Consider the following 224,162-nt stretch of genomic DNA (forward strand, 5'->3'; position numbering starts at 1 on the left):
GCAGAAAGAGGTCTGAGCCATGCCGATTTTCTGGCGCCAGATGGTGCTGCTCGCCAAGATCGAGACGGGCTACGCCACCGACCCCACGCTCGCGGGCACCGCGAACGCGATTCTCGCGAAGAACGTCTCGATCCGGCCGATGGAAGGCAGCGACGTCTCTCGCGACCTCGTGCAGCCGAACTTCGGCAATCAACCATCGATCCCGGCCGATCTGCACACCGTGATCGAGTTCGACACCGAGCTGGCGGGGTCTGGAACGGCCGGCACCGCGCCGGCGTGGGGACCACTGCTCCGAGGCTGCGGCTACGCGGAAGTTCTCTCCGCCGGCGTTTCGGCGACCTATTCGCCGATCACTCTCTCGATCGAAAGCCTCTACGTGAAGTTCTGGATGGGGGCGACGCTGCATGCGATCAAGGGCGCGCGCGGCACCGCCAAGCTTACGCTCGATGCTCAGGGCATCCCGATGATCCACTGGGCGTTCACTGGCCTCTGGGTCGCACCAAGCGAAGTCGCGGCAGCAGTCCCGACTTTGACCAGTTTCAAGAAGCCGCTGATCGTCAACAAGGCAAACACGCCGACCTTTACCGTCAACAGCGTCGCGCTCGTGATGCGCAACTTCTCGCTCGATCTCGCCAACCAAGTCGAGCCGCGCATGCTGGTCCCGAGCGAGTCGGTGCTCATCACCGACCACAAGGAGCAGATCGACTTCACCTGCGAAGCCGTGCCGGTTTCGACGCTTGACGTCTATGGGCTCGCGAACTCGCAGGCCACCGTTGCGGTCAGCCTGGTGCACGGTGTCACCGCCGGCAACATCGTCACGATCGCAGCACCGACCGCCGAATTCAAGCGACCGACCGGCTACCAGCAGAACCAGGGCATCGCCGAGTGGCCGCTCTCGATGCTGTGCCTGCCGAACGCCGGCAACGACCAGGTGTCCATCACGCTCACCTAAAACGCTCAAATCCCGAAGTTCTGTCAGGAGGTTTCAAGGCATGTTCAAGATCGTCGACAAACGCACCTTCACCCACGAGGTGAAGGTGTTCACGCCCACCGACGGCGGCTTCAGTGAGGACTTGCTGAAGGCGACGTTCAACTACGTACCGACCGACAAGGTCGCGAGCTTCGACCTCAGCCGGTCGGACGACACCACGTCGTTCCTTCGCGAGATCGTGGTGCGCTTCTCCGACCTGGTCGACGAGCAGGATCAGCCGATTGCCTGCACCGACGAATTGCGCGAGCGGTTGCTGTTCGTTCCGAACGTCCGGCAAGCGTTGATCACGCACTATTTTGAGACCGTAAACCGGATCGCCGAGGGAAACTGAGATGGGCCGCAGCGCGCTGGGCAAGAGCGGCGCGTGGGGCGGCCGACGATCAGGAGATCGAGGACGCGATCGAGGGCGCGCGGCGCATGGGGTTCGACGCGGTCTCATTGCGCAATCTCGAAGAGACCATGCGCGGCGATGATCGTTCCGGCGAATTCGAGGGCGTCTGGCGCGAGAATGTCCCGACCGTCGAGGCATTCCTCACCATCTGCGGACAATGGCGTGTGGTGGCGCGCGGCGGTGGCGGCACGATCGCGCCGATGGCGGGCGGCATCATCCTTCCGATCTTGCCGCTGTTCGTCGGGCTGGACTATGCGTCGGTCCGAGCGGGCTTGGACGCAGAAGGATTTGAAGTGACGCCGGCACTGTGGCGCGGACTGCGCGCCATGGAGCAGGCGGCCATCAAGGGGCTGAACGAGGACGCCTGATGCGGGTATCTCTCCAGATCGACGGCGATGCGTCCGGCGCCAAACAGGCTGCGCAGGAGGCATCGTCCGCGATCGACGCGCTGGGCAAGAGCGCCGAGGGCGCCGGCTCCTCGATCGAGAAGGCTAGCGGTGCGGCATCCGGCCTGGCGAAGTCGTCGGAAGCGGCTGGAGCTGCCAACGACAACATTGCCTCAAGCGCCGGCGCCGTCTCCCAGAAGGTCGCCGATCTCGCGACCAAGGTGCAAGGCGCGCAGAGCGCGCTGGCCAAATTGGCCCAGGGCGCGAGCGGCGTCGGCGAAGCCATTGGCATCGCCACGCGCGCAGCGAGCGGCTTCGGCGTCGTCACCGCGGCGATTGGCGTCGCCTCGGCCGCTTACACCGCCTACCAGAACGTCATCAGCAGCGGCAGCAAGAGCATCGAGCAGCAGCTCGACGATCAGACCAAGCTGATCAACATGATCCGCGACGCATACAACAAGGCGAAGGGCGCGGCCGGAGACTTCTATAGCTATGGCGCGAACGCGACCCAGCTGCTTCTGATCCAGAACGAGGCCGAACTAAGGAAGTCGTTGCAGACGCAGGTCGGAAGCTTCATCTCTGGCGCCACCACTTTCGGCGGCATCGGCGACTTCCTTAACCAAGTAAAGCAGGTCAAGCCTGAGCTCGCGCCGTTCGAGGACGTCATCTTCAAGCTCCAGGCGGGCTTCAAGAGCGGCGCGCCCGACGTCAAAAAATTTGCCGACCAGGTCGCGCGCATCGGACTTGCGAGCCCCGATCTCCAGAAGACGGCCGCCGATCTGATCAACAAGATCAAGCCGTCCCTCGATCTTCAGAACCGGATCTCCGAGAACAGCTCTGGCATCGCGGTCAGCAAGGGCGAGGCAACATCCAAGGATCTGGCGACACTCGGCATCACCGCCGAGAACAATGCGTCCGCATTCGAGCGGTTTACGAAGTCGATCGACCGGCAAGCCGCGTCGATGGAGGCGGAATCGCGCGCGGTCGGACTTTCGGCCGGCGAGATCGCAAGACTGCGCACCGAGAACGTGCTCACGGAGGCCGCTCAGCAGTCGGGCGGCGACGCGGCGAAGAAATACGCCGACCGCATCGCCGAGGTCGCCCAGCGCGCCGGCCAGGCCGCGCAGGCGCTCGCGGAAGCGCAGCTCAAGTCCGACGTCGCATTCGAGGGCGCACAGCTCGGGCGGAGCGCCGATGATGCCGCGGTGGCTGAACGGCTGCGCGGCGCGTTCGGCAACAATGCCGACATGAACAGTTCGGTCGCGCAGACCATCCGGGCCAACAATGAGCTGAAAGAGTTGAAGAGCACCGCCCAGGATCTGGGCGGCGGCGCGTTCCGCGATTTCACCAGCCAGGTGATGGCTGGCACCAATGCGCTCGTCGCGCTCGGCAACGCCGGTCTCAACGCGCTGAGCAAGATTGCAAGCAAGCTCGCCGACAAGACGCTGGACATCTTCCTTTCGTCGTTGATGGGAGGCCCGAAAATGAGTGCCGCTGGCGATCTCGGCGCCGGCACGGGCGGCCTATCGTTTCCGATGTTCGACGTCGGTGGCTACACCGGCCACGGCGGCAAGTACGAGCCGGCCGGCATCGTTCACCGCGACGAGTACGTCTTCGACAAGACGTCGGTGAACCGCGCTGGCGTCGGCTTCTTCACGAAGCTGCACCGGCGGTTGCGCGGCTACGACAGCGGCGGCCTGGTCGGCAGCTCGGCGCCGGCCTGGGGCGATTGGAGCGGCGGGTCGTCGTCGAGCAGCAGCAGCTCACCTTCGGCCACGGGCCTCAAGGTGGACGTCGGCGTGTCCGTCGACAACAACGGCAATCTTCAAGCCTATGTGAAGAGCGTGTCGATGCAGTCCGCCTCGGACACGGTGAGCAGCTTCGTCACAAGTCCGCAGTTCGTTGATCATGTCGCCGACGCCTCGAATGTCGGACGAACCAATCGGTTAATCGGATAGCGGATGGCGATCACTTACCCACGCGCGGATGTCCTAACGCTGGTCGGCTTCACGACGCCGTTCACGTTCGAACCGATCTCGCAGCAAGAGCTGAGCCGGCTGTCGATCGGCACGACGATCGGCAAGGATCTCGGACCTGCACTGTGGTTCGGCAGCTATACGACCGAGGAGCTGCACAACGACACCATGGTCGACTACCAGGCGGTGCTGACATCACTCGACGGTGTGATCAATGCGTTCGAGGCGTGGGATTTGCGACGGCCGGCGCCGCGCCTTTATCCCGGCGGCAGCGCCGCAGCCAACGGAGTGTTGGCGACGGTGAACGCCAACAACAAGGCGTTGTCGTTGTCGGGCCTCAATCCTGGCCAGGTCATCTCGCGAGGCGATTACCTGTCGTTCGACTACACCGGCGGTCGGGCATTGCACCAGGCGATGGAGACCGTCACGGCGAACGGCGCCGGCGTCACGGCTCAGTTCGACGTGCGCCCGCATCTGCGCGCGGGCTGGACGCTGTCGACGGCGGTGACGCTCAAAGCGCCGCGCGGAATGTTTACGCTGATGCCTAAGTCCGTCGTGCCGACGCAGACCCGCGGGAAGTTCGGCAGGCTTGCGTTCCAGATTGGGCAGGTTCTCGCATGACGCGCTCGATCGATCCGCCGGGTCATTCCGAGAACTACGTCCTGTTGCAGGGCCGCCGCCTGGTCGCTCGCGACTTCGTCTGGTTCGTGGTGCGCGACTTCGAAACAGGCAATCCGGTCGAGGACGGCTATTGGTCCGACGTCGGCGCGATCGACGCCGAGGTGATCGATCCGGATTCAGGTTCAGTCGTGACGCGCACCTTCGCTGCTGCCGGCGGGCTGATCAAGATCTCGGACATTCCCTATGTGTCCAACCTCACGGTGCAGACCGTCCAGATCACGCTCTCGCAGGTGGCAACTCGCGTCAATGACCTTCTTCGCGGCTACGATTGCAAGCAGGGAAAGGTGCAGATCTTCCGCGGGCTGTTCGATCCGGCAACGATGGCGATGAATGGACCGGCGTTCCCGCGCTTCGCTGGCACGATCGACCAGGCGCCGATCAAGACGCCACCGGCGGGCGAAGAAGGCGACGTCACCGTGACCTGTACCGGCAACACGGTGGAGCTGACGCGCGCCAATTCGGACACCCGCTCGGACGCCTCGCAAAAGCTTCGCCAAGCGGACGACGATTTCTATTCCGATACGGCGACCGTCAGCGATTGGGAGATTTATTGGGGCAAGTCATCAGGCCCGATCGATCTCGTTTCCATCGCGAAAAACTCGGGTCTTTTCCGCAGATGATCCGGAGCGGCATGGCATCAGATCGGGGACGCGCGGTCGAGCTGCTTCGGCACTCGCACGCGGCGGCCGGGTTTGACGGCACCGGTGAGAGTGGCTTCGCCGTGCCGTTCGAGGCCCCGTATGCGACGCGGCTGTTCGAAATCCATCTCGGCGCAATGAACGGCTGTTGCTTCGTTCTTGATGTCGATGGCGAGGCCCAGGGCATCCTATTGGCGCTGGCCTATGAGCATCAGTTTGGGCCGGTTTGGATCTCGCGCGAAAGCGCCTGGTGGATCGAGCCGGCCCACCGCGGCCGATCGGCAGTGGCAATGCTCGACGCCTACGAGGCCTGGTCGAGGGAGAAACGCTGCCGGTTTGTCGGAATGGCCGGCATGGGCGCCGACCCTGATGTCGCGAAGCTGTACGAGCGGCGCGGCTATCGGCGCGCAGAAACCCACTTCTTGAAGGCGGTTTGAATGGCGATTTTTACAGCCATCGCGACCACCTTGCTCGCCGGCACGTTCCTCGCCGGCACCATCGCAGTGCCGCTGCTCGCGACCGGCCTCGCGCTCGCTACGCAGTTCGCCCTCAGCTACGCGTTGAAGTCGAAGAGCGGCCAGCAGGAACAAAGCCCGGTAGGCATCCAGACCAAGCTCGCCGGGGGCGGCGACGTGCCGCGATCGTTCGGGCTGGGCTATCACGTCACAGCCGGGTCGCTGGTCTACGCAAACCAGCATGGCGGCTTCAGCAACACGCCGAACGCCTATGTCTCTCAGGTCATTTCGGTTGGCGATCTGCCCGGCGAGAAGCTACTCCGCTTCTGGGTCGACGGTCAGCTGATCACGCTGCCGCTCGGCGCGGCCGACTATACTAACTTCGGCTCCGGCGATCTCGGCTATGCCGTGCCGGAGTACAACCGTCCGCACAATGGCGAAGGTGCACCGACGCCGCACCTGTGGATCAAGTATTACGATGGAACGCAGACGACCGCCGACGCCTACATGGTCTTCAACGTCGGCTCCGCTGATCGGCCTTACGGTGCGACGCGCGTCGGCAAGGGCGTTTGCTATTTCATCGCGCACACGCTGCTCGATGAGAACCTCTGGAACGGCGTGCCAAGCTTCAAGGCCGAGCTGTCCGGCATCCCGCTCTACGACCCGTCCAAAGACTCGACGGTCGGCGGCAGCGGCACGCACCGTTTCGGAGATCGCTCGACCTGGGGCGGTGACGGCGACAACTTCCCAGCGGTGCAGGCCTACGCCGTACTGCGCGGCATTAGCTATGCCGGCAAGTGGGTCTATGGCTTGCAGAGCACCGCGGCGGCACGGTTGCCAGCTGCCAACTGGATCACACAGATCGGCAAGTGCCGCGTCACTGTCGAAGGCGCCGACGGACCAGAGCCGAGCTATCGCACCGGCGTCCAGGTTAACGTTAGCACGCAACCGGTCCATCTCCTGGAATCGCTGATGCTCGGCTGTCAGGGCAAGGTTTCCGAGATTGGCGGCTTCTACAAGCTTCATCTCGGCGCGCCCGATACCCCGAGCTTCAGCTTCACCGACAATGATATCCTCTCGACCGAGAGTCAGAACTTTCGACCGTTCCTTGCGCTGTCCGACAGCGTCAACGGCATCCAGGCGAAATATCCCGACCCGGCGCAGGGTTGGAATACGGCGACTGCGCCGGCGTACTACCGGACCGACCTGGAACGGCGTGATGGCCAACGCCGCCTCATGGCGTCGCCGCAGTTCGACGCTGTCCCATACCCTGAACAGGTCCAGCGTTTGCAGAAGTCGGCAATCGAGGAAGCGCAGCGGGCTCGCTCGCACACATTGATCATGCCGCCCGTGTTCTGGCTGGTCGAGGCCGGCGACGTGGGCAAATGGACGAGCGCGCGCAACGGTTACTCGGCGAAGCAATTCCGCGTCGATGCCGGCACCGACAAGAACAATCTCGACGTCCTCCTGGTGCTCACCGAGGTCGATCCCGACGACTACGATTGGGATCGCGACACCGACTTACAGCCAGTGACGACCGGCGGCCTGATCTCGAACCCGCCGCCGGCGCAAGGCGTGACCGACTGGAACGCGCAGCCTTACCAGCTGTTGGATGACAGCGGCGTGGTTCGCCGGCCCGCCATCCTGATCAGTTGGGACGGCTCGCAGCCAGGCGTCAGCGGCGTGCAGTTTGAGGTGAGACTTGGCTCCGATGGCTCGAGTGTGACGCGCGGTCGGACCGATCGGGTGAGCGCTGGCAGTCTCATCATCACTCAATCGATCCTGCCGGCCGTCACGTACCAAGTGCGCGGTCAGTATCTGCCCTCGACGCCGCGCGACATGCTTTGGTCGGACTGGATCACGGTAACGACGGCCGATATTCGTCTCTCACTTGCCGAATTCGACGCGGCCGTGAGAGCGCAAGTCACCACGATCTTCAATCAGCTGAGCGACAAGGTCGACCGGATCGAGCAGGACTTCGCGACGCGGCTTGCGAACCTGTCGGCGCGAGGATGGAATGACAAGACAGAGGTGCGGACGCAATACAACGCACGAGCCGATGCCGCGGCGGCCTCGATCGAGGACGTCCGCATTGTCGCGGTCGATACCTCGACGGCTTTTGCAACTTTCTCGACGACGGCGACCGCGACATGGGGGTCTCTCACCGCTTTCGTGAACGAGTCGGCAAGTGCGATTGCAATGCTTGACGGGTACGCCGCGGCGTCCTGGGGATTCACGCTCAACGTCAACAACTATGTCACGGGAATTCAGGCCGTTAACGGCGGCGTCGGTCTCTCTGCCATCACCTTTGTCGCAGACAAGATCAGGTTTCAGTTTCCCGGCTACAACGGTGGAGCGCCGCAGGACTTCATCTCATTCGGCACGCTCAACGGCGTAGCCGCGTTCGGGATGAACGGAAATTTCTATCTCGACGGCACCTTCAACGTGAAGGCCATCGCGGCCGGTGCGATCGACGTCATCTATCTCAAGGCGAACTCAATCGACTCCGCGTCGGGCGTGATCAAGAACCTAGGCGTGGGTAGCCTAAGCATCGCAGACAATGCGGTCACGGTGCCGGTCGCACAGACGACGGGAGCCGCTATATTTGGCGCCGGTTTTGGTAACTGGGTGTCGTTTTTCAGTTTCAACATGTCCATAGACACCACGGGATTGTCGGGCAAGCCTATCGTGATTTACGTGAGCGTGAACTCGATGTGGGCTAGTGGCTCCCCCGCTACAGAGACGGGACAATTCCGCTTTTTGCTCAACGGCTCACAAGTCAATTATTACCAAGTGACGCTGCCAACCGGCGCGAGCGCCCCGACACCACTGTCCGGTGCTATCAGCATTACAGGTACTGGCGGCATTGTATCTGTTTCGATTGCGGCTCAATTCGGATCTACCAGTTCGAATGCGATGTTGGCAGGTGCAACTCTCTTTGCAGTGGCGGCGAAGCGATGAACATTCATTACAACGTCACGACCGGACAGATCATGTCCTATGGTTATGGCGCAGATCACGGGGACGGTTTCGAGACAAGCCATTTTGAAGGCTGCAAAGTTCTGATTGTCGACAACCAGACTATCGATGCAAAAACGCAGATGGTTGACCCGGTGTCATTGGCGATCGTCGACAAGACGGAGCCAGACCCCGACCCGTTCGCGATCTGGCAGGTCAAAGCTGCGGTGCGTCAAGAGTTGATTGATACAGACTATCTCCTTCTGCCTCATGCTCCGGTCTCGGAGACCGATCTTCCAGCATGGGTCAATTACCGCAAGGCTCTTAGAGATTCGTCTAAGGGCAATGACACCGCTGCGGCGATGCTAGCCGCGGTACCAGCAAGACCTGATGGAATCGACGCGCTTGCGTGGCTACGCGAACAATTGGATGCGGCGAGCGCCGCGAAAGGGGTGAACGCATGACCGCGCTTTCCAGCTACGACGTTGGCACCGTCTCTGTTGCCGCAGATGGGACAACGGTCACGGGAGTGAGCACCCTTTGGCTCACGGCCGGAAACGTCAAGCCGGGCTACTTCTTTACAGTCGGGCACTTCGGTGTGTTCATCACCGATGTCGCCGACGACGCGCATTTGACGATCACGCGGTGGCCTGGCGCCACGGTAAGCGGCGCGACCTACAGCATCTGGAAGGTCGCGCAAGGCGCGTTCAACACTGAGCTTTTGGCGGACGTGGATAGGATCGTCACCGCGCTCAACGCAAACGGCTATATCGTCTTCGTACCGCCGACCTTGACGGCGCCTGATCCATCGCTCGGCGAGGAGAATCAATCCGCGCTCCAGCCGACGACCGGCAAGATGTGGGTCATGACCGGCGGCGTCTGGACCTTTCTCGGCATTTACAAGGGCTTCAACCCGCGCGGCGCTTACGACAATGCGGCGACTTACTCAGTCGGCGATTCTGTCAGTTCCGCGGGCTCGTCATACGTCTGGAGCAATGCCACGCCAGGTTCCGGGCACGCGCCGCCGAACGCGACCTACTGGCAGTTGCAGGCTTCGAAGGGCGATCCAGGCGGCACCGGGCCGACCGGCGCCGGCTATGGCGGCACGTCGACGACGTCGCGTACGATCGGGGTGGGGTCGCAGGTCTTCACCACGCAGGCTGGCCTGGCCTATCAGAACGGCGCGCGCGTGCGTGCCAGCTCGGCTGCGAACACGGCGAATTGGATGGAAGGTCTCGCGGCCTACAGCGGCACGACGTTGACGATCAACGTCGACAAGACGGGCGGCAGCGGCACGCTCGCGGACTGGAATTTCAACGTCTCCGGCCAGCCGGGCGCTGGAGATCTTTCGTCGGCGAATGCTCTGTCTGAATTGAAGCCAGTTGCGGATAAGGCGCGCGCCAATATCGGCGTGCTCAAGAAGAACTACATCCTCAACGGCGGAATGCAGATTTCGCAGGAGAACGCGAACACGGCCGGATCAACGGCTAACTATTATCCCGTTGATCAGTTCTTTATGTCATTTACTGGGACATCAGGAGCTATCTCTGTCCAACAAGTAGCGAGCCCTACACCGGGAGGATCACCAAATCGGATAAGGGCCACGGTTACGACTGCTGATGCCGCTGTAGGCGCGGGCGATCTTGTCGGACTGTTCCAGCGCATCGAAGGTCTTCGAGTTGCGGATCTCAAAGCGGGCACCGCAGGTGCAAAAACTGTCACGCTCCAATTTGGGTGTAAAGGACCGGCAGCCACCTACTGCTGTTCCTTCCGCAACGGGGCCGCCAATCGCTCGTACATTGCCGAGTATGTCATAAGCTCGGGCGAAGCAAATACAGACGTCGTGAAATCGATAACCGTGCCGCTCGATCAGGCGGGAACGTGGACAACCGACAACACGATAGGCCTAGACGTCTCGTGGTCGCTCATGGCTGGGTCTACGTTCGCAACTGCGGCGGGTGCCTGGGCTGCTGGCAACTTTACTGCCTCACCCAATCAGTTCAACTTCATGGGGACGAATGGTAACGTCTTCGAATTGTTTGATGTGAGCGTAACCGAGGGCGCTTCGGCGCCAGCATTTCAGCTTCCGGATTACGTGGCGGAAGTGGCATGTTGCAAGCGCTATTGGCAAAAGATCACCGTTGGCCTTCAGAATGGCTCGATTGTGAATGGTGCTTCCTATGGCAGTGTTTTCCTGTTTGCTGCTATGCGGGCGGCTCCGGCTATAGCGCTGATCGCGAACTCGATTGCGGGCGGCAATTTCCCCGCAACGGCACCTAGTCAAGCGATAACCACCAATTACTCAACGCTCAGCTATAAGACGGCAACTGCGAGCGGAAACGGTATTTGGGCCGACGATTTGTCTCTAAATGCGAGGTTGTGACCCATGTCCGACTGCGAGGCGTGGCTCGCTGCCGGCAACGTTCCGGACGCCGCGCCGCCCTCGGAACCAGCCCCTCTAGGGGGGTGACATTTGAAGTTGCGCGAGGTGACATTTGAAATTGCGCGCTACAGATCGTCACGAACGCGGGCCGGGCGGCGGTGGACGCAGGTCACATCGGCGCGAAGGGTTTTGCAGGGCGGGCGACCGTGAGCAAAGGCCGCGCGCAAACGACCGGTGTGATCAGCGTACGGCCAAATCGTGTCGTCCTGGCGCCCGGGGTCTGTGCGCCAAGTCTTGCGGTGATGTGCGTTGCCCGACCGGGCACACACGTCAGCCATCCGCACGGCGACGGGGGCAATAGTGCATCGCTCCCCGGGGAGAGCACGACATAAGCCGTTCCAACCATTGCGCAGGGAAGGCCGGGATGCTCCGGTTGCCCTGTTACCCGCTGTGCATTGTAGCGCAGACTACTCATGGCATAGCGGTCAATGGGAGCCAGCCGGCTCCCGGTCTTCCCTGCGCCCTCTTTCATCGGGGGTGAGGCGCTCAGGCAAAGCTCGGGCGAAACAAGCCGCGAGGATGCGAGCCCATGCCGGTCATTCAACAACGATCTCGCGCCCCGGACGCAGCGCAGCACGAAGTGATGCGCTGCAGAGCCGGGGCCCATGCAACAGCGGTTGCCGCGGCTTTCTGGGTCCCGGCTCTGCGCAGCAGCGCTAAGAGGCGTTGCACCGCGTCCGGGACACGAGAGGGACGGATGCAGGTGCAACGCAATGACTTGTCCGTGAGAACGAGCCCCCTCCCCAGCCCTCTTGCATGCCCCGCCCCCCTTGTAACAAAACTGTCATACAGCAAAACTAAACGAAGGCGGGGGCCGCGGTCGCGGCCATTGCCGCCTCACCGCAGGAGATTTCGATGCGCCGTTCACTGGTGTTGCTGTCCGCCGGGCTGACAGTCTTGTCCACCGGACTTGCCTCCGCCCAGAACAACACGCCCCGCAACCTGATCCTCTTCATCCCCGATGGTCTGCGCGCGCTGAAGGTGACGCCGGAGACCGCGCCGGCGATGGCCGAGGTCCGTGACAAGGGCGTCAACTTCAAGAACCCGCACTCCCTCTTCCCGACCTTCACCATGGCCAACGGCTCGGCGATGTCGACCGGTCACTATCTCGGCGACACCGGCGTGTTCTCCAACACGATCTGGACCAACTATACGTCCGTCCCTGCCGGCGACACCGTGGTCCCCTTCATCGAGAACGACGCCGTGCTCGGTGACATCGACGAGCATTTCAAGGGCGACTATCTCAACGAAGAGACGATCCTGAAGATGGCCCGCGACAAGGGCTTCAGCACCGCGGCCATCGGCAAGGTCGGTCCGACCTACCAGTTCGACCACACCGACAAGCCCGAAAAGGCCGGCCTGCATTCGGTCGTGTTCGACGACTCCACCGGCGGCAAGAACGGCGTGGCGCTGTCGGACGAGGTGAAGGACGCGCTGACCAAGGCCGGTCTGCCCCTCGCCACGCCACCGCGCGGCGACAATTCCAAGGCGGGCGATGCCAAGACGCCCGGCACCGTCGTCGCCAACGTCGCGCAGCAGGCTTATTTCGCCGACGTCGCCGCCAAGGCCGTGCTGCCGATGTTCAAGGCGCGCAACAAGCCGTTCGTGCTGGTGTTCTGGTCGCGCGACCCTGACGGCACCCAGCACAACCAGGGCGACAGCCTCAACCAGATCAAGCCGGGCATCAACGGCCCGAGCACGATGGCGAGCATCAAGAACGCCGACAACAACCTCGCCCAGCTCCGCAAGGCGCTCGACGAGCTTGGGCTGGCCGCGAATACCAACATCATGATCCAGGCCGACCACGGCTTCTCGACCATCTCCAAGGAGAGCAAGACCAGCCCCTCGGCCAAGGTCAGCTATGACGACACGCCGAAGGACTTTTTGCCGATGGGCTTCTTGGCGATCGACCTCGCCAAGGCGCTCGACCTGCCGCTGTTCGACCCCAACGACAAGAACGCCGCCGTCACCGGCAACGCCCATCCGAAGGCCGGCAACGGCGTGCTCGGCAAGGATCCGACCAAGCCTGACCTCGTCATCGCCACCAATGGCGGCTCGGACCTGATCTACCTGCCGAACAAGGACAAGAAGCTGGCGGTCAAGACCGTCAAGGCGCTGCTCGAGCAGGATTACGTCTCCGGCCTGTTCGTGGACGACTCGCTCGGCCGCATCCCCGGTACCCTGCCGCTGTCGAGCATCAATCTGCGCGGCAAGTCGGCGACGCCAACGCCGGCGATCGTCGTCAATTTCCGTTCCTATGCCAGCGATTGCGGTGAGGCGCCGACCAACTGCTCGGTGCAGGTCGCCGACACCGTGCTGCGCCAGGGCCAGGGCATGCATGGCAGCTTCAGCCGCGGCGACACCATGAACTTCATGGCCGCGATCGGTCCGGACTTCAAAGCCGGCTATGTCAGCCAGATCCCGGTCAGTAATGCCGACGTCGGCATGACGGCCGCCCAGCTCATGGGCCTGCGCGGCCCGCAGAACGGCGGCCTTGTCGGCCGCGTGATGTCGGAGGCCCTGCCCAACGGCATCGTGCCGAAGGCCTATACCGGCACGCTGAAGTCCAAGCCCGCCGAGGGCGGCCTGGTGACCGTGCTGAACTTCCAGCGCGTCGGCAGCCAGCGCTATTTCGACGCCGCCGGTTTCCCGGGCCGCACGCTCGGGCTCGAGCCGGACGCCGGCAAACAAAAAACGGCGGGGAAATAACCCCGCCGCTGTCTGTCGCGCCTCGCAAGGGGCGCGACAGTCTCGTCTAACTCTTACATTCCCAGATCTTTTACATGCCGATGTCGAATACGTTCGGCAATTGGCCTGCCAAAGGCAGCGCAGTGGCGCCCAGGAAGGTCGCCACCATCGCCATCAGGCGACGGTTGTTCTGGCGCTTGCCGCGCATCTGTCCGGCGATCCACTCCAGCATCTCGCTGTTGACCTTGGCGGCGTAGGACGGAGCCCAGCTCTCGATCTCAGACTCTGCCGACAGCGCAACGCTGCGCGGCGGCACCTTCAGGCCCGAGGCGCTCGCGGCGTAATGGGCAACGGCCTTGGCGAGCAGGTCGTCGAACCGGCCGCCATCGGTGCGCTCGGTTGCGGCTTCATTGATCTCGAACAGCGCCTCGGCTTCGGCGCGGCTGACCGGCTGGTCGTTGACGGCCGTGGCGGTCAGGATGCGCGCGCACCAGGCGGTGTCATCGGCATCGAGCGAGCGGGAAAAGTGGACCCGGCCCTTGGTGGTCGGGCCTTCGCCCGTGATCACGCCGTCGCGCACGACGGTCAATGCATGAGCCGCGGTATCGCGGCAGGACGGTTCGAGGGACGGCGACTCAACAGACTTATGCGCAGCGGCAGACATAGTTCACTTCCAGATTTCTTCTGATCGACCAGCATTTTCATGCGGGCGTAAAGGGGTGGTTAATGATTCGATATGGGGATCGCGACTTTTCTCAATGGTTGCCGATTAGTCGCTACGAGGACCATTTCGGTTCCGGAGGCGTCGGGGCGAGCGTGATGCGGGTCATAAAAGGCTTTATGGGGGCAATCGAGACCGTACGGCTCCGGTCGAGATGTTTCGTCGCAGGCGCGGCTGTAACAGAAAGGTGCTAGGAAATCGGCCCTTCAGAGAAGAAATTCACATTTTACTTGAAGCGGTTCACTTAGGGGCGCGAAGACCCTATACTGGCCGCGACGGCCGAAGATAAATTACCAAGTAAATTCAATGAGATGAGGTAGAACCATGACACTCCCGATCGGCACCACCGCGCCCGACTTCGAAGCCGAGACCACCGAAGGGAAGATCAAGTTCCACGACTGGATCGGCAATAGCTGGGCTCTCCTGTTCTCCCACCCCAAGGACTTCACGCCGGTTTGTACGACCGAGCTCGGCGCGCTTGCCAAGCTGAAGCCGGAATTCGACAAGCGTGGCGTCAAGCTGATGGGCCTCTCGGTCGATCCGGTCGACCGCCATTCCAAATGGTCGGAGGACATCAAGGAGACGCAAGGCGCCGCGCCGAACTATCCGATGATCGGCGACACCGACTTCAACGTCTCGAAGCTCTACGAGATGCTGCCGGCCTCGACCTCCGGCGATCCCCTCACCCGCACACCGGCCGACAACCAGACCGTCCGCAACGTCTTCATCATCGGGCCGGACAAGAAGATCAAGCTGGTGCTGGTCTATCCGATGACCACAGGCCGGAATTTTCAGGAGATCCTGCGCGTCATCGACTCGCTTCAGCTCACCGCCAAGCATCGCGTCGCCACGCCGGCCGACTGGACGCAGGGCGAGGACGTCATCATCGCCGGCTCAGTTTCCAACGACGAGGCGAAGACGATCTATCCGCAGGGCTGGAAGGAGCCGAAGCCCTACATCCGCATCGTGCCGCAGCCGAAGTGACTTTTGGCGGTCGCGGATAGCGACCGCAAAAAGTCATCCCGGGGTGATGCGTCAGAACCCGGGATCTAGAGATTCCCTGGTGCGCAATGCGCACCAGGGTTCGGTCCTTCGGACCGCCCCGGAAATGACCGAGTTGGATTAGGCCGCGTGCACGCGGTCGAGGAAGCTGTCGACCTCGGCCTTCAGATGCAGGCTCTCGCCTGACAGCGCCTGGGCAGAGGCGAACATCCGGCTCGACGTCTCTCCCGTCTCGCTCGCGCCCTTGGCGGCGTGACGGACATTGACCGCGACATCGGCAGTACCGGAGGCCGCAGCGCGAACGCTGGCTGCGATGTTGTGGGTAGCGCTCCTCTGCTGCTCGACCGCGGCCGAGATCGAGCCCGCGATGCCGCTGATGCGCTCGATGGTCTGGCCGATCGCCTTGATGGCGGTGACCGATTCCTCCGTTGCAAGCTGCATGCTGGCGATCTGGTTCGAGATCTCGTCCGTCGCCTTGGCGGTCTGGCCGGCGAGCGTCTTGACCTCCTGGGCCACCACCGCGAAGCCGCGACCGGCGTCCCCGGCGCGCGCGGCCTCGATGGTGGCGTTCAGCGCCAGAAGATTGGTCTGCTCGGCGATCGAGGTGATCAGCTTGACGACGTCGCCGATGCGCGCCCCTGCCTCCGAGAGCTGCGCCATGCGCTGGTCGGTGGCTTCGGCCTGCCGTACCGCCTCGGCGGAGATCTCGTTCGATTCCTGCACCCGGCGGGTGATCTCGGAGATCGACTGAGACAGTTCGTCGGAGGCCGAGGCCGCCGTACGCACGTGCTCGGAGGCGTTCTCGGATGCGCCGGCCGACTGCGCCGACAGATCGGCGGTGGAGCGTGCGGTGTCGGTGAGTTGCCGCGCCACCCGCTCGAACTCACCGGAGGAGCTCAGCACCTTGTCGAGGATGCCGCCGACGCTGCCGCGGAACTGCTCGACGAAATTGCGCAGCTCCGCCTTGCGCTGCTCCGCCGCGGCAGCAGTGGCCGCGGTCTGCTCGCTGCGCAGGCGCGCCCGCTCCAGCGAGTTGCTCTTGAACACCGCGACCGTGCGGGCGATCTCGCCGATCTCGTCGGCGCGATCCTCGCAATCGATCTCGACGTCGCTCTGGCCTTCGGCCAGCGCCGTCAGCGAGCGCGTGACCGAGGTGAGCGGCTTGGTGATACGGCGGACGACCAGCAAGGTGAGGACCAGGACCAGGAGCGCGGCAATGCCGGCCGCAATCGCCATGCTCTCGATGGCCTGGGTCAGCATGCTCTCGAACTGCGCCATGGGGATGCCGACATAGAGAATGCCGACGACCTTGCCGGTGGCATCAGCGACCGGGAAATAGGCGGTCATGAAGGTTTTGCCGAACAGCGTGGCCGGGCCCTTGTACGCCTCGCCGCGGCGCAGGGCGGCCTGCCCGGGATGATCGGCGGCAAGCTGGGTCCCGACAGCGCGGTCGCCGTTCTCCTTCTTCACATTGGTCGAGCGGCGGACGAACTGGCCGCCCGCATCATCGAACACGAACAGGGTCGCGTTGCCGCCGACATAGGACACCGCGCGATCGACGATGGCGTGATCCCTGAACTCCGGCATTTTGGGAATCTCGGCGCGCGCGACCCCGCCATCCCGCATCGTGATCTTCGCGTCGGGAACGACCTCGGCAAAAGCCAGGGCCAGCGTGCGCAAATTGACCTCGATGTCGCGCAGCGCACGATCGTTGAAGGCGGAGGTCAGCGACCAGTAGCCGGCGCCGACCACGAGCGCCGTGTTCACGGCGATCAGCAGCACGGCGCACAGGACGGCCTTGGTACCCAGCTTGAATTGCGGCAAGAACTTTGCCGTCGCACGGTTGGACATGAATGGAACTACCCCCGGAATTCCTGCATATTCATGCAATCGGCTTACGACCGAATTAACGACGGTTCACACCGCCGCACGCGGCATGCTTGCCAAATTGTAAACGAGGCCTGCCCTGACCACGCCAAGCGCGCCGCCTGTCATCGTCTGGTTCCGCGATGACCTCCGCCTGTCCGACCATCCCGCCCTCCATGCTGCCGCGAAGACAGGCGCGCCGGTGATCTGCCTCTATGTGATGGATGAGGTGGCCGGACGGGCGCCGGGCGGTGCGACGCGCTGGTGGCTGGCGCAGTCGCTACGGGCGCTCGGCGCCGAGATCGCAACGCACGGCGGATCGCTGATCCTGCGCAAGGGGCCGGCGGCCAAGGTGATCCCCGAAGTGGCGCGGGAGAGCGGAGCGGGAGCGGTCTACTGGAATGAGATCGCGCAGGCATCGCATCAGGCCGTCGAGAAACAGCTCGAGGCGGCGCTGGCAAGGCTCGGCGTGGACTCGCAGAGCTTCCCTGGCGACTTGCTGGTCCCACCCTCGGCGATCCGCAACAAGGAGGGCCGCGGCCTTCGCGTCTTCACGCCGTTCTGGCGACGGGTGCTGTCGCTGGGCGATCCGCCCAAGCCTCTGCCCACACCGTGGGAGCTACGCCCTGCCCCGCGCCTCGCCAGCGACGCGCTGGAGAGCTGGACGCTCGAGCCGACAAAGCCCGACTGGGCTGGCGGCCTGCGCCAGACCTGGACGCCGGGTGAAGCCTCGGCCCGCGTACGCCTCCGCGACTTCCTCAAGCACACCGCGCGCGTCTATGTCGGCGATCGCGACCGTCCGGATCGCGAGGGGACTTCAAGCCTGTCGCCTCACTTGAGGTTCGGCGAGCTCAGCCCGCGCCAGGTCTGGCACGCCGCGCGCTTTGCCGCAGCGGAGAATTCCGCGATCGGGCCCGGCGTCGAAAAGTTTCTGAGCGAGCTCGGCTGGCGCGAGTTCTGCCGCCATCTCCTCCACGATCACCCGAGCCTTGCCACCGAAAACCTGCAAACGAATTTCGATGGCTTTCCCTGGAAGGGCGACAAGAAAGCGCTCGCCGCCTGGCAGCGCGGACGCACCGGCTATCCCATCGTCGACGCCGGCCTGCGCGAGCTCTGGCACACCGGCGTGATGCACAACCGGGTGCGGATGGTGGTGGCGTCCTTCCTGGTCAAGCATCTCCTGATCGACTGGCGCGACGGCGAGAGCTGGTTCTGGGACACGCTGGTCGATGCGGATCCCGGCAGCAATCCCGCCAACTGGCAATGGGTCGCCGGCTGCGGCGCCGACGCCGCACCCTATTTCCGCGTGTTCAATCCAACTCTCCAGGGCGAGAAGTTCGACCCTGATGGAGCCTATGTCCGGCGCTGGGTGCCCGAGCTGAAAGACGTGCCGGCCAAGCTGATCCACCAGCCCTGGCAGGCATCACCGATCGAGCTTGCAAGCGCGGGCGTCACGCTCGGCAAGACCTATCCGCAGCCGATCGTCGATCACGCGAAGGGGCGCGAGCGCGCGCTCGCCGCCTACGCAAAGATCCGCAAAGGTTGAGCGCTGCTTTGACTCGATTTTGAAACCCGCTATCGTCATCGCTCCATACAAACCGTGGGGGACGATATGGACGACGAGAAGCCGATCACCGAACAGGCGCTGGACACGATCACCACCGCCGTGGAAGCAACCAGCGAAGCCGCAGTCACCGCCGTCAAGAAGGTCAGGAAAGCCGCCAAGAAGGTCGCGAAGAAAGTAGCGCCGAAGAAGGCTTCCAAGAAGAAAGCCAAGAAGGCGACCAAGAAGGCATCCAAGAAATCTGCGAAGAAAGCTTCGAAGAAGGCTGCAAAGAAGTCGTCGAAGAAAGCGGCCAAGAAGGCTGCAAAGAAGGCCACCAGGAAGTCCGCGAAGAAGGCAGCCAAGTCGAAAAAGAAGGCCAAGCGCTGATCGCAGCGCTCGAGCAGGTCTCCGGGTACGGGCGCGCCCGGAGACTTCTCCCGCCCCTACCCTCGCCGTTTGGCTGCGCGCCGGCCCGGGTGATGCTCGCCTTGCGGATCACGAAATTCGCTGCGATGGCCGCGCCGGTCCTCCTTGGCGAAGCGCCTCCGCTTCTCGGATGAGCCGAACTGCTTGATCACCTTCCGGCCGTTGACCTTCTTGATGACATAGCCGCCTTCCGTCATCGAGAACGGCGCCTTGAGCGACCCCATATGGTCGAACTTGGTGCCGCGGGGATGCTCGAACGGTTCGAACCAGGACGGATAGACGAAGTTCGACATCGGAAAGCCGTTGACGAGAAAAGACTCCTCTTCCACGGCGTCGCAGACCTCGTAGGCATATTGGGTGTGCCGAGTCTTGTCGGCCCACAGATTGGCCATGGGATCGAGCACCATCTCGAACAGTTCGTGCGAGGCCGCCAGGCTGACCGGATCGTCCTCGCCGAGTGCCTTCAGAAAGATCTTTGAGATCGGCTGGCCGCGGTGCGTCAGCTCGTGCCGCCCGAGGAAGTTCTTGTGGGTGGCGTCGTCAAAATAGAGCAGCTGCCAGTCCGTCGGCTTCGGGTTGCGGGTGACGTCGAGATCGATGGGATAGCCCCAGACCGGCAGGAAATGCTCGTCGTAGCATTTCTGGAGCGCCGCCGTGAGCCTCCCCATCATCCGCTCGCTCATCATCTCCTCGGCGTAGTTGATGCAGGCAATCCGGACCGGCCTCAAGGACCTACCGAGCAGCGCGCGTCTCGCTTTCTTCATGGAAATCACCTTGCGAAAGGGAAGCTGAAATCAGTCCAGCCTAGCACGAGCGCGCGCCGCACGTCAGGGATGTATTCCGACGTACTGGCTTGCCTACCTAGAAACGCCGATTGACGACGAACACCGCCGCCGCGCACATCGCCATGCCGGCAATCGCCAGCGCATCGAGCTTCTCCCCGAACAGCAGATAGGCCATCAGCGCCGTGACGGCGGGCACCAGGTAGAACAGGCTCGCAACCGAGGTCGCGGCAGCGTGGCGGATCAGCCAGTACAACAGCCCGATCGATCCGATCGAGAGCGCCACGGCGAGCCAGGCAAGCGCGAGCACGAACTCCCGCGTCCAGTGCACCACGCGGTCCTCGAACAGGAAGGCGCCGACCGTGAAGAAGACGGTGACGGCGATATATTGGACGAGATTGCCGGCGCGCCAGTCGATGTGGTTGCAATAGCGGCGCTGATAGAGCGTGCCGAGCGTGATGCTGATCAACGACACCACCGAGGCGAGCCAGCCGAGCCCCGCCTCGCCGGTCATCGGACGGCCATGCAGGATCAGCGCTACACCGCCAAGGCCAAGCACCAGCCCCGCCCATTGCACCGGCGTCACGCGTTCGCCGAGCCAGCGATTGGCGATGGTCGAGGTCAGGATCGGCTGAAGGCCCGGAATCAACGCCGAGAGTCCGGCCGGGATCGAATGCGCGATCGCAATGGCCGTGCCGCCGAGATAGAAGCCGTGGACGAGAATGCCGGCAACGGCGCTATGCGCGACGTCGACACGGTCCGGCCATTTCGGTCGCGCGATCGCTGCGATGATCGCCATCAGGCCGACCACGATCGCCATGCGAATGGCGAGATAGGTCAACGGATCGGCGTTGTTGATGATGTATTTGGTGCCGATGAATCCGGTGCTCCAGAGCACGACGAACAGGATCGGCGCGGCGCGGGCGGTCAGGGCTTCTTGATTATGGTTCATTGCCGCCCTCATTGCCCGACCGGGGCCTATGCGGCAATGCGAATTTCCGAACGAGCTATGCTGCGCTGCGACGGCCAGCGGGAGCGCAGCTCAGCCGCTCACCATTCTTCCGGACAGGGGTCGATGATCTTCCAGAGTTCGACACCGTTCTTGATCTTCTTCATGTCGGTGGTGAGCCCGCCATTGCGGCGGATCCAGTCCTTCACCGTGTTGGGGTAATAGGACATCAGGTCGGACGTCCCCTCCGCGCTGGTGACCTTGATGCCGAAGGTGAAGGCCTTGTCGTAATAGGCCTGGTGGAAGCCGAGGCTGGCGCGCGGCGTCACGCAGATCTTGTTCATCGGCACCATACCGAGCACCAGGGTACAGGCCGAGTTGCAGATGCCGTCGATGATGACGCGCTCGCCCTTCTCGCGGACCCGCTTGTACTTGGCCTTGTACTCCTCGACGTAGCCGCCGTGGTCACGGGTGATGTGCAGCTCGGCGCGCGCCGGCGTGGCGGCGGCGACGGAGAGCAACAGCAGGCTCAAAAGCGTGATGCGCATGGTGCGTGACGGCGAAAGCCTTAAGGGATGAACCGGCCTCGAAGGACCCCCAAAGGGCCGGCGACAGGATTCTTAAGCGAATTCTCTTTGGCCATACTTGTGTGGGGAATTCGTTAAGCATCCCGAAAAGGCCAAAAATGGGCAGCCTTCAACCCTGCTTCCGGCAATTCTGTCACACCCACCCGGGAATCGGCGGGATTGGCCCCGATTTCCGGGCCCCGGACGGGTGTCCCGGCGGCCCGAAATGGCTATAAACACCTGACCTATTCGCGCGGGTTCCGGAGAATCGAGATGAGCACGTTGAAGCTTGTAGCCGCGGTTGCTGCCCTATCGGCCGCAATCCTCGCCCCCAGCCTTGCGGAGGCGCGGGGACACCACCGGTACCACCGCCACTACACCAACCCGCTGCCCTACCCGATCAGCTATCTGCACAATTACGGGCCCGGCGTTACCCCCGGCACCTTCGCCTTCTACGACGGCCCGTCGAACAACCGCTGCTACCAGAGCTCGGCCACCTATATCGGCCAGGACGGCCGCCGGCACCCCTGCTTCTGAGGGGCGCTGGCGCGTCCTCTGCGGGTGCCGCTATTTGGCGGCGCCCGACAGCAGCAATTGCTTCTCGATCTCGTAGACCGGCAGCTTGACGAGGTCCTTGCCGACCTCGCCTTGAAGCGCCTTGCGCACGATGTCCGAATAGTCGGCGCGGATCATCCCGAGCGCGCGTGGTGAGGCCACCATGGTCAGGGCCGAGGTCTCGCCCGCGCTGACGGCGGCATCGAGCCGGCCGGCCAGGCTCCGCAGGAAGGCACGCTCCGCCTCATCGTGCCAATCGGTCTGCTCGACCGAGCTGCGCGCGCCGCCGACGGCGGCGTTCAGCCGGCCCGGCGCATCGGTCCCTTGCGCGCTGGTCGAGGGATTGGGCTGCTCGTGCACCTCCCGGGTGTGGAGGTTCGGAAACATCTCGTCGCCGAGGTTTTCCAAAATGAGCGCCTTGCGCCCGTCGCACACGATCAGCCAGTCACCCTTGTCTAGTCTCATCTTGTCCATTGCACAGCTCCAGGCAATCTCGCGAGCCTGCTCTTCGAATTCCTCGAAGCGCTGGCTACGGCAAGACTAGGGATGAAGTCGTGCCGGCGAATTGCGCAGGATCAAAGATGAACGCAATGTCCTGCCAGGCAGCGCCAGTGCAAGCGCAGCATTGGTCACGCGCGCGAACCTGGGATAGTCTTGCGAAGCGAAGGTCAGGTCTGCGGCGAGCTTTGCTGAAGATTTGTTCATCAGCATTACATTTCGGTTCCGCCACAATTTGATCAGAACAACTTCGATATCCTGTATTGCGTAAGCAGAGGAAGACATCATGAATCTCAAGACTGGCCTCGTCGCCGCATCCCTGTTCGGTGCCATCATGGCATCACCGGCGGCGTCCGCCATGCCCATCGCGCCCGCACCTGCGACGCCGCAGGTCTCCGACGTCGAGCAGGTCCGCATGGTCTGCGACGCCTGGGGACGCTGTTTCTGGCGCCCGAACTATGATGGGTATTACGGCCCGCGGCCGTATTACGGGCCCCGATATTATGGGTATGGGCCACGCGCCTATGGGCCTCGCTATTACGGACCACGCTATCGCCGCTGGTGATTTCCAAAGGGGCCCTCTCGGGCCCCTTCGCTTTTGCGAGATCGCGCGTTGTGTCCATTCGCGTGCTCGCGGCTTGCGTGGAGCGATTCCAAAACTGATCTAGATCAAAGATGAAATTCGATGTGCCGTCATTCTGCGTCGATGGCGGATTTCATTGTTTTCCGATGCCCCCAGACGGGCATGAATGTGCAGACGCATCTCGAGAGGCAGCCAAGGCCTGACGAGCGGAGCCTTGACGAGCGGAGGCTTGAGGGGCGGCGGCTCGAGGGGCGGAGCTTCGAGTCCTTCGCCTGTCCCGCCTGCACGCGTCTCCATTTCATCGACCTCGCCTCAGGCCAACCGATGAACCGGGACCGTTGACGGTGACATCGACCCGCCGCGCCGCGTGGCATGATGTCCGCAATACTACGGCCCGGAATCCGGTTTACTGAATCATCCTGTTTCGCCATTGATTGCGATGTATCGATTTTCATTTAATTGTCACATTTCAGCATTCGGCCAGAAGCATGTTCTTCGACGCTCTCGCCCCCTCCTCCGCGCTCCAGTTGATCCGGTTTTCCGATGTCGACGCGTTTCGACCGGCCGAGTCGATGGAAGACGCCCGCAGCATTCCGCTCGACGTCGCCAACTTCGCTGCGGCGCGTGCGATCGTGAACCTGCCGGGGTGCCGGATCATCGTGGCGAGGTCGTTTGCGCGGATTCTCGATACCGCTTATCGCGCACCGGGCGGCATGGTGATCCTGCCGATGACCGACGACCTGCGCGCCAGCTCGAGCGGGATCGAACTCGACTCACGCTTTTTCATCGCCTTGCGCGGCAATCATCATTGTCATTTCGTCGAGCATCAGACCAATTACCACGCGCTGATCATGTTCTCCCCCGCGCTCAGGGATCGCGGCTGGTTCGATCGCGCCGATGCATTGTGGATTCGCATCGCGGACCCCGTGGCGCATCTCTACGCGCGTCAGCTTGTTCTCGACATCCTGCGGACCGCGTCCGTAGAGCCGCACATGTTCGAAACCACAGAGGTCGCCGCGCATCTCCAGGAGGGCCTGCTGCTCGCCTTCGACGACCTGTTTCAAATCGACCCGTCGGCTGATCGCACCGCCCCGAATGCAGGCGCACGATCGGCCCGGCTCGTGCAGCAGATCGACGATTACGTCTTGGCCTATCCGACCGCTCCGATCTATACGGCCAATCTCGCCGGCGAGTTGGGCGTTTCGGTCCGAACGCTCGGCGGCGCGGTGAGCAAGGTGCGCGGCATGAGCCTGCATCAATACATCCGCCTGAAGCGGCTGTGGGCCACACGCTCGCGGCTCCTGAAGGGCGGCGGCGCGACGGTCGCCACGTGCGCACGCGCCCAGGGATTTCATCACCTCGGCGAGTTTGCCGCGGCCTACCGCGCGACCTTCCACGAGGCGCCCTCCGACACGCTGGCACGGGCCCGGCACACCTGCCGTTCCGCAAGCTGACATCACAGGCGCGACGCCGATGGCTTGCCTTGACCACGCGTCGGGGGGCTATGGAACAGGTTCCCTCGAACGAGGTTGTCAGGTCCGAGCAGTGCGCCGCCAGCCAGCCCCGGGGGCGCGCTGAGAAACCCCGCGCGCCCTACGCGCGGGGTTTTTCTCGCCGTCAATCAAGTGGTTCAGGGAAGAGAATGTCCATCAACCGTAACGTCCTGTTTCTGATCATCGGCGCTCTGGTCGTCGCGGCAGCCGTGCTCGGCTTCAATCTCTACCAGGCGAAAAAGCAGCCCGACGGCCTGCAGATCAATGTCGGGCCCAACGGGCTGAAGATCCAGGGCAAGTAAGGGGACCCGCGGATTGAGCCGGCCGGGCCTCGAGGCTCCGGCCTGGCAAGTGGCGCGCTCGGAAGGATTCGAACCTCCGACCCTCGGAATCGAAATCCGATGCTCTATCCAGCTGAGCTACGAGCGCCCCGGCCCGGGTATCGGGCCGCAACCGAAAAGCGCCGGACCGCTGCTGGCAAGCCAGCGCACCGGACGGCGTTCGGATCGGTTCGAATTAGCAGAGAGATTGACCAATAAAAAGCCCTCTCCGTCTCGTTTCGAGACGGTCGGAGGCGCCCTTACCAGGTCGTGTTGAAGAGACCGAAATGGGGCTGTTGCGCGACCAGCATCATCGACCGGCCCTGCTGTGGAGCCGGATGCGCCCTGGCGACCTTGCGCTTGGGCTGAGCCTGGATCTGAGGCGTCTGCCCCTGGGGAAGCTGAGCCTGCGCCTGAACTTGCGGCTTGGCCTCGGTCTTCCTGGCCGCAGCGGCGTTGGCCTTCGGGGCCGGCGTAAACTGGGCGAAGGTCTCGCGCACCCGCGCCTTGGCCGACATCTCGGCCAGCTCCGGCGAAGCAGCCTCCTGCACCGGCGCCTGAGGCGCGACGACCGCAGCGGTCTTCACTGCGGGCGCGGCAATCGTCGGCTGGCTGGTGTCGAGCACGACACGCTCAGGCAAATGGCGATCCGACCGGATCCGGATCAAGGGCTGATCGTTGCTTGCGCTGACAATGGCCCGTGCGACCGGTTGCGATGGCAGAACGTAATCCGCCACGAACAACAGTGCGAGCAAGGCTCCACCGACGAAAACGAAGTACCTGAAAATGGGCATCGGCCACGCTCCGCCCCCCGCATCCCCGCGTGGGCTCTTCGCCTTAAACCGGCGACACTCTAATTGGTTCCTGCACCCGGCCCTTGGTTCAAGTGGCAACGCCAAGTTTTTCGGCCAAGGGCTGCGGACAGTAACTTTTCCGCTACCGGGAACTCCGGGCGTTACGCGCGCCGTGCTGCGACCAGCGAACACTTCGCCTGATCGGCATTAACGTTGATGAAGCCGACAGGGATACGGGCAAAGGTCTTGCGGCTCTTCATCGTTACCGTGTCGGCAAGCACGCGGCTGCGGTCGGTGAGATGACTGCCATCGCGCCGCGTGAACGCGCAGACGATCTCCAGATCCTTAACGGCATAGTCATTGTCGTTTCGCAGCGTGAACGTCACCAGCGCCTTCGAGCCGAGGCCGCCACGGCGCCAGGTCTGCGATGAGATTTTGAGGCGATCGAGTTCTGCCGCAGCTGGCGCCTGAGCTTCGACAATCGGCGAGACCGCCGCCGCCGTACTGCCCGGAGGTGCCGGTTCGACCGTTGCCACGTCAGACTTCACCGGCTCGGTGCTGTTGCCCCTGGAGAGCGGCAGCAGCATCCACACCCCGCAGCCGACGATGATCGCCGCCAGTAGCCAGAGCAGGCTTCGCCCGAACGAGACGCTCGCGATCGTCACGGCTCGCGCCAGGCGCTCGCCGCTCCCGGCTAAACGTCCCCACCCGATCCGATCAAACCTGGCGTTCATGGCTGTATCACCGACCGCGGCCTGGGCTCGTTCGACGACGGACTCGGCCACTGCTTACCTTAATCCGGGAGACGAACTAAGGTTCCCGCGCTCATGCCGAGTCGGTAAGGACGGTGGCGATCACCAGCCGGGGCCGCTAACATGCGCTGCAACATCGAAGACCCCGTTGGGAGAACATGAAATGCCAGTCGTCGTCACTTGGGATCACGTCCATCTGCGCAGTCCCGATCCGGAGGCCACAGCGGCTTGGCTGCGGGACATCCTCGGCGGCGAGATCGTGCGCGCACCGGGACGGATCGACGTGAATCTCGGCGGCGCAAAGATCTTCATCGCATCGCTCGAGGGCGACAACGCCGTCAACCCGCCGCCGCCGCACCCGCATCAGGGCCTCGACCATCTCGGTCTCACCGTGAAGGACATCGACGCCGTCGCGGCCGAGATCAAGGCCAAGGGCGTCACCTTCACGCGCGAGCCGACCACGATCCGGCCCGGCGTGCGCATCTGCTTCATCCGCGGCCCGGAAGGCATCTCCATCGAGCTGCTCGAGCGCGACAAGAAATACACCTAACGCGGCGCCGCATCTAAGGTCGACGAGAGGCCGGGCGTGCTGTCGCCCGGCTAACTCATGCTGCCAGGCATAAAGCAGCGGATGGCGACGCCCATGTAGCCGTAGATCGGCCACACCATGGTGCGCCCGACCCGGTTCGGCTCCGAGATGACGGCCTCCTCGGGCACGTCAACCCAGACGAGCTCCTGCTGCTGGCCGTCGAGCACGTGGCCCAGGCGCGGGATGCGGACACGATAGTGTCCGTCCTTGCTCTCCCAGTCAGTGTCCGAGAGCGCCGAGCCGTCGGCATCGGAACAGCAAGGCCCCTTGCCGCTGCGCAGGCCGTCGAACCACGCCTTCAATTCGGCATTGGTGTTGACGAACTGGCCGCGGTCGCGCGCATGCCCCGAGGGGGCTGCGAGCGCGATCAGAGCCAAGGCGCAAGTGAGGCTCACCATGCTTCGCCAGCGTGGCGCACCACCGGTCGGCCGTTGTGTTTCGCAAATCGTGGGACGCACACTGTACAGACGCGGCTCATCGCCGCCGGAATCGATCCAGTTGCTCACGTTTGTCTTGCTCCAGCACCCCGCGGCCAGTGCAACAATGGTTATGCATTTCGCGGGCCAACTTGATTCGCAACGACTGGCCTCGCGTCATGATCAGACAGTCATGGTGGTGTCATAGACAAGCCGGGACAACTACGGCTGGCGGCGGCAAGATCGCACCGCAGCCCGGCAAACTGCCGCGTTGCGTGCGGGAACGCGCTTTGGCATAAAAGCTCTACCGGTTACGCCGTTGGGCGATGGCGGCCGGCCTGTGGGACGTGATGAAGAACGGCCTCTATTCGATTCACGTGAACCTGCTCGACGGTCGAGTCGGTAAGGGCAGCGGCGTGATTCTTTTTCGCGACGGCAAGATCCTTGGCGGCGATGCGTACCTCTATTACACCGGCAGCTACGTCGTGAAGGACGACCACACTTTCAAGGGCGAGGTGCTGGTGCAACGGCACACTTCGCCGCGGGGCGATGACAATCCGCTGTTCGGCGGCCCTGCCCCGGTCGGCATCGGCGTCAGCGGGACCTACACGGACACCCGCGCGGAGATGACGGGCACAGCGCTCGTCGGCAAGGCCAGCCTGATTTTCGGCGCTACGCTGCACAAGCTCGCGGAAGCTGATTAGGCGCGGGACTACTCCGCAGCCTGCTCGAGCGGCGCGGTGCGCGGCAGGATGATCTGGATGCGCGTCCCCTCGCCCGGCTCGGAATCAAGATCGAGCCGTCCGCCGAGTCGGTTCGTCACGATGCTGTAGACGATGTGCAGTCCGAGGCCGGTGCCGCCCTGGTCGCGCCGCGTGGTGAAGAACGGATCGAAGGCACGGCGGCGGACGTCGAGCGACATGCCGCAGCCATTGTCCGAGAAGGTGATCTCGACATTGTCCTTGCCGGACTCCCGCACCTGGATGTCGATGATCCCCGGCCGGCCGTCCGGGAAGGCGTGCGCCACCGAATTGAGAAACAGATTGGTCAGCACCTGGCCATACGGGCCGGGATAGCTGTTCATGGTCAGGCTCGGCTGGCACTCGACGTTGAGCGTCAGATTGTGTTTGCGCAAGCCCGGCCGCAGGCTCATCACCACCTGCTCGGTGAGGTCGCCGAGATCGAAGCTGCGCTGGTCCGAGTAGTTGCGGTCGGCCGCGACCTGCTTGAACGACTGGATCAGCTCGGCCGCGCGGTTCAGATTGGAGACGAGCTGCGAGGACGCATCGCGGCTGGTGTTGAGGAAGTCGTTGAGCGTGGAGCGACGGAGCTCGCCGCGCTCGACTTCGGAGGTGAACATCGCGGTCTTGCGCTCCAGCGCGGATGCGACCGTGAGGCTGATACCGACGGGATTGTTGACCTCGTGGGCGACGCCGGCGACGAGCCGTCCGAGCGCGGCGAGCTTCTCCGCCTCGATCAGCGAGGCCTGGGTCTCGCGCAGGTTTCGCAACGCGGTCTCGGCCGATTCCTTGGCTTTGCGCATCTCCTGCTCGCCGCGCTTGCGCTCGCCGATGTCGAGCGCCACGGTGACGATCCGCTCGATCTCGCCGTCGGCATCGAGCAGCGGCAGCTTGTTGACCAGCCATTGCCGCATGTTGCCGGAGGCGTCCTTGTACTCCTCTTCGTAGAAGCCGAGACCTTTTCGAAGCCTGAGCACCCGCTTGTCGTTCTCGTCGGTCTTGGCTGCGCCGTAGCGCGACATCAGATCCGCGGTGGTGCGGCCGAGCGCATCGGCGGGCTCGATGCCGAAGATGCCGGCCATGTAGCGGTTCATCAGCACGTAGCGCAGCTCGCGATCCTTGACGTTGATGACCGCGGGCACGGTGTCGATGACCTGCTGGAGCAGGCGCCGTCCTTCGGCGATGGCGTCTTCCGCCCGCTTCTGGTCGGTGATGTCGCGCAGCGTGCCCTCGTAGCGGACGATGTTGCCCGCCTCGTCCCGCACGCCCGTGGCGCTGTCGGAAAGCCACAGGATGTTGCCGCTGCGCTGGCGTACCTGGTACTCGAACTCGCGCACGATGCCGTCGCGCGCCATCAGCCGCTGATATTCGGCGCGCGCCTCGGGGTGGACGTAGATGGTGTGGGCGATGTCGTTGATGCTGTCGATGAGCTGCTGCGGGCTGTCATAGCCCATCATCCGCGCCAGCGCCGGATTGGCGTTGAGGAGATCGCCGGCCGGCGTCGTGACATAGATGCCGTCGACCGAGCCCTCGAACAGTTTGCGGTAGCTCTCTTCGGCGAGGCGCTGCTCGGTGAGCGCCCGCACCGCCGCCTCGCGCGCCGTGTCGGCCTCCTCCAGCGCGCGGCGGAACACTTCGGCCGCGCGCGCGATGTCGCCGATCTCGTTGTCGAGGTCGGCCGACGGGATCGAAGTGTCCTTCTCGCCCGCTGCGAGCGCACGGATGGATCTCGCGATCTTCGCAAGCGGCCGGACGGTCCGCCGCACCACGAAGCCGGCCGCGAGAATGCCGATCAAGACGCCGATAGTGCCGAACACGATGCTTTGCCACCGCGCCTCAGTCAGCGTACGGGCGAAATCGCGCGACAGCACGTGGCCGCGCCTGGCGCTGACCTCGCGCAGGAGTTCCGTGACGCGGCCGATCAGGCGGCCCTCGGTGCCCAGCACCTCGCGATCGATATCGGCGATCTGCCGCTCCCGGACCGCCACCGCGATGATGGCCTCGGCGTAGTCGTTCACGGCCGTCTTCAGCCTGGCGTCCGCGATATCCATCGCCCGCATCCCCTGCGCGGCCTGCTCGGCGGCGGACGGGTTGCGCGCGAGCAGCCCGAGTGCGATCCGGCTCTGCGATTCCGACAGGCGGGAGGCGAGCTCGCGGTCCGCCGCGGCTCCGACGGCCACGTCGAACCGGTCGCGCAGCGGCGGCAGCCCGGCGAGCAGCTGGGCGCGGCGGTCGATCAGGGTCGAGATCCGCTCGAGGCCATTGCGATAGGTCGCAAGGCGCTCGGTGACCCCGTCGATCATGTCCTGCTGCTCGGGCGCGAGCTCGATGCGGGTCTTCCTCAGGATGTCGTTCAGTGTCGAGGCCGCCTCGCCGACCTGCTTGAACTGGGTGCCGGCGCCGGGATCGGTGACGAAATCGCGCGCGGCGAGCCGCAGCTCGTTCATGCGGCGGTCGATGTCCTCGGCGAGGTCGCCGACGCTCTGGAGCCGCTGCAACTCGGCGAAGGTCGTATCGATGTGCCGGATCGCGATCACGCTCGCGGTCGAGGTGACGATGATCACCGCCAGCACCAGGAGGAAGCTGCCGAAGGTGAGCTGGCCGATGGAGAGCGAGAATGTTCGCTTTTTCTCAGGGGTCGGCGTCAATTCGGCGGACATTGGGGCTTTTGAGGACCGGGCTATTGGAGGCCCAATATACGATGTTTTGCGGCCCCGGGGGAACATGCCTCGCGCTGCCGAATATCCTTAATATCGCGAGTCCGCCGCCCTTCTCCCCACCTGATTATGACGTTTTGACGCTGGCCGGCCGCCGGGCCGGGATCGTCATGGCGGCGACGCCGAGGACGACGCAGGCAAGCCCGATCCAGGCGGTCCGGCTCAGGGTTTCGCCGAGGAAGGCGACGCTGATTGCGACCCCGATGGGCACGCGCAGATAGGCCTGCGCGGTGGTGCCGACCGAGCCCAGTGTCTGGATCAGGCGGAAGTAGATCGCGAACGCCGCCGCAGTCGAGAAGGTCGCCAGCGCGAGCAGCGCCAGCACGGAACTCAGCGAAGGCGACAGCGTCCAGGGCTGTTCGACGATCAGCGAGGCCGGGATCAGCGCCGCCGCGCCCGCCAGCAGCGAGCCCGCGGCCGGTGCCATCGGATCGAGACCCTTAAAACTGCGGCCGAAGATCGCGGCGCAGGCGTAGCAGATGGTGGCGGTGACGATGGCGGCCTCCGCGACGAGGCCACTGCCGACGTCGTGGAAGGCGTCGACGCCGACGATCAGCAGGATGCCCGCCATGCCGGCGAGCACGCCGAACAGTTTTCGCGGCGTCGTCACCTCGTGGCGCGTGACGACGGCCGTGAGCAGGAAGGTGAAGATCGGCCCGGCCGAGTTGAGGATGGTCGCGAGCGACGCGTCGACATGACGCTCGCCCCAGGCGATCAGCGTCCAGGGGATGACGCTGTTGAGTACGGCCTGGAACGCGAAGCGCTGCCAGGTCGCGGCATCCATGGGCATCCTGATGCCGCGTGCCCACATGACGACGAGCAGCAACAGACCGGCGATCATGGTACGCGCCGCGATCAGCGTGATCGGCGGAATGGTGGCGACGCCGAGCTTGATGAAGGTGTAGGAGCCGCCCCAGAGCGTTGCGAGCGCCACCAGCAGCGCCAGCTCGACGGCGATGTTGGGGTCCCGTCCCTTATCCATTTTTCACGTCCCGACCATTCGCGATGGACGGAACCCTAGCGCGTACGTGGCCGCCAATACTTCGTTTGGTATCGAAGTATCCTAGCCGACCGCCCCGACCTCGAAGACCTCGCCGTCATAGCCGGCCTCGCGGGGAATACGGAGCTGGCGGCCGCCTTCGGTCTTGGTCATGACAGGCATCACCGTGACGATCGACATGCCGCGGGCGTGCTCCAGCGCGGCGCCCACGCTGCCCTGCTTGGCGAGCCGGATCAGGTTGCGCGTGGTCGGGAACGGCAGCTTGAAGCGGCCGCTCTCGCCGCCCTCCACCGCCTCGCGCGGCGACACCCAGATCGAGTCGGTCGACTCCCGGCCGTCATGGGCGCCGAGCTGATCGGGCGGTGCGGCTGCGAGGAAGAACCAGGTGTCGAACCGCTTCGGCATGCCCTCCGGCGTGATCCAGTGCGCATAGGGCACGAGCGTGTCGAGCGCGAGCTGGAGGCCGTTGTCGGCCAAGATGCTCAGGAAGCTGATCTTGTGTTCGTTGAGGGCGACGCGATGCTTGTCGGCGATCTCGCCGGCGCGCCTGGCATCGATCGGCGTACCCGCGCCCTTCGCCCGCGCCAGCAGGATGCCGCTCTCCTCAAAGGTCTCGCGGATCGCGGCGATCCGAAAACCGCGATCCGATTCACTCAGGCCCTCGCCGCCTGAATAGAGGTCAGCACGGGCGACGATCTCGTTGTCGCCGGCATCGACACTGCCGCCGGGAAACACCAGCGCGCCCGAGTTGAACTCGATCTGATGATGGCGAACCATCATGAACACTTCGATTTCGTCGCGGCTCTTGCCGTCGACCCTTGCGCCGTCACGGAGCAGAAGGATGGTCGAAGCCGGGCGTGATGCTGATGTCTCTGGCATTCAACTAACCTGCGGCACTGGATTGCGGGCCAAGATTGGCGCGCTTGTCGACGCGGGCGACGCGCGACAGGAGGTAGTCGACCTCCGCCTTGGCCGCCGGCGTGATGGTCGCGCCCGGCTTGCGCTGGGCGCTGGAAGCGATGATGCCGCGCTTCTGCAGCACGTGCTTGCGCACCGCCAGACCTGCGCCCGGCTGCTGCTCGTAGCGGATCAGCGGCAGATGCGCGTCGAACAGATCATGCGCAGCGTCGCGCCTGCCCTCCTTCGAGAGGCGCACGACGTCGATCAGGAGCTCCGGGAAAGCATAGCCGGTCATGGCGCCGTCGGCGCCGCGCTCCATCTCGAAGTCCAAAAAGAGTCCGCCATTGCCGCAGAGGATCGAGAGCGGACGGAGCGAGCCGTCCTTCTGGAAGCTGCGCAGCGTCGAGATCTTTTCCAGACCCGGCCAGTCCTCGTGCTTGAGCATCACGCAATTCGGATTGTCGGTGACGATCTTGCGGATCACCGCAGGGGTGAAGATCACCGAGAGCGTCAGCGGATAGTCCTGCAGCACCCAGGGTACATCAGGCCCGATCGCCTCCGCCGCCTGCTTATAGTAGCCGACGATCTGGTCGTCGGTACGGAGCGACGGCGGCGGCGCGATCATCACGCCGGCCGCGCCGGCATCCATCGAGGCCTTCGCCAGCGAGCGCATCGTGGCAAAGCCCGGCGCGGAGACGCCGACGATCACCTGCATCTTCTTGGCGCGCTTGACGAAGCGCACCGCCACCTGCTCGGCCTCGGCGGCATCGAGCTTCGGCGCCTCACCGAGGATGCCCAGCACCGTGACGCCGTCGCAGCCGACCTCCTCGTAGAAATCGGTCAGGCGGTCGATTGAGCGCTCGTCGATCCGGCCGTCATCGTGGAACGGTGTCGGCGCGATTGCGAAGGTGCCCTTGGCGTCGGCGGTCAGTTTCATCGTCTTTCCTTGTCTCTCTATTGTCATTCCGGGGCGCGACACAGTCGCGAGCCCGGAATCCATAACCACGAACCGGAGTATGGATCCTCAGATGCGCAATTGCGCATCATAGCTCACGCTTCGCGTGCCCCGGGATGACGACCTTTAAAACCGCCGCGCACCCATCTTGATCTGCTCCTCGGAGAAGAAGATCTCCTTGGCGTGATCGGCGATGTCCTGGGCCTTCCAGCCCGTGTGCGGTGGCTTCCAGCCGTCCATTTCCATCATCCGCATTTCGCGCACGCCGCGGGGCCCGGACACGCCCAGCACCTTGCCGGTCTGGTCGCCCGACAAGTCGCTGACCATGTATAGCACGGCCGGCGCGATGCCGTCCGGCCCCAGCGCCGCACCGGGGTTCTCCTTATAGCGGGGCAGGTCTGCGGTCATGCGGGTCAGCGCGCCCGGGGCCAGCGTCCAGATCCGGATGTTGTATTTGCGACCCTCGATCGCCAGCACGTTGGACAGGCCCCAGATGCCGCCCTTGGCCGCGCCGTAATTGGTCTGGCCGAAATTGCCGATCAGGCCCGATGTCGAGGACGTGTTGACGATGACGCCGCCGCCGTTTTCCCGCATCCAGCGAAACACCGGCATGGTGCAACAAAAGGTGCCCTTCAGGTGCACCTTGATCACCTTGTCCCAGTCGGACTCGGAGGCCTTGGAAAAGGTCTGGTCTCGCAGGATGCCGGCATTGTTGACGAGGATATCGGCGCGGCCGAAATGCTTGATGGCGTCGTCGAACACCGACTGGCCGCCCTCCATGGTGGAGATGTCGGCGCCGTTGGCGACCGCCTTGCCGCCCTCGGCCTTGATCGCGTCCACCACGAGCTGCGCCATCGACTTGTCGGCGCCGGAGCCGTCACGGGGGCCGCCGAGATCGTTGACGACGACGGACGCCCCTTCCCGCGCGAACAGCTTTGCGTAGGCCTCACCAAGCCCTCCGCCCGCGCCGGTGATCAGCGCAACCTTGCCGTCGAGTAGTCCCATGGTGGCCTCTCCCTGTTTTTGTTTCTTCCTTCGCCTCTCCCCGCTTGCGGGGAGAGGCCTGAAATCAAGCGCAGCTTGATTTCAGGGTGAGGGGGAGCCTCCGCGTGCTCGACTGTCACCGTCCCCGAGGAGACTCCCCCTCACCCCACCCTCTCCCCGCAAGCGGGGCGAGGGAGCGAACCGCCGGTGCCTGCCTAACCCAGCACCGCCTTGCCGTTCTTGATCACGGTGACGCCGCGCGACTTCACCTTGGCTTCGAACGAGATCGTGTTGCCGTCCTTCCAGAGGTCCATCGTCACGGTCTCGCCGGGATAGACCGGCGAGGAGAACCGCGCGACGTGCTGGCGGAAAGCAGAGGCGTCGTAATCGGCATAGGTTTGGAGCACGCCGCGGCAGGTGATGCCGTAGGTGCACATGCCGTGCAGGATCGGGCGCGGGAAGCCGGCCTTCTTGGCGAACTCGGGATCGCTGTGCAGCGGGTTGCGGTCGCCGCAGAGGCGATAGACCAGCGCCTGGTCGGGGCGCGTGACGATATCGATGGTCTTGTCGGGGCTGCGCGACGGGATCTTGTGCGGATCGGGCTGCGTCAGGTTCGGCCCGCCAAAGCCGCCGTCACCGCGGGCGAAGCGCGAGGCAACGAGAGTGGCAAGCTTCTCGCCCTTCTCGTTCTTGAGCACGGTCTGGTGGCTGATGACGACGCCCTTGTCCTTGCCCTTGTCGTAGACTTCGACAACCGAGGAGTCCGCCGTGATGTTTGCGCCCACCGGCAGCGGCTGGTGGAAGGTGATGTCACGCTCGCCATCGACCACCATGACGCGGTTGAGGTTCATCTCGCCCGGCCCCGAACCCCAGGCCGCGACGGACGCAAAGGTCGGCACCACCTTGAGCGGCCGCGGCGTCAGCGTGCCCTCATTGACGAAGGCGAGCTCGTTTTCGTCCATCGGATCGGCGCCGAGGCCTATGCCGTAGGCATAGAGCATGACTTCGCGATCACCATAGGCATATTTCTGGCCGATGTTTTTCAGGCCTTTGAGTTCTTCGTATCTGGCGGACATTTTTCTGGTTTCCTCCCGGCATTCGTCTCAGCGAGCAACGGCGCTCGTTAATGTGCCCTCTCCCCTTGTGGGAGAGGGCCGCGAGAGCCGTGCGGCAAACTCGTTTGGGTGAGGGGTTGCTTCCGCACAGAGAGTCCCTCTGCGGAGCGATACCCCTCATCCGGCGCTTCGCGCCACCTTCCCCCACAAGGGGGGAAGGAAGAAATTACGCCGGCGTGAAGAACGGCAATGGTGCGCCATCGGTCGGCTTGAACACCACCTTCACCTTTTGGCCGATCTTGAGCTTCTCGAGATCGCAGTCGACGATGTTGGTCTGAAGCGACGGCCCTTCCTTCAGCGTGACATAGGCGATGGCATAGGGGCCGGTCGGCGATTTGCGCATCAGGCTCCAGGTGTAGATCGTGGCCTCACCCGAACTCTCCTCCCACACCGTCTTGTCCGAATAGCAGAATGGGCAGATCGAGCGCGGGAAGTAATGCGCTTCGCCGCACGCGGTGCAGCGCTTGATCATGAACTTGCCCTGCTTGGCCGCGTCCCAGAACGCAGCGGTCTCGGGGTTCGTGACCGGTGCCGGATACTTTTTCGCTTCGCTCATCACACGCGCTCCAGAATGGCAGTCGAAGCGGCGTGGCGAACGCCCAGAAGGCCGCCGGTGCCGTGGGCGATGGCGAGATCGCAATTCTTGACCTGCACCTTCGGATGCGCCTCGCCGCGCAGCTGCCTGACGGCCTCGATGATCTTGGTCATGCCGCCGCGGTTGACGGGATGGTTGCTGCAGAGACCGCCGCCGTCGGTGTTGAACGGCAGCTTGCCGACGCCCGAGATCAGGTTGCCGTCGGCGACGAACTTGCCGCCCTCGCCCTTCTTGCAGAAGCCGAGGTCTTCGAGCTGCATCAAGACGGTGATGGTGAAGCTGTCGTAGATCGAGGCGTACTTGATGTCCTTCGGCGTGATGCCGGCTTCCTCGAACGCACGCGGGCCGGACCAGATTCCGGCGGAGTAAGTGAGGTCGAGATCCTTGCCGCCGCGCGGGCCCTTCATGGCTTCGCCGTGACCGATCAGCTTGACCAACGGCTTCTTCAGGCTCTTGGCGATTTCGGGCGTCGTCACGATCAGCGCGCCGCCGCCGTCGGAGACGACGCAGCAATCCATGCGGTGCAGCGGATCGGAGATCATCGGCGAGTTCAGGACGTCCTCGACGGTGACGACGTCCTTGAGCATCGCATGCGGATTGTATTGCGCGTGATGCGAGGCCGCGACCTTGATCCAGGCGAGCTGCTCGCTGGTGGTGCCATAGTCGTGCATGTGGCGCATGGCACACATGCCATAGGCATTGTGTGTGGTCGCGCCGTAAGCGGACTCGAAATCGGCCTCCGCGCCGGCCGCGCGCGGCGGCATCACGCCGGTGCGCGGCTTGCCGGCGAGCGTGATCAGCGCGATCGAGCACTTGCCGGCCGCGATGGCTTCAGCGGCGTGGCCGAGATGGATGATGTAGGAACAACCGCCGGTCTCGGTGGAATCGACGTGGCGGAGTTTTTTGGTGTTCAGGCCGAGATAATCGACCATCGGCCAGGCGCCGCCCGGCGCATCGCCGGCGCAGAAATAGCCGTCGACATCGTCCTTGGAGAGCCCGGCATCCTCGATCGCGCCCTTGGCGACCTCGGCATGGAGCTGGGCGGTGGATTTGTCCGGCGCATGCCGGGTCGGGTGTTCGTAGATCCCGGCAATGTAGGCCTTGCCCTTGATGGTCAAAACGTCAGGTCTCCGCGCTCGCGTTTCTTCTTGCTCCGTTTTTCTGAACCGCGGGCGCCAGCTTGGCAAGCGCGGAAATATTCCGTCGGGCGAGAGGGCAGCGCGTTGGCGCAACTCCCGGCTACCGCAATCTCGAAGTGCGGCGGGAAGGCCACTCTGCCACCGCGTCGTCATTGCGAGCGCAGCGAAGCAATCCAGAGTCTATCCGCGGAGGCATTTCTGGATTGCTTCGCTGCGCTCGCAATGACGGCCAGAGTCCTAAAGGTGTTTTGCCCGACGGCACAAGCGATTTTCTTTTTTGCGAAAACAACCCCATGCACAGTAGGACGGTGGTTGATTTCAAAGACGAAATCGTAGGGTGGACAAAGCGACTTGTCCGCCGTAGCTCGAAGAGCGAAGGCGGAAGCGTGCCCACCTCTTGCGGCTCAATCGTGGTGAGATGGTGGGCACGGCGCTTTGCGCCTTTGCCCACCCTACGAGATCGTGGCTCGCCCCTACTCCGCCGCGATCTGCCTCGGCGCAGGCGGCGGGCTCGCGAGGTCGGCCGCGAGCTGGGCGTAGCGGGCTTTCGCGTCCGCGACGGCCTTCTCCTTGACCGGGCCGTAGCCGCGGATGCGATCGGGCAGTGACAAGAGCTCGACGGCGGTGTCGACCGTGAGCGGCGACAACAGGCCGAGCACGGTGGCGACGTCCTTCTCGTAGCCCACGATCAGATCGCGCTCGAGCTTGCGGTCGGCGCTGTGGCCGAAGATGTCGAGCGGCGTGCCGCGCAGGAACTTGAATTTCGCGAGCACCCTGAATGCCTTCAGCATCCACGGGCCGAACGCGCGCTTCTTCGGGCGACCCAGCGCGTCGACGCCGCGGCTGAGGATCGGCGGGGCCAGGTTGAAGTTGAACTTGAAGTCGCCCTCGAACTGGTCGCGGAGCTGCTGCTCGAAAGCACCGTCAGTGTAGAGGCGCGCAACTTCGTATTCGTCCTTGTAGGCCAGCAGCTTGGCGTAGTTCACCGCGACCGCGCGCGGCAGCGCATCGTCATAACCGCCCTGCTTGGCGGCATCGCGAACCTGATCGACCAGCTTGCGATAGCGTTTCGCGAGGCGGCCGCTCTGGTAGGCGGTCAGGTGCTTGGCGCGATGCGCGATGACCTCATCCAGCGTCATTGCATCCAGCGTCTTCGGCGCAACCACCTCGTCCGTCCCCTTCAGCATGTCGGCGAGGCGCTGGGGATCGGCGACCGCGAGGCGGCCGAGGCGGAAGGCCTCCTTGTTCATCTTGATCGCGACGCCGTTGACCTCGATCGCCTGCTCGATCGATTCTGCCGACAGCGGGAACAGGCCTTTCTGATAGGCATACCCCATCATCATCATGTTGGTGGCGATGCTGTCGCCAAGCAGCTGCTCGGCCGGCTTGGTGAAGTCGAAGAACACCGAGTCCTTGTGCAGCGCCGTTTCCAGCAGCCGATTCAGCTTGCGGGTCTGGAAGTTGAAGTCGCGGTTGAGGACGAAGTCGGCGGTCGGAATGACGTGGCTGTTGATGATGCCGCGGGTGCGGCTGGTGTCGCAGAGCGAGATCGTGTCCTTGGCGACCGCGACCACCTCGTCGGCGGCGAGCACGAGATCTGCCGTACCAGTGACGATGCGCGAGCAGGTCACCTCGGCCGGATGATCGGACAGGCGGACGTGGCTGAGCACCGCCCCGCCCTTCTGCGCCAGGCCCGACATGTCGAGGATCATCGAGGCCTTGCCCTCGATATGAGCGGCCATGCCGAGCAGCGCACCGATCGTGAGGACACCGGTGCCGCCGACACCGCCGACTGCGATGTTATAGGGCTTGTCCACCGTCGGCCGAGACGCTGGCTCCGGCAGCTCGCCGATGTCACCGAGATCGGCCGGCGCACGATGGCGCGGCTTGCCGCCGTCGACGGTGACGAAGGACGGGCAGAAGCCCTTCACGCAGGAATAGTCCTTGTTGCAGGACGACTGGTTGATGGCGCGCTTGCGGCCGAACTCGGTCTCCAGGGGCTCGACCGAGATGCAGTTCGACTGCACCGAGCAGTCGCCGCAGCCTTCGCAGACCGCCGGGTTGATCATGACGCGGCGCGCCGGATCCTCCATCAGGCCGCGCTTGCGGCGGCGCCGCTTTTCGGCCGCGCAGGTCTGCACGAAGACGATCGCCGAGGTGCCCTTGTACTCGCGGCACATCTTCATGACGTTGTCGAGTTCGTCGCGGTGATACAGCTTCACGCCGGGCGCGATGGTGTCGGCCGGATAGGTATCGGGCGCCTCCGAGACCAGGTAGATCTCGCGGATGCCTTCGGCGTGGAGCTGGAACGTGATCTGCTGCGGCGAGAGATCGCCGTCATGGCGCTGGCCACCCGTCATCGCGACGGCGTCGTTGTAGAGGATCTTGTAGGTGATGTTGGTCTTGGAGGCGACCGCCTGCCGGATGGCGAGAAGGCCGGAGTGGAAGTAGGTGCCGTCGCCGAGATTGGCGAAGATGTGGTTCTCGTTGGTGAAGGGCGCGATGCCGACCCACGGCACGCCCTCGCCGCCCATATGAGTGAACGTCTCAGTCGAGCGATCCATCCACAGCGCCATGAAGTGACAGCCGATGCCGGCGAGCGCACGGCTGCCTTCGGGGACCTTGGTGGACGTGTTGTGGGGACAGCCGGAGCAGAAATACGGGACGCGAGAAACAGGCGCTGTCGCCTGCATCTGGCTCGCCTGGCGGCCGTTGAACCAGTCGGCCTTGGCGCGGAGCATCTCCGCGATTTCAGGGTTGAGATTAAGTCGGAGAAGCCGCTCGGTGAGCGAGGTCGCAAGCGAGGCGACGCTGAGTTCGGCGGCGAAGGTCAGGAAGCGCTTGTCGTGCTCGTCCATCTTGCCGACGATGCGGGGGCGGACATCGTCGCGCCAGTTGAACAGCTCCTGCTTGACCTGGTTCTCAACGATCTCGCGCCGTTCCTCGATGATGAAGATCTCTTCGAGCCCGACCGCGAACTGGCGTACGCCTTCCGGCTCCAGCGGCCAGGGCATGCCGATCTTGTAGAGGCGAAGCCCGATCTTGGCGGCGACCTCCTCGGTGATCCCGAGCTCGCGCAGCGCCTGGCGGACGTCCTCGTAGCTCTTGCCCGACGCCATGATGCCGAAGCGGGCGTTCGGCGAATCCATGGTGACGCGGTTGACCTTGTTGGCGCGCGCAAAGGCGATCGCGGCAAAGCCCTTGTAGTCCTGGAGGCGGCGGTCCTGCTCGAAGCGGTCGTCGGGCCAGCGCAGATTGAGGCCACCGGGCGGCAGCTCGAAATCGGGCGGGATGATGAACGGCTTCATCTCGTCGGTGAGGTCGATCTCGGCGGTGGTCTCCACCGTCTCCGTGATCACCTTCATGCCGACCCAGCAGCCCGAATAGCGCGACATCGCGATGCCGAGCAGGCCCATCTCGATCATCTCGTGGATGCTGGACGGATAGAGATAAGGCATCAGCGCCGACATGAAGGCGTGGTCTGACTGATGCGGAACGGTCGAGGATTTTGCACCGTGGTCGTCGCCGGCCAGACACAGCACGCCGCCGTTCTTGGCCGAGCCGGCAGCATTGCCGTGGCGGAACACGTCGCCGCAGCGATCGACGCCGGGGCCCTTGCCGTACCAGATGCCGACGACGCCATCATATTTGGCGCCGGGCGAGAGGTTGAGCTGCTGCGAGCCCCACACCGCGGTCGCCGCCAGATCCTCGTTCACGCCGGGCTGGAACTTGATGTTGTACTGCTCGAGATGCTTTCGCGCCGCAAAGAGCTGCTGGTCGTAGCCACCGAGCGGCGAGCCGCGGTAGCCGGAGATGAAGCCCGCGGTGTTGAGGCCGTTGGCGCGGTCACGCCGGATCTGGGCCATCGGCAACCGGACCAGGGCCTGGATGCCCGTGGTGAAGACGTGTCCGGTTTCCTGGGTGTATTTCTGGTCGAGACTGATCGGACCCTGGTTGATACCCATTCTTGTCCTCTTCCGGCCTTTTGAGCGTTTGGCCACTTAAGCCGTTGCCTGCCCGTTGTTTTTAGCTAGGGCGCGCCGACCAACTCCGCCACTCTATGTCGGATATTTAACGCTCCGCATCACAAATCTGGACCAAAGGAAGCGCCGGGTAATAATCGCAATTTCGTGGCTGCAAAGGCATCAAGCATTTTCAATTTGTGTCACCATACCCCCACCGACGCGAAACGACGTGAGGCTCCTATCCGGGCGATTGGTCGCAGGGGAAGCTTTCGATGCGAATGATTCTAGCTGTTGTCGCATTGTGCAGTGCAGTTGCGAGCGCGGCTCGCGCCGCCGAGCCATCGCCGGAGCTGATCGCCTATGGCAAGGCGCTGGTCGAGGCCGGCGACTGCGCGGGCTGCCACACCACCGATCCGGCAAAGCCATTCGCGGGCGGAAAGCGCATCGATACGCCCTTCGGCGCGATCTACGCGCCGAACCTGACGCCGGACCGCGACACCGGGATCGGCGCCTGGACCGACGCCGATTTCACCCGCGCGGTGCGCACCGGCGTCGCGCCCGACGGATCGAACTATTACCCGGCCTTCCCCTATCCCTATTTCACGAAGGTGACGAAGGACGACACGCTGGCGATCCGGGCCTATCTCGGAACGCTGGCGCCCGTGGCGAGCCGCAACAAGCCGCCAGGGCTGCGCTGGCCGTTCGGTTATCGCGGCCTGATGCGGGTCTGGAACGCCATGTATTTCAAGCCCGGCCTGTTCGAGCCGGACCAGAGCCAGAGCGCGGCGTGGAACAGAGGCGGCTATCTCGTCACCGGGCTCGGCCATTGCGGCGCCTGCCACACGCCGAAGAACTATTTCGGCGCGGACAAAACTGCGCAGGCGCTGTCGGGCAACGAGGTCGGCGGCTGGTACGCACCAAGGCTCGATGGCGCCGCGCGCACCGGGCTGAAGTCATGGAGCGTCGAAGACATCACCGAATATCTGCAAAGCGGGCGAAACGTCAAAAGCCATGCCGGCGGGCTGATGGCCGAGGTGGTCGTCGGCTCGACCTCGAAGATCAGCGATGCCGATGTGCGCGCCATCGCGGAATATCTGAAGAGTCTGCCGCCGTCGCGGCGCGAGACGATCGTGACGCCGCCCGACGAGGCCGAGATGAAGGCCGGCCAGGCCGTCTACGCAAAACTCTGCATCGCCTGCCATGAAGCCGACGGCTCCGGCGCGCCGCGCATCTATCCGCCGCTGCCCGGCAACGCGCTTCTGCAATCGGTCAATCCGTCCTCCAGCTTGCGCATCATCCTCGACGGCGCCCACACCGTGACGACGCCACGCGCGCCCAACGCCGGCGAGATGCCGGGCTATGCCAAGCAATTGTCCGACCAAGAGATCGCAGCAGTGACGAACTACATCCGCAATTCCTGGGGCAACGCCGCGCCGCTGGTGACCACGGCGCAGGTGGCGAAGGCGCGGAAGGAGCAGTAGTTCACGCTCCTCAGTATTCACCAGAGGTCGTCATGCCCGGGCTTGTCCCGGGCATCCACGTTCTTTCGTGCCGTGGCAAAGGTCGTGGATGGCCGGGACAGGCCCCGCCATGACGCCGTGGATGCGATAGCGCTCAAACTCTACGAAAGGCGAAGTAAGCCCTACCGCTCCTCACCTTCCGTGAACACGAATTTCGGCATCTCCCATTTGTAGCGCACCGCGAGCAGGCGGAAGCTGATGCCGAGGACAAACGTCAAAATGGTCCAGAGCTCGGCGTTGAGATTGAGGCCGAAGGCGGTGGCGTAGAACAGGCCGGTCGCCACCGAAACGGTCGCATAGAGCTCGGAGCGGAACAGCAGCGGCACGTCGTTGCAGAGCACGTCGCGCAGCACCCCGCCCGCGCAGCCGGTCACCATGCCGGAGACGATGACGATCGGCAGCGTGGCATTCGTCTGCCAGGCGATGTCGCAGCCGGCCATGGTAAAGACGACGAGGCCGATGGCATCGAGCACGATGAAGGCCACCTTCAGCCGGTGCACAAGCCGCGCGATCAGGATGGTGAGGAAGGCAGCGCCGCCAGCCAGCGCGAGGTAGATGGGATGAGCGACCCAGGCCAGCGGATAGTGCCCGAGGAAGAGATCGCGCAAGGTGCCGCCGCCGAGCGCGGTGATACAGCCGAGGAAGCAGACGCCGAGCCAGTCCATGCTCCGGCGGCCGGCCGCGAGCGCGGCGGTCATGCCTTGCGCTGCGACCGCGACCAGCGACAACAGATGCAGCACGCTATCGCTCGGCGGCACGCTCCACATCGCCTTGTTCCCTTCCCCATCGATGGAACCCACGCGACGGTTCCAAAATGAACAGGTTCCCGATTCCTCGCGCAAGGGCAACATGCGACGAAAGCACTAAGGAGGGCGGAACAGAATCTCGCATCTAGGGGTTGTCCAGCCGCAATAATCGAGGAGACAAAATCGATGGCTGACGACCGTTTTCCCAACGATCCGTATCGCCCGAATCTCGCCGATGATGAGTATGTCCGTGCGGCGCGACGGGATGCCGAGCTTCAGGTCGATCCCGAGCTTGGCGAAGGCCCCGCCTCCAGCGGCAAGGTAGCCTTGTTCGCAGTGGCGATCGCCTTGGTACTGGGTGCCGTGTTCTACGGACTGAACAACACGAGCACCGGCAACCAGGCCAGCAACACGCCGGCAACGCAGACCGCCCAGCAGGCTCCGCCTGCGAATCCGGCCGCGCCTCCCGGCATGCGCGATGTGACGCCGCGCAACAACACGGGACCCGGCGTGACCACGGGGGCTGCCCCGAGCAAGCCGGCGGCGCCTGATCCGGCCGCCCCGTCCGAGGGCGCGAAGTAACGACAACAGCTGTCGTCGCCCGGCTTGACCGGGCGACCCAGTATTCCACCAGCGGCAGCGATTGAATCGAGAAGTCGCGGCGTACCGGATGCCCCGCTTGCGCGGGGCATGACACCGAGAGGATGAGAGAGCGGGACCTCACATCCCGCCGCTTTTCGTTTAGCTGAACATCTTGTTGAGTTCGCCGCCGGAATAGCCGGTGCCGAGCTCGGTAAAGGTCCCCTTCTCCGCCATCTCCTTCGCGGCGCGCATGAAGCCGCCCCAGGCGGCGCGGGCGAGCGAGCCGCCGACGCTGATGCGGCGCACGCCGAGGTCGGCGGCCTCCTGCAAGGACAGGCCGGATGCGCCGATCAGCAGGTTGAACGGCTTTGGGGCGACGGCCTTCACCACCGCGGCGATGTCCTCGCGCGTCTTCAGGCCCGGCGCATAGAGACAGTCGGCGCCTGCGTCCGCATAGGCCGTGAGCCGGTCAATGACGAGCTTGAGGTCGGTCACGCCCCACAAATACGCCTCGCAGCGACCGACCAGCAGCGTGCCGCTGTCGCCGATCGCCGTGCGCGAGGCCTTGATGCGCTCGACCGCCAGTGCGCGCTCGTAGAGCGGCTTGTCCTTGTCGCCGGTGGAATCCTCGATCGAGAGGCCGGCGACGCCGGTGCGCACACCGCGCTCGACATTGTCCGCGACCTTGTCCGGCTCGACGGCAAAGCCGCCCTCGAAATCCGCATTCACGGGGATGTCGACGGCCGAGCACAATGCTGCCAGATGCTGACAGACGTCATCGACCGTGACGTGGTTGTCGGCCTTGCCGATGGTCCAGGCAAAGCCCGCGCTCGATGAGGCCAGTGCCTTGAACCCGAGATGCTGCAACGCCTTGGCGCTGCCGACGTCGACCGGATTGGGCAGGATGAAGCAGCCGCTCTCGTGCATCGTCTTGAACGTCGCGCGCTTGTCAGCGGTTGTCACATGCATGTTTCTCTCCCTTGTTGGCCGCGCAGAGATAAGGCTGCGCAAATGCAAACGCTAGTGCACATCGTGCACGGCGCGGCTGTCCTTCGGCGCCTGCTCGCGATCATTCATGCCGTAGTCGCGGATGACGCTGGCGATGCGCAGGTGATAATCGACAAAGATCTTCGCCCTGCCCTTCGCCTGCGTGCGCCGGTGCTCCATCGTATTGCGCCAGGCCTGGACTGCTGCCTCGTCCCGCCAGAACGACACCGACAGGACCTTGCCCTTCTCGGTCAGGCTTTCAAAGCGCTCGACCGAGATGAAGCCATCGATGGTTTGCAGGATCGGCTTCAGGTCGGCCGCGAGGTCGAAGTAGTCCTGGCGATGTTCCGGCTTGGGCCAGACTTCGAAAATCACGGCAATCATGGGCGTCTCCTTTGCGTTGGCGGTCTACAATACCACCTTGCGCAGGAAGGTGCGCTCTTCCGCGAGGATGAATTTGTTCTCCTCGGCGAAATGGAAATTGGCCATGCCGTCTGCGTCCTGCCGCAGGCGGGCGCGATAGGCCTCATAGGCGGCCAGACTCTCGAAGGTGATCAGCGCAAACGCGATGTTGTTGGTGCCCTCATGCGGCATGAAATAGCCGATCAGGTCGCCGCCGCATTTCGGGATGATGGTGAGCCAGCGCTTCGAATACTCCTCGAACTGCGCGCGCTTGAAGGGATCGAGCTGGTAGCGGATGAAGACGGTGACGGACATGGTGAGCTCCTTGATTTTTCATTGCGGCAAGCGCGAGCAACACCGTCGCCGCTGAAGCAACTGGATTGCTTCGCTTCGCTCGCAAATGACGTGTTCGCAGAAACAGACTACGTCCTTGCTCCACCGCAATGCTTCGGCTACCATCGAAGCATGAAATCAGGTCCTGACATCGCCATGATTGCTTCGCTGGTCGGCGACCCCGCTCGCGCCAACATGCTCACCGCGCTGATGAACGGCCGCGCGCTGACGGCGAGCGAGCTCGCGCAGGAGGCCGGCATCACGCCGCAGACCGCGAGCTCGCATCTGGCCAAGCTCGAGGCCGGCGGGCTGATCGAGCCGGAGAAGCAAGGCCGCCACCGCTACTACCGCCTCACCGACGATGACGTCGCCGGCGTGCTCGAAGGCCTTGCGGGACTTGCCGCGCGGACCGGCCACATGCGCGTGCGCACAGGGCCGAAGGATCCGGCGCTGCGGCGCGCGCGGATCTGCTACGACCACCTCGCCGGCGATCTCGGCGTGCAGATGCTCGACAGCCTGCGCACGCGAAACCTGGTCAGGCAGAAGAAGCAGGACATCGAGCTGACGGCCGAGGGCGAGCGCTTCCTCGCAAAGCATTTGCAGATCTCGCCCGACATGCTCACCCATCCGCGCCGTCCGGTGTGCAAGGCCTGCCTGGACTGGAGCGAGCGGCGCCATCATCTCGCCGGCACGCTGGGCGCCGCCATGATGCAGCGGTTCGCCGAGCTGAAATGGGCCGCGCGCGACGCCACGCCCGGCAGCCGCGTGGTGAACTTCACCCGCACCGGCGAGAAGCAGTTTGCGACGCTGTTCGGGACCGGGAAGGATTGATCACGCCAGGTGCGTGAGATCGCACGTTTGCGTGTGAACCACGGCTTCCGTCATGGCCGGGCTTGACCGGGCCATCCATCGCTTTAAGCGCAGTGTCGTTCCGGGGCGATGCGAAGCATCGAACCTGGAACCTTGAGATTCCGGGTCCGCGTCTTCGACGCGCCCCGGAATGACGGCTCCAATTACGAGATCTTCATGAACCGCATCCTCCCGGTCGCGCTTGCCGCAGCCCTCCTCGCTTCCCCGTTCACGTCCACCCACGCCGCCGACACCACCCCGCACGAGCCCTACGGCATCGCGCTCGAAGGCTTTGCCTATCCGTATCCCGTGCATCTGCTGCCTGTTGTCAATGACGGCGAGCAGCTCAGCATGGCCTATATGGACGTCGCGCCCGAGCGGCCGAACGGCCGCACCGTCGTGCTGCTGCACGGGCGCAATTTTCCGTCGAGCTACTGGGCGCCCGTCATCAAGATGCTCAGTGACGCCGGTTTTCGCGTGATCGTGCCGGACCAGATCGGCTTCGGCAAATCTTCGAAGCCGCAAGGCGAACTGCACTTCGACACGCTGGCGCGCAACACCATTGCGCTGCTCGATCATCTCAAGATCGACAAAGCTGAGGTCGTCGCGCATTCGCTCGGCGGCATGCTGGGCGTGCGCATCGCCCGCGCCTATCCGGACCGCGTCGCCCATCTCGTGCTGACCGCACCGATCGGGCTGGAAGACTACCGTCTCTATGTGCCGCCAACGCCGACCGAGAAGATCATCGAGAGCGAGGACAAGCTCACACCCGACGGCTATCGCAAGCAGCTCCAGACCAATTACGCGATCAAGCTGCCGCCCGACGCGATCACGCCGTTCGTCGATGCCCGCTTCAACATCAAGGGCAGCCCGGACTATCCGCGCTGGCTGCGCGCCTACGTCAGCTCCGGCCAGATGATCTATCGCGAGCCGGTCGCGCACGAGGTCGCGTTGATCACCGAGCCGACGCTGTTCATCATGGGCGCCAACGATCACAACGCGCCGGGCCGTCCGAACGCGCCGGAGGCATTGCGCGCGAAAATGGGCCAGAACGCGGAGCTCGCGAAAGCGCTTGCGGCCAAGATGCCGAACGCGCGGGCCGAAGTGATCCCGGACACCGGCCACCTCGTCTTCCTGGAGGCGCCGGAGAAGTACAAGGAATTGGTGCTGGGCTTTCTCGGCCGCTAGAGCGTTTTCGAGCGAAGTGGATACCGGTTCGCGTCAACAAAACGCATCAGAACAAAGAACCTGGAGCCCCGTTCCGATTCCATCGGGACGGCGCTCCAGCGCCATTGCTGTCGCCGGAAGCCGCATGCAGAGAATGTTCATGCCGCATTCAGGTCATGATTGGCAGGTTTGGATCGCGACGTGTCGGCACGTGCCCAAATTTAACGTGTCGAATCGTGTCTTTTGATTCATTGTGCGCCGCAAGCGCCCCAAAAACCTGCCCAAGGACAAGAGGAAGATCACATGAAATACCTGTTTGCCGCCGTCATGCTCGCCAGCGCGGTCGTCGGTTTCAGCGAAGCGGCCAGCGCCGCCGGTGGCTGCGGCCCCGGCTGGTACCGCGGCGCCTATGGCGGCTGCCGCCCGATGCGCGGTGCGGTCGTTGTGCGGCCCGGCCCGGTGCTGGTTGCCCCGCCGGTCGTCGTCGTGCCCCGCGCCCGCGTCTGCCCGTACGGCTTCCGTTGGTGGGGTGGCCGCTGCCGCCCGATCTGATCTGACCTTTTCGTATTGCGAGATGGCCGTGCGGCGAAAGCCTGCGCGGCCATTTTCGTTTTGAACGCCTGGCGTCGCATCCGCCAGCTCCGAATCAAAACGGAGACCGCAATCGCGATCCCCGTTCAAGGCCTCGCTTGTGCCGAGCTTACCAGTGGTGGCGGTGCCAGCGCCGGCGATGCCAACCCCAGTGGCGGCGGCGCCAGCCCCAATGGCGGTGGTGGCCATGCCAATGCACCTGCTCGGGCTTGAGCTGCGCGGTCTCCTCACTGGTGGTGACGGCGGGACGAGCGTCGGGATTGCCTTGCGGCGCGCGCGCGGGATCACCAAGCGGCTGCGGCGCCAACGGCGCAGCTTGTGCGGTCGCGGTCAACGTCGCGGCTCCAGCCGCGACGCCGAATGCAAGTTTCAAAAAGTTCCGACGCTCCATGACGTGTCCTCTAGGCTATCGAGCAAGTGATGCAGAGGGAGTGTCGCGGTCACGACATGAACGAAAGCTGAATCGCATCTTCAGGTTCATGACATGGGTGTCAGGGACAAGCGGGCTGCGGGACTCGGTGCGGACTACGCTCCGGCGTCCTGCTTCGCAAACTCCTGCGCCAGCACCAGCGTCTCGCGCGTGCGCTTCACGTCGGGCCAGTCGCGATTGAAATCGGCGACGAGCTGCTTCAACGCATCGCCCCTCAGCATCGCAGCCAGCTTGGCCTCGTCATCGAACTGATACATGGCCTGATGCAGCGAGGGATCGTCCAGGCTCCAGAACCGCCAGGCCTTAGCTACGCCGAACGCCTTCACCGCGTCGGGCACATGCGCGGTCTCGTACCATGTGTCGAAGGCGGCGCGCTTGCTGGCGTCGGTGACGGTCGCGCGAACGACGAAGTAGGCAGCAGACATGTGTTTCCTCCCGTTGTTTGGCCGCAGCATAGACGGTTATAGTCGCGGCAACAAAAAGCCCGCGCGACGGAACATTCGGATCGCGCCGATGGGGGAAGGAATGGCCATGCGCAGGATCATCACGGGCCTCGTTGCGATCACCTGCCTGTGGCCCACGGCCTCGCTCGCCGAAATCATCCGCTTCGACATCCTCGCGCGCGAGCCCGCCTTTGCAGGGCGCAGCTTTGGCGATGTCGGCACCTATGAGCGCATCACCGCGCGCGCGACCTTCGCGCTCAACCCGTCCGACGATCGCAACGCCGTCATCACCGACCTCGCGATCGCACCGCGTAGCTCCGACGGCAAGGTGGCAGCCACCGCCGACGTCGTGATCCTGCGGCCCACCGATCCCACCCATGGCAACGGCACGCTGCTGCTCGAGGTGCCTAATCGCGGCCGCAAGCTGGCGCCGCAATTGTTCGACGATTCCGCCCAGCCCGGCGCCAACAATGCCGACAAGGCCGAGGATGCCGGCATCGGCTTCCTGCACCGCCAGGGTTTTACGATGGTCTGGGTCGGCTGGCAGGGCGACATCCCCTCCAAGCCCGGCCAGATGGCGATGACGGCACCGGTGCTGAAGACCGTCACCGGGCCCGCGCGCGAAGAGGTGGTCTTCGACAACACGACCAATCCCGCGCGTGCGACGCTGACCTGGCCGGCGACTGACGCCGCCGACCTCAAGGTCTCCGTACGGGCCGCCTGGGCCGATGCGCGGCAGGCGCCTTCCGGCCTCCTCGCAAAGCTCGTCGATCCCGTGACGGTGGAGATCACCCGGCCCGACGGTTTTGATGCCGGCGCGCTCTACGAGATCACCTACACCGCGCGCGATCCTGTGCCGCTCGGCATGGGCTATGCCGCCGTGCGCGACGTCGTCAGCTTTCTCCGCCACGATGAGACGCAAGCGAACCCGCTGCTGAACGGCCTGCATCCCTCCGTCAGCCGCGCCATCGGCTTCGGCGTGTCGCAATCCGGCCGCTTTCTCCGCGACTTCCTCTATCTCGGCTTCAACGAGGATCTTCAGGGGCGCACCGTGTTCGACGGATTGATGCCGCATGTCGCGGGCACGCGGCGGATGGCGACCAACGTCCGCTTCGGCCAGCCCGGCCGCAACCCGCGCCATCCGCAGGATCCGGCGTGGCAGGCCGATCTCTTCCCCTTCACCTATGCGAGCCTGAGCGATCCCTATTCCGGCAAGACCGACGGCCTGCTCCGCCGCTGCGCGCTCTCGGCGACGTGCCCGAAGGTGATGCAGACCGACAGCGAGCACGAATGGTGGGCCTCGCACGCCTCGCTGCTGGTCACCGACCTCGCCGGCAACCATCTCGATCTGCCCGACAACGTCCGCGCCTACATGATCGCAGGCACGCCGCATTTCGCCGAAGCTTCCGACGTGATGCGCAAGGGCGTGCCGGCGATGTCGCTGCCGCAAAACCCGATGCATGCGGGCGGGCCGATGCGCGCGCTGCTCACCGACCTCAACGCCTGGATCAGCGACGGCATCAAACCGCCCGCAAGCCGCGTCCCCATGCGCGCCCACGGCACGCTGGTTCCGGCGCAAGGCGCGGTGCCGATGGATATCCCCGGCTTGCCCTATGCCGGCATCCATACGCTCGCCGCCTTCTCCGACCAGAGCGTGCTGCCGCCCAAGGAGATCGGCCGCTATCCCGTGTTCGTGCCGAAGGCGGACAATGACGGCACGGCCATCGCAGGTATCCGCCAGCTTGCGCTCGCGGTGCCGCGCGCGACCTACACCGCATGGAATCCGCGCGCGCAAGGATTTGGCCCGACGGCGCTCTATCCGCTGCAAGGCGCGGTGGTGCCGTTCGCGCCGACGGAAGCCGCGCGCAAGGAAGTGCATGATCCCAGACTGTCGATCGCGGAGCGCTATGCAGACGATGGAGCGTATGTGGCCGCGGTCCGGCGCGAGGCGGCGCGGCAGATGGCGGAGCGAATTCTGTTACCGGAGGATGCGGAGCGCGCGGTCGAGGCCGCGAAGCAAGGCAAGCTGGCGAAGCTCGGGCAGTGAGCGAAGCCCAGTGGCCCCGTAGGGGGGCAAAGCGGAGCGTGCCCACCACTTCTGTCGTCGGCCAAAAGATGGTGGGCACGGCGCAAGCGCGCCTTTGCCCACCCTACGGTCGCTGCCCGCGGAGAAAAAAAGTTTCACGCTGTCGGAACGCCCGTCCTTCATCCGTCCTATGCCCAGACAGCACGGAGACACCGCATGGCCAACCTCACGCTCACCACCTTCGACTGGGTTCCCGAGATGCCGCGCGGCTTCGTGCGCGACCTTCGCGTGCGCTGGGCGCTGGAAGAAGCCGCGTTGCCCTACCACGTCGCGAGCGTGCCGTTCGGCCCGCGGGATGCCGCACATTTCGCGCACCAGCCCTTCGGCCAGGTGCCGTGGCTGACCGACGGCGACCTCTCGATCTTCGAGAGCGGCGCAATCCTGCTGCATCTCGGTGAGCTCAGCGACAGGCTGATGCCCACCGATCCGCGCGGTCGCAGCGAGGCAAAGGAGTGGGTGTTCGCCGCGCTCAATTCGGTGGAGATGCCGGCCCTGCCCTGGACGATGTTCAAGTTCACCGGCAGTGACGATGGCTCGCCTGCCGTGAAATTCGTCGACGACTTCCTCAAGCTACGCCTCAAGCACATGGAGACCGTGCTGGCCGGCCGTGAATGGCTGGCGAGCTCCTTCTCCGTCGCCGACATCCTGATGTCGGACGTGCTGCGCGTCGTCGATCGCTTCGATGGGCTGACAGAGCATCCGGCGTGCCGCGACTACGTCGCGCGCGCCACGGGCCGTCCGGCGTTCGCAAAAGCACACGCCGATCAGATGACGCATTTCGCTGCGGCGGATGCCAAACGCAGGGCGGATTAGCGCAAGCGTAATCCGCCAGCGCATGTTTCAACAAGGATGGTGGGTTACGCCGCGCGAACTGCGCTTCGCGCAGTCGCGGGGCTAGCCCACCCTACGAACTTCGCCTCACACCAACTTCAGCGGCGTGTCCTCAACCACGCGAAGATCGATCCTGCCGATCAGTTGCGCGCGAAGCGCCTCCGCAGCACCGATGGCGCTCTCGGTTTGCTGCAACGTGCTGATGTTCGAACCGAGCGACACGATCCCGCCCAGCACCAGGGCGATCGATCCGAGCGCCGCGGTCAGACCTGTCCCAAACAAGCCGAGGATCGTGATCAACAATAGCGCCGCACCACCGCCGATGGCGATCTTCGACGCCAGGATGTACTTCCGGCACCGCTCGGCGATCTCGGCCAGCCGCTCGATCCGATCCTCGATGTCGGAGATTTCGTCGGTCGGATCGTCTTCGGTCATTTGGATCGAGATGCCAAATCAGAAGAAACCAGTCGTCCGCATGAGCGCAGCGACATGCGGGACTAAGGCAAGACCCGGATTTCGCTACGCTCCATCCGGGCTACGAGGCCTCACAACGGCAAATTGTCGTGCTTCTTCGCCGGCGTTTCCACCTTCTTGTCCTTCAGCATCGCCAGCGCACGCGCGATCCGCTTGCGCGTCGAGTGCGGCATGATGACGTCGTCGATGTAGCCACGCTCGGCGGCGATGAAGGGGGACAGGAAGCGGTCTTCGTATTCCTTGGTGCGCGCGGCGATCTTGTCGGGGTCGCCGATGTCGGCGCGGAAGATGATCTCGACCGCGCCCTTGGCGCCCATCACGGCGATCTGGGCGGTCGGCCAGGCGTAGTTCATGTCGGCGCCGATCTCCTTGGAGGCCATGACGTCGAAGGCGCCGCCATAGGCCTTGCGGGTGATGATGGTGACCAGCGGCACCGTGCACTGCGAATAGGCGAACAGCAGCTTCGCGCCGTGCTTGATCAGGCCGCCATATTCCTGCGCGGTGCCCGGCAGGAAGCCCGGCACGTCGACGAAGGTGACGATCGGGATGTTGAAGGCATCGCAAAAACGGACGAAGCGCGCGGCCTTGCGCGACGCGTCGGAGTCGAGCACGCCGGCCAGCACCATCGGCTGGTTGGCGACGAAGCCGACGGTGCGGCCGGCGATACGGCCGAAGCCGGTGACGATGTTCTTGGCGAAGGCATCCGCAACCTCGAAGAAATCGCCCTCGTCCACGACCTTCAGGATCAGCTCCTTCATGTCGTAGGGCTTGTTCGGATTGTCGGGGATCAGCGTGTCCAAGGACATGTCGACCCGGCCGATATCGTCAAAGCTCGGCCATTCCGGCACGCCGTCGGTGTTGTTGGACGGCAGGAAGTCGATCAGGCGACGCATCTGCAAGAGCGTCTCGACGTCGTTCTCGAAGGCACCGTCCGCGATCGAGGAGCGCGTGGCATGCACCGAGGCGCCGCCGAGTTCTTCGGCCGTGACGACCTCGTTGGTGACGGTCTTCACCACGTCGGGGCCGGTGACGAACATGTAGCTGGTGTTCTTCACCATGAAGATGAAGTCGGTCATCGCCGGCGAATAGACGTCGCCGCCGGCGCAAGGGCCCATGATGACCGAGATCTGCGGGATCACGCCCGAGGCGAGCACGTTGCGGCGGAACACATAGGAATAGCCGGCGAGCGCCGCGACACCTTCCTGGATGCGGGCGCCGCCCGCGTCATAGAGGCCGATGATGGGCGCCCTCGCCTTCATCGCCATGTCCTGAAGTTTCGTGATCTTCAGCGCATGGGTCTCCGACAGCGAGCCGCCGAACACCGTAAAGTCCTTGGCAAACACAAACGTCTTGCGGCCGTTGACGGTGCCCCAGCCGGTGACGACGCCGTCGCCGGGGATCTTGTTCTTCTCCATGCCGAACTCGGTGGAGCGGTGCTCGACGAACATGTCGAACTCCTCGAACGATCCCTTGTCGAGCAGGAGCTCGATGCGCTCGCGCGCGGTCAGCTTGCCGCGGGCGTGCTGCGCTTCGATGCGCTTCTCCCCGCCGCCGAGCTTTGCGCCGGCGCGACGATCTTCAAGGGCGTCCAGGATATTCTTCATTTGCTCCCGCCAGTTCTTAGCCTAAATGCGATTGCCGGGGGTTCTAACACGGCATTTTGCGGGCCGGGAAGCCGCTTTCGGCGCCGCAGGGCTGCCTTGCCGCAGCGGGAAAGCGCAAGGAATTACAAAGTTTTGCCTGGGAGACGACGATGAATGAAGCAACGGCCGAGACCGGCGCGGCGACCGGCGGCGTCAATATCCTGCTGCGGCTGGAAGGCCTGACCCTGTTCACGGGCATGGTGATGCTCTACGCCTCCTGGGGCGGCTCGTGGCTGGTGTTCGCCCTGCTCTTCTTCGTCCCCGATCTGAGCTTCCTGGCGTACCTCGCCGACGCCAGATTCGGGGCGCTGGTCTACAATGCCGCCCACAGCTACATGGCGCCGGTGGCGCTGCTGACGCTGGGCTTCGGCTTCGCCTCGCCGCTCACGCTGTCCATCGCCATGATCTGGCTCGCCCATATCGGCATCGACCGGGCGCTCGGCTACGGCCTGAAATATTCGGCCGGGTTCGGCTTCACCCATCTCGGGCGGATCGGCCGCCAGAAAGACGCCTGAGGGGATTGCCGTCGTTTTGTCGGCCCTCACCGGTTGACCGGGCCGGCCGATTCAGGCTTGCTCCCTTCACGATCAGGCGCCGAATGTTGCGTGAGCTCAGTCGGTACGGCGGCGGTCACCACGTCTGGCTGCAAGCATCACCCATGTCCGCCACGGTCGTCCCCCTGCCGCCGAACAGCCCGTCCGAAACCACCGACTTCCTGCGGCGGATGGCCAGCATGGTGTCGGGGCGCAACGGCGAGATGCTGCTGCGCGCGGCCGCGCTGATCGAATCACTCAAGCAACGGGCGATGTCGGCCGAACGGCTGTTTCACGAGCAACAGGAAGAGAACAAGCGCCTTGTAGACCTGCGCGAGGCGACCGCGCTCGCCTCAAGCGCCATGGTCAGCCAGATCGCGGCGCTGGGGACTCAGCTCGCCGAGGTAACCGCGGCCGCGGCGGCCGAGCGCGCGGCGTTCGACGCCGAGCGTGGCAAGCTGCTCGGCCTGATGCAGGATGCGGAAAGCCATATCGGCAAGCTCACCACCGAGCTCGACGGCTTGCGCGCCTCCGTCGACAGCTTCAACGACACCGCGGTCTCGGTGCCGCTCGAGGTGCTGCGTCTGGCACGGATGCAGTTCGATGTCCTCTCCGCCGGCTTTGCCCGCAAGGGCGACGTGATCTCGGAAGCGATGAGCGAGATCGGCGGCTTTGCGATCGACCAGGCGCTGATGGCGAAGAAGGCGGATAAGGCCTGAGGTCGTCGCGCATCAAATTGACAGCGCGCAGGTCCATTGTTCTACTCCATAAAAATCATAGGGGGAGGATCACGATGCCGACCGCATTCCGCGTCGCTATGGCGCTCTGCATTTCAACACTGCTCGCCGGCATTGGCGCCAACGCGCAATCCCTGCCGAAGGAAGTCGCCACCCGCGCAGAGATCTATCCGATCCCCTCGCTCACCCTCTCCGACCAGCAATTCCTCAGCGGCGATGCGGCGGCCGGCAAGCCGGTGACGGTCGCTGGCGAATTCCGCGTCGCCCAGGGCACCGGCAAGCTTCCCGTCGTGGTGCTGATGCACGGCTCGAGCGGCGTCGGCGCCACGACCGAGGCCTGGGTGCACGCTTTCAACGCCATGGGCATCTCGACCTTCGTGATCGACGGTTTTACCGGCCGCGGGCTGACGGTGGTGGGGCCGAACCAGGCCCTGCTTGGCCGGCTCAACCTGATCGTCGACATCTACCGCTCACTGGAGATTCTTGCGAAGCATCCCCGCGTCGATCCTGACCGCATCGTGCTGATGGGCTTCTCGCGCGGAGGACAGGCGACGCTCTATGCGAGCCTCGAGCGCTTCAACAAGCTCTGGAACAAGTCCGGCGTGCAGTTCGCGGCTTACATTCCCTTCTATCCGGATTGCTCGACGACGTATCAAAGCGACGGCGACGTCGCCGCACGCCCGATCCGCATCTTCCATGGCACGCCCGACGACTACAATCCCGTGACGAGCTGCAAGGCGTTCGTCGGACGGCTCAAGACGGCCGGGCGCGATGTGGTGCTGACCGAATACCCCGACAGCGCGCACGGCTTCGATAGTGGCCTGCTCGGCGTCAGCGCCGTTGCGGTGTCGGCCAACGCGCAGACCGTGCGCAATTGCCATATCAAGGAAGGCGACGGCGGCGTGCTGATGAACGGCGATACCAACGCGCCGTTCACCTATAGGGATGCCTGCGTCGAGCTGAACCCGCATGTCGGCGGCAACCCCACGACCGCCGCGGAGTCGCGCAAGGCGGTGGAGGAATTTTTGCAAGCGCTGTTCAAGTTGGGGTGAGAAGCAGGCGGGCCTTCATGGTTCGAGACGCCCGCTTTCGCGGGCTCCTCACCATGAGGGTCTGATATCTCGCCACGATACAGGTCCTCATCCTGAGGAGCCCGCGCAGCGGGCGTCTCGAAGGATGGCCGCAACAAAAACCGCTACGGCTCGCCCGGCTTGAACGGCTCCTGCTTGTCCGGCGGCACCGTCTCTTCCGCCATGGCGAGCAGCATCGCGACCATCACGTAATTGCCGGCAACGGCGGTGAGATCGACGATCTGCTGATCGTTGAATACCTTCTTCGCCCGCGCGTAGGTCTCGTCGGAAACCTTCTTAGTCGTGGTGATCTCGGTGACGAAGTCGTAGACCACGGCCTCGTCTTCGGCCATTTTCGACGGCCGCTTGTTGGCCTTCAGCTCCGCGATGATATCAGGCGACAGGCCCGCCTTGGCTGCCAGCGGCGCGTGCGCGAACCATTCCACCTGCGAGCGCCACTGCCGCCCGATGATCAGGATCGCGAACTCATTCAGCTTGGTCGGGACCGAGGTTTCCCAGCGCAGATAGTAGAACAGGTCGAACAGTCGCTGGCCGAGCACCGGGCTGCGGATCATCGGATTGTAGGGCCCGCCGATGCCGACGCTCGACACCTTCACGATCTGCTCGCCGAGCGGCTTCTGCTTGGCGTCGAGCTGGTCCATGGTGAGCTGCGGAAAGCGCGGCTCCTTGCTGGTGGCGGGTGCGGCAAACATCGTGGCTGCGAGCCAGCCGCCGGCGGCGGCCAACGTGAGCGACGACAGCCAGAGTGGCGTTGAATTCATTTTTATCCTCCCGACCTTTTCTTTTGTTTGGTCGGAAGGATGCTAGCAGGTTCGTACGCGCCAGCTAGATCGCGCCGATCTCGGCAAGGCAGGCTTGCGTCAACGGCATGCGCTCGCCGACGAGACGCGGCTCCTTGCAGTCCATGTTGAGCGCGAACACGGTGTGCGCCTCGCCCTTCTCGGCCCAGCCGACCATCCAGCCAAGCGACGGCTCGCCGCGCTCGGCGCCGAGCAAGCCGGATTTGGCGCGGATGACGCTGTCGCCGACCTTGGTCACCGGCAGGATGTCGGCGACGAGGTCCTGGCTGCGCTTGCTGATCGGCAGCGCGCGGCGGCGCAGCCGGTCGACGAAATCGATCTGCTCGACCGGATCGATGCGCAAATTGCCGGTGAGCCAGAACTGGTCGATGCCGCCGCCGATATCGCGATTGCCGTAGTCGAACAGATCGACATACTTTTGCATCCGCTCTTGCCCGATCCGGCGCGCGATCTCCTGATAGACCGGCACGGCGCTGACCGCGATGGCGCTGCGCATCGTGTGGTCCATGTTCCAGGCCTCGATCGGCCGCTTCACGCCGTCCCAGGGGAACACGTCCTTGTCGGGATCGGTGACCACGCCGGTCTCCAGCGCAATCAGCGAGTTCGGGATCTTGAAGGTCGAGGCCGGCAGCTTCGCTTCGCCGGAACGTTCCTTGTCGCTCGCGACGATCAGATAGTCCTCGACCTTGTAGCCGACGAAGGTGCCTGATGTACCGAGGTCGGTGAAGCGCTTTGCCAGGCTGTCGCGGATCTCGTTGCGCGGCGGCGCGACGTGGCCGAACGCGCGCTGCGGCATGGTGGCGGCTGCGGCGAGAAGGCCGAGCGTGGAGCGGCGGGTCAGCAAGAGCGGTATCCGTTGAGCAATGAAGATGGCCGCGACCATGCAGCCGCTATCGTGGTGAAACGATGACAGGTTATTTCCTGAGCATGATCTTGTCGGAAAACCGCTGCACGCTTTTCCGGATCATGCTCTACCGCCCCCGGCCCGACAGCCTCAGCACGAACACCAGCACTTCGGCGACGGCCTTGTAGAGGTCGGGCGGGATCTCCTCGCCGAGCTCGACCTTGGACAGCGCGCCGGCCAAGATCTCGTTCTCTTCGATCGGAATGTCGTTGGCTTTGGCGATCTCGACGATCTTTTCGCCGATCGTACCCTTGCCCTTGGCGACGACGACAGGCGCGTTGCTGCCCTTCTCGTAATGCAGCGCAATGGCGAGCCTGGATGGATCGCTCATGTGGCGCGATCCAGGAAGTGGCCGGCGCGGGCCGGTGCCGGCTGCGGCGGTGTGCCGTCGCGCACCAGGATGTCGCCGGGCTTGAGCTCGGCGCGCGTCAGGGCCTGGTTGAGCTCGCCGATGCCGGCGCGGAGCTGCTCCGCGGTCGCCGGCCGCTCCGCCCACATCCGCACAAAGGTCTTGTCGCCGTTGAGCGTGATCAGGGCATGCACGGGGCCGGCCGGCTCGACATTGAGCGTGAAGCGCGCGCGCCAGGCGCGCTTGGCGGGATCAGAGGACTCATTGCCGCCATCGCGCGAGATCTCGAACTGCGCCATCGCGGTGCCCTGCGGGGTCGCAAAGGGAATCTCGAAATTCCATTGCGGCACGGTCGGGTCGATGCGGTGACCGCTGGCGTCGGCGCGATCAGGCAGCGAAGCGACCTGGAGCAGCGTTTGACGCGCGATCGCGGCATCGGTGTCGTCGAGCAGGCGGTGCACCGTTGCGGAGAGCGGCGTATCCGGCACGAGCGATGGCAAGGCGATCGCCTGCGGCGCCGGCAGCGCGCCACGGAACGGCGGCGGTGTCGCGCGGGCCGCGGCCTCGAAGAGATGGCCGTCGGGCACGGCCTTGTTGGAGCCCGGCACGTTGCCGATCAGGCGCGGCAGGTTTTGCGTGACCTCTTGAAGGAGGGCCGCGGCAAGGCCGGCGGACATGGTTCGCGGCATCGCGGCCTGCGGAGCGCCGCCGGCAATGTCGGCGAGCACAGCGGCCGCGAGATTGGCGCTGCGCGGCATCTGCGGCTGTTGGGCCATATCGAGCTCGGTCGACGGCAATGCAGCCTGACCCGGCACGGCGTCGACCTGCGGTTTCCCCGCCGTAGCGATCGCGGCGCCTTGCGCCTGTAGAGTTGCGGTCTCGAGCGTGGCCAATGTCTGGCGCAGCACCAGCAGCGCGGCCTTCAGGTCCGGCATCGCGCCGGAGGACGGCGTCGTACCTGCGGCGAGCGAGGCCTCGAGAAACAGGCCGGACTTCTGGAAGGCGGATTCGATATCGCCGCCGTCGAGAGCCGTGTTGAGCGGCGTCTGCTGCGCCAGCACGTCCAGCACCGCCTGTTTCAGTCCCGCCGGCAGATCGCTGCCGGTGACGACGGAGGCGAGATTGGCGAACAGCGGCGCCTGGCTGCCCTGTTTTGTCACCGCCTCGGCCGAAGCCACGGTGACGGCGACCTGCTCCAACGGCGTCAGCGTGTTGCGTGCGGTCGTCGCAGATGGCGCAAGCGGCGGGCTGTCCACGAGCGAAGCCGCCCGCGGCGTCAGCGTGATCTGATCGGCCGTCGCCTCGCCTGCCCCGTTCATGATGGCGAGCCTGATGGTGCCGTCGTTCTGCGACACTGCGAGCTGGAGATTTTGCCCCGGTGTCAATGACACCTCGGACATCACATCCATCGACAGATTGGCGATCGCGATCCGCACCAGATTGTTGGCCATCACGCTGACGACCCTTGCGTCCACGACGCTGCCGGCCTGGAGCACGAGATCGGGCGTCGCCGCATCAGCCACAGGGCTGGCGGCACTGATGGGAACGATCGAGCTTATCGGCGTCGGCATTTCAGGGGCCCAGGGAACGCTGGCCCCACCCTAAGGCCGCCCTCGTAAACCTCTCGTTAAGGACCTTTGTTCGCTTGCGGCTTCACGGCCGCCAGCACTGCCACGGCGGCCTCAAAATCCTTCAGGCGGGCGGCGCGGCGGGCAGCCGCCTCCTCGTCCACGCCCCATTTCTCGGCGTTCCAGTCCTCGTCGACATGGGCGGCGGCCCAGACCTGGCTGGCATCGCGCACGCCATGGGCGAGCGCCAGCGCCAGCAGCGCCGAACCGGTCAGGGTCGTGACCACGTGGAGCGCCGCGATCGACCAGGGATCACCGGGGAGCGCGGCGCGGGCGGCCTGAACCGCCTCCGCCGGCTGCTTCACATGCATGATGCCTTCGGACAGGATGAAATGCGCGCCCAGCGTCTCCGCGGCCCAGAACAGCACGGGGTCCCAATGCGTGGCCTCGCGGGCGACCAGCCCTTCGGGGTGGCCGGCGCGATAGAACAGCAGGTCGGTCTCGAAGTATTTTGCAAGGTCCTCGCTGACGAGCTCGACGCGATCGATGACACCCTCGACGACGCTGTTGGCGATCCGCGTCAGCGGCATGGTCACTGGATTAATCGTCTCGCCCTGGGCCGCCCATTCCGCGGCCACAGCATCGGCCAGCGCGCGCGACGGGATCACCACCTGCCGGGCCGATGGCGTCCGGATCGGCCTGCCGTCCAGCGTGATGGCGAGGCCGCCCTCGGCCTCGGCCACGCCCGCCTCCTTGTAGAAGCGCTTGCGCTGCGGCGTACGCGCGGCCTGACGCACCGCCTCCTGCGGATCGAGCGGGGATCGCCCCGCAACCTCATCGAACAATTCGCGCATCTCGTTTCGGCCCCGGTCTCTGGATGCTAGGCTTGTAAGCCAAGACCGGCGGCTGATAAAGCGAGCGGCAAGACATGAGGGAACTTGCGGGCATTGCGGCCCTTCTCGCCGGGCTCTGGCTGGCCGCGGCGGACGCCGGTTTCCGCACCCCGGAATCGCTGGTCCGCAATGTCTACGCGCATTACGGCGAAGGCGCGCCGGAACTGTCAAATGGCCTGCCGCGCGATGCCGCCTCTGCCCGGCAATTCTTCGACCCCAGCCTGCGCAAGGCCTGGAGCGCGCCGAGGGTCGAGCCCTACGACTTCCTGGTGCAGAGCCCGAGCTGGAAGCTCGGCCCGGTAGCGATCGCGGTCGTTCGCAGGCAATACGACAAGACCTATGTCGCGGCGAATTTCGACAATCGCGGGCGGAAGGTCACGCTGAACTTCGTCCTGGTCAACGGCCCCGAAGGCTGGCTGATCACGGATGTCGAGAGCCCGCATGACAGTCTGCGGATGTTTCTGGAGCAGTTTCGGAAGTGAGGGGGTTGTTCGACTCACAGCTGTCATGCCCCGCGAAGGCGGGGCATCCAGTACGCCGCGGCCTATCGATTCAACCGCAACCGTCTCGGAGTACTGGATCGCCCGCCCCAGTGCGCAATTGCGCACAAGGCGGGCGATGACACCGGAGAATGTGGCTTACTCGGTCGCGCAACTGCCGCAGCCGGCACGTCCAATCCCTACTCTTCCGGCGCGTTCTCGATCGGATCAAACCGGCTCGCATCGAGCCCGAGCAGATTCCACGACTGCTGCATGTGCGGCGGCAATGGCGCGGTGGCGTCGATCACGCCGCCGCGGGGATGCGGAATGACGATGCGGCGCGCAAGCAGATGCAACCGGTTTTGCAGGCCGCCCGGCAGCTGCCAGTTCTCGATGTTGAAATATTTGGGATCGCCGACGATGGGGTGGCCGATATGCTCCATGTGGGCGCGCAGCTGATGGGTGCGGCCGGTCACGGGCTTGAGCGACACCCAGGTCAGCTTGTTGCCGGCGGTCTCGACCACCGCATAATACGTCACCGCGTGGCTCGCACCTTCGTCGCCATGCTGGGCGATGCGCATGATGGTGTCGTCCTCGCTCTCTTCCTTCGCGAGGAAGGTCGAGATGCGGCCCTGCTTCGGCTTCGGCAGACCTGGCACCAGCGCCCAATAGGTTTTTCGCGCGGACCGCGAGCGGAAGGCGCCGGTCAGATGCGAGGCGGCAAATCGCGTCTTGGCGATCAGCAGGCAGCCCGAGGTCTCCCGGTCGATGCGGTGCACGAGGCGCGGCTTCTGGCCCTTGGAATCGCGCATCACCTCCAGCATCTGGTCGATGTGCCGTGTCATGCCCGAGCCACCCTGTACGGCGAGGCCGAGAGGCTTGTTCAGGACGAGGACGTCGTCGTCCTCGTAGATCGTCATCTCCTTCAGCGCGGCAAGCGTTTTTTGCGCAGCTTCCGACAGTGGGCTGGCCGCCTTCGGCGTGTCGAGCTTCAGCGGCGGAATGCGGACGCTCTGGCCCTCCTCCAGGCGGTCCTTGCTGTCGACGCGCTTGCCGTCGACCCGCAACTCGCCTTTGCGGACGACGCGCTGGATGTGGGAGAACGACAGGCCCGGAAAGCGCGCTTCGAGGAAACGGTCGACGCGCATGTTGTTCTCGTCAGCCGTCACCTTGACGGTCTGCACCTTGGTCGGCAGCAGCGCCTCGACGGGCTTTGCCGGCGCAGCCACTTCGGGCGCAGCCTTGGGCGGCCGCCGCTCAGCACGCTCCGCCGCAAAGCGCGGCGGCTTCGCACCCGGCTTGCCACCCAGCCGTGGTCCCGCCTTCTTCGCAGTGCGCGCCTTGAATGGACGCGAATCGTCGCGCTCGTCACGCGAGCGGGGCTTTGGGTTCATTCTCTTGATGCGGCGGCTCATGGTTGCCTGCGTACCCTAAAAGCCGGCTCCCGTCACGGCGAAATGGCCGCTTCTAGCGCGAGCCACCCCGCTCCTTCCGCAGCTTGGCCCAGTAATCCAGCCGCTTGCGGATCTCGCGCTCAAAACCGCGCTCGGGCGGGTCGTAGAAGGTCTGGCGGCCCAGGGCTTCCGGAAAGTAGTCCTGGCCGGAGAAGGCGTCGGGGGCGTCGTGGTCGTATTCGTAGGCCGCGCCGTAGCCCTCCGACTTCATCAGCTTGGTCGGGGAATTGAGGATGTGCTTTGGCGGCAGCAGCGAGCCAGCCTGTTTTGCGACCTGCATCGCGGCCTTGAAAGCCGTGTAGACGGCGTTCGATTTCGGCGCGGTGGCGAGGTAGACGACGGCCTGTGCGATCGCGAGCTCGCCCTCGGGATGGCCGAGGAAGTCGAAGGCGTCCTTGGCCGCGTTGGCAATGACGAGCGCCTGCGGATCGGCAAGGCCGATGTCCTCGACCGCCATGCGCACGACGCGGCGGGCCAGAAACAGCGGGTCCTCGCCGGCATCGAGCATGCGCGCGAGGTAGTACAGCGCGGCGTCGGGATCGGAGCCCCGCACCGACTTATGCAGCGCCGAGATCAGGTTGTAGTGACCGTCGGCCGACTTGTCGTAGATCGGCGCGCGGCGCTGCAGGATCTCCTGCAACTGCGCCGCGTTGAAAATCTCGTCCGCCCGCGCCGAACGCCAGACCTCCTCGACAAGCGTCAGCGAGGCCCGGCCGTCGCCGTCGGCCATGCGCACCAGCACGGCGCGCGCCTCGTCATCGAGCGGCAGCTTGCGGCCCTCGACCTCTTCGGCATGCGCGAACAGTTTTTCGATCGCGGCGGCATCGAGCGAGCGAAACACCAGCACGCGCGCACGAGAGAGCAACGCCGCGTTGAGCTCGAAGGACGGGTTTTCGGTGGTCGCACCGACCATCACGACGGTGCCGTCTTCCATGACGGGCAGAAACGAATCCTGCTGGGCGCGATTGAAGCGATGCACCTCGTCGACGAACAGCAGCGTGCCCTTGCCCATCTCGCGGCGGGCGCGCGCGGCATCGAACGCCTTCTTCAGATCGGCGACGCCGGAGAACACCGCGGAGATCTGCTCGAAATGCAGGTCGGTCGCATCGGCCAGCAGCCGCGCCACCGTGGTCTTGCCGGTGCCGGGCGGGCCCCAGAACACCAGCGATCCGAGCGTGCGCGTCTCCAGCATGCGCGTCAGCGCACCATCGGGACCGAGGATATGGTCCTGGCCTACGACCTCCGACAGCGCGCGCGGGCGCAGCCGGTCCGGCAGCGGATGCGGAGCCTCGTGGTCGAGCCCCGCCGCGGCAAAGAGAGTTGGCGTCTCCTGTGGTCGCTTCGAGCTCATCCGCCCAGCGTGACGTTGATCTGCTGGCCACCGCGCACCAGCGTGATGCGCCAGATCCGCGGCCGTTCGCCCGCCGCCTTTTCGAGGTCGCCGGTCTTGCTGATCTTCTGGTTGTTGACGGCGAGGATGATGTCGCCCTTCTGGAAGCCGACACTCGCAGCCGCGCTGTCGCCGCCGAGATCGGTGATCACGACGCCTTCGGTGTCGGCGTCCAGATGCAGCTCGTCGGCAACCGCCGGCGTGATGGACGAGACCTTCGCGCCCTGGAACGGCGAGCGCGCGGTGACGACGAGTTCGTTGCGGCCGGAGTCGGGTGCGGTCTCGAGCGCGATCGTGACCTTGAGTGGCTTACCGCCGCGCTGCACGTCGATCTGCGCCGTGCCGCCGAGCGGACGCGTGGCGAAACGGTAATCGAAGGCGTTGGGATCATCCACGGTCTGGCCGTCGATCCCGGTGATGAGATCGGAGGATTTCAGGCCGGCCTTGGCCGCGGGGCCGCTCGAGACCACGCTTGCGACCAGCGCGCCGGTCGGCGAACGCAGGCCGAGGCTCTCGGCGATCTCGGGCGTCACCGCCTGCAATTTTGCCCCTAACCACGGACGCTTCACCGCCTTGCCGCCGCTCTTGGCGGAGGCGACGACGACGCGCACCATGTTGGCGGGAATCGCAAAGCCGATGCCTTGCGAGCCGCCGGAGCGCGAATAGATCGCGGTGTTGATGCCGGCGAGCTTTCCGCTCATGTCGACCAGCGCGCCGCCGGAATTGCCGGGATTGATGGCCGCATCGGTCTGGATGAAGAACTGGTAGTCGGTGATGCCGACCTGGGTGCGCGCGAGCGCCGAGATGATGCCGTGGGTCACGGTCTGGCCGACGCCGAAGGGATTGCCGATCGCGAGCACGACATCGCCAACCAGCAGTTCGTCGGAATTGGTGAAGTCCAGGGTCGGAAACTTCTCCTTGGTGTCCTTCAGGCGCAGCACGGCAAGATCGGTGCGCGGATCCTTCAGCAGGATCTCGGCCTCGAATTCCCGCTTGTCCGACAGCGATACTTTCACCTGGTCCGCGCCCTCGATCACGTGGACGTTGGTGACGACGAGGCCGGAGGCATCGACGATGACACCGGAGCCGAGCGAGCGCTGCATCTGCTCGGGCTGCTGGCCCGGCACGCCGAAGAAGCGGCGGAAGATCGGGTCGTCCAGCAGCGGATTGCGGTTCTGCACCACCTTGGCGGCGTAGACGTTGACGACGGCCGGCTGCACCCGCTGCACGATCGGCGCATAGGACAGCCGCAGCTCGGCGGGCGAGGACGGGACACGACGGTCCTGTGCGGCGGCCGGATTGAGGTGGGCTGAAAACGCTATGCACAATGCCGTGATGACGGCGGTCCGGGTCGATCGAAACATTCCTACCTCTCGGAAAAGACGCCGGAATATAGGCGCGTTCGCCCGCCAATAGAAGGGCGCCAGGCGGCATTATTCAGCCGCCTTTCCGGTGTGTCCGCCTTGCAAGTCCCGCATGCGAAATGACAATTTACCTGGGCGGTGGATTGGCATGATGCGCGTCATCCACCATTGTGGTGTCGAGCGGATTCGGTTGCGGCGAATTGGCATCAGTGGGAACCGCGCAACCGGGCGCAGCGTCGCGGGGCAGTCATCGTTCATACCTAGGCTCTCCCGTTACGACTTGGGGAAGTTCGTCAAACGATGGAGTCATGATGTGAGCAGGACAAGACTTGCAGCCACCGCGATTGGTCTCGCCGGTGCGCTGGCGGCCTCGCAGGCCCAGGCCCAAACGGCAAGCAGCAGCGATCAGGAGATCGCACTGCTGAAGCAGCAATTGAAGATGCTGGAGCAGAAGCTCGACAAGCTCCAGAGCCAGACCGCCGCCAACACGGCGGCCACGGCGAAGGCCAAAGTCGAAGCAAAGGCAGAGGCCAAGGCCGAAGCGCGCTCGGAGGCGAAGGCGGTCGTGGCCAATGCCAACGCGGCGATCCCGCTCAAGGGACCGGCGCCCGCGTCCGGCGCCGTCGTGACGATGCCGAACAACCGGCCGACCATCTGCACCGCCGATGGGGCAAACTGCGTCGCGATCACCGGTCGCGTGCACTACGATATGGGCGGCTATGACTATCGTCCCAACACGGCGGCAACTGTGCCGCAAAAGCTGGACAGCGGCGAAAACGTGCGTCGCGCGCGCATCGGGGTCGTCGGCAAATTCCTCGAAGACTGGAATTTCGCGCTGATCTACGATTTCGGGGGCTCGTCCGACGGATTTGGCGGCACGGGCGCCGCCGGCGCGACCCCTGTCGGCTTCCTGCCGGGCGGAGGCACCTCCGGCATCGAGAATGCTTGGGTGAGCTACACGGGGCTGAAGCCGTTCGGCGGCAAGATGGCAATCGAAGCCGGCATCATGGACCTTGCCTGGACCCTGGATGAATCCACGAGTTCCAACGACATTGCGTTCATGGAACGCGCCTCGGTCGGCATCATCGCGCAAAATATCGCCGCCGGCGACTTCCGTTCCGCCGCCGGTGCCCGCTGGTACAATGACGTGTTCTGGGCCGGCGCTTACGTGACCGGCCCGACCTCGGGTGCCATTCACTCGGCCTCGAGCGTGTCACCTCCCGGGACCAGCGAGCAATACGGCGCGACCGCCCGCGTTGCGGGCCAGGTCGTGAGCGGCAACGACTACTCGGTGCATCTCGGCGCCGACGCGGAATGGCTGATCCAGCCGCCGCGCAATCTGATCGCGAACACGCAAACGCTCACGCTCAGCGATCGTCCCGAGTTGCGCATCGATCCCACGACGCTGATCTCGACCGGAGCGATTGCAAATGTGTCGGGCGCGCAGGTCTATGGCGTGGAAGCCGCGGCCACCTATGGACCGCTCTGGGTCCAGGGCGAATACTACTGGTTCAACATCGATCGCGGTGCGAACACCGCGGTGGCGCCCATCGGTACGTCGAGCCTGAAATTCCAGGGCGGCTACGCACAGGCGGCCTATGTCCTGACCGGTGAATCGCGCAAGTACAATCCGAGCAACGCGGCCTATGGCGGCGTCAAGCCGAACAATCCGTTCTCGATCAACGGCGGCGGCTGGGGTGCCTGGGAGATCGCCGGTCGCTACTCGACCATAGATCTGAACGATCAGTTGGCGACCGCCGCCGGCATCGCCGGCGGGCGGCAAACCGTCTACACGCTGGCGCTCAACTGGTACGTCAACGGCAATGTGCGCTTCATGCTCGACTATCTGCATGGCACGGTGTCGAAGCAGGCCTCGGCGGTGTCGGCGGCGGACACCGGCTCGAAGTTCGATGCGGTCGCGTTGCGCACGCAGTTTGCGTTCTGATGCAATCTCTTCCGGGAGCGGCACGGTCCGCTCCCGGAGAGTTACGCTGCGCGCTTCGGCTTCTTGACCGGCTCCACTTCGGGCGGCGGCGCGCAGGACAGCCGTTGCTGATGGCTCTCGCCCCAGGCCTTCAGGATGTCGATCACCGGCCGCAGGCTCTCGCCGAGCTCGGAGAGGCAATACTCCACGCGTGGCGGCACCTCGGCATAGACCTTGCGGATGACGAGCTTGTCCTCCTCCAGCGCGCGAAGCTGCTTTGTCAGCATGCGCTGGGTGATGCCGGGCATCCGGCGACGCAGTTCGCCGAAGCGCTGGGTGCCGTCCTGGAGGTGGTAGAGGATCACGCCCTTCCACTTGCCGTCGATCAGGTCCAGCGTCGCCTCGACCGAGCAGCCGGGACGCCGGGTAAAATCTCGCCGCTTCATGCGTGTTTTCCCAATAGTATCCAAACAGGGACTATATCCCCGAATTTACAGTACTTGCCAAATCGGGGCTAGCGGGACAGTTAGCGGACCAGGCGCAGATCACAAGCTACGCGCCATTTGATGGAGACAAGCCATGAAGGCCGTCGGCTACAAAAAATCGCTTCCGATCGAGGATCAGGACGCGCTGATCGATTTCGAGACCGCAAAGCCCGAGCCCAAGGGGCGCGATATCCGCGTCGCCGTGAAGGCCATCTCGGCCAACCCGGTTGATTACAAGGTACGCAAGCGTGCCGCCCCGCCCGAGGGCGAGACGAAGATTCTTGGCTATGACGCGGCCGGCGTCGTCGATGCCGTGGGTCAGGACGTCACACTGTTCAAGCCGGGCGACGAGGTGTTTTACGCCGGCTCGATCCTGCGCCAGGGCACCAATTCCGAATTCCACCTGGTCGACGAGCGCATCGTCGGCGTCAAGCCGAAGTCGCTCTCGTTCGCGCAGGCCGCAGCCCTCCCCCTCACCTCCATCACCGCCTGGGAATTGCTGTTCGACCGGCTCGGCGCGGTGCCCGGCAAGAGCGTCGATCCGCGCACGCTGCTGATCACGGGCGGCGCTGGCGGCGTCGGCTCGATCCTGATCCAGCTTGCGCGCCGCCTCACGGGCCTCACGGTGCTCGCGACGGCGACGCGGCCGGAGTCGCAAAAATGGTGCCTCGATCTCGGCGCGCATGCGGTGATCGACCACGGCAAGCCGATGAAGGAGCAGATCGAGAGCTTGAGGCTGCCGCCGGTCGCGCTGGTGGCGAGCCTTACCTTCACCGACCAGCACTACAAGGCGATCGCCGAGTTCATGGCGCCGCAGGGTCGGTTCGGCCTGATCGACGATCCCCCGGAGTTCGCCGTGAGCACCTTCAAGGGCAAGGCGATCTCGGTACACTGGGAATCGATGTTCACGCGCTCCTCTTTCCAGACGCCCGACATGATCGCGCAGCACCATCTGCTCAACGACGTCTCCGACCTCATCGACAAGGGCGTGCTGCGCACCACGCTCGACCAGACCTTTGGCACGATCAACGCAGCCAACCTCAAGCGCGCGCATGCGCTGCTCGAAAGCGGCAAGTCGCGCGGGAAGATCGTGTTGGAGGGGTGGTAGCAGTCACAACGTTAGGGCGAAGCTGCGTAGGGTGGGCAAAGGCGCGCTCGCGCCGTGCCCACCATCTCGCAACGGGTGCGACAAAAGTGGTGGGCACGCTTCCGCCTTCGCTCTTCGAGCTACGGCGGACAAGTCGCTTTGCCCACCCTACGGTACCACGCTTCCGGTGCCACGCCTTCGCGCAGTCTCAAGCGATCGTATTGACGATGCCGCCTTCCGCGCGCAGCGCCGCACCGTTGGTCGCGGACGCTTCCTTCGACGCAACATAGACCACCATGTTGGCGATTTCGTCGACGCTGGCGAAGCGCTGGATCAGCGAGCTCGGGCGGTGCTGCTTGACGAAATTGGCCGCGGCCTCATCCACCGACTGGCCATTCTGCTTGGCGAGATCCTTCACGAAGGTCTCGACGCCTTCCGACATGGTCGGACCCGGCAGCACGGAATTGACGGTGACGCCGGTGCCCCGGGTGAGCTGCGCCAGGCCGCGGGCGACCGAGAGCTGAGCCGTCTTGCTCATGCCGTAATGGATCATCTCGACGGGAATGTTGAGCCCGGACTCCGATGAGATGAAGACGATGCGGCCCCAGTTGCGCTTGAGCATGCCCTTCATATAGGCGCGCGAGAGCCGCACGCCGCTCATGACGTTGACCTCGAAGAAGCGGCTCCAGTCCTCGTCAGGGATCTCGAAGAAGTCTTTTGGCTCGAAGATGCCGGCATTGTTGATGAGGATGTCGACCTCCGGCAGCGCCGAGACGAGCGCCTTGCAGCCCGCTGCGGTCGAGACGTCGGCGGCGATGCCGCGGACCTTGACGCCCGCCCCTTCCAGCTTGCGCACGGCGGCATCGACCTTGTCCTGGCTGCGACCGTTGATGACCACGCTCGCGCCGGACGCAGCGAGACCTTTTGCGATGGCGTGGCCGATGCCGGCGGTGGAGCCGGTCACGAGGGCGGTCTTTCCGGAAAGGTCGATCTTCATGAAGCATCTCCATTGTTGCTGAAGCGGATATCGTGTCCAGCGCACGCCGCTTCAATCGCCACAACTGCGAAATCGTAGGGTGCGCGGCTTGCCCGCCGCAGCGCTAAGAGCGAAGGCGGAAGCGCGCCCACCATTTCGACACGAGTTAAGAGCGAAATGGCGGGCACGGCGCGCGAAGAGCGCACCTTTGCCCACCCTACGGCACTATTGCCGCGGCGGTAGCGTCCTGAGAAACGCGACGATGGCATCGAGGTCCTGCGCCGTCATGCTGGCATAGGCAGCATAGGCCATCGGCGGCTTGAGCTTGTGGCCGTCGCGCGCGATGCCTTGCGTAATCGCACGTTTGATTTCGTCGTCGCTCCAGCCGCCCAGGCCGACCGCGGGATCCGCGGTGATATTGGGGGAGATGGATTCGCCCCACGGCCCCTTGAATGTCCGGCCACCCTTGCCGCTCGCACCCGCGAAGTCATGCACGGCGGACGGGCCCTCCGGCGTGTGGCATTCCAGGCAATGGGCGATGGTCAGGAGATAGCGGCCGCGCGCGAGCTTGTCGGAGATCTCGGCCTCGGTCGCCTGCTTGCCGGCATAGGTCGGCGTTTCCCGCTTCAGCGCGATCCTGTATTCCGGCGCCGGGGTTTCGTGGCGCACTGCGGGGACTGAGCGCAGGTAAGCGGTAAGCGCATCGAGATCCCGGGCCGTGAGCACCGTGTAGAACGCGGTCGGCATGATCGGCGCGACCTTGGTCCCGTTCGGCCTGTGACCGCTGACCAGAAACCGCTTCAGCTCGGCATCGCTCCAGTTGCCGATGCCGGTGTCCTTGTCCGGCGTGATGTTGGAGCCGGTGACCTTGAAGGCGGGCTCATCGAAGACCTGGCTGCCGCCCGCGAGCGCGCGCGAAAGATCGAGCCCTTGCGGCCCGCGCGGCGTGTGGCAGTTGTGGCAGACCATCACGCTGTTGACGAGATAGGCACCGCGTTCGACCAGCGTCTCGCCAGAGGCCGGCGACATCAACAGCGCCAGCGCGATCCCAAGCACAATCCTCATCGACAGCCCCCCGGCCGGAATCGCGTTCACCAGACGATGCGCGGCATGAGATATCGCCGCGCCATACAAAAAAGCGGCGCCCAGGGGCGCCGCTTTCTGAAAACTTGAGGTACCGGCCGGCTTACGCCGCCTCGGCTTCCTTCTCCTGCACCGGACCGGAGTCCTGGCCCTTGGCATCGACGTCGCGGTCGACGAACTCGATCACGGCCATCGCGGCGTTGTCGCCGTAGCGGAAGCCGGCCTTGATGATGCGGGTGTAGCCGCCCTGACGGTCCTTGTAGCGGGGCGCCAGCACGTCGAACAGCTTCTTGACCTGGTCCTTGTCGCGCATCTCGGAGATGGCTTGGCGACGCATGGACAGGCCGCCCTTCTTGCCGAGGGTGACGAGCTTCTCGACGATCGGACGGAGCTCCTTGGCCTTGGGCAGCGTGGTGACGATCTGCTCGTGCTTGATCAGCGCGGCGCACATGTTGGCGAACATCGCGCGGCGATGCTCGGCAGTGCGGTTGAGCTTCCGATGAACCTTGCCGTGACGCATGTAACTATTCCTTAGTTTGAAACTGCCGCGACGGTTCGTCGGACATGTTGCTCAGGTGGGCTGCCTGCGTTCGCCCGCGAAAGCGCGTTGCGCTTTCGCTTTCTTGTTTGAGCATGATCCTTATCGGAAAACCGCTTCGCACTTTTCCGGGATCATGCTGCGCTCAGTAGTGATCCTCGAAGCGCTTGGCGAGCTCGTCGATGTTCTCCGGCGGCCAGCCCGGCACTTCCATGCCGAGATGCAGACCCATCTGGGCCAGCACTTCCTTGATCTCGTTCAGCGACTTGCGGCCGAAGTTCGGGGTGCGGAGCATTTCCGCTTCGCTCTTCTGCACGAGGTCGCCGATGTAGACGATGTTGTCGTTCTTCAAGCAGTTGGCCGAACGCACCGACAGCTCGAGCTCGTCCACCTTCTTGAGGAAGGCCGGGTTGAAGGCGAGGTCCGGGATGATCTCCTGGGCGACTTCCTTGCGCGGCTCTTCGAAGTTGACGAACACGTTGAGCTGATCCTGCAGGATGCGGGCGGCATAAGCCACCGAGTCATCCGGCGTCAGCGCGCCGTTGGTCTCGATCGTCATGGTCAGCTTGTCGTAGTCGAGGATCTGGCCCTCACGGGTGTTCTCGACCTTGTAGGAGACCTTGCGGACCGGCGAGTACAGGCTGTCGACCGGGATCAGTCCGATCGGCGCGTCCTCGGGACGGTTGCGCTCGGCGGGCACGTAGCCCTTGCCGGTGGCGACCGTGAACTCCATGCGGATCTCGGCGCCCTCGTCGAGCGTGCAGATCTGGAGGTCCGGGTTGAGCACGACCACGTCGCCCACGGTCTGGATGTCGCCGGCGGTGACGACGCCCGGGCCCTGCTTCTTCACGACCATGCGCTTGGGGCCTTCGCCCTGCATCTTGATCGAGATGTCCTTGATGTTGAGCACGATGTCGGTGACGTCTTCACGGACGCCCGCGATCGAGGAGAACTCGTGCAGCACGCCGTCGATGTGCACCGACTGCACCGCCGCGCCCTGGAGCGAGGAGAGCAGGATACGGCGCAGCGCGTTGCCGAGCGTCTGGCCGAAGCCGCGCTCGAGCGGCTCGGCGACGATGGTCGCGAAACGGGTCGAATCGCTGCCGGGCTGGATCTGGAGCTTGTTCGGCCGAATCAGTTCTTGCCAATTTTTCTGGATCGTCACTGTTTCACCCATACAGGCCAGTCAAACTGCTAGTGCAGACACTGGCGTTGGAGAAAGGCCGCGGATCATTCGCGCGGCTTTGCAAAAAGTCATTGCGGGCGACCAATGCGCCCGCAACTTGGTATCAAACGCGCCGACGCTTGCGGGGACGGCAACCGTTGTGCGGGATCGTGGTCACGTCGCGGATCGAGGTGACGGTGAAGCCCGCGGCCTGAAGCGCACGGAGCGCCGACTCGCGGCCCGAACCGGGACCAGCGACTTCGACTTCCAGCGTGCGCATGCCGTGCTCCTGCGCCTTCTTCGACACGTCCTCGGCGGCAACCTGCGCGGCATACGGGGTCGACTTGCGCGAACCCTTGAAGCCCATCGTGCCGGCGGAAGACCAGGCAATCGTGTTGCCCTGCGCGTCGGTGATGGTGATGGTCGTGTTGTTGAACGACGAGTTCACGTGCGCGACGCCGGAGGCGATGTTCTTGCGCTCACGACGACGAACGCGGGTGGCTTCCTTGCCCATAGAGTACCTTTCCTGAAGATCTCAAACGCCGCCGTAATGCCAGCGGCTACACCTGTGGAACGAAAGGCGCGTGGCGAACGGGTCTCCCCTTTCGCCACACGCCGCGATTGGATTCGAAAACTTACTTCTTCTTGCCGGCGATGGCCTTGGCCGGACCCTTGCGCGTACGCGCATTGGTGTGGGTACGCTGACCGCGCACCGGCAGGCCACGACGATGACGCAGGCCGCGATAGCAGCCGAGGTCCATCAGACGCTTGATGTTGATGCCGACCTCACGACGCAGGTCGCCCTCGACGAGATAGTCGCGGTCGATCACTTCGCGGATCTGGAGCACTTCGGCATCGCTGAGCTGGTTGACGCGACGATCCTCGGGGATCTTCACCTTCTCCAGGATCTCACCAGCGATCTTCTGGCCGATGCCATGGATGTACTGGAGCGCGATCAGCACGCGCTTGTTGGTCGGAATGTTCACGCCGGCAATACGGGCCACGGCCTTCTCTCCTGTTGCCGATCCCTCGTCAGGAATCAGGCTTTAAGTGCTTGGTTTCTCGGGCAGGTGTTCACAAACGCGAACACGACGCCCACCCCTGGTCTTCCTGGGGCCCGGCATCGTTTGAAACTATCCGACTTGGATGCGGGGCTTATTAGGGGATTCAGGGGGCTTTCGTCAACCGCTGCTAGCGCTTAGCTCGCTTTTTCGTGACCTTTTTTGCGGCCTTTTTGGCACCTTTTTTGACAGCCTTCTTGGCGGTCGTTTTGGCTGCCTTTTTGACCGTTTTCTTGGTCGTTTTCTTGGCCGCCTTCTTGGCGGCCTTTTTAGCGGATTTGGCAGCCTTTTTGCCGGTTTTCGCCGGCTTTTTGGCTGCCTTGGCCTTCTTGGCACCTTTCTTGGCGGGCGCCGACTTGGCCGCGCTGCGCGCATGGGCCTTGCCATGAGTCTTGGATTCGACCGCCCCGAGGGCCAGGAGCTGACGATGAATCGCGCGGGTGACCTCGTCGATGGCCATCATGCCGTCGATGGTCGAGAGCTTCCGCCGCTCGGAATAGTAGTGAATCAGCGGTTCCGTCTGGCTGCGGTAGCTGGCGAGTCGCTTGGTCAGGACCTCCGGGGTGTCGTCGACCCGGACCTCCTCCCCGCGCTCCCGCATCTGGGCAACGCGAGTCTCGACGCGGCTTAGGAGTGCGCTCTCGTTGACGCGGAGCTCGACCACGGCGTCGAGCTTGAGATGCTTGTGCTTGAGCAGCTCATCCAGCGCCTCGGCCTGCGGCACGGTGCGCGGGAAGCCGTCGAGAATGAAACCGTTCTTGGCGTCCGGCTGGTCGATGCGGTCGGAGATGATTCCCACCACGATCTCGTCGGGCACGAGGCCGCCGCTGGCCATGATCTCCTTGGCCTTCAGCCCGACCGGCGTTCCCGCCGCAACGGCCGCACGCAGCATCTCTCCGGTCGAGAGCTGGACGATGCCATAGCGCTGCACCAGCAGTTGCGCCTGGGTCCCCTTGCCCGACCCCGGCGGTCCCAGAAGTATAATTCTCATCGGCGTACGCCCCCCGGATTGGTGAGCGATACGTCGCGCACCTGTGTTTGAAGTCCAATGACAGTGCAAATCATAATCGGCGCCGCACCGCTACCCATATCATAGGGGAGCAAATGCCAGGACGCCAAGAAGGCCTTTGAAATCAGTGATTGCGTCGCAGGGAGAGCAGCTCTGCCGATGTCTTGGAATGGCTGACTGGTCGCCTCGGCGGGCGCCGCGCGTTGCTTGCGCGGCGAATCGGCGGCGCTGTCGCGCCGCCCTTGGGGAACGCCGCGCTTAGCGGCGGCGGCCGCGCAGCTTCGACTTCCGGATCAGGCCCTCATACTGATGCGCCAGCAGATAGCCCTGCACCTGCGCCACCGTGTCCATGGTGACGCTGACGACGATCAGCAGCGAGGTGCCGCCGAAGTAGAACGGCACCGAGGCGTAGGAGATCAGGATTTCCGGGATCAAGCAGACGATCGCCAGATAAATCGCGCCGAGCACGGTGATGCGCGACAGCACGTAGTCGATATACTCCGCGGTGCGTTCGCCCGGCCGGATGCCCGGAATGAAGCCGCCATGCTTCTTCAGATTGTCCGCGGTCTCGGTCGGGTTGAACACGATCGCGGTGTAGAAGAACGCGAAGAACACGATCAGCGCGAGATACATGATCAGGAACAGCGGACGGCCGTGGCCGAGCTGGGTCGTGATCCACTGGAACCATTCCGGCCCGCTGCCGGCGTTGAAGTTGGCAACCGTGGTCGGCAGCAGCAGCAGCGAGGACGCGAAGATCGGCGGGATCACGCCCGAGGTGTTGAGCTTGAGCGGCAGATGCGAGGACTGGCCCTCGAACATCTTGTTGCCGACCTGGCGCTTCGGATACTGGATCAGCAGCCGGCGCTGCGCGCGCTCCATGAACACGATGAACGCGATCACGGCGACCGCCATGATGATGACGACCAGGATCAGGCCGGTCGACATCGCGCCCTGACGGCCGAGCTCGAGCATGTTGGCGAGCGCCGCGGGCAGCTCGGCGACGATGCCGGCGAGAATGATCAGCGAGATGCCGTTGCCGATGCCGCGCGAGGTGATCTGCTCACCCAGCCACATCAGGAACATGGTGCCGCCGGTCAGCGTGATCGCCGTGGACAGGCGGAAGAACATGCCGGGGTCGCTGACGACGTTGCCGGCGCCCTCGAGGCCCACCGCGATGCCGTAGGACTGGAACGCGGCCAGGATCACGGTGAGATAGCGGGTGTACTGGTTCAACAGCTTGCGGCCGGACTCACCTTCCTTCTTCAGCGCCTCGAGCTGCGGCGAGACGGTGGTGAGGAGCTGGATGATGATCGAGGCCGAGATATACGGCATGATGTTCAGCGCGAAGATCGCCATGCGGTGGATACCGCCGCCGGCGAACATGTTGAACATGCCGAGGATGCCGCCCGCCTGGGAGCGGAACACCTGTTCCCAGATGTTGGGATCGATGCCGGGAAGCGGGATGTAGGTCCCGAGCCGATAAACGAGCAGCGCACCCAGGGTGAACCAGATGCGCTTCTTCAGTTCGTCAGCCTTGGCAAACGCACCGAAATTGAGATTGGCTGCCAGTTGTTCCGCTGCAGAGGCCATCTTGGACTTTCTCCCGCCGCCTATTGCGCCGTCATGCCCGCGGCCGGGCTACTCTAGCGGACGCCGGACATTATCTGGGGCTCGGCTTCGATAAGTCCACGTCCCACACGCGTAAAGGCCCGCGAGCCGCGGGCCAATGACGCAGTTGTTACGCCGCCTCGCCTTCTTCCTTGGCAGGGGCGAGGATCTTCACCGAACCGCCGGCCTTCTCGACCGCGGCGATCGCGGTCTTTGTGGCGCCGTGCACTTCGATGTTGAGCTTGGACTTGAGCTCGCCGCGGCCGAGCAGCCGCACGCCGGCCTTGGCGCGGCGCAGCACGCCGCCCTTCACCAGGGCCTCGACGTTCACGACGCTGCCGGCATCGATCTTCTTGGCATCGACCGCTTCCTGGAGCCGGTCGAGATTGATCTCGGCGAACTCGACGCGGAAGATGTTGTTGAAGCCGCGCTTGGGCAGACGGCGATGCATCGGCATCTGGCCGCCTTCGAAACCCTTGATGCGCACGCCCGAACGCGCGGTCTGGCCCTTGCCACCGCGGCCGGACTGCTTGCCTTTGCCCGAACCAATGCCACGGCCGACGCGCATACGCTTCTTGCGCGAGCCGGCGTTGTCGGCGATATCGCTGAGCTTCATCGCCCTGCTCCTTGTTTCTTGCGCATGATCTTCACCGAAAACGGGTGCCCGCTTTTCGGGATCCTGCGCCTTTGCTTACTTCTCGTCGACGATGCGAACGAGATGGTGAACCTTCTCGATCATGCCACGAACCGCCGGGGTGTCCGGCAGTTCGCTGGTGCGGCCGATCTTGTTGAGCTTGAGTCCGATCAGCGTCGAACGCTGCGAGTGATGGCGGCGGATCGCGCTGCCGGTCTGCTCGAGCTTGATCGTCTTTGCTGCCTTGGCCATGGGAGTCTACTCCGAAAAGCTTCCGTTAGTCGGCAGCCGCCTCGGCGTCACCGCCGATACGGCGGGACTGGAGGGTGGACACCTTGATATTGCGGCGGGCTGCGACCGAACGCGGCGAATCCTGATGCTTCAGCGCGTCGAAGGTTGCGCGAACCATGTTGTAGGGGTTCGACGAGCCGATCGACTTCGCGACCACGTCCTGGACGCCGAGCGTCTCGAACACGGCGCGCATCGGGCCGCCGGCGATGATGCCGGTACCGGCCGGAGCAGCACGCAGGTAGACACGGCCCGCGCCATGACGGCCGGCGATGTCGTGATGCAGCGTACGGCCCTCGCGCAGCGACACGCGGGTCAGGTTGCGCTTGGCGGATTCAGTCGCCTTGCGGATCGCCTCAGGCACTTCGCGCGCCTTGCCGTGACCGAAGCCGGCGCGGCCCTTCTGGTCGCCGATCACGACCAGCGCTGCGAAACCGAAGCGCTTGCCGCCCTTGACGACCTTTGCCACGCGATTGATGTGGACGAGCTTGTCGACGAACTCGCTGTCGCGCTCCTCCCGGCGTTCACGTCCGCCGCCGCCGCGTTGATCGCGTCCACCACGTTGTTCGCGTTCTGCCATTTTTCCAATCCTTCAGAGGCTTGCGCCTCAATCCTCAAATTCTGTTAGAAGCTCAGCCCGCTCTCACGCGCAGCGTCGGCCAGTGCCTTGACGCGCCCGTGGTAGAGGTAGCTGCCGCGATCGAACACGACTTCCTTGACGCCCTTCTCGGCGGCGCGCTCGGCCAGCAGCTTGCCGACCGCCTTCGCCGCATCGATGTCGGCGCCGGTCTTGCCGCCGTCGCGCATCGACTTCTCGAGCGACGAGGCAGAGGCCAGCGTCTCGCCCTTCAGGTCGTCGATGACCTGGGCGTAGATGTGCTTGGACGAGCGAAACACCGACAGACGCGGACGACCGCCACCGGAGCGGCGCAGCTTCAGCCGCACACTCCGCTTGCGCCGGGCATTGGTAACCTTGGCTTTGGACATGACCGGCTCCGTTACTTCTTCTTGCCTTCCTTGCGGAAGATGAATTCGCCAACATACTTCACGCCCTTGCCCTTGTAGGGCTCCGGCGGACGATAGGAGCGAATCTCGGCGGCGACCTGGCCGACACGCTGGATGTCGCTGCCGGTCACCGTGATCTCAGTCGGCTTCGGCACCGTGATCGTGATCCCTTCCGGGATCGCGTAGACCACGTCGTGGCTGTAACCGAGCGCGAGCTGCAGGTTCTTGCCCTGCATCGCGGCGCGGTAACCGACGCCGGTGATTTCGAGCTTCTTCTCGAAGCCCTTGGTGACGCCTTCGACCAGATTCGCGACCTGGGCGCGAGCGGTACCGTACAGCGCCCGCGCGCGGTTGGTCTCGACCCGCGGGTTCACCTTGACCTGGCCATTCTCGAGCTTCACCTCGACGTCGTTATGGACGACGAACTGAAGCTGGCCCTTGGGCCCCTTCATCTTGACGGTCTGCCCGTCGACGGTCGCGGTCACACCCGACGGAACCGCCACAGGCCTTTTGCCAACACGTGACATGGATCAACAATCCTTCTCAGAACACCGTGAAGAGAACTTCGCCGCCCACATTCGCTTCGCGCGCGCTGTGGTCGGCCATGATCCCCTTCGGCGTCGACAACACCGAAATGCCGAGCCCGTTGTTGACCCGCGGCAGAGCCTTCACCGAGGCGTAAACACGACGCCCGGGCTTGGAGACTCGTTCGATCTCGCGGATGACGGGCTCGCCGTCGAAATACTTCAGCTCGATCTCGATCTCACTGCGGCCCGAGGAGTGCTCGAGCGTGGCGTAACCGCGGATGTAGCCCTCGGTCTTGAGCACTTCGAGCACATTCTCGCGCATCTTCGAACCAGGCGTCGAGACCTTGCTCTTGGAGCGCATCTGCGCGTTGCGGATACGGGTGATCAGATCGCTGATTGGATCGTGCGTAGACATCTAAACGACCCTCCTTACCAGCTGGACTTCACGAGGCCCGGGACCATGCCCTTGGAGCCAAGGTCGCGCATCGCGATGCGAGACAGTTTGGTCTTGCGGTAGTTCGAGCGCGAACGGCCCGACAGCTCGCAACGCAGACGGATGCGGGTCGCCGACGAGTTGCGCGGCATTTCCGCAAGCTTCAGGGTGGCGGCGAACCGCTCCTCCATCGGCAGCGTCTTGTCGGCGATGATCGCCTTCAATCGCTCGCGCTTCGGGGCGGCGTTCTTCGCCATCCGCTTGCGCCGGTTGTTCTTCTCGACTGAACTCTTCTTTGCCATGCTTGGCTCCTGGGTATCCGCGTTTGAGAGGCTTTAGGTCAGCGTCTCACTGCCGGAACGGGAAATTGAAAGCGGTCAACAAGGCCCTCGCCTCGTCGTCGGTCTTGGCCGTGGTGCAGACGGTGATGTCCATACCGCGGGCTTCCGTGACCTTGTCGAAGTCGATCTCGGGGAAAATGATGTGTTCCTTGAGGCCGAGCGAGTAGTTGCCGCGGCCGTCGAAGCTCTTCGGGTTCAGGCCGCGGAAGTCGCGGACGCGCGGCAGCGCGACCGTCACCAGGCGATCGATGAACTCGTACATGCGGGCCTTGCGCAGCGTGACCTTGCAGCCGATCGGCTGGTTCTCACGCAGCTTGAAGGTCGCGATCGCGATACGCGAATAGGTCACGATCGCCTTCTGGCCGGCGATCAGCGTCAATTCAGCGGCGGCGTTCTCGGCCTTCTTACGGTCGTTGACGGAGTCGCCAACGCCCATGTTCAGCACGACCTTGTCCAGACGCGGAACCTGCATGACGTTCTCATAACCGAACTTCTCGGTCATTTCCGTCCGGATCTTCGCGTCATATTCCGCGCGCAGGCGCGGCGTGTAAGCGACCTCAGCCATCGATCTCAGCTCCCGAGCTCTTGGCGATGCGGACCTTCTTGCCGTCCGCCAGAATCTTGAATCCGACGCGGGTCGGCTTTCCATCCTTGCCGACGAACGCGATGTTGGACAGTTGGATCGGCGACTCCTTCGAGATGATGCCGCCCTCCTGGGCCTGCGTCTGCTTCTGATGACGCTTGACCATGTTGATACCGCGCACCAGCGCCGTGCCGGCGTCCGGGCGAACCTCGAATACTTCGCCGGTGCGACCCTTGTCGCGACCGGTCAGCACGACGACCTTGTCGCCCTTGCGGATCTTCGCAGCCATCACAGCACCTCCGGCGCGAGCGAGATGATCTTCATGTGGTTCTTCGCGCGCAGCTCGCGCGGCACGGGCCCGAAGATACGGGTGCCGACCGGCTCGGACTGGTTGTTGATCAGAACGGCGGCGTTGCGGTCGAAGCGGATGACCGAACCGTCGGCGCGGCGGATGTCCTTGCGGACGCGCACCACGACGGCCTTCATCACGTCGCCCTTCTTCACCTTGCCACGCGGAATCGCTTCCTTGATCGAGACGACGATGATGTCGCCGATCGTGGCGTAGCGGCGCTTGGAGCCTCCGAGCACCTTGATACACATGACACGGCGTGCGCCAGAATTGTCGGCCACGTCGAGGTTGGTCTGCATCTGAATCATTGATGCACCTCGTCCTCTTCTCTCTTGCGCCAGCCCAGCCGGCGCTCAACATTTTCCTGAAGTCAGTCGGCTAAAGCCAACAGATCAGGCGCTTTTCTTGTGTTCGCCCCGGATCACGATCCAGCGCTTCAACTTCGAAATCGGCTTCGATTCCTCGATCCACACCATGTCGCCCGGCTTGAACTGGTTGTCCTCGTCGTGCGCGTGGTAGTTCTTCGAACGGCGGATCGTCTTCTTGTAGATCGGGTGCGTGAAGCGGCGATCGACGCGCACCACGACGGTCTTGGCAGTCTTGTCGCTGACGACCACGCCTTGCAAAGTACGTTTCGGCATATTCGTAAGCCCCTTACTTCTCTTTCGCGCGCTTCTGCGCGGCGACGGTCTTGATGCGGGCGATGTCACGGCGAGCCTCGCGCAAGCGCGAAGTGTTCTCGAGCTGCCCGGTGGCGCGCTGGAAGCGCAGGTTGAAGCGCTCCTTCTTCAGGTTCAGGATGGCGTCATCCTGCTGATCAGGGCTCAACGCGCGGATGTCTTCGATCTTCATCTGGGCCATGGCCATTACTCCGCAATGCGCTCGACGAAGCGCGTCTTGATTGGCAGCTTGGCGGCCGCCAGCGTCAGTGCTTCCTTCGCGGTCTGCACCGTGACGCCGTCGATCTCGAAAAGCACCCGGCCCGGCTTGACGCGCGCAACCCACAGTTCCGGCGCACCCTTGCCGGAACCCATGCGGACTTCGGCCGGCTTCTTCGACACCGGAACATCGGGGAACACGCGGATCCAGACGCGGCCGGCGCGCTTCATGTGGCGCGTCAGCGCGCGGCGAGCGGCCTCGATCTGGCGCGCGGTGACGCGCTCAGGCTCGGTCGCCTTCAGGCCGAACTGGCCGAAGGCCAACGTCGCACCCGAAGACGCAACGCCGTGGATACGGCCCTTATGCGCCTTCCGGAACTTCGTTTTCTTAGGTTGCATCATGGCTTCAAGCCCTCAAATTCTCTGTGCTGGCCTCAGGCCGCAGCGTTGTCACGGCGCCCACGGCCACCGCGATCACCACCGCCGCTGGTCTCGCCTTCGGCCATTCTCTTGTCCTGGGCCATCGGATCGTGCTCGAGGATCTCGCCCTTGAAGATCCAGACCTTGACACCGCAGGTGCCGAAGGTCGTGAACGCGGTCGCAACGCCGTAGTCGATGTCGGCGCGCAGCGTGTGCAGCGGCACGCGACCTTCGCGGTACCACTCCATGCGCGCGATTTCCGCGCCGCCCAGGCGACCCGAGCAGTTGATGCGGATGCCTTCCGCGCCGAGACGCATCGCCGACTGCACGGCGCGCTTCATGGCACGGCGGAACGCCACGCGGCGCTCGAGCTGCTGCGCGATCGACTCGGCCACCAGCGTCGCATCGAGCTCCGGCTTGCGGATCTCGACGATGTTGATGACGACGTCGGACGAGGTGATGTCCGCGACCTTCTTGCGCAGCTTGTCGATGTCGGCGCCCTTCTTGCCGATCACCACGCCCGGTCGAGCCGAGTGGATGGTGACGCGGCACTTCTTGTGCGGACGCTCGATCACGATGCGGGCGACGGCCGCCTGCTTGAGCTCCTTGTGCAGAATCTCGCGGATCTTGACGTCCTCGTGCAGCAGCTTGCCGTATTCCTGCTTGCCGGCGAACCAGCGGGAATCCCAGGTCCGGTTGATGCCGAGACGCAGACCGATTGGATTGATCTTTTGACCCATCGTTTTCTCCTGCGACCCTTAAGCCGCTGCTGCTTCGGCTTCGACCTGACGAACAATGATCGTCAGCTGCGAAAATGGTTTGTAGACACGGCCCGAGCGGCCACGGCCGCGGGCGGCAAAGCGCTTCATCACGAGACCGTTGCCGACGAAGGCCTGCGCCACGACGAGATCGTCGACGTCGAGGTCGTGGTTGTTCTCGGCATTGGCGATAGCCGATTCCAGGCACTTCTTCACGTCGACCGCGATCCGCTTGCGCGAGAACTGCAGATCGGCGAGCGCAGCAGCCGCCTTCCGGCCGCGAATGAGCTGGGCGACCAGGTTGAGCTTCTGCGGGCTCACCCGCAGCATCCGGGCGACCGCCTTGGCCTCGTTCTCGGCGAGGCTCCGTTCGCGCTTAGGTTTGCTCATCGTTTAATCCTCAAGCCTTCTTGGCTTTCTTGTCACCGGAGTGGCCATGGAAGGTCCGGGTCGGCGAGAACTCGCCGAACTTGTGACCGACCATTTCCTCGTTGACCGCCACCGGCACGTGCTTCTGACCATTGTAGACGCCGAAGGTCAGGCCGACGAACTGCGGCAGGATCGTCGAGCGACGGCTCCAGATCTTGATGACGTCGTGACGGCCGGACGCGCGGGCGGCATCTGCCTTCTTGAGCAGAGAACCCTCGACGAACGGGCCTTTCCAGACTGAACGAACCATGTCCGGCGTTCCTTACTTCTTCCGCTTGTGGCGGCTTAGGAGAATGAATTTGTTGGTCGACTTGTTGCTGCGGGTCTTCTTGCCCTTGGTCGGCTTGCCCCACGGGGTGACCGGGTGGCGACCGCCCGAGGTCCGACCTTCACCACCGCCGTGCGGATGGTCGATCGGGTTCATCGAGACACCGCGGTTATGCGGCTTGCGGCCCAGCCAACGGTTGCGGCCGGCCTTGCCGATCGAGGTGTTCATGTGATCCGGGTTCGACACCGCGCCGATCGTGCCGCGGCAACGGCCGTGCACCAGGCGCTGCTCGCCCGAGTTCAGGCGGATGATCACGTAGTCGTGGTCGCGGCCGACGAGCTGGGCGTAGGTGCCGGCGGAACGAGCGAGCTGGCCGCCCTTCCCGATCTTGACCTCGATGTTGTGGATGATCGTGCCGACCGGCATGTTGCCGAGCGGCATGACGTTGCCCGGCTTCACGTCGACATAGTTGCCGGCAACCACGGAATCACCGACGGCAAGGCGCTGCGGCGCCAGGATATAGGCCTGGGTGCCGTCTTCGTACTTGACCAGTGCGATGAACGCGGTGCGGTTCGGATCGTATTCCAGCCGTTCGACCGTCGCGGGCGCATCGACCTTGTCGCGCTTGAAGTCGACGATGCGCAGCGTCTGCTTGTGACCGCCGCCGCGGAAGCGCACGGTGATGCGACCGGTGTTGTTGCGACCGCCCGAGGAGTGCTTGCCTTCGGTGAGCGCCTTGACCGGCTTGCCCTTGTAGAGGGCCGAACGATCGACCATGACCAGCTGGCGCTGGCCCGGCGTCGTGGGATTGAATTTTTTCAGTGCCATCGTCGTACGACCTTACAGACCGGTGGTCACGTCGATCCGGTGGCCCTCTTCGAGGGTCACGATCGCGCGCTTGCTGTTCGACTGCGAGCCGAGATTGCCGCGGAAGATCTTGGTCTTGCCCTTGCGGACCAGCGTGTTGACGCTCTTGACCTTGACGTCGAACAGCTTCTCGATCGCTTCCTTGATCTGCGGCTTGCTCGCCTTCGCGGCCACCTTGAACAGGACCTTGTTGTGCTCCGAGGCGATCGTCGCCTTTTCGGTCACGACCGGCGACAAGATCACGTCGTAGTGGCGAGGCTCGATGTTCTTCGTCATTTGAAGCGCGCCTCCAGCGCATCGATGGCGGCCTTGGTCAGAACGAGCTTCTGACGGCGCAGGATGTCATAGACGTTGATGCCCTGGATCGGCAGCACGTCCATGTTCGGGATGTTGCGGGCCGCAGCGGCAAAGCCGTTGTTGAGCTCGGCGCCGTCGATGATCAGCGCGTTGGTCAAACCGAGGCCCGAGAAATGGCCGAGCAGCGCCTTGGTCTTGGCGGCTTCCAGCGCGGCCTTGTCGATCACCAGCAGGTCGCCGTCCTTGGCCTTGGCCGACAGCGCATGCTTGAGGGCAAGCGCGCGGACCTTCTTCGGCAGGTCGGTGGCGTGCGAACGCACCACCGGACCGAAGGCACGGCCACCGCCGCGGAACTGCGGCACGCGGGCCGAGCCGTGACGAGCACCGCCGGTGCCCTTCTGCTTGTACATCTTCTTGCCGGTGCGCCAGATCTCGGCGCGGCCCTTGGCCTTGTGAGTGCCGGCCTGACGCTTGTTGAGCTGCCACTGCACGCAACGTGCAATGATGTCCTGGCGCGGCTCGAGGCCGAAAATGGCATCGGAAAGCTGGACCGAGCCGGCTTCCTTACCTTCGAGGGTCGTGACCTTCAATTCCATCTCACGCCTCCTGCGCAGCCGGAGCGGCGTCCGCTTCGCCAGCAACCTTGAACTTGCCGGGCTTCGGAGCTTCCTTCGGCAGCGGCTTCTTGACAGCGTCGCGCACGCGGATCCAGCCGCCCTTGGAGCCGGGAACGGCGCCTTCGACGAGGATCAGGCCGCGCTCGACATCGAGCTGAACGACTCGAAGGTTGAGCGTGGTGATGCGGTCGACACCCATGTGGCCGGGCATCTTCTTGTTCTTCCAGGTCTTGCCGGGGTCCTGACGGCCACCGGTCGAACCGATCGAGCGATGCGAGACCGACACGCCGTGGGTGGCGCGCAGACCGCCGAAGTTCCAGCGCTTCATGCCGCCGGCAAAGCCCTTACCGACCGAGGTGCCGGTGACGTCGACGAACTGGCCGACGACGAAATGATCGGCGAGAATCTCGGCGCCAACCGGGATCATCGCATCCGCGGAGACGCGGAATTCCTCGACCTGCCGCTTCGGCTCGACCTTGGCGACCGCGAACTGGCCGCGCTCTGCCTTGGGCAGATACACGGTCTTGCGGCTGCCAGACCCGAGCTGGAGCGCTACGTAGCCGTTCTTCTCTTCAGTGCGGTGGGCTACGACTTGGCAATTGCCGAGCTTCAGCACGGTCACGGGGATATGTTCGCCGGCCTCTGTAAAGACCCGCGTCATCCCGACCTTTTGTGCGATCACTCCGGAGCGCATCGGCGTGCTTCCTGTTCTTTCTGTCCGCTAGTCGCGAACGTGATCCAAAAATCTTAGAGCTTGATCTCGACGTCGACACCGGCGGCCAGGTCGAGCTTCATCAAAGCATCGACGGTCTGCGGGGTCGGATCGACGATGTCGAGCAGGCGCTTGTGAGTGCGCATCTCGAACTGCTCGCGGCTCTTCTTGTCGACGTGCGGCGAACGGTTGACGGTGAACTTCTCGATGCGGGTGGGCAGCGGAATGGGTCCGCGGACCTGCGCGCCGGTGCGCTTCGCCGTGTTCACGATCTCGCGGGTCGACGTATCGAGGATACGATGGTCGAACGCCTTGAGACGGATACGAATGTTTTGGCCGTTCATTGCCGTGGTCTCTCTTTAGTGGGGGGTGGCGAATAGCGAATAGCGAATGTCACACTCGCTACGCGCCAATCCCTATTCTCGTAATTACTCGATGATCGAGGCGACGACGCCGGCGCCAACGGTGCGGCCACCTTCGCGGATCGCGAAGCGGAGCTTCTCTTCCATCGCGATCGGCACGATCAGGTGCACTTCCATCGCGATGTTGTCGCCCGGCATCACCATCTCGGTGCCTTCCGGCAGATGCACGACACCGGTCACGTCGGTGGTGCGGAAGTAGAACTGCGGACGGTAGTTGGTGAAGAACGGGGTGTGGCGGCCGCCCTCTTCCTTGGTGAGGATGTAGGCCTCAGCCTTGAACTTGGTGTGCGGCTTGACCGAACCCGGCTTGCACAGCACCTGGCCGCGCTCGACGTCCTCGCGCTTGGTGCCGCGGAGCAGCGCACCGATGTTGTCGCCAGCCTGGCCCTGATCGAGCAGCTTGCGGAACATTTCGACGCCCGTGACCGTGGTCTTCTGCGTGGCGCGCAGACCGACGATCTCGATTTCCTCGCCGACCTTGACGATGCCGCGCTCGACACGGCCGGTCACGACGGTGCCGCGGCCCGAGATCGAGAACACGTCTTCAACCGGCATCAGGAAGGGCTGGTCGACCGGACGCTCCGGCTGCGGGATGTACTCGTCGACATTCTTCATCAGCTCGAGGATGGCGTCATGGCCGAGCTTCTTGTCGGAATCTTCGAGAGCGGCGAGCGCCGAACCCTTGATGATCGGGATCTTGTCGCCCGGGAAGTCGTACTTCGAGAGTAGCTCGCGGACTTCGAGCTCGACGAGCTCGAGGAGTTCCGGATCGTCGACCATGTCGCACTTGTTGAGGAACACGACGAGCGCGGGCACGCCGACCTGGCGGGCGAGCAGGATGTGCTCGCGGGTCTGCGGCATCGGGCCGTCAGCGGCCGACACGACCAGGATCGCACCGTCCATCTGGGCGGCGCCGGTGATCATGTTCTTCACGTAGTCGGCGTGGCCGGGGCAGTCGACGTGGGCATAGTGGCGGTTCTTGGTCTCGTACTCGACGTGGGCGGTCGAGATCGTGATGCCGCGCGCCTTCTCTTCCGGCGCCTTGTCGATCTGGTCGTACGCCGTGAACGTCGCACCGCCGGTCTCGGCGAGGATCTTGGTGATCGCAGCCGTCAACGACGTCTTGCCATGGTCGACGTGACCGATGGTGCCGATGTTGCAGTGCGGTTTGTTACGTTCAAACTTTGCTTTGGCCATTTGACTCTCCGTTCAATCGTCAGTTCGAGACCGACGACAATCAGGCAAACTTCTTCTGGACTTCTGCCGACACATTGGCCGGCGCTTCTGCGTAGTGGTCGAACTGCATGGTGAAGGTCGCGCGCCCCTGGCTCATCGAGCGCAGGTTGTTCACGTACCCGAACATGTTCATGAGCGGCACCATCGCGTTGATGACGTTGGCGTTGCCGCGCATGTCCTGACCCTGGATCTGACCGCGCCGGGAATTCAGGTCGCCGATGACCGAGCCGGTGTAGTCTTCCGGGGTCACCACTTCGACCTTCATGATCGGCTCGAGCAGGACGGACTTGCCCTTCTGCAGCGCTTCGCGGAATGCCGCGCGCGATGCGATTTCGAAGGCGAGCGCCGACGAGTCGACGTCGTGGTACTTGCCGTCGACGAGCTGAACCTTGACGTCGACCACGGGGAAGCCCGCGACGACACCAGAGCTCATCACGCTGTTGAGGCCCTTTTCGACGCCCGGGATGTATTCCTTCGGAACCGCACCGCCGACGATCTTGGACTCGAACTCGTAGCCCTTGCCGGGCTCGTTCGGCTCGACCACGATCGACACTTCCGCGAACTGACCGGTACCGCCGGTCTGCTTCTTGTGGGTGTACTTGACCTCGGCCTTCTTGGTGACGCGCTCACGGAACGCAACCTGCGGCGCGCCGATGTTGGCGTCGACCTTGTAGGTACGCCTGAGGATATCGACCTTGATGTCGAGATGGAGTTCGCCCATGCCCTTGAGGATGGTCTGGCCGGACTCCTGGTCGGTCGACACGCGGAAGGACGGATCCTCCGCGGCGAGCTTCGCCAGTGCCACGCCCAGCTTTTCCTGGTCGGCCTTGGACTTCGGCTCGATCGCGATCTCGATGACCGGCTCGGGGAATTCCATCTTCTCCAGGATCACCTGCTTGTCGGGATCGCACAGCGTATCACCGGTGCGCGCTTCCTTCAGGCCGGCCAGCGCGACGATGTCGCCGGCATAGGCTTCCTTGATGTCCTCGCGGTTGTTCGCATGCATCAGCAGCATGCGCCCGATGCGCTCCTTCTTCTCGCGCGTCGAATTCACGACACCGGTGCCGCTCTGCAGGACGCCGGAGTAGATGCGGCAGAAGGTGATGGTGCCGACGAACGGGTCGTCCATGATCTTGAACGCGAGCAGCGCGAGCGGCTCCTTGTCGTCCGCCTTGCGCACGACCTCGTTGCCGCGGTCGTCGGTGCCCTTGATCGCGGGCACGTCGATCGGCGACGGCAGATAGTCGACGACGGCGTCGAGCAGCGGCTGCACACCCTTGTTCTTGAAGGCCGAGCCGCACAGCACGGGATAGAACGCGCCGGTCAGCACCGCTTTGCGGATCAACCGCTTCAGCGTCGCTTCGTCCGGCTCCTTGCCGTCGAGGAAGGCAGCCAATGCATCATCGTCGAGCTCGACGGCGGCTTCCACCATCTTCTCGCGGTATTCCTTGGCCTGCTCGACCATATCTTCCGGGATGTCGACATAGTCGAACTTCGCGCCGAGCGATTCATCGTTCCAGATGATGCCCTGCATCTTCACGAGGTCGACGAGACCCGTGAAGTTGTTCTCGGCACCGATCGGAAGCTGGATCGCGATCGGCTTGGCGCCGAGGCGGTCAACGATGTCGGCCAGGCACTTGAAGAAGTCGGCACCCGTTTTGTCCATCTTGTTGGCGAAGACGATGCGCGGAACCTTGTACTTGTCACCCTGGCGCCAGACGGTCTCGGTCTGGGGCTCGACGCCCTGGTTCGAGTCGAGCACGCAGACGGCGCCGTCGAGCACGCGCAGCGAACGCTCGACTTCAATGGTGAAGTCGACGTGGCCGGGGGTGTCGATGATGTTCAGGCGCTTGCCGGCCCAGAATGCGGTGGTGGCAGCCGAGGTGATCGTGATGCCACGCTCCTGCTCCTGCTCCATCCAATCCATCGTCGCGGCACCTTCGTGCACTTCGCCGATCTTGTGGCTCTTGCCGGTATAATAGAGGATGCGCTCGGTGGTCGTGGTCTTGCCGGCATCGATATGCGCCATGATACCGAAATTGCGGTAGTTCTCTATGGCATGAACGCGAGGCATGGGCTGATCCTTAGATTCCGTGTTTCGCCGTTACCAGCGATAGTGCGAGAAGGCGCGGTTGGCTTCCGCCATCCGGTGCACGTCTTCGCGCTTCTTGACGGCGTTGCCGCGGTTGTTCGAGGCGTCGAGCAGCTCAGCCGAGAGCCGCTCGGTCATCGTCTTCTCGTTGCGATCGCGCGCGGCCGAGATCAGCCAGCGAATGCCCAGCGCCTGACGGCGCACCGAACGAACTTCGACCGGCACCTGGTAGGTCGCGCCGCCGACGCGGCGGGAGCGCACTTCGATCGTCGGCATGACGTTCTCGAGTGCCTGCTCGAACACGCCGAGGGGGCTCTGCTTGGTCTTGGCTTCGATGATGCCGAACGCACCGTAGACGATGCCTTCGGCGACCGACTTCTTGCCGGCGTACATCACCGAGTTCATGAACTTCGTGACGATGATGTTCCCGAACTTCGGATCGGGAAGAACTTCGCGCTTTTCCGCTGAGTGGCGACGAGACATTGAGCTGGTTCCCGCTTACTTCGGACGCTTCGCGCCGTACTTCGAACGACGCTGCTTACGGTTCTTGACGCCCTGGGTATCCAGAACGCCGCGGAGGATGTGGTAGCGCACGCCGGGCAAGTCCTTGACGCGGCCGCCGCGGATCATGACCACCGAGTGCTCCTGGAGGTTATGACCTTCGCCGGGGATGTAGCCGATCACCTCGAAGCCGTTCGTCAGGCGCACCTTGGCGACCTTACGAAGCGCCGAGTTCGGCTTCTTCGGGGTCGTGGTGTAGACGCGGGTGCAAACACCACGCTTCTGCGGCGACTGCTGCAGCGCCGGCACCTTCTTGCGCGACTTCTGCACTTCACGCGGTTGAGCGATCAGCTGGTTGATCGTCGGCATCCTGGCCTTACCCTTTGTTCTGCCGCGGTCCCTTCCGGGTCCGCTGTCTTGGCGCGGCCCGTTGCCGGATCCGCAATTCTTTTCGGGCCACCCGCCCGACGAGGTCGCCTCGCACGGAACAATCCGCACAAAGCGAAATTGCGCCAACCGCTCCATCACCGAGCGGAAAGCGTTACGACGCCACAGAGGACCGCAGTTTCAGGCCAATCAGCATAAAGCTGCGGCCCGCGCACCGAGGTCATGCATCCGAATTCGATCTCAAGAGAACGAGCTCAAGAGACCTAAAATCGCACTGGCATTGCCTAGCTATGATCGACAGCGTTTGAGCGGCATTCGTCGAGGTTGGTGCCCGTCTTAGCGATCCCTGAGGATCCGATCCTTGGGGATCTAATCCCTGCGGATCAACGGGTGGCCCGTTCCGACGCTGGCGATGCTCACCGCCTGTCGTTAAGTGAGGCGCTTTCTATAAGTGAGAGTCGGCCAAGTCAAGGTGAAACGACAGTCAGAAAACGCTTCTGCCACCTGACGAAATCGCCGTTTGCCCGCACTCACCGCGCCTGCCGGATATGGGGACAGGACGCCTGTTCCGCCAGCCCAAAAACAATTTATACCCGGGCTAAATGTACTTTTATAACCCTTGCTAAGGCTTTTTTTCCTGTTGATGCGTCAATCTGCCGCCTGCGGCAGAGATTTGCACCATGCGCTACACCGACATTGCCATTATCGGCGGGGGATTGTCCGGCTCAACCGCCGCCGCAATGCTCGGCCGCGCCGGCATTTCGACGGTGCTGATCGACCCGCATGAGAGCTATCCGGCGGACTTTCGAGTCGAAAAACTCAGTGGTCACGTCCAGGTCGAGCGATTCCTGAAGACCGGAATCGGAGAATCGGTGCTGCGCCGCGCGACCTTTGCCGGCGAAAACTGGATCGCCCGATTCGGCCGTTTGCTCGACAAGGCGCCGAGTCGGCAGTTCAACATCCTCTACGATTCGCTCGTCAACGCCGTCCGCGACGAGATCCCTGCTGGCGTCGAGCGCATCTGTGCCAAGGCGGTCTCGCTCGAGACGAGCCCGGAGCGGCAAAAGATCACGCTCTCCAATGAGGAGACGATCTCGGCCCGGCTGGTCGTTCTCGCCAACGGTCTGAACGTCGGCCTGCGCCACCAGCTCGGCATCGCGCGAAAAATCATCAGCGCCTGCCATTCGATCTCGATCGGGTTCGACGTGGTGCCGGCGGGGCGGAATTCGTTCGACTTCCCGGCGCTGACCTATTTCTCGGAGCGGCCGAGCGACCGAATCCCCTACATCACACTGTTTCCGACCGGTCCGCGGATGCGCGCCAATCTGTTCGTCTATCGCGGCGTCGACGACCCATGGCTGCGCGAGCTGCGCCGCGCGCCAGCCGAGACGCTGAACGCCGCCCTGCCCCGGCTCAAGCGCATCACCGGCGCCTTCGACATCGCCGGCGAGATCAAGATCCGTCCGGTCGACCTCTATGTGAACGACGCAAGCGGCCAGCCCGGCCTCGTGCTGGTGGGCGATGCGTTCTCGACCTCCTGCCCCGCCGCCGGCACCGGCTGTGACAAGGTCTTCACCGACGTCGAGCGGCTCTGCAACCTCCATATCCCGGAGTGGCTCGCCTCCGACGGGATGGACGGGGCCAAGATCGCCACCTTCTACGCCGATCCGGTCAAGCGGGCCTGCGACGAATGGTCGGCGGCGAAGGCGTTCGAGTTCCGCTCCGTCTCGACCGCGACGAGTCCCTACTGGACCGCGCAGCGCTGGGCGCGCTTCATCGCTTGGTCAGTTCAAGGCTTGCTGCGGCCGCTCGGAGGAGCAATTCATCTGGAGCCGAACTTGCTCGGTCACGCCTCCTCGTCGTCCTCGTCCTCATCATCCTCGTCGAGGTCGTCTTCATCCTCGTCGTCATCGTCGCTGTCGTCATCGGCCTGAGCCACGGCGCCATGCGGCTGATGGATCTGGTCGTTCCACAGCTTGCGATAGGTGCCGTTCCTGGCGAGCAGCTCGGCATGCGAGCCGCGCTCGATCGCCCTGCCCCCTGAGATCACGATGATCTCGTCCATCTCGACCACGGAGGTCAGGCGATGGGTCGACCAGATCATGGTGCGCCCCTTCGCGACCTTCAGCAGCGTGCGGTTGATCGCGGCCTCGGTGGTCTGGTCGAGCGCCGAGGTGGCTTCGTCCAGCAGCAGCACGGAAGGGTTACGGATGACCGCGCGCGCGATCGCGATGCGCTGGCGCTGGCCGCCCGACAGCGTATCGCCGCGCTCGCCGACCGGCGTGTCGTAGCGCTGCGGCAGGCTCATGATGTAGCGGTGGATCTCGGCCTTCTTGGCGGCGTCCTCCACCTCCTCGTCGGTCGCGCCTTCCTTGCCGAGCCGGATGTTCTCGCGAATCGACATGTTGAACAGCATGTTCTCCTGGAACACCACCGCCATGCTCCGGCGCAGCGAATCCAGCGTCACCTTGCGCACGTCGACGCCGTCGATGGCGACGCGCCCCTCGTTGGGCACGTACAGCCGCAGGATCAGATTGAGCAGCGTGCTCTTGCCGGAGCCCGAGGGGCCGACGATGGCGATGCGCTTGCCGGCGTTGAGCTTGAGGCTGAGATTGTCCAGCACCGGCGTCTGGCTGCCTTCGTACTGGAACGTCACGTGGTCGAAGGTGATGTCGTTGGTGATGCGCGGCAGATCGGGCGCGCCGGGACGATCGGCGCCGCGCGTCGGCTCGTCCAGCAGCTCCTGCATGTGGCGGATCGCGGCGGCCGAGGAGATCGACACCGGGATGAAGTGCATCACGTGAGCGATGTTGTAGGAGACCTCCCAGAACGCGCTCTCGAAGGTGACGAAGGTGCCGATGGTGATCTGGCCCTTGGTCGCCAGATAGGCACCGATCGCGAGCACGACGAGGTGCAGCAGCAGCACCGAAATAGTGACCGTCCGCTCCACCATGGTCGACAGGAACGCAGCCGAAGCGATCTTGCGGCGGGTCTCGTCGTTGCGGAAGCTGAAGAAGCCGAACATCTTGCGTTGCAGGCTGAACGCCTTGATCACGGCCTGCGCGGCCACATTCTCCTGCACCATGCCGAGCAGCGCGCTCTCGTTCTGCTTCTGCTCGTAATTGGCCTGCACCGCCTTCGGGGTGAGGATGCGCGGCCCAATCAGCGTGATCGGGAACACCAGCAGCGCGACCGCGGCGAGCTGCCAGTTCAGGAACAACATCAGGATGATGCCGGCGATCAATTCCAGGAACGGCAGCGCTGCACTGTTGGCAAAGGTCTTGACCGAGCCCTCGAAGGCCGAAAGGTCGACGGAAAAGCGCGACAGGATCTCGCCGCGCTTGGTGCGGCCGAAATAGGCCGCCGGCAGGTCCTGGACATGCTCGAACAGGCGCTTGCGGACATCGGAGATGATGCAGGCAGCCAGCCTGGCGTCCCAGCGCTCGTACCAGACCGCCACGATCGAGGTGAAGATGCCGGCGACCGCGAGCACGCCGAGGATCTTGTAGAGCGCCTGGAAATCCTCCTCGCCGAGCGCGTCGTCGATCAGGTACTTCAGGCTGAGCGGCATGATGACGTTGAACAGCGTCTCGACGCAGACGCCGAACGCCACGAATGACAGCATCCGCTTGTAGTTGGACAGGAACGGCTTGACGAAACCCAGGATGGTCGCGAGCGCGCCTGCGGCCTCGCGCGCGGTAAAGACGACGAGCTCCTCGTCCTCATCGTCGTCGTCGAGCTCCAGCTCGTCATCCTCCTCGTCTTCGTCGTCCTCGTCGTCTTCGAGGTCCGGCTTGACTGGGACAAGCTTGTCGTCGAGCTCGGCCGCCTCTTCCGTGGCGAGTTTCTGTTTGTCGGGCGGGAGGGGCTTAGACGCCATGAAACCAACCGATGCTGACGGCCGGCATGACCGCGGAGAAAGCAGGAAATAGCGGCAACCGCTATCGCACCGATTCTATGCGATCATGACGAATTCGGCAAAGCAATTGGCTAGGCCGGTCCGATCCTGTCTCTAGTCGTCGTCCTCATCCTCGACCTTGTCGAAGAAGGAATAACGCAGGCTGTCGGCGTCGGCGTACCACTGGCCCGGGCCCTTGTTGGCGGCAAGCGTCGCCTCCCAGAGCGCATCGGTGCAGTCCTTGCGGTGCATCGACAGGTCGAAGCCGTTGCCGAAGAACAGCTCGGACCATTCCCACCACGTGCCGAGCTTCTTGACGCCGCGCAGCAGGTCGTAGCGGTCGATCACCACCGAAGCCATGTCCGAGGTGATCGAGCCGAACACGAGGCCGGTCTTGACCACGCGGTTCAGTTCGCGGATCGCGCGGACCACCTGCTTCGGGGAAACATGGCAGAGGCTGGTCTCGAACACGAAGTCGAAGGCGCCATCCTTGAACGGCATGTCGGTGATCGAGCCGAGCTTGTTGTACTTCTTCAGCGCCTTCGGCGTCCTGGCGTGGATGGCGCGGTTGTTCTCGATGCCGAAGGCATCGATGCCGCGATCGCGCAGCGCGCCGACCAATTCGCCGCTGGCCGAGCCCGCGACCAGCAGCTTGGCGCCCTTGGCCTTGCCCCAGACGATGCCGATCAGCTTGGTGAGATAATCGGGATCGGTGAAGTGGCGCCAAGCTTCGCTGTAGGGACCGAGGCCGCGATAGTTCTCGAAATAGTCGCGGTCGATCTTGTCCGAGACCGGCTCGCCCTCCTCCTGTCCGCGCTCGCGGCGCAGGCGCATCATCTCGGTCAGGATGATGTCGGTCGCCGCGTCCGAGGAGTCGAGCAGACCGTTCAGCGTGGAGTCGAACAGATAATCGCCGACCACCACGATGCCGGGATGCTCCTTCGGCTCCGGCCGGTGATTGGTCATGACGTCGCGCACGGGCAGACCGCCGGGGATGGCGTTCACCGACGACAGCCAGCGGTGGATCTTGCCTTCCACGAAATGCGAACGCGCATCGCCGAGCGAGGCGGGCAGCGATTTCAGTGCGGCGTCGATCAGCTCCTGATCCGACAGATTGGCGAAGGCCAGCGCGTCGGAGCCGGGAATCAGCCAGTTCAGCACGCCGTGCTTGCCGACGTCATGACGCGCGCCCTCGTTGTAGACGCAGCAGCCGCCGAAGGCTTCCGACATGAACCAGGCGCCGGAAATCTTCTCGCCCCAGAACGGCGTGTCGAACAGGATCGAGACGCGCAGATAGTGCGCGGGACGATCGAAATACGAGACGTGCTTGACCATCGACTTGCGGAGCTGCTCGCCTTCCCAGCCCATCGTCGCGAGCCACGAATGCGGCAGGCAGACCAGCACGAGGTCGAAGTCGCGCGTCTCCGGCCCCTTGCCGTTCATCATCTTGAGCTGGTAGCGGCCGGTCGGCGCCTTGCCGACGGTGAGCACGCGGTGATTGAGTTGGACGTCGGCGTTGACCTCTGACTGCAGGCACTCGATCAGCTGCTCGTTGCCGTTCTGGATGGAATAGAGGCCGATATAGCCGTCGACATCCATCAGGTAGTTCTTGAGCGCGTTGAGCCCGTTGGTGTTGTGGCTTTCGGTCGCGATGTCGGAGCGCGCCATCACCTTGAAGAAACGCTTTGCGGTTTCGTCCTCGACCTCCTCGTCGAGCACCTGCTCGGCGGTCTTGTAGGCCCAGGGATTCTCGTTGTCGTGCGCGCCGACGCCCTCGTAATATTCGATCGGCGTCATCGCCTCGGCGCAGCGGTTCCGGAACGCCTCGATCGCAGCCGCAGTCTTGGCGCCGTATTTGCGGCGCATGCCCGCGACGTCGTTGAGGAGCTCGCCGCCGAACTGCACCTGCTCGGCGTCCATCGGAATGGTCTGAAGTCCGAAATGCTGGATCAGCTCGCGCAGCGGATCGGGACCCGTCATCGAGTAGTCGTAGATCTCGGCAACGCCGGCCTCGTACATCGCCGGCGCGGAATCGAATTTGCGCGTGACGATCTTGCCGCCGAGCCGGTCGGAGGCCTCGTAGATGGTGATGCGGCAGAGGTCGCCGAGCTTACGCTTCAAGTACCAGGCGCTCATCAGCCCGCCGGGGCCGCCGCCTACGATTGCGAGATCAAGCATATGAGTTCCGTGGTCTCCGGCCCTGCCCCCGTCACGGGACCACCGGTCTAACTTCCCTTAGCAGAAGCGCTTTTGCGCCTGAAGGAAAGATGAACAAAGGTTGATCCTGCACCGCAACAGGCAAACAAAGCAGCAAAAAGGCCGGCTTGCGCCGGCCTTTTCATTGTCCTCGGTATTCCTACGGATGAAGCATTATTCCGCAGGAGGCAGCGCAGGAAGCTCCGCTTCCGGCGCCGGCGACACGACGGCCGCCTGCTTCTCGCGCTCGTCCAGGATCAGCTTGTCGCGCTTCATCGCGACTTCGCGGATCTTGGCCATGGAGGCGCCGGTGCCCGCCGGGATCAGCCGGCCGACGATGACGTTCTCCTTGAGACCTTCGAGCGGATCGACCTTGCCGTTGACCGCCGCTTCCGTGAGGACGCGGGTGGTCTCCTGGAACGAGGCCGCCGAGAAGAAGGACCGGGTCTGAAGGCTAGCCTTGGTGATGCCCAGCAGAACCGGCGTTCCCGTAGCGATCTTCTTGCCCTCTTCCTTCGCCTTCTCGTTGAGCGCGTCGAACTCGATCTTGTCGACCTGCTCGCCGGAGATCATGTCCGTGTCGCCCTGGTCGGTGACTTCCACCTTCTGGAGCATCTGACGGACAATCACCTCGATGTGCTTGTCGTTGATGAGCACGCCCTGGAGCCGGTAGACCTCCTGGATCTCGTTGACCAGATAGGCCGCGAGCTCCTCGATGCCCTTGACCGCCAGGATGTCGTGCGGCGCCGGGTTGCCTTCGACGATGAAGTCGCCCTTTTCGACGACGTCGCCGTCCTGAAGGTGGATGTGCTTGCCCTTCGGGATCAGGTACTCGCGTGCCTCGTCGGTCTTGTCCATCGGCTCGATCGAGATGCGACGCTTGTTCTTGTAGTCGCGTCCGAACCGGATGGTGCCCGAGATTTCGGCGATGATCGCCGCATCCTTCGGACGCCGTGCCTCGAACAGTTCCGCCACCCGCGGCAGACCGCCGGTGATGTCACGCGTCTTGGCGCTTTCGGTCGAGACACGGGCGAGGATGTCGCCCGTATTGACCTTGGCTCCGACGTCGACCGAGAGAATGGCATCGACCGACAGCATGTAGCGGGCATCGCCGCCACGGGCGAGCTTGAGCACCTTGCCGTCCTTGCCCTTGACCACGATGGCCGGACGGAGGTCCGCGCCGCCGCGGGTCGAGCGCCAGTCGATGACCACGCGCTTGGCGATACCGGTGGCCTCGTCGAGCGTTTCCGAGATCGACTGCCCCTCGACCAGATCCTCGAAGCCGATGGTACCTTCGACTTCGGTGAGCAGCGGACGGGTGTAGGGATCCCACTCGACGATGCGCTGGCCGCGCTTGACGGTGTCGCCCTCGTCGACGTGCAGGCGCGAACCGTACTGGATACGGTGCGTCGCACGCTCGGTGCCGTCGGCATCGACGATCGCGATCACCATGTTGCGGACCATCGCGACCAGGTGACCTTCGCTGTTGCGGGCGATGGCCTTGTTCCTGATCACGATTTTGCCGTCGAAGTTGGATTCGACGAACGACTGCTCGTTAAGCTGCGCCGCACCACCGATGTGGAAGGTGCGCATGGTCAGCTGGGTGCCGGGCTCGCCGATCGACTGCGCCGCGATGACGCCGACGGCTTCACCGTGGTTGACCGGCGTGCCGCGGGCGAGGTCGCGGCCGTAGCACATGCCGCAGATGCCGTTGACGAGCTCGCAGGTCAGTGCCGAGCGGATCTTCACCTCCTGCACGCCACCCTGGTGGATGGCATCCAGATGGCTCTCTTCCATCAGCGTACCGCGCTTGATGATCACCTTGCCCGAGCTGTCACGCACGTCTTCGCAGGCCGTACGTCCGAGGATGCGCGAGCCGAGCGAGGCGACCACGGTGCCGGCATCGACGATGGCGCGCATCTTGATGCCGAGCTTGGTGCCGCAGTCGTTCTGCGTGATGATGCAGTCCTGCGCCACGTCGACGAGACGACGGGTCAGGTAGCCCGAGTTCGCGGTCTTCAACGCGGTGTCCGCGAGGCCCTTACGGGCGCCGTGGGTCGAGTTGAAGTACTCGAGCACCGAGAGGCCTTCCTTGAAGTTCGAGATGATCGGCGTCTCGATGATCTCACCCGACGGCTTGGCCATCAGGCCGCGCATGCCGGCGAGCTGGCGCATCTGGGCCGGCGAACCGCGGGCACCGGAGTGAGCCATCATGTAGATCGAGTTGATGTCGGCATCCGCCCCGCTCGCCGTCTTCTTGGTCGAGGAGATCTCCTTCATCATCGCCTTGGCGATTTCTTCCGTGGCCTTCGACCAGGCGTCGACGACCTTGTTGTACTTCTCGCCATGGGTGATCAGACCGTCGTTGTACTGCTGCTCGAAATCCTTCGCCAGCGTACGGGTGGTGTCGACGATCTTCCACTTGGAGTGCGGCACGACCATGTCGTCCTTGCCGAACGAGATGCCGGCCTTGAACGCGTTGTAGAAGCCGAGCGCCATGATGCGGTCGCAGAAGATCACAGTCTCCTTCTGGCCGCAGTGACGGTAGACCTGGTCGATCACGCCCGAGATTTCGCGCTTGGTCATCAGCTTGTTGATGATCTCGTACGAAATCCGCGGGTTCTTCGGCAGCAGGTTGCCGAGCATGACGCGACCCGCGGTGGTCTCGATCCAGCGCGTCGAGACCTTGCCGGTCTCGTCCATGCCCTGCCACCGATACTTGATCTTGGTGTGGAGGTGGATGACCTTCGCGTGCAGCGCGTGCTCGAGCTCGGCCATGTCGCCGAAGATCTTGCCCTCGCCGGGCAGGCCTTCACGCATGATCGAGACGTAGTAGAGACCGAGCACGATGTCCTGCGACGGCACGATGATCGGCTGGCCGTTCGCCGGATGCAGGATGTTGTTGGTCGACATCATCAGGACGCGCGCTTCCAGCTGCGCTTCGAGCGACAGCGGAACGTGCACGGCCATCTGGTCGCCGTCGAAGTCGGCGTTGAACGCGGCGCAGACCAGCGGATGCAGCTGGATCGCCTTGCCCTCGATCAGCACGGGCTCGAACGCCTGGATGCCGAGACGATGCAGCGTCGGTGCGCGGTTGAGCAGCACCGGATGCTCGCGGATGACCTCGTCCAGGATGTCCCAGACCTCGGGCCGCTCCTTCTCGACCAGCTTCTTCGCCTGCTTCACGGTGGTGGACAGGCCCTTGGCGTCAAGCCGCGAGTAGATGAACGGCTTGAACAGCTCGAGCGCCATCTTCTTCGGCAGGCCACACTGATGCAGGCGCAGCTCGGGACCGACCACGATCACCGAACGGCCCGAATAGTCGACGCGCTTGCCGAGCAGGTTCTGACGGAAGCGACCCTGCTTGCCCTTGAGCATGTCGGCGAGCGACTTCAGCGGACGCTTGTTGGCACCCGTGATGACGCGGCCGCGGCGGCCGTTGTCGAACAGCGCATCGACCGCTTCCTGAAGCATGCGCTTCTCGTTGCGGATGATGATGTCCGGCGCGCGCAGCTCCATCAGCCGCTTCAAGCGGTTGTTGCGGTTGATGACGCGGCGGTAGAGGTCGTTGAGGTCCGAGGTCGCGAAGCGGCCGCCGTCCAGCGGCACCAGCGGACGCAGGTCCGGCGGAATCACCGGAACCACGGTCATGATCATCCATTCCGGCTTGTTGCCGGAGTGGCGGAACGCTTCAACGATCTTCAGGCGCTTGGCGAGCTTCTTGTGCTTGATGTCGGAGTCGGTCTCCTGCATCTCGAGGCGCAAGGTGGCTTCGAGCTTCTCGAGGTCCATGCCCTTGAGCAGCTCGCGGATCGCTTCTGCGCCGATCATGGCGGTGAAGGAATCCTGGCCGTACTCGTCCTGCGCCTTCAGATACTCGTCTTCCGACAGCAACTGACGGTCCTTCAGCGCGGTGAGACCCGGCTCGAGCACGACGTAATATTCGAAGTAGAGGATCCGCTCGAGATCCTTCAGCGTCATGTCCAGCAGAAGGCCGATGCGCGAGGGCAGCGACTTCAGGAACCAGATGTGGGCGACGGGGGCTGCGAGCTCGATATGGCCCATGCGCTCGCGCCGGACGCGCGACAGCGTGACCTCGACCGAGCACTTCTCGCAGATGATGCCCTTGTACTTCATGCGCTTGTACTTGCCGCACAAGCACTCGTAGTCCTTGATCGGCCCGAAGATGCGGGCGCAGAACAGGCCGTCGCGCTCGGGCTTGAACGTACGGTAGTTGATGGTCTCCGGCTTCTTGATCTCGCCGTAGGACCAGGACAGAATCTTCTCAGGAGACGCGATCGAAATCCGGATCTGGTCGAAGACCTGAGCCGGAGTCGTCGGGTTGAAGAGATTCATAATTTCTTGGTTCATCGTCTTCTCCTCGCGTGCCGGTCGCCTACGGCCGCAAATTCGAAAATCACTCAATCGGGGCGCCCTGCCCTCAAGGCCTCGGGAGGGGCGCCGATGCCCGGCCGTGAAGGCCGGGCATGAAAGGTCGTATTACTCGGCTGCTTCCGACGTCGGCGCCGGTCCCACCTTGGAGTTGTGCAGGTCGACGTTGAGGCCGAGCGAGCGCATTTCCTTGACCAGCACGTTGAACGATTCCGGAATACCGGCCTCGAACGTGTCGTCGCCGCGGACGATCGCCTCGTACACCTTGGTACGGCCGGCGACGTCGTCCGACTTCACCGTCAGCATCTCCTGGAGCGTGTACGCCGCGCCGTAAGCCTCGAGCGCCCACACTTCCATTTCGCCGAATCGCTGGCCGCCGAACTGCGCCTTGCCGCCCAGCGGCTGCTGGGTAACGAGCGAGTACGGACCAATCGAACGCGCGTGGATCTTGTCGTCCACGAGATGGTGCAGCTTGAGCATGTAGATGTAGCCCACCGTCACCTTACGATCGAAGGCATCGCCGGTACGGCCGTCATAGACGGTCGACTGACCCGAAGCGTCGAGACCGGCAAGCTTCAGCATCTCCTCGATGTCGGCTTCCTTGGCACCGTCGAACACCGGCGTCGCGATCGGCACGCCGCGGCTCAGATTGTGACCAAGCTCGATCAACTCGTTGTCGTTGAGCGACTTGATCGTCTCGTCCTCGCCGTAGACCTTCTTCAAGGTTTCCTTCAGCGGCTTGATGTCCTGCTTCGACAGATAGGCATCGACCGTCTGGCCGATACGCTTGCCGAGGCCGGCGCAAGCCCAGCCGAGATGGGTCTCGAGGATCTGTCCGACGTTCATGCGCGAGGGCACGCCGAGCGGATTGAGCACGATGTCGGCATGCGTACCGTCTTCGAGGAACGGCATGTCCTCGATCGGCACGATCTTCGACACCACGCCCTTGTTGCCGTGACGGCCGGCCATCTTGTCGCCGGGCTGGATCTTGCGCTTCACCGCGACGAAGACCTTGACCATCTTCATCACGCCGGGCGGCAATTCGTCACCGCGCTGAAGCTTCTCGACCTTGTCGAGGAAGCGCTGTTCCAGCCCCTTCTTCGACTCGTCGTACTGCTTCCGCATGGCCTCGATCTCGGCCATCAGCTTGTCGTTCGGCGAAGCGAACAGCCACCACTGCGACTTCGGGTACTCCTCGAGCACCGCACGGGTGATCTTGGTGTCCTTCTTGAAGCCCTTCGGGCCCGCAATGCCCTGCCGTCCCTCGAGGAGCTCGGCAAGACGGTTGTAGACGTTGCGGTCCAGGATCGCCTGCTCGTCGTCGCGGTCCTTGGCCAGACGCTCGATCTCTTCCCGCTCGATCGCCAGCGCACGCTCGTCCTTGTCGACGCCGTGACGGTTGAACACGCGCACTTCCACGATCGTGCCCTGCACGCCCGGAGGAACGCGCAGCGAGGTGTCGCGAACGTCGGAGGCCTTTTCGCCGAAGATGGCGCGCAGAAGCTTTTCTTCCGGCGTCATCGGGCTTTCGCCCTTCGGCGTGATCTTGCCGACCAGGATGTCGCCGGCGCGCACTTCCGCGCCGATGTAGACGATACCGGCTTCGTCGAGGTTCTTCAGCGCTTCTTCCGAGACGTTCGGAATGTCGCGGGTGATTTCCTCAGGGCCGAGCTTGGTGTCGCGGGCCATCACCTCGAACTCCTCGATGTGAATCGAGGTGAAGACGTCTTCCTTCACGATCCGCTCGGAGAGCAGGATCGAGTCTTCGAAGTTGTAGCCGTTCCACGGCATGAACGCGACCAGCACGTTGCGGCCGAGCGCGAGCTCACCGAGATCGGTCGACGGACCGTCGGCGATGATGTCGCCCTTCTTGACGATGTCGCCGACCTTCACCAGCGGACGCTGGTTGATACAGGTCGACTGGTTGGAGCGCTGGTACTTCATCAGACGGTAGATATCGACGCCCGACTTGGTCGGATCGAGATCTTCCGTGGCGCGGATGACGACGCGGGTCGCGTCGATCTGGTCGATCACACCCGAACGGCGCGCCGCGATCGCGGCACCCGAGTCACGCGCAACCACGCCTTCCATGCCGGTGCCGACGAACGGCGCCTCGGCGCGAACCAGCGGCACCGCCTGGCGCTGCATGTTCGAGCCCATCAGCGCGCGGTTGGCGTCGTCGTTCTCGAGGAACGGGATCAGCGCCGCGGCGACCGAAACGAGCTGCTTCGGCGACACGTCCATGTAGTCGACCTTGTCCGGCGTCACCGGCAAGACTTCGCCGGCGTGACGGCAGACCACGAGATCCTCGGTGAAGCGGCCCTTCGGGTCGAGCGGCACGTTGGCCTGCGCGACCGTGTAGCGGCCCTCTTCCATCGCCGAGAGGTACACGACCTCGTCGGTGACGCGACCGTCCTTGACCTTGCGGTACGGCGTCTCGACGAAGCCGTACTTGTTCACGCGCGCGAAGGTCGCGAGCGAGTTGATCAGGCCGATGTTCGGACCTTCCGGCGTTTCGATCGGGCAGATGCGGCCGTAATGCGTCGGATGCACGTCGCGCACCTCGAAGCCGGCGCGCTCGCGGGTCAGACCGCCCGGTCCAAGCGCCGAGAGGCGGCGCTTGTGGGTGATCTCCGACAGCGGGTTGGTCTGGTCCATGAACTGCGAGAGCTGCGAGGAACCGAAGAACTCGCGCACGGCGGCAGCCGCCGGCTTCGCGTTGATCAGGTCCTGCGGCATGACCGTGTCGATGTCGACCGAGGACATGCGCTCCTTGATCGCGCGCTCCATGCGCAGGAGGCCGATGCGGTACTGGTTCTCCATGAGCTCGCCGACCGAGCGCACACGGCGGTTGCCGAGATGGTCGATGTCGTCGATCTCGCCCTTGCCGTCGCGCAAATCCACCAGCGTCTTGATGACGGAGAGGATGTCTTCCTTGCGCAGCGTACGCTGGGTATCGGGCGCATCGAGGTCGAGGCGCATGTTCATCTTGACGCGGCCGACCGCGGACAGGTCGTAGCGCTCAGCGTCGAAGAACAGCGACTGGAACATCGCCTGCGCCGAATCCAGCGTCGGCGGCTCGCCCGGACGCATCACGCGGTAGATGTCGAACAGCGCGTCCTCACGCGTCATGTTCTTGTCGGCCGAGAGCGTGTTGCGGATGTAGGCGCCGACATTGACGTGGTCGATGTCGAGCAGCGGCAGTTCCTTGTAGCCCTGCTCGTTGAGGGCCTTCATCGACTTGTCGGTGATCTCTTCACCGGCTTCCGCGTGGATCTCGCCGGTCTTCGGGTTGACGAGGTCCTCGGCGAGATAGTTGCCGACGAGCTCCTCATCGGACAGGCGCAGCGCCTTCAGCCCCTTCTCCTGCATCTGACGCGCACCGCGCACGGTGAGCTTCTTGCCGGCCTCGAGCACGACCTTGCCGGTGTCGGCGTCGATCAGGTCGTTGATGGTCGAGTAGCCGCGGAAACGGTTGGCGTCGAACGGAACGCGCCAGCCTTCCTTGGTCCGCTTGTAGAGAATCTTCTTGTAGAACGTGGACAGGATCGCCTCGCCGTCGAGGCCGAGCGCGAACATCAGCGACGTCACCGGAATCTTGCGGCGACGGTCGATACGCGCATAGACGATGTCCTTGGCGTCGAACTCGATGTCGAGCCAGGAGCCGCGATACGGGATGACGCGGGCGGCGAACAGGAGCTTGCCCGAGGAATGGGTCTTGCCCTTGTCGTGGTCGAAGAACACGCCGGGCGAACGGTGCATCTGCGAGACGATGACGCGCTCGGTGCCGTTGACGATGAAGGTGCCGTTCATCGTCATGAGCGGAATGTCGCCCATGTAGACGTCCTGCTCCTTGATGTCCTTCACCGACTTCGCGCCGGTTTCCTCGTCGATATCGAACACGATGAGGCGCAGCGTCACCTTGAGGGGTGCCGCGAAGGTCATGCCGCGCTGGCGGCACTCGTCGACGTCGTATTTCGGCTGCTCGAACTCGTAGCGGACGAATTCCAGCATCGAGGTGCCCGAGAAGTCGGAGATCGGGAACACCGAGCGGAACACCGCCTGCAGGCCCTCGTCGAGACGCCCGCCCGCGGGTTCGTCGACCATCAGGAACTGGTCATAGGACGCCTTCTGAACCTCGATGAGGTTCGGCATCTCGGCGACTTCCTTGATGTGTCCGAAGAACTTGCGAACGCGTTTGCGACCGGTGAATGTCTGCTGCGCCATCGTGGCCTCTCATTTCGTCGCCCGCTCCGGGCGCGCCGTCCAGGACGCGGTTGCCACCGCTCCCCGGGTTGAATTTTTCGAACCCGCTTTGGGGACCAAAAATCCAGATTCAGACCGCCATGTCCTGAATCCGTTCTTCAGACCTTCAAAACGCAAAACGACGCGCGGGGCGCATAGGCACGCCCGCCCGTCACAACGATTGTCTTCACGGACTGCAAAAGCCCGAAATAGCCTGCTCTCCCAACGGCTTACAGGGAATCCGGCATCCCTGCCCACCGCGCTTTCGTGCTGTCGAACCGATATGGGGCGACAATAGTCGAGATTCGAGGGGTTAACCTTCAAATCCCAACACTTTTTCGTGTTCGGCCTGCGTCGGGATGTTCCGTCGCACGCCTTTTGCATATTGCCCACCCCTTAGATGGGTGGTCCGAGACCCCGGGCTCCGCTGATGCTCGCCCGGGATCTCGGGCCAGTAAGCGTTGCTTACTTGAGCTCGACCTTCGCGCCAGCCTTCTCGAGCTGGACCTTGAGCTTCTCGGCCTCGTCCTTGTTCACGCCTTCCTTGACAGGCTTCGGCGCGCCCTCGACGAGATCCTTTGCTTCCTTCAGGCCCAGGCCGGTGATGGCGCGGACTTCCTTGATGACCTCGATCTTCTTCTCGCCGGCGGCGGCGAGAACGACCGTGAACTCGGTCTTCTCTTCGGCCGGAGCGGCGGCAGCGCCACCACCAGCCGGGCCGGCCACGGCGACAGCCGCGGCAGCCGAAACGCCCCACTTCTCTTCGAGGAGCTTCGCGAGTTCGGCAGCTTCGAGCACGGTGAGGCTCGAGAGGTCGTCAACGATCTTCTGCAAGTCAGCCATTGTTCAGTTTCCTTGAGTGTAAGTCTGGTTCGGGTTTGAGTTTTGCGAAGGGCGTCAGGCCGCTTCGCCCTTTGAGGCATGAGCCTGGATGACGCGCGCGAGCTTGCCCGCGGGCGCATTGGCGAGCTGAGCGATCTTGGTCGCCGGGGCCACAAGAAGGCCGACGATCTTGGCGCGCAGTTCATCAAGCGACGGCAGCGAGGCAAGTGCCTTCACGCTGTCGACATTCAGGACGGTCTTTCCCATCGAGCCGCCAATGATGACGAACTTTTCGTTCGTCTTGGCGAATTCGACGGCGACCTTCGGCGCCGCTACCGGATCGTTCGAAGTGGCGATCACGGTCGGTCCCTTCAGCATGGGGCCGATGGCAACGACGTCAGTGCCTTCAAGAGCAATTTTGGCGAGACGGTTCTTCGAGACCTTCACCGAGGCGCCAGCCTGCTTCATCTGCATACGCAGTTTCTGCATCTGGGCAACGGTCAGGCCGGAATATTGAGCAACGACCGCGACGCTCGTGGTCTTGAAGACCCCATTGAGCTGTTCGACCGCTTCCTTTTTTGCCGCTCGTTCCACAGCAAGCTCTTTCCGGTTGGCGGTCATCGCGAGAAGCGGGACCGCCGGGTTGCACCCATCGCCCCACCCAAAACCTGAACCTCGGGGCCAAAACCCCTTGGACACGCGCCGGGCGAGACGACAATTCAAAGCCTGCCCTCCGGGAGCCCTTAAGGCCCACGGCGTGTCGAGGTCCGAACCAGACCCGTTTCGCAAGCCAGCCGTTAAAGCTGGGCGCGAAGTGAAATCCGGTCTTCACCCGTCTATGCAGGCCATGCGATTAAGCCGTTGAGAAATCGAAATTTCCCGCGGGCGCCTGCAGTCTTGGACAGGACAAGGTCAGCCGGCGAACCGCCCGACCCCTGCCCGCACTCCACCAACCGACGGGTTTTCCTTCCTTTTCGGGCAAATCCTCACGGACGTCCTGAAAAGGAATGATCTCCTGTCTTGTCGGGTTTTCGGAATGCGTGCACGAACGCGCCAGCCGAGGCCGGCACGTCCGGAAGCGGTTCTTTAACCGCTCGGAGCCCGCTTGCCAAGAGCAAAATTCACACCAGTTCCAATCCGTTGCCGGCAGGGCTCGAGGCGGCCCGACAAGGGCCGATTCAGGCCGATTTGACCCCATATGGCAGCGGCGTGCCCGCGAAGAAAGCCGTTAGGTTCGCCAGCACGCAGTTCTGCATGGCGACGTGCGATTCGAGGGTGTGGCCGCCGATATGCGGGGCGAACACGACATTGGGGAGCGCCGTCAGCGCGTCGGGGGCGTGCGGTTCCTTCTCGAAGACGTCGAGGCCGGCGCCGGCGATGGTCCCGTCGGTCAGGGCCGCGACCAGGGCCTTCTCGTCGATCACTGAGCCGCGGGAGATGTTGACGACATAGCCGTGCTCCCCGAGTCGCCCCAGGATATCGGCGTTGACGACGTGCTGGGTCTCGGCCCCTGCCCGGACCGCGATCATCAGCACGCTGCACCAGTCGGCGAGCGCCTCCAGCGTCGGGAAATATTGATAGGGCAGATCGTATTTGGTGCGGCTGAAATAGCCGACCTCGCTCTCGAAGGCGGCGCAGCGGGCCGCAATCTTGCGGCCGATCTCGCCCATGCCGTAGACGCCGATACGGCGGCCGGGCATGCCGGCCTGCGGGCGCATCATCGGCGACTGCTTTGAGCCGGCCCAATCGCCGCTGCGGACATATTGGTCGGCGACCAGGATCCGCCGCGTCGTCGCCAGCATCAGGGTCATCGCGATATCGGCGACGGAGGCCGCGTTGGCGCCGGGGCTGTGGCCGACCGCGATGTTGCGGGCGGCGGCCGCCTTCAGGTCGACGCCGTCATAACCGGTGCCGTAACAGACGATGGCGCCGAGTTTTGGAAACAGGTCCATCGCCTCTGCCTCGAGCGGCGAGCCGCCGGCGGTGAGCATCGCGCGGATGCCGCCGAGCTCATCGGCCGAAAACACCTCGCGCGCCGGCTTGCCGCCGGTGTCGAGCAGTTCGAACCGCTCGGCGAAGCGCGCCATCATCGTCTTCGGGAAGCGCGAGTAGACCAGGACCTTGTCAGCCATTTTTTCTTGTTTCCCGGTTCTTGTTTCCGATGAACGCCGCCACCAACGACGAGGGGCGGAATCGGTTGCCCAATTCCGCCCCTCGCCTCATGCAATTTCCAAACCTCAGCCGAGGCAAGCCTTAGCCGAGAATGGTGCCCGGCTCGACCTTCACGCCGGGGCCCATCGTCGAGGACACCGCAACGCGCTGGATGTAGGTGCCCTTGGAGCCGGCCGGCTTCGCCTTCGAGACAGCATCGGCCAGAGCCTTGATGTTCTCGACCAGCTTCTCCTCGGAGAACGAGGCCTTGCCGACGCCGGCCTGCAAGATGCCGGCCTTCTCGACGCGGAACTCGACCGAGCCGCCCTTGGCGCCCTTCACCGCACCGGTGACGTCCATGGTCACGGTGCCGATCTTCGGGTTCGGCATCAGGCCGCGCGGGCCGAGCACCTTACCGAGACGGCCGACCAGCGGCATCATGTCGGGGGTGGCGATGCAGCGGTCGAAATCGATCGAGCCGTTCTGCACCTTCTCGACCAGGTCCTCGGCACCGACGACGTCGGCACCCGCAGCCTTGGCCTCATCGGCCTTGGCGCCGCGGGCGAACACGCCGACGCGGAGCGTACGGCCAGTGCCGTTCGGCAGGGTCACGACGCCGCGGACCATCTGGTCGGCGTGACGCGGATCGACGCCGAGATTGATCGCGACCTCGATGGTCTCGTCGAACTTCGCCTTGGCGCGTTCCTTGACCATCTTGATGGCGTCCGCGAGCGGGTAAAGCTTTTCGCGGTCAACACCTTCGCGGGCTTTGTTCAAACGCTTTCCGATTGCCATGACCGCTTACCCCGCCACTTCCAGACCCATCGAACGGGCAGAGCCCTCGACCATCTTCATGGCCGACTCGATGGAATCGCAATTGAGATCCTTCATCTTCTTCTCGGCGATCTCGCGCACCTGCGCCTTGGTCACCTTGCCGGCCTTGTCGCGGCCCGGCGCCTTCGAGCCGGACTGGATCTTGGCGGCCTGCTTGAGGAAGAAGGACATCGGGGGTGTCTTCATCTCGAACGTGAACGAACGATCGGCGTAGATCGTGATCACGACGGGAATCGGGGTGTTCTTCTCTTCCTTCTGGGTCTGGGCGTTGAACGCCTTGCAGAACTCCATGATGTTGAGACCGCGCTGACCAAGCGCGGGACCGATCGGGGGCGAAGGATTCGCCGCACCGGCCGGGACCTGAAGCTTCAGGTATCCGGTCACTTTCTTTGCCATGTATCACTCCTGTTGTGCCGGCCAGGCCGGCGGTTTCAGGTTCGTGGTCTGGGTCGGATGCGGCTGGCAACCGCCCTCTCCCTCCCACGGCCTCTTGCTAGCGTGAGACCGAAGCCTCACGCCTCAATCGATCAGACCTTCTCGACCTGACCGAATTCCAGTTCGACCGGCGTGGCGCGACCGAAGATCGACACCGCGACCTTCACGCGCGAGCGCGCCTCGTCGATTTCCTCGACCACACCCGAGAACGAGGCGAACGGGCCATCGGCCACACGCACGTTCTCGCCGATCTCGAACGACACCGACGCCTTCGGCCGTTCCACGCCCTCCTGCACCTGGTGCAGGATGCGCATGGCCTCGGCTTCCGAGATCGGCATCGGCTTGTTCTCGGCGCCGAGGAAGCCCGTGACCTTCGGGGTGTTCTTGATCAGATGAAACGCCTCGTCGGTCAGCTTCATCTTCACCAGCACGTAGCCCGGGAAGAACTTGCGCTCGGCGTCGATCTTGCGGCCGCGGCGCACTTCCGTGACCTTCTCGGTCGGAACCAGCACCAGCTCGAACAGCTCCTCGAGCCCGCGCTGCTTGGCCTGCTCGCGGATCGATTCGGCGACCTTCTTCTCGAAGTTCGAGTAGGCGTGGACGATGTACCAGCGCTTGTCGGTCGATTGGGTTGCAGCGGCTGTTGCCATCAGTGAATGCCCAAAAGGAAGGTGATGAGGTAACGGATGATCTGGTCGGCGGCGAAGAAGAAGATCGAGGCCACGGCGACCATCACGAACACCATGATGGTGGTGATCGTGGTCTCACGACGGGTCGGCCAGGTGACCTTGGCGGTCTCCGAGCGCACTTCCTGCAAAAACTTGAACGGGCTGATTGCCATCGTTTGATGTCCAACGTCCGTCGACAGACGCGAATGAATTTCAGGGATCCGAACAGCCGCCGTTGGCCCAGCCCTCTGTCTCGAAGGATGAGCCGGGAAACCGGGCTCGATTGTTCGGGGATTTCAAAGCCGCGCCGGAAATCCGCGTTTAACGGGCCGGCTGCGAGTGCGGGGTAGATACTGCGGATGGGGCCAAAGGTCAAGGTGTGGGCTACCTGGGACACGCGCGGCCGAGGCCAGCGGACCCAATCCGGATCAAGGGCTTACCCGGTCCGCATGATCCACGGTCCGAGCTTGTCGGCCCGCCGCCGTCCTGCCTGTCGATCCTGATTGTCTGGGATTAGCTGGCAGGAGTGGCAGGGCTCGAACCTGCGACCCCCGGTTTTGGAGACCGGTGCTCTACCAATTGAGCTACACTCCTACGGACCCTCGCGTCGCCACGCGGATCAGGGGCGCTTTCAAGCACAGGGGACGGCCGGATTGCAAGGGTGAAGCGCGCTGGCTTCGCTTGTTTGTGCCGCGCCTTCTGGGCCACAGTTCATTCCCGATAATAATGTGCCCCCGGGAGTGAACATGACTGCCACAGCCGCCGCCCAAGCCGCCACCGCGCCGAAAACCCCGCCTTTGCCCGAGGCCAGGCCGGAAACGCTCGGCCTGTCGCGCCCTCGCCTCCAGGCGATGTCGGACGCCTTCAAGCGCGAGATCGACAAGGGAACCATCCCCGGGGTGACCGTGCTGGTGGCCCGGCGCGGCCAGGTCGGCTGGTTCGAGGCGCTCGGCAAGCAGAGCCCGGCGGGACCTGCGCCGATGGCGCTTGATTCGATCTTCCGGATCTTCTCGATGACCAAGCCGATCGTCTCGGTCGGGATCATGGCGCTGGTCGAGGATGGCCACCTGCTGCTCGCCGATCCCGTCGCCAAGTTCATTCCGGAGTTCGCCGACCAGAAGGTCGGCGTGGTCAGCGGCGGCAAGCTGGAACTGGTTCCACCGAAGCGGCCGATGACGGTGCAGGACCTGCTCCGCCACACCTCTGGTCTCACTTATGAGCACCAGGGCGACGGCCCCGTGCACAAGCTCTACCAGGAGTCCCGCGTCCGCAGCCGCAAGATCACCAATGCCGAGCATGCCGCGCTGGTGGCAAGCTTCCCGCTGGTCTGCCACCCCGGCGACGAGTTCAACTACAGCCGCTCCACCGACATCCTCGGCCGCATCATCGAGGTCGTCAGCGGCAAATCGCTCGGCGCGTTCCTCACCGAGCGCATCCTCGCGCCGCTGCAGATGACTGAAACCGCCTTCTCCACCAGCGAAGCCAATGCCGGCCGGCTCGCCCAGCCGTTCGAAGCCGATCCCTGGACCGGCGACAAGGTCGCGCTGTTCAACATGCTCGAGCAGCCGGTGATGGAGTCCGGCGGCGGCGGCCTGGTCTCGACCACGATGGACTATGCCCGCTTCGCGCTGATGCTGCGCAACGGCGGCACGCTCGACGGCAACAGGATCATCGGCCGCAAGACGCTGGAGCTGATGGCATCCGATCACCTTGGGCCGCACGTCGTGACCAACGGCACACTGCTGTCGCCGGGCCACGGCTTCGGCCTCGGCTTTGCCGTGCGCCGCGAGGCCGGCATCGCGCCGTTCCCCGGCAGCGTCGGCCAGTATTTCTGGAGCGGCATTGCGGGGACGTTCTTCTGGATCGACCCGAAGGAAGATCTGTTCGTCGTGTTTATGTCGCAGGGACCGGGGCAGCGCGACCACACGCGGACGCTGGTGCGGGATCTGGTTTACGCGGCGGTGGATTGAGGAGACGCCAGTTAGACGCGGCGTTGCATCTCCGCACTCACTGTCATGCCCCGCGACCCGGCTACGCCAAGGCTTCGCCGGGGCTCAGGTCCAGGGCCGCCGAAGCTTTAGCGTAGGCGGCAAGCGGGGCATCCAGTACGCCGCGGCGGATGTGGTGAAAGGGCGCTCTCTAGCGCCGGCCTCTGGGATACTGGATCGCCCGCCCCAGTGCGCAATTGCGCACAAGGCGGGCGATGACAGCTGTCTGTGGGCGGGCTGGGTGCCCCTTCCCTCCCACGCAACGCCTCAACTAATCGTCGCGCCGCCGTCGATCACCATGGTCTGGCCGGTCATGAAGTCGCCGGCCTTCGATCCCAGGAACACTGCGGCGCCAGCGATCTCGTCGGGGATGCCGATGCGGAGCAGCGGCGAGCGCGAGGTCGAGGCCTTCAGATTCTCCGGATTGTCCCACAGTGCCTTGGCAAAATCGGTCTTGATCAGGCCGGGCGCGATGCAGTTCACGCGGATGTTGTGCTTGCCGTATTCGCAGGCGAGGTTGCGCGCGAGCTGCATGTCGGCGGCCTTGGAGATCGCGTAGGCGCCGAGGATGGTCGAGCCCTTGAGGCCGCCAATCGAGGACACGATGATGACCGAGCCGTCCTTGCGCTCGATCATCTGCGGCACCACCATCGAGATCAGCCAGTTGTTGGCGACGATGTTGTTGTCGAGAATCTTCCTGAACTGATCGTCGGAGATGCCGGCGAGCGGACCGTAATACGGGTTCGACGCGGCGTTGCAGACCAGCACGTCGATCTTGCCGAAGGCGCGGTTGCTCTCGTCGATGAGGTTTTGCAGATTTTCCTTCGACGAGATGTTGGCGGCGATCGCAACCGCCGTGCCGTTGCCGAACTTGTCGTTGATGCCCTTCGCGACCTGGTCGCAGACATCAGCCTTGCGCGAGGAGATCACGACCTTGGCGCCGTGCTCGGCCATGCGCTCGGCGATCGCAAGCCCGATGCCGCGCGTCGATCCCGTGATGACGGCGACTTTCCCCTTCATGTCGAACAAGGTCATGTTTCTCTCCCAGAGTACGTTTTGATTGGCTTGAAGCCTACGCCGCGTCCGCACGAGCGGACAATGGCGTCAGGCGAGCTTCTTGACTTCCGGCCCCGCCAGCTGATGCATCTCGGCGTGCGCGTCATCAGCGATCCACGGCTGCTGGTTGACCATCGGCAGTCGCCAGACCGAGCGTTCGGGGCTTGAGAAATAATCGAGCCGCGTGATCGAGCAGTTGTCGATGTCGAACGACAGTGCCCGCTCTACCTGGCCGTCGAGTGCGAGGCCGATCGCCGCCTTGATGGTGCCGCCATGCGCAACCGCGATCACATCCTGCCCGGCCGCCTCGTTGTTGATCCGCTCGACGGTGCGGCGCGTGCGGTTGTAGAGATCCATGAAGCTTTCGCCGCCGGGCGCGGGCTCGTTGATGTCGGCGAACCAGCTCGAGCCGACGGGGCGGCTGGCGATGAACTGGGCGCGATTCATGCCCTGCCAGCGGCCGAGATTCTGTTCGGCCAGGTCTGCTTCCCATTTCATCGATGCGGGCCTTGGGAAGCCGGCCGCCCAGATCGCTTCCGCGGTCTGGTGGGTGCGCATCAGATTGCTCGAATACCAGACCGCCTTGCGTGGCAGCACCTTGGCAACAGCGTTGAACACGTAGGTATCGCTGGTATCGCAGGCGAGATCGCTCTGGCCGTAAATGTTGCCGCCGTCATTGCGCACCGGCGCATGACGGACCCACCACCACCGCGTCGTGACCACTTTGGGCTTGTCTGTGCCTGTCATCGAAACTCTTCCATCCCGTGTGATGTCGCTGTACGTCAGGTGTGAACGTGTCTCAAGACACTTTACCGTTTGAAATCTTGTTTGAAATTCCGTTGCGCGGCAAGCGTCGCGCAGCATACCAAAGGGAGAAACGCATGGGCCGTCTGCAAGGCAAATCCGTCATCATCACCGGCGCCGGCAGCGGCATCGGCCGCGCCGCCGCACTCCTCTTCACCAGGGAAGGCGCCAAGCTGATCGCGGTCGACCGCACCGAGGCGGTGAAGGAGACCGTCGACGAGGTGAAGAAGGCCGGCGGTGTCGCGGAAGCCATGGTGGCGGATGCGGGCTCCGAAAAGGACGTCATGGCCGTCATCGACAAGGCGGTGAAGACGCACGGCCGGCTCGATGTGATCTGGGCCAATGCCGGCGTCTCCGGCGGGCTTGTGCCGCTCGGCGAGCAGACCGTGGAACAGTGGCAGGAGGTGCTGCGCGTCAACCTGATCGGCCCGTTCCTCGCGGTGAAGCATGCGATGCCGCACATGGTGAAGCAGCAGTCCGGCGCGATCGTGCTCACGGCGTCCGTCGCGGGCCTCAAGGCCGGCGCCAGCGGACATCCCTATGCGGCGAGCAAGGCCGGCGTGATCAGCCTGGTGCAGACCACGGCGTATTCGCTCACCGGCACCGGCGTCCGCATCAACGCGGTGTGCCCGGGCCTGATCGAGACCGGCATGACCAAACCGATCTTCGACCGCGCCAAGGAGCGCGGCACCCAAGACAAGATCGGCCAGCTCAATCCGCTGAAGCGCCCCGGCCAGCCGCACGAGCTCGCGGCGATGGGGCTGTTCCTGGCCAGCGACGAAGCATCGTATGTCAACGGCCAGGCGTTCCCGGTGGACGGTGGTTTGACGGCGTCGATGCCGTATACGGGCAAGCCGGTTTAGCAACGCGCTTTCTCGTGTCCCGGACGCGCTGCGTCCGGGATACGAGACCGGAGTTTTGGCGCGCAACTGCCTCAACATCGTCATTGCGAGCGCAGCGAAGCAATCCAGAATCCCTCCGCGGAGGCAGTCTGGATTGCTTCGTCGCAAGAGCTCCGCGCAATGACGGAGTGTGGGGTGACACGGCCGCTTCATCATTCGCATCTTCATTGCAGACACACCTTCGCATCCTCGCGGCGCGTTTCGCCCGAGCTTTGCTTGGTCGCCTCACCCCCAATTGAAAGAGGGCGCAGGGAAGGCCGGGAGCCGGCTGGCTCCCATTGTCCGCTATGCCATGAGTAGTTTGCGCTACAATGCACAGCGGGTAACAGGGCAACCGGAGCATCCCGGCCTTCCCTGCGCAGTGGTTGGAACGGCTTATGTCGTGCTCTCCCCGGGGAGCGTTGCACTATTGCCCCCGTCGCCGTTGCGGATGGCTGATGCGCATGCCCGGTCGGGCTGCCACATCACCGCAAGACTTGGCGCACAGACCCCGGGCGCCAGGACGACACGATTTGGCCGTACGCCGATCACATCTGTCGTTGGCGCGAGGTCTTCGCTCACGGTCGCCCGCCCTGCGAAGCTTTTCGTGCCGATGTGACCTGCGTCCACCGCCGCCCGGCCCGCGTTCGTTTCCGAATTTCGGTAAAGCGGAATATTTTCGCGAGTACACATTGACCGAGAGTTTGAGTGTTTTGCCCGACGGGCAACGCAAGGTCTTGTAGACTGGAGATCTTGTAGCCCGGATGGAGCGAAGCGTAATCCGGGGTTTGCGCCCCCGGTTATAGTGGCCCCGGATTTCGCTTCGCTCCATCCGGGCTACGATGCCGATTTGGCCTACGAAGCCAGCGCTGCGACAAACAACCCGCTCGCGACCAACGACGCAACCGTCCGCACGTGGTTCCAGAACGTCCAGTCCTTGAGATACGCCGCCCACACCGCGCCAGCCTCCGGCGCGGACGGCTGCAACGCGGCGAGCGCGTTGTTGAGCGGGACGTTGAACACCATCGTCACCACGAACATGCCGATGACGTAGAGGCCGCCGCCGGCGATCATGCTCACTGCCCCCGGCCCGCTGACGCGCAACGTCCCCATCACCACCAGCGCCGCGCCCACCACCGTCGTGCCGAGAAACAGCGGCATGAACAGCGAGCGCGCGATGTCGACATTGATCGCGTTCATCACGGCGATGCCGGCCGCCTGGTCGAGCCGGCCGAGCGCGGCCGTGATGAAGGTCGAGAAGGCGAAATAGATTCCGGCCATGAGGCCGCAGCCGATCGCCGAAAACCAGAGCAGTCCGGTCGTAAAGCCCTGCCACATGCCGCAGCTCCCTATAATACGATAAACTCTCGCATTTGATAAATGCGATAAACTCTCTTATTTTTCACGTCAAGCGCGGATGGCGGGAATCGGGATGCCGGAACGGAAAAGCAGGACGGACAAGACGACGCACGCGGCCGCGCGACGCACGCCGCTGGTGCCGACGCAGGAGCGAAGCCGGGAGCGTTTCGATCGCATCCTGACGGCTGCGGCCGAGATCCTCACCGAGAAAGGCAGCGATGCCTTCCGGATGAGCGACATCGTCGAGCGCACCGGCATCGCGTTCGGCTCGCTCTATCAATATTTTCCGGACAAGAGCACGGTGATCGGGACGCTTGCCGAGCGACGCAATGTCATCGGCCGCGAATGCGTCCAGCGCGACCTCGCCGAGATGAAGAAGCTATCCGACCTGCACGCTGCGCTGTGCCGCATCACCGACGGCTATGACCAGATGTTCCGCGAGCATCCTGTGATGTATCACATCTGGCAGGCGACGCAGGCCGACCGAAGCTTGCAGAAGATCGACGAGGAGGATGTGGCCTTTCTCGCCGGCCTCTTGCGCGAGGCGCTCAAGCGCGTCGCGCCGAAACAGACCGCCGCCGCCCTCACCTCCTTTGCGCAACTGGCGATGATCCAGATCGCCGCCGCGGTTCGTCACGCCATCGCCTTGCCGCCGGCGGAGGCGCAGCGTACGCTCGAGTTGTTCAAGCGAATGCTGCCGAAAGATCTCTCCGCGCTCGGCTGAGGTTCAGCGAAAGCACCCTTCGCGATCCGATTTGCCCGAACCGCCACTCCGTTGGTATGTTTCGTGCAGGCGGCGAAGCCATCCTCCATCTCATGAACGAGACAATGCCCAACCCGATTTTCCCGAGTTCACGACCCGATCGCATTCGCAACCTCCTCGCCGACCTCGTCGGCTTCGACACCGTCAGCGACCGCACCAATCTGCCCTTGATTGCCCATATCGAGAGCTATCTCGCTTTCCTCGGTGTCAAGGGCGAGCGCATCGTCGACGACACCGGCCAGAAGGCCTCGCTCTGGGTCACGATCGGACCGGAGGACCGTCCAGGCCTCGTGCTGTCGGGACACACGGACGTCGTGCCGGTCGTGGGCCAGGACTGGAGCCACGATCCGTTCAAGCTGGTCGAGCGCGACGGCAAGCTCTACGGCCGCGGCACCACCGACATGAAGGGTTTTGTCGCGGTGTGCCTCGCCATGGTGCCGGAGATGCTGGAAGCGAAGCTGACGACGCCGATCCATCTCGCCATCTCCTATGACGAGGAGATCGGCTGCGTCGGCGTGCGGCCGATGCTGCGCGAGGTCGCGAAGAAGAAGATCAAGCCGCTCGGCGCCTTCATCGGCGAGCCGACCGAGATGAAGGTCATCATCGGCCACAAGGGCAAGCACGGCGTGCGCGCGACATTCCGTGGTCTCGCCCGCCACTCCTCGATCGCGCCCGACGGCGTCAACGCGATCGAATATGCCGCGGAGCTGATCACCGAAATCCGTCGCCGTGCCGTGAAGCTTGCGGCCGCGCGATCGAATGACAGCCTCTACGACGTTCCGCATTCGACGCTGCTCACCAGCATCGTGCATGGCGGCGCCGCGCTGAACATCGTGCCCGATACCTGCACGGTGGATTTCGAATGCCGCGGCATCGGCATCACCGAGTCGCGCGAGGTGACGGATGCGATCGTCGCCTGGGCCAAGGCCGAGCTCGAGCCGGAGATGAAGGCGAGACATCCGGAGTGCGGCATCGATTTCGAGGAGATCCTTGATTATCCCGCGCTCGACACGGCGGCCGACGCCGCCATCGTCACACTGGCAAAAGGCCTCGCCGGCCGCAACGACCACGCCAAGGTCGCCTTCGGCACCGAGGCGAGCCTGTTCGCCAGCATGGCGGATATCCCGTCGGTGGTGATCGGCCCCGGCGCGATCGCGCAAGCGCATACGCCCGACGAGTTCGTGGCGATGGCGGAGCTGGAGAAATGCGCAGGCTTCGTGGAAAGGCTGATCGCGCATTGTGTGAAGGGCTGACCCGTAGGGTGGGTTAGCTTAGCGCAGCGTAACCCGCCACTTCTGTTGCGCCGTGCGAATGGCGGACAACGATGCGCCTTTGCCCACCCTGCGGGAGCTGATTTGCCCGACAGGCAAGGCTCCCTTCTGCTAGGCTCCAGACTCTCGCCTAACCGAAGGGAGAACTCCATGAAGGCCATCGCACTGGGCGCACTCGGGGCCGCGCTGGTTGCGGCCGCCACTCCCGCCGCGCCGCTCAACGCAACGACGATCGGCTCTGCCGAAATCTCCGACGTCGACCAAGTCGGTCTGATCTGCAACGAGTATTATGGACGCTGCTGGCGGACCCGGGGACGCTATGTCCTGCGCTACTTTGACGACCCCAGCTACTTCCCCGGCAGGGGCTACAACTACTACGCCGGTCCCGGCTATTACGATCGCGGATACGGCGGCTACTACGTCGGACCGAGGTTCACCATTCGCGCCCGGTAGCAGGCCAATCACCATCAGAGCGGCGCTCGACGCCGTCGTGTCGAAGAAGAAGGGCATGAACAGCGAGCGCAGGATGTCGACATTGATGGCGTTCATCGCCGCAACCGTTCAGAGCGTAGCCCGCATGAGCGTTAGCAACATGCGGGACCGCCGTCCCGGGTGTCGCTGCGCTCACCCGGGCTACGGGAGCACGCGTTCCTCATCGCTCCTGCAACGCCAGCCGCACGCCGACAGCGCAGTAGATGGTCCCGACCACCTTGCCCTGCCATTTCACCACGGCCGGATGGCGGCGCAGGAGATTGCCCAGACGACCGGCGCCGACGGCGAACACCACGGTGCTGACGAGACCCAGCAGCACGAAGACGATGCCGAGGATCGCAAGCTGAAGTGCGATCGAACCGTGCTCCGGCCTCACGAATTGCGGCAGGAACGCAAGGAAGAACAGCGCGGTCTTGGGATTGAGCACTTCGGTCAGCACGGCCTGCCGGAAGGCCCGGCCCGCGCCGATCGCGGGCGCGCCGCCGTTCAGCTCGACCGGCGCCTTGTCGAGCATCGCGCGAATGCCAAGATAGATCAGGAACGCCGCGCCCGCATATTTGACGATGCTGAACATCAGCGCGGAGGTCGCGATGATCGCCGATAAGCCGACGATCGCCATCGAAGTGTGGATCAAATCACCGGCCGCAATCCCCGCGCCGGTCGCGATGCCGACCTTCGTTCCCGAGCTAACCGCGCGCGCCATGGTGAGCAGCGTCGCAGGCCCGGGAATGAAGACAAAACCGAGTACGATGAGGATGTAGGTGATGAGGGTGGCGTGATCGATCATGTGGCTGGCCGTTCTTTCGCTGATGTCGCTACGACAGCGGTGTCATGCCCCGGCTTGACCGGCGCATCCAGTACGCCGCGGCTCCTCTGCGTCCACGCGCTGTCTCTGGGATACTGGATTGCCCGCTTTCGCGGGCAATGACACCGAAAGTGTGGAGACGGCGAACCACAAAGCGAAAAGGCGCGGCCATCAACCGCGCCTTTGTGTGTCTAAACCGCGCCCGCCTTCTGCGCGTACTCCCACGACGCCTTCGACAGCGGCACGGTGCGCTTGGCTGACTCCAGCGCCTTGGCATTGGCCGCAGTGCCGTCGCGAACGCGGCCGGCGATGCCTTGGGTGATGCCGGCGAGGCGGAACAGGTTGTAGGCAAAATACCAGTTGAGATCAGGCACCGTCATCTTGGTGACGTTGCAATAGATCTGCGCGGCCTCTTCCACGCTTGGGATGTTGAGCGCCTTGAGGTCGGCGCCCTCCAGGCCCGGCATGATCCACTGCATCAACAGATAGGTGAAGTCGGCCATGGGATCGCCAAGCGTCGACAGCTCCCAATCGAGCACGGCCTGCACGCGCGGTTCCGTCGCGTGGAAAATCATGTTGTCGAGGCGATAGTCGCCGTGGACGATCGAGACGCGCGCCTGCTCCGGCACGGTCTTCGGCAGCCATTCGGCGACCTTCTCGAACTCCGGAATGTGCTGCGTCTCGGACGCCCGGTACTGCTTGGTCCAGCGATCGATCTGCCGCGCGAAATAATTGCCGGGCTTGCCGAACTCACCGAGGCCGATCGCGACGGGATCGTACATGTGGAGTTTTGCCAGCGTCTCGATCTTGCTGGTGAATATCTTGCGGCGGTCCTCCGGCGTCTGGCTCGGCAGCGTCGGATCCCAGAACACCCGGCCGTCCTCCATCGACATGATGTAGAAGGCGGCGCCGATGATGCTGTCGTCCTGGCACAGCGCGTAGGCGCGCGCGACCGGAAAACCCTGCTTTCCAAGGGCTGCGATGACGCGATATTCGCGATCGACCGCGTGCGCCGACGGCAGCAATTTGCCGAACGGCTTTCGGCGCATCACATATGAGCGGTTCGGCGTGTTCAGCCGGTAGGTTGGATTGGACTGGCCGCCCTTGAACTGGAGCACGACCAGCGGGCCCTCATAGCCTTCGACGTTGTCGCGCATCCAGGCTTCGAGCCGCATCTCGTCGAAGCGATGCCGCTCCTCGACCGGCTTGGTGCCCGAGAATTCTTCGTCTTTCCTGACGCCGTCAGCCACGATGACGCTCCCTCTTCAGTCCGAACATGATCCTAATCGGTAACCGCTGACGCACTTGCGTCAAGCGGTCACCGAATGCGGATCAGCCCTGTCGTCTTTTTCAAGTCGGGAGCGCCGCAGGGCTCTCCCTCTTAATGCTTGGGAGAATTGGCATACTTCCGAACTTCGAGCCTTGCAATGGCGCGATTGTGCACCTCGTCCGGACCGTCGGCGAGCCGCAGCGTGCGGATGCCGGCATAGTCCTTGGCAAGCCCCGCCTCGTCCGAAACGCCCGCGCCGCCAAAGGCCTGGATCGCCTCGTCGATGATCTTCAGCGCCATGTTGGGTGCTGCGACCTTGATCATGGCGATCTCGGCCTGCGCGGTCTTGTTGCCGACCTTGTCCATCATGTCGGCGGCCTTGAGGCAGAGCAGACGCGTCATCTCGATGTTGGTGCGGGCCTCGCCAATGCGCTGCTCCCATACGCTGTGCTCGACGATCTTCTTGCCGAACGCGGTGCGCGACATCAGACGTTTCACCATCTTCTCCAGCGCCTCCTCGGCCTTGCCGATGGTACGCATGCAGTGGTGGATACGGCCGGGACCGAGGCGGCCCTGCGCGATCTCGAAGCCACGGCCTTCGCCCAGCAGGATGTTCTCCTTGGGCACGCGCACGTTCTCGAGCAGCACCTGGGCGTGGCCGTGCGGCGCATCGTCGAAGCCGAACACCGGCAGCATCTTCTCAACCTTGATGCCGGGAGTGTCGAGCGGAACCAGGATCTGCGACTGCTGCTGGTGCTTGGCCGCCTTGAAATCGGTCTTGCCCATCAGGATCGCGATCTTGCAGCGGGGATCTCCGACACCGGACGACCACCATTTGCGACCGTTGATGACGTAGTGATCGCCATCCTTCTCGATGCTGGTCTCGATGTTGGTGGCGTCGGACGAGGCGACCGCCGGTTCCGTCATCAGGAACGCCGATCGGATCTCGCCGTCCATCAGCGGACGCAGCCATTTGCGCTTCTGCTCCTTGGAGCCGTAGCGCATGAATACTTCCATGTTGCCGGTGTCGGGCGCCGAACAGTTGAACACTTCCGAAGCCCAGGAGATGTGGCCCATCTGCTCCGACAGCAGCGCGTATTCGAGATTGGTCAATCCCGCGCCACGGAATTCGTCGTCTTCATGCTCGTTCGGCGGCATGAACATGTTCCAGAGGCCTTCGGCCTTCGCCTTCTTCTTGAGGTCCTCCAGAACCGGGATCACCTTCCAGCGCTCGCCGCTGTGATCCTGCTCATTATAGATCGGCACCGCCGGACGCACGTGCTTGGTCATGAACGACTGCACGCGGTCGAGCCATTCCTTCTGCTTGGGGGACAGATCGAAATCCATGGGACGCTCCTCGGTCTCTCTTTGCAAAGCTGTTTTGCGCCGGACTGTCCTCCCGCCGCACGCGGTCCGCAAGCGCGAATGCCTGCGGACGCCTCGGAACCCGTCCGCGCGTTGCGAACGAGTCTCGATTGCGGATTGACTTTCTCCGGCCTTCAAACGATAGTTTCATACAAGTGTTTGAATTGCAACTCCCTCCCCGAGGGGCATCCATGGCCAGCGATCATACGAGGTCTGCCATTCTCGCCGCCGCCGAACGGCTCTATGCCGATCGCGGCTTTGGCGACGTGACGCTGCGCGACATCGTCGCGGAGGCCAACGTCAACCTCGCGGCGGTGAATTATCATTTCGGCTCGAAGGACGAATTGATCGCAGAGCTGTTCGTCTCGCGTTCGATCGCCACCAACCGCGAACGCCTGCGCGAATTGAAGGCCGCGGAAGAGCAAGGCGGCGGTCGCGCGCCGATCGAGGTGATCTTGCGCGCGCTCGTCGGCCCGACCTTGCGCGGCTGTCTGGGTCCGGAAAACCAGCGATCCACCGCGGCGCGCTTCATGATCCGCGCCTCGATCGAATCCGTGCCGCCGATCCGCCGCATCAAGAATCGCGAGATCGACCATTTGCGGAAATTCGCAGGCGCCATGCGGCGCTCCCTGCCCGACCGCAGCGACGTCGATATCTATTGGGGCCTGAACTTCGCGCTCGCCATGGCGCACCACACCATCCGCGAGAGCGAGCGGTTGACGAAGCTGTCGGAAGGCAAATGCGATCTCGACGACGTCGAGGACGTCGTCGCGCGCGTCGTCAGCGTCGCGACGATGGCGCTGACGGCGGGGCGGACCGAGACGAAGGCGCCGTCACGGGTTGTCGCGCGTTAGCCCTCACATCATCGCGATGCAGTCGATCTCGACGTCGAAGGGGCCGAACCATTCCGGGGTGCAGACGAAGATGCGCGCCGGCGGATCGATCGGGAAATAGCGCGCATAGATCGCGTTGAAGACGGCGAAGTGTTTGGTCGAGGTGCAGTAGACGTTGCACTTCATGACGTTGTCGAGCGAGGCGCCGGCCGTCTGAAGGCACAGGTTCATCTGCTCCATAATGATCTCGCTCTGCCGCTCGATTCCCATCCCGCCGATCTCGCCCGTCTCGGGGTCGAACGGCGGCAGGCCGGCGACGAAGATCATGTTGCCGGCGCGCGTGACCGGCGAGGTCGGCGCCTTGACGCGGTCGAGAAAGGACGAGATCGGTTCGACGCGGAGCGCTTCGCGTTTCATCGGCGGCCACCTTCGGTTCGAGCGAGACTGGCGCCTTGCTACATTATTCTGCAGCCGGCATGCTTCGCTAAAGCTCGAAGTGTGGTTGCGAGCCTAAAGCGCGATCAGATCGCGCTCTAGTGTTGTTTGAGCATGATCTCCGCGCAAACGCGTTCCGCGTTTGTCGCGAGGGAAAACCGCTGCGCAGTTTTCCGGATCGTGCCTTACACCCGCTGCGGCATCTCCTCGGCCTCTTCCTTGGCGAGCAGCAGCAGCATCTCGATGCCCATCTCGCCTTCCTGGGGCGAACGGATGAACTTTATTTCGTCGGCGCTTTGCCGCAGCGCGGCAATGATGGCGACAGCCTGATTGGCCGTTGCTGCCTCGGTCGCCAGAACTGCCTTCTGGTTCTTGGCCTGAAACCCGATCGTGTAGGACATTCGTTCCCTCCCGGACTTACGTGGGGAGGATGGCATCAGAGTCGCGCGCAAAGCGGAAGCCTGTGCGAGTACGGACCGGGTTTATCTGGGGATTGCGCGCAAGCCTCAGGCAAGGCCGAACATGGCGCGCGCGTCGTCCGCGGTCGCAACTGTCGCTCCCAGGCTGGTCAGGATCGCTGTCGCATGCGCGCCAGCATTGGTCTTCGCCGGCACGCCCCTGGGAGGATCAGGAAGCGAAGCTAGATAATCCCCTGCTGCTTCAGCTGCTCGATCTTGCCGGCATCATAGCCGAGCTTGCCGCCGAGCACCTCCTGGGTGTGCTCGCCCAGCAGCGGCGGGGCGCGGTAATTCTCGATCGGAGTCTCCGAGAGGGTCAGCGCGTTGCGGATCAGCGACAGATCGGGCTCGAACGGATGATCGACCTTCACCCGCATGCCGCGCGACTGGACGTGCGGATCGGAAAACACCTGCTCGAAATTGTTGATCGGGCCCGACGGCACGCCGGCCTCTTCCAGCTTGTCCAGCCAATAGGCCACCGGCTGCTTCAGGAACAGCCCGGCGAAGATCGCCATGATCTCCTTGCCGTGCACGACGCGGTCGTTGTTCTTGATGAAGCGCTTGTCGTTTGCGAGCTCGGGCTCGCCGAGCACGGCGCAGGTGCGCTGGAACTGGCCGTCATTGCCGACCACCAGCATCAGCTCGCCGTCGGTGCAGCGGAACACGCCGGCCGGCATGCCGCCATTGCCCCAGGTGCCGCGGCGCGGCGGCATTTTGCCGTTGACGAGGTAGATCTGGAGCCAGTGCGACAGCGATGCGATGACGGTGTCGAACAGGCAGACGTCGATGTGCTGCCCCTGCCCGTCATTGGCGTCGCGATGGTACAGCGCCGAGAGAATTCCGATCGAGGTGTTCATGCCGGTCATGTAATCGACGATAGACGGGCCGACCTTCATCGGACCCTCGCCGGGCTCGCCGTCGATATGGCCGGTGACGCTCATCAGGCCGCCCATCGCCTGCAGGATCGCGTCATAGCCGGCACGCGGCGCGTAGGGGCCGGTCTGGCCGAAGCCGGTCACCGAGCAATAGATGATGCCGGGGTTGATCGCCTTGATCGTCTCGTAGTCGAGGCCGTAGCGCTTGAGATCGCCGACCTTGTAGTTCTCCATGAAGACGTCGACGTCCTTGGCGAGCGCGCGGATGATCGCCTGGCCCTCGGGCTTGGCGATGTTGACGGTGACCGACTTCTTGTTGCGGTTAGCGCAGAGATAGAAGGAGTTGTTGTTGTTCGCCTTGCCCTCGGGGTCGGTCAGGTAAGGCGGGCCGAAGGCGCGCGCGTCGTCACCGGTGCCCGGCCGCTCGATCTTGATCACCTCCGCGCCGAGATCGCCCAGCATCTGGGCCGACAGGGGCCCGGCAAGCACGCGGGTGAGATCAAGGATCTTGATGCCTGAGAGCGGCAAGGCCGACATGTCGATTTCCTCCGGGAACTGATATTGGCGCGGCGGCCTTAAGCCCTGGCCGCGCTCCCTGCGGATACACCATTTTGGAGTTCTGAGCACTGCGTTCGGGGCATACGGCTATCCATCGCCCGGCAGCAGGAGCGGCCCTGCGGCGGGCGAATTTCCGCGCCACGGCTATCACGCCTGCGCCGGCGCTCCGCCACGGCGATCCGCGCCGCTGATGACGGCTAGAACCTGACGCTGATTCCACCGCGCACGGACTGGAAGCGAGGATGCTGCTCGTAGCTCCCGACGTCGGGCCAGTCGAAGCGGGACGTGCCGAAATCGCTATAGCGATATTCCAGGCGCGCCGTAACCCGATTGGTCAGCGCCGCTTCTCCGCCGACGCCTGCGGTCCATCCGGTCTTCGAAATGTCGGCATCCACCGTGGGAACTGCCAATGTCGACGTCCACCGGTACTTCACCTCGGTGAACGCCAAGCCACCCGTCACATAGAGCAGCAGGCGCTCAGTCGGTGTAAAGCCGAGCCGTCCGCGAACGGAGGCCTCCCACTCCTTGCGCGCGTCGTATCGGAAAAACGGGATGTTAAATCCGCCGTTCACCGGGCCCACGTCTACATCGGCCTCAAGGCCAACAACGAGCCTGTCCAATTGATGGTTGTAGCCCACATGGACACCGCCGAAGCCGCCGTCCGCGCGGAACCCATGCGTGAAGCCGGTCGGAGGCCCGCCCAAGAAGAATTCGACAGTGCGATCCTGGCTCCACGCGTAACCACCTTGGACACCTGCATAGAAGCCAGTCCATGCGAAGGGCGACACGGCGACAGAGCGCACTGCCTTAACGGGCAAGTCGGCAGCATCCGCAGCGACCGCGGAGCAGGCCAGCGCGGCGAGGCAGATTAGCGTGCGTTTCATTGCAAATTCCAGCCCATGGGATTGACGATTCCAACTCTAGCGGGTTCCCCCCGCTTTTGCTGTGGCGGCCGGGCGACACTCGGTGAAAACGAATAGGAAGCGACCGGCAACTCGCGGCAACCGACGTGCCGCCGACCTCACACCACACCGGCCGCGGCCACCTGCGGACGGCGGCGGCCGAGCAGAACCAGGATCAGCACCGCTGCGCAGGAGCAGACGAAGGTGAGACCGAGCGCGCCGCGGCTGCCGAACTGGGTGAGCAGGCCGGCAAGAACGGGCGGCGAGATGGCGGAGGCGAGATTGAGCGGGAGCGCGATCATCGACGACGCCTTGGCAAACTCGGCCTGGTCGTAGAACACCAGCGGGATCGTCGCCCGCGCCACCGCCATCGCACCGCTGCCGGCGCCGTAGAGCAGGATGAAGACCGCGACCGCCCAGGTCGCCCCCTCGCTCAGCATCAACAGCAGCATGGCAACGGGCAGCGCCGTGCCGGCGACAAGCCCCGTCGTGATGCCGTCCCAGCGCCCGCCGCCGAGGAAATCGAGCCCGCGGGCGCTGACCTGGATCACGCCGAGCATCGAGCCGAAGGCGATTGCCTGCGCCGGCGCCAGCCCCTCGGCCCGCAGCAATTCGATGAAAACGGCGCTCAGGCCGAAAGTGACGAAGGCATTGACGGTGATCGCGGCGACGACGAGGCCGAACGTGCTCCGCGGAATCGACAGCGCGTTGGCTTGTTTTGCGGGAACGGTGCCCCCCTCCTTCGCGACGGCCCGGCGCGGAGTTGCGAAAGCATAAAGCGGAAGCGAAACGAGAAACAGCATGGCGGCGTAGACGAGGCAGGTGCCGCGCCAGCCGAAATGGCCGCTCAGGAACGAGGTGGTCGGCCAGAAGATGCTGCCGGACAGTCCCGTCACCAGCATGAGCGCGCCAATCGCGCTCTTGGCCTGTCGCCCGGCGACCTCGTTGAGCATGATATAGGCGCCGGTCGACAGCGTGGCGCTGCCGCCCATGCCGAGGATGACCCAGGCCACGAAATAGAGCATCGGCTCGTGCGCAAAATACAGAAGGACATAGCCCGGCACGGCCACGACGGTGCCCACCATCATCACCTTGCGTGCGCCGTGCCGCGCAAAAGCCTTGGCGAGCCAAGGCGCGCACAGGCCCATGGTGACATAGAGCGTCGAGGTGCCCGCAAACACCATCGGGAGGCTCATGCCGAGATCGGCCGCGAGGTCACGGCCGACGATCGGCGGAAGGCCGATCGTGCCCCATCCAATGAGCTGGGTGATTGCAAGCACCAGCAGGACCCCGATGAGCCTGCCGTCAGATTTCAAGAACCGCATTCCGATCGTCGCCTGCCCCAGCTGCATGCGTGCGCACAGACACGTCATAGCGGGAGTCTTGATAACGGAAGTCCTGGCGCAGCGGAACGCCGGCCGCTGAATGGCAGAAGGCGGCCGGGAGCATGTCAGCAGGAGGCAGTAGCCCCTACCCCGCGAGCCCGAGCAAGGATCGCGCCTCGGCCGCGGTCGCGACGCGCCGGCCGTGGCGCGCGACAGCCTCGCCGGCGATGGTCACGAGCTCGGCGTTGCTGGCGGCCAGGCGGGTCTTGTCGATCCTGATATTGTCCTCGAGCCCGGTGCGCACCGCGTCGGCGCCGCGCGCAAGCGCCCAGCCCATGACCTCGGCCTGATGGCGTCCGATCCCGGCCGCCGTCCACGTCGCTGTCGGGATCAGCCGCTTCAGCTCTCCCAGGAGGATGTCGAGGACATGCTCGTCGGCCGGCATCGCATTCTTGACGCCCATGACGAACTGCACGTGCGGACGTGAGTCCATCAGCCCCGCCTCGATCAGACGCCGCGCACCGTGTAGATGCGACAGATCGAAGATCTCGATTTCCGGGCGGATGCCATTTGTCTTCATGCCGGTCGCGAGAGTCTCGACCAGGGCGGCGCCGTTCTCATAGACAATCGTCGGAAAGTTCACCGACCCTGTCGACAGCGAGGCCATGTCCGGCTTCAGATAAAGCGATGATCCCCGCGCCGAGGGATCGCGGCCTCGCCCGCCGGTCGAGAACTGAACGATCATCCCGGGGCAGTGCTTTTTGATGCCTTCCTGCACCAGGGCAAAACGCTCGGGGTCGGAGGACGGCGTCTCGTCATCGTTTCGAACATGGATATGGGCAAGCGTGGCGCCGGCCTCGAAGGCCTCCTGCGTCGACTCGATCTGCTCGGACGGCAAGATCGGCACCGCGGGATTGTCCTTCTTGCGCGGAACGGAGCCGGTGATGGCGACAGCAACAACAACGGGGTTCATCCCTTGACCTCATGATGATCGCGCTCGCGCGCACAAAAATTCGAATCGGCAATCTCGTAACGCATCGAGCCCTGCCGCTGCAAACATCATCGATCGCAGCGGCAGGCTCCTTGCGTGCGCTTCAGGTCGGAATTGCGGCCGCACCACTCGCCGCCTCCGCACGCTGCCGCTCATAGTCGGCCCGCGGCATCGGAACGGCCTTGGGATTGCCGAGATCGTCGATACTGACCCGATAGGTCTCCCGGGCCGTGACGGCCGCCAGCGCCGCGATGACAGTGATACCGAAGGCGATCGCTCCCACCGTCAAGGGGATATTGTCCGAGCCGGGAGGTGCCACGGTCGCAAACAGGGCCGGAAGCAATGCGGTGATGGTCGTTCCGATGTTCTGCGAGATCGCCATCGCCGACACGCGGGTGCGTGTCGGAAACAGCTCCGGGTAGAAGCTCGGGAAGATGGCGTTGTAGCCCTGATAGACGACGCCCCACATCAGCAGCGACACCAGGATCGCCAGCGGCACATTCCTGATGCTGATGGCATAGAGATAGACGAAGGCAAGCAAGCCTGAGAGCAGCGCGCCCACGATGATCGGAGGCTTGCGACCGACCTTGTCGGAGAGATTGCCGACGAAGGGAATGACGAATATGGCCAGCATATTTCCGAGGACCGGGATCCACAGATAGACGTCCTTGGCAAAACCGATGCCATAGGCCGGCTGCACCGCGTAGGCCGCACCGAAGATGGTCGCAACGACCGGGATGACGTTCATCAGAGCCATGCAGATGACCCTGAGCATGTCGCGCCAGCTCAGCTTGATGGCCTGAACAATGGGCGACCGCGGCGTTTCTCCCCGTGCGCCCTCTTGCGCAAAGGCAGGGGTTTCGTCGACTTCGCGACGAATGATGTAGCCGGCGACAATGACGAAGAAGCTGAGCAGGAACGGAATCCGCCATCCCCAGCTATTGAATGCGTCGGTCGGCATATAGGCCGCCAGCGGCAGGAACACGGCTGCCGCGAGGATTTGTCCGGCCTGCACGCCCTGAAGGGCGAAACTGGCATAGAAGCCGCGCCGGCCGAACGGCGCATGCTCCAGGATCATCGAGCTCGCGCCGGAGATTTCACCGGCCACGGCAAATCCCTGCACAAGGCGCAGGATGACGAGCAGGATCGGCGCCAGGATGCCGACCTGCTGATAGGTCGGCAGAAAACCCACCGCCATCGTCGAGATGCCCATCAGGAACATGCAGACGATGAGAACGGTCTTGCGGCCATGGGTGTCGCCCCAATGTCCGAGGACGAAGGCACCGATCGGCCGGGCCACATATCCCACACCATAGGTCGCCAGCGATGCAACGATGGCGACGGTGGGATTTTCCGACGGGAAGAAGATTTGCGGGAAGATCAGCGACGCGGCGGTCGCGTAGATGAAGAAGTCATAATATTCGAGAGCCGAACCGATCCAGCCGCTCGCAGCGGCCTTCCTGGACTGACTCATGTGACGGATCGTGCGAGTCGTGGTCATCGCAGAAAATTCCTCCACTGGGTTTGCTGACGTCCCGTTGTCGGGCTTCGCTAGAAATTGGGCAGCATTCTCCGGGCGCTCTGCCGACTTCCGCGAGCGCTTGTCACTGCCGATGGGTATCCGATTGGTCGCGACAATAGGCTTTCGCCGGGCTAACACAATTACCCAGTTATGCGATAAACCTAACATGATGTTATTTTCGCCGGACTTGAACACAGTTGGCGATTGTGCGCCGATCAGCAGCGCTCGGGCGGAGACGCGTCGTCGACATCCGGCGCAGAGACGACCAGATATTTTCAGACCGCCAGTTCAAAACACGCTTTTCGCCACAAGCGCACGCTAGGCTCGCTTCTCCCATGCCGGCCCGCCTCAGACAGCGCGACTGTGTGTGGGAGACCGGCCGCCGCCGTCTGCCACGAGAAGAGGTCCCGTGACGACGACGCCTTGTTTGGCGTGGGCATCAAAAATCAGGCGGCCCTCTTCAGGCGCTTGAAGCGCTCCATCCGGAAGGGTGCGGGATCTACGCAAGGCGTCGAACCGGTCACGAGATCGGCCATCAGGGCGCCGGCGCCAGGACCGATACCGAAGCCGTGGCCCGAGAAGCCGGTCGCGAGATAGAAGCCTGGAACGGAGCCGACCGGCGCGATAACTGGAACGGCATCCGGCGTGACATCCATCAGGCCAGCCCACATTTGCATGATCTTGGCGTCGCGGAACGCCGGGAAGGCTTCGCACAGATGGGTGACGCCGCCATGGACGAACCGCAGCGACGGATCGGGATCAAGAATGCGGACATGCTCGAAAGGACTAACCTCGTCACTCTTCCAGCTGCGGGCCATTTTCACCTCGCGAACGAACTGACCGCCGATGCGAAGCGTCAGTTCGTTCCAGCTCTTGATGAGCGTCGGCGTATAGTCGCAGAACAATCGGAAACTGTCCGGCGTAATCGGGGCGACGTTCGCGTTGCGCTGGGCGACGGTGAACCCGCCATCCAGACGGCGGCGGAAAGCGAAGTTGCCCGCACCAACGGCAAAATCCGGAACGCCCTCGATCGAAGAAACGCGGGCGACGCTGCCGAGGATCTTCAGGACCGGAAGATCGATGCCCATGTTGCCGGCGAAGAGGCGCGACCAAGCCCCTCCCGCCAGCACGACGGACGAACAGCGGATCTCGCCGCGCTCGGTGACACAGCCGCTCACCCTGCCCGCCGATCGCTCGATGGAACGGACCGCGCAGTTGGTGAGGATATGCACCCCTTTCGCGGCCGCGCCGCGCGCGATTGCAGGGACGGCGATAAACGGCTCCGCCTTGCCGTCGCTCGGCGTATGCAGCGCGGCACGGAACGGTTTCGCCATACCCGGCATGAGCGTCTTCAGCGCCTCGCCCGTTACGAAGCGAGAGTCGAGATCGAAAGACGTGGCGTGTTTCAACCACTCGTCATACATCGCAACGTCGGCATCCGTGCCGCAGAGATAGGCGATGCCGGCCTGCCGAAAGCCGGTTTCGCCGACGATACGCTCGTTCATGCCACGCCAGAGCCGAAGACTCTCGATCGCGAGCGGCAACTCGGCCGGATCGCGCCCCATTTGGCGTACCCAGCCCCAGTTTCGCGACGACTGCTCTGCTCCGATCAATCCCTTTTCGCACAGGGCAACGGAGACGCCACGCTCAACCAGCGAAAGCGCGGTCGACACGCCGATGATGCCGCCGCCGATCACGACGACGTCCACATGCGCAGGCAGCTCCTGCGGCGCGACGACAAGATCGGGAATAATCCTGGACACGTGGTCCTCCTTGAAACGGGTACGCGGAAGGCGAGCCGGGCCGGATGTGCCGCCCGGGCTCAGCGTCCCGGACGGTCGAGGAAATCGCGCAGGCGATACCAGCCGGCAAAGAGCGGCACGAACCAGGGCTTGCCCGAATAGAAGGGCACGGCCGTGAATGTCTCGCGATCGAAGGCCGATGGCATGTTCTGCTCGCCGAGAATTTTGCGTGCTGTCTGGTAGCCGAGAAAGGTCATCAGCGCGACGCCGTTGCCATTGCAACCAGCCGCGAAATCCGCGCCGTCGCGAGCCCCGAGATGGGCTATCTTGTCGACGGTCATGGCCACGCGCCCGCTCCAGGCATGAGTGATCTTCACGCCCGCAAGCTGCGGCCAGATGGCCAACATGCGCGCATAAAGCCGCTTCGCGGCCAGCTTGTCGGGCATGTCGAAGATGCCCGGGCGTGAACCGAACAGAAGCCGTGTCCCGTCGGGCGACGGCCTGGCGTAGATCAAATCGCGGCGTGTGTCGGACACCATGCGGGCCTGCGGAACGAGCTCGGCCAGGAGATCGGCCGGCAGCGGCGCGGTGGCAATCTGATAGCTCTTGACCGGCACGATACGGCTGGCGAGGCCAGGCGTCGCATCGGCGGCGGTGTAACCGTTTGTGGTTGCGACCACGTGGGCAGCCCGGATGGCGCCTCGAGCGGTCGGCACGATCTTCTCTCCTTTCGTACCATCCTGCACCATACCCGCGCGCGCATGCGAGCGCAGCATGACGCCGGCGGCGCGCGCCCGGTCGCGCAGCGCCTTGTGATACTTGCCCGGATGCAGACCGCCATATTCGTCGATCACCATGCCGCCGTGATAATAGTCCGAACCGATCGCCGATCGCTGATGCGCGCGATCGAGGAAATGTACGGTCACGCCGGTCTTTTCCGCCAGAAGCATGCCATGCCGCTTCAGGGTTTCGTAATCGCCCGCGGCGTGGGCGCCGAAAAAGCGGCCGCTGAGCGCAAGCCCCGCATCCAGCTTCTCCGTCTCGACCAGCATCTTCAGATAATCGAAGCTCTCGTTGCTCTCGCCGATCAGGCGCGAGAAGAGCACGGGGTCGATCCCCTTGATCGCACCGCTAACCACCAGCTTCTGGCCACTCGACACCATCCCGCCCGAACGCGTCGAGGCTCCCTCCCCGATCCGGTCACCGTCGATGACGACGACGGAGCGCCCGGCGCGCGCCAGATGAGTCGCTGCATTCAACCCGGCATAGCCCGAGCCGATGACCACGACGTCGGCTCGCTCCGGCAGCGGATCGAGATCGGTCTCCGGTTCCGCGGCCTCCCACCAGTAAGGCGTCTCCTTGAAGTCCTTGGCGTAGATGTCGTCAAAACGAGGCATGATGTATTGGGCCTTCCGGCTCACCTTTCATTTTCATTGCACGTGGGATGGCCGCACCACGCAGCGCGTCCGCCCCGGTGGTGCGATCAGAGAACCTGACCGAGGAATTCGCGCGTGCGCGGGTCTCGCGGATTGTCGAAGAGTTCCGCAGGAGGCGCACTTTCCACGATCAGACCACGATCGGTGAAACAAACGCGTTGCGAGACTTCCCGGGCGAACTTCATCTCGTGCGTCACGAGAATGCAGGTGAGGCCCTCCTCCACCAGTTCGCGGATCGCGAACAGCACGTCCTTTACCGTTTCGGGATCGAGCGCAGCCGTCACCTCGTCGAACAGGATCGCTTCCGGCTGCATCGCGAGTGCACGGGCGATTGCCACGCGCTGCTGCTGGCCGCCGGACAGCTGCCCCGGGTAGCTGTCCGCCTTCTCCGAGAGCCGCACCTTCTTCAGGAGCTTGCGAGCCCGCTCCTCGACTTCGGCGCGATCGTGTCCGAGAACCTGGATCGGCGCCATCATGATGTTTTCCAGTGCCGTACGATGCGGGAAAAGATTGTACTGCTGGAACACCATCGCGACCTGATGGCGCAGCACCCGCATCTGCTTTTCCGACCTCATTTCATGCACACGGTGTGCGCCGACGCGGACAAAGCCTTCGTCCACGGGAATCAGGCCGTTGATGCAGCGCAGAATGGTGGACTTTCCCGACCCGGAAGGACCGATAATGCAGACTGCCTCGCCCTTCTGCACGAACATCGAAATGCCCTTGAGAACAGGGACGTCACCGAAGGACTTGCGGACGTTGTCGAGCTCGATCAGCGCGTCGATGCGGTTCACAGGCTTTCTCCCTTCACGGCGCGTTCCAACCGGCGCGCGACGACCGCGATCGGATAGCAATAGGCGATGAACAGGAAGAGGATGGTCAAATAGAAGTAGACGATCACGCGCTCGTTCTCCATGGCGAGCAAAGTATTCAGAATTGTCAGCACGTCCTGGATACCGGTCACCGTGGCGAGCGCTGTCGCGATCATCAGCAACGCGTAGGAATTCATCCAGCCCGGGATCATGCGCCGCAGCGCCTGTGGCATGATCACGTGGCGATAGATCTGGCCGGTGCCATAGCCGAGCGAACGTGCCGCTTCCCACTGACCGCTGTGAATGGACTGAACGGCGCCCCGGATCACCTCGGAGAAATTCGCCGCCGTCGGCAGCGCAAGGCCAATCACGGCCTTCACGAACGGTGGGAACGCAATGGTCGTGCCGAAGACATGCATCTCAAACGGCAGGAAATAGAGCGTTGCAAAAAGCAGAACGAGCCAGGGTGAATTGCGCAGGAAATTCATCAGCAGAAGAGACGGGACCCGGATCGGTCCGAACCTGGCGAGCGTCGCAAGACCCATGATCGTACCGAGCACCGTCGCCAGTGCCATGGAGGCGATCGAGAGAATGATATTGAGGGCAAAGCCGCCCGTGATCGGCCAGCCGGACGCCGAGCCGGTGAGAAGCAGAGGAAGCCGCGCCAGCACGCGGCTCCAGTGCGCCGAGCCGCCCGCCGCCGCATCGACCCCGATCCAGACGGCCACGCCAAAGGCGATCAGCAGCAGAACGGCGCGCTTCTTTCCGTCATAGGAGAGCATGGAGCCCGCGATCAATGCCCCCTCCCGTAACCTGGGAAGGCCATGAAGGCTTCGAGCCTCGCCATTGCAAATGTGAGGATGGACACCAGCACCACATATATGAGGAGGACCAGAATCATGACCTCGAGCGTGCGGAACGTGTCATTGTAGATCTGCCCGGCGTAGTACATCAGTTCCGGCACGGTGATGACGGATGCCTGCGACGTCGTCTTGAAGAGGTTGGTCAGGATGTTCGTCAGTCCCGGCAGGCAGATGCGGGTGGCGATCGGCGCCTCGATGCGCCAGAAGCGGGCCCATCGGCCGTACCCCAGCGACCGCGCCGCATCGATGATCGACCGCGGCATGGTTTCGATGCCGGAGCGGAAGGCTTCGGTCGCCAGCGCCCCGCCGAAGAGACTGAGCGAAATCGCAGCACAGGCAAAAGCACTGAGAAGCGGAACCGATAATCCCGTCGACGGATCGGTCACCTTGAGGCCGAGGTTCGAGAAGGTGAAATAGGCAAACAACATCTGCAACAGCGGCGGCGTGTTGCGGAACACCTCTACGAACAGCTCGATCAGGGCATCGAGCCAGAAAATCCGCAGCGTGAGCCCGAGGGCCCCGAGCATCCCGATGAGGATGGCGGCCGCCGATGAGAGCGCCGCCAGCTTCAGCGTGTTGACAACACCGGTCAGCAGCCATTGCTGGTACGCAGGATCCGCGAGCCAGGAATAGTCGAGTCCGAACAAAGGCCGCTCCGTGTGCGTCAGTTCTTCTTCGCGACCGCGGCCTTCGCCCGCGCGGCGATGTAGTCGGAGTGCGGCATGCCGAACTCGGTCTCCCAAGCAATCAGCTTGCCTTCGGCCTCGGCCTTGCCGATGGCCTTGTCGACGGCTTCGTGGAATTCCGTGTCTCCCTTGCGGAGGCCGCCGGCCATCGGCTGGAATTCATACGGCACCACCGCGATCTTGTAGCTCGCCCAATCGGGCTCCTTGAGCTTCTGCTGAAGCGTCATGTCGTCAAAGACGAAGCCGATGCAACGATTGTCCTTCAACGCGCGATAGGCTTCCGGCTGGGTCTTGAAGGCCACGAGATTGATGCCGAATTCCTCGGTCATCTTCTTGTTGTAGTAGGAGCCCTGGATGCCGCAGACCGACTTGCCCTTCAGCTCTTCCCACTTGGAGACCGTCGCTTCCTTGGCCGCCAGCACGGACGGGCCGGCAGCGGAAACGTATTCCGTCGTGAAGTCGATGACCTTGGCGCGCTCGGCCGTGACGCCGAGCGTGGCGAAGATCGCATCGATGCGGCCGGCGGTCAGGAATTCGATGCGATTGGACGCGACGACAGGCACGAGCTCGATCTTGTCCTCGGAGCCAAGGAGCTCCTTGGCAACGTACTTCGCAAGCGAGACCTCGAAGCCGACGATGTCGCCCTTGTCGTTCAGAAAGCCATAGGGCACGTAATCATTCTTCACGCCGACGACGAGCTTGCCGCGCGCCTTGACGTTCTCAAGCGTGCCCGCCACGGCGGCGCTACCAGCAAAAAAGGCAGCGAGCGCAACAGCGGAAACGCCCATCATCGTTTTGAAGCCTGTCATCCTGTTCCTCTGGATAAATCACGGCCTTCCAGCGCTGTTGCCACAGCGCCGCGTCAGCCATCAGCTTTGCGAATGCAGAAATCAGGTCGCTCAAAAAATATGCATCAATCTCAAGCGACCTAATTTTCATCATTGGAGACGCATCTTTCTCAATGTACAAGTTGCCGAGGCCTCTTTTTTCATAATGTGAGATACTGTGCCGGTGATCGCCCAACCGCCCTCCGGTGGAGCCCAGCTGCTCGACCGGACCGTCATCCTGCTGGATCTTGTCGCCGATGGCGGCGTCGAGGGCCTATCGCTCAAGGACCTGGCGGCCCGCTCCGGGCTAAACACCGCCACCTGTCACCGCATCCTCAACACGCTGGTCGGTCACAAGCTGCTTGCCCGCGACGACAAAAAACGGCGCTACAGGTTGGGTGCACGCATGGCGATCTACGGCGTCCGCGCGGCTCGCGGCCCCGGCATCATCAGCCGCTGCGAGATCGCGCTGTCCCGGCTCAGGCGCCGCACCGGCGACACGACCCATCTGATGGCCCGCTTCAACCACGATTCCGTCTGTCTCGACCGGCGCGACGGCGAATGCATCGTGCCGACGCTGACGGGATCGATCGGCGGCTTCGTCCCCCTCGGCGTTGGCCCGGGTTCGATCGCAATGCTCGCATTCCTGGACGAGGACGAGCAGGACTACATCATCCGCGCCAACCTCGGGCGCTACGCGTCCTATCGCAACCTCACCGAGAACAAGGTTCGACAGCTGATCGCCGACACCCGTCGCCGCGGTTACGCGGTGGATGTGGGCGAGCTCATTCCCGGCATTGCCGGAGTTGGATTGCCGATCATGACGCCGGGCGAAAAGCCGGGCGCGGCGCTCAGTTTCACGCTGCTCTGCGCCAAGCTGACGCCAGGCGTCCTCGAACATTACGGCGCCCTCCTGAAAGAGGAAATCGACGCCATCGTCGGTCAGTAGGAAGGATCAGGGTGGCGTGGCGACGGCCGGAACCAGGTTAGCGGATCTCGTTCACGTAGGGATGATGCGCAGTCGTGGCGCGGTACTCGCTCAGGATCACAAGCGCACGGGCTTGATCGTACCCCTAGCTTCCCAGCGCATTCTCGCCGGCTTCGCGACCGGGCACGCTGACATGCACCTCATGCCCCTGACGGATCGCCAGGGAGGCGGCAGCGACCGCGGACTCGAACGCGGCTTCCTTGGTCGCGTATTTGCTTTTGACGTCGCCGTCGTGCAGCACGCCCCATTCGCCCTCGACCGGCACGATCGCGTATTGAGCAAGGCCCATGGTGCAACTCCTCGATATCCAGCGCTGCGTGACCTGCGGATGGGCTGCCGTCACCCGCCACACGGTTTTGCCGCTGTCGTCGGCGACCAGCAGTGCGCCGGTCTTGTCGATGGCACCAGCATCGGATGAATCGGATGACCCGCGATTTGCGCGGTGGAGCGCACGCGTACGGCTTGTTGCACGGTCGGCCTCGTTTGGCTTTTCGCCCTGCCCGACCGGCCAACTCTTGTTTGCGGTGAAGGTTCCTACTCTCGCGCCGCCACCGGCGCGCCGGCCTGATACGCCGCATAGGCGCACTTCAAGCCATCGTGAAGCGAGGTCGTGGCACGCCAGCCGAGCTTGGCGAGACGGCTGACGTCGAGCAGCTTGCGCGGCGTTCCATCGGGACGCGAGCTATCGACACTGATATCGCCGCACGCATTTGTCGCGGTTTCGAGTTCGACGTCGGTATTGACGCAACACCTCACCACCGCAGTAGCCGCGGCCCGAGCGCGGCCCCCGCCAGAGTGCACACCACGATCGTTCCACCATACCAGAGCGCGACAAAGGGCGGCGAATCGTCGGTGCAGTGAAGCGCGTAGGCCACTGCGCTGATGCCGCCAGCGACAAGACCAGCGAACGCCCCTGCTCGGCGCAGGTCCGTCGGTGCCGCCTGACGCACCGCCCACATCGTCAGCGCAAATGGCACAATGGCGATGATCGGGATCGACACCAGACATTCCAACCACGCGTCACCCGCAACCATTCGGTCCCAGTGCGACACCGGCGCCGAACCGATGCTGATGAGCGCCAGCGCCGCGATCAGCAGAAACGGCAGGACGACGACCGCCATGCTGTGCTTCAGGACGCCGCCTGGACGGGACAGCCTGGCCAAGTAGATCGCCGCCGTGCCGACGATGGCGGCAGCGAAGGTGATCTTCAGAACCAGGAATGTCCACGTTTCTACCGTGGAAAGGCCTGTACGTGGGCCAAACCCGGCCAGGATGGCGGTCACGGCAAGGACCAATCCAGCAGCAACCGCCAAGGCGATACGTCGACCGACGGCCCTGACGTCCACGGGATCGATGCACGCGCTCAAGGCCTCAACAAGATCGTCGGTCTTCATGCTCCGTTCTCCTTGGCGCGCCGACCGATGACGGGCGTCGTGCCCATCTATCACATCGGGCACTTTGCGCCGGCCATTCCGGCCAATTCGGAATTCCTGAGCTTTCCAGTTACGTGACCACGCGGACGTGACAGCGGGGATTGACGCGGACCATCGGCGACGTCTTCGCCGAAGGCCGTCTCGCGCCTGAACTGGCGATATCCTCCGACCGGCGCCGGTTATTTCTTCTCGTCCTGCTTCCCGCTCGCACCATGATCGGCATGGCCCATGCCCTGGCCGCAGCAGTTCATCTGCTGCATGCCCGACGTCATGCCCTTGCTATCCGAGCCCATGCCCATCATGCCGCTACCACCCGCGCCCATCCCCATCCCGTCAGCGGCCGCCGGCTTGTCCGTGGCCGGCGGTGCCGAGGGCTTCGTGGACGATTCCTGCGCGAGCACGGCAGAGCCGGCGGCAACGCTCGCCACGACGACGAGCACCGCAATCGCTGTTTCCGTACGGCTTCGCATGAGCTTCGGCTGTTTGGTTTCCATCGAAAATGTTCCTTTGATTTCCGGTTGCGGCCGACGTGATCAAAAGCCCAGGGCCCGCCTCGCGCCGGTAAGCTCGCCAATCCCGCTGCCGCGGTTCGTCCCCGCGAGTCGAACCTCGTCGGTGAAGGGCGCCTCACGCGCCCATCTGCAGATGAGTTCGGAGATTTTCGATCGCCAGTTACGTCATCACGCTCTGGTGAAGACGGAGAACGAAAATCTCCAGACGCGGCCTCACGATGGAGCCGGCGTCGACCTGGAGGGTCGAGTGCCGAAGCGGCGTGCGACATCGAAGCAAAGCCGCACGGCGGCAATGGCCGCAATGGCGGCCAGCAGCGCCAAAAGGAGAGCGGTCATAGCAAGAGCTGCGTCGGCGAGCCGAATGCCGCCGATCATCAGCGCACCTGTGCCCGTATTCATGCAGTTCATCATCATGTCAGCACACTGATCTTGGATTCCCCATCACGCTTGCGACCGTCGCCCTGCCAAAAGCAGCCGGAGAAGTGCGGCGATCGCGAGAAGAAGCACCAAGGCTGCCAGGACACGCAGGACCGGCGCGGATGTGAGAACGATCAGCAACTGCGCAGACAATCGGCCCGCAAGACCCAGGGCTTGCTCGACGAGCCCGTTCGAACTCACATGATGCACGTGAGACATCGTATGGTGCATTTCGGACATGCCTTCCATCTCAGCGTTCCTCCATTTCAACGACGTCTGCTCCCGCCTCATTCGGCCGGTCGGGTTGCGAATTCGCGGTCCCATATGAATCCGATACCGATCCAGCGCGCCGTCCAAGGACTGGAACCATCCTGACAAGAATGGGGTCCCGAAGGACGAAATGGTGGAAAAGCGCAGCCATCACATGGAGCAAGATCAGCGCAAGAAGCGTCCAAACAAAGAAGACGTGGACATGGTAGGCCGTCATCGCGCTGATCGGGCGGCCGACAGAAAGGCCGGAGCCGAGACGGTCAATATTCGGCAGCCCGGGAACGGTCATGCAGCATCCCATCGACGAGGCGACGATCCAGCCGGTCAGTGGCGTCAGCAGCATCAAGGCATAGAGCGTCCAATGCATTGCCTCCGCGACCAGATAAGGAATGCGCGAGCCTCCGCTCTTCTCTTTCGGCCATGGCAGTAACGTCCGCAGGAAGAGCCTGACGACGACGAGGCCTAGAACGGTGAGGCCGGCATAGGCGTGTGCGGCGAATGCTTCCTGGCGCGGGCCGTTTCCATAGACGGCGCCCAAGCCGAAATACAGGGCAAGGATCATCGCCCAGGCCGCGATCCAGTGGGCGATGACCGACGTGACATTCGGCCGTTTCAAGTGTCGGATCATTGGTATCGATGGATGTCGCGAAATGAACTGTGCAGCCGGTCTTGTGGTCGAGACCGGCTGGCACATCTGGCGGATGTGCCGGCCGGCCGTAGCCTCGCACTAGAATCCTCGCGACGGCGGAACGGAAGATTTCGGTCCGCCGGCATAATGCCAGGTGTTTTCGTCGGTGGGCGCCGACGCGACGGCAGGAGAGGCCGTCCGGCCGATCGCAGCGAACGCATCACGAGGCGCATGTTGCATGTCGACGATACGGTAGGAACTGGGACCTACCTCGATCGGCCAATAGCGCTTGTCGGAAATCGTCGCGCCCGCATTTGCGGTTGCCGACATCGCCACCAGCGATGCCAGAAATGAAATCGCAAGAAGGGGCTTCGTGAACTTCGGCGACATTGTCTGCTCCTTTGTCATTCGAAGGGCGCGACATGCGCGCTCCTGTAAGTGAGTTCGGAGCTCTTGTTCGGACAGTTACACGATCACGCTGCAGTGAAAGACGATGACACGAGCCGCCGCAACAACCGCCGCGGCGGGAGGTCAGTCACGCGTCACGGTCCCTACCGATGAAGGAAGCCAGCGCCTTCAGACCGCGGTGGATACTGATCTTGACGTTCGATTCCGACATGCCGTAGCGCGCGGCGGTTTCGGCAACGCTCTTGCCTTCCAGCTTGACGGCTTCGATCGCCTGGCGCGTCTTCCGCGGCAGCCGGCCGAGAAGTTTCGCCATGTCGTGCGTCCCCTCGGTCGACGCGTGGTCGTCGGCCGCCATCAGTTCCTGATGATCGTCGATCGGAACGTCCATCCGCGACATCTTGCTGCTGCGGAGGCGGTCGATCAGCTTGTAGCGCGCGATGGCATGAAGCCATGGCGTGAACAGTGCATCGGGATCATAGGTGTGGCGCTTGAGATGGATCGCCAGCAGCGTCTCCTGGACCAGGTCTTCCGCCTCCTCGACGCCGCGTCCCGCCCCCAACATCCTGCGCTTGAAGTAGGAGCGAAGACGAGGCGCGAGCTTCGCGAGCAGCGTACGGTAGGCGGCCGCATCGCCGCGCTGGCTTGCCAGCATCAGCGTCTTCAGTTCGGTTTCATGAGCAGTCATGTTGGCACAGCCGGTTGTTCTGTGGTTTCGCCATCGGGCTATCGGACACCCACGGACTCAGCATTTGCTATCAATGAATTTCCCGATCTCCCTCAGGCGAAGAGAAGATCGCCGCCGCACGATCGCCCAGCGTTCCTGCGGGCATGATCGCTGGCGCGCCTCTCTCGGGACCATCCTTGTTGGAATCGGAACGGCGAAAGCGGCGCGCGACGGCGTGTGCGCCGATCGGCGCACAGTCAGCAATCAGGCGCTGGCGCGCCCGTCAGATGTTCGTTCGAGGGGGACGTTCGGGCGGTGACTTGGCGAGCCCAGCCGGCACGAACTCGCTAACTGGGGCAATCCGGGCAATCAAGACCGGGACTTCAGCGATTGTGCTCGCCTGCCTTGGCCCAGAGAGCTTGATCATGCAGTTGGCGAAGCCACAGAAGACACATTTGTCGCAATCGAATCGAATGGGAGACTGCTTCTTCGGACAACAAGGCATGCCGTCCGCCATTTGCATGGCATCATTATCGGCCGCGGCCGCCGTCATGGTCGCAGTGAGGGCAGAAGGCGCAGCCGCCATCAATTGCGCAGCAGGTCCAATGAAGACCCCCATCGCAATCCCCAGCGCCAAAAACCAGCGCATGACAGCTCGAAATTTCATGGCCGTAAAATTCCACGGGCGGGACGGATTGAGAAGCCCCCTGGTCCTGAATTCGGCGACGGTCGGCGATCAGTTACATCACGCCCTCGTGAAGATCGACGCGTGTGAGCCGAGAGCGCGAGTCTCTTCGGCTTCCTCAAGAAGTACCGCCCTCGGCCAGTCCCGACGACTATTCGGTCCTGGTCGCCTACATGAATGTGAATGCGCTCACGACCGTGCTGAGGAAATGCGGAGACGAACTGACGCGGGAGAACCTGATCCGCCAGGCCACCTCGCTCCGTGGCGAGCGGATGACCTTGATGCTTCCGGCCATCTCGATCAGCACGGCGCCCGGGGACTACACGCCCTTTGAGATCCTGCGCATTGCGACATTCGACGGAACGAACTGGACGCTGTCGGGTGATCCGGTATCGGCCGACTGGGAAGCCCCCACGTCCCAGAGCTAGCGTCACTCCGTCGCCATTGCCCCCGTCGTCTCAAGCGCTTCGATGGCATCCGGCAGGATGCCCCAATCAGCGAGCACCTGTCGGCTGTCCCGCCCCGGCGACGGCGGCGGTGTGCGCAATTCGGATGGTGTACGAGAGAACCTCGGGGCCGGGCCCGGGTGCCGCACGCCGTCGAACATGGCATAGACGCTTCGCGCCTGCATTTGTGGATGCGACGGCGCCTCGTCGATCGTCAGGACCGGCGCGAGACAGGCGTCGTGTCCCATGGCGGCGGCAACCCACTCATCGCGCGTCCGCCCGGCGAAGATCCTGGCAAAGCGCTGGCGCATCTCCGGCCACGCAACGCGGTCGTTCTGATCCGGTAGCTCATCGGCACCGAGGCCCATCACCTTCAGCAAGTTGGCGTAGAAATGCGGCTCGATCGCCCCGATAGCGATAAACTTGCCGTCCTTCGTCGCATAGCTGCGATAGAACGGCGCGCCGCCATCAACGATGTTGTCCGCACGTCGCTCCGTCCAGCTTCCTTGCTGCCGGAACGCCTGAAAGGCCGACATCAGATGCGTCACGCCGTCGATCATGGCCACGTCGATCGTCTGTCCCTTCCCCGATCGCTGCGCCTCCATCGCCGCCGAAAGCACGCCGACGGTCAGGTAGAGTGCTCCGCCGCCCAGATCGGCGACGAGATTGAGCGGCGGCGGCGGTGGGCGATCGGTATCGCCCAAACAATGGAGCGCACCGGTCAGCGCCAGATAGTTGATGTCGTGTCCCGCTTCCTGCGACATCGGTCCCTCCTGCCCCCATCCCGTCATGCGCGCATAGACCAGACGCGGATTGACGGCATGGCAGACATCGGGACCAAGTCCAAGCCGCTCCATCACCGAAGGACGAAACCCTTCGATCAGCGCATCCGCCTGTGCCACCAGCTTCAGGACCGTCGCAATGGCCTGCGGCTGCTTGAGATCGAGCGCAACCGAGCGCTTGTTGCGATTGTAGAAGTCGAACTGCGCAGGCAGATCCGGCTCGACACCGGGTTTCGGGATGCGATCGACGCGCAGCACGTCGGCGCCGAGATCGCCGAGCAACGCGCCCGCAAATGGCGCCGGGCCGATCCCGCCCATTTCCACGACGCGAAAGCCTTGCAGGGGGCCGGTCACGATGAACTCTCCTCTTCCTGGACATCGGTGGGATCGCGACGCGGGACGATGAAGTTCGCCGCCCGATCGCCCTCAGCGATGAAAGCGCACGACGTCATCGATCCTGGCCCGGTCGACACGCGCCGCATTGGCCTTGACGTCGTGGTCCTCATAGCCAAACGAGATGCCGAACAGCAGCTTGTAGTTGCTGGAGAGGTCGAGCTGCTCCCGAACGATGTCTGGAAACAACCCGAGCGCGCCCTGCGCGCAGGAGGCGATCCCACGCGAGGTCAGCACCAGCATGAGCGTTTGCGCATACATGCCGATGTCGGCCGCTTCGCGCGTATCGAAAGGCTCCGGCATGAAGATCAATACGGCATGCGGCGCATCGAAGAAGGCGTGGTTGCGGATATAGGCGAGCTTGCGTCCGACCGCGTCGCTGCGCGCAACCCCCATGGCCCCATAGAGGGCCTGCGCTGCACCGACCTGGCGTTCCCGGTAGATTCCGGTGAACTTGCCGTCGGCCGGCCAATCCGGCTTGATCGGATCGTCGCGCATCCCCGCAGCAACCAGCGCCTCACGCAGGCGCCTGAGCCTGTCCCCTGACACGACGTGCGGGGTCCATGGCTGAACGTTGCAGTTGGAAGGCGCGCACTGCGCGAGCGCGAATATCTCGTACAGCGTTGCCGCGGGCACCTCGCGCGGAAGGAATCCGCGCACGGACCGACGGAGGCGGATCGCTTCGTCGAGATTCATCATAGGTCGCTCCACGAGGCTCATGGCTCGCTCTCGATCAATGCCATACCGCGCGTCGCATAGGCACGCGCGAGCCGTCGGCCCACATTCGCCGCGTCCGGCAACACGTTGTTGCCGAGATCGCCACGCGCCGCCACGCCGGCGCTTCCGACGGCGCCCCGGAACATCGCAAAGACCTGATGGAAGACTGTCAGGCGCTCGGTCGCCCCTGCGTATTCATAGTAGCGATCGAGATAATCCCGCTCACTCGGAATTCCCATATCGTCGAGCGGCAGGCCGAGTAGTCCTCCGTTCTCGTCCGGCGCCATGCGCCAGGCCTGGCTGTTGAACGCGAGGTCGACGAGCGGATGGCCCAGTGTCGACAATTCCCAGTCGAGCACACCGATCACACGCGGCTCGGTCGGATGAAATACCACATTCGCCATGCGGAAATCGCCATGGCAAAGGACAAGCGTCTCGCTCGCGGGCACGCGTTCCGCCAGCCAGCGCACCATTCTGTCGAGAGCGGGGTTATCGTCATCACCCCGGCGATACTCACCCCACAACCTGGACCAGCGATTGAGCTGGCGCGCAAAATAGTTGCCCGGCTTGCCGTAATCGCCGAGCCCGATTTTCCCGTAATCGAGCTTGTGGATTGCGGCGAGCGTCGCGCACATTGAGCGATAGCAAGCAGCGCGCTCCTCGCGCGCAAAGCCCGGCAGGGCGTAGTCATAGACGACGCGCCCCTCCAGCCATTCCATGAGATAGAACGGCGTGCCGAGAACCTCCCGATCCTCACAATAGCGGTAGGGCTTGGGCGTCGGGACGTTGCTCGTCTCAAGGGCCGTGAGCACGCGATATTCGCGGTCGATCGCGTGAGCAGACGGCATCAGCACACTGTTCGGCTGCTTGCGCAGCACGCCGCGCCAACCACCCCGCGTCACAAAGTAAGTGGGATTGGACATGCCGCCGCTGGTGCGCGTGACCTTCGCCCCCGCAGTCCCGCCCAGCCAATCCTTCAGATATGCCTCGAGCCGACGAAGGTCGAAATCCGGATCGCCGTCGCTCGCCTGCACGCTCATCGCGCTCAGCTCGCGCTCTTGCCGCTAAAGCCGAACAGATATTGTGCGACACGCCGCATCTGCACCTCTTCGGTCCCTTCGGTGATACGGTAGCGACGGTGATGGCGGTAGATGTGCTCGAACGGCAATGCACGGCTGTAACCCATGCCGCCATGCACCTGCATCGCGCGATCGGCGGCCTCGCAGCACAGCCGGTTAGCGCGGAAATTGCAGATCGACACCATGTCGCTGATCTCGAGCGGATTCTGGCGATCCATCTGCCAGGCGGTCCGAAAGATGAAATTGCGCAGCATCTGGTATTCCGCCCAGAGCTCGACCAGGGGAAACTGAACGGCCTGCTTCTTGGCGAGCGGCTCGCCGAAGGCGACGCGTGATTTCGCGTATTTCACCGCTTCCTGGATGCAATAGCGCGCGGCCCCGGCGCTGGCCGCCGCCTGCCGGACGCGGTTCTCGTGCACGAATCGCTGCGCAACGACGAGCCCCTCGCCCTCCCTGTGCAGAATGGCGCTGTCCGGCACCCGCACGTTCGACAGCTCCGTCTCCGCGTGATCGCTGGGCATGTTGAAGGTCCAGTGATTGTAGAGCACGTTATGGCCGGGCGTGTCGGTCGGCACGATGAAGGCCGTGATGCCCTTGGCCTCGCCCGGCTTGCCCGAGGTGCGGGCGAACACCAGATTAGCGTGGGCGCGGGCGACCTGGCTGTTCCAGCGCTTGCGGCCGTTGATGACCCAATGATTGCCGTCGCGCACGCCCGTGGTCTCGAGCCAGGTCGCATCGCTGCCATGCCCCGGCTCGGTCAGGCCGAAGGAGAGGTGCTTCCTGCCGGTGATGATGCCCTCGATGTAGGTCTTCTGCTCATCCGTTCCGTAGTCGGCGAGTGCCGGGATGATCGGAAAATTACCGACGATGGAGGATTCATCCTGAAGATCGTTATGCAGACCCAGGCCCCGGGCGGCCAGGTGCTCGCGGATCGCCGCGATCGCAAGGTTCGATGCGCCCTGGCCGCCGCAGGATTTCGGCAGGCCGTAGCGAAGATGCCCGGCCTTGTCGGCAATGCGCTCCATTTCGCTGATCAGGGCCCGCCATTCGTCACGGGGGCGGCCGTCGTTGTCCCAGTCGGTGCGGGCATTCTCGCGACGATGGTCGAAGAACTGCTTGTGATCGCGCTCGAGCGGTTTGATCTCCGCTTCGATGAAGGCGTCGAGTTCTGCGAGCTTGTCGGTGACGTCCTTGGGAAGTTCGAAATCCACGGCGCCTCTCCTGTTCTGTTCTTATGGGGCAGCGAGTGTTGCTAGAGCGCGATCCGGCCATAGGGATGGGTGCTGCTGACGCCGCCATCGACCGACAGCAATTGACCGTCCACGTAAGATGAATCGTCGCTGGCCAGGAATGCCGCTGCGGCCGCGATCTCCTCAGAGCGTCCCGGCCGTTTCAGCGGCGTGACGTGTCCGAGCTTGGATTCGACTCCCCGGGCGCGGGCGTCCTCGAACACCTTGCGGGTCAGTTGTGTCTCGACGAGCCCCGGCAGCACCGCATTGACGCGCACGCCGGTCCCGGCAAAGGCGTTGGCCGCCGTCTGTGCCAGATTGTTCACGGCCGCCTTGCTTGCGCTATAGGAGATCGCGCCAGCATTGGCGCGCAGTGACGCGGCCGAGGAAGTCAGGATGATCGAGCCGTACCCCTGAGCCGTCATGTGACGTCCCGCATATTTGACGGCAAGGAAGCAACTGATCGTGTTGATACGGTAGACTTCGGACCACTCTTCCACCGTCTGCTCCAGCAGCGGCGTGTTGGTCCCGGTGACACCGATATTGGCGAAGAATATCTCCATCCCACCGAATTCCGAGACGCAGCGCGACACGATCGCCGCCACGTTCTCCTCGATCGAGGCGTCTGTGATCATGGCGGATGCCACGCCACCCTCGCCCCGGATCTCCGCGGCGGTCTCCTCGGCGTTACCGGCCCGGCCGACGACCAGGACAGCCGCGCCCTCGCGCGCGAAACGAATGGCGCTGGCGCGGCCGATACCACTTCCGCCGCCGGTGACGACCGCACGCTTGCCCTCGAGCCGCTTCATGCGTCTTCTCCTATCTGGCGGGAACCGTCCAGCCGCCGTCGGCCGTGATGACCGCGCCCTGGATGTAGCTCGCGTCATCGCTTGCAAGGAACGCCGCAAGCGCGGCGATCTCTTCCGGAGCACCGAAGCGGCCGGCCGGCATCTCGGCCTGCCGCGCCGCAATGGTCGCCTCGTCGAACTGCGCGATGGAAGCAGGTGTTCCGATCATGCCTGGCGCGATCACATTGACGCGGATCTTCTTTGCGCTCAGCTCGATGGCAGACGCGCGCGAGAGGCCGACGACGCCAGCCTTCAGCGCGGAATAGGCAATCGAGTCCTTGGCGGGGTGAAACGCCGATACCGAGCTCAGATTGACGATCGAGCCGCCGCCGCGCCGCTCCATCTGCGGAGCCACGGCCTGCGTTGCCCAGATCAAGCCGTGCACGCCGACCGCGAACATCCGCTCGACCGTGTCGACCTCGATCTGCTGCAATGGTTCAAAGCGGGCCCACACGGCATTATTGACGAGTACGGCCACGGGTGCGTCGAATTCATGCTGGACGCGCTCAAAGAGCCTGTGAACCTCATCGCGCTTGCCGATATCGACCTCGTATCCCCTCGCCTCGAACCCCATGTCCTTCAACTGGCTGACCGCAGGCTCCAGCCGTCGCGCACTGACATCGACACAGGCAAGGCGCCCGCCCTCCCGGCCGAAGCGCTCCGCGATCGAAAGGCCGATCCCGCGCGCCGCGCCGGTGACGACGCAGACCCGATCCTTGAGACGCGGGGTCATGCGCTCGCCTTGTGCGGCGGCTCGGCGAATGCCTTCGCGATCTCGCGCAGCTGATACTTCTGGACCTTGCCGGCCGGGGTCTTCGGCAGGTCGGTGACGATCTCGACGCGCTCCGGCCAGTATTGCTTGGCGACCTTGTGCTCGGCCAGGTGCGCCTGCACGCCCGCCAGATCGAGCGTCTGACCCGGACGCAGCATGATGAAGGCACAGGCCCGCTCTCCGAGCCGTGGGTCCGGATAACCGACGATCGCGACGGACAGCACGGCCGGATGCCTGAACAGCAGATTCTCGATATCGAAGACGGGAACGTTCTCACCACCGCGGATTATGATGTCCTTGATGCGGCCGTCGATCCGGATGTAGCCCTCGTCGTCCATGTAGGCCATGTCGCCGGTGTCGAACCATCCGTCGGCGTCAAACGGCTCCATGTCCTCACGCTTGTAGTAGCCAAGGAACATCTGCGCGCCGCGGACCTTGAGCAGCCCTTTCTCTCCGACCGGGGCCGGCGATCCATCCACGCGCACCACCTTGACCGCCACGCCCTCCACCGGACGCCCGTCGGTCTTCGACGATTTCTCCAGCGCCCGCTCCGGCTCGGTCAGTGTGCTCGACAGCGATTCCGTCATGCCCCACAGCGAGCAAACCTTGAGGTCCAGCTCGCGATAGGCGCGATCAATCAGCGCTGGCGGGATTGGCGCGCCTGCGCAGAGGAACTTGCGGAGTTGGGCCGGTTTGGGCACGCCGGCTGCGACGGCCTCGCACATGTCGGCAAGGAACGTCGCTGCACCGGCGGAATAGGTCACGCCTTCCCTGGCCATGATCGAGACGCCGCGCTTGGGCTCCCAGATGTCCTGGAAGATCACGGTCGCGCCGATTTTCAGACCGAGCAGCATGCCGGCCGCAAAACCGGTCATGTGGCCGAGCGGCGAGCAAACCAGCATTGTGTCGCTCGCGTCGAGGCCAAATCGTCCGGCAAGCCCGATGCAGCAGCCCATCAGCGTATTCAGGCAGTGCATGACGCCCTTGGGCGAACCCGTCGTGCCTGAAGTGAACATCAGGACGGCCATTTGATCGGCGGGAAGCGCGCCGAGATCACCAACCGGTGGCGGGCCGAGACGCTCATTGCCGGACAGCAGGGCCTGATCGAAGCTTGCAGGCCCCTCGCCGTCGACGGCGATGACGTGCTTGAGCCTCGGCAGCCCCGGCTGCAGCGAGCGGGCCATGACCTCGTGATCAAATCCGCGAAACAATTTCGGAACGACCAGCAGCTTCGTCTCGGCGAAGCCCAGCATGTAGGTGAGTTCGTGCTCCCGGAAAATCGGCATCAGCGGATTGACGACCGCCCCTACCCGGAAGGCCGCAAGCGCAATGACCGCAAATTCCCACCAGTTCGGCAGCTGGACCGACACGACGTCCCCTTGGCCGATGCCAAGACGGCGCAGCGCGGCGGCCGCACGCGAAATCAGATCCCCGAGTTCCGCATAGGTCAGACGCTTCGGTTCGGTCCGGTCGGCGCGATCCGCCATCAGCGCCAGCTTTTCGGGCGTCGCGGCGATCGTTTGTTGCAGGAACTCGTCGAAGCTCTTGTCGACCCAGAATCCGCTCGCGCGCATCGCGCGCGCATGCGCCACGGGATCGAACCGATTCTCGCTCATGACGTCGCCTCCATGACGATTGATCGTTGCCCTTGACGGCACTTTAGTGCGCTAGTGTATTATATTCAAAATGGACTGCAACACCTAAATGGGCAGGGTTGCCCAGGTTTCGAATATCGGCTTGTTTCCATTTCGTGTGCTAGTGCATTAGTTATTCCGAACCAACGAGGGAGGTCGCAATGAAGGCGGCGGTTCTGGAACGGCGCGGGATCGATGGCGTGACCTGGCGGGATTTTCCGGATCCCGTGCCGGCTCCGGGAGAGTCTGTGCTCAGGGTCGCGGCCTCTTCTGTCAATCGCGTCGATCTCTACATGCGCGACAACGGCAACGGGATCACCCATGCGTTGCCGCAGGTGATGGGGGTCGAAGCCGCCGGCGAGATCGTCGAAGCCGCCCCCGGTACCGGACTGAAACCAGGCATGAAGGCTGTTCTCTTCTCCGAGGCCTATTGCGGCAGATGCCGTTACTGCCAGGCAGGCGACCAGCCGCTCTGCGAGAACGTGAAGATCATGGGCGAGCATCGGCATGGTGGCTTTGCCGACTACATCGCCATGCCCAGCGCCTGCTTCTTTCCCCTCCCCGATGACGCCGACCTCGTGGCGGCAGGTGCCCTGATGACGGGCCATCTGACGGCCTGGCGGATGCTGTTCGGCAAACGGGCGCTGCAACCCGGCGAAAGCGTCCTGATCGTCGGCATTGGCGGAGGCGTCGCAGTTGCCTGCCTCCAACTGGCGAAAATCGCGGGCGCCCGCGTCTTCGTCACCTCCTCCAGCGACGAGAAAATCGCCAGGGCGAAGACGTTAGGCGCAGACGGCGGCGTCAATTACCGGCGCGATCGGGTTTCCGCTGCCGTCCAGGAGATGAGTGGCGGCGGCGTCGACATGGTGATCGACAGCGTCGGCGAAGCGAGCTGGGGCGAATCCTTGCGCTCGTTGCGCCGCGGCGGGCGCCTCATCACATGTGGCGCCACGACCGGCTCCAATCCGCCGGCCGATCTGCAACGATTGTTCATTCGCCAGCTCGAGATCTATGGCTCGACCGGCGGCAGCGTCAGCGAATTCCGCCAATTGCTCGATGTATTCAATCGCGGCCTGACCAGGCCCGTGATCGATTCATCGTTTGCAATGGCAGATGTCGGCTCGGCCCTTGCGCGCCTCGCCTCCGGCGCACAGTTCGGCAAACTGTCGCTCGTGGCCTAGCCCCATCGCACCGAGACGGTCACATCTTGCAAGCGGGATCCACCGGAGGAATGATGTCCTGCCCTGGCTCGAGCTTCTTGATCTGATAACCGGGCTTTCCGTCAGCCCCGATTGCGATCTGGCTGATCGCCATCCGCCGCGCGGTCTGATGATCGCCCGCCCGGACTTCGACATCGCCGAGAACCGTTTCAGTCTTGAGGCCTGACAGCGCGGCGCGCACCGCGTTGATATCGGTCGAATTGGCCTTCCGCAGCGCGGCAGCCATGAGCTCGATCGCCGCGTATTGGTCGGCACTGGTGTAAGGCGGCAGCTCCCCGTTGTATTTTTCCTTGTAGGCTTTCACGAACGCTTCGGCTTGCGCGCCGGGAAAACCGGCGACGAAGCCGATGTTCTGATAGACGCCGAGCACCGTCTCGCCTTGCGCGGGCAGCGTTTGCGGAATCACGAAGGAATTGCCCAGCACCATCTTGTATTTCTTGAACAGGCCGAATTGCTGCTGCTGCTTGGCGAGATTGATGGCGTCGCTGCCGAAGATCGTCACGAACAAGCCGTCAGCGGGGTCTGCCCCCAGTTCCGAAATCTTGGCACCGAAGTCAGGCGTGCCAGACGGAGAAAACAGCACCTTACCGACGGTGCCGCCCTGGGAGGTCACCAACCCCTTGAACTTGTCTGCGGAGTCGCGCCCGGCGGCATAGTCGACGGCAAGAATGTCCCACTTCTTGATGCCCTGATCCTTCAGGAACTCCCTGAAGGCTCCCATGATCATGGAGTCGTTGGCGTTGACGCGGAAGTAGTTTGGCGAACAGTTCTTTCCGGTCAGCCCGTCAGCGTTGGCCATCACCTCCAGCATCAGGACTTTCAACGCGGGAAGCTTGGCTTGCAGAGCCGGCGTCACCGCCGACGTGTCCATGCCGGTGATGAACATCGCGCCATCCTTCTGGACCGCGCGGGTGGCACCGTCGACCGCGGTGTCGGGCGTGCCCGGGTAGGAAATGAAAGTCGCCTCCAGCTTCTTGCCCGCGGCCCCGCCGGCGGCATTGATCTGTTCGATCGCAAGGTTGACCGCCTTGACCTGGGTGTCCTTCAACCCGGCGAGGGGTCCACTGTCGATCAGCAGCACGCCGATCTTGACGGTGTCCTCGGCCAAAGCCGCCGTCGTAACTGCGATAGACATTGCGGCGCCGATCGTCACCGCGCGCAAAGCTGGACCGATGGTCTTCATTTCTCACTCCCCTTCACTTTTTCTGATGCTCGGCTATACGGCCATCAACGCCTGGTTCTCCGGCTCACCGATGGAGCCGATGGCACCCGCCCCGACAACTTCTCCCTTCGCCAGGATCACGAATCGATCCGTCGCACGCTTCACGAGGCTGAGGTGCTGCTCGACCACGAGCACGCCGGTGCCGGCACCGCGGATGCGGTTGAGCGTCTCGACCAGTCCATCGATCAGCACCGGCGAAAGACCTTCCGACGGCTCATCGAGAAGAATGAGACTCGGATTGGCCATAAGAGCGCGGCCGATCGCCAACATCTGCTGCTGACCGCCGCTCAGCATGGTGCCGAGCCGATCGGCGCGCTCCTCCAGCACCGGGAAAAGATCGAAGATGGTCTTCAGGCTCCAGTGCCCTGCCCTGCCGGTCGCTCTGCTGAGCAGCAGGTTCTCCCTCACCGTGAGGTTCGGCAGGATGCGCCGTCCCTGCGGCGCGATGGCAACGCCGAGCTTCGCAGCGGTATAGCCCGGCAAGCCGTCGATCCGGCGGTCGTGGACCCAGATGGCGCCGGAGAGAATATTCGTCTCGCGGAACACCGAGAGCAGCAGCGTGGACTTGCCCGCTCCGTTACGGCCGACCAAGGCGACCGATTCCCCTTCTTCGACCGTAAGGTCGATGCCGCGCAGCACGGTGGATGCACCATAGCCGGCAACAAGGGACTCGATCCGCAGCGCGCTCATGCCGCGGTCCCCAGATAAGCCGCGATGACCCGACGATCGGCCCGGATCGCGTTGGGCGACCCCGTCGCCAGATGCCGGCCGAGATCGAGAACGGTGACCATGTTGCAGCAGGCGAAGATCGCATCGACATCATGCTCGACCACGATGGCAGCAATCCCGCGCTCCCGCACGAGGTCGCGTACATGCTCAAACAGACGCAGCGTCTCCGTCGCCGACAGGCCGGCTCCGGGCTCATCCATCAGCAGAAGACGTGGCCTTCCGATCAGGGCCAGCGCGACGTCGACACGACGCTGCACGCCATAGGCGATGCGTCCGGCCTTCTGGCTGAGATAGCCGCCGAGGTCCATGACCTCGATTACGTCATCCAGCCTGTCATCGCCGAGATGCCGTGCGACCAACTGGAGTTGCTCATGGACGGTCAGGTCCTGGAACACACTGGTGCGCTGGAACGATCGGGCCATGCCCTGGCGTCGGCGCCAGGCGATCGAACGCCGCGTGATATCCTCATTGCAATAGCGCACGCTTCCAGCGGTCGGACGCCGGCGACCGCAGATCGCGTCGAGCAGCGTGGACTTTCCGGCGCCATTCGGTCCGATGACACCGTGTAGCAGGCCATCGCCACTCACCTCGAGATCGACGTCCGTCAGCGCCCGCACCGAGCCATAGCTTACCGATAGCTTCTCGATCCTGAGCATGTCAGGGGGCCTCCCGCCGCCAGCCGAGCAGCCGCAACGCGCTTGATAGCCCGCCGACGACCCCGCGCGGAAACAAGACGATGAACACGACGATGGCGATGCCGGTCAGGAGCTGCGTGAGCCCGCGTGCGCCAAATTCATCCTGCGCAAAAGAAAAGATCAGCCCGCCCAGGATTGGGCCGAACGCGCCGGCAATGCCGCCCATCAGCGCTGCGACCAAGGCATTGGTGCTGACCGAAAGCCCGAGGCTCTCGGGTGAGACGAAGCCGGCATTGAGCACGTGCAGGAAGCCGGCTATGGCGGCCACGATATTGACGAGCACATAGGCGGCCAGTCTGGGGACGAAGGTGTTGAATCCGGAGAAGCGCATGCGCTCCTCATTCTCTCGCACGGCGCGGAGGACCGCGCCGAGACGTGAGCGGGCGACCAACCAAAACGCCAGTCCGATTAAACACGCCGCGACCCAGGCCAGCGACCAGAAGCGCGCCGGATTGGCAAACTCCGCGACGTCGATGCCGAGGATCGTTCCCTTCATCCGCACCACCAGCCCGTCGGCGCCCCCGGTGTAATCGCGTAATCCCTCGAGCAGAACGGCGTGGCTGAGCATCTCGCCAGCAGCGAGCGTCAGCATCATGAAGGCGAGCGGGTTGGTCCGGACGATCAAGGCGCCCAGAACTGTTGCGTAGGCGACGATGATCAGGAAGCCGACGCACAAGGCGGCCATCGGCGTCAGGCCCCACTCGCTCATGCCGATCGCGAACAGATATCCGGCGCCGCCATAGATGCTGGCTGCGCCGAGCGCCACCAGTCCAGCCTGGCTCATCAGGAAGGCGACGCTGAGCGCCAGCATACCGAGCAGCAAACCCTCGCTGCCGAGCCGAAGCGCAAAGTCACTGGCAAGGTAGGTCGGGACAAGGGCACCAGCCCCTAGCCCAACTGCGCCGGCGACAATCGCAAGCGACATGCGCGAGAATTGACCACCGAGGGATCCCGCCGTCGTCCCGTGCAAGTCACCGGTCATCGCGCCATTGCTCAACTCAGCACCCTCCCGCGTCCGATGCCGCCGGGCGCGACGAGCAGCACGACCATCAGCAGGATGTAGGGAACGAGCGCCGCAAGGTTGGGCAGAAAGACCGATCCCGCCACCTGAACGAAACCGAACAGCAACGCCGCAACGATCGCACCCCCAATGCTGCCGGTGCCGCCGATCACCACAATGATCAGGCAGTTCACGATCATCGCGACGTCCATCCCCGGATCGATCGACAGATAAGGCCCGGCCAACACGCCGGCGATCCCGGCGAAGGCGGCGCTGAGGCTGGTGACGAGCAGGCTCAGGCGATCGGCATCGATGCCCATCATCCGTGCCACCGATGGATCCTGGCTCACAGCGCGGACATACAGTCCGGACGGCGTATACCGGAGCCAAACTGCAAGCAGCGCGCACGAGCCAAGCCCCATCACGATCAGAAAGAGGCGATAGACGGGATAGGAGAGGTTCAGGACGGTAATCGAGCCGGAGAGGATTTTCGGCGCATCCACGCTGCGCGCCTCGCCGCCGTAAAAATAGATGATGACCTGCCCAAGGATGATGCCCAACCCCAGGGTGACCAGCGCCACCTCGATATGCGACCTTCTCTGCAGCGGCCGCAGCGCCAGGTACTCGAAAGCGATGCCGAGAAGCGCGAGCAGGATCGGAACGACAAGCAGCGCCAGCCAGAACCCGCCGACAAGGGCGATGGTGTAGCCGAGATAGGCGCCAAACATATAGATCGCGCCATGGCCGAAATTGATGACGTCGCGCAGGCCATAGATCAAGGCGAGCCCGCTCGACAGCATGATCAGCAGCGAAGCGAGCGCCAGCGAGTTCGCGATCAGCAATGCGATCACGACGATGCTCCCCCGTCACGCTGCATCGCACGGTGGCACACGGCCATCCGGTGCACCGCCAATCCGCGCGCCTGACCTCGCAAACGGCCCTCCCGCCATTGCCCGGCGTCCGCCGCCGATATTCAAATCGGGCGGAACGCCGGCCTTCAGCATTTCCCCGTCCTGCCGGACGACTTCGGGTTCGATGCCCGATTAGTACACTGGCTTATCATATACTGATGTTCGCCGCAAACCCTAATCGGACCCGCGCGCTGCGGCATCATGCGCCTGGCAGCATCTGCTTTCAGGAACGCCTTGACGAAACTCGTACGCACCGCAACGATATTTTGGATTCAGCGGCCGTGCCTCTCACGGCCTCAACGATCAGGCATTGCCAGGAGCACGCGCATGAATCTTGATCACGTCCTCGCGCGGCACTTCGAGCCGATCCATCAGTCCTACGATTGGCGTGATTGCGCCCTGTACGCGCTTGGCCTTGGCATTGGCGATGATCCGTTGGATGAGGACGAACTGGCTTACGTCTACGAAGGCCGCGATCAGCAAGCCGTCCCCAGCATGTGCGTCACACTTGGCTGGCCGCCGCTCTGGATCGCCGAGCCACAGACAGGGATCGCCTGGACCAAGGCTCTGCACGGGGAGCAACGGTTCGCGCTGCATCGCCCTCTCTCTGCAAGCGGATCGGTCCGTGCCGAGCATCGAGTGAGCGCCATCGCGGATAAGGGATCGGCGCACGGCGCCCTGCTCTATTTCGATACCGAGCTGTTCGATCACGCCAGCGGCGAACGACTGGCCAGCCTGCGTGCAACTGACTTTCTGCGTGGCGACGGCGGCTGCGGCAGCCACGGTACGCCGCCCGGCGAGCTCGCAAGGATCGGCACCGGCGCCAAACCGAGCGCCGCCATCGCGTACCGCACCCCGCGTCAGGCGGCCCTGCTGTATCGACTTGTCAGCAGGGATTACATGCCCATCCACGCCGACCCCGTCGTCGCCCACGAGGCCGGCTTCGGCCAACCGATTTCGCACGGTTTGAACACGATGGGTCTGGCCTGCCGCGCCGTCCTGAAGCGCTATGCGCCGGGGCATCCGGAGCGGATAGGCGCAATGGCGGTGCGATTTGTCTCGCCCGCCTTCCCCGGCGACACGATCCGGATCGAGATGTTCGAGGAAGACGAGACCATCCGCTTCAGAGCGTGGGCCGTCGAGCGGCAAATGATGGTGCTCGATCGCGGCGAATGCCGGCTTGCGACAAGTTGAAGCGTCGCGCCGGATCAGGAACCAGGTCAGCTGCGAAGCGAATCCAGGTCAGCCATCGCCGTCGAGATCCGCTCCATCATCGCGAGTGTCGTCTGCTCCGATTGCATGTTCGGCAATAGCGGCGAGTGGCACAACGTAATGGTCCACATCAGCAAGGCATGCACCATTTGCTGGCGATAATGCAGAAAGCTCCGGTCAAAGTCCGGCTTGCTGCCGGTCAATGCAGCAAACCGGTCGAGATAGCGCAGCAGCAGATCCTTCTCCCACTTGCGGCGGTCGTCGGGCGTCAGCGCCGCTGTGACGGCGTAGGCGAAGTCCCGCGACCAATGACCGCGGGCGAGGCATTGCCAGTCGCACAGGCCCATCTTCCCCGCTCCGGTGCGGTACCAGTTGCCGATATGTACGTCGGAATGGATCAATCCCTGCGGTTCGCTGTCGTGCACGGCCAGGGCGTTCATGGCAGCAGGCCAGACCGCATCACGCTGCGCCAGGATGCTTTCGGGCATGACGTGAGAGGCGGCGTCGAAGGCCTTTCGCGTATAGTACTCAAGGCTCATCTTTTCCGCACCGATCGTGAACCATCGCGGATAGCTCGCGACAAAGCGATACCGCGTCGCGAGCTCTCCATCGCCGTGGAAGCGCGCGTGCAGTGAGGCGAGAACATCGATCATGTCCTCCGCCGTCTCGCGAGAGACGTAGGTCCGGTGGTTGCAGAACGTCGCCGATTTTGTTGCAACCATGTCTTCGAGGAGCAGGATCGAGGCAAACGTCTGACGGTCGAACGCGGCGTGATAGCCGATCGGCGCCTCGATCTCGAGCTGCGGCCGCAGCTGCATGTAGAATCGGCCTTCGACCCGTGCGGTGCCGTTGAATCCGCCGATCATGCGCGTGACGACGCTCGGCAGCGACTTGGTGAACATCGACCTTGGCAGGCCTGCGCGCTGGCCGGCCTCGTTGTAACTGACAAGCAGTTGATGGCGTTCGTGCGTTCCGGCGCTGGCCGGCTTGACGACGACTCCCGTTACGACGGCTTCAGGGACCTTCTGGCAGAGCACGGCCGTCAGCCACTCGGGCGTGATGGCGTCGGGCGAGCAAGGAACATCCTCGAGCCGGCGCGCCTTCGGCCGAACCAGCCGTTCAAAGGCAACGCGTCCGCCGATCTTCAGCGCAGCCAGCGCCGTTGCGCCCGAAGCAGCCATGGTTCCTCCCTTCGCCGGCGGCAACCAGTCTCGAGCGTGGCGCAGCCGATAATTAGTACGCTTATGTACGATCTATAGCACAATCGAGCTCAGGTTCAAGACGGCGCATTGGTTTTCGCGTGCCGCAGTTTGGCAACGCGGCGGCGTAGTGGCCGCTGATTTTCAGCGCCTGTCTATTTTCGTTTCTTACGATATGATATACATGTGTACTTGTTGCGCCTACTGCACGCGGCTACACCAAAAAAGAACGACATGGGAGAAAACATGAGGATCGCGATACTGGCCGGCGTTTCGGCCCTTGTCCTCGGCGGCGCCGTCTTCGGCGCTCGAGCCGGTGAAAAGCAGTACGGCCCGGGTGTCACCGACACGGAAATCAAGATCGGCCAGACCATCCCCTACAGCGGGCCAGCGTCCGCTTTTTCCAGCTATGGCCGCGTCATGACCGGCTATTTTCAGATGTTGAACGAGAAGGGGGGCATCAACGGCAGGAAGGTGAACCTGATCTCGCAGGATAATGCGTTCAGCCCGCCAAAGGCGATCGAACAGACCCGCAAGCTGGTCGACGACGACGGTGTTCTTGCCGAAGTGGGAACAGTTGGCACCGTACCCAACATCGCCGTCCAAAAGTACCTCAACCAGAACAAGGTGCCGCAGGTCTTCATTTCAGCCGGCGGCCGGCGCTTCAACGACCCGCACAGTTTTCCCTGGACCGTCCCGTTCTATCCGGCGTTCGAGATGGAGGGTGCCACATTCGGCAAGTTCATCGTCAAGAAGATACCGAACGCAAAGATCGCGGTGCTCTATCAGAACGACGACTATGGCAAGGACTACCTCACCGGCTTCAAGGCCGGCCTGGGCCCCGACAGCACGGCGAAGATCGTGGCAGAAGCACCCTATGAGCTGAGCTATCCGACCGTCGATTCCGAAGTCCTCAAGCTCAAGGCCGCCGGCGCCGATACGATCGTCTATTTCGCAACGCCAAAATTCGCGGCGCAGGCGATCAAGAAAGCCAATGAGCTGAACTGGAAGCCGGCTCAGTTCCTGGCGAGCCCAGTCAACTCGATCCAGGGCGTTCTCACCCCCGCCGGACTCGAAAACGTCCAGGGCGCCTACACAACCCAGTTCACCAAGCAAGCCGGCGATCCGGCCTGGGCCGACGACCCGGACGTGAAGGACTATGTCGCCTTCATGAAGAAATGGGCCCCGAACGACAGCCCGAACGATTTCATCGCGCTGTCCGGATACATCAATGCGCAAGCAATCGCGAAGGGACTCGAGCGGTGCGGTGACAATCTGACACGTGAGAACTTGCTCGCCCAGGCGACGAGCTTCAACAAGGAGCGCGTCGGCATGCTGCTTCCGGGAATTGAGCTTACCAATTCGAAGGAAAACTACGCGCCCTACCGCACCCTGCGCATGGCTATCTTCGAAAAGACGTCCTGGAAGCTGCTCGAAGAGTAGCGTCGGGATCAATTCCAGGCCTGTCGGGCATGGCCCGGCAGGTCCAACCGAAAACGCCAGCGGAGAACGAGTTGACCATCAAGGGTAAGGCCTACATTGCCGGGATCTACGAACACCCGACCCGGCATGCGCCAGACAAATCCACCGCCCAGCTCCATGCCGAGGTTACCAAGGGCGCGATCGAGGACGCCGGGCTGAGCAAGGACGACATTGATGGGTATTTTCTGTCCGGCGACGCACCGGGCGGCGCCTGGCCGATGGTCGATTATCTCGGCCTCAACACCAAAAAGCTCCGCCATATCGATAGCACCGATACCGGCGGCTCCTCCTACATCATCCAGCTTGGCCATGCGGCCGAAGCCATTGCCGCGGGCAAATGCTCGGTTGCCCTGATCACGCTCGCGGGCAAGCCGCGCACCAGCCACACCCCACCACGCGCACCCGGCGCCGAGGCCGATTTCGAGACGGCCTATGGCGCGACCACCCACAATGCCTATGGCATGTGCGCGATGCGTCACATGCACGACTATGGCACCACCTCTGAGCAGCTCGCCTGGATCAAGGTCGCGGCCTCGCATCACGCACAATACAATCCGCATGCGATGCTGAAAGACGTCGTCACCGTCGAGGACGTCGTGAACTCGCCGATGATCTCCGATCCCTTGCACCGGCTCGATTGCTGCGTCGTCACCGATGGTGGGGGCGCATTGATCGTGACCTCTCCGGACGTCGCCCGAAGCCTGAAGAAGCCGCTGGTCCGGTTGATCGGTCACGGCGAAGCGATGAAGGGTCCGAACGGCGGCAAGGATCTCGATCTGACCTATTCTGCCGGAATCTGGTCCGGCCCACGCGCCTTCGAGGAGGCCGGCGTGACGCCAAAGGACGTCAAATACGCCTCGATCTACGACAGCTTCACTATCACGGTGCTGATGCAGCTCGAGGACCTCGGCTTCTGCAGCAAGGGCGAGGGCGGAAAATTCGTCGCCGACGGCAATCTGATCTCGGGCGTCGGCAAGCTGCCGTTCAACACCGACGGCGGCGGCCTGTGCAGCAACCATCCGGTCAATCGCGGCGGCATGACCAAGATCATCGAGGCCGTGCGGCAGCTGCGCGGTGAGGCGCATCCGAAGGTGCAGGTCAAGAATTGCGATCTCGCCATCGCTCACGGCACCGGCGGCCTTTTGGGAGTTCGCCACGCCGCCTCGACGGCCATTCTGGAGCGCGTGTGATGGCAGATGCAAGGAAATATTCGGCCCCGGTGACCAATCCCGAGACCGCCGCGTTCTGGGACGCAGCCAAGCAGGGCAAGTTCATGATCAAGCGCTGCACCGCCTGCGGCGAGGCGCACTACTTCCCGCGCGCGATCTGCCCGTTCTGCTATTCAGACAAGACGGTGTGGGAAGAAGCTTCGGGCGAGGCCACGATCTACACCTACAGCTTGATGCGGAAGTCGCCAACCGGTCCCTATGCGATCGGCTACGTCACGCTGAAGGAAGGGCCGTCGTTGCAGACAAACTTTGTGGATTGCGATCTTGAGAAGCTAAAGATCGGCCAGAAGGTGAAGGTGGTGTTCAAGCCGACGGATGGCGCGCCACTACCGTTCTTCACACCCGTCTGACACCAGGAAGCACCGGCGCGGCTGCCGCGGTGCAGGGATCATCAACTGATGATCTCATCCCGGCGCAATTCGGCAATGGTCGCGTCGGAAAGGCCCATTTCCTTCAGGACATCATCGGTATGTTGCCCAAGGGTGGGCGGGGGCAGCCCGGGAGCGCGCTCCTCCCCGACGAATGTCACGGGATGGCCGACGCAATTCAAGCGGCCAGCCGCGGGATGTTCGTACTGCATGATCAGCTTGTCCGCTTTTGTATGCGGATGATCCAGAAGCTGGGCAAGCGTATTGATCGGTGAACAGGGAATGCCGACTTCATTCAGCGCCTCATTCCAGTGCGCAACGGTGTTGGTGGCGATCACCGATTGCACATGCTGAAGCGTCTCGGCGCGATGCTTGACCCGTTCCGCATTGGTCCGGAATTTCGGGTCATCCACGATCGCGTTGAGGCCGGCGACGCCGCAGAACTTGCGCCACAGATTGTCGTTGGCCACCCCGATCATGATCGGTCCGTCCGAAGCCTCGAACGCCTGGTATGGGCACAGCGACTCATGGCTGGAGCCACATTTGGCCGGTTGCGTCCCCCGCTCCCAGAAGGTCTGGAGATTGTAGCCCAGAATCCCAAGCGCAGTATCGAACAGCGATACCTGGATCGCTGCGCCCTTGCCCGACTTCTCACGCGCAAACAGGCTGGCGAGGATGCCGCTGAAAGCATGCACGCCGGTCATCTGGTCGATCGGCGAGATAGGGCTCCGGATATAGCCGCCGCCCTCGTCGCCGGTCATCGACATGATGCCGCCGAAGGCCTGCAGGATCACATCGTACCCGGGCGAATTTTTTAGAGGTCCGGTCCGGCCGAATCCGGAGATGCTGCAATGGACCAGCCGGTCGTTGAGCGCGCAAAGGCTTGCTGCATCGATGCCCAGCCGCTCGGCAACTCCAGTGCCGAAGCTTTCAATGGCGACGTCGGAGGATCGAGCGAGCTCGTGCACGAGCTTCCGCCCCTTGTCCGACTTCATATTGATCGCAATGCTTCGCTTGTTGCGATTGGCACTCAGAAACACCGTGCCGAGGCCGGGCGCGGGAAAGGGCGGCCAGCCGCGCGTCTCATCTCCCTGCCCCACCGCTTCGACCTTGATGACTTCGGCGCCGAGATCGCCGAGATATTGCGCGCAGAGCGGACCTGCGAGCACCTTCGAAAGATCGAGAACCTTGATACCGTCAAGAGGTTTTGGCACGATTTCTCTCCTTGCCGAGGGCTCGACTAGTTCAGTCCTGCGGCGAACAATCCGCCGAGATAGGCGGGGAAGCCTGCCTGTGTGACCAGGACATAGTCGGCGGCCCGCCGCTCCGCTTCGTCAAGCTGTGTGCGCCAGCCCGCGGCTGCGGCTTCGGCGTCCACCAGCCGCGCGCGCAAGAGGTCCTTGCCCCAGGTCCTCGGCTCGTCGTCATGCCAATAGACGGCATCAGTGATGCGGCCGTCGAAGTCGGCCCGGCGCGGCTGCTCGACGCGAAAACCTGCACGCGCGAAGGCATCGGAGAGTTCCTTGCCGCGCTCGGATTGAGCACCAAGCACGTTCGAGATCGCGGCAACGGCTTCCGTGATCCGGGGATTCATGCCCTTCTTCTTCAGCCGTTCGTAATCGAGCCTTCCGAGAAACAATGTCCTGATCATGTTGCGAGGCTCCCGCCTCTGGATCAGCTTTGCGAAGATCTGCATCTCGGTCCGGATGGCGCTATCAAAGTCTTGCGGAAAGCCCTGCTCGACGCAGTCGAGAATGGCCGATGGGGCCGGATAGTGGCCGAGCGTCTCTGCCAACATTTTGCTCCGGCTTGCTCCGATATTTGCCGCGACGCGCGACCCGTCCGCCGCACACCAGTCCGGCCGATCCCACGGCTGCGTGGCTGCCGGCTGCGACAAGACCCAGCGCTCGGCGGCGGCCACCTCTTCGCTCGGCCCCACCAATTCATCCGCAAGTCCGGCCGCAATAGCCGCCTGCCCTCCGATGCGTGCGCCGTCGAGCAACACCGGCAGCGCAGCCTCAATCCCGATCAAGCGCGGCAGCCGCTGGGTTCCGCCTCCGCCTGGCAGCAAGCCGACCAGCGACTCCGGAAGACCGAAGGTCGCCTGCGGGTGATCGGCGATCACCCTGTGATGCGCGGCAAGAGCGAACTCGCAGCCGCCTCCCAGGGCAAGGCCAGCAACGGCCACGGCAATCGGCTTGCCGGCGGTCTCGAGCCGGCGCAAGCCGTGGCTCAGCCGGAAGAAATGATCAAAAGCGAGACGATCGCGTTCGGCGGATGGCGCTGCCATGATCATGTCATAGGCAGTCTCCAGCTCCGCGAGATCCGCGCCTGCGCAGAACGCCGTGGGCTTGCCGGAGCTGATGACGACGCCGATCACATCGCTTTGCTTGAGCCAGTCTGCGAATAGGCCAATTTCGTCGATCGCGGCGTTCGAGAACACGTTCATCGAGCGGCCGGGCATGTCGAAGATCAGGTGCAGGACGCCGCTCGTCGACATCTCGGTTCGAAATTGCTTCAGCTCCGGTCCAATCGGCATCCTTCCCTCCCCTGGTAACAGTTCATAGGTGTACGATCGCCCTTGCGCTGATCTGGTTTCCGGTTGTATACCCAATCGCAATACGGTACACTAGCAAACTAAATCAGACGGGACGCGTTTTTACAATGATCGAGCGCACGATCTTTCGCGAAGAACATGAGATTTTCCGGCAGACGGTACGTCGCTTCGTCGACCGCGAGATCGTGCCCTTCCACGCCCAATGGGAAGAGGACGGTATTGTTCCGCGGGACCTCTGGCTGAAGGCTGGCGCCGCCGGCCTCTTGTGCTGCACCGTGCCAGAAGAATATGGCGGCATGGGTCTCGACTATCTCTTCGACGTGGTCGTGTTCGAAGAACTCTGGCGCGCTGGCGCGAGCGGCCCCGGCTTTCTTATCCATACCGACCTCGTCGCGACCTATCTGCTGTCGTTCGGCAGCGAGGCGCAAAAGCGCAAATGGCTGCCCAAGATGGTCTCGGGCGAGGCCATCGGCTCGCTGGGCATGACGGAACCCCATGCCGGCAGCGATCTCAAGGCGATCCGGACCCGCGCTTCGCGTGACGGCGATGACTTCGTGATCAACGGCCAGAAGGTCTTCATTTCCAACGGTCAGCTTTGCGACTTCATCGTGCTGGCGACCAAGACCGACAGCCAGGCCGGCGCCAAGGGCGTGACGCTGTTCATCGTCGAGAGCAACCGGGACGGCTTCAAGCGCGGCCGGAATCTGGAGAAGCTCGGCATGAGGGCGCAAGATACGTCCGAGCTATTCTTCGACAATGTCCGCATTCCCGCCAGCAACATGCTGGGGGCGGAAGGCAGGGGTTTTGCGCAGATGATGACCAAACTGTCGCAGGAGCGTCTGGCGCAAGCCATTCGCTCGGCGACCGTCACCGAGACCGTGATCGACTGGACGCTGCAATATACCTCCGAACGCAGCGCGTTCGGCCAGAAGCTCGCCGATTTCCAGAACACCCAGTTCAAGCTCGCCGAGCTCAAGACCAAAGCGACTGTCGCCCGCGTCTTCACCGACAAGTGCATTGCCCTGTTCATGGAGGGCAAGCTCGATCCCGTCGATGCCGCCATGGCCAAGATGTTCACCTCGGAGCTGCACTGCGAGGCCGTCGATGAATGCCTCCAGTTGTTCGGCGGCTGGGGCTATATGTGGGAATACCCGATCGCCAGGGCCTATGCCGATGCGCGGGTGGTGAAGATCGCCGGAGGCTCGATCGAGATCATGAAGACGATCATCGCGCGGCAAATGTACTCGCAGCGAGGATACGACATTCAGAGAAACGGGTCGGCCTGATAGGCCTTCCCATCGCCTTCGAGGCATCGAAGGTCGCCGGCAAAAATATAAACGACAAGGGAGATCAGCGTTGAAGGGCCTATCGGGAAAAGTAGCCGTCGTGACCGGCGGCGGACAGGGCATCGGACGAGGATTGACACTGCGGCTGGCTGAAGAAGGCTGCAAGATCGCGATCTTCGACATCAACCCACAAGGCGGTGAGGAAACCGCGAAGCTCGTGCCGCAGGCCGTCATCAAGACCTACGCGGTCGACGTCGGCGACGCGGCTTCCGTCGACGCCGCGGTTGCCAAGGTCGAAGCCGAGCTCGGCCCAATCTGGCTCCTGGTCAACAATGCCGGCTGGGATCGGCCGATGCCGTTCCTGAAGACCGACAGGGAGCTCTGGGACAAGATCATCCGCATCAACCTCTATGGCCCGCTCAATACCCACAAGGCGATTGCGCCGTTGATGGCCGAGCGTGGCGGCGGCCGCATCGTCAACATCGCCTCCGATGCCGCACGCGTCGGCACCAGTGACGAGGCGGTCTACTCCGCCTGCAAGGGCGGGCTGATTTCCTTCACCAAGTCGCTGGCACGCGAGCTGGCGCGCAAAAATGTCCTGCTCAACGCCGTCTGCCCCGGTCCGACCAACACGCCGATGATGGCGGCGGTCCTTGGCGAAGGCGAGCACGCGGTGAAATGGAAGGATGCCATGGTCAGGGGCATCCCGCTCAAGCGGATGGGCGAACCCGACGATTACGGCGGGATCGTCGCGATGCTCGCTTCCGACGACGGCAAATTCATCACCGGGCAAACCATTTCCGTCTCCGGCGGAATGAACATGATCTAGATCGCGCCAGGAAACGCCAAGAAAACGCCAAGGAAACGCTATGACCGACCCCAAGCAATTCACCGACGTCATCTATGAAGTCCGCGACCGCGCCGCGTGGATCATCATCAACCGGCCCAAGGTCTATAACGCCTTCCGCGGCCAGACGCTCGAGGAGCTCATCCAGGCCTTCCACCTCGCCGCCAACGACCGAAAGGTCGCAAGCATCGTCCTGACCGGCGCCGGCGAAAAAGCCTTCTGCACCGGCGGTGATCAATCCGCGCATGAAGGCCAGTATGACGGCCGCGGCGTGGTGGGACTGCCGATCGACGAAATCCAGGGCTTGATCCGCGACGTGCCGAAACCCGTGATCGCCAGGGTCAACGGCTTTGCGATCGGTGGTGGCAACGTGCTCGCAACACTTTGCGATCTCACCATCGCTGCGGATCATGCCCAATTCGGCCAAGTCGGCCCCAAGGTCGGCTCGGTCGATGCCGGTTGGGGAACGGCCTTCCTGGCTCGTCACGTCGGCGACAAGAAGGCCCGCGAGATCTGGTTTCTCAACGAACGCTACACCGCCGAGCAGGCACGCGAGATGGGTTTGGTCAACAAGGTCGTGCCCATGGCGCAGCTCGACGCCGCCGTGAAGGACTGGACCGACAAGCTCGCGCAGCGCTCGCCGACCGCCATCGCGCTCGCCAAGCGATCCTTCAACGCCGATTCCGACAACATCCGCGGTATCAGCAATTTCGCGCTGCACGCCGTCAAGATGTTCTACGACACGGCGGAGTCGAAGGAAGGCGTCGCGGCCTTCAACGAGAAGCGCGACCCGGACTTCCATAAGTTCACATGACGGCCTATGCGCCGATAGCGATCGCAAGCTGAGGGAGCGGCCATGGCGCCCCACAAGGTCATCATCTCCTGCGCGGTCACGGGATCAATCCACACGCCCTCGATGTCACCGCATTTGCCGGTGACATCGGCCGAGATCGCCGAGTCCGCGCTCGGCGCTGCGGCGGCGGGGGCAGCGATCGTGCATCTGCACGCCCGCAATCCCACCGACGGCAGACCGGATCAATCGCCGGAAGCCTTTGAGCCGTTCCTGCGCGTCATCAAGCAGAGCTCCAACGTCGTCGTCAACCTGACGACCGGCGGCTCGCCCTACATGACGGTGGAAGAGCGCGTGCGCCCGGCGGCGACCTGGAAGCCGGAGGTCGCAAGCCTCAACATGGGCTCGATGAATTTCGGCCTGTTCCCCATGCTGAAACGCTACAAGTCGTTCAAGCATGACTGGGAGCCGCAGATGCTGGAAGGCTCCCACGACCTCGTCTTTCGCAACTCGTTCAAGGATATCCGCTACGCGCTGGAAACGCTGAACAGCTCCGGCGCCCGATACGAGTTCGAGTGCTACGACACCAGCCATCTCTATAACCTGCATTATTTCTGGACCGAGGGCCTGGTGAAGGCGCCGCTGTTTATCCAGACCTGTTTTGGATTGCTCGGCGGCATCGGCTCCCATCCGGACGATGTCATGCACATGAAGCGGACCGCCGATCGACTGTTCGGCGACAATTACCGCTGGTCGGTGCTCGGCGCCGGCCGCGCCCAGATGCAGGTCGCGGCCATGGCGGCGGCGATGGGCGGCAACGTCCGTGTCGGCCTGGAAGACAGTTTGTGGATCGGCTCTGGCCGCCTCGCCGAAACCAATGCGGCGCAAGTGACGCAGGTCCGCAAGATCATCGAAGGCCTCGGGCTCGCGATCGCGAGCCCGGACGATGCACGCGAGATCCTCCAGCTCAAGGGCGGCGACAAGGTCGCCTTCTAGGGCTCAACCGACGGCTCGACAGACATGTTGCCACATCGCCCGGTCTACGACGAAGAACACGCACTCCTGCGCGAAAGCGTCCGCCGCTTCGCCGCGGCGAAGATCGCGCCGCACTTCCAGGAATGGGAGAAGGCCGGAATCATTGATCGCGCGCTGTGGCCGGCGGCGGGCGATGCCGGCCTGCTCTGCCCGCAAGTGCCCGAACAGCATGGTGGCATCGGCGGCGACTTCCGCCACAATGCCGTCGTCATCGAGGAGCTCGCTTATTCCGGCTTTGCGGGGCCAGCGACCGACTTCTCGGTCCATAACGACGTCTGCTGCGGCTATCTCCTGAGTTACGGGACCGAGGAGCAGAAGACAAAGTGGCTGCCGCGCATCGTCTCGGGCGAGATCGTCTGCGCGATCGCGATGACCGAGCCCGGCACCGGCAGCGACCTGCAAGGCATTCGCACACGCGCGGTTCGGGACGGCGAGGACTACGTCATCTCCGGCCAGAAGACCTTCATCTCGAACGGCCAGATGTGCGACCTCGTCATCGCGGTCACCCGCACCAACCCAGACGGCGGTTCACGCGGCATGAGCCTGATCCTGGTCGAGACCGACCGCCCCGGTTTCCGGCACGGCCGCAACCTCGACAAGCTCGGCCATCTCTCCTCCGACACCTCGGAGCTGTTCTTCGACCAGGTCCGCGTTCCCGTGAGTAATCTGCTGGGGTCCGAAGGTGGCGCGATGGGCGCGCTGATGAGCGAGTTGCCGCAGGAGCGCCTGACGATCGCGCTTCACTCGATCGCGTCGGCACAAAAGGCGTTCGACATCACCAAGGCCTATGTGCTCGAGCGCAAGGCGTTTGGACAGGCGATCGGAACCTATCAGAACACGCGCTTCAAGTTGGCCGATCTCAAGTCGGACCTCCAGGTCGGCTGGGCCTATGTCGACCAGTGCCTGAGCCAGCACATTCGTGGTGAGTTGAGCACCTATGCCGCATCGACGGCAAAGCTCTGGGTCACCGAGATGCATGGACGTCTCGTCGACCAGTGCCTGCAATTCTTCGGCGGCTACGGCTTCATGCGCGAATACGAGATCTGCCGGTTGTTTGCGGATGCGCGCGTCCTGCGCATCTATGGCGGCACGTCGGAGATCATGCGAGAGTTGATCTCGCGCAACCTCTGACGCACGCCATAGCGTGGCTCAATAGCTCTTCGGTAAATCGAGCACCTTCTCGGCGATGAAGCTCAGGATGAGTTGCTCCGTGATCGGCGCGAGCCGGGTGATCGAGACTTCGCGGAACAGCCGCTCGACGTGATATTCCTTGGCATAGCCGAAGCCGCCATGGGTCATGATGGCCTGCCAGGCCGCATCGTGGCCGGCGCGCGCGCCGAGCAATTTGGCGCTGTTGGCTTCGGCGCCGCACGGCTTGTCCGAATCGTAGAGCCAGGCGGCACGCATCGCCATCAACCACGCCGACTCCAGATACATCCAGTTCTCGGCGAGGGGATGCTGGATCGACTGATTTTGGCCGATCGGACGGTCGAACACCACGCGCTCCCTGGCGTAGCGCGTTGCCCGGCGCAGGGCGTCCTGACCAATGCCGATGGCCTCGGCCGCGATCAGGATACGTTCGGGATTGAGGCTGTGCAGGATGTAGGAAAAGCCCTTGCCTTCCTCGCCGATCCGGTCGGCCTCCGGAATGAATAGACCATCGATGAAGATGGCGTTGGAATCGACCGCCTTGCGTCCCATCTTCGGGATTCGGCGCACCTCGATCTTCGAACGGTCGAGATCGGTGTAGAAAATGGTGATGCCGTCGGTCGGCCGCTTGCAATCCTCGAATTTGGTGGTTCGGGTCAGAAGCATGATCTTGTTGGCGATCTGCGCCGTTGACGTCCAGACCTTCTGGCCGTGCACGAGATAGCCGCCCGGCACCTTCTCGGCGAAGGTCTTGATGCGCGTGGTGTTCAACCCAGCGTCCGGCTCGGTGAAGCCGAAGCAGCACTGGTCGTCGCCTGCGACCAGCCGCGGCACCCAGCGCCGCTTCTGGTCGTCCGTTCCCTTCACCACGATCGGGTGCGGTCCGAACAGATTGATATGCACGGCGGATGCCGACGTCATGCCGCCGCCATGGCTCGCCACCTCGTGCATCATGATCGCGGCCTCGGTGACGCCGAGCCCGGAGCCGCCATATTCTTCCGGCATGGTGATGCCGAGCCAGCCCGCATCCGCCATCGCGCGGTGGAACGCACGCGGAAATTCGCCGTCGTCATCGCGTGCCAGCCAGTATTCGTCGTCGAAACGCGAGACCACGGCGCGCACGCCCTCGCGGATCGCGGCGTGATCGTCCGGCACGTCGAGCTGATTTGCGAACGATCTATCCATTTGAGCCGCCCTCTCCGACCGACGCCAAGGTTCTTCGTGCCGCGACCAGATGCGGAATGTCGTACATTTTCCCGTCGATCCCGACCGTTCCGACATCGGGTGCTGCGGCGAACGCCGCGACGACACGACGCGCCTGTGCAAGATCGGCCTCCGACGGCGTGAAGCAGGCGTTGATGGTCGCGACCTGATCGGGGTGGATCGCAATCCGGCCGACAAAGCCGTCGCGGCGGGCGATCTTGCAGCTTTCAGCCAGCCCCTGCTGATCCCTGAAGTCGACGTACAGGGTTTCGAGCGCCGCCGCATCGGCAGCACCAGCGGCAAACAGGCACTGCGCGCGGGCCACTTGGTAGGGAAAGGTCCAACTGCCGTCAGCTTCGCGCGGCGTCAGCGCGCCGAGCGCTGCGCTCAGATCCTCGCCGCCCCAGGTCATCGCCGCTAGCCGCTTGTTCTTGCGGGCATAGCCATTGAAGCCGATCATCGCAGCCGGCGTCTCGGTCGCGACGACCAGGAGCTTGATGTGACCAGGCGCCACACCCGTCGCGACTTCCAGCACATCGACGTAGTGCGATACGAGGTCGACATCCTCGATGCCGTTGACCTTCGGGATCAGGATGCCATCGAGCCCTGGACGAACAACCGCCGCCAGATCCTCCAACGTCAGCCCGGTGCCGAATGGATTGATGCGAACGAGGAATGACCAGTCCCGGGGCCCGCCGCCCAGTAACTCCTTGACGGCGCCGCGGGCAAATGCCTTTCGGCCGGGGGCCACGGAGTCCTCGAGATCGAGGATCAGCGCGTCGGCGCCTATCCCATTGGCCTTGGCGAATTTGCGTTCGCTGTCAGCCGGTACGAAGAGGAGTGAGCGTAATTTCATGCCGGCCTCCGCATCATCAGTCCGCTCCTGCGGCAGTAGACCACCTCTTCATCGCGCTGATTGAAGCCGCGATGCTCGAACGTGACAATGCCCTGCGTCGGTCGCGATTTGCTTTCTCTGACAGCGACAACCTTGGTCTCGGCGCGCAGCGTGTCGCCGGCAAACACAGGACGCGGGAATTTTGTGTCCTCCATGCCGAGATTGCCGACGGTGGTTCCCAGCGTCGTGTCCTGCACCGACAGGCCGATGATGAGGCCGAGCGTGAAGATCGAATTCATCAGGGGCTTTCCGAACTCGGTGCCCTTGGCATATTCATGGTCGATGTGCACCGCCGCAGGATTATAGGTCAGCGACGAAAACAGGATGTTGTCCATGTCGGTCACGGTGCGCCGGATCTCATGGACAAAGGTTTGCCCGACCGAAAACTGCTCGAAGTAGAGCCCCGCCATTTGCTTGCCTCTTGATGTCTCGCCGGGGTCCGGCAGCCTCTTGCCGGGACCTCCTTGTCTCCCGTCCGATTTCTACCGTATAGTCATATCGTACACAAGCGTACGACTTATGAGGATCGCTCATGACCCTTCGTGAAAATCGGCAGGTGCGGCTCGTGGCGAGGCCGCGTGGGATACCGCAACCCGAGCACTTTTCGCTGGTCACGGAACCGGTCGCCCCACTCGGCGATGGCCAGTTCCTGATTGCAAATCGTTATCTGTCGGTCGATCCGGCGCAACGCGGATGGGCCAATGACGAAGGGAACTACAGCGCACCCGTGCCGCTCGACACGCCGATGCGTGCGCTCGCGGTCGGCGAGATCCTCGAGAGCAACGTGCCGGGATATCGACCCGGTGAGCACGTCTACGGATGGTTTGGCTGGCAGCGCTATTGCGTCACGACGCCGGACTCGGTGCAGCGCCGCGTCGTTCCGTCCAGCCTGCCGCTCAGCGCCAATCTGAGCGTGCTCGGCATGAACGGCATCACCGCCTATCTCGCCCTTCATGGTCTGGGCGAACCCAAGCCCGGCGAGCATGTGCTGGTCTCGACGGCAGCCGGCAGCGTCGGAAGCTTTGTCGGCCAGCTCGCACACATCGCCGGCTGCCGCGCGGTCGGGTTGACCAGTTCGGACGACAAGGCCGCGCAAGCAAAAGCGCGCTACGGCTATCAGGACATGATCAACTACCGCGAGGCGACTGATCTCGGCGCGGCCATCCGCGCGGCGTGTCCCGACGGCAACGACATCTTCTTCGACAACACCGGCGGAGCGATCGCCGACGCCGCGATCCGCACCATGCGGCTGCGCGGGCGCGTGATCCAGTGCGGCACCGCCGCGAATGCGTCCTGGACCCCCGTCCCCACCGGTCCGCGTCCCGAGCGCGAAATTCTCACCCGCCGCCTGCGCTGGTCCGGCTTCATCATCTTCGATCATCTCGCCGAGTTCGAAGCGGCCGCGGCTCGCCTTGCCGAACTGGCGCTGGCCGGCAAGATCGTCCACGACGAAGAGATCCTGCCGGGTCTCGAACACGCGCCCGGCGCCATCGCGCAACTTTACCGTGGCGAGAACCATGGCAAGCTGATCATCGCGGTCGACTGAGCCGAAGCGAGCTACGCGCTGGCCTTGTGCTTCATCACCTCCGGCAGCTTCGCGCGATGGAAGCCTTCGAACGGCGCGCTGCGGCTGTGCGGCTCGAGCTTCCAGGTCGTGCGCGCGTTGGGCGTGCCGCCGTCGACGCGAAGACAGGACCCGGTGATATAGGCCGCCGCCGGCGACAGCAGGTAGGTGATAGCGGCCGATATCTCCGCTTCCGTTCCAAACCGCTGCAGCGGCACGCGCTCGGTGAAATCATGCAGCTTCTTCTGCATCTCCGGCGTGTAGGTATCGAAGCCGCTCGACACGATGCCGCCGGGCGCGACCGCGTTGACGCGGACACCCGAGGCCGACCATTCGCAGGCGGCCGTCTCGGTCAGGGTCAGCATGCCACCGCGGGCGGCGGCCGAATGGCCGAACTCGGGCCAGCCGTGCCAGATATCGGCGATGATGTTGACGATCGCCCCGCCATTGGCCTCCATCCAGCGGTTATAGACCTCGCGCATGAAGATGAAGCCGCCGGTCAGATTGTTGCGCACGACCGCCTCGAATCCCTTGGTCGAGATCGCCTTCAAGGGCGCCCGAAACTGCCCGCCCGCATTGTTGATCAGGCCATCGATGCGGCCATAGCGCGCCAGCACGGCGTCGACGGCGCCGACCACCATGGTCTCGTCGCGGATGTCACAGGCGTGGCTCATCGCCTGCCCGCCATCCTCCTCGATCTCGCGCTGCACCTCGACGAGCTTCTCCACGGTCCGGCCGAGGATCGCCACGTTCGCCCCGAGGGCGGCGAGTTCATGGGCGGTGCAGCGCCCGATCCCGCTGCCGCCACCGGTGACGATGATCGTCTGCCCCTTGAACAGATCCGGCCTGAACACGGATTGATATGGCATTCTGCGGCTCCCTGAAGATTATTGGCGACAGCCGTTGCAGCCTCGATCGGTCGGCGGCCTCGACGAGCATTGCGCTCGACGAATCGTACACTATATTACGATATGCCATCAAGAACAATGAACGATGGGAGCGCGAACGTGACGCAACCGAACACCATCACGATCGAGAGCCGCGACGCGATCGATATCCTGACATTGAACCGCCCGGCCCAGCTCAACGCCGTCTCCCCGGACATGATCGCGGAACTGACCGCCTACTTCGCCGACCTGCACGATCGGCCGACCACGCGCGTTGTGATCCTGCGCGGCAACGGGCCTCAATTTTCCGCGGGTGCCGAACTCGGATCGGATGCGTTTGCTGCACCCGGCAAGGGGCGGCCACAGCGGCAACTCAAGATGCAGCAAAGCTACTCCGGCGTGATCCGGCTGATGCGGTCGTGTCCCCAGCCGATCGTCGGGCTCGTGCATGGCGCAGCCTGCGGCGCGGGCTTTTCCTTCCTGCTCGCCTGCGACGTCCGCTTCGCAGCACCGGACGCGCGGATGAATGCCGCCTATATCCGCATCGGCGTCGGCGGCTGCGACATGGGCTCGGGCTATCTCCTACCCCGGCTCGTTGGATTGTCCGTGGCCTCGGAGTTTCTGCTCACGGGGCGCTTCATCAAGGCTGAACGCGCCAAAGCGATCGGACTGGTCAGCGACATCACGCCGGCTGATGAGCTTCTGGCGAAGGGAATTGCGTTCGCCGAAGACATGCTAGGCGTCTCCCCCATGGGGCTTCGCATGACGAAGCAGGCGCTCAACACGCTGATCGATGCGCCGAGCCTCGATGCGGCACTGATGATCGAAGACCGGCAGCAGGTCATCCTGCTTGAGACCCATGATCACGCGGAGGCCGTCGCCGCGTTTCGCGAGCGACGGGATCCGACCTATTTCGACCAATGACTATTTGGCGTCGGCAAACGCGGCGGCGAACTCGCGCAATTTGAACTTCTGGATCTTACCGCTCGCCGTGCGCGGCAACTCGGCTACGATTTCGACCCGCTCGGGCCAGAACTGCTTGGCCATCCTGGCCTCGCCCAGATAGCTCTGCACCGCCGCCAGGTCGATCGTGCTTCCCGCGCGCGGAACGATGAAGGCACAGCCGCGCTCGCAGAGCCTGGCATCAGGAAAGCCGACGACAGCGACCGCGGACACGGCCGGATGCTTGTAGAGCAGGTTCTCGATCTCGACGACGGGCACGTTCTCCCCGCCCCGGACCAGAATGTCCTTCACGCGGCCGGAGATACGGATGTAGCCGTCCTTGTCCATGTAGGCGAGATCGCCGGAATCGAACCAGCCGTCGCCGTCGAACGTCGGCAACTCGGGCCGCTTGTAGTACCCCTTGAACATCTGGGCGCCGCGGACCAGGAGTCGCCCCGACTCTCCTGTCGGTACCGGCTGTCCCTCGGTATCGACGATCCTGACTTCCATCCCGTCCTGCGCCCGGCCATCCGTGTGTGCTGATTTCTCCGCAGCGCGGGCGGGCTCGGTGAGCGTGCCGGATAGAACTTCAGTCATGCCCCACAACGAGCAGACTTTGAGGCGGAGTTCGTCGGCCGCGCGCCCGATCAGGACGGACGGGATCGGTGCGCCGCCGCACAGGAAGGAACGCAGGCTACTCGGATCGGGGGCTCCGGCCTTGACGGCATCGCAGATGTCGCTGAGGAATGGCGTTGAAGCTGCCGTATAGGTAACGCCTTCGCGGGCCATCAGGTTGACGCCGCGCTTGGCTTCCCAGACATCCTGAAGGATCATCGTGCCGCCGAGATAGACCGAGAGCAGCACGATCGCGGCGTAGCCCGTCATGTGACCGACCGGAGAGGCGACCAGCAGCACGTCGCTCGAATCGAGTCCGAACCGCCCCGACAGTGCTTTGCAGCAGGCAACCAGCGAATTCGAGGTGTGCATGACGCCCTTGGGCTCACCCGTCGTACCTGAGGTGAACATCAGCACGGCCATCTCGTCAGGACGCAGGCCCGCCGGAAGCTTGTCGGGCTCGGACGACAGCAGCATCCGCTCAAAGCCGATCTCGTCTTCGCCGTCGGCGACGATGACATGCCTGAGATGGGGCAGATCGGCGCGCATGCCTTGCGCCATCGCGGCATAGTCGAACCCCCGATAGCTCTTCGGCACGATGAAGACCTTCGCCTCGCAGAAATTCAGGATGTAGAGCAGCTCGCGCTCCCGCAGGATCGGCATCACTGGGTTCATCACTGCGCCGATCTTGCCGCAAGCGAATGCCGTGACCACGAATTCCCACCAATTGGGCAGTTGCACGGTGACGACGTCGCCGCGCCCAACACCGAGCCGCAGCAGCGAGCTCGCGGCGCGATCCGCGAGCCTTGCCAGCTCCGCGTAAGTGAACCTCGGCGCGTGCTCGCGATCCGCCCGGTCCGCGACGATGGCGACCTTTTCGGGCGCTCTTGCCGCGGCCTCGGTCAGCAACTGATCGACACTTTTGTCGAGCCAATAGCCGGCTTCACGAAAGCTGGCGTGAGGCGCGTCTCGTAAGGCGGCGGCCACGGTCATGTCTCCCTCCTGCGGTGTCGTCATTTCCGACTTCGCGCCGGATTAATTTCGTTTCTCGGTGTACCTTATTGGCGCGTAAGATCTGCTGCCAATGGTCAGATTGTCGCTCCGGCGCCACCGCGAGCGTCACGTCCCGGTAAACACCGGCTTGCGCTTCTCGACGAAAGCCCTGACGCCTTCTCGCGCATCCGCCGTTCTCGAAATCGCGGCGAGCGTCTGCGCCTCCTCCTCGAGCTGGCTTTCGAACGATCGATCGTTGGTCTGGGCGAACAGCCGCTTGATCGCACCAAACGCCTCAGTCGGACCGGCAGCGAGTTCCTTGGCGATCCGCGCCGCCTCGGACGATACTGCATCATCCGGAACGACGAAGTCGACGAGGCCGAGCGACAGCGCCGTCGCGGCATCGAACGTCTCACCGAGCAGGAAAAATCGTCTTGCGCGCGCGACGCCGATCCGGCGTGTGAGCGTCGTGGTCGACCCGCTGTCCGGACTGAAGCCGATTTTGGAGAACGCCGCCGAGATCCTCGCCGATTCCGCCATCACCACGAGGTCGGCGGCCGCGATCAGCGACACGCTGCCGCCCGCGACATTGCCGTGAACGGCCGCGACGACCGGCGCGCGCATGCGAACCATCCTTGCGATGGCCACATGAATGTCGGCGGTCCAGGCCTTGATCGTCCCCGGCAACGCATCTCCCTGCTTCACCAGCGACATCAGGTCGCCGCCGACGCTGAACAGCCGGCCGCGCGCGGAGAGCAGCACCGCCCGCACATCGGCACGCTCGCTCAATTCCGCGATAGCCAGGCCAAACTCGCGACAGAAAACACCGTCGATTGGATTGCCGCGGGCGGGCTGATCCAGAATGATATGGGCGAGACCATCGTCGATGGTGCATTCGAAACTCTTGGTCGATATCGCCAGTCCCATCGGCATTCCTCCCTTCACGACAAAGCGCTTGCAGATCTTTCCGCCCACCGAGGCCTAGATCGACCGTGCCTGCTTTTCCTTTTGCACCGAAGCCTGGATGGTCTCGCGGGCGCGCTGCCAGTCGGCGGGCGACAGTTTTGACAGCCCGGCAAAGGTGCTGGGCGCGGCCAGATGATGACCGCCATCGATGCTGATCGTATCGCCGGTGATGTAGCTGCAGCCATCCGACATCAGGAAGATCAGGAGATTGCGCAGCTCGTCCATCTTGCCGAAGCGACGTAGCGGTACCTCGCTGGCCTGCGTTGCACCGACGCCGGTCTCCGCCAGCGGGTTTAGCTTGTCCCAAGCCCCTTCGGTCGGGAACGGTCCGGGTGCGATCGCGTTGACGCGAATGTTCTTCGGCCCCCACTCGACTGCGAGCGACATCGTCATGGCATGGACCGCCGCCTTCGCCATCGCCGCCGGCACGACAAAAGCCGATCCGGTCCACACCCAGGTGACGAGGTTGCTGATGATCACGCCCGGTAGGCCGGCCGCGATCCACCGTTTGCCGCAAGCGAGCGAAGTGTAGAACGAGCCGTCCATCACGGTCGAGCGCACCGCCTCATAGCCGCGCGGCGACAGCGTCTCGGTCGGCGCCAGGAAATTGGCGCCGGCGTTGTTGACGAGGCCCGTGAGCGGGCCATCCGCCCAGATGCTGGTCATCATCGCTTCGATGCTGTCGGGCTCGCGCACATTGGCGAGCAGCGCGGTCGCCTGCCCTCCCGTTCCCGTTCGCGTACCAATCTCCTGGGCGGCCTGGTCGAGGATGTCCTTGCGCCGTCCGCAGATGTAGACGTGGGCACCATGAGCGGCGAAGCCGATCGCCATCTCCTTGCCGAGGCCGGTTCCTCCACCCGTAATCAGGATGCGCTTTCCCTTGAGCACGGCGGCGTCGAACATGGGCGGCTCCCTTCCTGCGATCGATTTTCATTGCGGTCGGCGCGTCTCCGCTGGACCGAACAAGCACCGCGCCCGGCCGATTTAATACACTAGCGTACTTCTTTTGTAAATCGGTTGACGCCCACGGCGCTGGAAAGCCGTTTCCACGCACATTTCATGGCCTTCCCTTTAAAATACGCTGGTGTATGGTATCAGTTGCACCTCCGGCCCGACTCGGCCCTCAAGGGAAACATCGATGGTTGAACTGCCCGATTGGGATCTGCGTCTTGGATATCTCATCCACGACGTGTCGCGGCTCAGGAGGATGATGTTCGACCGCGCGCTGGCGCCGCTCGGGATCACCCGCTCGCAATGGTGGGTACTGGCGTTCATTTCCCGCAAGGACGGCCTTCCCCAGGTGCAGCTCGCCAACGAGCTCGATGTCGGCAAGGTCGCCGTCGGCGCCCTGATCGACCGCCTGGAGTCGTCCGGCTTTGTCATACGCCAGGCCGATCCTGTCGATCGGCGGGTCAAGCGCGTCTATGTGACCAAGCAGGCGCGCGGCTTCCTCGAGAAGCTCCGTAAGGAAACTGACAAATTCAACGCCAGGATCGTCAACGGGATCGACCGGAAGCAACTCGAAGCGGCCTCCGACGCGCTGCTCGCCATGAAGCACAACCTCCTCGCCATGTCGGGCGGCACGGAGACAGACGGCGAAGCGGACGTGGAGGAGGATGCGCAGCCATCCAAGACCCGGAAAAAGCGGCGGGCGGCGGCCTGAGGCCTGCCACCCGCCTGAGGTGCTCCGGGAGGAGTTCGTGGACGTCTCATGAGACGATGTCGCGCCCCCATATGTCGGCGTTGGGGCGAGCTTTCCGCATCAATTCCATGACCTGAGGGCCGAGTTCGTTGGGATCTTCGACCGGGTTGATTCCCGGGCCGGCATGCCAACCTTCGGCAACCTTGAGAATCCCGTCGCCGGCCTCAAATACACGGCCGGTCACATCCTGTGACTCCTCGCTGGCGAGCCAGACCACGATCGGGGCGACCCAACGCGGGTTGCGTCGCTTGAGCTCCTCCTCGGTGCGCTCTCTCAGTCCCTCAGTCATCCGCGTCTGCGCCCGCGGCGCGATCGCGTTGACCGTGATGCCATACTGCCGAAGCTCCGTGGCGCTGATGATGGTGAACGCAGCGATGCCCGCCTTGGCGGCTCCGTAGTTGCTCTGGCCGACATTGCCGAACAACCCGGAAGCCGACGAGGTGTTGATCAGGCGGGCGCTGACCGGCGCACCGCGCGTCTTGGCCTCCTGCCGCCAATATTGTGCGGCATGGTGCGACGGCGCGAAGGTGCCCTTGAGATGTACCTTGATCACCGCGTCCCACTCAGCCTCGGTCATGTTGACCATCATGCGGTCACGCAGGATGCCGGCGTTGTTGATGAGGACGTCGAGCCGGCCAAATGTGTTGATCGCATCGTCGATCAGCGCCTTGGCGCCGGCCCAGTCGCTGACGTCATTGCCGTTCACGATGGCTTCGCCGCCATCGCGCTTGATGTCATCGACGACCTGCTGCGCCGGTGAAAGATCGGCGCCCTCCCCCGCGGCTGTGCTGCCGAGATCGTTGACGACCACCTTGGCGCCCTGCTCCGCCAGCATCAACGCGTATTCGCGCCCGAGCCCGCGGCCGCCTCCCGTGACGATCGCGACCCGTCCGGCACATAGTCGTCCCATTTCTCGTCTCCTCTCTAGTTCTTCGCGTCGCCGCTCATGACGTCGCCGAACAAATGCCAATTCGCCCCTTCGAAGCGCATCAACTGCCATTGCTTGACCGGTGCGAAATCGCCCGGCGAGGTGTTGAGGCGAATGCCGGGAAGCAGCATTCCCAATTCGACGTCCTTCAGACCGGCGGCGTGCCGCATCACGCTGTCGCGCGTGAGATCGTCGCCGCATTGCTTCAGCAGATAGACCAGCGCCTGCGCCGTGTTGTAACCGTTCACGATCAGCGTATCGCTGCGATCAGCACCGGGAAAATAGCCGTCCAGGAATCCGCTGAGATCCTTGAAGCCGGTATCGTCCTTCCATGCCGGATCGTTCGGGTCCTTGAAGTAGGCCGCCGAGATCAGCCCCTGCGCGTTCTCGAATCCTGCGGGCTTGATCACGCTGCCGATCGAGGCCGAGACGTAGCTGAGAAAGTGCAGCGGCTTCCAGCCGAGCTCCGACACTTTCTTGATCGCCTGCGCTCCAAATTTCGGCGTCGCAATGTCGAACAATACGTCGGCCCCGGTCGATCGCAGCTTGATTAGATGGGAGTCGATGGTCGGCTCCGACACGTCGAACGCCTCTTCCGCCACGATCATTGACGCGGCCTTGTCGCCGAGACCCCGCTTGATCCCCTTGAGATAATCTTTCCCGAAGTCGTCGTTCTGGAACAGGATCGCGACCTTCGCACCGGGACGCTGCTCCAGCACAAATTTGGCGTAGATAAAGCCTTCGGTTTCGTAGCTCGGGGTAAATCCCATCGTCCAGGGGAAGTTCTGCGGATCGTTCCACTTGGCCGCCCCGCTCGATACGAAAAGCTGCGGCACTTTCCGGGCGTTCAGATATTTTTGTACGGCCGAGTTGGCCGCGGTGCCCATCGCGTTGAAAACCAGCAGAACCTCGTCGCTCTCGACCAGCCGCCGCGTCTGCTCGACCGTCTTGGGCGGCGAATAGGCGTCGTCATAGGACAAGAAGACAATGCGCCGCCCGTTGATGCCACCTTCCGCATTGATCTTGCGGAAATAAGCCTCCTCGGTCTTGGCGACCATGCTGAAGGCGGAGGCCGGACCGCTATAGGGCGACGTGTTGCCGATCCTGATCTCAGTGTCACTGACGCCCGGGCCGTATTTCTTCTCGTCGGCCACAGCTTGTGTCGCGAGCACGCCGGCCAGGATCAGCGCGGTGGCCCACGCAACACCGCGACTGCTGACTCCTCGCGAGGTCCAATGGCCCGATCGGCCGGCGCTGCAAACCACGGCATCACTCCCCGTCGGCACACCCGGCGCCAACCGCTTCTATTTCGTACACTTGTGTACTATATGATGAAACATCTTTGCAACCGCCATTGGCGCAATCGTGAACGGTCGCGCCGGCATACGTGCTGAGCCCAGCTAGGGAGGACGCCTTGAACCTCGAAGCCGTCAAGAATTTCCGTTTTGAACCTGTCACGCATAGTTATTCTCGCCGTGACACGATGCTGTACGCGCTGGGGCTCGGATATGGTTCCGAACCGCTCGACCCGGCGCAGCTCAATTTCGTGTACGAGCGCGACCTGCACGCGGTGCCTTCGATGTGTTGCGTACTGGCGCATCCCGGCTTCTGGGCCAAACGGCCGGAGCTCGGCATCGATTGGCTGAGACTGCTGCACGGCGAGCAAAGCTTCGAGATCCATCATCCAATTCCGCCGGAAGGAACGGTCACGGCCAGACACGAGATCGCAGCGGTGGCGGACAAGGGCACCGGCAAAGGCGCCATTCTTCACCTCGTCAAGACGCTCAACGACGCTATCGCAGGCGTGAATCTGGCAACCATCCGCAGCGTACTGTTCCTGCGTGGAGACGGCGGCTGCGGCAGCTTCGGCAGCGTTCCAACCGAGGCCAGCGCCCTGCCCGAACAAATGCCCTCGCAAACCCTGGACATCGCTACGCTGCCGCAAAGCGCGCTGATCTACCGGCTGAGCGGCGACTACAATCCGATTCATGCTGATCCCGAGGCAGCCGCGAGGGCTGGCTTTGAACGACCGATCCTGCACGGCCTGTGCACGCTCGGCATCGCAACGCGCGCGGTTCTCGCAACACTTGCGAATGGCAGGCCCGATCGTCTCGGATCGCTGTCGGTCCGCTTCAGCCGTCCGGTGTTTCCAGGCGAGACGATCCGCACGGAGCTCTTCACCATCGGCGGCCAGATCCGTTTCCGGTCCCAGGTGGTCGAACGCGATGTCGTCGTGCTTGATCGCGGTACGATCGCCTTGCGCGATTGAGTTATTTCTTCTCGATCTTCGCAATCTCGACGATTTCGGCCCAACGCCGCGTGTCGGCCTCCTCGAACTTTCCGAGTTCATCCGGGCCGGCCGGAAACGGCTTGGCGCCCACGGACTCCAGATAGGCCGCGGTGTCCTTGTTGTTGACGAAGCCGAGCACGATTTGACTGAGCTTCGCCACGATATCGGAGGGCGTCCCGGACCGCACGAAGACTCCCACCCAGGCGCTCAGCTCCGCCCCGGACAGGCCGCTCTGTGCGAGCGTCGGAACATCAGGCAGGCCCGCAAGCCGCTCGCCGCTCGTCACCGCAAGCACCCGCAACCGGCCATCCTGGATCAGCCCCTGCGCACTGGCGGGATCGGCGAAGACGCAGTCGACCTCGCCCGCCAGCACGTCCGTGAGCGCCTGCGGCATGCCGCGGTACGGAACATGCTGCATCTCGATGCCGGCGCGGGAACGAAACAGTTCTGCCGCACCCCGGCTCGACGTGTTGCCGCTGCCGAACGAAAGCGGCTTTTGCCGCGACTTCGCCAGGGCGATGAAATCGGCAACGGTCTTCGCCGGGAATTCCGGCTTCACCGCCAGCATCATCGGAATTGTCATGATCCCGGCCACCGGCGCGAAGTCCGCCTTGGGATCGTAGGGCATCGCGTTGAACAGGTTGATGTTGGCCGCCTGGGTCGAGTTCGTGGTGACGAACACGGTGTAGCCGTCGGCCTCCGCCTTCAAGACCGCGAGCGCGGCAAGATTGCCGTCGGCGCCGGGCTTGTTCTCGACCAGAACCGTCACGCCTGTCTCGATGCGAATGCTTTCGGCCAGGCGCCGCGTTACGGCGTCCGTTGCGCTGCCCGCGGGGAACGGCACGATCAGGTTGATGCGGCGCGACGGGTAGGATTCCGCCAACGCCTGCTGCCAAACCACCGTTCCGGTCAATGCGGCAACAAGCCATACCGCGATTGCAATGCGAAGCCGCATGGATACTCCTGAAGTCCGAGACGCTTGACGTGTCCACGCTGCGGTTCGGCGCGAACCACTATCCCGATTTGTTCTAATCGTACTCTACTTTACTATTCCTGAGAACATTCGTTTGCAGGCTGAGCGTCAGCTTCTTGGTGCGCCGCGTTGCAGGTGATCTCTGAAGAGTGACCTATCCGTACGGTTCCGACTCGCCGCTGGTCCGGCTCAGCTCGACACGATCAATCTGCGCAAAGCGCCCGTCGTCAATCTCAAGGTCCACCGCAAAATGCATGGGATCGGCATGGCCAGAGATCACATTCGGGAAATGCCAGCTCGCGGTGCCCACAATTTCCTCGCCGGCAAGCACTGCGATCTTCAGCGGATGACGCGCGCCAACGCCACGTGCGCTCTGGTAGCCGTCGGCGATGCAATAGAGTTCGAGCCGCACCTTGTTCTCGGCCAGGCGCTGAACCGACAACTCGATCTCGCAAAATCCAAAGGCGGGATCATCTTGTGAGCCCTCGGCGTAGAAATAGAACGCCCCGATCTTGCCGTGCGAGCAAGGGCCGAGCTTGCGGTCCTTCGGCACCTGCGGATCCGGCCGCGCCGGCGTGCGCGGCGGCAACGGCCCGAACGAGCAGAACTGGCGGTAGGAATAGCAGCTTCCCAATATTCCCTCCCGTTAGCCCTGGCCGAGCCCGAACAGCAGCCTTGCATTGGCGGAAAGAGTTTCGCGGCCAACAGACAAGGCCTGCTCGGCGAACTGCGCAGGCTTGTCCTGCCTGATCGTGAACGGATAGTCCGACCCGACGACGAGCCGGTCCTCGCCGACCTTGTCGGCCAGATATTGCAGCGCCGGCCCGTCATACAGGATCGTGTCGTAGTAGAAGGATCGGGCGATCTCGGTTGGATCCTTTGCGAACAGACTCTGCAACGGCGGGCCCATCGCATAAGCGTGACGCAATCGCGGCAGCAACCAGGACAGCGCGCCGCCGCCATGGCTGAGCAGTATCCGTAGGTTCGGAAAGCGCTCGAGCACGCCATGGGTCATCAGCGACACCGCGGCGAATGCCGTCTCCAGCGGAAACGCCGCCACGGCCGCAAGCTCCGGACGGCCACCCATCCGATCGAGCCCGAGCGGATGCAGCGGATGGATCATGAGTATCAATCCGGCGTGCTCCACCGCCGCATAGACATCGTTCAGGCGTGCATCGCCGAGCGCCATGCCGTTGATATGCGTTCCGATCTCGATACCGCGCAGGCCGAGTGACTTGACGCTGTCGATGCGACGCACCGCAAGCGCAACATCCTGCATAGGCACCATCCCGATCCCGAAGAAATGCCGGGGATGATCGGCGCAGAGCGTCGCGATCCCCTCATTCACGTAGCGACAAAGCGCGTCAGCGTCGTCAGGCGGAAACCAATGCGACAGCAGTTCCGGCATCGGTGAGACAACCTGCACGTCGACGTCGTCGAGCGCCATATCGTCAAGCCGACGGCGCGCATCCCAGCTGCGGGAATCGATTATCCGAAATACCTTGCCGCCGACCATGACGGCGGCGGAAGTGTCCCTGTGCTCGATCGACAGCCAGAGCGGATTGCGACCCGGCGCCGCCGGGATGTGCCGCGGAACGAAATGGGTATGGGTGTCGATCGCTTCGACCAAGACGTTTCCTCGATGTCTTTTTGCGGCGCACGCTCCGACAAGAACCCAGCCTAGGCGTCGGACCAACTTACAAGCAGGTTGGACTGTTTTTATTTTCTATGCAATCCTATATTCGTATGCTAGTGCACGATCAAACAAGACGCCGTCGACAGTGCATCAGGGAGCGAAGCAAGCGTGGCGCGAACGATCGAGAACATCGTGATCGCAGGAGCCGGCCAGGCTGGCGCGCGTGCCGCGGAAGAGCTGCGGGCGCGCGGTTTCAAGGGCGCCATCACGATGATCGGCGACGAGCCCCACCCGCCTTACGAGCGGCCGGAGCTGTCCAAAGCAATGCTGCACTCCCCGGACACGCCGATCGCCTATATCAAGCAGGCTCGGGACTGGAGCTACGTCCTGGACATTCGGCTTGAGACCGGCGCTGCGGCTGTCGATTGCGATACGGGTCGCCGCATCGTGTCCACCGCCGACGGCCGGAGCTTTCCTTTTGACCAGTTTCTGCTCGCAACCGGCACAAGACCGCGGCGGCTCGCCGCGCTCGAGGGTGCATCACTTGACGTCCAGTATCTCCGCAACGTCGAGGACGCATTCCAATTTCGTCGCCATATCGCGGCGCGCTCGCGCATCGTCATCGTTGGCGGTGGTGTTATCGGCCTGGAAGCAGCCTGCGCCGCGGCCAAGAGCGGCTGCCACGTCACAGTGATTGAAAGCGAAGCGCGGCTGCTCGCGCGCGCATTCCCGGCGCCGATCAGCGATCTCGTCGCGGACAAGCACCGCAGCCACGGCGTCGCATTCGTGTTCAGCGCAACAGTGACCGGCAGCACATCCCATTCCGTTCAGCTGAGCAACGGCACGGAAATCGTCGCCGATCTGGTGCTGGTCGGCATCGGCGTCACCCCGTCAAGCGAACTCGCCGCCCGGCTCGGCCTGCCCACCGTCGACGGCATTGCGGTCGACGCTTGCGGCCGCACCGCCGTTTCAGACGTCTTCTGTGCCGGCGACGCCGCCCTGCAATGGAGCCGATGCCATGGCCGCGCGATCCGCGTCGAGACCTGGGCGAATGCACAGAACCAGGCCATTGCAGTGGCGGCCAACATGATTGGTGAGGTCAACGCCTACAACGACCCGCCATGGTTCTGGACCGACCAGTATGACCTCAACATCCAGGTCGTCGGCGACATGCGCGATGCCGACCACATCGCGCGTGGCGATCCGGCCAGCGCAAAATTCTCGATCATCGCCATGCGCGGCACCGAGGTGGTCGGCGCGCTCGCGGTGAACGCCGCCAAGGATATGGCGATGCTGCGGCGGATCATCGCCGCCAACGCCAAGCCGCTGCGCGCCTATCTGGAGTCGCCCAGTTACGACCTGCGCGCCGCGTTGAAAGCCCAATGACAAATTCGAGGGAGGGACTGCGATGAATGCGTTCCAACGAATGAACACCGCGCTGATGGTCGACGAGAGCAAGCAGATCTTCAAAGTGTCGCGTCAGGCCTTCGTCGATCCCGACATCCTCGAAGCCGAGCGCGCGCGCATCTTCGACAAGTGCTGGCTCTATCTCGGCCATGCATCCGAACTGCCCAAGCCCGGCGACTTCGTCACCCGGCAAGTCGGCGGCCGCAGCATCCTGTTCGCGCGCGATGCCAAGGGGACCTTGCGCGCCATGTTCAACACCTGTTCGCATCGCGGCGCTCAGGTCTGCCGCGAGAAGCACGGCAACGCAAAGTCGTTCCAGTGCTTCTATCACGGATGGGTGTTCGGCCTGGACGGTGCGCTGCGCAGCCAGCCGGGCGAGGCCTCCTACGCGCCCGACTTCAAGGAGCGCGGCACGTCCAACATGCAGCAGGTGCCACGGTTCGAAACCTTTCGCGACTTCTGCTTCGTCTGCTTCGACAAGAATGCCGAGACGCTCGACAGCTATCTTGGCGCCGTGAAGGAATATCTGGACATCATCGCCGACCAGGCCGAGATGGGGATGACCATCGTTGGCGGCACGCAAGAGTATTCCATGCGCGCCAACTGGAAGCTTCTTACCGAGAACTCGATCGACGGCTATCACGCGCTCACCACGCACGCGACCTACTTCGATTACCTGAAGGCCACCAATGGCGGGCTGGCGCCGGTGCCGCTGGAAGGCGCCGCGCGCGATCTCGGCCGTGGACATGCCGTGCTGGAGTACAAGGCGCCGTGGGGACGTCCCGTAGCACAATGGGTCCCGATGTGGGGCGACGACGGCAAGCGTGAGATCGACCGGCTTTACCAGGGCCTGATCACCCGCTACGGCGAGGAGCGCGCCAAACGGATCGCGCTCTACAATCGCAACCTGTTTGTCTTCCCCAACCTCGTCGTCAACGACATCATGGCGGTGACGATCCGCACCTATTATCCGCAGGCGCCGGATTTCATGACGGTCAGCGCCTGGGCACTGGCACCCAGGGAGGAGACCGATTGGGCACGCAAATACCGCCTGTTCAACTTCCTGGAATTTCTGGGTCCCGGCGGTTTCGCTACCCCCGATGATGTCGAGGCGCTCGAACAGTGCCAACGCGGCTTCCGTAACGCCACCGAGGCGCAATGGAACGACATCTCCAAGGGCATGGGCAAGGAAACGCCGGCCTATGATGACGAGTTACAGATGCGGGCGTTCTGGTCGAACTGGAATAGGCACATCTTCGCGGCGTCGGTGTGAGACAGGAGGCGCACATGCAGAATATCTCACGTGCCGATGTCGAGGACTTCCTGTTTGCTGAGGCCGAGCTGCTCGACGAGTGGCGCTTGCCGGAATGGCTCGAGCTGTTCACGGACGATGCGATCTACTACGTGCCGTCGACCGACGTTCCCGCCGATTCCTCGCCCGACAAGAACCTGTTCTATGTCGCTGACGACCGCTTCCGCCTCAGCGAGCGCGTCAAGCGGTTGATGAAGCGCACCGCGCATGCCGAATTCCCGCATTCGCGCACCAGACATCTCGTCAGCAATGTGCGGATCCGGGGCCGTAGCGACAGTGAAATGGAAGTCGCCACAGCCTTCATCACCTATCGCACCAAGGACGGCATCACCGACACCTATTTCGGCAGCAACCGCTATCGGCTGGTTGCGGAAAACGGCCGGCTGCGGATCAAGGAAAAGCGATGCTTGCTCGACAGCGACGGACTGCGCACGCAGGGGCGCGTCAGCATCATCCTGTAGGGAACGCCGATCGTGGACAAGAAGCTCAGGAACAATGTTGCCGTGGTCACCGGTGCCGCAAAGGGCATCGGCCTTGCGATTGCGGAGCGATTGGCGATGGACGGAGCTAGGCTGGTCCTCGCCGACCTTGACGAGGCCGGGTTGAAGCACGCCGCGGCGCATCTCACCAGCCAATTCGACGCGGAGGTTGCGACCCAGGCCGGCGATCTCTCCGAACAGGGCGTCGCCGAAAAGACCATCAAGCTGGCCTCCGAACGGTTCGGCCACCTCGATATCCTCGTCAACAACGCCGGCGGCGGCATCATCAAGCCGTTCGCCGAACACACGCCGGAGACGCTCAAGACCACGATCGACCGCAATCTGTGGACCGTGCTGTGGTGCTCCTGGTACGCGGTGCCCGTGATGCGCAAGCAGGGCTACGGCCGCATCGTCCATCTCGGCGCCGATTCAGTGCGCAGCGGGCTGTGGGATCATGCCGCCTACAACGCCGCCAAGGGCGGCGTGCATGGTCTCACCACCGGCATGGCGCGCGAGTTCGCCAAGGATGGCATCACCGTGAACACGGTGGCTCCCTGCGCGGTGAACACGCCGCAGATGGTTGCGATCACCAAGAGCGACCCAGCGCTTGCCGCGAAATTCGTCAGCGTCATCCCCATGGGCCGTCCGGCCGAGATGGAGGAAGTCGCCTCGATGGTCTCCTACCTCGCCTCCGCCGAAGCGTCGTTCGTGACCGGCCAGGTCATCAGCGTCAACGGCGGCAGCACCATGCTCTAGGTCTTGCTCATGGCTCAAACGGTCATTCTTTGCACTGCCGACGAGGTCGTCGAGGGTGAAATCAAGCAGGCGCCCCTGCCCGACGGCACCAATGTCGCGCTTTATCGCGTGGCCGGCACCATCTACGCCACGGCCGACATGTGCACGCATGGCGAGGCGTCGCTGGCGGAGGAAGGCATCATCAACGGCAAGATCGTGGAGTGCACGTTCCACTTCGGAACGTTCGACGTCACCACCGGCGAGCCCACCGGCATGCCCTGCGAGATTGCCTTGAAGACCTATCCCGTCACGGTGGTCGACGGGAACGTCCGGATTGAGGTCTGACATGCCGCCCCTCCCCAACCGTTCGCCCACCCCACTCAAATCCGCGCGCCGATCGCTGGCGCCGCCGCGCCGGCGCACGCAGGCGGAGCGGACAGCCGAGACCCGCCTGCGCATTCTGAAGGCCGCGGCCAACCTGATCCGGCGCCGCGGCTATGCGCGGTTTCGCACCGCTGAAGTAGCCAGCGAAGCCGGCGTCTCCCGCGGCGCCCAGCTGCATCATTTCCCGACTAAGGACGAGCTCGTCGTCGCCACACTCGAATACGTCTTCGAACAGGCGCAAATCGTCAGCCGCCGCCGCGCGGCCGCCGTCAATCGCCCGCGCGACCTGATCGAGGCCGTGATCGAGGATGCCAAGGAGTTCTTCTTCAGCGAACACTTCCTGGTGGCGATCGACATCGTGCTGTCGACCTCAACCGACCAGGCCGTGCGCAAGAAGATCCTCGACATCTCGCGCAAGGCGCGCCGTCCGGTCGAGGCGGCCTGGGCCGAGGCATTGGCCGCAAGCGGTGTCCCGAACGCGGTTGCAGCCGATATCGTCGCGCTCACGCTCGGCGTCGTCCGCGGCATGGCGCTGCGCACGCTCTGGGACAATGATCCCAAGTGGTTCGATCAGCTGTTCGGGCTGTGGCGGCGCATGATCAAGGCCTTCCTCGAAATCGAGCAGAAACGAGGTCGGCTGCGATGAGCAAGAACGTCATGAACCGGACCAACCCGCTGCTGGCATCGGTCTGCTACATCCGTCAGGCGGTCACCGAGCCGCAAACATGCGCCCGCTTCTTGTCCGACATCTTTGGCCTCGAGCAGGTCGCCGATCAGGGCGGTGAGCTCGCGTTCCGCTCGGACGATCGCTTCCGTACCGTGAGCCTCAGCCGCGATCAGGACGACGGCGCGAGCATCGGCATCGAGGTCTGGGATGACGCCGCGCTGCAAGAGATCGGCGACCGGCTGCGCCAGCAGGGATTTCCAGCAAGGTCGGCGAGCCCGGACGAATGCCGACGGCGATATGTGCAATCCGCTCTGCTGGCGAACGACGCATCCGGAAACCACATCGATCTCGTGACCCGCCCCACCCGCAGCGGCCGGCGTTACTTTCCGCCCCGGGATGCCGGCATCGTGCAGTTTCAAGGCATTGGGTTGCGCAGCACCGATCACGTCCGCGATCTCGCATTCTGGCGTCTGCTCGACGCTGCGGTGACCGACTGGGTCGGAGACATTGCCTACCTCCGCATCGACAATCTGCATCATCGCGTTGCGCTCTATCCGTCGCGTCGGAACGGCCTGCTCTACGCCGCCTTCGAGGTCGAGGGGTTCGATCAGATCATGCAGAACAGCTACTTCATGCAGGGCAGCCAGGTGAAGATCGTGCAAGGGCCCGGCCGCCAGTCGGCCTCACGTCAGATCTTTCTGCACGTCGAAGGCCCGGAGGGACTGATCCTGTCCTACGTCCATGGCATGAGCGAGGTCGGCGACAAGCCGCATCTCGCCCGGCAATTTCCCCTTGCCGCCACGTCGCTTTGCAATTGGGGCAGCGAAAGCAAGGGCGTGCCCGAACTGAGCGCGCAGACCGAGCCGAACGGGAGAAACGCATGATCCAGCTGAAGGATGTAAGCTACGTCCGCCTCGGTTCACCCGATCTGGAGCAAGCGGAGAGCTTCGCCACCGCCTGCCTTGGCCTCCAGATCACCGAGCGAGGCGAGAAAGCCCTGTATCTCCGGTCCGACGATCGTGCGCATACGCTGTGCTATTCGGAAGGCGATCCACGCGAGCAGACCGTCGGTTTCGAAGTGGAGGATGAAGCCAGCCTGCAAGACGCAGCGGCGACGCTGGAATCGCTTGGTCACGCCGTCCACGGGGGCACTGCGCAGGAGGCCGAGCAGCGCAAGGTCAAGGCCTTCATCAGCTTTCGCGACCCGACCGGCAATCACATCGAATTGGTGGTGCGGCCGGAGCGCAATGGACGGCGCTATTTCGCCAGCCGTGACGCCGGAATCACCGGCTTCAGCCATATCGGCCTGAATTCGACCGACCCGGCCCGCGACGAGCGGTTCTGGACCCAGGTCTGCAATGCACGCGTAAGCGACCGCATCGGCGACATTCCCCTGATGCGCGTCAATGCCATTCATCACACGATCGCACTGGTGCGCGCGCCACAGTCAGGCATTCAGCACATCAATCATCAGGTCGACAGCAACGATGACGTGCTGCGCTCCTACTATTTCCTGAACGACAGACGCGTGCCGATCGTGTTCGGTCCCGGGCGGCATCCGACATCGGGGGCCCGGTTCCTCTATTTCAAAGGGCCGGACGGCATGATCTTCGAATATTCCGTCGGTGTCGACGAGGTCGAGGACGAAGCGACGCACCGCCCCCGGCAGTTCGGCTTCGAGCCGACGAGCTTCTGCATGTGGGGCTCCAAACCGGCCGGCATGAGCCTGCCAGGCAAATAGACGGGATCAAGAGAACCGGCGGCGGCGAAGTCGTGATTCACGAGGGACTATGGATCTGGGATTGAGGGGCCGCAGGGCCATCGTGTGCGCGGCCAGTCAAGGTCTGGGCAAGGCTTCCGCCATGGCTCTGGCGCGTGAAGGCGTCGAACTCGTCATCGTGGCCCGACGGCGCGACGTTCTTGAAAACGCGGCCGATGAGATCGAATCGGCAACGGCCAACCGGCCTCGAACGGTCGTGGCCGACGTCACGAATAGCGAGGGGCGCCAGCTCATTCTCTCCGCGTGCCCCGATCCCGACATTCTCATTACCAACGCCGGCGGACCACCGCCGGGTGATTTCAGAAACTTTGACCGCGACGATTGGATCAAGGCGATCGACGGCAACATGCTGGCTCCGATCGCGCTGATCAAAGCCACAATCGACGGCATGATCGCGCGCAAGTTCGGTCGTATCGTGAACATCACATCGCACGCAGTGAAAGCGCCGGTTGCAATGCTGGCGCTGTCGAACGGTGCCCGTACCGGGCTGACGGGTTTTGTCGCAGGGTTCGCGCGTTCCGTCGCCGAGCACAACGTGACCGTCAACAATCTCCTGCCCGGTACCTTCGATACCGACCGGCTGAAATCCAACCTCGCGGCGCTCGCCAAGAATTCATCACGCGGCGTGACGGACGTAACGGAGGAGGTCAGGACCAGCAATCCGGCCAAGCGCTTCGGCCATCCGGACGAGTTCGGCGCGACTTGCGCATTTCTATGCTCGAAACACGCAGGCTATATCACCGGACAGAACATCCTGATCGACGGTGGCGCCTACCCCGGCACGTTCTGATCCTTCTCAAACGGGGGACCTCGCCGCTGCATAGTTCTCCATTGCCGACGGACGACCAAGCCCAGGCGCGACCATCGAAGCGAGCGCGATCACGCCAGATCGTAGATCAGCGCAGGAAATCGTGGAAAATTGGAGCGGGTGAAGGGAATCGAACCCTCGTATTCAGCTTGGAAGGGTTAGCACAACCCAATAGTTTCAGTGCTTATTCGGACAAATCGTGTCGAATGCGCTGCTTGAAACGCAATACTTTTCGCGCGCCGTCCGAATAGCCTAGGCCTTCGCCTGAGCCGCCCGGCTGCGGTTTCCGGTCTGCTTTAGCTAGGCTGTGTACTCATTAAGCGGCTGAGCGGTTAGGCCGTTGAGCCAGGCCTTGCGAGCATGCACGATCAGTGCATCGCAGCCAGCAGCTACGACGGCGCGCGCGAGCGTGTCGAGCGACACGTTTGGATCTTGGTCGTCGATGCCGATGCGACACTTAACGGTGACAGGAATGGCGACCGCGCACTTCATCGCATCGACGCACTCCGCCACCAGCTCCGGTTCTGCCATCAAACAGGCGCCCCGGAGCTTAACCCGAAAGGCAAGAGCCCCACTGGGGCGTCGCAAGCTGAAGAGGGACCAATAAGCGGCCGCTAACCGAGGCGGCCTTACTCTCTCACAGGATGCAAGTCGGACGGCTGTACGGTGAGCCGATAGGCAATCTCCCGGGAGCCGTCGAAGACCTCTAGGACGCGCTCACAGATCAGGCACTTGTAGTGCCCGGCGTTGCCCTTGCGGGATTCAAGTTCGATCCAGCGATATCCCGCCGAACAATCTGGGCACGTCACGTCGCCTTTCTTCATGTGACAGTTATGAGGCAGGCTACCGCAGGCGTCAAAGGTTAGTGTTCGTGTGGCGGAACGCTCGCTGGGACCAGTATGCCCGAATGGGAAAAGCCGCAGCGTGGTTCCAGCCCCCACTGCGGCATTCCCGGAACAACAAAAAATCTTGGTGCTCAAATCTCGCCGGTGTTCTTTTAATAGAACACCCCGTTCCGAAAATGGATTCCGTAAGAATACCGGCGCGCGAAGTTCGAGCATTGCCGTGAGAGGGCGAACATGGCACGGGCATGCAATCCAGCCCCAATGCTCCCGGCTGCCGATCCAATTGCGGATTAGAGCGCCGGGAGTGCTAGGCCCGCCAGCCCTCGAAAGCTTCGCAGGAAACTCAAATGAGGCCGCCAGCTGAGGCTGCCTACCTCTGCTCTTTCCTCGCGAGGGACGCCAGTCTATCGAGTTGGCCGGCCAAACCCACATAGCTTCGGGCAATGTTTTTCAGGACGGCGGCGCGATCCTTGGAAATGCCGCCCGCGCCAGAAAGTCTCTTGTAGTGGTCAGCATGTTCTTGGCACTCAGCACTGTTGATCAAAGTCTCAGCCTTCCTGTTGCCCGCGCGGGTCATGCGATCGCCCTTCCCCGCTGGCTTGCCCTCTACCATGTTAGGCCCCGTCAAAATCAGCTTCGGACACTGGGTTAAATACGGACAGCGCCGGCTTGAGTTTTGAAAAGGAACCACTACGGCGGCGAATATTTGAGTCGTCGCTGGCTCGCTGCCAGAGCTGGCAGAGCGGCCCCGACCTACCCCTTGATCCCCCCGCAGCGGGTCTCTTCGCCTTTGTCGTAGCTTCATTTTTGGAAAATCGTTCTGGGGATCCGATTCTGACAGCTTGCGCTCGCTGTGCATCCGATCCTCTGCGCCAACATCAATCGGATCGGCTCACTCAATCATACTGAGGCGTGTGCGAGCTGCCTCGCCTCACCGCACTTTCCGCAAGCGCGGGCCCTGTTGCGAGCGCGGCCCCACCCGGTTTCGGGAATGTCAACGTCTCGGCCAGCTCACCGCGCACCATCGTCACCTCGCGGCGATGCACCGAGCGAAGTCGCCAGCCCTGATAGTCTCCGTCGAGCTTCAGACGTAGCGTGGCCTTGCTCGTCTCGTCGACAAAAATTCCGAAACTCTGATCGCTGCCGACGACAGTTCCGACCAGCACAAGCCGCAGCTCGGCCGGCGGTGGGCTCGGCGGCATCGGCGGCGCTTTCGGCGCCGATACTGAAATCACTGGTGGCGGCGGCCGCCGCCGCGAGGCCGAGAAGATCGGCCGTTCGTACGTATCCGACAGCGCTGCGAGCGGAACTGACCAGAGCGGATTGCCGCGCATCGCCTCCCGCTTGATGGGATGCGGCGATGGCGCCGCGGGATCGACTTCCGGTGCCGACGTTGCGGGAGACTCCCAGAGCGGGCGGCTGGACGCGAGCTCGGTGAAGCCTGGTACGTCGATATCCGAAAAATCCGTCGGCAGCGCCGGGGTCGAGGCGGACACACTGAGCAAAGGCGCCAGCACAAGCGCGAGCCGCACCGACATCCACCGCGTCGCCTGATGCCCTCTCATGTTCCCCGTCATCGACCAGTTGATAGCAACGCGCAAGATTCTCAAGTCAAGAAAGGCCGCGGCCCGCGTATGCAATGCAAGCGGGACTGCTCGGGCAACGGGCGCCGAGGGGAGCAAGCTTATCGGTTGCCGATGTGACAGCCGTGCGAAGCGACGGTCACCTCCTTGATGCTTCCACGGCCTGTTGCGATTCCGGCACTGTGCGGCTCGGCATGGCTGTCGGGCGCCAGTATGATATTGTTGCCACATCGTCATACTCGCCAGCTAAAGTGTGGCATTGCTGTGATTGTGATGCGGAGACGTTGTAGTGCGTGGGGCCTTGTTGCGGGTGTTTTCCGCCGCCGCATCGTCCGCCCTGTGCGCGCTTCCGGCAGCGGCACACGAGCGCAACGCGGTCGCGCTCGCCGAACTCCCGCCGGTCACCGTTGCAGCGGCTGACATTCAACACCCCAAACAGCACGCCCGCAGAAAACCGCAGAAAGACCGCGGTCTGAGCAAACAGGCGGCCGCTCGCACGGACAGCCCGACCGAGAGTGGCGGTGCAACCGGCGCGGCGTCCGCCGACTCGCCCGCCTTGCAACCCACCGCCGCCAGTGCGATACGCATCACTGGCACGGAGGTGAACGCGGTCCCCTTTTCGCGGCCGGGCGAGGCGCTGGAAGTAGTGCCGGGCCTGATCGTCACGCAGCACTCCGGCGAGGGCAAGGCCAACCAATATTTCTTGCGCGGCTTCAATCTTGATCACGGCACCGATCTCGCGATCAGTGTCGATGGCATGCCCGTCAACATGCCGACCCACGGGCATGGGCAGGGCTACGCCGACATCAATTTCCTGATCCCCGAGCTCATCCAGTCGGTCAACGTCCGCAAGGGACCGTACTTCGCCGACCAGGGCGACTTCGCATCCGCCGGCGCCGTGGCGATCGACTACGTCAACAAGCTGCCGCACAACATCGCGGAGATGACCTTCGGCAGCTTCGGCTATCGCCGCGCACTGGCGGCGGGATCGACCGCCGTGGGGGCCGGCACGCTGCTCGCGGCAATCGAAGCGAACAAATATGATGGTCCGTGGGACGTGCCGGACGACGTTCGCAAGCTGAACGGCGTGCTGCGCTACAGCCAGGGTACCGGGACTGACGGCCTGACCCTCACGGCGATGGCTTATTCCAACAGCTGGAATTCGACCGATCAGGTGCCGCAGCGCGCGATAGACCAGGGTATCATCAACCGTCTCGGCTCGCTCGATCCGACCGATGGCGGCACATCCAGCCGTTTCAGCCTGTCGGGCAGTTGGGCGCAATCGAGCGCCTACGGACAGACCAATGTCAGCGCCTATGTCGTGCGTTCCGACCTGCGGCTCTTCAACAATTTCACCTATTTTCTCGACAACCCGCTCAATGGTGACCAGTTCAGTCAGCTCGACGGCCGCACGCTGGGCGGCTTCGATGCGCGGCACACGTTCGACTGGCGTTTCGCCAGTTTTGAATCGCAAACCCGCGTCGGTGTGCAGAGCCGTTACGACGACATCCATGTCGGGCTGTTCAAGACTGAGCAGCGCGCATGGCTTTCGACCGTGCGCGATGACCGCGTGCAGGAGGGCAATGTCGGCCTCTGGACCGATACGACCACGCACTGGAACGACTGGTTGCACACCACGGTCGGCATCCGCGAGGATTTTTTCGCCGGACACGTCTTCAGCGATACGCCGGAGAATTCGGGCAACGCCCAGGCGTCGATGGCGAGCCCCAAGGCCGGCCTCGTGCTCGGCCCCTGGTATAAGACCGAGTTCTACGGCAATACGGCCTGCACAGCAACGACATCCGCGGCGCGACGATCACCGTCGATCCCAACGACAAGACGACCGCGCTCGACCGCGTGCCCCTGCTGGTGCGCTCGCGCGGCGCCGAGCTCGGCATCCGCACCAAGGTGATCGAGGGTCTCACCAGCTCGCTCGCCGTGTTCGTGCTCGATTTCGACTCCGAGCTGCTGTTCGTCGGCGACGCCGGCACCACCGAGCCGAGCCGGCCCAGCCGCCGCGTCGGCTTCGAGTGGACGAACCAGTACAAGCCGTTGCCGTGGATAACGATCGATCTCGATGTGGCCCAGACCCACGCGCGCTTCACCGATTTCGACCCGGCGGGGGCCTACATCCCCGGTGCGCCCGCGTGGGTGGCCAGCAGTGCGATCACGCTCGGCGGCGACACCGGCTGGTTCGGCAGCCTGAAGGCGCGCTATTTCGGTCCGCGTCCTCTCATCGAAGACGACAGCGTCCGCTCGAAGTCGTCTCTCATATTCAATGCGCGCGCCGGCTACAGGTTCGACAACGGCGTGCGCGTGCAACTCGACGTGCTCAATCTCTTCAACGCCCAGACCAACCAGATCGAATATTACTATCTGTCGCGATTGCCGGGCGGGCCCATCGAGGGCGTCGCCGATCGTCATGTCCACCCGGCCGAGCCGCTCGCGGTGCGGCTGACGGTGGCGGCACGATTCTGATCGCAGCTGCACTGCTGACCGTCACAAATCCTGAAAAAATTTGACATGAAGCGGATGCTTCTGTCTGCGGAGGCGCGCTTTCGCGGCAGGAGTGACAGGAATGCAATCTGAACCGGACAGCACCGCGATCGCCTCGGCGGACCGGTTCACGCACGTGCTTCAAGACGAGGCCGTATTTGCGCGCGCACGTCAGCCTGCAAACCGCACGTGGGCGTTGGTCCCGATCGTGACGGCGTCGGGCTTTGCGGGCCTCGGCTACGAGATCGTGTGGACGCGCCAGCTGAGCCTGGCGCTGGGCACCGAAATGATGGCGGTGCTTGGGGTCATTGCCGGCTTTTTCGGCGGCCTGGCTCTCGGCGCCTTCGCGCTTGATCGGCTGATCCGCCGCTCGAAATCGCCATGGGCCGTCTATGCGATCCTTGAAGCCGTCATTGCGGCCTGGGGCCTGATCAGCGTCTGGCTTCTGCCGACGGCCGGCCGCGTGCTCGCCCCTCTGCTCGGCACCGAACCATCCCCTGCCCTGCTCTGGGTCGGCAGCCTGGCGTTGCCGACTCTCGCGCTGCTTCCGGCGACGGTGGCCATGGGCGGAACCCTGGCCGCACTGGAGCGGATGACGCGGCAAGCGCGCGGCGAGGCGCGCGTCACAGCAGGCGTGTATGGGGCAAACACGGCCGGAGCCTTGGCCGGCACGCTCGTCTCGACATTTCTTCTGATTCCAGCACTGGGATTTTCGGGAACGCTGCTCTGCCTCGCCGCTGTCAACGCGTTCTGTGCCGTCGGCGCGCTCGCGCTCGGATCGACCCGCAAGGCCGATGCCGAACGACCGCAGCCGGAACGAATTCGGGACGTGAGGCTCACCATCACCTTGTTTGCCACAGGCCTGCTCGGAATCGCATTCGAGGTCCTCGTAGTCCGGCTCGCTGCGCAGGTGATGGAAGACACCGTCTACACGTTCGCCGGATTGCTGGCTGCGTATCTGCTCGGCACCGCGGCGGGCGGCCTGCTCTGGCAGCGGACCGGGCGAGAGGCGAATGACGGAAATCTCCGCGGCCTGCTCGCGGCAACGGCTTTCGCCTGCATCACGACCGCAGCGCTTGCACCCTATGCCGGCCGCATGGTCGAGATCGCATCGTCTACGGACGTCTTCGGCGAACTCGTCATGGCGATTTCGCTCTTCCTGGTCCCCGCGACTGCAATGGGTGCGTTGTTCGGTCTGCTGGCGCAAAGGGTGAGCGATCAGCGCGGCTCTGTCGGATCGGCGGTCGGCATCAACAGCCTCGGCGCCTGCATCGCGCCGCTGGTGGCGGCGCAAGTCCTGATCCCGGGCGTTGGCGCGTGGACGGCACTGCTTGCCGTTGCATTCGGCTATTTGCTGCTGCTGCCGCCCGGCCGGTCGGCGTTGCTGTGGTCTGCGGTACCTGCGATGCTTGCGTTGGTCTTGTGGCTCAATCCCGCGCCTTCGCTCACGCGCGTGCCATCGGGCGGAAAGCTGCTTGCGGTCCGCGAAGGGCCGATGGCGACGGCCAGCGTCGTCGACGATGCCGCCGGCGTCCGCTACCTCGAGGTCAACGGGCATTTCCGGATGGGCGGAACGAGCTCAACGCGATCCGACTACCGGCAGGCGATGCTGCCGCTGCTGCTCCACGAAGCCCCGCAGCGCGCCTTGTTCCTCGGCATTGGCACCGGCGCCACAGTGGTTGGCGGAACGCAGATGCCCGGCGTGAGCGTGCGTGGCGTCGAGCTCTCGCGGGAAGTGGTGGACCTGCTGCCCTGGTTCGTCGATCCGCCGCCGGCCTCGGCGCCGCGGTTGACCGTGGCGGATGCCCGCCGCTACGTCGCCGCCGATACGGGCCAGCACGACGTGATCGTCGCCGACCTGTTTCATCCCGCGCTCGATGGCAGCGGCGCGCTCTACACGGTAGAGCATTTCGGCGCTGTGAAACGCCGCCTGGCGTCAGGGGGCATCTTCTGCCAGTGGCTGCCACTGTACCAGCTCGACCTGCCGTCGCTGCGTGCCATCGTCCGCGGCTTTCTCGACATCTATCCCGACGGTTCGGCCTGGCTCAATCACTACAGCGTCCGCACACCGATGCTTGCGCTCATTGGAACGCAAGGCGGCCGCCATCTCGATACCGGGGCACTGGCGGCGCGGCTTGGCAATCCCGCGATCGCACCAGCGGTTCGCCCGCTCGGATTCGAGGCACCGATCGACCTGCTCGGTCAGTATCTTGGCGGCGCGCGCGCTCTCTCCGCCTTCGCCGGCGAGGGCCCGCGCAACACGGACGACTATCCGTTCGTGACCTTCGATGCGCGGCGCAATGTCCGGGCACTCAATGCAGCGCCCTGGTCATTGCTGCTCGCTATCATCAAGGACATTCGGCCCGATCCGAATGAGCTGCTCGCTGACGGAGCCGAGCGCGACACGCTCGGCGCACGCCTTTCCGCCTACTGGGCCGCGCGCAACCGCTTTCTCGAAGCTGGCGCGTCCCTGCCGGGCGATCCCCGCGGCGCCGCCTTGATCGAGGCGGCTTCGCCAGGCCTGATCGACGCACTTCGCCTGAGCCCCGAGTTCGATCCGGCCTACGGGCCGCTGATGGGGATGGCAAGGTCCCTGCTCGGCTCGGACCGCGCGGCGGCCGCGCGTCTGCTACGCAAGATCAACGACGCCGCGCCGTCGCGTCGCGAGGCCAGGGACCTGCTGCTTCGGGAGTTCGGCCTCAGGAACGAGTGAGCGGCCGGCTCACGGCGTGAAGTTGATGCGATAGCCCCAGCAATCGAGATGATCGGGGATCGCGTTGAAAGCGATCGTGATCCGCTGCCCGCCGGGATTCCGCGGCACCTCATGATAAAGGTAGCTCGGAAACAGCACGAGATCTCCCGGTTCGGCTTCCGGCAGGACGTACTTGCCCGCATTGAACGGCCCCATTGCGGCAGTTCGCGTATGGTGGCGGAAAGAGAAATCGGAGCCGCCGGGCGGTCGCACGAACACCGTCTTGCAGGACGGGTGCGAGTCGGTCAGATAAAAAATGCCGGAGACGAAGCTGTTTGCGTGAGAGTGCAGCGTCTGGTTTCCGCCGGTCTCCAGCATGTTGGTCCACATCTCCTTGACGGTCCAGCGCAGCTCTTCGCCGAACAGCAGAACGCCGAAATCGACCAGCTTCGGGGCAGCAAGCTCGGCGATCTGGCGGAACAGCTCGTTGTCGCGGGGATCGGCAACATCCGTATGGAAGAGCTGGCCTGAGCGCAAATTACCTTCGATCTTGGTGCTCCGGATCGCAGCCACGGCGGCTTCGTTCAGAGATGGCGGGAGCAGCCGGGGCGAACGCAGGAGAGGAATCGGGAAGAGCGGCTCGATCTGGTCCATATCGCAATAGTCCACTTGGTCTTGAAACGCGGGCGAACAATGCGCGCGCAAAGATGACGCTGCGATGACAGCATGCAGCGTCTCGAGGGTCTCGAAAATTGCTACTCGTGGGGCCCGAGCACTTTCAGCTTTTCGCCCGGCCGCAGCTCGTGGCGCCGTTCGCGCACCTCGTCGGAGGCACGCGCCGCCATGTCGATGCATTCGTCGAACTCGCCATTGCCGGCCTCAACCAGCGCCTGATGCAAGTGCCGCTCGGCAAAGTAGCGGGAGAGATGGTCGGCCGGCAAAGCCACCGCCAGCGCCCGCGCTTCCGCGACCGCAGCGTGGCAATCCTCCCGAGTCGGTTCGTCGGAAGCGGGCGCGGCAGCGTCGGACGCGGCCATAGCACAACCAAGGCCGGCAATGATGCCCAGCGTACAGACGGTGATACGAAGCAGATACATGTCGAGGTGCCGGCCGAAACCGGCCTTCCAGAAAAGTGCGGCGGGACGCAATGATTGTCGCGTCCCGCCGGATGGTCTCACGTCCCGTTAGTGGTGGTCGTGATGATGATCGTCGTCGTGATCGTGGTCGTTGTCGGCGCGCTGCCCGAGCCGCCGCGCCAGTTCGGTGTTGGTCTCGACCAGGAGCTTCGGCGAGCCTTCCGGCCTGATGAAGATCGGATTGGCGTAGAACCAGACGTTCGAATAGGCCTGAACGTCGTGGGTCACTTTCTTGGCGCCGTTCACCACGTCGAGGTGCGCCGGGCACGCCGGATCGGTGCAGCTGACCTGGGCGTTGTTGGCATCGAGCAGCGGATTTCCAGCGGTGTCGCTGACATTCGGCGTTCCGTTCGGAATGTTGGTTCCGCGTGCGCGGATATAGAACGGCTTGGGTCCAGCGACGAACGTCGTCGTGAACTTCAGCCGTACGCCGTCACGATCGCGATGCTCGCGCTGCATCTGCGATGAGGAGATCTGCCGGGCTATGGTCGCCGACGAATTGTACACGATCGCCGCGCCGGCCGTGCCCGCGGCATTCGCCACCGCGTAGTTCGGCGCGTCGGGCGCAACGACGCCGGTGATCTGGCCGGTGATCAGATCGACGTGGTCGAGCGAGGGCTTGTTCAGCGGCTGCTTCAGGCCCAGCGACGCCAGCAGCGGATTGTCGAACGTGTAGGGACTGTTGTTCTCCTTCGGGACGGTCATCTCCATCTCGACCGTGATCTTTTCGCCGGGCCTCACGACCAGCGTCTCGCCCATGGTCTTCCAGTCGTCGCCGCGCGTCTTGGCGCGGAACACCAGATCCGGACCGATCAGGTCAGCGTTGACCGAGTAAGAGTTGCCCGAACGCATGCCGTCGACGACGTGCTGCGACGAGAACCGTCCGGCATTGGGAACATAGAGCTTGGTGTACTCGCCGGGGATGAAATCGGCCGTCGTGAAGGAATCGCGAGCGCCGCCGGCGCCGCGGCTGTGCCAGTCGGAGCTGACATAGATGAAGAAGTTACGGCCTTCGCCCAGCAGTCCGTCCCAGAGGCCGCCAACCTTCGCGGTGTAGATGCCGGCCATGCCGTACGTGCCGCCGCCGACCGCGCTGGCGGTGTACGAGCCGGATCCGCCATTGGCGCCGCCTTCGGCGAAGTGACCGGGCGATTCGATGCCGAACGCAACCGTCGGGCCCGCGTTGTTGAAGTCGCGGAAGTGCTCGATGTTGTAGCCGCGGTTGGCGGTCGCACTGAACGGCCCCTGGCGTTCGGTGTGAGTCGGGATGACGTAGGATTGCAGCGGATAGTTGGTCTGCAACCACTTGATGCCCGTGATCGCCTTCTGGTGGCCCGCGGTGCCGGTGTTGTTGACGTTGTCCTTGCCGGCCCAAAGCTGATTGCCGCCGGCGTCGATGACGGGGCCGATCGCATCGGTGTCGGCGCGGTCGAAGCGGTATTCGAATTCCGCCATCTTGTCCGCGTTGCCGGGTCCCTTCTTCCGGTGCGTCGGGTGCTGGCCGGTAATGACGGCGACGTCGGCGTGTTCATGGCCGGGCGCAATCCACTCGAGTCCCTCGATCAGCACCTTCTCGTACTGCGACGAGCGATTGACGATGGTCGGATACTCGATCTCGCGGATCGACTGCCAGCGCCACATCTGCGCGCCGGTGCCGCTGCCGTTCGGGGTGCCCTTCAGGCTGGAGATCGTGATTCCGTCGATGGTCTGGCCGAGCGTCTGGCTCCAGGTCGTGGTGGTCTGCCCCGGAAGGTTGGCGCTGGTGTCGCTGAAGCGGCAGTCACGGTTGCCGGAACCGCCGTGGTTGCCGAGCGTGAACCAGTCGAGGTCGAAATTGTTTCCGCCGGCGGACGCGGTGCCGCGCCCGACCGCGCGATCGATCGTATAGCCGGCGGCAACCGAGCCGTCCGTGCAGGTGTTGTGGTTGTGCATGTCACCGGCAACATAGGGATTGCCGCGACGGTCGTCGCGCCCAAATCCCTCGGCTGCAGCGCTCTGAGTCAGCGCCAGGGATGCCGACGCAGCGGTCAACAGGATCGTCTTGCCAGATGGAAACATCTATCGCCTCATTTCAAGTCAGTTATCGCGAAACGGTAGAGAGCCCGGGGATTGAGGATCATTGGCCTCAACTACGCCAGCGGACTCCCTGCAACCTCAATGATGAACAGAGTTCCGATACAGCTTCGTGAAGGATTTGTGTTCGCGCGACGCAACGCTGCACTTTCGTGAAGCATCTTGCCTCGCGCGCGCGGCCGTTGCATTTCCGCGTCACGTGAGCGATTGAAGATGACAGATGAAACGCGCTGCCGCATAAAGCGGCGCTGCGTGCAGTGAGAGTTTGTGACAACCGCATGTCAATGTCGGCGACACCAGTAGAAGCGCAATCTTTTCCGCCATCACGCACCGGGTCTCCGGCCGCGGGCGCCGATGTCGTCCGCGGTGCAGAGAAACGTTCGCTCGCCTCGACGCTTGCACGGTTCTTGCGCGAGCCGCTGCTGCACTTCACCCTGCTGGGTGCGATCATCTTCGGCATCGACGCCGTATTGCATCCGCCCGCCAAGGACGAGAAGGTCATCATCGTCACCAAGACGATTCGCCAATCCTTCATCGACAATTTCGACGAGGACAAGGAACGCACCCCTTCCGAGGCGCAGCTCCAGAAGATGATCGACAGCTGGGTCGCGAGCGAAATCCTCTACCGCGAAGGCAAGGCGCTGGCCGTGGACCGCGGCGACGAGACGATCCGCGACCGGATTGCCTACAAGATGCAGTTGCTGATCTTCGACCAGATCCGCGTTCCGCGCCCCTCGGACGAGCAGCTGCGCGTGTGGTTCGCCGAAAACCACACCCGCTTCGACGAGCCGGAGCGCGTTTCGTTCTACATCACCCCGCCCTCGGATCAGGCCACGGCGCAGCGTCAGCTCGACGATATCGTCGGGCAGCGCGAATCCGAGGAGCTACAGCATCTCACGCGCGCGATCCTCGCTCGCCCGGTCGCAAGTCTCGCCGCGTCCTTCGGCGAGGATTTCCGTGATCGACTGCTGGCGATGCCGGAGGGCGAATGGAAGCTGCTGCAATCCAAGGACGGCTGGCACGTCGCCCGGCTGGATTCCCGGCGGCCGGGAAACCTCGCCAGCCTCGACAAGGTCAGGGACGAGGCCGCCAGGATCTGGCACACGGATGAGACCCGCAAGCTGGCCTGGGAAGCGGTCACGCGGCTGAAGGCGTCCTATCAGGTGCGGTACGAGCCGTGACGGCGATCCGATATCTGCGGCCAGTGCTGCTGGTCTTGACTTTGGTGCTGGCTGCGCTCGTCCGGCCCTCGGCGCTGAATGCGCACGAGGCGGCGATGGGTGTGCTCGAATTCCGCGAGGTGCGGCCCGGCGCATTCGTCGGCCGCTGGAGCATCGAGCCCTCGATCGGCGCATCCCGGGTCGATCTCAAGGTGCCGCCCCACTGTTTTCTCCGCCTGCCCGAAATGAATTGCGGCCAGAAGGGGCTGGTTGGCTCGATCACCATCTCCAATCTCGGCTCCAACATGTCGGTTGTCCTGATCAAGGTCATCCCGATCACCGGGGAGCCGCGCAGCTACACCATTTCGACCGCCAATCCCGTCGTCTCCATTCTTGGCGCGGGCGCCCCGACGCTCGAGGCGTGGATCGAGCTGGCGAAAACCTATGTGAATTACGGGATCGATCACATCCTGCTCGGCGCCGATCACCTGCTGTTCGTGCTCGGCCTGATCTGGATCGTAGGCGGCGGCTGGCGCTTGGTGAAGACGATCACGGCCTTCACGATCGGGCACAGCGCCTCGCTTGCCGCGGCAGCCTTCGGCCTGATCGGCGTGCCGGAACGCCCGCTCAACGCCTGTATCGCATTGAGCATCGCGTTCGTCGGGGTGGAAATCGTCAAGCAGCAGCGCGGCGAGATCGGACTCACCGCCCGCTATCCCTGGATCGTGGCATTCAGCTTCGGTCTGGTTCATGGCATCGGCTTCGCGAGCGCCCTGGCGGGACTTGGGCTCGAACGCCGCCTCCTTCCTGCAGCGTTGCTGTTCTTCAACCTCGGCGTGGAGATCGGACAGCTTGCCTTCGTACTGCTCGTGCTCGCATTGATCTGGGCGCACCGACGGCTTGATGCCGTCGTGCCGCGCTGGGGCGAGGCCCTCCCGGCCTACCTCATCGGGTCGGTATCGATGTTCTGGTTCTTCGGCCGTCTGGCGCGCGTGTTCGCCGCGATCTAAGCGAGAGTCGCAAACAATGTCTTTACGCATCCCCCGAGCCCTCACGACCGCGATCGTTTCGTTCGCACTGACGCAGCCGGCTCTCGCGCACGAGCAGGCTGGCGTGGCGGGCGGCGTCGTCAGCGGATTGCTCCATCCGGTCACCGGCATCGACCATCTGATCGCAATGGTGGCCGTCGGGATCTGGGGCGCGCAGCTCGGCGCCCCCGCAATCTGGATCCTGCCGATCACCTTCCCGCTCGTCATGGCGGTCGGCGGGGTTTTGGGCGTGCTGCATGTTCCGCTTCCGATACCGGAGGTGATGATTGCCGTCTCGGCCGTGATCCTGGGCGTCGCCGTTGCGGCCCGGCTGCGTCTGCCCTTTTCCGCTGCTGCCGTCGTCGTTGCGATCTTTGCGATCTTTCACGGTCATGCGCACGGCGCCGAGCTTCCGCGCGCGGCGAATGCGCTGGCCTACGGCGTCGGCTTCGTCACCGCCACCGGCCTCTTGCACCTGCTCGGCATCACGATCGGCGCGTTGACGCGCTGGCCCGCCGGCGAGCGCGTCATTCAGGGACTCGGGGCGGGTATCGCGGGAATTGGCTGCTATTTCCTCGCACAGGGCGTCGGAGCCCTTGCATGAACGTGAATTGCGCTCGCTTATTAATGGCCACAGCGATGCTGCTGGCCGGCGCAAGCACCGCCGAGGCGCATATCGTCGCGGCGCGCCTCGGCGATTTCTACATGGGTGTCGTACATCCCCTCACCGATCTTCAGGATGTCGTTCTCTGGACTGCGACCGGCTTGCTGGCCGGTACGCTTGGAGCCGCCAAGGGGCGCTGGCTCATCGCGGTGTTTCCGCTTGGACTACTGGTCGGGTTGTCTCTTGGACAGGTTTTCAGCACGACTTCCACACAGCTTTCGGACGCGGCAATGATGCTCGCAATCGGCCTGCTGCTCGCGGCAGCGGCGCAGGTGCCCGCATTCATGCTGTGCGCGATTGCCTTCGCAGTCGCCGTGATACGGGGCGCTGCGAACAGCGCCGACCTCGGGCCTGAAACCGACCGGTTGCTGTTTGCGGCAGGATTGGCTTGCGTAGGTTACGGGGCCATCACGCTGGCAATGGCGCTGACCGCCGTATTCACGAATTCGGACGGCGTAGCGTCTTGGCGAACCATCGCCGTCCGTGCACTTGGAGGCTGGATCGCGGCTATCGGTCTGATGATGGCGAGCCTTGTTCTCGCGTCATGAGAGGCCGCGAAGGACCCTGCCATGGACGACGCGGTTCGCAGCGGGCTCGCGGCATGGCAGCAGAAGCTGGCGACCGAATTGCTCAGCGAGAATCTCGACGGCGAGCTTTCGCTGGCCGACATTGCCGCCGAACGCAATCGGTCGGCCGGTCACGTTCCCTGCGCCTTTGGACATTCGATGGGCACGCCGCCGCATCGATGGCTTCGCCAGCAACGAGTTGAGAAGGCCAAGTCGCCGCTCTCAGAGTCGCGGCTTTCGCTTGCCGAGATTGCAAAGACCGCACGATCTGGCGACTAAAGCCACTTCACGCGGGTTTTCTCCGAGTCTACAGGCAGCAGCCCGGGTAGGTGGAGACGGTTTCAAGTCAGTGATGCTACCCGCGCACCCCCGGCGCCGCATGAGCTTCTGCGACGGTCGCATCCGTTCAAGAATTTATCGTCCATACTTGCCGTCGTTAGATTTTTTCTTGATCTTCCGGTGCACACGTCGCGCACACGCTGCCCTTTAACTAATTGAAAAACTTGAACTCTCGCTCCCATCCATCATGGGCAAGTTTGAGCTAGCTCCAGCAAATAAGGCCCGAGCCCGCCATATCGACAATCGTACTCAGCACCTTCGGCTGCAAAATTGCGCCGCCCGAGAATCGGTGGTTGTGAGAGCACGCAACACCCGGTTCTTGTGCTTGCTGGAACGCGCCGTTCCAGCGCTGGCCGCGAAGAGTGACAATTGCCCTCCGAAGGCAAAGGCCACACGTTCGAATCGTGTCGGGTGCGCCCGAAGAGATTCGAACTCCTGCCCCCTACGAAAGCTCGTCAGGCTTGTGCCTGCTGAGAGCGGTTCCGTCCGTCTGCAGTATGTTCGAGGTGCGCCAGGATTGTTGGGGCAAGATGCTCGGCTCGACCAACCGTTGGTGGAGTCGTTTCCATCAAGGGCCAAAGATATTAGCTATTGACCGGCGCACGGAGGTAGCAAGGCCACGACTTCCTTTACCAGGAGCGGCATGGTTTCCTCGGCAGTCTGCCGACGGGTTATGAGGTATTCCGTGTTGGTCTTCATTATCTCAATGATCTTCAGCGAATTGTCGCCAGGGAACGAAGCCCATTCGGTAAGGATGGGAAGTTGGTCGATGCTGGTCTTGTGGTTGGGATTCTTGCCGTAGAAGGATCCGAGCAATTCGGTCGTCTCCACCGCAATCGCGTTACCGGGCATATAGCCGGTCAAGTTCACCATCTGGGTTTGCCCGACCGGCCCGGTGACAAACTTGATATATTCCCAAGCGGCCTGCTGCCGGTCGGTGCCGGTTGCAAACATCATGGCCATGTTGCCGCCGGCGGGAAGGCGGCCGTCGGCGGCCGCCAGCGGGAAAGGCACCGTCCTGAATCTGAAGCGGCCACCGATCTGGCGCTCGGCGGCGGCGACATAGGAGGTGGAATCGGCCAGCACGGCGACACTGCCGGCCACGAACGACTGGCGCGCCTGGGCCAGCCCCAGATTGGGCATGCCCGACTTGCCGAAGGATTCGAGCGTTTTGAGCGCCCACATTCCAGCGTCGTCGTTGAAGGCGATGTTGCACCCGCCAGCCTTGAGAATGTGCCCACCCTTGCTCGTCACCAACGACTGGACCAGCCAGTTGCCGGTCTGCTCCCACTGGAAATAAAGGCCGGTGACGCCGGCGTTACCGGCCGCTTCCACCTTCTTGCCGAAGGCAAGCAATTCGGGCCAGGAACGCGGCAGGTCATCGACCTTGCCGCCGGCCCTCTCCACTAGGTCGGCATTGACGTAGAGCACCGGGGTGGAGACTGCAAACGGCAATCCGTACATTTTGCCTTTCCATTTGCCGAGTGCGGCGAGCGTCGGGTAGTAGCCTAGTGCGGCCGTACCGCCCTCTTTGGCGATGAAGCCGTCAAGGGGTACGCCGAGGCCACGCTCGACGAACAACCCGATCTGGTTGATGCCGTTGAACGCAACATCCGGAAGCCGACCGGTAAGCTGGTCGCGTAGGATCTGCTGGGCCGCCTCTTCATAGCCGGCGACGGCATTGCGGAATTTGATCTTGATGTCTGGATGCAGCTCGGTAAATCGCTTTGCCAGGTCCTGCTGCAGCGTATTGAAAGTGCCCGGGGTGGTGTAAAGCACGTCGAGTGTAACCTCGGCGGAAGCCAATGCGGCAAAGCCGACAATCCCAACGGTCGACGCCAGCAAGCAGCGGAGCAAATGTTTCGACTGATACGACATGGAAAATTCTCCCGGGTTGGATTCAGTTGCTCGCGGTGAAGGAAATACTGTCGATGAAGCGCTGTTGGGCGAACAGGAAGGCGAGGATGAGCGGTGCCACGATGATGACCGCACCAGCCATCAGGGGACCGGTGAATTGGCCAGCTTCGTCGTCCCGAAACAGCAGCATGCCGAGGGCGGGAGTCGACAATTCTTCGCTGCGGACTGCGATCAGCGGCCAGAACAGATCATTCCAGTGTGCAACCACGGAGAATATGCCGAATGCCGTCAGGGCAGGCACGGCGACCGGAAGCATGACCCGCCAGATGATTTCGAACTCCCCTAGTCCGTCGAGGCGGGCTGCATCGATCAATTCATCCGGTATGGCGCGAAAGAACTGCCGCATCAGGAAGATGCCGAGCGTGGAGATCATCCATGGCAGTATCAACGCCGCATAGGTATCGAGCAGCCCGAATACGTGCAGAAGCACGAAATGCGGAATGGCGAGCGCCTGCGGCGGGATCAGAAGGCCGAGCAGCACGACAGAGAACAGCGTATCGCGCCCGCGAAAGCGCAACTTCGCCAGCGCATAGGCGCAGGGTATGCAAACCAGCATCTGAAGCGAAAAGATCGCGGCGCAAACGAACAGTCCATTGAGCAGGAAACGGTGCATCGGCGCCGCCGTGACGGCGATGCGATAGTTATCAAAGCCGTGCAATGTCTGCGGCAACAGGTGAAACACGGGCTGGAATATTTCTTCCGGCGGTTTTAGGGACAGGCTGATCATCCAGACAAAGGGCACCAGCGCGAAGGCCGAGGTGAGGAGCAGCGCCCCATGGCGCGCGAGCCCCTCCACACGGGACCGCCGGCTCATTGACGATCGATGCCCGGTAGACGTCATGTGTAATGTACCCGCCGATCAAGCATTCGCGCTTGCGCCCGCGTCATCAGCATGACGACGGCGAGATATACGACGGTGAGGGCCGCACCATAGCCGGTGCGCAGGAAATCGAAGCTCTCGGTATAAAGACGATGCAGCAAGACATCCGAAGCGAAGTTCGGGCCGCCCTTCGTCAGCACCCGCACGGTGTCGAACACCTCGAAGGCACGTTTCGCGGTGAGGATCAGCACGAACATTGTCACCGGACCGAGCATCGGCATCGTCACCGTTCGCAGCCGGTCCAGCAATCCGTCCGCGCCGTCGATGGCCGCAGCGTCGTAGAGAGACTGCGGGATCGATTTCAGGCCGGCGACGAACAGCACCATGGCGAAGCCAAAACTCTGCCAGATGCCGATGATGGCAAGAACGGGCAACACTGTGTGTTCGTTACGTAGCCAGTTCACCCCGGATATGCCGAGCTCGGCGAGCAAGCGGTTCACCAGCCCGATAGTTGGATGGAGCATCGTGCTCCATACGATCGCCATTGCCGCCATGGTCGACATCACCGGCAGAAAATGGGCGGCTCGATAGAAGCTACGGAATGCGGGACGTGCCTCGATCAGCAATGCCACCACGAGCCCAAGGATCACCGTGCCAGGCACCACGATGGCGACATAGAGAGCGGTATTGGCAAGGGCTTTCCAGAACACCGCGTCAGCGAACAGCCCGCGGTAGTTGTCTAAACCGAGAAAGTGCAGCGATGCTGAGCCGATCTGCCAGTCGGTGAACGAGAACACGGCGACAGCCAGTATGGGCCCGAACAGCAACAGGATGAGTAACGCGACCGCCGGTGCCATGGCCAGCCACGCGGTCCTGTGCTCGCGCCGGCGGCGCCCGGCGACGAGAGCCATGGGTTCGCCTTGACCAGGAAAAGCATGCTTCATGCCGCGACGTGCTCCTGCCCCTGGGTTCGCAGGCGACGACCCGATGCGGCAAACTGAACGATCCGCTTGGGATCCGGGCAGATGCCAACGGCATCATCGATCGCGAAACGGCCCGACGACGGCTTGACGCGAACGATGATGGGCAGGACTGCGCCCGCCGCCATCACAGCGACTTCGATGAAGAGGTCGGAGCCGTGATTCTCGACGGCGGCAATCCGGCCTGACAAAAGTGCGGTGGCGGGTGGAGAGAGGTCGGCCGCCTCCGGCCGGAACGCCAGCGTCGCCGCGCCGGGAAAGACGGCGCATCTGTTACGACCTTCCGGAACCAGCGCCCCGACGGGCACGACATTGATCCTGGGGCTGCCGATGAACTCGGCGACGCGCAGATCATCCGGATCGTGATAGAGTTCGTCGGGTGAGCCGACCTGAATCAGTTCGCCGCCCATCATAACGGCGATACGATCTGACATCGTCATCGCCTCGCCCTGATCGTGCGTGACGAAGAGGAAGGTGCTTCCCAGGCGCCTGTGCAGGCCGGATATCTCGGCACGCATCTGCACCCTAAGCTTGGCATCCAGGTTGGAGAGCGGCTCGTCCATCAGAAACACCGCCGGATGACGCACCATGGCGCGGCCGAGCGCCACGCGCTGTCTTTGCCCACCGGATAATTGACCGGGCTTCCGGTCAAGAAGATGCGAAATGTCGAGCATCGCCGCAGTCTCCTCCACCTCGCGGCGGATGACGCTCTCGATAGCTGGCCGGCCCGGCATCAGGCTCCCGAGCAGAGGCATGCGCTGCAGGCCGCCGAGCCGCCGGACACGCAGCGGCAGGGCGATATTGTCGAAAACCGAGAGATGCGGGTACAGGGCGTAGGATTGAAACACCATCGCCACATCGCGCTCCTTGGGGCGCAGGCCGTCCACGCTCCGCCCAGCGATCATCACTTCGCCGCTATCCTGCATGTCGAGGCCGGCGATGATGCGCAGCAATGTGGACTTGCCGCATCCCGACGGTCCGAGCAGGGTCATGAATTCGCCATCGCGGATGTCGAGCGATATTCCCCGCAGAATGAGTGCGTCACCGTGGCGCTTGACGACGCTCGTCAGAGAGATGTCTGACATGCGAGCCCTTCCATCGTGGGCACAGGATCCGGACGCTGCAGAGTGCGTCCGTCCATGCCGGAGTGGGATACGCCGAGATGGGTCAGCACGGTCGGCGCGATGTCGATAACGCGCGCCGTTTCCCCCCGTACCGCGCCTGGCACAAAGCCGTTGCCGGAGACGAACAGGAATGGAGCCTGCTCGAATGGGGCAAGGCCGCCATGTTGACCACAACCAAGCCGATCCGCCTTGCCCGATGCAGGCTTAGCGACGAGGCTGGTGCCACGTACACCACAGGCATTTGGTTCGTCGCCAGCGCGCATGGAGATCGCAAAAGCGAGACAATGATGCGGCGCCTGTCCAATCAGGTCGAAGGTCTCGGCGGGCACAACACGACCAACCCAGTCAACCCGTTCCAGATGCGCACGGAGCGCCGGGATCCGTCTTGAACAATCCGGATGCACGTAGATCAAGGCTGACGTTCCGTTCGAAACCGCAATCACGTCGCCTGAATTTCCCGAGTCCTTGAGGCCGACTGAAATCAAATCATGCTCAATGTCGACGACGCCCGTAACGGTCTGATGTCCGTGATCAGAGCCGACCATGAGCAGGATATCCTCACCAGCCGCACGACAGGTTTGAACGGCTTCAATCACCTCCCGCGCACGCAAGTCCGACTGTTTCAAAGCCTCGATATTTTCAGCAGAACCCAGCGGATAATTATGCTGCGTCGCATCGGGATCTCCGAGCCACAGGACACCCAGCGCCGGACATCGCTCGAACAGCACTTCGCGGATGAATCGCTCCGTCATCTCGCGGTCGCCGCTTAAGTCCGGCTCAACGCGCAGTTGCTCGGTCTCAGGAACCGAAACGCGACCCGGACCGAACGAGCCCGCGCGATGATAGACGTAACCATGGCCATCAGGATCATGGGCATAGGCAGCACCTGGCGAGACATTACTAAAGACGATCGCACCACCAGCGCTGGCAAGACGTTCAGCCAGCGTAGGGACGGCCAGCGACCGACCCGTCACCCGGCGCTTGTGCTGAAGAAAATCGGGATGACCGGCATCGTGCGGAACAAGCACGCCGTCCTCCATGAGCGCCAGCGAATTGCCCTGTAATTCATGGCGGGCGGGGTAGCATCCGGTAGCGATGCTAGCGGAGACAACGCGAGTGCAGGACGGGAATACCGTGCGGTAGTCGGCAAACGTTTCCGCACATTTGGCGAAGGCGACTAGATTTGGCGTCACCTCCGGGGAAATCTGGTCGCGTCTCAGGCCGTCGAGGGTAACAAGAATAGCGCGGCGCATCACGTCAGGTCCTCAGGCAGTTCAGGGCAACGGCAAAGATGTCGAAATTACGCAGTGGAGCCGCACCGAGTTCGGCTTGATGCTGCGGCGTGATGGGATGGGAGAGCAGGAACGGCACTTCTTGCTCCGCAAGTCCGCCATGGGACCGCAATCGCTCTCCGGCAAGTTGCGACAGGTCGTGATCCTCTGCACGCGCGCCGATTGCCGTTCCCTTCTCCGCGACGATCGCAAGATCGCCCTCGCGGTCCTCCGGCAGTTCAAAGCGCTCGCACGCCTGATCGCGGGACAAAGCGAGTGCAACACCTGGAAGAGTTCGAATAAAAGAAGCGACTGCATCGGGATCAAGATGTGGCGCAAGCAGATGGACGCGCACGAAGCCGCCCATCGCCCCATGATGGCGGACGAACGGATCGGTGATCGGACAGATCACGCGGGTGGTACCGGGCCCATACTTGGCATCGAGAACATCGCCCAGATACAGGACATTGGGCTCGCCGTCGTCTGCTGCCATGTCGTTCATGCCGTGGTCTGCGACTATTCCAACGACTGCCCCAAGCGCCATGAGCCGTTCGATCCGCTGATCGACCTCGCGCATGAAAGCAATCGCTTCCGACGCATTGGGCGCATGTTTGTGCTGCACGTAGTCGGAAAGCGACAGGTACATCAAGTCGGTCGGTTGCATTTCGAGCAGCCGGATGCCTGCATCCAGTACGAAGAGCGACAGATCAGCCGAATAAAGCTCGGGCGTTTCACGTCCGACAAGGCCTGTCACATCCTCAATGCCGTTCTCGGCGATCGTGCAGGAATGGGCTTTCTCCGCAGAGAACGCGATGCCATCGAGTTGATGGCCCAGGGCCTTGCACAGCTTGTCCTTGGCGGTGATCGCCACGACTTTGGCGCCGGCATTTGCAAAGGTCGCAAGAATCGTGGGCGCGCGCATCGGCGTCGCGTCAACCATCATGATTTCCTCGCCGGTCGTCCGGTCGAGGTAGAAATTTCCGGACACCCCATGTACCGCAGGCGGGACGCCGCAGACGATGGAAACATTGTTCGGGTTCGTGAAGGTCGGCATCGCGGCAAGCGCCAAGGAGGCAAATCCGTCCCGGGCCATTCGGTCGATTGCCGGAATCGCGTTCCTTTTGCGAGCCGCATCGAGATAGGCGGGATCGCATCCGTCAAAGCAGATGACGACGGTTGTTTGCGAAGGCCAGAAATAGTCACGGCCGTTGACGGCCAGGGAAAGCGGGTGTGTGATTTCGGAAGCCATCACTGTACTTTCATGGTGAGAGTTTGACGAGGCGCCACAGCCTCAAGCCAGCCGGCAACGCGCAACAACTCGGCATCACGACCATGACGACCGATCAGCTGGACGCCGATCGGCAGTCCGTGACGCCCCGTCAGAAGCGGCAGGGAGACAGTCGGCAAGCCGCATAGGCTCCAGGGCATCGACATGACACCGGAACCCGGCCCGTCTTCCAGCCGTGGCGCCTCGCCCGGCGCCGACAAGGTGATGATTGCGTCGACCTCATCAAATAGCCGATCGGCCCGCGCGACTAGCCGGTCGGCCAGCGCGTCGAGGGCAAGGTAGCGTTCGGCGGTGATCATGCGTCCCGCCTCGATTCCCTGCCGCAGCGGCAGACAATAGCGACGCATGGTTTCATCGGGCGCAGAGCCGAAGCGGTAAGCGAGATGGGCGTTGAGCAGGCCCATCGTGGTATCGAGCGCGTCACTGAATTCGACGGGAAGATCGATCGGATCGATCGTCGCCGGCAACGCCTCGAGCAACGCTTCGATCGCAGCACGGGCATCGTCATCGGTCGTCGCCCAAGCGGGCCCCCTCACGAAACCGAGCCGAGGCGCTCGCACCGCAGGAGCAATGTCAGCCAGAGCCGGATCGAAAGCGCCGGCGAACAGACACAGGTCCATCGTGGATCGCGCCAGCAACCCCAGATGCGCCAGGCGCGGCACCAGAACGTTCGCACCTGCCATGGACGTGAAGCCGAGCGAGGGTTTGAAGGCGAATGCGCCGCAGAACGAGCCGGGAAGCGTGGTCGATGCCGTGTGTTGCGTACCGAGCCCGAGCGGCACCATATGATCGACAACCGCGGCCGCGGATCCCGACGAGGACACGCCGGGCGAACGCGACAGATCGAACGGGTTGCGGGTCGGACTTGGGTGGTACATCCCGAACTCGGATGTGGCGGTCTTGCCGATGATGATCGCGCCGGCCCGGCGCAGCATCGAGACGGCGACAGCATCTTTCGACGGCTGACGGTCGCGAAGTGTTTCGCTGCCGTATTCGGACGGCATGTCGGCGGTGTCAAAGACATCCTTCACACCGACGGGAAGACCATGCAACGGACCAAGAGGCAAACCCGATGCGCGCCAGGCATCTGCCAGCTTCGCGTATTCGCGCGCGCGTTTCGCATCGAGAAAGGCCCACGCCTTCACCTGCGGCTCGCGTGCCGCGATTCGATCAAGGCATGCATTCACCAGATCAGCGGAGCTTATCTGGCCTTGCTTGAGTTTGGCAGCCAGAGCGCTGGCGGACATCCGGTTTTGAGCTTCGTCAGGGACGAACAACGGAGTTGGAGCTAACGACCGGCCGGTCGGCACAAGGTCGCTCTGCGCGGAGCCAGTCGTCATCGGACGGGCGCCGCCATATTGCATCCCGAATCGACCGATGACCGGAAGGCGGTCGCGGCAGGAACCGTGGCGATCCGTTCATAATAGTCCCATGGCCGTCGGCTCTCAGCCGGCGATTTCACGCGATAGACGCCGAGGTCATAGGCGACACGGCCATTCTGCTGAAGAACCGCTGGCCGCCCGAACTTGTCGACTGGAAGCCTCCGCATCTCGGCGTTGACGATCGCGGCATCGTCACTCTTCGCGCTTTTTGCAGCCTTCAGGAAATGCAGGACACCCGCATAAACGCCGGCCTGTTCCCGCGTTGGCATTCGCCCGTGCGTTTTGAGGAATCGTATAGCGAAATCTCGGGTGCCCTCGCTGTCGTCCCAATAAAACCCTGACGTAATAATCAAGCCTTGCGCCGCCTCCAATCCGAGGCTGTTGACGTCGGTGACAAAGGCATGAAGCGCCGCAATCTTTTGCGTGCGCATGAGGTCGAACTGAGCTGCCTGCTTGATTGCATTGACGGTATCGGCTCCGGCGCTGGCAAGCGCCACCACTTGTGCTTTGGAGTCCTGGGCTCGCAGCAGGAGCGAAGCGAAATCAGCGGTATTGAGCGGATGACGTGCGCGGCCCAGCACCGTGCCGCCGCGTTCTCCGACGACGACAGTCGCGTCCTTCTCGAGGTCATGCCCGAATGCGTAGTCGGCCGTCAGGAAGAACCAGGACTTCTGACCCTGCTCGGCCAACGCAGCCGCCGTGCCGCGAGCAAGCGAGTAGGTGTCGTCGGTCCAGTGAGTGACATAAGGAGAGCAGCGCGCCCCTGTTATGTCGACGCTGGCAGCGCCCGACACCATCAGCGATCGCTTCTTCTCGGTTGCCAGCGTCATCAGGCCGAAGACGGCGCCGGAATGAGGCAGGTCGACGATGACGTCGACGCTTTGCCGGTCGAACCACTCACGCGCGATCGCTGCGGCGACGTCCGGCTTGTTTTGATGATCCGCTGTAATAGTCTCGACCGGAACGCCGCCGAGCGAGCCGCCAAAATCCGAGACGGCCATACGGGCGGCCAGAATGGAACCTGGCCCGCCGACGTCCGCAACCACCCCGCTTTGGTCGCCCATCACCCCAATGACGATTTTATTATCAGAGAATTGGGCCAATGCCGACGAGGTCGACAGGCACGCAAGTGCCAGCAAAATAAGGATTTTCTGGCGCATTTCGATAGCTCCCCGCTTCGTTGGGAGAGTCGTAGCAAAGCAGCGCGACACATATGTGACATCAATGACCCATATGTACCGGTCGTGCCTTTTTTCAGACAACGAAAGGTTGGCTGCGGTGATAGCGGGATCGAGGAACAGGTGAGCGTCGCAAGATCGATCGACATCGAAAGCGGGGACGGACAGCTTGACGCTGCATTGACGGCTCGAATTTGCTGGCACTATTTCAAGGAAGGCCAGACCCAGGACGTCATTGCGCAGCGGTTGAAGATCACGCGAAAGCGTGTCAATCGAATCTTGGGAGAGGCGCGCGAAAGCGGCCTTGTGCAGATAACGATCGCGGGCATTACCGGACCTTGCTTCGAACTCGAAGCCCGTCTCCTCGCAAAGTTTGGCCTGCGCAACGCAGTGGTCGTGCCTGCGCCAATTGGCGATACTGACGTACGCAACCTGATCGGCGCCGCGGCGGGTCACTACGTCTCGGAGAATTTGCCCGCTGCAGGCATGCTCGGCATCACCTGGGGCGGAACAATCAATGCGGCGGCTCAAAATCTCAGGCGCCGTGCCGGCGATGGCAGCCGCGTTGTCCTGCTATGTGGCGGGCTCGCGGAAAGCACCGCCATCAATCCTTACGACAATGCTGCGATGATGGCTCGCGCCTTGGGCGCCCGATGCTACTACGTGACCGCGCCGATGTTTGCGCCCACGGAGGATCTCCGCGATGCACTTGTTTCAAGCGAGCCTATCCTTTCAGTATTGGCTATGGTCGCGGGGCTGGATATCGCGCTCCTGAGCGCGGTCGATTTGTCCGAGCAGTCGAAAGCTCTCGAATACGGCGTAATCTCCCTTGCAACCTGGCAGTCGCTGCGTGATGCCGGAGCCGTCGGCGACATTTGTGGTCACTATTTGGATCTTGATGGACAGCCCGTGGTGCATCCGCTGACAAAGCGCGTGATTCACCCAACGATCAGCAGCTTGCGACAAGTGCGCGAACGTGTTCTTGCTGCCGGAGGCCTTCAGAAAATACCGATTATCCGGGCTGCGATACGCGCACGGCTCGCCGATGTACTCATCACTGACGAACAAACCGCGATTGCTCTGTTGGAATGAGGGGCAAATCTCAACTCAGGAAGCGGCACGATTGGTCGTTAGGGGAATTTACCAGACGATCGAGGGTCCGCGCACTCCCGCCACCCTCAGCGTGAGGAACGGCGGTCGCCCATGGGTCTGTTCCTGGAATTCTTGCGTACCAGGATGATAAGGAAGGGGAAGGCAGAGTCTCTTTGTTCGGACGCAAACTTCAGCGAGGTGTCCGGCGTCACGTCTCGGTGACTGCTCGACGCGGCTTTCGCCCCCGCAGCGCACAAATTGCGCTCACGCAGAGGCCATCTGCGTTCCGCTCGCGATCATTGCACGAGATACGAGAATCCGGCCGATCCATGGAGAAATCCATTGGAGAAGGGGACTTTCGGATAAAGCGCGGCGAAGCGCCGGCTGCCGCCTTCGGCGTCATCGCGGCCGTCCAGCACGTCCCGAAAGGTTTCGGCGACCGCAACCATGTCGCAATCCTGTGGCGACAGGCGCAGCGAGGCGATCCCGGCCTTACGCAGCGCGCCGATGTCGCCGAGAAGATTCATACACGTGTAGGACAGGGTCTGGACGCCGTTGATGGTCAGGAAATCCTGCCGCTCCAGCGTCTTCAGGGCGAGGCCATCCGGGTCCTTCTCGCAGACGAAGCGGCAATTGTCCTTGGCGAGCTTATGCACGCGCGCGTGGTAGCAGCGCGCGGAGATCGCAAGCGGCACACGCCCGAATGCGAAGACTTCGATCGCGACGTTTGGAAGCGCGGCCGCGATCGCCGCAACCGAGGAAAGCGGCAATTCGGGAGGCAGACAGATGCGCGCGGCCCCGCGCGCAGCGTGAAAGGCCGCGGCCGCCTCATTGTAGATGTTAACGAAGGGCCCGATCGCATGTGGGCGGCCGGCCAAGGCCTTGAGACACGTCAGATCGTTCACCTCGACCAGGTCGTCATTCACTGCGGCGAGCTCCTCCGTCTGGCGCCGCTCCCGCCGCTGCGACACCAGGATCAGGGAGCCCAGGAGCACCTGTTTGCCGGCGCTTTTCAATCGCTCGATGACGGAAGGCAGATGGTCCGCGAAGAAGGGCGAGCGTTTCGAGCAGACGATCTCACCGACCGAGACGACGTCGACCGGCGCCTCGTCGGCGATCCGGAAATAGAAGTCGCGCCAGCGTTCCGGCGCCCAGTTATAGAGGATTGGGCCGAGGCCGAGTTGCATCGGAATCTTCCTTACATGCAGGCGAGCTGGTCATCACCAAGTTATCGCCAGGTCTTGCGATAGGCTCCCAGCGTGCTCGCCTGGCCTTCAGTGAACGGTTTCAGGCTGGCAATGTCGGCCTCGCGCCCGCTCGCGAGCGCGTCGAGCGCCCCGCGGAAATGGCGCACCACGCTTTCGACATAAGCGCGCCCGCGCTGCCGTCCCTCGATCTTGAGCGCGGTGACGCCGGCATCGCTCAAACCCTTGAGCAGGGTCGTGGCATCCAGGCTGACTGGATCTTCAAAGATGTAGCCAGTACCCTGCTCCGTCGAAAAGCGCCCCTTGCACAGCGTCGGATAGCCGGCCGGCTCGCTGGGTTCGAACCGGTTGATGGTGAAGCCGCCCAGCCTCGACGTCGTCCCCTGCGGCGTCTGCTGGTAGGCCACGTGACTTGCGGGCGAGCAGACGCCCTGCATGTTTGGCGACTTACCGGTGGCGTAGGAGGACAGCGAGCAGCGTCCTTCCGCCATCACACAGAGGCCGCCAAACACGAAGACCTCGGTCTCGCAAGCCGCCTCGCGGGCGATCTCCGCGACCTCCGGCACGCTCAGGACGCGGGGCAGCACCACGCGGCGGGCGCCAAAGGTCTCGACATAGAAGGCGATGGCGTCCGGGTTTGCCGCCGCCGCCTGCACCGAGACATGCAGGCGCTGGTTTGGATGACGCCTCGCCGTGTAGTCCATCAGGCCGATGTCGGCGAGGATCAGCGCATCGGCATCGGCGCTCACCGCATCGTCCACAGCGCGCTGCCACAGCTCGACACTGGAAGCACGCGGAAAGGTGTTGATGGCAACCAGCACCTTGGCATCGCTACTGTGCGCGAGCGCGATCCCCTTGCGCAGCTCGTCGCGGCTGAAATTCAAGCCCGGAAAGTTACGCGCATTGGTTTCGTCGTTGAATCCGCAATAGACCGCATCAGCGCCGGCATCGATGGCGCTCTTCAACGCGGCCGCGGTACCGGCGGGGCAGATCAGCTCCATCATTTGAACGGCCTCCGCGATCCGCCGATCAGGCTGCCGCGCGCCGCCTCCAGCACGCGCTTTGCAGTGCCACCCAGAGGGCCGAGCAACGAGGACAGCTCCGCCGCGAGATCGAGCTGCGCGTCGTCGATCGCATTGCGCAACGCGAGCACCGCCTCGATATCGCCCTCGATCACGAGCTCGCGCGAGAACATCAGTGCGTCACCGTCGACCTTACCTTCGAGCAGAGCCAGCAGATTGGCGAGCGAGGCGCAGATGCGCGCATCCAGGTCGCGCGGCAGGTCGCGCACCACCGTAAGCCGTGGCGGCGTCGCCTCGACGACGAAGGCGAACGGCAGGTCGGTTGGCCTGATGCCGAACCGCGCTCGCGAATGCTCGCCAAGCCGATCGAAGATCGCGGGATTGCGCCGCCAGATCCGCTGCAGGAGGCCTGAGAGGACGAGCTGCAGTGGTAGCAACGGCAAAGGACGCATCGCGACAGCGACAAGCGGCGGGATGACCGGCAAAGGGCCGGACGGCGCAACGGACGGATCATTCATGGGACCACATCTGGACGGATTGCACGCGGATGTATTTGAGCCGGAACAATGAAGGCGAAGATCATCCCGGCTAGCTCTACCTATTCTTGAGGAGTTCGTTCACTTGCATCGTGACGTCCCGCGCTTTCGAGAATTGTCCGACTTCCTGCGCTTCATCGAGAGCAAGGGGCAGTTGCGACGTATTCGCGAGAGAGTCTCGGTGGTCCATGAGATCACCGAAATCCACCGCCGGGTGCTTGGCGAGCACGGGCATGCACTATTGTTCGAACAGCCGATCAAGGCTGACGGCACGCCGTCCGAGATGCCGCTTCTCACCAACGTCTTCGGCTCGGTTGAGCGCATCGCGTGGGGTATGGGAATTGCGCCGGACCGCCTCGAGGAGCTCGGCGCGCTGATGGCCGAGCTGCGCGCGCCCCGCCCACCGCACGGACTGCGGGATGCCTGGGACAAGCTTCCGCTAGCACGCGCGGCGCTCGCGACCCGGCCCCGCACGCGCGCAGCCGCGCCGGCCCAGGACTGCGTCGCCATGGGCGACGACATCGACCTCGGCAGGCTGCCGGTGCAGATCTGCTGGCCGGGCGAGCCCGCGCCGCTGATCACCTGGCCGCTGGTCATCACGGCGCCACCGGAACCGGTAGCCGCCGATCAGGAAGAGAATGTCGGCGTCTACCGCATCCAGGTGCTCGGCCGCGACCGCGCTATTATCCGCTGGCTCGCTCACCGCGGCGGCGCACGCCATCACCGCGAGTGGAAAGTACTCGGCCGCGACATGCCGGTGGCGGTCGTCATCGGCGCCGATCCCGCGACCATCCTCGCTTCCGTGCTGCCGCTGCCCGAGACGATCTCCGAGTTGCGCTTCGCCGGAATCCTGCGCGGCGAGCGGCCAGACCTGACGCCATGCCTGACCGTACCTCTCGCGGTCCCGGCCGCAGCCGAGATCGTGATCGAGGGTTTCGTTTCGGCAACCGAAACGGCGCCCGAGGGCCCCTACGGCGATCACACCGGCTACTACAACTCGGTCGAGGACTTTCCGGTCATGCGCGTCACCGCCGTGACCAGCCGACGCCAACCGATCTATCTCTCGACCTTCACCGGCCGCCCGCCGGACGAGCCATCGCGAATCGGCGAAGCGCTGAACCGACTGTTCGTGCCGTTGATCCGGCAGCAATTTCCCGAAGTGGTCGACTGTTTTCTGCCGCCAGAGGCTTGTTCGTATCGCATCGCGATTGCGGCTATCAAGAAGCGCTATCCCGGCCAGGCGCGACGGCTGATGCTCGGCTTGTGGTCGATGCTCCCGCAGTTCAGCTATACGAAACTGCTGATCGTGGTCGACGACGACATCGACATTCGCGACTGGCGCGCAGTGATGTGGGCGGTCTCGACCCGCAGCGACAGCTCGCGCGACCTGGTGACGCTGACCGACACGCCGATCGACTATCTCGACTTTGCTTCTCCAAAATCCGGGCTCGGCGGCAAGCTCGGCATCGATGCCACCACAAAAATCCCGCCGGAGACGGAACGACTCTGGGGCGAACCGCTCGCGATGGATCCCGCCGTGATCGCGCGGGTCGATGCGATGTGGTCGCGCCTCGGCCTCATGGACGTGGCCCGGGAATTGGCATGAGCGAGCGGCTGGGCGTCATCGTCGGCATCAGCGGCGCCTCGGGCGTTGCAATCGGCGCACGCATTGTCGAACGGCTCACGGAATATCCGCGTTGCGCCCTCCACCTCGTGATCTCGCCGGCAGCGGAGCGCACGCTTGCCGAGGAGGTGGACGCCGACGCTCCGGCGCGTCTGCGCGGCCTGGCCTTTCGTTGCCATGCTCACCATGATATCGGCAGCTGCGTCGCCAGCGGCTCGTTTCCGATTCATGGGATGATCGTGGCCCCCTGCTCGATCCGTACGCTCTCCGCCATCGCCTGGGGGCAACTCGACAATCTGCTGGTACGCGCTGCCGACGTGCAGCTCAAGGAGCGGCGCCGCTTGGTGCTCCTGGCGCGTGAAAGCCCGCTGCATCTCGGCCATCTTCGCACGATGGCGCAGGTGACTGAAAGCGGAGCAATCGTCGCGCCACCGCTACCGGCGTTCTATCTCAAGCCGCAGTCTTTGGCTGAGGTCGTCGACCAGATCGCCTGCCGCGCCATCAATCTCTTGGACCTGCCCGGAGTGTCGGCGCCGGCGCAGGCATGGGCCGGCGAGACGGCCCGCGCATGACCGGCGCCGCTCCAGGGCCGCTCAGCTCAGCCGTCACCGCCCGCGCGGCCGGTACGCGCTGGGAGAAGGCCTCACACGCCCGCCTTCCGGCGGATGCTGCGCTGAAAGTCCCATCGTGAAGAACGCGCCCCCACTGACGACCCTTATCCTTCGCAGCGAGTCGAGCCGATCTCGGCTCTGCGTGGCAATGTCACTAGCCGATCTGTGCGGCATGACGGCCTAGCGCCAGCGCCGCCTCGGATCGTCACTATCGAACGTACAAGATCGCAGGAAATCGCAGTTTGACGCGCGAAATCGTGGCCCGTGGTAGCGGGCGAGCGACTCGACCCCTGACGGTAGGCCGAACAGAGATCTCGTTGGTGACGAGCACCATTAGCTCTTAAGGCTCGCGCAAGGACCCTGCTCT

The 224,162-nt window shown here is 63.6% G+C and carries 226 protein-coding genes, 3 tRNA genes and 3 pseudogenes (1 of these 232 only partly in view); 78 read left to right on the plus strand and 154 right to left on the minus strand.

The features are described 5' to 3' along the window. From ABIA90_RS18595 to ABIA90_RS18650, 12 genes are all read left to right on the plus strand, one after another. A protein-coding gene (locus ABIA90_RS18595; RefSeq protein WP_354117841.1) for a hypothetical protein crosses the window boundary here: on the plus strand, positions 1-16 show its end. 122 nt of this gene lie to the left of the window's left edge; 16 of the gene's 138 nt are visible here — the last part of the coding sequence; its start codon lies beyond the left edge, outside the window; its stop codon occupies positions 14-16. 3 nt (positions 17-19) lie between these two features. Continuing rightward, on the plus strand, positions 20-952 hold the full coding sequence (locus ABIA90_RS18600; protein ID WP_354117840.1) for a phage tail tube protein: 933 nt from the start codon (positions 20-22) through the stop codon (positions 950-952). 40 nt (positions 953-992) lie between these two features. Then, complete coding sequence (locus ABIA90_RS18605) at positions 993-1,322, plus strand: hypothetical protein (RefSeq protein ID WP_354117839.1); 330 nt, start codon at positions 993-995, stop codon at positions 1,320-1,322. Positions 1,323-1,450: 128 nt separating this feature from the next. Next, on the plus strand, positions 1,451-1,750 hold the full coding sequence (locus ABIA90_RS18610) for a DUF1799 domain-containing protein (protein ID WP_354117838.1): 300 nt from the start codon (positions 1,451-1,453) through the stop codon (positions 1,748-1,750). Beyond that, the gene (locus ABIA90_RS18615; protein ID WP_354117837.1) at positions 1,750-3,726 is read left to right on the plus strand and encodes a phage tail tape measure protein; all 1,977 of its coding nucleotides are present in this window, start codon (positions 1,750-1,752) and stop codon (positions 3,724-3,726) included. Before ABIA90_RS18610 ends, ABIA90_RS18615 begins: the two co-directional genes overlap by 1 nt. Before the next feature lie 3 nt (positions 3,727-3,729). Then, positions 3,730-4,365: a hypothetical protein gene (locus ABIA90_RS18620; protein ID WP_354117836.1), complete on the plus strand. Its 636-nt coding sequence runs from the start codon at positions 3,730-3,732 to the stop codon at positions 4,363-4,365. Next, positions 4,362-5,045, plus strand: coding sequence for a hypothetical protein (locus tag ABIA90_RS18625; protein ID WP_354117835.1), 684 nt, complete (start codon positions 4,362-4,364; stop codon positions 5,043-5,045). The genes ABIA90_RS18620 and ABIA90_RS18625 overlap by 4 nt, the downstream gene beginning before the upstream one ends. Beyond that, positions 5,042-5,500: a GNAT family N-acetyltransferase gene (locus tag ABIA90_RS18630; protein WP_354117834.1), complete on the plus strand. Its 459-nt coding sequence runs from the start codon at positions 5,042-5,044 to the stop codon at positions 5,498-5,500. The genes ABIA90_RS18625 and ABIA90_RS18630 overlap by 4 nt, the downstream gene beginning before the upstream one ends. Next, the gene (locus tag ABIA90_RS18635) at positions 5,501-8,479 is read left to right on the plus strand and encodes a phage tail protein (RefSeq protein ID WP_354117833.1); all 2,979 of its coding nucleotides are present in this window, start codon (positions 5,501-5,503) and stop codon (positions 8,477-8,479) included. Beyond that, a complete protein-coding gene (locus ABIA90_RS18640) occupies positions 8,476-8,940 on the plus strand; it encodes a tail fiber assembly protein (protein WP_354117832.1) in 465 nt (154 codons plus the stop codon). The genes ABIA90_RS18635 and ABIA90_RS18640 overlap by 4 nt, the downstream gene beginning before the upstream one ends. After that, entirely contained in the window at positions 8,937-10,859 is a 1,923-nt protein-coding gene (locus ABIA90_RS18645; protein ID WP_354117831.1) for a hypothetical protein, read from the plus strand. Before ABIA90_RS18640 ends, ABIA90_RS18645 begins: the two co-directional genes overlap by 4 nt. Positions 10,860-11,774: 915 nt before the next feature. After that, a complete protein-coding gene (locus tag ABIA90_RS18650) occupies positions 11,775-13,628 on the plus strand; it encodes an alkaline phosphatase family protein (RefSeq protein ID WP_166342244.1) in 1,854 nt (617 codons plus the stop codon). A gap of 70 nt (positions 13,629-13,698) precedes the next feature. Here the strand turns inward: ABIA90_RS18650 and ABIA90_RS18655 are convergent, their stop codons facing one another. Continuing rightward, positions 13,699-14,271, minus strand: coding sequence for a hypothetical protein (locus ABIA90_RS18655; RefSeq protein WP_028154483.1), 573 nt, complete (start codon positions 14,269-14,271; stop codon positions 13,699-13,701). Positions 14,272-14,652: 381 nt separating this feature from the next. Here ABIA90_RS18655 and ABIA90_RS18660 point away from each other — a divergent pair, with 381 nt between their 5' ends. Then, positions 14,653-15,312: a peroxiredoxin gene (locus ABIA90_RS18660; RefSeq protein ID WP_014494579.1), complete on the plus strand. Its 660-nt coding sequence runs from the start codon at positions 14,653-14,655 to the stop codon at positions 15,310-15,312. Positions 15,313-15,450: 138 nt separating this feature from the next. On the opposite strand, the gene ABIA90_RS18665 is transcribed toward ABIA90_RS18660, so the two are convergent. After that, positions 15,451-17,181, minus strand: a complete 1,731-nt coding sequence (locus ABIA90_RS18665; RefSeq protein WP_354117830.1) for a methyl-accepting chemotaxis protein — start codon at positions 17,179-17,181, stop codon at positions 15,451-15,453. Between the two features lie 169 nt (positions 17,182-17,350). On the opposite strand from ABIA90_RS18665, the gene ABIA90_RS18670 reads away from it, so the two are divergent. Further along, on the plus strand, positions 17,351-18,742 hold the full coding sequence (locus ABIA90_RS18670; protein WP_354118358.1) for a cryptochrome/photolyase family protein: 1,392 nt from the start codon (positions 17,351-17,353) through the stop codon (positions 18,740-18,742). Positions 18,743-18,808: 66 nt separating this feature from the next. Continuing rightward, positions 18,809-19,129: a histone gene (locus ABIA90_RS18675; RefSeq protein ID WP_071912924.1), complete on the plus strand. Its 321-nt coding sequence runs from the start codon at positions 18,809-18,811 to the stop codon at positions 19,127-19,129. 56 nt (positions 19,130-19,185) lie between these two features. Here ABIA90_RS18675 and ABIA90_RS18680 read toward each other — a convergent pair whose 3' ends face one another. From ABIA90_RS18680 to ABIA90_RS18690, 3 genes are all read right to left on the minus strand, one after another. Continuing rightward, positions 19,186-19,932, minus strand: a complete 747-nt coding sequence (locus tag ABIA90_RS18680) for a hypothetical protein (protein WP_063982651.1) — start codon at positions 19,930-19,932, stop codon at positions 19,186-19,188. A 97-nt stretch (positions 19,933-20,029) separates the two neighbouring features. After that, positions 20,030-20,902 (minus strand): DMT family transporter, encoded by an 873-nt coding sequence (locus tag ABIA90_RS18685; RefSeq protein ID WP_028153619.1) that lies wholly within the window; start codon positions 20,900-20,902, stop codon positions 20,030-20,032. Between the two features lie 98 nt (positions 20,903-21,000). Beyond that, positions 21,001-21,447 (minus strand): hypothetical protein, encoded by a 447-nt coding sequence (locus tag ABIA90_RS18690; protein WP_063982650.1) that lies wholly within the window; start codon positions 21,445-21,447, stop codon positions 21,001-21,003. 291 nt (positions 21,448-21,738) lie between these two features. Between ABIA90_RS18690 and ABIA90_RS18695 the strand changes: the two genes are divergently transcribed. Then, complete coding sequence (locus tag ABIA90_RS18695) at positions 21,739-22,002, plus strand: hypothetical protein (protein WP_063982649.1); 264 nt, start codon at positions 21,739-21,741, stop codon at positions 22,000-22,002. A 30-nt stretch (positions 22,003-22,032) separates the two neighbouring features. On the opposite strand, the gene ABIA90_RS18700 is transcribed toward ABIA90_RS18695, so the two are convergent. Both ABIA90_RS18700 and ABIA90_RS18705 read right to left on the minus strand, forming a co-directional pair. After that, positions 22,033-22,494, minus strand: a complete 462-nt coding sequence (locus tag ABIA90_RS18700; protein ID WP_354117829.1) for a host attachment protein — start codon at positions 22,492-22,494, stop codon at positions 22,033-22,035. A gap of 66 nt (positions 22,495-22,560) precedes the next feature. Then, positions 22,561-22,731 (minus strand): hypothetical protein, encoded by a 171-nt coding sequence (locus ABIA90_RS18705; protein WP_166097175.1) that lies wholly within the window; start codon positions 22,729-22,731, stop codon positions 22,561-22,563. A gap of 73 nt (positions 22,732-22,804) precedes the next feature. Here ABIA90_RS18705 and ABIA90_RS18710 point away from each other — a divergent pair, with 73 nt between their 5' ends. The 4 genes from ABIA90_RS18710 to ABIA90_RS18725 all read left to right on the plus strand — a co-directional run bounded on the left by ABIA90_RS18710 (position 22,805) and on the right by ABIA90_RS18725 (position 24,896). After that, positions 22,805-23,083: a hypothetical protein gene (locus ABIA90_RS18710; RefSeq protein WP_071912916.1), complete on the plus strand. Its 279-nt coding sequence runs from the start codon at positions 22,805-22,807 to the stop codon at positions 23,081-23,083. 141 nt (positions 23,084-23,224) lie between these two features. Next, on the plus strand, positions 23,225-23,443 hold the full coding sequence (locus tag ABIA90_RS18715; protein ID WP_225048974.1) for a hypothetical protein: 219 nt from the start codon (positions 23,225-23,227) through the stop codon (positions 23,441-23,443). 146 nt (positions 23,444-23,589) lie between these two features. Beyond that, positions 23,590-24,555 (plus strand): AraC family transcriptional regulator, encoded by a 966-nt coding sequence (locus ABIA90_RS18720; RefSeq protein ID WP_354117828.1) that lies wholly within the window; start codon positions 23,590-23,592, stop codon positions 24,553-24,555. A 188-nt stretch (positions 24,556-24,743) separates the two neighbouring features. After that, a complete protein-coding gene (locus ABIA90_RS18725; protein ID WP_354117827.1) occupies positions 24,744-24,896 on the plus strand; it encodes a hypothetical protein in 153 nt (50 codons plus the stop codon). Between the two features lie 50 nt (positions 24,897-24,946). Here ABIA90_RS18725 and ABIA90_RS18730 read toward each other — a convergent pair. From ABIA90_RS18730 to ABIA90_RS18740, 3 genes are all read right to left on the minus strand, one after another. Beyond that, positions 24,947-25,023 (minus strand) — tRNA-Arg (locus ABIA90_RS18730). Positions 25,024-25,174: 151 nt separating this feature from the next. Continuing rightward, positions 25,175-25,708 carry a hypothetical protein gene (locus tag ABIA90_RS18735; protein ID WP_354117826.1) on the minus strand — a complete coding sequence of 178 codons (534 nt, stop codon included), beginning with the start codon at positions 25,706-25,708 and terminating at the stop codon, positions 25,175-25,177. Between the two features lie 161 nt (positions 25,709-25,869). Then, positions 25,870-26,442, minus strand: a complete 573-nt coding sequence (locus tag ABIA90_RS18740; RefSeq protein WP_354118357.1) for a hypothetical protein — start codon at positions 26,440-26,442, stop codon at positions 25,870-25,872. Between the two features lie 181 nt (positions 26,443-26,623). On the opposite strand from ABIA90_RS18740, the gene ABIA90_RS18745 reads away from it, so the two are divergent. After that, a complete protein-coding gene (locus ABIA90_RS18745; RefSeq protein ID WP_085405489.1) occupies positions 26,624-27,010 on the plus strand; it encodes a VOC family protein in 387 nt (128 codons plus the stop codon). Between the two features lie 50 nt (positions 27,011-27,060). Here the strand turns inward: ABIA90_RS18745 and ABIA90_RS18750 are convergent, their stop codons facing one another. Beyond that, positions 27,061-27,555 carry a hypothetical protein gene (locus tag ABIA90_RS18750; protein ID WP_085405488.1) on the minus strand — a complete coding sequence of 165 codons (495 nt, stop codon included), beginning with the start codon at positions 27,553-27,555 and terminating at the stop codon, positions 27,061-27,063. 260 nt (positions 27,556-27,815) lie between these two features. Between ABIA90_RS18750 and ABIA90_RS18755 the strand changes: the two genes are divergently transcribed. Further along, complete coding sequence (locus tag ABIA90_RS18755) at positions 27,816-28,169, plus strand: GrlR family regulatory protein (protein WP_063986297.1); 354 nt, start codon at positions 27,816-27,818, stop codon at positions 28,167-28,169. A gap of 8 nt (positions 28,170-28,177) precedes the next feature. Here ABIA90_RS18755 and ABIA90_RS18760 read toward each other — a convergent pair whose 3' ends face one another. The 9 genes from ABIA90_RS18760 to ABIA90_RS18800 form a co-directional block, all read right to left on the minus strand. Continuing rightward, entirely contained in the window at positions 28,178-30,865 is a 2,688-nt protein-coding gene (locus ABIA90_RS18760; protein WP_354117825.1) for a PAS domain S-box protein, read from the minus strand. A gap of 124 nt (positions 30,866-30,989) precedes the next feature. After that, positions 30,990-31,904 (minus strand): DMT family transporter, encoded by a 915-nt coding sequence (locus ABIA90_RS18765; RefSeq protein WP_354117824.1) that lies wholly within the window; start codon positions 31,902-31,904, stop codon positions 30,990-30,992. An 81-nt stretch (positions 31,905-31,985) separates the two neighbouring features. Continuing rightward, positions 31,986-32,801 carry an NUDIX hydrolase gene (locus ABIA90_RS18770; protein WP_354117823.1) on the minus strand — a complete coding sequence of 272 codons (816 nt, stop codon included), beginning with the start codon at positions 32,799-32,801 and terminating at the stop codon, positions 31,986-31,988. 4 nt (positions 32,802-32,805) lie between these two features. Then, a complete protein-coding gene (locus tag ABIA90_RS18775) occupies positions 32,806-33,759 on the minus strand; it encodes a dihydrodipicolinate synthase family protein (protein WP_354117822.1) in 954 nt (317 codons plus the stop codon). 144 nt (positions 33,760-33,903) lie between these two features. Beyond that, entirely contained in the window at positions 33,904-34,782 is an 879-nt protein-coding gene (locus tag ABIA90_RS18780; RefSeq protein WP_354117821.1) for an SDR family oxidoreductase, read from the minus strand. Between the two features lie 194 nt (positions 34,783-34,976). After that, positions 34,977-35,837 (minus strand): MaoC family dehydratase, encoded by an 861-nt coding sequence (locus ABIA90_RS18785; protein ID WP_354117820.1) that lies wholly within the window; start codon positions 35,835-35,837, stop codon positions 34,977-34,979. A 205-nt stretch (positions 35,838-36,042) separates the two neighbouring features. Continuing rightward, positions 36,043-36,432, minus strand: coding sequence for a Zn-ribbon domain-containing OB-fold protein (locus ABIA90_RS18790; RefSeq protein WP_085405481.1), 390 nt, complete (start codon positions 36,430-36,432; stop codon positions 36,043-36,045). After that, on the minus strand, positions 36,432-37,589 hold the full coding sequence (locus tag ABIA90_RS18795; protein ID WP_253571758.1) for a thiolase family protein: 1,158 nt from the start codon (positions 37,587-37,589) through the stop codon (positions 36,432-36,434). The genes ABIA90_RS18790 and ABIA90_RS18795 overlap by 1 nt, the downstream gene beginning before the upstream one ends. Before the next feature lie 494 nt (positions 37,590-38,083). Next, positions 38,084-41,575: an indolepyruvate ferredoxin oxidoreductase family protein gene (locus tag ABIA90_RS18800; protein ID WP_354117819.1), complete on the minus strand. Its 3,492-nt coding sequence runs from the start codon at positions 41,573-41,575 to the stop codon at positions 38,084-38,086. Positions 41,576-41,847: 272 nt separating this feature from the next. Here ABIA90_RS18800 and ABIA90_RS18805 point away from each other — a divergent pair, with 272 nt between their 5' ends. After that, positions 41,848-43,056, plus strand: coding sequence for a c-type cytochrome (locus ABIA90_RS18805; RefSeq protein WP_354117818.1), 1,209 nt, complete (start codon positions 41,848-41,850; stop codon positions 43,054-43,056). 161 nt (positions 43,057-43,217) lie between these two features. On the opposite strand, the gene ABIA90_RS18810 is transcribed toward ABIA90_RS18805, so the two are convergent. Continuing rightward, positions 43,218-43,862, minus strand: a complete 645-nt coding sequence (locus ABIA90_RS18810) for a trimeric intracellular cation channel family protein (RefSeq protein WP_071917394.1) — start codon at positions 43,860-43,862, stop codon at positions 43,218-43,220. A 165-nt stretch (positions 43,863-44,027) separates the two neighbouring features. Here ABIA90_RS18810 and ABIA90_RS18815 point away from each other — a divergent pair, with 165 nt between their 5' ends. Beyond that, positions 44,028-44,423 (plus strand): hypothetical protein, encoded by a 396-nt coding sequence (locus ABIA90_RS18815; protein ID WP_063982629.1) that lies wholly within the window; start codon positions 44,028-44,030, stop codon positions 44,421-44,423. A gap of 159 nt (positions 44,424-44,582) precedes the next feature. On the opposite strand, the gene ABIA90_RS18820 is transcribed toward ABIA90_RS18815, so the two are convergent. The 3 genes from ABIA90_RS18820 to ABIA90_RS18830 are packed head-to-tail and all read right to left on the minus strand — an operon-like array spanning position 44,583 to position 46,127. Next, positions 44,583-45,392, minus strand: coding sequence for an isocitrate lyase/PEP mutase family protein (locus ABIA90_RS18820; protein WP_354117817.1), 810 nt, complete (start codon positions 45,390-45,392; stop codon positions 44,583-44,585). A gap of 51 nt (positions 45,393-45,443) precedes the next feature. Beyond that, positions 45,444-45,794, minus strand: coding sequence for an antibiotic biosynthesis monooxygenase family protein (locus ABIA90_RS18825; RefSeq protein ID WP_354117816.1), 351 nt, complete (start codon positions 45,792-45,794; stop codon positions 45,444-45,446). 24 nt (positions 45,795-45,818) lie between these two features. After that, positions 45,819-46,127 carry an NIPSNAP family protein gene (locus ABIA90_RS18830; protein ID WP_028151164.1) on the minus strand — a complete coding sequence of 103 codons (309 nt, stop codon included), beginning with the start codon at positions 46,125-46,127 and terminating at the stop codon, positions 45,819-45,821. A 150-nt stretch (positions 46,128-46,277) separates the two neighbouring features. Here ABIA90_RS18830 and ABIA90_RS18835 point away from each other — a divergent pair, with 150 nt between their 5' ends. From ABIA90_RS18835 to ABIA90_RS18845, 3 genes are all read left to right on the plus strand, one after another. After that, positions 46,278-46,976: a winged helix-turn-helix domain-containing protein gene (locus tag ABIA90_RS18835; RefSeq protein ID WP_028154913.1), complete on the plus strand. Its 699-nt coding sequence runs from the start codon at positions 46,278-46,280 to the stop codon at positions 46,974-46,976. Positions 46,977-47,171: 195 nt separating this feature from the next. Then, on the plus strand, positions 47,172-48,182 hold the full coding sequence (locus ABIA90_RS18840) for an alpha/beta fold hydrolase (protein ID WP_354117815.1): 1,011 nt from the start codon (positions 47,172-47,174) through the stop codon (positions 48,180-48,182). A gap of 282 nt (positions 48,183-48,464) precedes the next feature. Further along, on the plus strand, positions 48,465-48,713 hold the full coding sequence (locus ABIA90_RS18845) for a GCG_CRPN prefix-to-repeats domain-containing protein (protein ID WP_354117814.1): 249 nt from the start codon (positions 48,465-48,467) through the stop codon (positions 48,711-48,713). 148 nt (positions 48,714-48,861) lie between these two features. Here the strand turns inward: ABIA90_RS18845 and ABIA90_RS18850 are convergent, their stop codons facing one another. Then, a complete protein-coding gene (locus tag ABIA90_RS18850; protein ID WP_028154910.1) occupies positions 48,862-49,143 on the minus strand; it encodes a hypothetical protein in 282 nt (93 codons plus the stop codon). 134 nt (positions 49,144-49,277) lie between these two features. Next, complete coding sequence (locus tag ABIA90_RS18855; RefSeq protein ID WP_354117813.1) at positions 49,278-49,607, minus strand: hypothetical protein; 330 nt, start codon at positions 49,605-49,607, stop codon at positions 49,278-49,280. A gap of 106 nt (positions 49,608-49,713) precedes the next feature. On the opposite strand from ABIA90_RS18855, the gene ABIA90_RS18860 reads away from it, so the two are divergent. Together ABIA90_RS18860 and ABIA90_RS18865 are read left to right on the plus strand one after the other, a co-directional pair. Beyond that, positions 49,714-51,672 carry an alpha/beta hydrolase domain-containing protein gene (locus ABIA90_RS18860; RefSeq protein WP_354122463.1) on the plus strand — a complete coding sequence of 653 codons (1,959 nt, stop codon included), beginning with the start codon at positions 49,714-49,716 and terminating at the stop codon, positions 51,670-51,672. 195 nt (positions 51,673-51,867) lie between these two features. Next, positions 51,868-52,524 (plus strand): glutathione S-transferase family protein, encoded by a 657-nt coding sequence (locus ABIA90_RS18865; RefSeq protein WP_354117811.1) that lies wholly within the window; start codon positions 51,868-51,870, stop codon positions 52,522-52,524. A 105-nt stretch (positions 52,525-52,629) separates the two neighbouring features. On the opposite strand, the gene ABIA90_RS18870 is transcribed toward ABIA90_RS18865, so the two are convergent. Together ABIA90_RS18870 and ABIA90_RS18875 are read right to left on the minus strand one after the other, a co-directional pair. After that, a complete protein-coding gene (locus ABIA90_RS18870; protein WP_354117810.1) occupies positions 52,630-52,977 on the minus strand; it encodes a hypothetical protein in 348 nt (115 codons plus the stop codon). A 110-nt stretch (positions 52,978-53,087) separates the two neighbouring features. After that, positions 53,088-54,620, minus strand: a complete 1,533-nt coding sequence (locus ABIA90_RS18875; protein WP_166097198.1) for an acyl-CoA carboxylase subunit beta — start codon at positions 54,618-54,620, stop codon at positions 53,088-53,090. Between the two features lie 149 nt (positions 54,621-54,769). On the opposite strand from ABIA90_RS18875, the gene ABIA90_RS18880 reads away from it, so the two are divergent. The 3 genes from ABIA90_RS18880 to ABIA90_RS18890 all read left to right on the plus strand — a co-directional run bounded on the left by ABIA90_RS18880 (position 54,770) and on the right by ABIA90_RS18890 (position 56,981). Further along, complete coding sequence (locus ABIA90_RS18880) at positions 54,770-55,174, plus strand: DUF4260 domain-containing protein (RefSeq protein WP_354117809.1); 405 nt, start codon at positions 54,770-54,772, stop codon at positions 55,172-55,174. A 143-nt stretch (positions 55,175-55,317) separates the two neighbouring features. Next, entirely contained in the window at positions 55,318-55,911 is a 594-nt protein-coding gene (locus tag ABIA90_RS18885) for a hypothetical protein (protein ID WP_354117808.1), read from the plus strand. 74 nt (positions 55,912-55,985) lie between these two features. Then, on the plus strand, positions 55,986-56,981 hold the full coding sequence (locus ABIA90_RS18890) for a dienelactone hydrolase family protein (protein ID WP_354117807.1): 996 nt from the start codon (positions 55,986-55,988) through the stop codon (positions 56,979-56,981). Positions 56,982-57,124: 143 nt separating this feature from the next. Here the strand turns inward: ABIA90_RS18890 and ABIA90_RS18895 are convergent, their stop codons facing one another. The 5 genes from ABIA90_RS18895 to ABIA90_RS18915 form a co-directional block, all read right to left on the minus strand. After that, complete coding sequence (locus tag ABIA90_RS18895) at positions 57,125-57,781, minus strand: carboxymuconolactone decarboxylase family protein (RefSeq protein ID WP_354117806.1); 657 nt, start codon at positions 57,779-57,781, stop codon at positions 57,125-57,127. Between the two features lie 64 nt (positions 57,782-57,845). After that, complete coding sequence (locus ABIA90_RS18900) at positions 57,846-58,703, minus strand: penicillin-binding transpeptidase domain-containing protein (protein ID WP_502916624.1); 858 nt, start codon at positions 58,701-58,703, stop codon at positions 57,846-57,848. An 88-nt stretch (positions 58,704-58,791) separates the two neighbouring features. Continuing rightward, on the minus strand, positions 58,792-59,055 hold the full coding sequence (locus tag ABIA90_RS18905) for an EscU/YscU/HrcU family type III secretion system export apparatus switch protein (protein ID WP_354117805.1): 264 nt from the start codon (positions 59,053-59,055) through the stop codon (positions 58,792-58,794). Then, positions 59,052-60,644, minus strand: coding sequence for a flagellar hook-length control protein FliK (gene fliK, locus ABIA90_RS18910; protein WP_354117804.1), 1,593 nt, complete (start codon positions 60,642-60,644; stop codon positions 59,052-59,054). Before fliK ends, ABIA90_RS18905 begins: the two co-directional genes overlap by 4 nt. A gap of 56 nt (positions 60,645-60,700) precedes the next feature. Then, the gene (locus ABIA90_RS18915; RefSeq protein WP_354117803.1) at positions 60,701-61,495 is read right to left on the minus strand and encodes an ATP12 family chaperone protein; all 795 of its coding nucleotides are present in this window, start codon (positions 61,493-61,495) and stop codon (positions 60,701-60,703) included. Between the two features lie 74 nt (positions 61,496-61,569). On the opposite strand from ABIA90_RS18915, the gene ABIA90_RS18920 reads away from it, so the two are divergent. Then, entirely contained in the window at positions 61,570-62,016 is a 447-nt protein-coding gene (locus ABIA90_RS18920; RefSeq protein ID WP_354117802.1) for a hypothetical protein, read from the plus strand. Between the two features lie 197 nt (positions 62,017-62,213). On the opposite strand, the gene ABIA90_RS18925 is transcribed toward ABIA90_RS18920, so the two are convergent. The 3 genes from ABIA90_RS18925 to ABIA90_RS18935 are packed head-to-tail and all read right to left on the minus strand — an operon-like array spanning position 62,214 to position 66,221. Continuing rightward, complete coding sequence (locus ABIA90_RS18925; RefSeq protein WP_208087421.1) at positions 62,214-63,428, minus strand: RluA family pseudouridine synthase; 1,215 nt, start codon at positions 63,426-63,428, stop codon at positions 62,214-62,216. A 52-nt stretch (positions 63,429-63,480) separates the two neighbouring features. Then, positions 63,481-64,818 carry a replication-associated recombination protein A gene (locus ABIA90_RS18930; RefSeq protein ID WP_354117801.1) on the minus strand — a complete coding sequence of 446 codons (1,338 nt, stop codon included), beginning with the start codon at positions 64,816-64,818 and terminating at the stop codon, positions 63,481-63,483. Then, positions 64,815-66,221: a DegQ family serine endoprotease gene (locus ABIA90_RS18935; protein WP_354117800.1), complete on the minus strand. Its 1,407-nt coding sequence runs from the start codon at positions 66,219-66,221 to the stop codon at positions 64,815-64,817. Before ABIA90_RS18935 ends, ABIA90_RS18930 begins: the two co-directional genes overlap by 4 nt. Before the next feature lie 313 nt (positions 66,222-66,534). On the opposite strand from ABIA90_RS18935, the gene ABIA90_RS18940 reads away from it, so the two are divergent. Then, a complete protein-coding gene (locus tag ABIA90_RS18940; RefSeq protein WP_283016848.1) occupies positions 66,535-68,166 on the plus strand; it encodes an OprO/OprP family phosphate-selective porin in 1,632 nt (543 codons plus the stop codon). Positions 68,167-68,207: 41 nt separating this feature from the next. Here the strand turns inward: ABIA90_RS18940 and ABIA90_RS18945 are convergent, their stop codons facing one another. Beyond that, positions 68,208-68,591, minus strand: a complete 384-nt coding sequence (locus ABIA90_RS18945) for a winged helix-turn-helix transcriptional regulator (protein ID WP_041959361.1) — start codon at positions 68,589-68,591, stop codon at positions 68,208-68,210. Positions 68,592-68,724: 133 nt separating this feature from the next. Here ABIA90_RS18945 and ABIA90_RS18950 point away from each other — a divergent pair, with 133 nt between their 5' ends. Then, positions 68,725-69,738 (plus strand): zinc-binding alcohol dehydrogenase family protein, encoded by a 1,014-nt coding sequence (locus ABIA90_RS18950; RefSeq protein WP_354117799.1) that lies wholly within the window; start codon positions 68,725-68,727, stop codon positions 69,736-69,738. Between the two features lie 187 nt (positions 69,739-69,925). Here the strand turns inward: ABIA90_RS18950 and ABIA90_RS18955 are convergent, their stop codons facing one another. The 33 genes from ABIA90_RS18955 to rpsL all read right to left on the minus strand — a co-directional run bounded on the left by ABIA90_RS18955 (position 69,926) and on the right by rpsL (position 91,183). Continuing rightward, complete coding sequence (locus ABIA90_RS18955; protein WP_354117798.1) at positions 69,926-70,714, minus strand: SDR family NAD(P)-dependent oxidoreductase; 789 nt, start codon at positions 70,712-70,714, stop codon at positions 69,926-69,928. A 204-nt stretch (positions 70,715-70,918) separates the two neighbouring features. Next, positions 70,919-71,758: a c-type cytochrome gene (locus tag ABIA90_RS18960; RefSeq protein WP_354117797.1), complete on the minus strand. Its 840-nt coding sequence runs from the start codon at positions 71,756-71,758 to the stop codon at positions 70,919-70,921. A 121-nt stretch (positions 71,759-71,879) separates the two neighbouring features. Beyond that, positions 71,880-72,296, minus strand: coding sequence for a 50S ribosomal protein L17 (gene rplQ / locus ABIA90_RS18965; RefSeq protein ID WP_014494513.1), 417 nt, complete (start codon positions 72,294-72,296; stop codon positions 71,880-71,882). 163 nt (positions 72,297-72,459) lie between these two features. Further along, complete coding sequence (locus ABIA90_RS18970) at positions 72,460-73,491, minus strand: DNA-directed RNA polymerase subunit alpha (RefSeq protein WP_038942308.1); 1,032 nt, start codon at positions 73,489-73,491, stop codon at positions 72,460-72,462. A gap of 112 nt (positions 73,492-73,603) precedes the next feature. Continuing rightward, positions 73,604-73,993, minus strand: coding sequence for a 30S ribosomal protein S11 (gene rpsK / locus ABIA90_RS18975; RefSeq protein WP_007603045.1), 390 nt, complete (start codon positions 73,991-73,993; stop codon positions 73,604-73,606). A 121-nt stretch (positions 73,994-74,114) separates the two neighbouring features. Beyond that, entirely contained in the window at positions 74,115-74,483 is a 369-nt protein-coding gene (gene rpsM / locus ABIA90_RS18980; RefSeq protein WP_014494511.1) for a 30S ribosomal protein S13, read from the minus strand. Between the two features lie 187 nt (positions 74,484-74,670). Continuing rightward, on the minus strand, positions 74,671-75,531 hold the full coding sequence (locus tag ABIA90_RS18985; RefSeq protein ID WP_354118355.1) for an adenylate kinase: 861 nt from the start codon (positions 75,529-75,531) through the stop codon (positions 74,671-74,673). Positions 75,532-75,807: 276 nt separating this feature from the next. After that, positions 75,808-77,139 (minus strand): preprotein translocase subunit SecY, encoded by a 1,332-nt coding sequence (gene secY / locus ABIA90_RS18990; protein ID WP_028152980.1) that lies wholly within the window; start codon positions 77,137-77,139, stop codon positions 75,808-75,810. 148 nt (positions 77,140-77,287) lie between these two features. Then, positions 77,288-77,773: a 50S ribosomal protein L15 gene (gene rplO, locus ABIA90_RS18995; RefSeq protein WP_014494508.1), complete on the minus strand. Its 486-nt coding sequence runs from the start codon at positions 77,771-77,773 to the stop codon at positions 77,288-77,290. Positions 77,774-77,848: 75 nt separating this feature from the next. Continuing rightward, a complete protein-coding gene (rpmD, locus tag ABIA90_RS19000) occupies positions 77,849-78,043 on the minus strand; it encodes a 50S ribosomal protein L30 (protein ID WP_011088137.1) in 195 nt (64 codons plus the stop codon). Positions 78,044-78,068: 25 nt separating this feature from the next. After that, the gene (rpsE, locus tag ABIA90_RS19005; protein WP_028152981.1) at positions 78,069-78,659 is read right to left on the minus strand and encodes a 30S ribosomal protein S5; all 591 of its coding nucleotides are present in this window, start codon (positions 78,657-78,659) and stop codon (positions 78,069-78,071) included. 44 nt (positions 78,660-78,703) lie between these two features. After that, positions 78,704-79,066: a 50S ribosomal protein L18 gene (gene rplR, locus ABIA90_RS19010; protein WP_007603036.1), complete on the minus strand. Its 363-nt coding sequence runs from the start codon at positions 79,064-79,066 to the stop codon at positions 78,704-78,706. 11 nt (positions 79,067-79,077) lie between these two features. Then, the gene (gene rplF, locus ABIA90_RS19015; RefSeq protein WP_063982587.1) at positions 79,078-79,611 is read right to left on the minus strand and encodes a 50S ribosomal protein L6; all 534 of its coding nucleotides are present in this window, start codon (positions 79,609-79,611) and stop codon (positions 79,078-79,080) included. Between the two features lie 16 nt (positions 79,612-79,627). Next, positions 79,628-80,026 (minus strand): 30S ribosomal protein S8, encoded by a 399-nt coding sequence (gene rpsH / locus ABIA90_RS19020; protein ID WP_008136338.1) that lies wholly within the window; start codon positions 80,024-80,026, stop codon positions 79,628-79,630. A 14-nt stretch (positions 80,027-80,040) separates the two neighbouring features. Next, entirely contained in the window at positions 80,041-80,346 is a 306-nt protein-coding gene (rpsN, locus tag ABIA90_RS19025) for a 30S ribosomal protein S14 (RefSeq protein WP_063982585.1), read from the minus strand. Positions 80,347-80,392: 46 nt separating this feature from the next. Next, entirely contained in the window at positions 80,393-80,950 is a 558-nt protein-coding gene (rplE, locus tag ABIA90_RS19030; RefSeq protein ID WP_063982584.1) for a 50S ribosomal protein L5, read from the minus strand. Further along, positions 80,943-81,257: a 50S ribosomal protein L24 gene (gene rplX, locus ABIA90_RS19035; protein ID WP_063982583.1), complete on the minus strand. Its 315-nt coding sequence runs from the start codon at positions 81,255-81,257 to the stop codon at positions 80,943-80,945. The genes rplE and rplX overlap by 8 nt, the downstream gene beginning before the upstream one ends. Then, positions 81,257-81,625, minus strand: a complete 369-nt coding sequence (rplN, locus tag ABIA90_RS19040) for a 50S ribosomal protein L14 (RefSeq protein ID WP_007603030.1) — start codon at positions 81,623-81,625, stop codon at positions 81,257-81,259. The genes rplX and rplN overlap by 1 nt, the downstream gene beginning before the upstream one ends. 84 nt (positions 81,626-81,709) lie before the next feature. Next, positions 81,710-81,958 (minus strand): 30S ribosomal protein S17, encoded by a 249-nt coding sequence (gene rpsQ, locus ABIA90_RS19045; protein ID WP_071912842.1) that lies wholly within the window; start codon positions 81,956-81,958, stop codon positions 81,710-81,712. Positions 81,959-81,971: 13 nt separating this feature from the next. Further along, positions 81,972-82,178, minus strand: a complete 207-nt coding sequence (gene rpmC / locus ABIA90_RS19050; RefSeq protein ID WP_063986292.1) for a 50S ribosomal protein L29 — start codon at positions 82,176-82,178, stop codon at positions 81,972-81,974. A gap of 5 nt (positions 82,179-82,183) precedes the next feature. After that, complete coding sequence (gene rplP / locus ABIA90_RS19055; RefSeq protein ID WP_354078117.1) at positions 82,184-82,597, minus strand: 50S ribosomal protein L16; 414 nt, start codon at positions 82,595-82,597, stop codon at positions 82,184-82,186. A 32-nt stretch (positions 82,598-82,629) separates the two neighbouring features. Beyond that, positions 82,630-83,355, minus strand: coding sequence for a 30S ribosomal protein S3 (gene rpsC, locus ABIA90_RS19060; RefSeq protein WP_129268065.1), 726 nt, complete (start codon positions 83,353-83,355; stop codon positions 82,630-82,632). Between the two features lie 18 nt (positions 83,356-83,373). Beyond that, positions 83,374-83,763, minus strand: a complete 390-nt coding sequence (gene rplV / locus ABIA90_RS19065; protein WP_011088147.1) for a 50S ribosomal protein L22 — start codon at positions 83,761-83,763, stop codon at positions 83,374-83,376. Between the two features lie 10 nt (positions 83,764-83,773). Beyond that, the gene (gene rpsS, locus ABIA90_RS19070) at positions 83,774-84,052 is read right to left on the minus strand and encodes a 30S ribosomal protein S19 (protein WP_008136357.1); all 279 of its coding nucleotides are present in this window, start codon (positions 84,050-84,052) and stop codon (positions 83,774-83,776) included. Between the two features lie 12 nt (positions 84,053-84,064). Then, the gene (gene rplB, locus ABIA90_RS19075) at positions 84,065-84,898 is read right to left on the minus strand and encodes a 50S ribosomal protein L2 (RefSeq protein WP_028152985.1); all 834 of its coding nucleotides are present in this window, start codon (positions 84,896-84,898) and stop codon (positions 84,065-84,067) included. 12 nt (positions 84,899-84,910) lie between these two features. After that, positions 84,911-85,213 (minus strand): 50S ribosomal protein L23, encoded by a 303-nt coding sequence (locus ABIA90_RS19080; protein WP_354117796.1) that lies wholly within the window; start codon positions 85,211-85,213, stop codon positions 84,911-84,913. Continuing rightward, positions 85,210-85,830: a 50S ribosomal protein L4 gene (gene rplD, locus ABIA90_RS19085; protein ID WP_011088150.1), complete on the minus strand. Its 621-nt coding sequence runs from the start codon at positions 85,828-85,830 to the stop codon at positions 85,210-85,212. Before rplD ends, ABIA90_RS19080 begins: the two co-directional genes overlap by 4 nt. Position 85,831: 1 nt before the next feature. Beyond that, on the minus strand, positions 85,832-86,545 hold the full coding sequence (gene rplC, locus ABIA90_RS19090; RefSeq protein WP_085405457.1) for a 50S ribosomal protein L3: 714 nt from the start codon (positions 86,543-86,545) through the stop codon (positions 85,832-85,834). 53 nt (positions 86,546-86,598) lie between these two features. After that, the gene (gene rpsJ / locus ABIA90_RS19095; RefSeq protein WP_002712302.1) at positions 86,599-86,907 is read right to left on the minus strand and encodes a 30S ribosomal protein S10; all 309 of its coding nucleotides are present in this window, start codon (positions 86,905-86,907) and stop codon (positions 86,599-86,601) included. Positions 86,908-86,991: 84 nt separating this feature from the next. Further along, on the minus strand, positions 86,992-88,182 hold the full coding sequence (gene tuf / locus ABIA90_RS19100) for an elongation factor Tu (protein WP_063982577.1): 1,191 nt from the start codon (positions 88,180-88,182) through the stop codon (positions 86,992-86,994). A gap of 40 nt (positions 88,183-88,222) precedes the next feature. Beyond that, a complete protein-coding gene (gene fusA, locus ABIA90_RS19105) occupies positions 88,223-90,295 on the minus strand; it encodes an elongation factor G (protein ID WP_354117795.1) in 2,073 nt (690 codons plus the stop codon). A 30-nt stretch (positions 90,296-90,325) separates the two neighbouring features. Next, positions 90,326-90,796, minus strand: coding sequence for a 30S ribosomal protein S7 (rpsG, locus tag ABIA90_RS19110; protein WP_063982575.1), 471 nt, complete (start codon positions 90,794-90,796; stop codon positions 90,326-90,328). A 15-nt stretch (positions 90,797-90,811) separates the two neighbouring features. Continuing rightward, positions 90,812-91,183, minus strand: a complete 372-nt coding sequence (rpsL, locus tag ABIA90_RS19115; protein ID WP_007603006.1) for a 30S ribosomal protein S12 — start codon at positions 91,181-91,183, stop codon at positions 90,812-90,814. A gap of 698 nt (positions 91,184-91,881) precedes the next feature. Between rpsL and ABIA90_RS19120 the strand changes: the two genes are divergently transcribed. Then, positions 91,882-93,135, plus strand: a complete 1,254-nt coding sequence (locus tag ABIA90_RS19120) for an FAD-dependent oxidoreductase (RefSeq protein WP_354117794.1) — start codon at positions 91,882-91,884, stop codon at positions 93,133-93,135. Here ABIA90_RS19120 and ABIA90_RS19125 read toward each other — a convergent pair. From ABIA90_RS19125 to ABIA90_RS19180, 12 genes are all read right to left on the minus strand, one after another. Then, positions 93,048-95,081, minus strand: a complete 2,034-nt coding sequence (locus tag ABIA90_RS19125; protein WP_071912834.1) for an ABC transporter ATP-binding protein — start codon at positions 95,079-95,081, stop codon at positions 93,048-93,050. The genes ABIA90_RS19120 and ABIA90_RS19125 overlap by 88 nt on opposite strands. A gap of 132 nt (positions 95,082-95,213) precedes the next feature. Continuing rightward, entirely contained in the window at positions 95,214-97,277 is a 2,064-nt protein-coding gene (locus ABIA90_RS19130; RefSeq protein ID WP_354099933.1) for an FAD-dependent oxidoreductase, read from the minus strand. Positions 97,278-97,469: 192 nt separating this feature from the next. Then, positions 97,470-101,666 (minus strand): DNA-directed RNA polymerase subunit beta', encoded by a 4,197-nt coding sequence (gene rpoC / locus ABIA90_RS19135; RefSeq protein WP_071912831.1) that lies wholly within the window; start codon positions 101,664-101,666, stop codon positions 97,470-97,472. Between the two features lie 129 nt (positions 101,667-101,795). Next, on the minus strand, positions 101,796-105,914 hold the full coding sequence (gene rpoB, locus ABIA90_RS19140; protein WP_028152884.1) for a DNA-directed RNA polymerase subunit beta: 4,119 nt from the start codon (positions 105,912-105,914) through the stop codon (positions 101,796-101,798). 483 nt (positions 105,915-106,397) lie between these two features. After that, positions 106,398-106,775, minus strand: coding sequence for a 50S ribosomal protein L7/L12 (rplL, locus tag ABIA90_RS19145; RefSeq protein ID WP_063982571.1), 378 nt, complete (start codon positions 106,773-106,775; stop codon positions 106,398-106,400). 54 nt (positions 106,776-106,829) lie between these two features. After that, positions 106,830-107,348 (minus strand): 50S ribosomal protein L10, encoded by a 519-nt coding sequence (gene rplJ / locus ABIA90_RS19150; RefSeq protein WP_063986291.1) that lies wholly within the window; start codon positions 107,346-107,348, stop codon positions 106,830-106,832. 584 nt (positions 107,349-107,932) lie between these two features. Further along, a complete protein-coding gene (locus ABIA90_RS19155; RefSeq protein WP_354117793.1) occupies positions 107,933-108,886 on the minus strand; it encodes a 2-hydroxyacid dehydrogenase in 954 nt (317 codons plus the stop codon). Positions 108,887-109,007: 121 nt separating this feature from the next. Next, the gene (gene rplA / locus ABIA90_RS19160; RefSeq protein ID WP_014494487.1) at positions 109,008-109,700 is read right to left on the minus strand and encodes a 50S ribosomal protein L1; all 693 of its coding nucleotides are present in this window, start codon (positions 109,698-109,700) and stop codon (positions 109,008-109,010) included. A 6-nt stretch (positions 109,701-109,706) separates the two neighbouring features. Continuing rightward, positions 109,707-110,135: a 50S ribosomal protein L11 gene (gene rplK, locus ABIA90_RS19165; RefSeq protein WP_006611824.1), complete on the minus strand. Its 429-nt coding sequence runs from the start codon at positions 110,133-110,135 to the stop codon at positions 109,707-109,709. A 131-nt stretch (positions 110,136-110,266) separates the two neighbouring features. Then, the gene (nusG, locus tag ABIA90_RS19170; protein ID WP_063982569.1) at positions 110,267-110,824 is read right to left on the minus strand and encodes a transcription termination/antitermination protein NusG; all 558 of its coding nucleotides are present in this window, start codon (positions 110,822-110,824) and stop codon (positions 110,267-110,269) included. Beyond that, entirely contained in the window at positions 110,824-111,015 is a 192-nt protein-coding gene (gene secE, locus ABIA90_RS19175; RefSeq protein ID WP_354117792.1) for a preprotein translocase subunit SecE, read from the minus strand. Before secE ends, nusG begins: the two co-directional genes overlap by 1 nt. A gap of 345 nt (positions 111,016-111,360) precedes the next feature. After that, a tRNA-Trp gene (locus tag ABIA90_RS19180) sits at positions 111,361-111,436 on the minus strand. A gap of 152 nt (positions 111,437-111,588) precedes the next feature. Here ABIA90_RS19180 and ABIA90_RS19185 point away from each other — a divergent pair. Continuing rightward, positions 111,589-112,812, plus strand: coding sequence for a serine hydrolase domain-containing protein (locus ABIA90_RS19185; protein ID WP_354117791.1), 1,224 nt, complete (start codon positions 111,589-111,591; stop codon positions 112,810-112,812). A gap of 285 nt (positions 112,813-113,097) precedes the next feature. Here the strand turns inward: ABIA90_RS19185 and ABIA90_RS19190 are convergent, their stop codons facing one another. Together ABIA90_RS19190 and ABIA90_RS19195 are read right to left on the minus strand one after the other, a co-directional pair. Further along, complete coding sequence (locus ABIA90_RS19190) at positions 113,098-113,865, minus strand: SDR family NAD(P)-dependent oxidoreductase (RefSeq protein ID WP_063982568.1); 768 nt, start codon at positions 113,863-113,865, stop codon at positions 113,098-113,100. A 69-nt stretch (positions 113,866-113,934) separates the two neighbouring features. Continuing rightward, entirely contained in the window at positions 113,935-114,633 is a 699-nt protein-coding gene (locus ABIA90_RS19195) for a histidine phosphatase family protein (RefSeq protein WP_166342291.1), read from the minus strand. Positions 114,634-114,767: 134 nt separating this feature from the next. Between ABIA90_RS19195 and ABIA90_RS19200 the strand changes: the two genes are divergently transcribed. Continuing rightward, positions 114,768-115,553, plus strand: coding sequence for an SDR family NAD(P)-dependent oxidoreductase (locus ABIA90_RS19200; RefSeq protein ID WP_028152877.1), 786 nt, complete (start codon positions 114,768-114,770; stop codon positions 115,551-115,553). Positions 115,554-116,426: 873 nt separating this feature from the next. Here ABIA90_RS19200 and ABIA90_RS19205 read toward each other — a convergent pair. Beyond that, positions 116,427-116,909, minus strand: a complete 483-nt coding sequence (locus tag ABIA90_RS19205; RefSeq protein WP_354117790.1) for an anthrone oxygenase family protein — start codon at positions 116,907-116,909, stop codon at positions 116,427-116,429. A gap of 94 nt (positions 116,910-117,003) precedes the next feature. Between ABIA90_RS19205 and ABIA90_RS19210 the strand changes: the two genes are divergently transcribed. The 3 genes from ABIA90_RS19210 to ABIA90_RS19220 all read left to right on the plus strand — a co-directional run bounded on the left by ABIA90_RS19210 (position 117,004) and on the right by ABIA90_RS19220 (position 119,417). Next, the gene (locus ABIA90_RS19210) at positions 117,004-117,654 is read left to right on the plus strand and encodes a TetR/AcrR family transcriptional regulator (protein ID WP_354117789.1); all 651 of its coding nucleotides are present in this window, start codon (positions 117,004-117,006) and stop codon (positions 117,652-117,654) included. Between the two features lie 104 nt (positions 117,655-117,758). Continuing rightward, positions 117,759-118,946 carry an acetylornithine deacetylase gene (gene argE, locus ABIA90_RS19215; RefSeq protein WP_354117788.1) on the plus strand — a complete coding sequence of 396 codons (1,188 nt, stop codon included), beginning with the start codon at positions 117,759-117,761 and terminating at the stop codon, positions 118,944-118,946. A 168-nt stretch (positions 118,947-119,114) separates the two neighbouring features. Beyond that, positions 119,115-119,417, plus strand: coding sequence for a hypothetical protein (locus tag ABIA90_RS19220; RefSeq protein WP_354117787.1), 303 nt, complete (start codon positions 119,115-119,117; stop codon positions 119,415-119,417). 199 nt (positions 119,418-119,616) lie between these two features. Here ABIA90_RS19220 and ABIA90_RS19225 read toward each other — a convergent pair whose 3' ends face one another. The 3 genes from ABIA90_RS19225 to ABIA90_RS19235 all read right to left on the minus strand — a co-directional run bounded on the left by ABIA90_RS19225 (position 119,617) and on the right by ABIA90_RS19235 (position 122,878). Then, positions 119,617-120,243, minus strand: a complete 627-nt coding sequence (locus ABIA90_RS19225; protein WP_354117786.1) for a LysE family translocator — start codon at positions 120,241-120,243, stop codon at positions 119,617-119,619. Between the two features lie 209 nt (positions 120,244-120,452). Then, entirely contained in the window at positions 120,453-121,511 is a 1,059-nt protein-coding gene (locus tag ABIA90_RS19230; RefSeq protein WP_063982562.1) for a phosphotransferase family protein, read from the minus strand. A 131-nt stretch (positions 121,512-121,642) separates the two neighbouring features. After that, positions 121,643-122,878 (minus strand): acyl-CoA dehydrogenase family protein, encoded by a 1,236-nt coding sequence (locus ABIA90_RS19235; protein ID WP_063982561.1) that lies wholly within the window; start codon positions 122,876-122,878, stop codon positions 121,643-121,645. 209 nt (positions 122,879-123,087) lie between these two features. Between ABIA90_RS19235 and ABIA90_RS19240 the strand changes: the two genes are divergently transcribed. Further along, positions 123,088-123,750, plus strand: a complete 663-nt coding sequence (locus tag ABIA90_RS19240) for a TetR/AcrR family transcriptional regulator (RefSeq protein WP_166092677.1) — start codon at positions 123,088-123,090, stop codon at positions 123,748-123,750. A 3-nt stretch (positions 123,751-123,753) separates the two neighbouring features. On the opposite strand, the gene ABIA90_RS19245 is transcribed toward ABIA90_RS19240, so the two are convergent. From ABIA90_RS19245 to ABIA90_RS19305, 13 genes are all read right to left on the minus strand, one after another. Continuing rightward, on the minus strand, positions 123,754-124,146 hold the full coding sequence (locus ABIA90_RS19245) for a RidA family protein (protein ID WP_354117785.1): 393 nt from the start codon (positions 124,144-124,146) through the stop codon (positions 123,754-123,756). Between the two features lie 203 nt (positions 124,147-124,349). Further along, complete coding sequence (locus ABIA90_RS19250) at positions 124,350-124,565, minus strand: hypothetical protein (protein WP_208087445.1); 216 nt, start codon at positions 124,563-124,565, stop codon at positions 124,350-124,352. 239 nt (positions 124,566-124,804) lie between these two features. After that, entirely contained in the window at positions 124,805-126,034 is a 1,230-nt protein-coding gene (locus ABIA90_RS19255; RefSeq protein ID WP_354117784.1) for a CaiB/BaiF CoA transferase family protein, read from the minus strand. A 218-nt stretch (positions 126,035-126,252) separates the two neighbouring features. Next, positions 126,253-126,939: an outer membrane protein gene (locus tag ABIA90_RS19260; RefSeq protein ID WP_354117783.1), complete on the minus strand. Its 687-nt coding sequence runs from the start codon at positions 126,937-126,939 to the stop codon at positions 126,253-126,255. A gap of 137 nt (positions 126,940-127,076) precedes the next feature. After that, a complete protein-coding gene (locus tag ABIA90_RS19265) occupies positions 127,077-128,282 on the minus strand; it encodes an MFS transporter (protein WP_354117782.1) in 1,206 nt (401 codons plus the stop codon). A gap of 145 nt (positions 128,283-128,427) precedes the next feature. Next, positions 128,428-129,255: a 3-oxoadipate:acetyl-CoA acetyltransferase gene (locus tag ABIA90_RS19270; protein ID WP_063982556.1), complete on the minus strand. Its 828-nt coding sequence runs from the start codon at positions 129,253-129,255 to the stop codon at positions 128,428-128,430. Between the two features lie 121 nt (positions 129,256-129,376). Continuing rightward, positions 129,377-130,774 (minus strand): MFS transporter, encoded by a 1,398-nt coding sequence (locus tag ABIA90_RS19275; protein ID WP_085405396.1) that lies wholly within the window; start codon positions 130,772-130,774, stop codon positions 129,377-129,379. Positions 130,775-131,241: 467 nt separating this feature from the next. After that, a complete protein-coding gene (locus tag ABIA90_RS19280; RefSeq protein ID WP_354117781.1) occupies positions 131,242-132,558 on the minus strand; it encodes an NAD(P)/FAD-dependent oxidoreductase in 1,317 nt (438 codons plus the stop codon). A 59-nt stretch (positions 132,559-132,617) separates the two neighbouring features. Then, positions 132,618-133,934 (minus strand): NAD(P)/FAD-dependent oxidoreductase, encoded by a 1,317-nt coding sequence (locus tag ABIA90_RS19285; RefSeq protein WP_354117780.1) that lies wholly within the window; start codon positions 133,932-133,934, stop codon positions 132,618-132,620. An 86-nt stretch (positions 133,935-134,020) separates the two neighbouring features. After that, on the minus strand, positions 134,021-134,767 hold the full coding sequence (locus ABIA90_RS19290; RefSeq protein WP_283843392.1) for an amino acid ABC transporter ATP-binding protein: 747 nt from the start codon (positions 134,765-134,767) through the stop codon (positions 134,021-134,023). Next, complete coding sequence (locus ABIA90_RS19295; RefSeq protein ID WP_245328625.1) at positions 134,764-135,582, minus strand: amino acid ABC transporter permease; 819 nt, start codon at positions 135,580-135,582, stop codon at positions 134,764-134,766. The genes ABIA90_RS19290 and ABIA90_RS19295 overlap by 4 nt, the downstream gene beginning before the upstream one ends. Next, positions 135,579-136,295, minus strand: coding sequence for an amino acid ABC transporter permease (locus ABIA90_RS19300; protein WP_063982553.1), 717 nt, complete (start codon positions 136,293-136,295; stop codon positions 135,579-135,581). The genes ABIA90_RS19295 and ABIA90_RS19300 overlap by 4 nt, the downstream gene beginning before the upstream one ends. A 17-nt stretch (positions 136,296-136,312) precedes the next feature. Continuing rightward, the gene (locus tag ABIA90_RS19305) at positions 136,313-137,143 is read right to left on the minus strand and encodes a transporter substrate-binding domain-containing protein (RefSeq protein ID WP_354117779.1); all 831 of its coding nucleotides are present in this window, start codon (positions 137,141-137,143) and stop codon (positions 136,313-136,315) included. Positions 137,144-137,345: 202 nt separating this feature from the next. Here ABIA90_RS19305 and ABIA90_RS19310 point away from each other — a divergent pair, with 202 nt between their 5' ends. Then, positions 137,346-138,110, plus strand: a complete 765-nt coding sequence (locus ABIA90_RS19310) for an IclR family transcriptional regulator (RefSeq protein ID WP_354117778.1) — start codon at positions 137,346-137,348, stop codon at positions 138,108-138,110. A 124-nt stretch (positions 138,111-138,234) separates the two neighbouring features. Here the strand turns inward: ABIA90_RS19310 and ABIA90_RS19315 are convergent, their stop codons facing one another. From ABIA90_RS19315 to ABIA90_RS19360, 10 genes and pseudogenes are all read right to left on the minus strand, one after another. Beyond that, entirely contained in the window at positions 138,235-138,438 is a 204-nt protein-coding gene (locus tag ABIA90_RS19315) for a hypothetical protein (protein ID WP_354118354.1), read from the minus strand. Between the two features lie 245 nt (positions 138,439-138,683). Continuing rightward, positions 138,684-138,851: pseudogene (locus tag ABIA90_RS19320) on the minus strand (GDP-L-fucose synthase); the annotation flags it as partial. A 50-nt stretch (positions 138,852-138,901) separates the two neighbouring features. Continuing rightward, positions 138,902-139,543 (minus strand): NrsF family protein, encoded by a 642-nt coding sequence (locus ABIA90_RS19325; RefSeq protein WP_354117777.1) that lies wholly within the window; start codon positions 139,541-139,543, stop codon positions 138,902-138,904. 218 nt (positions 139,544-139,761) lie between these two features. After that, entirely contained in the window at positions 139,762-140,076 is a 315-nt protein-coding gene (locus ABIA90_RS19330) for a hypothetical protein (RefSeq protein ID WP_354117776.1), read from the minus strand. Positions 140,077-140,307: 231 nt separating this feature from the next. Next, the gene (locus ABIA90_RS19335; RefSeq protein WP_354117775.1) at positions 140,308-140,508 is read right to left on the minus strand and encodes a hypothetical protein; all 201 of its coding nucleotides are present in this window, start codon (positions 140,506-140,508) and stop codon (positions 140,308-140,310) included. 27 nt (positions 140,509-140,535) lie between these two features. After that, the gene (locus tag ABIA90_RS19340) at positions 140,536-140,760 is read right to left on the minus strand and encodes a hypothetical protein (protein ID WP_354117774.1); all 225 of its coding nucleotides are present in this window, start codon (positions 140,758-140,760) and stop codon (positions 140,536-140,538) included. A 1-nt stretch (position 140,761) separates the two neighbouring features. Beyond that, complete coding sequence (locus tag ABIA90_RS19345; RefSeq protein ID WP_354117773.1) at positions 140,762-141,397, minus strand: cytochrome b; 636 nt, start codon at positions 141,395-141,397, stop codon at positions 140,762-140,764. Between the two features lie 111 nt (positions 141,398-141,508). Beyond that, positions 141,509-141,799, minus strand: coding sequence for a hypothetical protein (locus ABIA90_RS19350; RefSeq protein WP_354117772.1), 291 nt, complete (start codon positions 141,797-141,799; stop codon positions 141,509-141,511). A gap of 145 nt (positions 141,800-141,944) precedes the next feature. After that, positions 141,945-142,502, minus strand: a complete 558-nt coding sequence (locus ABIA90_RS19355; protein WP_354117771.1) for a sigma-70 family RNA polymerase sigma factor — start codon at positions 142,500-142,502, stop codon at positions 141,945-141,947. Positions 142,503-142,764: 262 nt separating this feature from the next. Continuing rightward, the gene (locus ABIA90_RS19360; protein ID WP_354117770.1) at positions 142,765-143,148 is read right to left on the minus strand and encodes a hypothetical protein; all 384 of its coding nucleotides are present in this window, start codon (positions 143,146-143,148) and stop codon (positions 142,765-142,767) included. A 191-nt stretch (positions 143,149-143,339) separates the two neighbouring features. On the opposite strand from ABIA90_RS19360, the gene ABIA90_RS19365 reads away from it, so the two are divergent. After that, positions 143,340-143,594, plus strand: coding sequence for a hypothetical protein (locus ABIA90_RS19365; RefSeq protein ID WP_354117769.1), 255 nt, complete (start codon positions 143,340-143,342; stop codon positions 143,592-143,594). 2 nt (positions 143,595-143,596) lie between these two features. Here ABIA90_RS19365 and ABIA90_RS19370 read toward each other — a convergent pair whose 3' ends face one another. The 7 genes from ABIA90_RS19370 to ABIA90_RS19400 all read right to left on the minus strand — a co-directional run bounded on the left by ABIA90_RS19370 (position 143,597) and on the right by ABIA90_RS19400 (position 151,048). Further along, positions 143,597-144,748 (minus strand): CaiB/BaiF CoA transferase family protein, encoded by a 1,152-nt coding sequence (locus tag ABIA90_RS19370; protein ID WP_354117768.1) that lies wholly within the window; start codon positions 144,746-144,748, stop codon positions 143,597-143,599. Positions 144,749-144,820: 72 nt separating this feature from the next. Beyond that, positions 144,821-145,486, minus strand: a complete 666-nt coding sequence (locus ABIA90_RS19375) for a nitroreductase (RefSeq protein ID WP_354117767.1) — start codon at positions 145,484-145,486, stop codon at positions 144,821-144,823. A gap of 17 nt (positions 145,487-145,503) precedes the next feature. Then, positions 145,504-146,544: a phosphotransferase family protein gene (locus ABIA90_RS19380; protein ID WP_354117766.1), complete on the minus strand. Its 1,041-nt coding sequence runs from the start codon at positions 146,542-146,544 to the stop codon at positions 145,504-145,506. A 5-nt stretch (positions 146,545-146,549) separates the two neighbouring features. Then, entirely contained in the window at positions 146,550-147,794 is a 1,245-nt protein-coding gene (locus ABIA90_RS19385) for an acyl-CoA dehydrogenase family protein (protein ID WP_354117765.1), read from the minus strand. Between the two features lie 41 nt (positions 147,795-147,835). Then, entirely contained in the window at positions 147,836-148,621 is a 786-nt protein-coding gene (locus tag ABIA90_RS19390) for an SDR family NAD(P)-dependent oxidoreductase (protein ID WP_354117764.1), read from the minus strand. Between the two features lie 10 nt (positions 148,622-148,631). Further along, positions 148,632-149,393, minus strand: a complete 762-nt coding sequence (locus ABIA90_RS19395; RefSeq protein ID WP_354117763.1) for an SDR family NAD(P)-dependent oxidoreductase — start codon at positions 149,391-149,393, stop codon at positions 148,632-148,634. Beyond that, positions 149,390-151,048, minus strand: a complete 1,659-nt coding sequence (locus ABIA90_RS19400) for an AMP-binding protein (RefSeq protein WP_354117762.1) — start codon at positions 151,046-151,048, stop codon at positions 149,390-149,392. Before ABIA90_RS19400 ends, ABIA90_RS19395 begins: the two co-directional genes overlap by 4 nt. Positions 151,049-151,227: 179 nt before the next feature. Here ABIA90_RS19400 and ABIA90_RS19405 point away from each other — a divergent pair, with 179 nt between their 5' ends. After that, positions 151,228-152,247 carry a zinc-binding dehydrogenase gene (locus tag ABIA90_RS19405; RefSeq protein ID WP_354117761.1) on the plus strand — a complete coding sequence of 340 codons (1,020 nt, stop codon included), beginning with the start codon at positions 151,228-151,230 and terminating at the stop codon, positions 152,245-152,247. Positions 152,248-152,266: 19 nt separating this feature from the next. On the opposite strand, the gene ABIA90_RS19410 is transcribed toward ABIA90_RS19405, so the two are convergent. The 5 genes from ABIA90_RS19410 to ABIA90_RS19430 all read right to left on the minus strand — a co-directional run bounded on the left by ABIA90_RS19410 (position 152,267) and on the right by ABIA90_RS19430 (position 156,783). Further along, positions 152,267-153,469 (minus strand): ABC transporter substrate-binding protein, encoded by a 1,203-nt coding sequence (locus tag ABIA90_RS19410; protein ID WP_354117760.1) that lies wholly within the window; start codon positions 153,467-153,469, stop codon positions 152,267-152,269. Between the two features lie 33 nt (positions 153,470-153,502). Next, positions 153,503-154,198, minus strand: a complete 696-nt coding sequence (locus ABIA90_RS19415) for an ABC transporter ATP-binding protein (RefSeq protein ID WP_354117759.1) — start codon at positions 154,196-154,198, stop codon at positions 153,503-153,505. Next, positions 154,195-154,893 carry an ABC transporter ATP-binding protein gene (locus ABIA90_RS19420; RefSeq protein WP_354117758.1) on the minus strand — a complete coding sequence of 233 codons (699 nt, stop codon included), beginning with the start codon at positions 154,891-154,893 and terminating at the stop codon, positions 154,195-154,197. The genes ABIA90_RS19415 and ABIA90_RS19420 overlap by 4 nt, the downstream gene beginning before the upstream one ends. Before the next feature lies 1 nt (position 154,894). After that, positions 154,895-155,857, minus strand: coding sequence for a branched-chain amino acid ABC transporter permease (locus ABIA90_RS19425; protein WP_354117757.1), 963 nt, complete (start codon positions 155,855-155,857; stop codon positions 154,895-154,897). A 68-nt stretch (positions 155,858-155,925) separates the two neighbouring features. Beyond that, positions 155,926-156,783, minus strand: a complete 858-nt coding sequence (locus ABIA90_RS19430) for a branched-chain amino acid ABC transporter permease (RefSeq protein ID WP_354117756.1) — start codon at positions 156,781-156,783, stop codon at positions 155,926-155,928. 387 nt (positions 156,784-157,170) lie between these two features. On the opposite strand from ABIA90_RS19430, the gene ABIA90_RS19435 reads away from it, so the two are divergent. Next, positions 157,171-158,037 (plus strand): MaoC/PaaZ C-terminal domain-containing protein, encoded by an 867-nt coding sequence (locus tag ABIA90_RS19435; RefSeq protein ID WP_354117755.1) that lies wholly within the window; start codon positions 157,171-157,173, stop codon positions 158,035-158,037. A 26-nt stretch (positions 158,038-158,063) separates the two neighbouring features. Here the strand turns inward: ABIA90_RS19435 and ABIA90_RS19440 are convergent, their stop codons facing one another. After that, the gene (locus ABIA90_RS19440) at positions 158,064-159,236 is read right to left on the minus strand and encodes a phosphotransferase (RefSeq protein ID WP_354117754.1); all 1,173 of its coding nucleotides are present in this window, start codon (positions 159,234-159,236) and stop codon (positions 158,064-158,066) included. Positions 159,237-159,500: 264 nt separating this feature from the next. Here ABIA90_RS19440 and ABIA90_RS19445 point away from each other — a divergent pair, with 264 nt between their 5' ends. From ABIA90_RS19445 to ABIA90_RS19455, 3 genes are all read left to right on the plus strand, one after another. Beyond that, on the plus strand, positions 159,501-160,697 hold the full coding sequence (locus ABIA90_RS19445) for an ABC transporter substrate-binding protein (RefSeq protein ID WP_354117753.1): 1,197 nt from the start codon (positions 159,501-159,503) through the stop codon (positions 160,695-160,697). Between the two features lie 71 nt (positions 160,698-160,768). Continuing rightward, entirely contained in the window at positions 160,769-161,926 is a 1,158-nt protein-coding gene (locus ABIA90_RS19450; protein ID WP_354117752.1) for a thiolase family protein, read from the plus strand. Beyond that, positions 161,926-162,315: a Zn-ribbon domain-containing OB-fold protein gene (locus tag ABIA90_RS19455; protein ID WP_354117751.1), complete on the plus strand. Its 390-nt coding sequence runs from the start codon at positions 161,926-161,928 to the stop codon at positions 162,313-162,315. The genes ABIA90_RS19450 and ABIA90_RS19455 overlap by 1 nt, the downstream gene beginning before the upstream one ends. 41 nt (positions 162,316-162,356) lie before the next feature. On the opposite strand, the gene ABIA90_RS19460 is transcribed toward ABIA90_RS19455, so the two are convergent. Further along, a complete protein-coding gene (locus tag ABIA90_RS19460) occupies positions 162,357-163,547 on the minus strand; it encodes a CaiB/BaiF CoA transferase family protein (protein WP_354122464.1) in 1,191 nt (396 codons plus the stop codon). A 26-nt stretch (positions 163,548-163,573) separates the two neighbouring features. Next, positions 163,574-164,872 (minus strand): enoyl-CoA hydratase-related protein, encoded by a 1,299-nt coding sequence (locus ABIA90_RS19465; RefSeq protein ID WP_354117750.1) that lies wholly within the window; start codon positions 164,870-164,872, stop codon positions 163,574-163,576. Between the two features lie 125 nt (positions 164,873-164,997). On the opposite strand from ABIA90_RS19465, the gene ABIA90_RS19470 reads away from it, so the two are divergent. The 5 genes from ABIA90_RS19470 to ABIA90_RS19490 all read left to right on the plus strand — a co-directional run bounded on the left by ABIA90_RS19470 (position 164,998) and on the right by ABIA90_RS19490 (position 169,979). Then, positions 164,998-166,176, plus strand: a complete 1,179-nt coding sequence (locus ABIA90_RS19470) for an acyl-CoA dehydrogenase family protein (RefSeq protein WP_354117749.1) — start codon at positions 164,998-165,000, stop codon at positions 166,174-166,176. Positions 166,177-166,246: 70 nt separating this feature from the next. Continuing rightward, the gene (locus ABIA90_RS19475) at positions 166,247-167,005 is read left to right on the plus strand and encodes an SDR family oxidoreductase (protein WP_354117748.1); all 759 of its coding nucleotides are present in this window, start codon (positions 166,247-166,249) and stop codon (positions 167,003-167,005) included. A 40-nt stretch (positions 167,006-167,045) separates the two neighbouring features. After that, the gene (locus tag ABIA90_RS19480) at positions 167,046-167,837 is read left to right on the plus strand and encodes an enoyl-CoA hydratase-related protein (RefSeq protein ID WP_354117747.1); all 792 of its coding nucleotides are present in this window, start codon (positions 167,046-167,048) and stop codon (positions 167,835-167,837) included. 42 nt (positions 167,838-167,879) lie between these two features. Then, a complete protein-coding gene (kce, locus tag ABIA90_RS19485; protein WP_354117746.1) occupies positions 167,880-168,809 on the plus strand; it encodes a 3,5-dioxohexanoate:acetyl-CoA acetone transferase in 930 nt (309 codons plus the stop codon). Positions 168,810-168,833: 24 nt separating this feature from the next. Further along, positions 168,834-169,979, plus strand: a complete 1,146-nt coding sequence (locus ABIA90_RS19490) for an acyl-CoA dehydrogenase family protein (protein ID WP_354117745.1) — start codon at positions 168,834-168,836, stop codon at positions 169,977-169,979. 18 nt (positions 169,980-169,997) lie between these two features. Here the strand turns inward: ABIA90_RS19490 and ABIA90_RS19495 are convergent, their stop codons facing one another. Genes ABIA90_RS19495 through ABIA90_RS19505 form a run of 3 tightly spaced genes read right to left on the minus strand, consistent with a single transcriptional unit; the run spans position 169,998 to position 172,505 of the window. Continuing rightward, entirely contained in the window at positions 169,998-171,182 is a 1,185-nt protein-coding gene (locus ABIA90_RS19495) for an acyl-CoA dehydrogenase family protein (protein ID WP_354117744.1), read from the minus strand. Then, the gene (locus tag ABIA90_RS19500) at positions 171,175-172,056 is read right to left on the minus strand and encodes an HpcH/HpaI aldolase/citrate lyase family protein (protein ID WP_354117743.1); all 882 of its coding nucleotides are present in this window, start codon (positions 172,054-172,056) and stop codon (positions 171,175-171,177) included. Before ABIA90_RS19500 ends, ABIA90_RS19495 begins: the two co-directional genes overlap by 8 nt. Beyond that, positions 172,053-172,505 (minus strand): MaoC family dehydratase, encoded by a 453-nt coding sequence (locus ABIA90_RS19505; RefSeq protein WP_354117742.1) that lies wholly within the window; start codon positions 172,503-172,505, stop codon positions 172,053-172,055. The genes ABIA90_RS19500 and ABIA90_RS19505 overlap by 4 nt, the downstream gene beginning before the upstream one ends. Positions 172,506-172,627: 122 nt before the next feature. On the opposite strand from ABIA90_RS19505, the gene ABIA90_RS19510 reads away from it, so the two are divergent. Beyond that, complete coding sequence (locus tag ABIA90_RS19510; RefSeq protein ID WP_354117741.1) at positions 172,628-173,641, plus strand: NADP-dependent oxidoreductase; 1,014 nt, start codon at positions 172,628-172,630, stop codon at positions 173,639-173,641. Between the two features lie 11 nt (positions 173,642-173,652). Here ABIA90_RS19510 and ABIA90_RS19515 read toward each other — a convergent pair whose 3' ends face one another. Beyond that, the gene (locus ABIA90_RS19515; RefSeq protein WP_334523025.1) at positions 173,653-174,528 is read right to left on the minus strand and encodes an SDR family oxidoreductase; all 876 of its coding nucleotides are present in this window, start codon (positions 174,526-174,528) and stop codon (positions 173,653-173,655) included. 138 nt (positions 174,529-174,666) lie between these two features. On the opposite strand from ABIA90_RS19515, the gene ABIA90_RS19520 reads away from it, so the two are divergent. Next, on the plus strand, positions 174,667-175,470 hold the full coding sequence (locus tag ABIA90_RS19520; RefSeq protein WP_354117740.1) for an enoyl-CoA hydratase/isomerase family protein: 804 nt from the start codon (positions 174,667-174,669) through the stop codon (positions 175,468-175,470). Here ABIA90_RS19520 and ABIA90_RS19525 read toward each other — a convergent pair whose 3' ends face one another. The 3 genes from ABIA90_RS19525 to ABIA90_RS19535 all read right to left on the minus strand — a co-directional run bounded on the left by ABIA90_RS19525 (position 175,471) and on the right by ABIA90_RS19535 (position 178,965). Continuing rightward, positions 175,471-177,096, minus strand: a complete 1,626-nt coding sequence (locus tag ABIA90_RS19525) for an AMP-binding protein (protein ID WP_354122465.1) — start codon at positions 177,094-177,096, stop codon at positions 175,471-175,473. A 126-nt stretch (positions 177,097-177,222) separates the two neighbouring features. Beyond that, positions 177,223-178,023, minus strand: a complete 801-nt coding sequence (locus ABIA90_RS19530; protein WP_354122466.1) for an enoyl-CoA hydratase/isomerase family protein — start codon at positions 178,021-178,023, stop codon at positions 177,223-177,225. Positions 178,024-178,077: 54 nt separating this feature from the next. Then, positions 178,078-178,965: an SDR family oxidoreductase gene (locus ABIA90_RS19535; protein WP_354117737.1), complete on the minus strand. Its 888-nt coding sequence runs from the start codon at positions 178,963-178,965 to the stop codon at positions 178,078-178,080. Between the two features lie 235 nt (positions 178,966-179,200). Between ABIA90_RS19535 and ABIA90_RS19540 the strand changes: the two genes are divergently transcribed. Beyond that, positions 179,201-179,725, plus strand: a complete 525-nt coding sequence (locus tag ABIA90_RS19540; RefSeq protein WP_247389993.1) for a MarR family winged helix-turn-helix transcriptional regulator — start codon at positions 179,201-179,203, stop codon at positions 179,723-179,725. Between the two features lie 46 nt (positions 179,726-179,771). Here ABIA90_RS19540 and ABIA90_RS19545 read toward each other — a convergent pair whose 3' ends face one another. Then, a complete protein-coding gene (locus ABIA90_RS19545) occupies positions 179,772-180,674 on the minus strand; it encodes an SDR family oxidoreductase (RefSeq protein ID WP_354117735.1) in 903 nt (300 codons plus the stop codon). A gap of 14 nt (positions 180,675-180,688) precedes the next feature. Next, entirely contained in the window at positions 180,689-181,879 is a 1,191-nt protein-coding gene (locus ABIA90_RS19550; RefSeq protein WP_354118352.1) for an ABC transporter substrate-binding protein, read from the minus strand. Between the two features lie 227 nt (positions 181,880-182,106). Here ABIA90_RS19550 and ABIA90_RS19555 point away from each other — a divergent pair, with 227 nt between their 5' ends. Continuing rightward, positions 182,107-182,961 (plus strand): MaoC/PaaZ C-terminal domain-containing protein, encoded by an 855-nt coding sequence (locus tag ABIA90_RS19555; protein ID WP_354117734.1) that lies wholly within the window; start codon positions 182,107-182,109, stop codon positions 182,959-182,961. Position 182,962: 1 nt separating this feature from the next. Here ABIA90_RS19555 and ABIA90_RS19560 read toward each other — a convergent pair whose 3' ends face one another. The 3 genes from ABIA90_RS19560 to ABIA90_RS19570 all read right to left on the minus strand — a co-directional run bounded on the left by ABIA90_RS19560 (position 182,963) and on the right by ABIA90_RS19570 (position 185,585). Continuing rightward, complete coding sequence (locus ABIA90_RS19560; RefSeq protein WP_354117733.1) at positions 182,963-183,937, minus strand: Bug family tripartite tricarboxylate transporter substrate binding protein; 975 nt, start codon at positions 183,935-183,937, stop codon at positions 182,963-182,965. Positions 183,938-184,109: 172 nt separating this feature from the next. Further along, positions 184,110-184,508: a hypothetical protein gene (locus ABIA90_RS19565; RefSeq protein WP_354117732.1), complete on the minus strand. Its 399-nt coding sequence runs from the start codon at positions 184,506-184,508 to the stop codon at positions 184,110-184,112. Positions 184,509-184,601: 93 nt separating this feature from the next. After that, the gene (locus ABIA90_RS19570) at positions 184,602-185,585 is read right to left on the minus strand and encodes an amidohydrolase family protein (RefSeq protein ID WP_354117731.1); all 984 of its coding nucleotides are present in this window, start codon (positions 185,583-185,585) and stop codon (positions 184,602-184,604) included. Positions 185,586-185,783: 198 nt separating this feature from the next. Between ABIA90_RS19570 and ABIA90_RS19575 the strand changes: the two genes are divergently transcribed. From ABIA90_RS19575 to ABIA90_RS19615, 9 genes are read left to right on the plus strand one after another with little or no spacing between them, the layout of a single operon-like run. Then, complete coding sequence (locus ABIA90_RS19575; protein ID WP_354122471.1) at positions 185,784-186,977, plus strand: NAD(P)/FAD-dependent oxidoreductase; 1,194 nt, start codon at positions 185,784-185,786, stop codon at positions 186,975-186,977. Between the two features lie 22 nt (positions 186,978-186,999). Further along, a complete protein-coding gene (locus ABIA90_RS19580; RefSeq protein WP_354117729.1) occupies positions 187,000-188,271 on the plus strand; it encodes an aromatic ring-hydroxylating oxygenase subunit alpha in 1,272 nt (423 codons plus the stop codon). A 14-nt stretch (positions 188,272-188,285) separates the two neighbouring features. Continuing rightward, positions 188,286-188,771 carry an aromatic-ring-hydroxylating dioxygenase subunit beta gene (locus ABIA90_RS19585; RefSeq protein WP_354117728.1) on the plus strand — a complete coding sequence of 162 codons (486 nt, stop codon included), beginning with the start codon at positions 188,286-188,288 and terminating at the stop codon, positions 188,769-188,771. 12 nt (positions 188,772-188,783) lie between these two features. After that, on the plus strand, positions 188,784-189,545 hold the full coding sequence (locus ABIA90_RS19590) for an SDR family oxidoreductase (RefSeq protein ID WP_354117727.1): 762 nt from the start codon (positions 188,784-188,786) through the stop codon (positions 189,543-189,545). Positions 189,546-189,554: 9 nt separating this feature from the next. Then, the gene (locus ABIA90_RS19595) at positions 189,555-189,869 is read left to right on the plus strand and encodes a non-heme iron oxygenase ferredoxin subunit (protein ID WP_354117726.1); all 315 of its coding nucleotides are present in this window, start codon (positions 189,555-189,557) and stop codon (positions 189,867-189,869) included. Between the two features lies 1 nt (position 189,870). Continuing rightward, on the plus strand, positions 189,871-190,554 hold the full coding sequence (locus ABIA90_RS19600) for a TetR/AcrR family transcriptional regulator (protein WP_354117725.1): 684 nt from the start codon (positions 189,871-189,873) through the stop codon (positions 190,552-190,554). Next, complete coding sequence (locus ABIA90_RS19605) at positions 190,551-191,459, plus strand: VOC family protein (RefSeq protein ID WP_354117724.1); 909 nt, start codon at positions 190,551-190,553, stop codon at positions 191,457-191,459. Before ABIA90_RS19600 ends, ABIA90_RS19605 begins: the two co-directional genes overlap by 4 nt. Then, positions 191,456-192,316, plus strand: a complete 861-nt coding sequence (locus tag ABIA90_RS19610; protein ID WP_354117723.1) for a VOC family protein — start codon at positions 191,456-191,458, stop codon at positions 192,314-192,316. Before ABIA90_RS19605 ends, ABIA90_RS19610 begins: the two co-directional genes overlap by 4 nt. A gap of 49 nt (positions 192,317-192,365) precedes the next feature. Further along, positions 192,366-193,145 carry an SDR family oxidoreductase gene (locus ABIA90_RS19615; protein ID WP_354117722.1) on the plus strand — a complete coding sequence of 260 codons (780 nt, stop codon included), beginning with the start codon at positions 192,366-192,368 and terminating at the stop codon, positions 193,143-193,145. Between the two features lie 348 nt (positions 193,146-193,493). Here ABIA90_RS19615 and ABIA90_RS19620 read toward each other — a convergent pair. After that, positions 193,494-193,706, minus strand: a pseudogene (locus ABIA90_RS19620) (tRNA-dihydrouridine synthase); the annotation flags it as partial. 1,198 nt (positions 193,707-194,904) lie between these two features. Next, complete coding sequence (locus tag ABIA90_RS19625) at positions 194,905-195,573, minus strand: hypothetical protein (protein WP_354117721.1); 669 nt, start codon at positions 195,571-195,573, stop codon at positions 194,905-194,907. Positions 195,574-195,901: 328 nt separating this feature from the next. Here ABIA90_RS19625 and ABIA90_RS19630 point away from each other — a divergent pair. Together ABIA90_RS19630 and ABIA90_RS19635 are read left to right on the plus strand one after the other, a co-directional pair. Beyond that, a pseudogene (locus tag ABIA90_RS19630) lies at positions 195,902-198,069 on the plus strand (TonB-dependent receptor). Positions 198,070-198,169: 100 nt separating this feature from the next. After that, positions 198,170-200,800: a spermidine synthase gene (locus tag ABIA90_RS19635; RefSeq protein ID WP_354117720.1), complete on the plus strand. Its 2,631-nt coding sequence runs from the start codon at positions 198,170-198,172 to the stop codon at positions 200,798-200,800. 9 nt (positions 200,801-200,809) lie between these two features. On the opposite strand, the gene ABIA90_RS19640 is transcribed toward ABIA90_RS19635, so the two are convergent. The 3 genes from ABIA90_RS19640 to ABIA90_RS19650 all read right to left on the minus strand — a co-directional run bounded on the left by ABIA90_RS19640 (position 200,810) and on the right by ABIA90_RS19650 (position 203,973). Further along, complete coding sequence (locus tag ABIA90_RS19640; protein WP_354117719.1) at positions 200,810-201,433, minus strand: putative 2OG-Fe(II) oxygenase; 624 nt, start codon at positions 201,431-201,433, stop codon at positions 200,810-200,812. A 101-nt stretch (positions 201,434-201,534) separates the two neighbouring features. After that, positions 201,535-201,927: a hypothetical protein gene (locus ABIA90_RS19645; RefSeq protein WP_354117718.1), complete on the minus strand. Its 393-nt coding sequence runs from the start codon at positions 201,925-201,927 to the stop codon at positions 201,535-201,537. Positions 201,928-201,963: 36 nt separating this feature from the next. Beyond that, positions 201,964-203,973: a hypothetical protein gene (locus ABIA90_RS19650; RefSeq protein WP_354117717.1), complete on the minus strand. Its 2,010-nt coding sequence runs from the start codon at positions 203,971-203,973 to the stop codon at positions 201,964-201,966. 293 nt (positions 203,974-204,266) lie between these two features. Between ABIA90_RS19650 and ABIA90_RS19655 the strand changes: the two genes are divergently transcribed. The 6 genes from ABIA90_RS19655 to ABIA90_RS19680 all read left to right on the plus strand — a co-directional run bounded on the left by ABIA90_RS19655 (position 204,267) and on the right by ABIA90_RS19680 (position 208,161). Then, a complete protein-coding gene (locus ABIA90_RS19655; protein WP_354117716.1) occupies positions 204,267-205,169 on the plus strand; it encodes a peptidylprolyl isomerase in 903 nt (300 codons plus the stop codon). After that, positions 205,166-206,158 carry a HupE/UreJ family protein gene (locus ABIA90_RS19660; RefSeq protein ID WP_354117715.1) on the plus strand — a complete coding sequence of 331 codons (993 nt, stop codon included), beginning with the start codon at positions 205,166-205,168 and terminating at the stop codon, positions 206,156-206,158. Before ABIA90_RS19655 ends, ABIA90_RS19660 begins: the two co-directional genes overlap by 4 nt. Positions 206,159-206,174: 16 nt before the next feature. Beyond that, on the plus strand, positions 206,175-206,780 hold the full coding sequence (locus ABIA90_RS19665; protein ID WP_354117714.1) for a HupE/UreJ family protein: 606 nt from the start codon (positions 206,175-206,177) through the stop codon (positions 206,778-206,780). Next, positions 206,777-207,388, plus strand: coding sequence for a HupE/UreJ family protein (locus ABIA90_RS19670; protein WP_354117713.1), 612 nt, complete (start codon positions 206,777-206,779; stop codon positions 207,386-207,388). Before ABIA90_RS19665 ends, ABIA90_RS19670 begins: the two co-directional genes overlap by 4 nt. A 21-nt stretch (positions 207,389-207,409) precedes the next feature. Beyond that, a complete protein-coding gene (locus ABIA90_RS19675; RefSeq protein ID WP_354117712.1) occupies positions 207,410-207,685 on the plus strand; it encodes a helix-turn-helix domain-containing protein in 276 nt (91 codons plus the stop codon). Positions 207,686-208,080: 395 nt separating this feature from the next. Further along, positions 208,081-208,161: transfer RNA gene (locus ABIA90_RS19680), tRNA-Ser, on the plus strand. 172 nt (positions 208,162-208,333) lie between these two features. On the opposite strand, the gene ABIA90_RS19685 is transcribed toward ABIA90_RS19680, so the two are convergent. From ABIA90_RS19685 to ABIA90_RS19720, 8 genes are read right to left on the minus strand one after another with little or no spacing between them, the layout of a single operon-like run. After that, on the minus strand, positions 208,334-209,623 hold the full coding sequence (locus ABIA90_RS19685; RefSeq protein WP_354117711.1) for an ABC transporter substrate-binding protein: 1,290 nt from the start codon (positions 209,621-209,623) through the stop codon (positions 208,334-208,336). Positions 209,624-209,645: 22 nt separating this feature from the next. Continuing rightward, entirely contained in the window at positions 209,646-210,476 is an 831-nt protein-coding gene (locus ABIA90_RS19690) for a carbohydrate ABC transporter permease (RefSeq protein WP_354117710.1), read from the minus strand. A 23-nt stretch (positions 210,477-210,499) separates the two neighbouring features. Beyond that, positions 210,500-211,393: a carbohydrate ABC transporter permease gene (locus ABIA90_RS19695; RefSeq protein ID WP_354117709.1), complete on the minus strand. Its 894-nt coding sequence runs from the start codon at positions 211,391-211,393 to the stop codon at positions 210,500-210,502. A gap of 29 nt (positions 211,394-211,422) precedes the next feature. Then, a complete protein-coding gene (locus ABIA90_RS19700; protein ID WP_354117708.1) occupies positions 211,423-212,547 on the minus strand; it encodes an ABC transporter ATP-binding protein in 1,125 nt (374 codons plus the stop codon). Further along, the gene (locus tag ABIA90_RS19705; protein ID WP_354117707.1) at positions 212,529-213,839 is read right to left on the minus strand and encodes an alkaline phosphatase family protein; all 1,311 of its coding nucleotides are present in this window, start codon (positions 213,837-213,839) and stop codon (positions 212,529-212,531) included. Before ABIA90_RS19705 ends, ABIA90_RS19700 begins: the two co-directional genes overlap by 19 nt. 4 nt (positions 213,840-213,843) lie before the next feature. Further along, positions 213,844-215,106: a phosphonoacetate hydrolase gene (gene phnA / locus ABIA90_RS19710; protein WP_354117706.1), complete on the minus strand. Its 1,263-nt coding sequence runs from the start codon at positions 215,104-215,106 to the stop codon at positions 213,844-213,846. Beyond that, positions 215,106-216,485 (minus strand): amidase, encoded by a 1,380-nt coding sequence (locus tag ABIA90_RS19715; RefSeq protein ID WP_354122467.1) that lies wholly within the window; start codon positions 216,483-216,485, stop codon positions 215,106-215,108. Before ABIA90_RS19715 ends, phnA begins: the two co-directional genes overlap by 1 nt. Then, entirely contained in the window at positions 216,482-217,687 is a 1,206-nt protein-coding gene (locus ABIA90_RS19720) for an ABC transporter substrate-binding protein (protein WP_354117704.1), read from the minus strand. Before ABIA90_RS19720 ends, ABIA90_RS19715 begins: the two co-directional genes overlap by 4 nt. Positions 217,688-217,828: 141 nt before the next feature. Here ABIA90_RS19720 and ABIA90_RS19725 point away from each other — a divergent pair, with 141 nt between their 5' ends. Further along, positions 217,829-218,797 (plus strand): sugar-binding transcriptional regulator, encoded by a 969-nt coding sequence (locus tag ABIA90_RS19725; RefSeq protein ID WP_354117703.1) that lies wholly within the window; start codon positions 217,829-217,831, stop codon positions 218,795-218,797. Positions 218,798-219,093: 296 nt separating this feature from the next. Here ABIA90_RS19725 and ubiV read toward each other — a convergent pair whose 3' ends face one another. From ubiV to ubiT, 3 genes are read right to left on the minus strand one after another with little or no spacing between them, the layout of a single operon-like run. Next, complete coding sequence (gene ubiV / locus ABIA90_RS19730) at positions 219,094-219,984, minus strand: ubiquinone anaerobic biosynthesis protein UbiV (RefSeq protein ID WP_354117702.1); 891 nt, start codon at positions 219,982-219,984, stop codon at positions 219,094-219,096. A gap of 41 nt (positions 219,985-220,025) precedes the next feature. Beyond that, positions 220,026-221,003, minus strand: coding sequence for a ubiquinone anaerobic biosynthesis protein UbiU (gene ubiU, locus ABIA90_RS19735; RefSeq protein WP_354118351.1), 978 nt, complete (start codon positions 221,001-221,003; stop codon positions 220,026-220,028). After that, the gene (ubiT, locus tag ABIA90_RS19740) at positions 221,003-221,542 is read right to left on the minus strand and encodes a ubiquinone anaerobic biosynthesis accessory factor UbiT (protein WP_354117701.1); all 540 of its coding nucleotides are present in this window, start codon (positions 221,540-221,542) and stop codon (positions 221,003-221,005) included. Before ubiT ends, ubiU begins: the two co-directional genes overlap by 1 nt. Before the next feature lie 103 nt (positions 221,543-221,645). Between ubiT and ABIA90_RS19745 the strand changes: the two genes are divergently transcribed. Continuing rightward, on the plus strand, positions 221,646-223,166 hold the full coding sequence (locus ABIA90_RS19745; RefSeq protein ID WP_354117700.1) for a UbiD family decarboxylase: 1,521 nt from the start codon (positions 221,646-221,648) through the stop codon (positions 223,164-223,166). After that, positions 223,163-223,756, plus strand: a complete 594-nt coding sequence (locus ABIA90_RS19750; RefSeq protein ID WP_354117699.1) for a UbiX family flavin prenyltransferase — start codon at positions 223,163-223,165, stop codon at positions 223,754-223,756. The genes ABIA90_RS19745 and ABIA90_RS19750 overlap by 4 nt, the downstream gene beginning before the upstream one ends. The last annotated feature ends 406 nt before the right edge of the window (positions 223,757-224,162 follow it).

This window comes from Bradyrhizobium sp. LA6.8 (assembly GCF_040547935.1).
Lineage (GTDB): Bacteria > Pseudomonadota > Alphaproteobacteria > Rhizobiales > Xanthobacteraceae > Bradyrhizobium > Bradyrhizobium barranii.

Bases quoted from the DNA above. Each gene is read 5' to 3' on its own strand.
- ABIA90_RS18800 (WP_354117819.1), bottom strand. From the start codon at position 41,575: ATGGGTATCAACCAGGGTCCGATCAGTCTCGACCAGAAATACACCCAG.
- ABIA90_RS19465 (WP_354117750.1), bottom strand. From the start codon at position 164,872: ATGCCGATTGGACCGGAGCTGAAGCAATTTCGAACCGAGATGTCGACG.
- rplO (WP_014494508.1), bottom strand. From the start codon at position 77,773: ATGAAGCTCAGCGATATCGCCGACAACGCCGGCTCGCGCAAGAAGCGT.
- ABIA90_RS18925 (WP_208087421.1), bottom strand. From the start codon at position 63,428: ATGAGCCGCCGCATCAAGAGAATGAACCCAAAGCCCCGCTCGCGTGAC.
- ABIA90_RS19495 (WP_354117744.1), bottom strand. From the start codon at position 171,182: ATGGATAGATCGTTCGCAAATCAGCTCGACGTGCCGGACGATCACGCC.
- ABIA90_RS19360 (WP_354117770.1), bottom strand. From the start codon at position 143,148: ATGAAATTTCGAGCTGTCATGCGCTGGTTTTTGGCGCTGGGGATTGCG.
- ABIA90_RS19685 (WP_354117711.1), bottom strand. From the start codon at position 209,623: ATGTCGTATCAGTCGAAACATTTGCTCCGCTGCTTGCTGGCGTCGACC.
- ABIA90_RS19700 (WP_354117708.1), bottom strand. From the start codon at position 212,547: ATGTCAGACATCTCTCTGACGAGCGTCGTCAAGCGCCACGGTGACGCA.
- ABIA90_RS19195 (WP_166342291.1), bottom strand. From the start codon at position 114,633: ATGACAGGCACAGACAAGCCCAAAGTGGTCACGACGCGGTGGTGGTGG.
- ABIA90_RS18785 (WP_354117820.1), bottom strand. From the start codon at position 35,837: ATGTCCGCCAGATACGAAGAACTCAAAGGCCTGAAAAACATCGGCCAG.
- ABIA90_RS18760 (WP_354117825.1), bottom strand. From the start codon at position 30,865: ATGTCCGCCGAATTGACGCCGACCCCTGAGAAAAAGCGAACATTCTCG.
- ABIA90_RS18625 (WP_354117835.1), top strand. From the start codon at position 4,362: ATGACGCGCTCGATCGATCCGCCGGGTCATTCCGAGAACTACGTCCTG.
- ABIA90_RS19325 (WP_354117777.1), bottom strand. From the start codon at position 139,543: ATGAAGACCGACGATCTTGTTGAGGCCTTGAGCGCGTGCATCGATCCC.
- ABIA90_RS18870 (WP_354117810.1), bottom strand. From the start codon at position 52,977: ATGACCGAAGACGATCCGACCGACGAAATCTCCGACATCGAGGATCGG.
- ABIA90_RS19650 (WP_354117717.1), bottom strand. From the start codon at position 203,973: ATGTTTCCATCTGGCAAGACGATCCTGTTGACCGCTGCGTCGGCATCC.
- ABIA90_RS19270 (WP_063982556.1), bottom strand. From the start codon at position 129,255: ATGAACCCCGTTGTTGTTGCTGTCGCCATCACCGGCTCCGTTCCGCGC.
- phnA (WP_354117706.1), bottom strand. From the start codon at position 215,106: ATGGCTTCCGAAATCACACACCCGCTTTCCCTGGCCGTCAACGGCCGT.
- ABIA90_RS19705 (WP_354117707.1), bottom strand. From the start codon at position 213,839: ATGCGCCGCGCTATTCTTGTTACCCTCGACGGCCTGAGACGCGACCAG.
- ABIA90_RS18610 (WP_354117838.1), top strand. From the start codon at position 1,451: ATGCGCGGCGATGATCGTTCCGGCGAATTCGAGGGCGTCTGGCGCGAG.
- ABIA90_RS18715 (WP_225048974.1), top strand. From the start codon at position 23,225: ATGGCGGATTTCATTGTTTTCCGATGCCCCCAGACGGGCATGAATGTG.
- rpsQ (WP_071912842.1), bottom strand. From the start codon at position 81,958: ATGCCGAAACGTACTTTGCAAGGCGTGGTCGTCAGCGACAAGACTGCC.
- ABIA90_RS19125 (WP_071912834.1), bottom strand. From the start codon at position 95,081: ATGGCGTCTAAGCCCCTCCCGCCCGACAAACAGAAACTCGCCACGGAA.
- ABIA90_RS19190 (WP_063982568.1), bottom strand. From the start codon at position 113,865: ATGACCTTGTTCGACATGAAGGGGAAAGTCGCCGTCATCACGGGATCG.
- rpsN (WP_063982585.1), bottom strand. From the start codon at position 80,346: ATGGCAAAGAAGAGTTCAGTCGAGAAGAACAACCGGCGCAAGCGGATG.
- ABIA90_RS18955 (WP_354117798.1), bottom strand. From the start codon at position 70,714: ATGAAGATCGACCTTTCCGGAAAGACCGCCCTCGTGACCGGCTCCACC.
- ABIA90_RS19200 (WP_028152877.1), top strand. From the start codon at position 114,768: ATGGGCCGTCTGCAAGGCAAATCCGTCATCATCACCGGCGCCGGCAGC.
- kce (WP_354117746.1), top strand. From the start codon at position 167,880: ATGGCGCCCCACAAGGTCATCATCTCCTGCGCGGTCACGGGATCAATC.
- ABIA90_RS18630 (WP_354117834.1), top strand. From the start codon at position 5,042: ATGATCCGGAGCGGCATGGCATCAGATCGGGGACGCGCGGTCGAGCTG.
- ABIA90_RS19220 (WP_354117787.1), top strand. From the start codon at position 119,115: ATGAAGGCCATCGCACTGGGCGCACTCGGGGCCGCGCTGGTTGCGGCC.
- ABIA90_RS18945 (WP_041959361.1), bottom strand. From the start codon at position 68,591: ATGAAGCGGCGAGATTTTACCCGGCGTCCCGGCTGCTCGGTCGAGGCG.
- rplA (WP_014494487.1), bottom strand. From the start codon at position 109,700: ATGGCAATCGGAAAGCGTTTGAACAAAGCCCGCGAAGGTGTTGACCGC.
- rplV (WP_011088147.1), bottom strand. From the start codon at position 83,763: ATGAGCAAACCTAAGCGCGAACGGAGCCTCGCCGAGAACGAGGCCAAG.
- ABIA90_RS18725 (WP_354117827.1), top strand. From the start codon at position 24,744: ATGTCCATCAACCGTAACGTCCTGTTTCTGATCATCGGCGCTCTGGTC.
- ABIA90_RS18950 (WP_354117799.1), top strand. From the start codon at position 68,725: ATGAAGGCCGTCGGCTACAAAAAATCGCTTCCGATCGAGGATCAGGAC.
- rplP (WP_354078117.1), bottom strand. From the start codon at position 82,597: ATGATGCAACCTAAGAAAACGAAGTTCCGGAAGGCGCATAAGGGCCGT.
- ABIA90_RS19395 (WP_354117763.1), bottom strand. From the start codon at position 149,393: ATGACCCCGCGTCTCAAGGATCGGGTCTGCGTCGTCACCGGCGCGGCG.
- ABIA90_RS19275 (WP_085405396.1), bottom strand. From the start codon at position 130,774: ATGACCACGACTCGCACGATCCGTCACATGAGTCAGTCCAGGAAGGCC.
- ABIA90_RS18855 (WP_354117813.1), bottom strand. From the start codon at position 49,607: ATGTCTGCTGCCTACTTCGTCGTTCGCGCGACCGTCACCGACGCCAGC.
- ABIA90_RS19545 (WP_354117735.1), bottom strand. From the start codon at position 180,674: ATGGGACGACTATGTGCCGGACGGGTCGCGATCGTCACGGGAGGCGGC.
- rpsK (WP_007603045.1), bottom strand. From the start codon at position 73,993: ATGGGCAAGGAAGCCACCCGCGTTCGTCGTCGTGAGCGCAAGAACATC.
- ABIA90_RS19655 (WP_354117716.1), top strand. From the start codon at position 204,267: ATGTCAATGTCGGCGACACCAGTAGAAGCGCAATCTTTTCCGCCATCA.
- ABIA90_RS19585 (WP_354117728.1), top strand. From the start codon at position 188,286: ATGCAGAATATCTCACGTGCCGATGTCGAGGACTTCCTGTTTGCTGAG.
- ABIA90_RS18845 (WP_354117814.1), top strand. From the start codon at position 48,465: ATGAAATACCTGTTTGCCGCCGTCATGCTCGCCAGCGCGGTCGTCGGT.
- rpoC (WP_071912831.1), bottom strand. From the start codon at position 101,666: ATGAACCAAGAAATTATGAATCTCTTCAACCCGACGACTCCGGCTCAG.
- ABIA90_RS18850 (WP_028154910.1), bottom strand. From the start codon at position 49,143: ATGGAGCGTCGGAACTTTTTGAAACTTGCATTCGGCGTCGCGGCTGGA.
- rplE (WP_063982584.1), bottom strand. From the start codon at position 80,950: ATGGCTGAGGTCGCTTACACGCCGCGCCTGCGCGCGGAATATGACGCG.
- ABIA90_RS18660 (WP_014494579.1), top strand. From the start codon at position 14,653: ATGACACTCCCGATCGGCACCACCGCGCCCGACTTCGAAGCCGAGACC.
- ABIA90_RS19120 (WP_354117794.1), top strand. From the start codon at position 91,882: ATGCGCTACACCGACATTGCCATTATCGGCGGGGGATTGTCCGGCTCA.
- ABIA90_RS19540 (WP_247389993.1), top strand. From the start codon at position 179,201: ATGGTTGAACTGCCCGATTGGGATCTGCGTCTTGGATATCTCATCCAC.
- ABIA90_RS19510 (WP_354117741.1), top strand. From the start codon at position 172,628: ATGACCCTTCGTGAAAATCGGCAGGTGCGGCTCGTGGCGAGGCCGCGT.
- ABIA90_RS19080 (WP_354117796.1), bottom strand. From the start codon at position 85,213: ATGACGAAGAACATCGAGCCTCGCCACTACGACGTGATCTTGTCGCCG.
- ABIA90_RS18830 (WP_028151164.1), bottom strand. From the start codon at position 46,127: ATGTCCGTCACCGTCTTCATCCGCTACCAGCTCGATCCCTTCAAGCGC.
- ABIA90_RS19615 (WP_354117722.1), top strand. From the start codon at position 192,366: ATGGATCTGGGATTGAGGGGCCGCAGGGCCATCGTGTGCGCGGCCAGT.
- ABIA90_RS19350 (WP_354117772.1), bottom strand. From the start codon at position 141,799: ATGTCGCCGAAGTTCACGAAGCCCCTTCTTGCGATTTCATTTCTGGCA.
- ABIA90_RS19260 (WP_354117783.1), bottom strand. From the start codon at position 126,939: ATGAAACGCACGCTAATCTGCCTCGCCGCGCTGGCCTGCTCCGCGGTC.
- ABIA90_RS19410 (WP_354117760.1), bottom strand. From the start codon at position 153,469: ATGAAGACCATCGGTCCAGCTTTGCGCGCGGTGACGATCGGCGCCGCA.
- fliK (WP_354117804.1), bottom strand. From the start codon at position 60,644: ATGCCGACGCCGATAAGCTCGATCGTTCCCATCAGTGCCGCCAGCCCT.
- ABIA90_RS18770 (WP_354117823.1), bottom strand. From the start codon at position 32,801: ATGCCAGAGACATCAGCATCACGCCCGGCTTCGACCATCCTTCTGCTC.
- ABIA90_RS19415 (WP_354117759.1), bottom strand. From the start codon at position 154,198: ATGAGCGCGCTGCGGATCGAGTCCCTTGTTGCCGGCTATGGTGCATCC.
- ABIA90_RS18740 (WP_354118357.1), bottom strand. From the start codon at position 26,442: ATGAACGCCAGGTTTGATCGGATCGGGTGGGGACGTTTAGCCGGGAGC.
- ABIA90_RS18665 (WP_354117830.1), bottom strand. From the start codon at position 17,181: ATGTCCAACCGTGCGACGGCAAAGTTCTTGCCGCAATTCAAGCTGGGT.
- ABIA90_RS19535 (WP_354117737.1), bottom strand. From the start codon at position 178,965: ATGTTCGACGCCGCCGTGCTCAAGGGAAAGCGCATCCTGATTACGGGT.
- ABIA90_RS18865 (WP_354117811.1), top strand. From the start codon at position 51,868: ATGGCCAACCTCACGCTCACCACCTTCGACTGGGTTCCCGAGATGCCG.
- secY (WP_028152980.1), bottom strand. From the start codon at position 77,139: ATGGCCTCTGCAGCGGAACAACTGGCAGCCAATCTCAATTTCGGTGCG.
- ABIA90_RS19445 (WP_354117753.1), top strand. From the start codon at position 159,501: ATGAGGATCGCGATACTGGCCGGCGTTTCGGCCCTTGTCCTCGGCGGC.
- ABIA90_RS19380 (WP_354117766.1), bottom strand. From the start codon at position 146,544: ATGAGCGTGCAGGCGAGCGACGGCGATCCGGATTTCGACCTTCGTCGG.
- ABIA90_RS18675 (WP_071912924.1), top strand. From the start codon at position 18,809: ATGGACGACGAGAAGCCGATCACCGAACAGGCGCTGGACACGATCACC.
- ABIA90_RS18700 (WP_354117829.1), bottom strand. From the start codon at position 22,494: ATGGACAAGATGAGACTAGACAAGGGTGACTGGCTGATCGTGTGCGAC.
- ABIA90_RS19130 (WP_354099933.1), bottom strand. From the start codon at position 97,277: ATGCTTGATCTCGCAATCGTAGGCGGCGGCCCCGGCGGGCTGATGAGC.
- ABIA90_RS19185 (WP_354117791.1), top strand. From the start codon at position 111,589: ATGACTGCCACAGCCGCCGCCCAAGCCGCCACCGCGCCGAAAACCCCG.
- ABIA90_RS18650 (WP_166342244.1), top strand. From the start codon at position 11,775: ATGCGCCGTTCACTGGTGTTGCTGTCCGCCGGGCTGACAGTCTTGTCC.
- ABIA90_RS19580 (WP_354117729.1), top strand. From the start codon at position 187,000: ATGAATGCGTTCCAACGAATGAACACCGCGCTGATGGTCGACGAGAGC.
- ABIA90_RS19305 (WP_354117779.1), bottom strand. From the start codon at position 137,143: ATGACAGGCTTCAAAACGATGATGGGCGTTTCCGCTGTTGCGCTCGCT.
- ABIA90_RS19390 (WP_354117764.1), bottom strand. From the start codon at position 148,621: ATGAAGCGGCTCGAGGGCAAGCGTGCGGTCGTCACCGGCGGCGGAAGT.
- rplD (WP_011088150.1), bottom strand. From the start codon at position 85,830: ATGGAATTGAAGGTCACGACCCTCGAAGGTAAGGAAGCCGGCTCGGTC.
- ABIA90_RS19225 (WP_354117786.1), bottom strand. From the start codon at position 120,243: ATGATCGATCACGCCACCCTCATCACCTACATCCTCATCGTACTCGGT.
- rpsE (WP_028152981.1), bottom strand. From the start codon at position 78,659: ATGGCAGAACGCGAACAACGTGGTGGACGCGATCAACGCGGCGGCGGC.
- rpoB (WP_028152884.1), bottom strand. From the start codon at position 105,914: ATGGCGCAGCAGACATTCACCGGTCGCAAACGCGTTCGCAAGTTCTTC.
- rpsL (WP_007603006.1), bottom strand. From the start codon at position 91,183: ATGCCGACGATCAACCAGCTGATCGCTCAACCGCGTGAAGTGCAGAAG.
- ABIA90_RS18985 (WP_354118355.1), bottom strand. From the start codon at position 75,531: ATGAGAATTATACTTCTGGGACCGCCGGGGTCGGGCAAGGGGACCCAG.
- ABIA90_RS18695 (WP_063982649.1), top strand. From the start codon at position 21,739: ATGAGCACGTTGAAGCTTGTAGCCGCGGTTGCTGCCCTATCGGCCGCA.
- ABIA90_RS19420 (WP_354117758.1), bottom strand. From the start codon at position 154,893: ATGCTCAGGATCGAGAAGCTATCGGTAAGCTATGGCTCGGTGCGGGCG.
- ABIA90_RS19425 (WP_354117757.1), bottom strand. From the start codon at position 155,857: ATGTCGCTTGCGATTGTCGCCGGCGCAGTTGGGCTAGGGGCTGGTGCC.
- ABIA90_RS19255 (WP_354117784.1), bottom strand. From the start codon at position 126,034: ATGTCGGCCTTGCCGCTCTCAGGCATCAAGATCCTTGATCTCACCCGC.
- ABIA90_RS19470 (WP_354117749.1), top strand. From the start codon at position 164,998: ATGATCGAGCGCACGATCTTTCGCGAAGAACATGAGATTTTCCGGCAG.
- ABIA90_RS19665 (WP_354117714.1), top strand. From the start codon at position 206,175: ATGTCTTTACGCATCCCCCGAGCCCTCACGACCGCGATCGTTTCGTTC.
- ABIA90_RS19525 (WP_354122465.1), bottom strand. From the start codon at position 177,096: ATGACCGTGGCCGCCGCCTTACGAGACGCGCCTCACGCCAGCTTTCGT.
- ABIA90_RS19205 (WP_354117790.1), bottom strand. From the start codon at position 116,909: ATGTGGCAGGGCTTTACGACCGGACTGCTCTGGTTTTCGGCGATCGGC.
- ABIA90_RS18780 (WP_354117821.1), bottom strand. From the start codon at position 34,782: ATGGGACTACTCGACGGCAAGGTTGCGCTGATCACCGGCGCGGGCGGA.
- ABIA90_RS18895 (WP_354117806.1), bottom strand. From the start codon at position 57,781: ATGAATTCAACGCCACTCTGGCTGTCGTCGCTCACGTTGGCCGCCGCC.
- nusG (WP_063982569.1), bottom strand. From the start codon at position 110,824: ATGGCAACAGCCGCTGCAACCCAATCGACCGACAAGCGCTGGTACATC.
- ABIA90_RS18605 (WP_354117839.1), top strand. From the start codon at position 993: ATGTTCAAGATCGTCGACAAACGCACCTTCACCCACGAGGTGAAGGTG.
- ABIA90_RS19355 (WP_354117771.1), bottom strand. From the start codon at position 142,502: ATGACTGCTCATGAAACCGAACTGAAGACGCTGATGCTGGCAAGCCAG.
- ABIA90_RS19265 (WP_354117782.1), bottom strand. From the start codon at position 128,282: ATGCGGTTCTTGAAATCTGACGGCAGGCTCATCGGGGTCCTGCTGGTG.
- rpmC (WP_063986292.1), bottom strand. From the start codon at position 82,178: ATGGCCCAGATGAAGATCGAAGACATCCGCGCGTTGAGCCCTGATCAG.
- secE (WP_354117792.1), bottom strand. From the start codon at position 111,015: ATGGCAATCAGCCCGTTCAAGTTTTTGCAGGAAGTGCGCTCGGAGACC.
- ABIA90_RS18615 (WP_354117837.1), top strand. From the start codon at position 1,750: ATGCGGGTATCTCTCCAGATCGACGGCGATGCGTCCGGCGCCAAACAG.
- ABIA90_RS19250 (WP_208087445.1), bottom strand. From the start codon at position 124,565: ATGTCCTACACGATCGGGTTTCAGGCCAAGAACCAGAAGGCAGTTCTG.
- ABIA90_RS19640 (WP_354117719.1), bottom strand. From the start codon at position 201,433: ATGGACCAGATCGAGCCGCTCTTCCCGATTCCTCTCCTGCGTTCGCCC.
- ABIA90_RS19335 (WP_354117775.1), bottom strand. From the start codon at position 140,508: ATGATGATGAACTGCATGAATACGGGCACAGGTGCGCTGATGATCGGC.
- ABIA90_RS19720 (WP_354117704.1), bottom strand. From the start codon at position 217,687: ATGCGCCAGAAAATCCTTATTTTGCTGGCACTTGCGTGCCTGTCGACC.
- rpsC (WP_129268065.1), bottom strand. From the start codon at position 83,355: ATGGGTCAAAAGATCAATCCAATCGGTCTGCGTCTCGGCATCAACCGG.
- ABIA90_RS18705 (WP_166097175.1), bottom strand. From the start codon at position 22,731: ATGCTGATGAACAAATCTTCAGCAAAGCTCGCCGCAGACCTGACCTTC.
- ABIA90_RS18890 (WP_354117807.1), top strand. From the start codon at position 55,986: ATGCCGACCGCATTCCGCGTCGCTATGGCGCTCTGCATTTCAACACTG.
- ABIA90_RS18810 (WP_071917394.1), bottom strand. From the start codon at position 43,862: ATGTGGAGCGTGCCGCCGAGCGATAGCGTGCTGCATCTGTTGTCGCTG.
- ABIA90_RS19515 (WP_334523025.1), bottom strand. From the start codon at position 174,528: ATGCCATATCAATCCGTGTTCAGGCCGGATCTGTTCAAGGGGCAGACG.
- ubiU (WP_354118351.1), bottom strand. From the start codon at position 221,003: ATGGAGCTGATCTGCCCCGCCGGTACCGCGGCCGCGTTGAAGAGCGCC.
- ABIA90_RS18635 (WP_354117833.1), top strand. From the start codon at position 5,501: ATGGCGATTTTTACAGCCATCGCGACCACCTTGCTCGCCGGCACGTTC.
- ubiT (WP_354117701.1), bottom strand. From the start codon at position 221,542: ATGAATGATCCGTCCGTTGCGCCGTCCGGCCCTTTGCCGGTCATCCCG.
- ABIA90_RS18885 (WP_354117808.1), top strand. From the start codon at position 55,318: ATGTCCGCCACGGTCGTCCCCCTGCCGCCGAACAGCCCGTCCGAAACC.
- ABIA90_RS19315 (WP_354118354.1), bottom strand. From the start codon at position 138,438: ATGGGCCTTGCTCAATACGCGATCGTGCCGGTCGAGGGCGAATGGGGC.
- ABIA90_RS19750 (WP_354117699.1), top strand. From the start codon at position 223,163: ATGAGCGAGCGGCTGGGCGTCATCGTCGGCATCAGCGGCGCCTCGGGC.
- ABIA90_RS19675 (WP_354117712.1), top strand. From the start codon at position 207,410: ATGGACGACGCGGTTCGCAGCGGGCTCGCGGCATGGCAGCAGAAGCTG.
- ABIA90_RS18755 (WP_063986297.1), top strand. From the start codon at position 27,816: ATGAAGAACGGCCTCTATTCGATTCACGTGAACCTGCTCGACGGTCGA.
- ABIA90_RS19600 (WP_354117725.1), top strand. From the start codon at position 189,871: ATGCCGCCCCTCCCCAACCGTTCGCCCACCCCACTCAAATCCGCGCGC.
- ABIA90_RS18710 (WP_071912916.1), top strand. From the start codon at position 22,805: ATGAATCTCAAGACTGGCCTCGTCGCCGCATCCCTGTTCGGTGCCATC.
- rpsG (WP_063982575.1), bottom strand. From the start codon at position 90,796: ATGTCTCGTCGCCACTCAGCGGAAAAGCGCGAAGTTCTTCCCGATCCG.
- ABIA90_RS19340 (WP_354117774.1), bottom strand. From the start codon at position 140,760: ATGGAAGGCATGTCCGAAATGCACCATACGATGTCTCACGTGCATCAT.
- ABIA90_RS18645 (WP_354117831.1), top strand. From the start codon at position 8,937: ATGACCGCGCTTTCCAGCTACGACGTTGGCACCGTCTCTGTTGCCGCA.
- ABIA90_RS18680 (WP_063982651.1), bottom strand. From the start codon at position 19,932: ATGAAGAAAGCGAGACGCGCGCTGCTCGGTAGGTCCTTGAGGCCGGTC.
- ABIA90_RS18815 (WP_063982629.1), top strand. From the start codon at position 44,028: ATGGCTGACGACCGTTTTCCCAACGATCCGTATCGCCCGAATCTCGCC.
- ABIA90_RS19480 (WP_354117747.1), top strand. From the start codon at position 167,046: ATGACCGACCCCAAGCAATTCACCGACGTCATCTATGAAGTCCGCGAC.
- ABIA90_RS19635 (WP_354117720.1), top strand. From the start codon at position 198,170: ATGCAATCTGAACCGGACAGCACCGCGATCGCCTCGGCGGACCGGTTC.
- ABIA90_RS19610 (WP_354117723.1), top strand. From the start codon at position 191,456: ATGATCCAGCTGAAGGATGTAAGCTACGTCCGCCTCGGTTCACCCGAT.
- ABIA90_RS19155 (WP_354117793.1), bottom strand. From the start codon at position 108,886: ATGGCTGACAAGGTCCTGGTCTACTCGCGCTTCCCGAAGACGATGATG.
- ABIA90_RS18860 (WP_354122463.1), top strand. From the start codon at position 49,714: ATGCGCAGGATCATCACGGGCCTCGTTGCGATCACCTGCCTGTGGCCC.
- ABIA90_RS18620 (WP_354117836.1), top strand. From the start codon at position 3,730: ATGGCGATCACTTACCCACGCGCGGATGTCCTAACGCTGGTCGGCTTC.
- ABIA90_RS18970 (WP_038942308.1), bottom strand. From the start codon at position 73,491: ATGGGTGAAACAGTGACGATCCAGAAAAATTGGCAAGAACTGATTCGG.
- ABIA90_RS19625 (WP_354117721.1), bottom strand. From the start codon at position 195,573: ATGAGAGGGCATCAGGCGACGCGGTGGATGTCGGTGCGGCTCGCGCTT.
- ABIA90_RS18735 (WP_354117826.1), bottom strand. From the start codon at position 25,708: ATGCCCATTTTCAGGTACTTCGTTTTCGTCGGTGGAGCCTTGCTCGCA.
- ABIA90_RS18915 (WP_354117803.1), bottom strand. From the start codon at position 61,495: ATGCGCGAATTGTTCGATGAGGTTGCGGGGCGATCCCCGCTCGATCCG.
- ABIA90_RS18905 (WP_354117805.1), bottom strand. From the start codon at position 59,055: ATGAGCGATCCATCCAGGCTCGCCATTGCGCTGCATTACGAGAAGGGC.
- ABIA90_RS18820 (WP_354117817.1), bottom strand. From the start codon at position 45,392: ATGCATGTGACAACCGCTGACAAGCGCGCGACGTTCAAGACGATGCAC.
- ubiV (WP_354117702.1), bottom strand. From the start codon at position 219,984: ATGCAACTCGGCCTCGGCCCAATCCTCTATAACTGGGCGCCGGAACGC.
- ABIA90_RS18690 (WP_063982650.1), bottom strand. From the start codon at position 21,447: ATGCGCATCACGCTTTTGAGCCTGCTGTTGCTCTCCGTCGCCGCCGCC.
- ABIA90_RS19285 (WP_354117780.1), bottom strand. From the start codon at position 133,934: ATGCCTCGTTTTGACGACATCTACGCCAAGGACTTCAAGGAGACGCCT.
- rpsS (WP_008136357.1), bottom strand. From the start codon at position 84,052: ATGGTTCGTTCAGTCTGGAAAGGCCCGTTCGTCGAGGGTTCTCTGCTC.
- rplR (WP_007603036.1), bottom strand. From the start codon at position 79,066: ATGTCCAAAGCCAAGGTTACCAATGCCCGGCGCAAGCGGAGTGTGCGG.
- ABIA90_RS18775 (WP_354117822.1), bottom strand. From the start codon at position 33,759: ATGAAACTGACCGCCGACGCCAAGGGCACCTTCGCAATCGCGCCGACA.
- ABIA90_RS18930 (WP_354117801.1), bottom strand. From the start codon at position 64,818: ATGAGCTCGAAGCGACCACAGGAGACGCCAACTCTCTTTGCCGCGGCG.
- ABIA90_RS19505 (WP_354117742.1), bottom strand. From the start codon at position 172,505: ATGGCGGGGCTCTACTTCGAGCAGTTTTCGGTCGGGCAAACCTTTGTC.
- ABIA90_RS18960 (WP_354117797.1), bottom strand. From the start codon at position 71,758: ATGAGGATTGTGCTTGGGATCGCGCTGGCGCTGTTGATGTCGCCGGCC.
- ABIA90_RS18900 (WP_502916624.1), bottom strand. From the start codon at position 58,703: ATGGTCGCGGCCATCTTCATTGCTCAACGGATACCGCTCTTGCTGACC.
- ABIA90_RS19500 (WP_354117743.1), bottom strand. From the start codon at position 172,056: ATGAAATTACGCTCACTCCTCTTCGTACCGGCTGACAGCGAACGCAAA.
- ABIA90_RS19245 (WP_354117785.1), bottom strand. From the start codon at position 124,146: ATGAAACGCGAAGCGCTCCGCGTCGAACCGATCTCGTCCTTTCTCGAC.
- rpsH (WP_008136338.1), bottom strand. From the start codon at position 80,026: ATGTCTACGCACGATCCAATCAGCGATCTGATCACCCGTATCCGCAAC.
- ABIA90_RS18825 (WP_354117816.1), bottom strand. From the start codon at position 45,794: ATGATTGCCGTGATTTTCGAAGTCTGGCCCAAGCCGGAACATCGCCAG.
- ABIA90_RS19405 (WP_354117761.1), top strand. From the start codon at position 151,228: ATGAAGGCGGCGGTTCTGGAACGGCGCGGGATCGATGGCGTGACCTGG.
- ABIA90_RS18840 (WP_354117815.1), top strand. From the start codon at position 47,172: ATGAACCGCATCCTCCCGGTCGCGCTTGCCGCAGCCCTCCTCGCTTCC.
- ABIA90_RS18655 (WP_028154483.1), bottom strand. From the start codon at position 14,271: ATGTCTGCCGCTGCGCATAAGTCTGTTGAGTCGCCGTCCCTCGAACCG.
- ABIA90_RS18880 (WP_354117809.1), top strand. From the start codon at position 54,770: ATGAATGAAGCAACGGCCGAGACCGGCGCGGCGACCGGCGGCGTCAAT.
- ABIA90_RS19455 (WP_354117751.1), top strand. From the start codon at position 161,926: ATGGCAGATGCAAGGAAATATTCGGCCCCGGTGACCAATCCCGAGACC.
- ABIA90_RS19210 (WP_354117789.1), top strand. From the start codon at position 117,004: ATGCCGGAACGGAAAAGCAGGACGGACAAGACGACGCACGCGGCCGCG.
- ABIA90_RS19365 (WP_354117769.1), top strand. From the start codon at position 143,340: ATGAATGTGAATGCGCTCACGACCGTGCTGAGGAAATGCGGAGACGAA.
- rplB (WP_028152985.1), bottom strand. From the start codon at position 84,898: ATGGCACTGAAAAAATTCAATCCCACGACGCCGGGCCAGCGCCAGCTG.
- ABIA90_RS18600 (WP_354117840.1), top strand. From the start codon at position 20: ATGCCGATTTTCTGGCGCCAGATGGTGCTGCTCGCCAAGATCGAGACG.
- ABIA90_RS19715 (WP_354122467.1), bottom strand. From the start codon at position 216,485: ATGACGACTGGCTCCGCGCAGAGCGACCTTGTGCCGACCGGCCGGTCG.
- ABIA90_RS19560 (WP_354117733.1), bottom strand. From the start codon at position 183,937: ATGCGGCTTCGCATTGCAATCGCGGTATGGCTTGTTGCCGCATTGACC.
- ABIA90_RS18935 (WP_354117800.1), bottom strand. From the start codon at position 66,221: ATGTTTCGATCGACCCGGACCGCCGTCATCACGGCATTGTGCATAGCG.
- rplL (WP_063982571.1), bottom strand. From the start codon at position 106,775: ATGGCTGACTTGCAGAAGATCGTTGACGACCTCTCGAGCCTCACCGTG.
- ABIA90_RS19670 (WP_354117713.1), top strand. From the start codon at position 206,777: ATGAACGTGAATTGCGCTCGCTTATTAATGGCCACAGCGATGCTGCTG.
- ABIA90_RS18805 (WP_354117818.1), top strand. From the start codon at position 41,848: ATGCGAATGATTCTAGCTGTTGTCGCATTGTGCAGTGCAGTTGCGAGC.
- ABIA90_RS19530 (WP_354122466.1), bottom strand. From the start codon at position 178,023: ATGGGACTGGCGATATCGACCAAGAGTTTCGAATGCACCATCGACGAT.
- rplF (WP_063982587.1), bottom strand. From the start codon at position 79,611: ATGTCACGTGTTGGCAAAAGGCCTGTGGCGGTTCCGTCGGGTGTGACC.
- rplN (WP_007603030.1), bottom strand. From the start codon at position 81,625: ATGATTCAGATGCAGACCAACCTCGACGTGGCCGACAATTCTGGCGCA.
- rplX (WP_063982583.1), bottom strand. From the start codon at position 81,257: ATGGCTGCGAAGATCCGCAAGGGCGACAAGGTCGTCGTGCTGACCGGT.
- ABIA90_RS19235 (WP_063982561.1), bottom strand. From the start codon at position 122,878: ATGGATTTCGATCTGTCCCCCAAGCAGAAGGAATGGCTCGACCGCGTG.
- ABIA90_RS18685 (WP_028153619.1), bottom strand. From the start codon at position 20,902: ATGAACCATAATCAAGAAGCCCTGACCGCCCGCGCCGCGCCGATCCTG.
- ABIA90_RS19595 (WP_354117726.1), top strand. From the start codon at position 189,555: ATGGCTCAAACGGTCATTCTTTGCACTGCCGACGAGGTCGTCGAGGGT.
- ABIA90_RS19440 (WP_354117754.1), bottom strand. From the start codon at position 159,236: ATGGCTGCTTCGGGCGCAACGGCGCTGGCTGCGCTGAAGATCGGCGGA.
- ABIA90_RS19435 (WP_354117755.1), top strand. From the start codon at position 157,171: ATGAATCTTGATCACGTCCTCGCGCGGCACTTCGAGCCGATCCATCAG.
- ABIA90_RS18875 (WP_166097198.1), bottom strand. From the start codon at position 54,620: ATGAAGAATATCCTGGACGCCCTTGAAGATCGTCGCGCCGGCGCAAAG.
- ABIA90_RS19375 (WP_354117767.1), bottom strand. From the start codon at position 145,486: ATGATGAATCTCGACGAAGCGATCCGCCTCCGTCGGTCCGTGCGCGGA.
- rpsJ (WP_002712302.1), bottom strand. From the start codon at position 86,907: ATGAACGGCCAAAACATTCGTATCCGTCTCAAGGCGTTCGACCATCGT.
- argE (WP_354117788.1), top strand. From the start codon at position 117,759: ATGCCCAACCCGATTTTCCCGAGTTCACGACCCGATCGCATTCGCAAC.
- ABIA90_RS18745 (WP_085405489.1), top strand. From the start codon at position 26,624: ATGCCAGTCGTCGTCACTTGGGATCACGTCCATCTGCGCAGTCCCGAT.
- ABIA90_RS18765 (WP_354117824.1), bottom strand. From the start codon at position 31,904: ATGGATAAGGGACGGGACCCCAACATCGCCGTCGAGCTGGCGCTGCTG.
- rplQ (WP_014494513.1), bottom strand. From the start codon at position 72,296: ATGCGTCACGGCAAGGTTCATCGGAAGCTCAACCGCACTGCCGAGCAT.
- fusA (WP_354117795.1), bottom strand. From the start codon at position 90,295: ATGCCTCGCGTTCATGCCATAGAGAACTACCGCAATTTCGGTATCATG.
- ABIA90_RS18920 (WP_354117802.1), top strand. From the start codon at position 61,570: ATGAGGGAACTTGCGGGCATTGCGGCCCTTCTCGCCGGGCTCTGGCTG.
- tuf (WP_063982577.1), bottom strand. From the start codon at position 88,182: ATGGCCAAAGCAAAGTTTGAACGTAACAAACCGCACTGCAACATCGGC.
- ABIA90_RS19240 (WP_166092677.1), top strand. From the start codon at position 123,088: ATGGCCAGCGATCATACGAGGTCTGCCATTCTCGCCGCCGCCGAACGG.
- ABIA90_RS18720 (WP_354117828.1), top strand. From the start codon at position 23,590: ATGTTCTTCGACGCTCTCGCCCCCTCCTCCGCGCTCCAGTTGATCCGG.
- ABIA90_RS19605 (WP_354117724.1), top strand. From the start codon at position 190,551: ATGAGCAAGAACGTCATGAACCGGACCAACCCGCTGCTGGCATCGGTC.
- ABIA90_RS19695 (WP_354117709.1), bottom strand. From the start codon at position 211,393: ATGGCTCTCGTCGCCGGGCGCCGCCGGCGCGAGCACAGGACCGCGTGG.
- ABIA90_RS19330 (WP_354117776.1), bottom strand. From the start codon at position 140,076: ATGGAAACCAAACAGCCGAAGCTCATGCGAAGCCGTACGGAAACAGCG.
- rplC (WP_085405457.1), bottom strand. From the start codon at position 86,545: ATGCGCTCCGGAGTGATCGCACAAAAGGTCGGGATGACGCGGGTCTTT.
- ABIA90_RS18640 (WP_354117832.1), top strand. From the start codon at position 8,476: ATGAACATTCATTACAACGTCACGACCGGACAGATCATGTCCTATGGT.
- ABIA90_RS19490 (WP_354117745.1), top strand. From the start codon at position 168,834: ATGTTGCCACATCGCCCGGTCTACGACGAAGAACACGCACTCCTGCGC.
- rpmD (WP_011088137.1), bottom strand. From the start codon at position 78,043: ATGGCCAAGGCAGCAAAGACGATCAAGCTCGAGCAGACCGGCAGCGCG.
- ABIA90_RS18835 (WP_028154913.1), top strand. From the start codon at position 46,278: ATGAAATCAGGTCCTGACATCGCCATGATTGCTTCGCTGGTCGGCGAC.
- ABIA90_RS19400 (WP_354117762.1), bottom strand. From the start codon at position 151,048: ATGAGCGAGAATCGGTTCGATCCCGTGGCGCATGCGCGCGCGATGCGC.
- ABIA90_RS19690 (WP_354117710.1), bottom strand. From the start codon at position 210,476: ATGAGCCGGCGGTCCCGTGTGGAGGGGCTCGCGCGCCATGGGGCGCTG.
- ABIA90_RS18790 (WP_085405481.1), bottom strand. From the start codon at position 36,432: ATGAGCGAAGCGAAAAAGTATCCGGCACCGGTCACGAACCCCGAGACC.
- rplK (WP_006611824.1), bottom strand. From the start codon at position 110,135: ATGGCAAAGAAAGTGACCGGATACCTGAAGCTTCAGGTCCCGGCCGGT.